Annotated in this window: 185 protein-coding genes, 3 pseudogenes, 1 riboswitch and 1 other annotated feature (1 of these 190 running past the window's edge); of the genes and pseudogenes, 86 read left to right on the top strand and 102 right to left on the bottom strand. The window is 29.4% G+C overall.

Annotation, left to right across the window (positions count from 1 at the left end; translation table 11 throughout):
• Positions 1 to 2,840, top strand: the 3' portion of a protein-coding gene (locus F3K33_RS13490) for a DEAD/DEAH box helicase (protein ID WP_039771054.1). The gene continues 334 nt to the left of window position 1, outside the view; 2,840 of the gene's 3,174 nt are visible here — the last part of the coding sequence; its start codon lies off the left edge, out of view; it ends in the stop codon at positions 2,838 to 2,840.
• A 546-nt stretch (positions 2,841 to 3,386) separates the two neighbouring features.
• On the opposite strand, the gene F3K33_RS13485 is transcribed toward F3K33_RS13490, so the two are convergent.
• Complete coding sequence (locus F3K33_RS13485) at positions 3,387 to 5,642, bottom strand: SPFH domain-containing protein (protein WP_023975604.1); 2,256 nt, start codon at positions 5,640 to 5,642, stop codon at positions 3,387 to 3,389.
• A gap of 720 nt (positions 5,643 to 6,362) precedes the next feature.
• On the opposite strand from F3K33_RS13485, the gene F3K33_RS13480 reads away from it, so the two are divergent.
• Together F3K33_RS13480 and F3K33_RS13475 are read left to right on the top strand one after the other, a co-directional pair.
• A complete protein-coding gene (locus F3K33_RS13480; RefSeq protein WP_039771052.1) occupies positions 6,363 to 7,283 on the top strand; it encodes an ATP-binding cassette domain-containing protein in 921 nt (306 codons plus the stop codon).
• A complete protein-coding gene (locus F3K33_RS13475) occupies positions 7,280 to 8,005 on the top strand; it encodes an ABC transporter permease (protein ID WP_039771050.1) in 726 nt (241 codons plus the stop codon). Before F3K33_RS13480 ends, F3K33_RS13475 begins: the two co-directional genes overlap by 4 nt.
• Positions 8,006 to 8,592: 587 nt before the next feature.
• Here the strand turns inward: F3K33_RS13475 and desB are convergent.
• Complete coding sequence (gene desB, locus F3K33_RS13470) at positions 8,593 to 9,639, bottom strand: Delta(10) desaturase DesB (protein WP_023975601.1); 1,047 nt, start codon at positions 9,637 to 9,639, stop codon at positions 8,593 to 8,595.
• 314 nt (positions 9,640 to 9,953) lie between these two features.
• Here desB and F3K33_RS13465 point away from each other — a divergent pair, with 314 nt between their 5' ends.
• The 9 genes from F3K33_RS13465 (at position 9,954) to F3K33_RS13425 (ending at position 19,042) form a co-directional block, all read left to right on the top strand.
• Entirely contained in the window at positions 9,954 to 10,262 is a 309-nt protein-coding gene (locus F3K33_RS13465; protein ID WP_023975600.1) for a PTS sugar transporter subunit IIB, read from the top strand.
• Between the two features lie 28 nt (positions 10,263 to 10,290).
• Complete coding sequence (locus F3K33_RS13460) at positions 10,291 to 11,541, top strand: PTS sugar transporter subunit IIC (RefSeq protein WP_023975599.1); 1,251 nt, start codon at positions 10,291 to 10,293, stop codon at positions 11,539 to 11,541.
• An 80-nt stretch (positions 11,542 to 11,621) separates the two neighbouring features.
• Complete coding sequence (locus tag F3K33_RS13455; RefSeq protein ID WP_023975598.1) at positions 11,622 to 12,932, top strand: 6-phospho-beta-glucosidase; 1,311 nt, start codon at positions 11,622 to 11,624, stop codon at positions 12,930 to 12,932.
• 19 nt (positions 12,933 to 12,951) lie between these two features.
• On the top strand, positions 12,952 to 13,257 hold the full coding sequence (locus F3K33_RS13450; RefSeq protein WP_012058871.1) for a PTS lactose/cellobiose transporter subunit IIA: 306 nt from the start codon (positions 12,952 to 12,954) through the stop codon (positions 13,255 to 13,257).
• Positions 13,258 to 13,367: 110 nt separating this feature from the next.
• A complete protein-coding gene (locus F3K33_RS13445; RefSeq protein WP_039771047.1) occupies positions 13,368 to 14,462 on the top strand; it encodes an N-acetylmuramoyl-L-alanine amidase in 1,095 nt (364 codons plus the stop codon).
• Positions 14,463 to 14,487: 25 nt separating this feature from the next.
• The gene (locus F3K33_RS13440) at positions 14,488 to 15,894 is read left to right on the top strand and encodes a DUF5050 domain-containing protein (RefSeq protein ID WP_039771045.1); all 1,407 of its coding nucleotides are present in this window, start codon (positions 14,488 to 14,490) and stop codon (positions 15,892 to 15,894) included.
• A 408-nt stretch (positions 15,895 to 16,302) separates the two neighbouring features.
• Positions 16,303 to 17,388 carry a DUF871 domain-containing protein gene (locus tag F3K33_RS13435; RefSeq protein ID WP_039771043.1) on the top strand — a complete coding sequence of 362 codons (1,086 nt, stop codon included), beginning with the start codon at positions 16,303 to 16,305 and terminating at the stop codon, positions 17,386 to 17,388.
• A gap of 223 nt (positions 17,389 to 17,611) precedes the next feature.
• The gene (locus F3K33_RS13430) at positions 17,612 to 18,397 is read left to right on the top strand and encodes a pseudouridine synthase (RefSeq protein ID WP_039771041.1); all 786 of its coding nucleotides are present in this window, start codon (positions 17,612 to 17,614) and stop codon (positions 18,395 to 18,397) included.
• Positions 18,398 to 18,703: 306 nt separating this feature from the next.
• Positions 18,704 to 19,042, top strand: a complete 339-nt coding sequence (locus F3K33_RS13425) for a DUF2500 domain-containing protein (protein WP_023975593.1) — start codon at positions 18,704 to 18,706, stop codon at positions 19,040 to 19,042.
• Positions 19,043 to 19,044: 2 nt separating this feature from the next.
• On the opposite strand, the gene F3K33_RS13420 is transcribed toward F3K33_RS13425, so the two are convergent.
• A complete protein-coding gene (locus F3K33_RS13420) occupies positions 19,045 to 19,836 on the bottom strand; it encodes an AraC family transcriptional regulator (protein WP_039771039.1) in 792 nt (263 codons plus the stop codon).
• 255 nt (positions 19,837 to 20,091) lie between these two features.
• Between F3K33_RS13420 and F3K33_RS13415 the strand changes: the two genes are divergently transcribed.
• From F3K33_RS13415 to F3K33_RS26390, 6 genes are all read left to right on the top strand, one after another.
• Positions 20,092 to 21,486, top strand: a complete 1,395-nt coding sequence (locus F3K33_RS13415) for an MATE family efflux transporter (RefSeq protein ID WP_039771037.1) — start codon at positions 20,092 to 20,094, stop codon at positions 21,484 to 21,486.
• Positions 21,487 to 22,193: 707 nt separating this feature from the next.
• Positions 22,194 to 23,828 (top strand): tetratricopeptide repeat protein, encoded by a 1,635-nt coding sequence (locus F3K33_RS13410; RefSeq protein ID WP_039771035.1) that lies wholly within the window; start codon positions 22,194 to 22,196, stop codon positions 23,826 to 23,828.
• A gap of 358 nt (positions 23,829 to 24,186) precedes the next feature.
• Positions 24,187 to 24,903, top strand: a complete 717-nt coding sequence (locus F3K33_RS13405) for a CoA transferase subunit A (RefSeq protein ID WP_039771033.1) — start codon at positions 24,187 to 24,189, stop codon at positions 24,901 to 24,903.
• 11 nt (positions 24,904 to 24,914) lie between these two features.
• The gene (locus F3K33_RS13400) at positions 24,915 to 25,568 is read left to right on the top strand and encodes a 3-oxoacid CoA-transferase subunit B (RefSeq protein ID WP_023975588.1); all 654 of its coding nucleotides are present in this window, start codon (positions 24,915 to 24,917) and stop codon (positions 25,566 to 25,568) included.
• 499 nt (positions 25,569 to 26,067) lie between these two features.
• Positions 26,068 to 26,784 (top strand): ferric reductase-like transmembrane domain-containing protein, encoded by a 717-nt coding sequence (locus F3K33_RS13395; protein WP_039771031.1) that lies wholly within the window; start codon positions 26,068 to 26,070, stop codon positions 26,782 to 26,784.
• A gap of 517 nt (positions 26,785 to 27,301) precedes the next feature.
• The gene (locus tag F3K33_RS26390; RefSeq protein ID WP_012058857.1) at positions 27,302 to 27,451 is read left to right on the top strand and encodes a hypothetical protein; all 150 of its coding nucleotides are present in this window, start codon (positions 27,302 to 27,304) and stop codon (positions 27,449 to 27,451) included.
• 228 nt (positions 27,452 to 27,679) lie between these two features.
• Here the strand turns inward: F3K33_RS26390 and ilvN are convergent, their stop codons facing one another.
• Positions 27,680 to 27,985, bottom strand: a complete 306-nt coding sequence (gene ilvN, locus F3K33_RS13390) for an acetolactate synthase small subunit (RefSeq protein WP_023975586.1) — start codon at positions 27,983 to 27,985, stop codon at positions 27,680 to 27,682.
• Positions 27,978 to 29,660, bottom strand: a complete 1,683-nt coding sequence (gene ilvB, locus F3K33_RS13385; protein ID WP_023975585.1) for a biosynthetic-type acetolactate synthase large subunit — start codon at positions 29,658 to 29,660, stop codon at positions 27,978 to 27,980. The genes ilvN and ilvB overlap by 8 nt, the downstream gene beginning before the upstream one ends.
• Positions 29,661 to 29,805: 145 nt before the next feature.
• Positions 29,806 to 30,065, bottom strand: a binding site (T-box leader).
• 491 nt (positions 30,066 to 30,556) lie between these two features.
• Between ilvB and F3K33_RS13380 the strand changes: the two genes are divergently transcribed.
• From F3K33_RS13380 to panD, 8 genes are all read left to right on the top strand, one after another.
• Positions 30,557 to 32,497: an ABC-F family ATP-binding cassette domain-containing protein gene (locus tag F3K33_RS13380; RefSeq protein ID WP_039771029.1), complete on the top strand. Its 1,941-nt coding sequence runs from the start codon at positions 30,557 to 30,559 to the stop codon at positions 32,495 to 32,497.
• A gap of 68 nt (positions 32,498 to 32,565) precedes the next feature.
• Positions 32,566 to 32,775, top strand: coding sequence for a hypothetical protein (locus F3K33_RS26775; RefSeq protein ID WP_012058853.1), 210 nt, complete (start codon positions 32,566 to 32,568; stop codon positions 32,773 to 32,775).
• On the top strand, positions 32,772 to 36,029 hold the full coding sequence (locus tag F3K33_RS13370; protein WP_039771027.1) for a DEAD/DEAH box helicase: 3,258 nt from the start codon (positions 32,772 to 32,774) through the stop codon (positions 36,027 to 36,029). The genes F3K33_RS26775 and F3K33_RS13370 overlap by 4 nt, the downstream gene beginning before the upstream one ends.
• A gap of 33 nt (positions 36,030 to 36,062) precedes the next feature.
• Positions 36,063 to 36,770: an MgtC/SapB family protein gene (locus tag F3K33_RS13365; RefSeq protein WP_017210515.1), complete on the top strand. Its 708-nt coding sequence runs from the start codon at positions 36,063 to 36,065 to the stop codon at positions 36,768 to 36,770.
• Between the two features lie 369 nt (positions 36,771 to 37,139).
• Positions 37,140 to 38,129, top strand: coding sequence for a Rossmann-like and DUF2520 domain-containing protein (locus F3K33_RS13360; RefSeq protein WP_039771024.1), 990 nt, complete (start codon positions 37,140 to 37,142; stop codon positions 38,127 to 38,129).
• Complete coding sequence (panB, locus tag F3K33_RS13355) at positions 38,129 to 38,956, top strand: 3-methyl-2-oxobutanoate hydroxymethyltransferase (protein ID WP_039771023.1); 828 nt, start codon at positions 38,129 to 38,131, stop codon at positions 38,954 to 38,956. Before F3K33_RS13360 ends, panB begins: the two co-directional genes overlap by 1 nt.
• 181 nt (positions 38,957 to 39,137) lie before the next feature.
• Complete coding sequence (gene panC / locus F3K33_RS13350; protein ID WP_012058820.1) at positions 39,138 to 39,980, top strand: pantoate--beta-alanine ligase; 843 nt, start codon at positions 39,138 to 39,140, stop codon at positions 39,978 to 39,980.
• Positions 39,981 to 40,348: 368 nt separating this feature from the next.
• A complete protein-coding gene (gene panD / locus F3K33_RS13340; RefSeq protein WP_012058819.1) occupies positions 40,349 to 40,723 on the top strand; it encodes an aspartate 1-decarboxylase in 375 nt (124 codons plus the stop codon).
• Between the two features lie 55 nt (positions 40,724 to 40,778).
• Here the strand turns inward: panD and F3K33_RS13335 are convergent, their stop codons facing one another.
• On the bottom strand, positions 40,779 to 41,108 hold the full coding sequence (locus F3K33_RS13335) for a hypothetical protein (protein WP_012058818.1): 330 nt from the start codon (positions 41,106 to 41,108) through the stop codon (positions 40,779 to 40,781).
• A gap of 489 nt (positions 41,109 to 41,597) precedes the next feature.
• On the opposite strand from F3K33_RS13335, the gene F3K33_RS13330 reads away from it, so the two are divergent.
• From F3K33_RS13330 to F3K33_RS13320, 3 genes are all read left to right on the top strand, one after another.
• Positions 41,598 to 42,119, top strand: a complete 522-nt coding sequence (locus tag F3K33_RS13330) for a hypothetical protein (RefSeq protein ID WP_039771020.1) — start codon at positions 41,598 to 41,600, stop codon at positions 42,117 to 42,119.
• 187 nt (positions 42,120 to 42,306) lie between these two features.
• Entirely contained in the window at positions 42,307 to 42,747 is a 441-nt protein-coding gene (locus F3K33_RS13325; RefSeq protein WP_012058816.1) for a hypothetical protein, read from the top strand.
• 468 nt (positions 42,748 to 43,215) lie between these two features.
• Positions 43,216 to 44,748: a glycosyltransferase gene (locus F3K33_RS13320; RefSeq protein WP_039771018.1), complete on the top strand. Its 1,533-nt coding sequence runs from the start codon at positions 43,216 to 43,218 to the stop codon at positions 44,746 to 44,748.
• 134 nt (positions 44,749 to 44,882) lie between these two features.
• Here the strand turns inward: F3K33_RS13320 and F3K33_RS26980 are convergent, their stop codons facing one another.
• Complete coding sequence (locus F3K33_RS26980) at positions 44,883 to 46,895, bottom strand: collagen-like domain-containing protein (protein WP_039771016.1); 2,013 nt, start codon at positions 46,893 to 46,895, stop codon at positions 44,883 to 44,885.
• Positions 46,896 to 47,119: 224 nt separating this feature from the next.
• Between F3K33_RS26980 and rfbA the strand changes: the two genes are divergently transcribed.
• From rfbA to F3K33_RS13290, 5 genes are all read left to right on the top strand, one after another.
• Positions 47,120 to 48,034 carry a glucose-1-phosphate thymidylyltransferase RfbA gene (gene rfbA, locus F3K33_RS13310; RefSeq protein ID WP_012058813.1) on the top strand — a complete coding sequence of 305 codons (915 nt, stop codon included), beginning with the start codon at positions 47,120 to 47,122 and terminating at the stop codon, positions 48,032 to 48,034.
• 2 nt (positions 48,035 to 48,036) lie between these two features.
• On the top strand, positions 48,037 to 48,612 hold the full coding sequence (rfbC, locus tag F3K33_RS13305) for a dTDP-4-dehydrorhamnose 3,5-epimerase (RefSeq protein WP_039771014.1): 576 nt from the start codon (positions 48,037 to 48,039) through the stop codon (positions 48,610 to 48,612).
• A gap of 424 nt (positions 48,613 to 49,036) precedes the next feature.
• Positions 49,037 to 49,810 carry a hypothetical protein gene (locus F3K33_RS13300; protein ID WP_012058811.1) on the top strand — a complete coding sequence of 258 codons (774 nt, stop codon included), beginning with the start codon at positions 49,037 to 49,039 and terminating at the stop codon, positions 49,808 to 49,810.
• 394 nt (positions 49,811 to 50,204) lie between these two features.
• Complete coding sequence (locus F3K33_RS13295; protein ID WP_039771011.1) at positions 50,205 to 51,344, top strand: aminotransferase class V-fold PLP-dependent enzyme; 1,140 nt, start codon at positions 50,205 to 50,207, stop codon at positions 51,342 to 51,344.
• Positions 51,345 to 51,410: 66 nt separating this feature from the next.
• Positions 51,411 to 53,147, top strand: coding sequence for a flavin monoamine oxidase family protein (locus F3K33_RS13290; protein ID WP_039771008.1), 1,737 nt, complete (start codon positions 51,411 to 51,413; stop codon positions 53,145 to 53,147).
• Positions 53,148 to 53,242: 95 nt separating this feature from the next.
• Here the strand turns inward: F3K33_RS13290 and F3K33_RS13285 are convergent, their stop codons facing one another.
• Together F3K33_RS13285 and F3K33_RS13280 are read right to left on the bottom strand one after the other, a co-directional pair.
• On the bottom strand, positions 53,243 to 54,337 hold the full coding sequence (locus F3K33_RS13285) for a DegT/DnrJ/EryC1/StrS family aminotransferase (RefSeq protein ID WP_039771006.1): 1,095 nt from the start codon (positions 54,335 to 54,337) through the stop codon (positions 53,243 to 53,245).
• 11 nt (positions 54,338 to 54,348) lie between these two features.
• Positions 54,349 to 54,756, bottom strand: a complete 408-nt coding sequence (locus F3K33_RS13280) for a sugar 3,4-ketoisomerase (protein WP_012058807.1) — start codon at positions 54,754 to 54,756, stop codon at positions 54,349 to 54,351.
• Between the two features lie 327 nt (positions 54,757 to 55,083).
• Between F3K33_RS13280 and F3K33_RS13275 the strand changes: the two genes are divergently transcribed.
• From F3K33_RS13275 to F3K33_RS13260, 4 genes are read left to right on the top strand one after another with little or no spacing between them, the layout of a single operon-like run.
• The gene (locus tag F3K33_RS13275; protein WP_039771004.1) at positions 55,084 to 55,839 is read left to right on the top strand and encodes a class I SAM-dependent methyltransferase; all 756 of its coding nucleotides are present in this window, start codon (positions 55,084 to 55,086) and stop codon (positions 55,837 to 55,839) included.
• A gap of 17 nt (positions 55,840 to 55,856) precedes the next feature.
• Positions 55,857 to 56,534, top strand: a complete 678-nt coding sequence (locus F3K33_RS13270) for an acetyltransferase (RefSeq protein WP_009169205.1) — start codon at positions 55,857 to 55,859, stop codon at positions 56,532 to 56,534.
• Between the two features lie 4 nt (positions 56,535 to 56,538).
• The gene (locus tag F3K33_RS13265) at positions 56,539 to 57,450 is read left to right on the top strand and encodes a glycoside hydrolase family protein (protein ID WP_039770999.1); all 912 of its coding nucleotides are present in this window, start codon (positions 56,539 to 56,541) and stop codon (positions 57,448 to 57,450) included.
• Positions 57,451 to 57,457: 7 nt separating this feature from the next.
• Entirely contained in the window at positions 57,458 to 58,393 is a 936-nt protein-coding gene (locus F3K33_RS13260) for a GNAT family N-acetyltransferase (RefSeq protein WP_039770997.1), read from the top strand.
• 191 nt (positions 58,394 to 58,584) lie between these two features.
• Here F3K33_RS13260 and F3K33_RS13255 read toward each other — a convergent pair whose 3' ends face one another.
• From F3K33_RS13255 to F3K33_RS13245, 3 genes are all read right to left on the bottom strand, one after another.
• Complete coding sequence (locus F3K33_RS13255) at positions 58,585 to 60,210, bottom strand: glycosyltransferase (protein ID WP_039770994.1); 1,626 nt, start codon at positions 60,208 to 60,210, stop codon at positions 58,585 to 58,587.
• A 75-nt stretch (positions 60,211 to 60,285) separates the two neighbouring features.
• Positions 60,286 to 61,425, bottom strand: coding sequence for a glycosyltransferase family 61 protein (locus F3K33_RS13250; protein WP_039770992.1), 1,140 nt, complete (start codon positions 61,423 to 61,425; stop codon positions 60,286 to 60,288).
• Between the two features lie 282 nt (positions 61,426 to 61,707).
• Positions 61,708 to 62,835, bottom strand: a complete 1,128-nt coding sequence (locus F3K33_RS13245; RefSeq protein WP_039770990.1) for a glycosyltransferase family 61 protein — start codon at positions 62,833 to 62,835, stop codon at positions 61,708 to 61,710.
• Between the two features lie 211 nt (positions 62,836 to 63,046).
• On the opposite strand from F3K33_RS13245, the gene rfbF reads away from it, so the two are divergent.
• The 5 genes from rfbF (at position 63,047) to F3K33_RS13220 (ending at position 68,954) form a co-directional block, all read left to right on the top strand.
• Positions 63,047 to 63,820, top strand: a complete 774-nt coding sequence (gene rfbF / locus F3K33_RS13240) for a glucose-1-phosphate cytidylyltransferase (RefSeq protein ID WP_039770988.1) — start codon at positions 63,047 to 63,049, stop codon at positions 63,818 to 63,820.
• Complete coding sequence (rfbG, locus tag F3K33_RS13235) at positions 63,805 to 64,887, top strand: CDP-glucose 4,6-dehydratase (RefSeq protein WP_039770986.1); 1,083 nt, start codon at positions 63,805 to 63,807, stop codon at positions 64,885 to 64,887. Before rfbF ends, rfbG begins: the two co-directional genes overlap by 16 nt.
• Positions 64,877 to 66,220 carry a lipopolysaccharide biosynthesis protein RfbH gene (rfbH, locus tag F3K33_RS13230; protein ID WP_039770985.1) on the top strand — a complete coding sequence of 448 codons (1,344 nt, stop codon included), beginning with the start codon at positions 64,877 to 64,879 and terminating at the stop codon, positions 66,218 to 66,220. Before rfbG ends, rfbH begins: the two co-directional genes overlap by 11 nt.
• Before the next feature lie 13 nt (positions 66,221 to 66,233).
• A complete protein-coding gene (locus F3K33_RS13225) occupies positions 66,234 to 67,964 on the top strand; it encodes a thiamine pyrophosphate-binding protein (protein ID WP_039770984.1) in 1,731 nt (576 codons plus the stop codon).
• Between the two features lie 90 nt (positions 67,965 to 68,054).
• Positions 68,055 to 68,954, top strand: coding sequence for an NAD-dependent epimerase/dehydratase family protein (locus tag F3K33_RS13220; protein ID WP_243141339.1), 900 nt, complete (start codon positions 68,055 to 68,057; stop codon positions 68,952 to 68,954).
• A gap of 108 nt (positions 68,955 to 69,062) precedes the next feature.
• On the opposite strand, the gene F3K33_RS13215 is transcribed toward F3K33_RS13220, so the two are convergent.
• The 7 genes from F3K33_RS13215 to F3K33_RS13185 form a co-directional block, all read right to left on the bottom strand.
• Positions 69,063 to 70,136, bottom strand: coding sequence for a glycosyltransferase (locus F3K33_RS13215; RefSeq protein ID WP_039770982.1), 1,074 nt, complete (start codon positions 70,134 to 70,136; stop codon positions 69,063 to 69,065).
• A 123-nt stretch (positions 70,137 to 70,259) separates the two neighbouring features.
• Complete coding sequence (locus F3K33_RS26975) at positions 70,260 to 73,115, bottom strand: DNRLRE domain-containing protein (RefSeq protein WP_154862461.1); 2,856 nt, start codon at positions 73,113 to 73,115, stop codon at positions 70,260 to 70,262.
• A 268-nt stretch (positions 73,116 to 73,383) separates the two neighbouring features.
• Positions 73,384 to 75,498 carry a DNRLRE domain-containing protein gene (locus F3K33_RS13205; RefSeq protein WP_154862460.1) on the bottom strand — a complete coding sequence of 705 codons (2,115 nt, stop codon included), beginning with the start codon at positions 75,496 to 75,498 and terminating at the stop codon, positions 73,384 to 73,386.
• A 705-nt stretch (positions 75,499 to 76,203) separates the two neighbouring features.
• Complete coding sequence (locus F3K33_RS13200; protein WP_154861714.1) at positions 76,204 to 77,616, bottom strand: glycosyltransferase; 1,413 nt, start codon at positions 77,614 to 77,616, stop codon at positions 76,204 to 76,206.
• A 150-nt stretch (positions 77,617 to 77,766) separates the two neighbouring features.
• Positions 77,767 to 78,825 carry a glycosyltransferase gene (locus tag F3K33_RS13195; protein ID WP_039768871.1) on the bottom strand — a complete coding sequence of 353 codons (1,059 nt, stop codon included), beginning with the start codon at positions 78,823 to 78,825 and terminating at the stop codon, positions 77,767 to 77,769.
• Between the two features lie 183 nt (positions 78,826 to 79,008).
• The gene (locus tag F3K33_RS13190; RefSeq protein WP_039768873.1) at positions 79,009 to 79,509 is read right to left on the bottom strand and encodes a DUF4489 domain-containing protein; all 501 of its coding nucleotides are present in this window, start codon (positions 79,507 to 79,509) and stop codon (positions 79,009 to 79,011) included.
• 267 nt (positions 79,510 to 79,776) lie between these two features.
• Positions 79,777 to 80,541, bottom strand: coding sequence for a hypothetical protein (locus F3K33_RS13185; RefSeq protein WP_012058794.1), 765 nt, complete (start codon positions 80,539 to 80,541; stop codon positions 79,777 to 79,779).
• Between the two features lie 172 nt (positions 80,542 to 80,713).
• On the opposite strand from F3K33_RS13185, the gene F3K33_RS13180 reads away from it, so the two are divergent.
• From F3K33_RS13180 to rfbB, 5 genes are all read left to right on the top strand, one after another.
• The gene (locus F3K33_RS13180) at positions 80,714 to 82,237 is read left to right on the top strand and encodes a coiled-coil domain-containing protein (protein ID WP_039768879.1); all 1,524 of its coding nucleotides are present in this window, start codon (positions 80,714 to 80,716) and stop codon (positions 82,235 to 82,237) included.
• An 86-nt stretch (positions 82,238 to 82,323) separates the two neighbouring features.
• Positions 82,324 to 82,593: a putative Se/S carrier protein gene (locus F3K33_RS13175; protein ID WP_012058792.1), complete on the top strand. Its 270-nt coding sequence runs from the start codon at positions 82,324 to 82,326 to the stop codon at positions 82,591 to 82,593.
• Positions 82,594 to 82,692: 99 nt separating this feature from the next.
• A complete protein-coding gene (locus tag F3K33_RS13170; RefSeq protein ID WP_039768881.1) occupies positions 82,693 to 84,192 on the top strand; it encodes a YncE family protein in 1,500 nt (499 codons plus the stop codon).
• Positions 84,193 to 84,521: 329 nt separating this feature from the next.
• Entirely contained in the window at positions 84,522 to 85,403 is an 882-nt protein-coding gene (rfbD, locus tag F3K33_RS13165) for a dTDP-4-dehydrorhamnose reductase (protein WP_039768883.1), read from the top strand.
• Positions 85,404 to 85,421: 18 nt separating this feature from the next.
• Positions 85,422 to 86,471, top strand: a complete 1,050-nt coding sequence (gene rfbB / locus F3K33_RS13160; RefSeq protein WP_039768885.1) for a dTDP-glucose 4,6-dehydratase — start codon at positions 85,422 to 85,424, stop codon at positions 86,469 to 86,471.
• A 203-nt stretch (positions 86,472 to 86,674) separates the two neighbouring features.
• Here the strand turns inward: rfbB and F3K33_RS13155 are convergent, their stop codons facing one another.
• A complete protein-coding gene (locus F3K33_RS13155; protein ID WP_039768887.1) occupies positions 86,675 to 87,817 on the bottom strand; it encodes a DNRLRE domain-containing protein in 1,143 nt (380 codons plus the stop codon).
• A gap of 201 nt (positions 87,818 to 88,018) precedes the next feature.
• Complete coding sequence (locus F3K33_RS13150; protein ID WP_012058787.1) at positions 88,019 to 88,807, bottom strand: Cof-type HAD-IIB family hydrolase; 789 nt, start codon at positions 88,805 to 88,807, stop codon at positions 88,019 to 88,021.
• 253 nt (positions 88,808 to 89,060) lie between these two features.
• On the opposite strand from F3K33_RS13150, the gene lexA (F3K33_RS13145) reads away from it, so the two are divergent.
• From lexA (F3K33_RS13145) to F3K33_RS13105, 9 genes and pseudogenes are all read left to right on the top strand, one after another.
• Positions 89,061 to 90,599: a transcriptional repressor LexA gene (gene lexA, locus F3K33_RS13145; RefSeq protein WP_039768888.1), complete on the top strand. Its 1,539-nt coding sequence runs from the start codon at positions 89,061 to 89,063 to the stop codon at positions 90,597 to 90,599.
• Positions 90,600 to 90,796: 197 nt separating this feature from the next.
• Positions 90,797 to 91,432, top strand: coding sequence for an ABC transporter ATP-binding protein (locus tag F3K33_RS13140; protein ID WP_017211592.1), 636 nt, complete (start codon positions 90,797 to 90,799; stop codon positions 91,430 to 91,432).
• Complete coding sequence (locus F3K33_RS13135) at positions 91,425 to 92,204, top strand: ABC transporter permease (RefSeq protein ID WP_012058784.1); 780 nt, start codon at positions 91,425 to 91,427, stop codon at positions 92,202 to 92,204. The genes F3K33_RS13140 and F3K33_RS13135 overlap by 8 nt, the downstream gene beginning before the upstream one ends.
• Positions 92,205 to 92,471: 267 nt before the next feature.
• Positions 92,472 to 93,932, top strand: a complete 1,461-nt coding sequence (locus F3K33_RS13130; protein ID WP_039768892.1) for an NADP-dependent glyceraldehyde-3-phosphate dehydrogenase — start codon at positions 92,472 to 92,474, stop codon at positions 93,930 to 93,932.
• Positions 93,933 to 94,365: 433 nt separating this feature from the next.
• Positions 94,366 to 95,367, top strand: a complete 1,002-nt coding sequence (locus F3K33_RS13125; protein WP_039768894.1) for an acyltransferase family protein — start codon at positions 94,366 to 94,368, stop codon at positions 95,365 to 95,367.
• Positions 95,368 to 95,551: 184 nt separating this feature from the next.
• A pseudogene (mutS, locus tag F3K33_RS13120) lies at positions 95,552 to 98,014 on the top strand (DNA mismatch repair protein MutS); the annotation flags it as partial.
• A 490-nt stretch (positions 98,015 to 98,504) separates the two neighbouring features.
• Positions 98,505 to 99,362 (top strand): pentapeptide repeat-containing protein, encoded by an 858-nt coding sequence (locus tag F3K33_RS13115; RefSeq protein WP_039768898.1) that lies wholly within the window; start codon positions 98,505 to 98,507, stop codon positions 99,360 to 99,362.
• Between the two features lie 165 nt (positions 99,363 to 99,527).
• On the top strand, positions 99,528 to 100,178 hold the full coding sequence (gene aat, locus F3K33_RS13110) for a leucyl/phenylalanyl-tRNA--protein transferase (protein ID WP_039768900.1): 651 nt from the start codon (positions 99,528 to 99,530) through the stop codon (positions 100,176 to 100,178).
• Positions 100,179 to 100,338: 160 nt separating this feature from the next.
• Positions 100,339 to 101,502 (top strand): class I SAM-dependent methyltransferase, encoded by a 1,164-nt coding sequence (locus tag F3K33_RS13105; protein ID WP_039768902.1) that lies wholly within the window; start codon positions 100,339 to 100,341, stop codon positions 101,500 to 101,502.
• Positions 101,503 to 101,551: 49 nt separating this feature from the next.
• On the opposite strand, the gene F3K33_RS26385 is transcribed toward F3K33_RS13105, so the two are convergent.
• On the bottom strand, positions 101,552 to 101,707 hold the full coding sequence (locus F3K33_RS26385; RefSeq protein ID WP_017211601.1) for a hypothetical protein: 156 nt from the start codon (positions 101,705 to 101,707) through the stop codon (positions 101,552 to 101,554).
• Positions 101,708 to 102,087: 380 nt separating this feature from the next.
• Here F3K33_RS26385 and mutL point away from each other — a divergent pair, with 380 nt between their 5' ends.
• From mutL to F3K33_RS13085, 4 genes are all read left to right on the top strand, one after another.
• On the top strand, positions 102,088 to 104,082 hold the full coding sequence (mutL, locus tag F3K33_RS13100; RefSeq protein ID WP_039768905.1) for a DNA mismatch repair endonuclease MutL: 1,995 nt from the start codon (positions 102,088 to 102,090) through the stop codon (positions 104,080 to 104,082).
• 60 nt (positions 104,083 to 104,142) lie between these two features.
• Positions 104,143 to 105,072, top strand: coding sequence for a tRNA (adenosine(37)-N6)-dimethylallyltransferase MiaA (miaA, locus tag F3K33_RS13095; RefSeq protein WP_039768907.1), 930 nt, complete (start codon positions 104,143 to 104,145; stop codon positions 105,070 to 105,072).
• 44 nt (positions 105,073 to 105,116) lie between these two features.
• The gene (gene hfq, locus F3K33_RS13090) at positions 105,117 to 105,362 is read left to right on the top strand and encodes an RNA chaperone Hfq (protein ID WP_012058774.1); all 246 of its coding nucleotides are present in this window, start codon (positions 105,117 to 105,119) and stop codon (positions 105,360 to 105,362) included.
• A 64-nt stretch (positions 105,363 to 105,426) separates the two neighbouring features.
• Complete coding sequence (locus F3K33_RS13085; RefSeq protein WP_039768909.1) at positions 105,427 to 106,719, top strand: methionine gamma-lyase family protein; 1,293 nt, start codon at positions 105,427 to 105,429, stop codon at positions 106,717 to 106,719.
• A 147-nt stretch (positions 106,720 to 106,866) separates the two neighbouring features.
• On the opposite strand, the gene lexA (F3K33_RS13080) is transcribed toward F3K33_RS13085, so the two are convergent.
• Entirely contained in the window at positions 106,867 to 107,472 is a 606-nt protein-coding gene (gene lexA, locus F3K33_RS13080) for a transcriptional repressor LexA (protein WP_039768911.1), read from the bottom strand.
• Between the two features lie 241 nt (positions 107,473 to 107,713).
• On the opposite strand from lexA (F3K33_RS13080), the gene F3K33_RS13075 reads away from it, so the two are divergent.
• The 3 genes from F3K33_RS13075 to F3K33_RS13065 all read left to right on the top strand — a co-directional run bounded on the left by F3K33_RS13075 (position 107,714) and on the right by F3K33_RS13065 (position 109,615).
• Positions 107,714 to 108,217, top strand: a complete 504-nt coding sequence (locus F3K33_RS13075; RefSeq protein WP_039768914.1) for a free L-methionine (R)-S-oxide reductase MsrC — start codon at positions 107,714 to 107,716, stop codon at positions 108,215 to 108,217.
• 147 nt (positions 108,218 to 108,364) lie between these two features.
• Positions 108,365 to 108,799 carry a hypothetical protein gene (locus F3K33_RS13070; protein WP_039768916.1) on the top strand — a complete coding sequence of 145 codons (435 nt, stop codon included), beginning with the start codon at positions 108,365 to 108,367 and terminating at the stop codon, positions 108,797 to 108,799.
• Between the two features lie 96 nt (positions 108,800 to 108,895).
• Positions 108,896 to 109,615: a hypothetical protein gene (locus F3K33_RS13065; RefSeq protein WP_039768918.1), complete on the top strand. Its 720-nt coding sequence runs from the start codon at positions 108,896 to 108,898 to the stop codon at positions 109,613 to 109,615.
• 130 nt (positions 109,616 to 109,745) lie between these two features.
• On the opposite strand, the gene F3K33_RS13060 is transcribed toward F3K33_RS13065, so the two are convergent.
• Complete coding sequence (locus F3K33_RS13060) at positions 109,746 to 110,735, bottom strand: tyrosine recombinase XerC (RefSeq protein WP_039768920.1); 990 nt, start codon at positions 110,733 to 110,735, stop codon at positions 109,746 to 109,748.
• 800 nt (positions 110,736 to 111,535) lie between these two features.
• Between F3K33_RS13060 and ybaK the strand changes: the two genes are divergently transcribed.
• A complete protein-coding gene (gene ybaK, locus F3K33_RS13055) occupies positions 111,536 to 112,021 on the top strand; it encodes a Cys-tRNA(Pro) deacylase (protein ID WP_023976155.1) in 486 nt (161 codons plus the stop codon).
• A gap of 724 nt (positions 112,022 to 112,745) precedes the next feature.
• Here the strand turns inward: ybaK and miaB are convergent.
• From miaB to F3K33_RS26375, 7 genes are all read right to left on the bottom strand, one after another.
• Complete coding sequence (gene miaB, locus F3K33_RS13050) at positions 112,746 to 114,113, bottom strand: tRNA (N6-isopentenyl adenosine(37)-C2)-methylthiotransferase MiaB (RefSeq protein WP_012058766.1); 1,368 nt, start codon at positions 114,111 to 114,113, stop codon at positions 112,746 to 112,748.
• Positions 114,114 to 114,233: 120 nt separating this feature from the next.
• Positions 114,234 to 115,103 (bottom strand): GNAT family N-acetyltransferase, encoded by an 870-nt coding sequence (locus tag F3K33_RS13045; RefSeq protein ID WP_039768923.1) that lies wholly within the window; start codon positions 115,101 to 115,103, stop codon positions 114,234 to 114,236.
• Positions 115,104 to 115,394: 291 nt separating this feature from the next.
• Positions 115,395 to 115,565 (bottom strand): hypothetical protein, encoded by a 171-nt coding sequence (locus F3K33_RS26380; protein WP_012058764.1) that lies wholly within the window; start codon positions 115,563 to 115,565, stop codon positions 115,395 to 115,397.
• A 48-nt stretch (positions 115,566 to 115,613) separates the two neighbouring features.
• Positions 115,614 to 115,835, bottom strand: coding sequence for a hypothetical protein (locus F3K33_RS13040; protein ID WP_039770947.1), 222 nt, complete (start codon positions 115,833 to 115,835; stop codon positions 115,614 to 115,616).
• 70 nt (positions 115,836 to 115,905) lie between these two features.
• Positions 115,906 to 116,397 carry a hypothetical protein gene (locus F3K33_RS13035; protein WP_039770945.1) on the bottom strand — a complete coding sequence of 164 codons (492 nt, stop codon included), beginning with the start codon at positions 116,395 to 116,397 and terminating at the stop codon, positions 115,906 to 115,908.
• A 191-nt stretch (positions 116,398 to 116,588) separates the two neighbouring features.
• Entirely contained in the window at positions 116,589 to 117,227 is a 639-nt protein-coding gene (locus tag F3K33_RS13030; RefSeq protein ID WP_039770943.1) for a pentapeptide repeat-containing protein, read from the bottom strand.
• A 264-nt stretch (positions 117,228 to 117,491) separates the two neighbouring features.
• Positions 117,492 to 117,635 carry a hypothetical protein gene (locus F3K33_RS26375; protein WP_017211617.1) on the bottom strand — a complete coding sequence of 48 codons (144 nt, stop codon included), beginning with the start codon at positions 117,633 to 117,635 and terminating at the stop codon, positions 117,492 to 117,494.
• Positions 117,636 to 117,858: 223 nt separating this feature from the next.
• Here F3K33_RS26375 and F3K33_RS13025 point away from each other — a divergent pair, with 223 nt between their 5' ends.
• Positions 117,859 to 118,374 carry a ferritin gene (locus F3K33_RS13025; RefSeq protein WP_023977072.1) on the top strand — a complete coding sequence of 172 codons (516 nt, stop codon included), beginning with the start codon at positions 117,859 to 117,861 and terminating at the stop codon, positions 118,372 to 118,374.
• Positions 118,375 to 118,486: 112 nt separating this feature from the next.
• Here F3K33_RS13025 and F3K33_RS13020 read toward each other — a convergent pair whose 3' ends face one another.
• Entirely contained in the window at positions 118,487 to 119,806 is a 1,320-nt protein-coding gene (locus F3K33_RS13020; RefSeq protein ID WP_039770941.1) for an ATP-binding protein, read from the bottom strand.
• Positions 119,807 to 120,106: 300 nt separating this feature from the next.
• Between F3K33_RS13020 and F3K33_RS13015 the strand changes: the two genes are divergently transcribed.
• Positions 120,107 to 121,399, top strand: coding sequence for an NCS2 family permease (locus F3K33_RS13015; protein ID WP_039770939.1), 1,293 nt, complete (start codon positions 120,107 to 120,109; stop codon positions 121,397 to 121,399).
• Positions 121,400 to 121,555: 156 nt separating this feature from the next.
• Here F3K33_RS13015 and F3K33_RS13010 read toward each other — a convergent pair whose 3' ends face one another.
• The 9 genes from F3K33_RS13010 to F3K33_RS12970 all read right to left on the bottom strand — a co-directional run bounded on the left by F3K33_RS13010 (position 121,556) and on the right by F3K33_RS12970 (position 129,425).
• Positions 121,556 to 122,164 carry an NUDIX hydrolase gene (locus F3K33_RS13010; RefSeq protein WP_039770937.1) on the bottom strand — a complete coding sequence of 203 codons (609 nt, stop codon included), beginning with the start codon at positions 122,162 to 122,164 and terminating at the stop codon, positions 121,556 to 121,558.
• Positions 122,165 to 122,389: 225 nt separating this feature from the next.
• Positions 122,390 to 124,297: a bifunctional 4-hydroxy-3-methylbut-2-enyl diphosphate reductase/30S ribosomal protein S1 gene (locus F3K33_RS13005; protein WP_039770935.1), complete on the bottom strand. Its 1,908-nt coding sequence runs from the start codon at positions 124,295 to 124,297 to the stop codon at positions 122,390 to 122,392.
• Positions 124,298 to 124,310: 13 nt separating this feature from the next.
• Positions 124,311 to 124,964, bottom strand: coding sequence for a (d)CMP kinase (gene cmk / locus F3K33_RS13000; protein WP_039770933.1), 654 nt, complete (start codon positions 124,962 to 124,964; stop codon positions 124,311 to 124,313).
• Between the two features lie 92 nt (positions 124,965 to 125,056).
• Positions 125,057 to 126,274 carry a BaiN/RdsA family NAD(P)/FAD-dependent oxidoreductase gene (locus F3K33_RS12995; protein ID WP_023976902.1) on the bottom strand — a complete coding sequence of 406 codons (1,218 nt, stop codon included), beginning with the start codon at positions 126,272 to 126,274 and terminating at the stop codon, positions 125,057 to 125,059.
• Between the two features lie 85 nt (positions 126,275 to 126,359).
• On the bottom strand, positions 126,360 to 126,863 hold the full coding sequence (gene queF / locus F3K33_RS12990) for a preQ(1) synthase (protein WP_012058753.1): 504 nt from the start codon (positions 126,861 to 126,863) through the stop codon (positions 126,360 to 126,362).
• 23 nt (positions 126,864 to 126,886) lie between these two features.
• Positions 126,887 to 127,561 (bottom strand): 7-cyano-7-deazaguanine synthase QueC, encoded by a 675-nt coding sequence (gene queC / locus F3K33_RS12985; protein ID WP_039770931.1) that lies wholly within the window; start codon positions 127,559 to 127,561, stop codon positions 126,887 to 126,889.
• A gap of 71 nt (positions 127,562 to 127,632) precedes the next feature.
• The gene (gene folE, locus F3K33_RS12980) at positions 127,633 to 128,226 is read right to left on the bottom strand and encodes a GTP cyclohydrolase I FolE (RefSeq protein WP_023976901.1); all 594 of its coding nucleotides are present in this window, start codon (positions 128,224 to 128,226) and stop codon (positions 127,633 to 127,635) included.
• Between the two features lie 89 nt (positions 128,227 to 128,315).
• Positions 128,316 to 128,984, bottom strand: coding sequence for a putative 7-carboxy-7-deazaguanine synthase QueE (gene queE, locus F3K33_RS12975; protein ID WP_023976900.1), 669 nt, complete (start codon positions 128,982 to 128,984; stop codon positions 128,316 to 128,318).
• 12 nt (positions 128,985 to 128,996) lie between these two features.
• A complete protein-coding gene (locus F3K33_RS12970; RefSeq protein WP_012058749.1) occupies positions 128,997 to 129,425 on the bottom strand; it encodes a 6-pyruvoyl trahydropterin synthase family protein in 429 nt (142 codons plus the stop codon).
• A 354-nt stretch (positions 129,426 to 129,779) separates the two neighbouring features.
• On the opposite strand from F3K33_RS12970, the gene F3K33_RS12965 reads away from it, so the two are divergent.
• A complete protein-coding gene (locus F3K33_RS12965; RefSeq protein WP_039770929.1) occupies positions 129,780 to 130,739 on the top strand; it encodes a DUF1189 domain-containing protein in 960 nt (319 codons plus the stop codon).
• 303 nt (positions 130,740 to 131,042) lie between these two features.
• On the opposite strand, the gene F3K33_RS12960 is transcribed toward F3K33_RS12965, so the two are convergent.
• The 6 genes from F3K33_RS12960 to F3K33_RS12930 form a co-directional block, all read right to left on the bottom strand.
• The gene (locus F3K33_RS12960; protein ID WP_039770927.1) at positions 131,043 to 131,564 is read right to left on the bottom strand and encodes a metal-dependent hydrolase; all 522 of its coding nucleotides are present in this window, start codon (positions 131,562 to 131,564) and stop codon (positions 131,043 to 131,045) included.
• 150 nt (positions 131,565 to 131,714) lie between these two features.
• Positions 131,715 to 131,903: a FeoB-associated Cys-rich membrane protein gene (locus tag F3K33_RS12955; RefSeq protein ID WP_017211632.1), complete on the bottom strand. Its 189-nt coding sequence runs from the start codon at positions 131,901 to 131,903 to the stop codon at positions 131,715 to 131,717.
• A 78-nt stretch (positions 131,904 to 131,981) separates the two neighbouring features.
• On the bottom strand, positions 131,982 to 133,790 hold the full coding sequence (gene feoB / locus F3K33_RS12950; protein WP_039770925.1) for a ferrous iron transport protein B: 1,809 nt from the start codon (positions 133,788 to 133,790) through the stop codon (positions 131,982 to 131,984).
• A 53-nt stretch (positions 133,791 to 133,843) separates the two neighbouring features.
• Positions 133,844 to 134,068, bottom strand: a complete 225-nt coding sequence (locus F3K33_RS12945; protein WP_017211634.1) for a FeoA family protein — start codon at positions 134,066 to 134,068, stop codon at positions 133,844 to 133,846.
• A 610-nt stretch (positions 134,069 to 134,678) separates the two neighbouring features.
• Entirely contained in the window at positions 134,679 to 135,497 is an 819-nt protein-coding gene (locus F3K33_RS12935) for a C40 family peptidase (RefSeq protein WP_039770923.1), read from the bottom strand.
• Positions 135,498 to 135,531: 34 nt separating this feature from the next.
• Positions 135,532 to 136,446 carry a S66 peptidase family protein gene (locus F3K33_RS12930; RefSeq protein WP_039770921.1) on the bottom strand — a complete coding sequence of 305 codons (915 nt, stop codon included), beginning with the start codon at positions 136,444 to 136,446 and terminating at the stop codon, positions 135,532 to 135,534.
• Between the two features lie 820 nt (positions 136,447 to 137,266).
• Here F3K33_RS12930 and F3K33_RS12925 point away from each other — a divergent pair.
• From F3K33_RS12925 to F3K33_RS12910, 4 genes are all read left to right on the top strand, one after another.
• On the top strand, positions 137,267 to 137,674 hold the full coding sequence (locus F3K33_RS12925; protein WP_039770919.1) for a GtrA family protein: 408 nt from the start codon (positions 137,267 to 137,269) through the stop codon (positions 137,672 to 137,674).
• A gap of 144 nt (positions 137,675 to 137,818) precedes the next feature.
• Positions 137,819 to 139,555, top strand: coding sequence for an ATP-dependent metallopeptidase FtsH/Yme1/Tma family protein (locus F3K33_RS12920; protein ID WP_039770917.1), 1,737 nt, complete (start codon positions 137,819 to 137,821; stop codon positions 139,553 to 139,555).
• Positions 139,556 to 139,605: 50 nt separating this feature from the next.
• A riboswitch (glycine riboswitch) is annotated at positions 139,606 to 139,692 on the top strand.
• A gap of 149 nt (positions 139,693 to 139,841) precedes the next feature.
• Positions 139,842 to 140,444, top strand: a complete 603-nt coding sequence (locus tag F3K33_RS12915) for a trimeric intracellular cation channel family protein (protein ID WP_023974678.1) — start codon at positions 139,842 to 139,844, stop codon at positions 140,442 to 140,444.
• A gap of 167 nt (positions 140,445 to 140,611) precedes the next feature.
• Positions 140,612 to 141,214 carry a DUF2238 domain-containing protein gene (locus F3K33_RS12910; protein ID WP_039770914.1) on the top strand — a complete coding sequence of 201 codons (603 nt, stop codon included), beginning with the start codon at positions 140,612 to 140,614 and terminating at the stop codon, positions 141,212 to 141,214.
• A 97-nt stretch (positions 141,215 to 141,311) separates the two neighbouring features.
• Here the strand turns inward: F3K33_RS12910 and F3K33_RS12905 are convergent, their stop codons facing one another.
• The 4 genes from F3K33_RS12905 to F3K33_RS12890 form a co-directional block, all read right to left on the bottom strand.
• Positions 141,312 to 143,777 carry a bifunctional diguanylate cyclase/phosphodiesterase gene (locus tag F3K33_RS12905; RefSeq protein WP_039770911.1) on the bottom strand — a complete coding sequence of 822 codons (2,466 nt, stop codon included), beginning with the start codon at positions 143,775 to 143,777 and terminating at the stop codon, positions 141,312 to 141,314.
• 514 nt (positions 143,778 to 144,291) lie between these two features.
• Complete coding sequence (locus F3K33_RS12900; protein WP_039770909.1) at positions 144,292 to 144,867, bottom strand: 3D domain-containing protein; 576 nt, start codon at positions 144,865 to 144,867, stop codon at positions 144,292 to 144,294.
• A gap of 339 nt (positions 144,868 to 145,206) precedes the next feature.
• Positions 145,207 to 145,992, bottom strand: a complete 786-nt coding sequence (locus tag F3K33_RS12895; RefSeq protein WP_023974674.1) for a Cof-type HAD-IIB family hydrolase — start codon at positions 145,990 to 145,992, stop codon at positions 145,207 to 145,209.
• Positions 145,993 to 146,151: 159 nt separating this feature from the next.
• Positions 146,152 to 147,000, bottom strand: coding sequence for a ferredoxin-like domain-containing protein (locus tag F3K33_RS12890; RefSeq protein ID WP_039770907.1), 849 nt, complete (start codon positions 146,998 to 147,000; stop codon positions 146,152 to 146,154).
• 513 nt (positions 147,001 to 147,513) lie between these two features.
• On the opposite strand from F3K33_RS12890, the gene nrdJ reads away from it, so the two are divergent.
• The 3 genes from nrdJ to F3K33_RS12875 all read left to right on the top strand — a co-directional run bounded on the left by nrdJ (position 147,514) and on the right by F3K33_RS12875 (position 152,938).
• On the top strand, positions 147,514 to 149,607 hold the full coding sequence (gene nrdJ / locus F3K33_RS12885; RefSeq protein ID WP_039770904.1) for a ribonucleoside-triphosphate reductase, adenosylcobalamin-dependent: 2,094 nt from the start codon (positions 147,514 to 147,516) through the stop codon (positions 149,605 to 149,607).
• A 333-nt stretch (positions 149,608 to 149,940) separates the two neighbouring features.
• The gene (locus F3K33_RS12880) at positions 149,941 to 151,473 is read left to right on the top strand and encodes a sigma-54-dependent transcriptional regulator (RefSeq protein ID WP_039770902.1); all 1,533 of its coding nucleotides are present in this window, start codon (positions 149,941 to 149,943) and stop codon (positions 151,471 to 151,473) included.
• Positions 151,474 to 151,570: 97 nt separating this feature from the next.
• A complete protein-coding gene (locus F3K33_RS12875; protein WP_012058731.1) occupies positions 151,571 to 152,938 on the top strand; it encodes an MATE family efflux transporter in 1,368 nt (455 codons plus the stop codon).
• Positions 152,939 to 153,059: 121 nt separating this feature from the next.
• Here the strand turns inward: F3K33_RS12875 and F3K33_RS12870 are convergent, their stop codons facing one another.
• Entirely contained in the window at positions 153,060 to 153,464 is a 405-nt protein-coding gene (locus tag F3K33_RS12870) for a hypothetical protein (protein WP_039770901.1), read from the bottom strand.
• A 444-nt stretch (positions 153,465 to 153,908) separates the two neighbouring features.
• Between F3K33_RS12870 and F3K33_RS12865 the strand changes: the two genes are divergently transcribed.
• Positions 153,909 to 154,541: an aldehyde dehydrogenase family protein gene (locus tag F3K33_RS12865; protein ID WP_023974668.1), complete on the top strand. Its 633-nt coding sequence runs from the start codon at positions 153,909 to 153,911 to the stop codon at positions 154,539 to 154,541.
• Positions 154,542 to 154,945: 404 nt separating this feature from the next.
• On the opposite strand, the gene F3K33_RS12860 is transcribed toward F3K33_RS12865, so the two are convergent.
• The 23 genes from F3K33_RS12860 to F3K33_RS12755 all read right to left on the bottom strand — a co-directional run bounded on the left by F3K33_RS12860 (position 154,946) and on the right by F3K33_RS12755 (position 182,989).
• Complete coding sequence (locus tag F3K33_RS12860; protein ID WP_012058728.1) at positions 154,946 to 155,308, bottom strand: TSUP family transporter; 363 nt, start codon at positions 155,306 to 155,308, stop codon at positions 154,946 to 154,948.
• Positions 155,309 to 155,739: 431 nt separating this feature from the next.
• Complete coding sequence (locus F3K33_RS12855) at positions 155,740 to 156,102, bottom strand: response regulator (RefSeq protein WP_012058727.1); 363 nt, start codon at positions 156,100 to 156,102, stop codon at positions 155,740 to 155,742.
• Positions 156,103 to 156,153: 51 nt separating this feature from the next.
• Entirely contained in the window at positions 156,154 to 159,009 is a 2,856-nt protein-coding gene (locus tag F3K33_RS12850) for a response regulator (protein WP_039770899.1), read from the bottom strand.
• Between the two features lie 15 nt (positions 159,010 to 159,024).
• Complete coding sequence (locus F3K33_RS12845) at positions 159,025 to 160,095, bottom strand: HD-GYP domain-containing protein (protein ID WP_023974665.1); 1,071 nt, start codon at positions 160,093 to 160,095, stop codon at positions 159,025 to 159,027.
• Between the two features lie 444 nt (positions 160,096 to 160,539).
• Complete coding sequence (locus tag F3K33_RS12840) at positions 160,540 to 161,412, bottom strand: cysteine ABC transporter substrate-binding protein (protein ID WP_017211655.1); 873 nt, start codon at positions 161,410 to 161,412, stop codon at positions 160,540 to 160,542.
• Between the two features lie 24 nt (positions 161,413 to 161,436).
• Positions 161,437 to 162,186 (bottom strand): amino acid ABC transporter ATP-binding protein, encoded by a 750-nt coding sequence (locus F3K33_RS12835; RefSeq protein ID WP_039770893.1) that lies wholly within the window; start codon positions 162,184 to 162,186, stop codon positions 161,437 to 161,439.
• Positions 162,187 to 162,197: 11 nt separating this feature from the next.
• A complete protein-coding gene (locus F3K33_RS12830; RefSeq protein WP_012058722.1) occupies positions 162,198 to 162,875 on the bottom strand; it encodes an amino acid ABC transporter permease in 678 nt (225 codons plus the stop codon).
• Complete coding sequence (locus F3K33_RS12825; protein WP_017211658.1) at positions 162,856 to 163,521, bottom strand: amino acid ABC transporter permease; 666 nt, start codon at positions 163,519 to 163,521, stop codon at positions 162,856 to 162,858. The genes F3K33_RS12830 and F3K33_RS12825 overlap by 20 nt, the downstream gene beginning before the upstream one ends.
• 447 nt (positions 163,522 to 163,968) lie before the next feature.
• Positions 163,969 to 164,382 (bottom strand): 3D domain-containing protein, encoded by a 414-nt coding sequence (locus F3K33_RS12820; protein WP_023974663.1) that lies wholly within the window; start codon positions 164,380 to 164,382, stop codon positions 163,969 to 163,971.
• A gap of 299 nt (positions 164,383 to 164,681) precedes the next feature.
• The gene (locus tag F3K33_RS12815) at positions 164,682 to 166,154 is read right to left on the bottom strand and encodes a protein adenylyltransferase SelO (protein WP_023974662.1); all 1,473 of its coding nucleotides are present in this window, start codon (positions 166,152 to 166,154) and stop codon (positions 164,682 to 164,684) included.
• 378 nt (positions 166,155 to 166,532) lie between these two features.
• Positions 166,533 to 166,832, bottom strand: coding sequence for a hypothetical protein (locus F3K33_RS12810; protein ID WP_012058718.1), 300 nt, complete (start codon positions 166,830 to 166,832; stop codon positions 166,533 to 166,535).
• Between the two features lie 285 nt (positions 166,833 to 167,117).
• On the bottom strand, positions 167,118 to 168,179 hold the full coding sequence (locus F3K33_RS12805; protein ID WP_039769034.1) for a galactose ABC transporter substrate-binding protein: 1,062 nt from the start codon (positions 168,177 to 168,179) through the stop codon (positions 167,118 to 167,120).
• A 269-nt stretch (positions 168,180 to 168,448) separates the two neighbouring features.
• Positions 168,449 to 170,059, bottom strand: a complete 1,611-nt coding sequence (locus F3K33_RS12800; RefSeq protein ID WP_031276413.1) for an IS1182 family transposase — start codon at positions 170,057 to 170,059, stop codon at positions 168,449 to 168,451.
• 137 nt (positions 170,060 to 170,196) lie between these two features.
• Complete coding sequence (locus F3K33_RS26970; protein ID WP_274596503.1) at positions 170,197 to 170,325, bottom strand: hypothetical protein; 129 nt, start codon at positions 170,323 to 170,325, stop codon at positions 170,197 to 170,199.
• 81 nt (positions 170,326 to 170,406) lie between these two features.
• Positions 170,407 to 171,849 carry an ATP-binding protein gene (locus F3K33_RS12795; RefSeq protein ID WP_039772465.1) on the bottom strand — a complete coding sequence of 481 codons (1,443 nt, stop codon included), beginning with the start codon at positions 171,847 to 171,849 and terminating at the stop codon, positions 170,407 to 170,409.
• A gap of 537 nt (positions 171,850 to 172,386) precedes the next feature.
• Positions 172,387 to 173,433 (bottom strand): glycerol-3-phosphate dehydrogenase, encoded by a 1,047-nt coding sequence (locus F3K33_RS12790; RefSeq protein WP_023974660.1) that lies wholly within the window; start codon positions 173,431 to 173,433, stop codon positions 172,387 to 172,389.
• 134 nt (positions 173,434 to 173,567) lie between these two features.
• Positions 173,568 to 174,383 carry an HAD-IIA family hydrolase gene (locus tag F3K33_RS12785; RefSeq protein ID WP_023974659.1) on the bottom strand — a complete coding sequence of 272 codons (816 nt, stop codon included), beginning with the start codon at positions 174,381 to 174,383 and terminating at the stop codon, positions 173,568 to 173,570.
• Between the two features lie 189 nt (positions 174,384 to 174,572).
• Complete coding sequence (locus F3K33_RS12780) at positions 174,573 to 175,952, bottom strand: sn-glycerol-1-phosphate dehydrogenase (RefSeq protein WP_244620239.1); 1,380 nt, start codon at positions 175,950 to 175,952, stop codon at positions 174,573 to 174,575.
• Positions 175,953 to 176,178: 226 nt separating this feature from the next.
• Positions 176,179 to 177,453 (bottom strand): PTS galactitol transporter subunit IIC, encoded by a 1,275-nt coding sequence (locus F3K33_RS12775; RefSeq protein WP_012058712.1) that lies wholly within the window; start codon positions 177,451 to 177,453, stop codon positions 176,179 to 176,181.
• A 407-nt stretch (positions 177,454 to 177,860) separates the two neighbouring features.
• The gene (locus F3K33_RS12770; RefSeq protein ID WP_039772463.1) at positions 177,861 to 178,145 is read right to left on the bottom strand and encodes a PTS sugar transporter subunit IIB; all 285 of its coding nucleotides are present in this window, start codon (positions 178,143 to 178,145) and stop codon (positions 177,861 to 177,863) included.
• Between the two features lie 51 nt (positions 178,146 to 178,196).
• A complete protein-coding gene (locus F3K33_RS12765; RefSeq protein ID WP_012058710.1) occupies positions 178,197 to 178,673 on the bottom strand; it encodes a PTS sugar transporter subunit IIA in 477 nt (158 codons plus the stop codon).
• 423 nt (positions 178,674 to 179,096) lie between these two features.
• A complete protein-coding gene (locus F3K33_RS12760; protein WP_031275762.1) occupies positions 179,097 to 182,084 on the bottom strand; it encodes a sigma 54-interacting transcriptional regulator in 2,988 nt (995 codons plus the stop codon).
• A gap of 296 nt (positions 182,085 to 182,380) precedes the next feature.
• The gene (locus F3K33_RS12755; protein WP_023974656.1) at positions 182,381 to 182,989 is read right to left on the bottom strand and encodes a copper homeostasis protein CutC; all 609 of its coding nucleotides are present in this window, start codon (positions 182,987 to 182,989) and stop codon (positions 182,381 to 182,383) included.
• A 296-nt stretch (positions 182,990 to 183,285) separates the two neighbouring features.
• Here F3K33_RS12755 and larA point away from each other — a divergent pair, with 296 nt between their 5' ends.
• Positions 183,286 to 184,560 carry a nickel-dependent lactate racemase gene (gene larA, locus F3K33_RS12750; protein ID WP_023974655.1) on the top strand — a complete coding sequence of 425 codons (1,275 nt, stop codon included), beginning with the start codon at positions 183,286 to 183,288 and terminating at the stop codon, positions 184,558 to 184,560.
• Between the two features lie 130 nt (positions 184,561 to 184,690).
• Here larA and F3K33_RS12745 read toward each other — a convergent pair whose 3' ends face one another.
• From F3K33_RS12745 to F3K33_RS12680, 14 genes and pseudogenes are all read right to left on the bottom strand, one after another.
• The gene (locus tag F3K33_RS12745; protein WP_039772461.1) at positions 184,691 to 185,758 is read right to left on the bottom strand and encodes a galactose ABC transporter substrate-binding protein; all 1,068 of its coding nucleotides are present in this window, start codon (positions 185,756 to 185,758) and stop codon (positions 184,691 to 184,693) included.
• A 257-nt stretch (positions 185,759 to 186,015) separates the two neighbouring features.
• Positions 186,016 to 186,353 (bottom strand): annotated as a pseudogene (locus tag F3K33_RS12740) (class I SAM-dependent methyltransferase); the annotation flags it as partial.
• Positions 186,354 to 186,355: 2 nt separating this feature from the next.
• Positions 186,356 to 187,117, bottom strand: coding sequence for an EFR1 family ferrodoxin (locus tag F3K33_RS12735; protein ID WP_039772459.1), 762 nt, complete (start codon positions 187,115 to 187,117; stop codon positions 186,356 to 186,358).
• Between the two features lie 141 nt (positions 187,118 to 187,258).
• Positions 187,259 to 189,613, bottom strand: coding sequence for an EAL domain-containing protein (locus F3K33_RS12730; RefSeq protein ID WP_051144865.1), 2,355 nt, complete (start codon positions 189,611 to 189,613; stop codon positions 187,259 to 187,261).
• Positions 189,614 to 190,130: 517 nt separating this feature from the next.
• Positions 190,131 to 190,673, bottom strand: coding sequence for an NADH peroxidase (locus F3K33_RS12725; protein WP_012058703.1), 543 nt, complete (start codon positions 190,671 to 190,673; stop codon positions 190,131 to 190,133).
• 151 nt (positions 190,674 to 190,824) lie between these two features.
• Complete coding sequence (locus F3K33_RS12720) at positions 190,825 to 191,391, bottom strand: hypothetical protein (RefSeq protein ID WP_174775793.1); 567 nt, start codon at positions 191,389 to 191,391, stop codon at positions 190,825 to 190,827.
• Positions 191,369 to 191,653, bottom strand: a complete 285-nt coding sequence (locus F3K33_RS12715; RefSeq protein WP_023974648.1) for a GNAT family N-acetyltransferase — start codon at positions 191,651 to 191,653, stop codon at positions 191,369 to 191,371. The genes F3K33_RS12720 and F3K33_RS12715 overlap by 23 nt, the downstream gene beginning before the upstream one ends.
• A 284-nt stretch (positions 191,654 to 191,937) precedes the next feature.
• A complete protein-coding gene (locus tag F3K33_RS12710) occupies positions 191,938 to 193,749 on the bottom strand; it encodes an SEC-C metal-binding domain-containing protein (protein ID WP_039772457.1) in 1,812 nt (603 codons plus the stop codon).
• Positions 193,750 to 193,933: 184 nt separating this feature from the next.
• Positions 193,934 to 194,731 carry a ribonuclease H family protein gene (locus F3K33_RS12705; RefSeq protein ID WP_023974646.1) on the bottom strand — a complete coding sequence of 266 codons (798 nt, stop codon included), beginning with the start codon at positions 194,729 to 194,731 and terminating at the stop codon, positions 193,934 to 193,936.
• Positions 194,732 to 195,048: 317 nt separating this feature from the next.
• Positions 195,049 to 196,422: a sensor histidine kinase gene (locus F3K33_RS12700; RefSeq protein ID WP_023974645.1), complete on the bottom strand. Its 1,374-nt coding sequence runs from the start codon at positions 196,420 to 196,422 to the stop codon at positions 195,049 to 195,051.
• Positions 196,423 to 196,426: 4 nt separating this feature from the next.
• Complete coding sequence (locus F3K33_RS12695; protein ID WP_017211682.1) at positions 196,427 to 197,113, bottom strand: response regulator transcription factor; 687 nt, start codon at positions 197,111 to 197,113, stop codon at positions 196,427 to 196,429.
• An 11-nt stretch (positions 197,114 to 197,124) separates the two neighbouring features.
• The gene (locus F3K33_RS12690) at positions 197,125 to 198,378 is read right to left on the bottom strand and encodes a hypothetical protein (RefSeq protein WP_023974643.1); all 1,254 of its coding nucleotides are present in this window, start codon (positions 198,376 to 198,378) and stop codon (positions 197,125 to 197,127) included.
• 199 nt (positions 198,379 to 198,577) lie between these two features.
• The gene (locus tag F3K33_RS12685) at positions 198,578 to 199,279 is read right to left on the bottom strand and encodes a hypothetical protein (protein ID WP_023974642.1); all 702 of its coding nucleotides are present in this window, start codon (positions 199,277 to 199,279) and stop codon (positions 198,578 to 198,580) included.
• 656 nt (positions 199,280 to 199,935) lie between these two features.
• The gene (locus tag F3K33_RS12680) at positions 199,936 to 201,396 is read right to left on the bottom strand and encodes a GH25 family lysozyme (protein ID WP_023974641.1); all 1,461 of its coding nucleotides are present in this window, start codon (positions 201,394 to 201,396) and stop codon (positions 199,936 to 199,938) included.
• Positions 201,397 to 201,828: 432 nt separating this feature from the next.
• Here F3K33_RS12680 and F3K33_RS26370 point away from each other — a divergent pair, with 432 nt between their 5' ends.
• Positions 201,829 to 201,978, top strand: a complete 150-nt coding sequence (locus tag F3K33_RS26370) for a hypothetical protein (protein ID WP_023974640.1) — start codon at positions 201,829 to 201,831, stop codon at positions 201,976 to 201,978.
• A gap of 411 nt (positions 201,979 to 202,389) precedes the next feature.
• A complete protein-coding gene (locus F3K33_RS12675) occupies positions 202,390 to 202,779 on the top strand; it encodes a thioesterase family protein (RefSeq protein WP_012058693.1) in 390 nt (129 codons plus the stop codon).
• A gap of 66 nt (positions 202,780 to 202,845) precedes the next feature.
• On the opposite strand, the gene F3K33_RS12670 is transcribed toward F3K33_RS12675, so the two are convergent.
• The 5 genes from F3K33_RS12670 to F3K33_RS12650 form a co-directional block, all read right to left on the bottom strand.
• Positions 202,846 to 203,451, bottom strand: a complete 606-nt coding sequence (locus tag F3K33_RS12670) for a TetR/AcrR family transcriptional regulator (protein ID WP_039772456.1) — start codon at positions 203,449 to 203,451, stop codon at positions 202,846 to 202,848.
• 289 nt (positions 203,452 to 203,740) lie between these two features.
• A complete protein-coding gene (locus F3K33_RS12665) occupies positions 203,741 to 205,021 on the bottom strand; it encodes a TolC family protein (protein WP_039772454.1) in 1,281 nt (426 codons plus the stop codon).
• A 233-nt stretch (positions 205,022 to 205,254) separates the two neighbouring features.
• Positions 205,255 to 208,344, bottom strand: coding sequence for an efflux RND transporter permease subunit (locus tag F3K33_RS12660; protein WP_023974637.1), 3,090 nt, complete (start codon positions 208,342 to 208,344; stop codon positions 205,255 to 205,257).
• 12 nt (positions 208,345 to 208,356) lie between these two features.
• The gene (locus F3K33_RS12655) at positions 208,357 to 209,652 is read right to left on the bottom strand and encodes an efflux RND transporter periplasmic adaptor subunit (RefSeq protein ID WP_039772452.1); all 1,296 of its coding nucleotides are present in this window, start codon (positions 209,650 to 209,652) and stop codon (positions 208,357 to 208,359) included.
• A 59-nt stretch (positions 209,653 to 209,711) separates the two neighbouring features.
• Positions 209,712 to 210,335 (bottom strand): TetR/AcrR family transcriptional regulator, encoded by a 624-nt coding sequence (locus tag F3K33_RS12650; RefSeq protein ID WP_236892240.1) that lies wholly within the window; start codon positions 210,333 to 210,335, stop codon positions 209,712 to 209,714.
• Positions 210,336 to 210,784: 449 nt separating this feature from the next.
• Between F3K33_RS12650 and F3K33_RS12645 the strand changes: the two genes are divergently transcribed.
• On the top strand, positions 210,785 to 211,462 hold the full coding sequence (locus F3K33_RS12645; protein ID WP_012058687.1) for a response regulator transcription factor: 678 nt from the start codon (positions 210,785 to 210,787) through the stop codon (positions 211,460 to 211,462).
• Complete coding sequence (locus F3K33_RS12640) at positions 211,455 to 212,489, top strand: HAMP domain-containing sensor histidine kinase (RefSeq protein ID WP_023974635.1); 1,035 nt, start codon at positions 211,455 to 211,457, stop codon at positions 212,487 to 212,489. Before F3K33_RS12645 ends, F3K33_RS12640 begins: the two co-directional genes overlap by 8 nt.
• Before the next feature lie 346 nt (positions 212,490 to 212,835).
• Here the strand turns inward: F3K33_RS12640 and F3K33_RS12635 are convergent, their stop codons facing one another.
• Both F3K33_RS12635 and F3K33_RS12625 read right to left on the bottom strand, forming a co-directional pair.
• Entirely contained in the window at positions 212,836 to 213,546 is a 711-nt protein-coding gene (locus F3K33_RS12635) for a YdcF family protein (protein WP_051144863.1), read from the bottom strand.
• Between the two features lie 836 nt (positions 213,547 to 214,382).
• Positions 214,383 to 214,577, bottom strand: a complete 195-nt coding sequence (locus tag F3K33_RS12625; protein ID WP_012058685.1) for an alpha/beta-type small acid-soluble spore protein — start codon at positions 214,575 to 214,577, stop codon at positions 214,383 to 214,385.
• A gap of 213 nt (positions 214,578 to 214,790) precedes the next feature.
• Here F3K33_RS12625 and F3K33_RS12620 point away from each other — a divergent pair.
• Positions 214,791 to 214,996, top strand: a pseudogene (locus tag F3K33_RS12620) (alpha/beta-type small acid-soluble spore protein).
• A gap of 210 nt (positions 214,997 to 215,206) precedes the next feature.
• Here the strand turns inward: F3K33_RS12620 and F3K33_RS12615 are convergent.
• The gene (locus F3K33_RS12615; protein WP_023974633.1) at positions 215,207 to 216,265 is read right to left on the bottom strand and encodes a PspC-like choline-binding domain-containing protein; all 1,059 of its coding nucleotides are present in this window, start codon (positions 216,263 to 216,265) and stop codon (positions 215,207 to 215,209) included.
• A gap of 349 nt (positions 216,266 to 216,614) precedes the next feature.
• On the opposite strand from F3K33_RS12615, the gene glgX reads away from it, so the two are divergent.
• Positions 216,615 to 218,795 carry a glycogen debranching protein GlgX gene (glgX, locus tag F3K33_RS12610; protein ID WP_039772448.1) on the top strand — a complete coding sequence of 727 codons (2,181 nt, stop codon included), beginning with the start codon at positions 216,615 to 216,617 and terminating at the stop codon, positions 218,793 to 218,795.
• A 135-nt stretch (positions 218,796 to 218,930) separates the two neighbouring features.
• Positions 218,931 to 220,922, top strand: a complete 1,992-nt coding sequence (locus F3K33_RS12605) for a fructose-bisphosphatase class III (protein WP_039772446.1) — start codon at positions 218,931 to 218,933, stop codon at positions 220,920 to 220,922.
• 54 nt (positions 220,923 to 220,976) lie between these two features.
• Here the strand turns inward: F3K33_RS12605 and F3K33_RS12600 are convergent, their stop codons facing one another.
• Positions 220,977 to 221,726: a DeoR/GlpR family DNA-binding transcription regulator gene (locus F3K33_RS12600; protein WP_023974630.1), complete on the bottom strand. Its 750-nt coding sequence runs from the start codon at positions 221,724 to 221,726 to the stop codon at positions 220,977 to 220,979.
• A 247-nt stretch (positions 221,727 to 221,973) separates the two neighbouring features.
• Between F3K33_RS12600 and F3K33_RS12595 the strand changes: the two genes are divergently transcribed.
• Positions 221,974 to 222,813 carry a Cof-type HAD-IIB family hydrolase gene (locus F3K33_RS12595; RefSeq protein WP_023974629.1) on the top strand — a complete coding sequence of 280 codons (840 nt, stop codon included), beginning with the start codon at positions 221,974 to 221,976 and terminating at the stop codon, positions 222,811 to 222,813.
• Positions 222,814 to 222,921: 108 nt separating this feature from the next.
• On the opposite strand, the gene F3K33_RS12590 is transcribed toward F3K33_RS12595, so the two are convergent.
• Positions 222,922 to 223,860: a TIGR03943 family putative permease subunit gene (locus tag F3K33_RS12590; protein WP_023974628.1), complete on the bottom strand. Its 939-nt coding sequence runs from the start codon at positions 223,858 to 223,860 to the stop codon at positions 222,922 to 222,924.
• A gap of 816 nt (positions 223,861 to 224,676) precedes the next feature.
• Entirely contained in the window at positions 224,677 to 225,783 is a 1,107-nt protein-coding gene (locus F3K33_RS12585; protein ID WP_023974626.1) for a CobW family GTP-binding protein, read from the bottom strand.
• A gap of 223 nt (positions 225,784 to 226,006) precedes the next feature.
• Here F3K33_RS12585 and F3K33_RS12580 point away from each other — a divergent pair, with 223 nt between their 5' ends.
• A complete protein-coding gene (locus F3K33_RS12580; RefSeq protein WP_023974625.1) occupies positions 226,007 to 226,972 on the top strand; it encodes a YbgA family protein in 966 nt (321 codons plus the stop codon).
• A 112-nt stretch (positions 226,973 to 227,084) separates the two neighbouring features.
• Here the strand turns inward: F3K33_RS12580 and msrB are convergent, their stop codons facing one another.
• Positions 227,085 to 227,534 (bottom strand): peptide-methionine (R)-S-oxide reductase MsrB, encoded by a 450-nt coding sequence (gene msrB, locus F3K33_RS12575; RefSeq protein ID WP_023974624.1) that lies wholly within the window; start codon positions 227,532 to 227,534, stop codon positions 227,085 to 227,087.
• A 156-nt stretch (positions 227,535 to 227,690) separates the two neighbouring features.
• Positions 227,691 to 230,636, bottom strand: coding sequence for a bifunctional diguanylate cyclase/phosphodiesterase (locus tag F3K33_RS12570; protein WP_039772443.1), 2,946 nt, complete (start codon positions 230,634 to 230,636; stop codon positions 227,691 to 227,693).
• Between the last annotated feature and the right edge of the window lie 50 nt (positions 230,637 to 230,686).

Below are 230,686 nucleotides of genomic sequence, written 5' to 3'. Positions count from 1 at the left end.
AAGCTAAAAACGAAGAGATTGCAAAGAAAGCCGAAAATATGGGGGAGGATATATTAAATAAGCTTAAAGTTTTAAAACATCCAAAAGAGAAAATTAAATTAGAGGTTAATTTAAACTCTAAGAAAACTAGTGGATATTTTCAAGCAGACTTTAAAATTGGAAACAAAAAAATGTATGTATTAAAAAGTGTAAAAGATTTTATAAAAGCGAGAACTGCAGGTCAAAATATTGAGTATGGAAAAGACTTTACCTATAATCCATTGGTGAATATATTTAACGAAATCGATGAAGATATAGTGGGGGTTATAGAAGAATATGTGGCTAACGATGAAATAACATATAGATATAGCAGTGGATTAATTGAGGGTAAATATCTCAATATTAATGATGTTTCTCTTAGACGTTTTTTACATATAGTAAAAGAAAAAAATATCACATATGATTTAGAAAAAGTTAAGATTATTGAAGATAATATTCCTTTAGAAATGGATATTGGTGAAAATAACGAAAAATATATTATAAAAATAAGTGAGGATTCATTTAAACCGCTAACTAGCAAATATGATGTTTTTTTATTTAATAAAAATATTTATTTGCCATCAAAGTCACAAATTGAGAGTCTTAAGATATTTTACGAGTATTTTAAAAATTTCAAAAGGCTGGAATTCAAAAAAGAAGCGGCTTTAGATATATTTAATGAAGTAATGCCAAAATTAGAAGTTATAGCTTCTAATATTAAAATAGATGAAAAAATTGATAACTTGGTAAAAAATGATTTAATAGCTGAATTCTTTTTGGATATAAGAAAGAAGCAAATAGTTTTAGATGTAAACTTAATGTATGGTGAAGAAAAATTAAAATATTTTTCTGGCCCAGAGAATAAAAATAAAATCATCATACGTGATTCAAATAAGGAAGAAAGTATTTTAGAAGTTTTAACTAACCTCAATTTTAATTATAAGGATAATATATTTGAATATGATGGAGATGAATATGATTTATATTTATTTCTTGGAGATAAATATAAAGAACTTGAAGCATTAGGGGATGTTTATTATTCAGATAGGTTTAGAGAGAGGAAAGTCTACTATACACCTAAAATCCAGGCCAATATTAAAGAGAGTGAAGATAACTTTTTAGATTTTAATTTTGAAATAGATGATATATCTCCTAAAGAATATAAGAATATTTTAGAGGCTTTTAATAATAAAAGAAAGTATTATAAGCTAAAAAATGACAGCTTTATTAATCTTGAAGGAAAAGAAATTCAAGATTTTCTTACCTTGGTTGATAACATTACAACCGGCAATAAGGAAGGAAAAATAAAATTACACAAAAATAAAGCTATTGTATTAAATGATTATTTGGAAAATAGCAACTTGTCATTTATAAAAGGAAAAAATGTTGTAAAAGACATTGCAAATAAGGTTTTAGAATTAGATAAACTTGAATATATTATGCCGGATAACTTGAAAACGCAGCTCCGAGATTATCAAATAACTGGCTTTAAGTGGTTTAAGAATTTAAGTTATTTAGGTTTTGGCGGAGTACTGGCTGATGAAATGGGACTTGGAAAGACAGTACAGACTATTGCATTTTTACTATCTGAAAAAGATAAGAAGTCTTTAATAATTGCCCCAACTTCTTTAATATATAATTGGAAAAATGAGTTTTTAAAGTTTGCCCCATCTATGAACATATGTGTTGTCCATGGTAATAAGAATGAAAGAGTAAAAAACATAGAAAGCATAGATGAATATGATGTGGTACTAACTACTTACGGTACTTTAAGAAATGATGAAGAAAATTATGAGAAATTACATTTTGATTATTGTATCCTTGATGAGGGTCAGAATATAAAAAATCCTTTGGCTCAAAGTACAAAATGCGTCAAAAATATAAAAGCAAAAAACAAATTTGTATTAACAGGAACTCCCATTGAAAATAACTTAATTGAGCTGTGGAGCATTTTTGATTTTATTATGCCTAATTATTTATATAACTCAACGTTTTTCAAGAAAAAATTTATAGATAATGACAGTTCTGCAATTGAACTTCAAAAATTTATAAGACCTTTCATGCTTAGAAGGCTAAAAAAAGATGTTATTAAAGAATTGCCTGATAAAATTGAGAAAAATTATTATGTGGAACTGACAAAAGAACAAAAGAAAGTTTATTCTTCCTATGTGAAAGATATTAGAGAAAAAATGGAAGCCGAAAATTTTGAAGGGGATAAGATAACTATATTTTCCTATTTAACAAAGCTAAGACAATTATGTCTCGATCCATCCATAGTAGTAGATAAATACACAGGAGGAAGTGCAAAATTGGAAGAAGCTTTAAATCTTATAGAAGATAACATAGCTAATGGACATAAAATCCTTTTATTTTCACAGTTTACGTCTGTTCTTAATAATATTTCTAAAGAATTATCAGAAAATAAAATTAAGCATATGTATCTAGATGGAAGTACAAAAGCAACTAAGAGGTCTGAACTTGTAGATGAATTTAATGGCAGTGATAAGTACAAGGTATTTCTAATTTCACTAAAAGCTGGCGGGACAGGACTTAATTTAACTTCTGCTGATATTATTATACATTTTGACCCGTGGTGGAACCCTGCCGTAGAAGATCAAGCTACTGATAGAGCCCATAGGATAGGACAAAAGAATGTAGTTCAAGTATTTAAATTAATTTCAGAAGGAACTATTGAAGAAAGAATTATAAATCTTCAAGAAAGCAAAAAAGAACTTATTAATGGTATTCTTGAGAGTGATTATAAGAGCGAAAACACGCTCGGAAGCCTTTCAAAAGAGGAACTTATAGAGTTATTTTCATAGGAAAAATATATACTATGCATTTTATATAAAGACTCATATGTTATCAAATATAAAGATTAAATAAGTATACGTTGTTAGAATATTCTGTTGACATAAATTGAGATGTATCAAAATAACTTTAAAAGTTACTTTGATACATCTCGTTTTTACAGATATGAAATTTAAAGATTTGGATTATTAGATAAACATATTTATAAAGTTGTTAAGAATTTAAATTCGTATCTCAACTAGAAATCGTAAATATATTTGTGGAGAAAACATTTGAAAATGAGCTGTTAAAGGTTCTTAAGCAGAGAATCCAAATCTTTGATTTGGTGAGAATCGCTCAGTGAACGAATGTGAGTCGAGTTTCCGCTATTGGTTGTTCCATTTTAGCTTGTCAAACTGAAAGTTGGAGCATGCTAAAATGGATACAACCTGCTGCTTATAATCTTCAGCGATATTTTCATAGCTTTTCGGAACAAAATATTTATGATTTTGGTAAGTTACCACATAAATTTAGTTTTAGAGTTGGATATCTATATAATAATAGAAGTAAAAATAGGTTTATACTTCAGGTTCCTTGGCTGAAATATTATCTTTCTTTTTAGCTATCTTTGATTCTTTAGAAGAACTATTCTCTGATTGATTAGTTATATCAGAATGTGCAGGTGTAACAGTATTTACTATTGATCCATTAGCACTAGCCATATTAGCTAAAATCATGCTTAAAATTCCTTCCATAGCATTAGGAGTTTTTCCATCAGCCCCTCCCATAATTACTGTTTGTGGTACAAGAGGGGATTTGCTTATCTTTAATGCTTCTGCAAAAGCAGTTAATACGCTTTGTTGTACTTGTAATTCAGGACCGCCATAAGCATCAACTAAGGCTTTAGCAGCAGTACCTTTTGCAAGACCAACCTTTGTTTCTTGTTCTGCAGTAGCTTCTGCAACAGCTTTGATATTTAAAGCTTGAGCTGCACCGACTTTTTCAAGTTTGAAAGCTTCAGCTCCAGCTTGTAATTCTACTTGTTTAGCATTAGCAGCTGCATTAAGTTCAGTAGCTTTAGCGTTAGCGGCAGCTTCAGCTTCTTTTGTATATCTTAAAGCATCAGCTTCTTGAGTTCTCTTGTACTTATCAGCTTCAGCAAGTTTTTGAGTCTTTAAAGCTAATTGTTCAGCAAGTTTTAATTCAGATTTACCTTTGTTATCAGCAACTTCTATATCGATACTTGATTGAGTAAGAGCCGCTTGAGCTGCACTTTTAGCAATTGCTTCATTAAGTTCTCTTTGTTTTTCTGCTGACTTTTGTTTTGCTTCATTTGTTTTAATTTCTTCCAATGCAACTTGTCTATCTCTAAGTTGTGCAAGGATTAGATCAATTCTCTTATCTGTTGAAGAAGCAGCAGGTGTACCAATTAATACTTCCTGTAATTCTAAATCATATAATTTGAATTTTTCCTTCATTTCTTTAGAAGCTTGTTCTTGAATAGCGCTTCTATCCTGTACCAATTCAATTAAAGTCTTAGTTTGTCCAATATTTTTAAAGTAACCTGCAACCATAGGATCTAGTGATTGTTCAATAAGAAGTTTAATATCACCAAATCTTTGGATTACTGAAGAAGCTTTTCTATAATCAATATTAAACACTACAGTAAGTGGAAGATTAGGTTCAAAAGCATCCTTAGTTATAAGATTAATTTCTTTTAAATTATCATCTAGTTTATGATCTCCAACCTGACCGCTAATCCATTTTAATATAACATTAGTAGTAGGAACTGGAATGATTTTACCTGCATAAGTATTAAATGGATACTTACCTGGCATCATACATTCTCTCCAAATACCTTTCTTGCCTTGCTCAACAAGTTCTCCATGAGAGTAATCTGATCCAGATACATCTTCACCTTTTTCACCAAAGTAACTAACAACAACACCTACATAACCAATATCTATAATACTTTTTGGAACTATGTCCACATTAGCAAATAACCTATTAATAAAGTAAACACCATCTGTCAATACCTGCATCTGCTTACCTTTTCTACCACCAGCAGCTAAGAATTTTTCAGGTTCTTGGAAGTTACTATGGTAATATTCATTTGTAATACCATCACCAACTATTGGAGCGATTATAGCTCCGTTATCTGGAGTAGGTCCTTCATTAACAGTTACTATACCAATTGTATCTTTAGTTTTAATATTGTTTCCAAATTCATCTTGCTCAAGATTTTTTGAGCTCGAGATAACTACAGGAATGAATCCATTAACTCTAAGCAAGTCACTTCTCATAGTTTCTATTTGCTCTGATTCATCCTTTGAAGTAAATATTGAATGTACTTTATCCTTTGTAATTATGATAAACTGAGCTAGATTAAATGCATAAGTACCTTCACGAAGAATTTGCCTTTGAGGACCTTTTTGTCCTCTATTATTTAAAAAAGCTACTACATCCTGAAAGGATTTACACTCAGGAATAACTTTTCCTAAAGTTTGTCCATCTGCAAGACTTTCTCCTGATCTTGCAAATACATAACCTATCTGCCCCTGTGGAATTGTTACAAGTCTTACTTTCTTAACCTTGTACTTAAAAGGAGTTTTAAAATGCACTCCAGCTCTTAGAACGTGTGGCTGATAACCAGCTTCACCTTTCAATGCAATTAAACCATCAGCAGGTACAGACCCTTTTAAACTCCACCATTTTTCTACTATACCTACCTCATCAGTTCCGATACTTGTAAATCCTATGCCATAGAGTAATATAAATAGCGCTAAGATTCCAATACCCACATAAATTAAAATTGATATCGTTTCTGAATTCATAAAATTCCCTCCATAAATTTATTGTCCTTTTTTTAGACATTTACTTGTTTAGGCACATGAAAGAAAATAATAGATCAAAGATGCGCTGAATATTTAGTGTCAGATAAGGAAGCAAATTAAGCTCATAGCAGGTTTATTAGCTAAATTTGCTGACGCAGTATGACGCGAAATAGGCAAGCATACTGGTTTATTATTTCTTTGATTGTGCCTTGATTGGTATAGATAGTAATATATTATATTAGGCATTAATTGTAAATGTCCAAATTAGTCAAATTTCTTCATTAGATTTGTTGCGGTTACCAATTAGAATAAACTAAACTTTATTATCTTTCTCAATATCGTTCAATCGCTTTAAATCTACCTCCTATACATTTACTTTTTAAGAATATTTCAATGCATGCTGATTTATGAGCACTTTTTAGTAATTAAAATATCAGAAATCCCTATTATTAAATTTTTTTAATGTTATGTTTGCATAAGCTAATACAATCTTATCACTAGCTTTAAAGGATTATCTCTTAGGCAAAAATGACTCTTATCTATTGAAATTATCTATGGTTCATCAATGATAATATAGATTGTATGAATCCAATAAATTAAGGCTTATAAAGTTTTGATACAATATTTTGTTATTTAGGGGTATAATGGGAGTGAAGCATGTTGAGAAACAGCTTCTATTTTACTTGAGAATATTTAATACAATTTGAAGGGAATATTAATATGAATTATATATTGAAAACTGATAATCTAACAAAACAGTATGGAACACAATTGAGTGTAAGTAACTTATGTATTAATATCGAGGAAAGGGACATATATGGATTTATAGGGAGAAACGGAGCAGGAAAAACAACTACTTTAAAGATGATCTTAGGATTGATTCCTGCAACTAGTGGTAAAATAACGGTTTTGGGAAAAGAAGTTAACAAAAAGGATATTTCTTATTTAAGAAATATCGGATCTATTATAGAATTTCCATCGTCTTATGAAAATCTAACTGCTTATGAGAATTTAAAACTTCATTCTAATTATATGGGATTGGAGGACAAGAGCATAATAGATGAATGCTTAGATAAGGTTGATCTTTTAAATGATAAGAAGAAAAAAGTTAAAGAGTACTCATTAGGTATGAAAAAAAGACTTGGTATAGCGCGCGCAATTCTTCATAAGCCAAAGCTTTTAATTTTAGATGAACCTACTAATGGATTAGATCCACTAGGAATAAGAGATCTTAGAAATTTCATACTAAGACTTGCTAGTGAGGACAATATGACTTTTATAATATCAAGTCATATATTAAGTGAACTAGAACTTACAGTGACTAAGCTTGGCATTATAGAAAAAGGAATTTTACTAAAGGAAGCTTCGATGAATGAGATCAATGATAGTTACGAGGAATATGTTGATGTTAAAGTTGATGATGTGAAAAAAGCGCAAAAAGTATTAAATGAAAATTTGAATTTAGATAGTTCATTAATTGATGACAACTATTTAAGGCTTAATATAAAGGGAAAAGAAATGAAAACAAACTATATAAGCAAAGCACTAGTAAATAATAGTGTGGAGTTATTTGAGTTAATTAAACATAAGGAAGGTTTGGAGGATTATTTTGTAAGGGTTTCAGGAGGTATAAGGTTATGATGAAATATATTTTAGCAGAGATTTTTAAGTATAGAAAAGCAAAGATCAAATTCTGTACAATAGTGCTATTTATTCCAACTGTTATTTCATTTATAATATATGGCTTTAATAAAAAATATAATTCTTTACTTTTATGGGAAGATTATTTAAATGTAATATTAAGTTTCCTAAATGATATTGTAGCTCCTATAGTTTATGGAATAATAGCTGCTTATATCTTTGGACATGAATATGAAACAAAGACTATGAATGTCATGTTTACGTATCCTATTAATAGAATGAAGCTTTTATTTTCTAAGCTTGCATGCATTCTTTATATTATAGCAATTACTTTAATCTTAATATTCTTTACTTCAATAATTTTAGGATTTTTACTAAAGCATGAAAGCTTAAATATGGATTTGCTTATATATTATTTCATATCATTTTTAAAGATGATAGTATTTCACTTTATGCTTGTTTGCATAACTTGTGCAGTGGCTATCTACACAAAAAATGTATTGCCAAGCATAATATTTGTTATTTCAGCTACTTTTGCAAATATAGTAATAGTAAATACACATTTATCAGCATTTTATCCATGGAGTGCACCAGTTTTACTGAGTCCACATGAAGGAGTTGGAAGAACCTTTATTCCATCTACTTTAAATATGATATCTCTAATAGTTATTTTTTTAATTGGGCTTGCTATATCAATTAGAAAATATAGATATGTAGAGTAAAGAAGTAGCATAAATCTAAGTTTAATGTTGTTTATATATAGGGTTCCATATTGAGAGCCGAACTTATGTGTATATCAGCCGAAATTGAACATATATTTGTTCAATATGACTATGAAAATTTCTCTGATCCAATATATTTCAGATTTTCAATTAGGAAACCTATAAATGATAAAAACAAAGACTTAAAGTAACTAACAGATACTTTAAGTCTTTGTTTTTATAAAAATCTAATATTTATGGCGAATTAAATCTTAATAATTTATATAGATATCCAATTTAAGAATTCGACTTATTAGATGAACAGATTTACAAAATTGCTAGAATTTTAAGCTCATATCTTTACTAGAAATCATAAATATATTTGTGAAGAAAACATTTGAAAATGAGCTGTTAAAGGTTCTTAGCTGTAGGTTGTTCCAATTTAGCTTGTCAAACTGAAAGTTGGAGCATGCTAAATTGGATACAACCTGCTGCTTAGAACCTTCAGCGATATTTTCATAGCTTTTCGGAACAAAATATTTATGATTTCGGCGAGTTGTATGCATAAGTTTAAGTCTCAATTAGTTTATATATATCTCTAATTCTATTTATAGATTATGATAAGAAATCTTATTAGGTTTTAATCCTTTTTCTAGTGAAGTATATATGCGTTTATTTCTTGGATCTATTAATTCCTCGTTATTATAATAGATTCTAGGAGTTTTCCAAAGAAGCTTCAAAGCACTTAAAAGTGGCATTTGATGATATCTATCTGGCCATAGTTTTAATATTTCTTCCTTTACTAGAGAATAGTATTTAGGATTCATTCCTGGAAATAGATGATGCTCTGTGTGGTAAGAAAAATTAAAATGTAGAACATCAAGCCACTTTGGAACTGTTACTGAAAGACTATTAACCAAAGGATCATTTATAGGTACAAGAGGATTTAATCTATGATTACTTGATATATAACACATTACAATGAAATTTCCTATAAGGAATGGAAGTAAATATGAGAAAATCCATTTATCAGTTTCAACTAAGAAGAATAAACCTATCCATATAATCCAAGGGAGTATAAACTGAATCCATAGTTTTATGCTTTTTTGTCTTTTAAATTCCTTAACATATATAAAAAACATGCGAGTTCCATGAAGTGTAAATGAAATACTTAATGCTGAGAAACTAAATAGTGAGCGAAACCACAAAGGAAGTTTATAAATGTACTTTATAAAAGCTCTATTACTAAATTGCTCAAAGCTCATCCAAGCATCTGGATCATTTATTTCATGTTGAGTATTAGCATGATGACTCATATTATGCCACTTAATCCAAAGGTTTGGACCTATGCTTAATGGCAAAAAAGCTATCCCTCCAAGCAAGTTCTTTAACCAATGTGTTTTTACAACAGTGCCATGTAAGATTTCATGCCCAAGAAATCCTATGGATGCAAAACTAAAGCCTAAAACTAAAGATATTAAAAAGTTTATAATGTTATTAAATCTACATAGAGTAATTGTGAGTATTCCACAAATTATAATAATTGTATATGCAAGTCCTCCAAACAGCCTTGAAGGTACTGGTTTAAATGCATTTTTAGGTAGTTTGGGGGATATCTTACTAGCATACCACCCTATATTATGAAGTTCTTTCATCGATTTTACCGCCTTTCGTGATCTATAAAGTATCAATAATATTTATCTAATCAACGTACATGGATTTAAAATATAATTTCCAAAGTACTTAATTTATGTTAACAATAATCATTATCAGTTGTCAATAATTATTTGTTAATATTCTTTTGCAAAACTAAATTTATTAATTTATGAAACAAAATTTCAAGCATAATCATTTTTTATGAAATTTTATTAAATTAAAACCAAAAGCGGGTAATAATACGGTTAGCACTAAAATACATATATTGTAAAGCAGCATTTAAATATATTGCTAATTGAAGGGGGATATTGTTATGAAAGTTTTAATGGTTTGCTCCGGGGGAATGTCTAGTGCAATTGTTGTACAAGCGATAAAAAAGGAAGCTGATAAAGAGGGATTTGATCTAGAAATCAAAGCAGTAGGAACTAGCGATTTTGAGGATGAAATTCAGCAAAATAAATATGATTTAGTTTTAGTTGCGCCTCAGGTAAGACATAGGTTAAATGGTTTTAAAGATCAAGCTAATGAATATAATCTTGAAGTAACTGCTATTGAACCAATGGGATATACACCACTTGGTGGAGCAAGAGTTCTTAAGCAAATAAAGAGCTATTGTAAGTAAAAACAGTAATAAAAGATAAGGAGGAAGTATGAATAAATTTTTTAATTGGCTAGAAAAGTACTTATTGCCACCAATGACTAAATTATCTGAGCAGAGGCACTTAAAAGCTATTAGGGATGGTATAGTATCTACTATTCCACTAATAATAATTGGAAGTTTTTTTCTCGTAATTGCAGTTCCGCCAAACGACTGGCTAAAGCAATTAGTGGCTCCATATGTTAATCAGATAATGTTTCCATATCGCTTAAGTATGGGCATAATGGCTTTATATGCATCTTTTGGAATAGCATATAATCTAGCAAAGTCATATAAGCTAGATCCTTTGTCTGGTGGAAGCTTAGGTCTTGCAGCATTCCTGCTTACAAATGTTCCATTAAATATTGATCCTAACGGCTGGATGTTATCGTTATCTAGTTTAGGTGGATCTGGTATGTTTACTGCTATTATAATGTCTATTTTTGCTGTAGAAATCTTTAGATTATGCAAAGAAAAAAATCTAACTATTAAGATGCCAAAAGAAGTCCCAACATCAGTTGCTAATTCTTTTGCAGCTCTTATTCCAGCAGCTTTTATTATAGTACCAATATGGATTATAAGAGATTTATTAAATTTTGATATTCAAAAATTTGTGCTAAGTATATTTACGCCTTTGGTAACTGCAGGTAATTCACTTCCTGGAATATTAGTTCCAATCTTACTTATTACACTTTTATGGGGATGCGGAATACATGGAGATTCTGTTGTTGGTACTGTTGCAAGGCCTATATGGCTTGCAATGCTTGATGCTAATGTAGCAGCTCAAGCAGCTGGACAGCCTATTCCTAATATAGCACCAGAGCCATTTTTTCAATGGTTTGTATGGATTGGAGGGTCAGGAGCAACTATAGGACTTGTAATATTAATGTTAGGCTCTAAATCAAGATACTTAAAAGATATCGCTAGAGCAAGCTTAATTCCAGGAATCTGTAATATTAATGAACCGGTCATATTTGGAGCTCCAATTATGTTAAATCCATTATTAATAATACCATTTATTCTTGGGCCATTAATTTGTGGGTGTGTATCATACTTTGCTATGACTTTAAATTTAGTATCTAAACCAGTTATTTTGGCACCATGGACATTGCCAGCGCCTATTGGTGCGTATCTTGCAACTGGTGGAGACTGGAGAGCAATAATTTTAGTATTAATAAATATAGCTATTGTAACTGCTTTATATTTTCCATTCTTAAAAGCATATGAAAAGAAATTAATTAAAGAGGGTATGGAGAATAATTAATAAAAATTGATTATAGTTTTGAATTTGTTATGCAGTTATTGTACAAATGCTGCATAACAAAATCAAGTTGGAGGCGCAAGATGAGTGAGTTGAAAATTGTAATAATTGGTGGAGGAAGCAGCTATACTCCAGAAATAATAGAAGGCTTTATAAAGAGAAAAGGCGAACTTCCAGTTAAGGAAATAGTTTTGGTTGATATAGAAGAAGGGAAAGAAAAGCTTAATATAGTAGGAGCTCTAGCAAAGCGAATGTGTGAAAAAGCTAATTTAGACATTAGAATTTCTTTAACCTTGGATAGAAGAGAGGCGCTACTTGATGCTGACTTTGTAGTTACACAATTTAGGGTTGGAGGATTAGATGCGAGGGCAAGAGATGAGAGATTCCCTTTAAAGTATAACGTATTAGGTCAGGAAACAGTTGGCCCTGGAGGTTTTGCAAAAGCTCTCAGGACAATTCCTGTAATTTTAGATATTTCAAGAGATATAAAAGAATTATGCCCTAATGCATGGCTTATTAATTTTACTAATCCATCAGGAATTATAACAGAAGCTGTATTGAAATATACAGATATTAAATGTATAGGCCTATGTAATGTTCCAATACACATGAAGATGGATGTAGTTTCAATGTTAGATGTGGACAGTAAGGATGTTTTTATAGAATATGTAGGACTTAATCATTTAGTATGGGGACGAAATGTATGGTATAAAGGCATAAATGTAACTGATAGAGTTATAGAAAAATTAAAAGATGGCGCAGAACTTACAATGAAAAATATATCAGATTTAAAATGGCCAAAGAAATTTTTAGATGCTTTAGGAATGATACCATGTCCGTATCATAGATATTACTATATGACAGATAGATTGTTAAAGGAAGAGAAAGAGGCAGCCAAAACTATTGGGACACGGGCAGAACAGGTAAAGAAAATTGAAGCAAGCTTATTTGAAAAATATAAGGATAAAAATTTAAATGTTAAACCACCTGAATTAGAAAAAAGAGGTGGAGCATATTATTCGGATGCAGCTGTATCACTTATAAGTTCAATATACAATGATAAAAAAGACATTCATACAATAAATGTTAAAAATAATGGAACTATTAAAGGAATTCCAGATGATTCCGTTGTTGAAGTTAACTGTTTAGTAGATAATAGAGGTGCGACTCCGCTATCTTTGACGCGACCTGTAGAAGAAAAAATTTTAGGCCTTATTCACAGTGTAAAATTTTATGAGATATCAACAATAGAAGCTGGAGTACATGGAAGTACAAATCAAGCTATAATGGCACTAGCTAATAATCCACTAGTCCCATCAGTAGATATTGCAATTGAGTTATTTGAGGACTTATGTTCATTAAACAAAGGATATTTACCGCAATTTAATAAATAATATTAGGAGATGAAGCTATATGGAGCAAGAAATATTCGAAATAATATCACATGCAGGAGATTCAAGAGCATATGCCTTTGAAGCTCTTGATGAAGCTGAAAATAAAAACTACGATAAAGCAGAAGAATTTTTAAAAAAGGCTAGAGAAGAACTTAAACTAGCTCATAGCACTCAGACAAAATTGATTCAGGCTGAGATAAATGGAAAAGGAATTAAAATAACATTGCTTATGGTTCATGCGCAAGATCAATTAATGACTGCCATGTCTGAAAATGTCCTAATTGAGAAAATGGTAAGAATGTATAAGATTATGAATGAAAAGTAAAATAAATTAAATATTATGTAATTAAATGAATAGTCTAAACAAATTTATGAAAAAATAGAATAAAAAAAATCTATATAGGATATAAAAAAATGTAGTGGAGGTAAGTATTTATGAAAAAATTTAAATGTATAGTCTTTGGGATTTTTTTAGTCTGTACTTTCATATTACCTGTTTCTTATTGTAATGCAGAAGAAACTACTACTACGACTGAAGCTAACAATAGCAAAGTTTATGACTTACAGCAAGATGCTTTTAAATATTATCAAGTTGAACATAAAGGAGCTTTAGGAATTCCAGTGTCCTACTCATGTACAGAATCTGAGGCCGGAGATATTAGAAAATATACCGTGGAGCCTAATTATTCTGAAAGCATTGATGGAAATAAAGTTGAAATACTTATTTCGCAGGTTAATGTTACTGGTGAATCTGATAACTTCGATTCAGTTTTAAAAGATAATAAATATATAAAGAATATAAAGCTAGATAAACTTGATAATAATACAGCAAAAGTTGATATTGAGACTTCTGGAAAACTTAATGTTAAAATAAATCCTGTAAAAAGGAGATATTCTTCCTTAGGGGACAATAAATATGAGTTTAAGACATTTATAGATGTTACATTTGAAGAAAAAGTTAAAGATAACTCGAACATAATAATTATCGACCCTGGTCATGGAGGCTCAGAGCTTGGAGCAACAGATAATTTCACTTATGAAAAACAGTTAAATTTGGATATATCTAAAAGAGTAAAAGAAAATCTTGAAAAAGCAGGATATCGTATATATATAACTAGAGATAATGATAGCAATGTTGGATTATTAGATAGAACAGATCCAGCAAATCTTTTGAATGCAGATTTATTTTTCTGTATACACAATAATTCACTTCCATTGGATGTTAATATGCAGTCTGTTTATATGTTTAGGGGAACTACGGTACTATATAATTCTACTGCTCCAAAACCAGGAAGAGAATTTGCAACAATACTCATGAGAGAAGTGTCAAGCACCATAAAAACTAACACATATCCACTTCAAGATAGGCCAAATCTCGCAGTGCTATCATCAGCGTGGTGCCCTGCAGTACTCATGGAAACGACTGTTGAGTGCGATGATGGTGATGCAAAGATGATGATGCATAGACTAAACAGCCAGAAAGTTGCAGATGCATCACTTAGAGCTGTAAATAAATATTTTATAAAATAAAAAAGAATCAGGGGTGGATGTATAGATGTCAAAAAAAGTTATTAATAGATTATTCTCAGTCATTACTATTACATTATTGATTTTTATGACATGTAGTACAAGTGCAAAAGCTGATACAACTGAAACTGATTTTTCACATACGGATTTTGGTACCGTTTCAGGTTTATCAGTTGAGAAGCAAAATCCATATGTCGAATATGCAGGAGTTGATCATTATCCAGTGTTAAGTGGTGACACTATCAAGATAAATATGAGTTCCAAGTATGATGGAGATTATTCTGACTACAGCAATTATGATCCAGTGCAGTATAGAGTATTTATAGCAAAGGGTGAAAATGAAGATTACACAGAATTAACCAATGGATATTCAAATGCAATATCTGCATATAATGAATTTACAATAGAAGATAATAATGCATTAGCTGAAGGTAAATATAAAGTTATGATTTTTGTAAAAAAGTCTTCATCTAATGGAACAAATCAAAATTCGTATGGAGCTTATGATAAAATATATAATTTTAATTTTACTTGCTACAATAGCTCAGATGCACCTAAAAATGACGATTCAAAAACTTCTAATTCATCAGGCAATATTGTAAATGATGGAATGGCTGTAGAAGATAATGATTATATATATTATATAAATAGGGTAGGAGATGTCTATGGAGCAGCTCCTGATTATTTGTATAAAGTAAGGAAAAATGATCCGCCTAGAAAGGATATATGTGATTTAAGTTACAATACACAATTAATTCCAAATAGAGTGTGGAATCTTAATCTTGTAGACAACTGGATTTACTATAGCAATTGGAAAGATGCTTTTCATCACAGTATAAATAAAGTTAAAACAGATGGAACAGAGGATACGTGCATAGCAAATGAAGCGGTAGTAAATATGTTTGTAGAAGGAAATTGGATATATTATGTTAAAAGAACTAATTCACATTCAATTGATCTAAATAATATATGCAAAATATCTTTAGATGGCAGTTGTAGAATTAGACTTAATTCCTCTGCTACAGAAGACATGACTGCAAGCAATGGCTGGATATATTACACTAATATATCTGATGGATATAAAATCTACAGAATGAGATTAGATGGAAGTGAGAATACAAAAGTATGTGATGATGAAACTTTATTTATGACTGTTTATGGAGATACCGTTTTTTATAGCAACAAATCAGATAGTGATAAGTTATATAAAGTAAATGGAGATGGAACAGGAAAAGCTAAGTTATCTAATGACAAAGCTACTTTTATAAATGCAAGCAAAGATTATGTCTATTATGTGAATTATTCAGATAATGAAAATCTTTATAAAATTCCAGTTGGAAGAGGAAGATCTGAAAAGATCACAAAAGAATATGGAACTAATATAACAATTTTAGACGATAAAATATTTTTTAACGGTATGTTTTATGATAAATAAATCATATCAATTAAATAGAGAAACACTATAGTTAAAATACTTGTTAGTGAAAAGCTATAATAAAATATAGATAAACAAATCAAGAATTAGACTTATTAGATGAACATATTTGCAAATTTTCTAAAACTTTGAGTTCATATCTTTACTAGAAATCATAAATATATTTGTGAAGAAAACATTTGAAAATGAGCTGTTAAAGGTTCTTAGCTGTAGGTTGTTCCAATTTAGCTTGTCAAACTGAAAGTTGGAGCATGCTAAATTGGATACAACCTGCCGCTTAGAAACTTCAGCGATATTTTCATAGCTTTTCGGAACAAAATATTTATGGTTTCGGTAAGTTATCACATAAGTTCAGTTCAAAGTTGCTTTATCTATATAATAAAAATTATAATTAAGGGAGATTTTTTAATGAGAAGGCTAGGAATATCAGTTTATCCTATGCACAGTAGTGCAAGAGAAATAGAAGATTATATAAAATTGGCATATAAATATAACTTTAAAAGAATTTTTACATGCCTTTTATCATTTGATGGAAGTAAAGAAGTAATAATCAATAATTTCAAGAAAATAATACAATGTGCAAATGAAAATGATATGGAAGTAATAGCAGATATAAGTCCTAAAGTATTCGATGAACTTGGAATTGATTATAAGAATCTAGATTTCTTCAATGAGCTAGGACTTTATGGTATAAGACTTGATCTTGGATTTACTGGCTTAGAAGAATCTATTATGTCCTTTACAAGTAAGAAATTAAAAATAGAATTAAACATGAGCAATGGGACAAAATATATAGATAATATATTCTCTTATATGCCAAATGAAGATAACATATTAGGCTGTCATAATTTCTATCCACACAGATATACAGGATTGAGCTATGAACATTTTATAAAAACCAGTAAGCAGTTCAAATCGTTAGGAATTAGAACAGCAGCATTTATTTCATCTCACAGTGCAGATCGTGGTCCATGGCCTGTAAACGAGGGATTATGCACTCTTGAAATTCATAGAGAGCTTCCAATAACAGTTCAAGCAAAACATTTATGGACATCTGACTTAATAGATGATGTAATTATTGCAAATGCCTTTGCTAGTGAAGAAGAATTAAAAGCATTAAGTGAAATAGATCCTTATGTTTTGACATTAAATTGTGAGATAAATAAAAATGCACCTGAATTAGAGAAGAAAATAGTTCTTGAAGAATTTCATTTTAACAGAGGAGATGTATCTGATTATTTAATAAGATCAACTCAAAGCAGAGTTAAATATAAAGACCACAATTTTGAAGTATTTAATACTCCAGATATAAGAAGAGGAGATGTTATTATAGAAAGTTCATTATATGGACATTATGCAGGAGAAATGCAGATAGCTAAAAAGCCTATGAAAAACTCTGGCAAATCAAATGTAATAGGAAGAATCGCAGAGGAAGAACTGTTTTTGATTGATACAATAGCTCCATGGCAGAAATTTAAATTAGTAAATAATTAATGAAAAAGATGTTATAATCTATATAGATCAAATTGAAATAAAAGATTTATATGTTTTAAAAAGTTTATTATATTGAGATTTACTTTAAACTATGGATATCCAAATTAATAATTATATTTGCAGAATACAATTTATGATCAGATTTATTAAATAACAAGTTGAAATTAGGGACAAGTCAATTTAATTTTTTAGATTTTTTACATAGGAAGAGATGTGACGATATATGAGATTAGATAAATTTCTAGCAGAATCAGCTGTTGGAAGCAAAAAAAGTGTCAGAAATTACATTAAAGAAGGTAGGGTAAAGGTAAATAAAGAGATAGTTACAGAGCCTGCAATGGAAATTGATGAAAACTGTGATGTCATTGAGTATCTTAATGAGATAGTCAACTATGCTGGAAAATTATATTACATGTTTAACAAACCAGCAGGTTGTATTACTGCAAAAACTGATGAGATTCATAAGACCGTATTTGATTTTTTAGGCGAAGCTGGCACGAAAGGAATATTTCATGTTGGAAGGTTAGACAAGGATACAGAAGGATTATTGTTATTTACAAATGATGGAGAATTTGAACATAAGGTCATGTATCCAGAAAAACATGTTGAAAAAACTTATTTCTTTTGGGCATTAGGTTCTTTAAGCGAAGAAGATAAGAAACAATTAGAGCAGGGAACTTATATTGGACAAGGCAAAATATTAACTAAGCCAGCAAGAATAGAAGTAGATAAGTTTGGCATATATGAAGATCTTAAACATGAAATGGCCACCAATAATGTGAACAATATAAACTCAAATCATCATACGCAGCCAGTCGTTTCTGGATATCTTACTATTTCAGAAGGACGCAAGCATCAAGTAAAGCGTATGTTAAAGTCCGTAGGCTGCTACGTTGTATATTTAAAGAGAATTTCAATTGGTGGACTAGCTTTAGACAAATCACTAGAGAAAGGCCAGTATAGGTCTTTGACAGAGTTAGAAATTCAAAAGGTGTTAGGAAATTTATAAAGTAGCTGATAATTAATAAGCTAAGATTTTTTGCATTTAAAAAAATCTTAGCTTTAATTTTTAAGAAAATATGTATTATAAATAGAAGTTTAATTCATTAAAATTTATTTCGAAAATTTCTTAAATATTGACTTTATTTTAGCATAAATAACGCTTAATAGGTTAATTAATGTAAATTTATGATATAATGGGTATAAATTTGATAAGTATTAAATAAATAAGTTATCAAAATCAAGTTAAAATAAATGAAATGTAGAATTTAAGCTAAAGTAATAGAGTTTTAGAAAGATAGGAAGTGGGTTAATCATGATTGGATTTCAGCTAATATTTTTTGTTTTCGTAGCTTTTATAATTTTTATAAACATCAGTAAATATATTAAAAATGAAAACTCACCAATTATATCCACTAAGGCAAAATTAATTAAGAAGAAAAGAGAAACGTGTACAAATACAGACAGCAATGGAGTTATGACAACTACTGAAAAGTTAATTTTAGAATTTGAGTTAGACACTGGGAGTGAAATTAAATTTACAGTTGGAAGACGTGTCTTCAAGAATGTTCCAGAACATGAATGGGGAACATTAACTTTTCAAGGAACACGCTTTTTAAAGTTTAACTCACCAAATGGAGTTGTTGAAAAATAGCATCATATACCTGTTCTAAATTTTGTAGGAGTAAGAGCAGTTAGTTCTTTGAAAATTCTATTAAAATTTCGCTGACTTTCAAAGCCACATTCTAAAGCTATAACGGTAACTGGAAGTTCTGTTTCGCTAAGGAGTTTTTGAGCTTTATTTATTCTCAATCTATTTATGTAATCATTAAATTGGTAGCCAATCTTATTTGAAAAAATTCTTGAGAGATAAAATTTGCTGAAACCTAAATCTTTCGCTATACTATCTAGTGAAATTTTCTCATGGTAATGAATCTCAATATATTTAAGTAGATTTTGCATTGTACTGTTATAAAAAGTGCTGCTTTTTTTAAATGTAAAATGCGAATCAAGTTTTCCAAGTATGGTGTATAAAAGCCCTTTAATAACGTATTTGTTATTAGAGCTTGTATATTCGTCATGGAGCATATATAGAAGAGAACTTATCCCATCATCGACAATATTTTTTGACATAAATGGATTCTCCAGTGTTTTGTCCATTCGTATACCAAAGAAGCTACGTGTAAGATCTGGTGAGAAAATAAATAGAATAATTTTTGAAAATCCGTCACTATTAAAAGTATGAATATCATTAGGGAAACATATAGAAACTTCACCAGCTTTAAGGCAGCATGGAGTATCGTTTATTGTAACTTCTATAGATCCTTCAATAACATAAGCTATTTCTACATATGGATGTAAATGTGGAGGAAAACTGAAATTTTCTAATATTTTTGAACTAAAAAAGTTTTGATCACCTGATTTATTTGCTTCAAAAAAAGGATACATATAAGACCTCCAAATATTTAATATATATAATTAGTATGTAGATAGTTCAATGGTATTACAAGATATTGATAGAAATATAATCCTTACAAAATTCTAAGAAGACCGATTGTAAAATAATATACACTTAAATTAAATTTAACATAAAAAATATAACATGCACTGCAATATATGTCTATATTGGGTTAATATATTGCCAGCTTAATTTGTTAAATCCATGTAATATTGAAGTAAACAAAAGAAGGAGAGTTTCAAATTATGTCTGTAAAATATGTACATGATATGACTGAAGGTAATGAAGTTTCCCATATTATAAAATTCACTTGGCCAATGCTTATAGGCAATGTATTTCAGCAGTTTTATAACTTGATTGATTCAATAGTTGTAGGAAAGTTTGTTGGTGCTAATGCTTTAGCAGCAGTAGGTGCTTGTGGATCTCTAAGTTTTCTTTTTTTCTCTGTATGCTTGGGATTGTCTGTTGGTATAGGTATAATTATTTCTCAATATTTTGGAGCTAAGAAGGAAGAACAGGTAAAGAGAGCCATTGCCAATTCAACTTATGTGATTGGCGCATCTGGTGTTGTTATGAGTATATTAGGAGTTGTTTTTGCACGCCAAGTTTTACAGCTTTTGAATACACCACCTGAAATCTTAAATGATTCTGTAGCTTTTTTGAGAATAGCATCAGGAGGAATGATAGCTGTAGCTGCCTATAATGCTATAGCTGCCATACTTAGAGCATTAGGTGACTCAAGTACACCTTTAGTTTTTTTGATTATTTCTTGTGCAATTAATGTGGTCTTAGATTTAATTTTCGTACTAAAATTTGGACTTGGTGTATCAGGTACTGCCTATGCTACTGTTATTTCTCAGGCATGTGCAGCAATTGGATGTCTGTTTTTTGCCTTGATCAAGAATCCATATTTTAAATTAAAGAAAGAACACTGGAAAATAAGTGAATCAATCATAACTAAATGTATAAGGATTGGAGTACCTGTAGCAGCTCAGAATTCACTGATTGCTGTTTCATTAGTAGCGCTTCAGAGTGTAGTAAATGGATTTGGAGAGACAGCTGTTGCAGCATTTACAGCTACTAGTAGAGTAGAACAGCTAATACAGCAGCCGTTCAATTCATTAGGGGCAGCTATGTCTACATTTGCAGGTCAAAATATGGGAGCTAATAAACTTGATAGGGTAAAAAAAGGATATCACAAAAGCATTTTAATAGTAGCTGGATTTAGCCTTTTAGCATTTATTGCAGCTCAATTTGGCGGTCAGGCTATAATGGAAGTGTTTGTTAAAGATGAATCAGTAATAAATCTTGGAGATAAAGCAATAAGAATTACAAGTTGTGCATACTTTCCTCTTGGAATGATTTACGTTACAAGAGGTGTACTCAATGGTACAGGGGATGCATTTTATGCTATGGTTAACGGTTTTGTTGAAGTGGCTGGAAGAGTTGGATTTTCAAGCGGACTAGCTATGATTCCTTTTCTAGGAGTTTGGAGTGTATGGGTAACTAGTGGACTAACTTGGACTATTACGGCTATAGCAAGCGTAATACGTTACAGACAAGGTAAGTGGCAAGATAAATCCATAGTTAAACCAGTTGAAAAAACTATAGAGTACAAAAAGTGTGCCGAGGGTAAGTAAATGAACATTAGATAAAGTTCTGTAAGAAAAAGAAGAACAAGTTAAAATAATTTTAGGGCAAATATTGACTACAAAAAGGCTGCGTTTTACGTAGCCTTTTTATTTGGATATTTACGCTTTGTCTGTGCTATACAGTTAAATATCCCAACTAGAAATAAGAATTATGATTTTTGGGGGCCAGTATCTTGAATAAAACTTTTATATAGATAAATAATTTAAGAATTTGATTTATTAGATGAACATATTTACAAAGTTACTAAAACATTAAGTTCATATTTTCATGCTTTTCAGAACAAAATGTTTATGATTTCAGTAAGTTATCGCATAAATCTAGCTTTATAGATAACACAATTATAAACTATGAAATATTCTCCGACTAGAAATGAGTAATATACTTTTGTGGAATGTTTTATTGGTAATTTTGATGGATGTGATTCTTTGGCTATAAGTTGTTCCAAATGTGCTAGTTCAAAGCTTGTTCTTTGAGGCTAGCACTTTGGGTGCAACTTTATAGCCTTAGAATCACCCATTGAAATTACCTAGAAACTGGAACAAAAGTATATTACTCATTTCGGTTAGGTATACTCATAAGTATAGCTTATAGTTAGTTTATCTATATACATAAACTAATTAGAATAGTATAATCATTCTGTTAATGATATTTTAGTAAAAGTAATTTTTAACTTTACTTTTAGGGAGGAATTGTTTTGTCAGAAAAAAATAAAAAATATAATATCACTAAGGCTTCAAATTCGAAAGTTAACGAGAGTTCTGGAGCTGTAGTTGAAGCTGGAAAGCCTTTATCACAGTCAATGTTATGGAAATTGCAGACAGAATTTTTTGCAAACCAAGGTCCAGAGGCTTGGATTAAAGGTATTGTACCACAATATATAACAACCAATCCGTATATCGCAAATCAATACGCTAAAACTGTCTTTGGATATTTGCGAGACTATGTTGGAAGAGAAGATGTAGATAAAAATACTGTTATATATATTATGGAGCTTGCAGCAGGAGTTGGACGATTTACTTATACGTTTCTAAAAAGATTTTTACATATGATTGAAAATTCTTCGTTAAAAGATATAAAGTTTAAATACATAGTAACGGATTTTGCTGAAAGAAATATTGAATATTGGCAGAATCATAGCTTTTTAAGTCCTTATTTCGAAGCTGGAATACTTGATTGTGCAACTTTTGATATATCTAAGGATGATGAAATTAAACTTAGACATAGTGGTGAAGTATTATCAAAAGGGAAAATGAAGAATCCTTTAATTTTATTTGCTAATTATACTTTTGACAGTCTTCCACAAGACACTTTTTATGTTAATAACGGAGAGATTTATGAAGGAGTAATAACAATAACTTCTCCAGACGAAAAAGGAGATCCTAATGATAAATCAATTCTTGCAGGATTAGATTATTATTATACAGATAAAAAAATTGATGGGAATAGTTATTACGAAGATAAGAATTTAAATGATGTTTTGATGCATTACAAAAATTCTTTAGAGGACACAGCATTCTATATGCCTATAATTGGATTAAGATGTATTTCAAGATTAAGAAAGTTGTTTAATGATGACGTGATTTTAATATCTGCTGATAAAGGTTATAAGAATGAAGAAAGCATGGATAAAAATTATCATCCATTTTTATCAAAGCATGGATGTATTTCTATGACGGTAAATTTTCATGCTATAGAGTTATATTTTAAAGAACTCGGCGGAAAAGCAATACATAGTATATATGAACACGAAAACATAAATGTGTCTCTATTTATGGTAAGTAATAGTGATAATGATTTTATTGAAACTTCAATGGCTTACAATGAAATTATAGAAAGTGTAGGTCCAGATGATTTCTATATAATGAAAAAAGCAATTATGCCTTTGAGTAACTCTTTGACCACTAAGGAACTTTTGACTTTTCTAAGATTTACAGTATGGGATTCAAGAACTTTGCTTGAGTTATACAATATTTTAATTGAAAGAATAGAAAATGAAGAAAACTTCCCTAAAGATGAACTTGCTGATGCTATCAATAAAGTTTGGAAATACTATTTCCCTATTGGTGAAGAAGGCGACTTAGGATATTATTTTGGTTCTATATTAGGTTATCTTGGCTATGATAATGATGCACTAAAGCTTCTAGAATCTTCACTAGAGTTTTATGGTGAATGCCCAGAAACAAATTACGAAATTGCACTTTGTTATTATAATTTACAGCAAATTGATAAAGCCTTAGAGTATACAGAGAAATCTATTGGATTAGATTCGGATTTTGAACAGGGTAAAAACTTAAAAAATATAATTGAAGATATATTAAGCGATAACTAAAATTTTAATTAAAATAAAAACAGATGTGAATTAGGGAAAATTATTCTAATTCACATCTATTTTTTTACTCAAGAGCTCAGTGAAATTCAAATCAATTATTTTATTTAATAAACTTATAACTCATTATGTCATATAAATTGAAAATGGTAATTCTTATATACTTCCATATGTTACAAAATAATTTATAAAAACTTATTAGACGTTATGCTTTCGATTTTTGGATTTAATTGGAATATAAATTCATAAATAATAATATTATTATAACAGTTAAATTTCTAAAAGGGATAATTGGTCTTAAATAATAATTTTTCTTTTATAATCGATAGCATATTATAAAAATCTGGAGGTGTATAGAGAAATGACAAAGATTAAGACAGTACAGGAAGCAGTAAAAAATATTAAAGATGGCATGAAGATAATGACAGCAGGTTTTTTAGGAGTGGGTGCTCCATTAAAGATGATAGAGGAGCTAGCGAATACAAATATTAAAGATCTTACACTTATTCAAGCTGTATCAGCTCAACCAGGAGAGACTCATGATGTTGGTAAGCTGATAGCAAATAAACAAATAAAAAAATTTGTAGGTGCACATATTGGGACTTGCCCTGAAGCACAAGAACAATATAATGCAGGCACATTAGAAGTAGAATTTATACCTATGGGAACCATAGTTGAATGTATACGAGCTGGTGGTGCTGGACTTGGCGCAGTTATAACACCAACTGGACTTGGCACAGAAATTGAGAAGGGAAGAGATAAACTTATTGTAGATGGAAAGGAATATTTAGTATTTCCAGCTATAAAAGCAGACGTTGCATTAATTAAAGGCTGTAAGGCTGATAAGTTCGGAAATATTTTATATAGAGGAACAACAAAAGGAACAAATACAAGTATGGCACTTGCTGCTGATTTAGTTATAGCCGAAGTGGATGAAATCGTTGATGTGGGTGAAATCCCTCCAGATAGTATTGGAACACCGGGTATATTAGTAGATATAATAGTTCAAGGTGATTCCTTTGAAGATAGAAAAAAATATTTTGAAGATTTATGGATAAGAACTAATAAAATGAGATAGGGGTAAAAATGATGAATGGTAAAGAGATAATTGCAAGAAGAATCGCAAAAGAATTTAAAGAAGGAATGGTTGCTAATTTAGGATTCGGTATACCTAATATGGCTGCTAATTATTTACCAAAAGGAATGGAAATAACACTACAGTGTGAAAATGGCGCATTGAAGTTTGGCGCAACTCCAAAGATAGGAGAATCTGACCCAGATCTAGCTAATTCAGGTGGATCTCCAATCACTTTACTACCAGGATCATCAACCTTTGATATGGATTTATCTTTTGCAATAATAAGAGGTGGACATGTTGACATAACTGCATTGGGCGCTTTAGAGGTAGATCAAGAAGGAAATATTGCAAATTGGAAAATACCTGGTATTTTTTCGCCTGGTATGGGAGGCGCAATGGATCTTTTAGTGGGAGCTAAATATGTAATAGCTGCATTAAGCCATAATGATAAAAAAGAGAACTCAAAAGTATTAAAAAAATGTACATTGCCTTTATCGGCTGCCAAATGTGTCAATCTAATAATTACAGATAAAGCGGTTATGAAAGTTACAGATAAAGGATTAGTTCTAATAGAAGTAGCACCAGGTTTAACTGTTGATGAAGTGTTGAAAACAACGGATGCCGATTTGATAATAGATGATAATGTTAAGGAAATGGAAATATAAATATGAAGTAAAAGTTGTCCCTATCTTTGTTTGCTATGAGATTCCTTTCGTGCATTTAGAGATGGTCTGTTAATCAGTTACTAGAATTTTATAATTATCTATAAAGACGGTTTTGCAGACTTACCAACAAAACCAGGTCTAGGACTTATTATTGAAGAGAATAAAGTAAGAGAAGTTAATATGAAAGGTCTTAACTAATCTAATCCAAATTAGAGAAATTATGATGGAACAAAAGCTGAATGGTAGAATAATATAAACTATATAGGAAATAAGATTAAGGGATAACTATAATAATTATGGTTATCTCTTTTTCAATGTAATATTGACCAACATATACCAATATTAAAGCAATATACAAGAAAAGTGATTATAATTCCATTCTACTTTATTTCCTGGCCATTAGATAAAATAAAGATTTCTAAATCTTGACGTAATAGGCATGATAAAATATAATTGTTAGTGATATTCATTATCGATAATAATTATAAGGAGTAGAAATATGATCTTTATTTGCACATTAATTCTAGTAACGATTTTATCATTACTTTTAACATCATCTATTAAGAAAAATTATTATCTTTATTATTCGCTAGCAACGGGTATTGCGATAATCACATCATTTTATGAAATACTACGAATAACATCTAACGCAAAGCTTGAAGGGGTTATTCTAACCCTTGAAAAAACTTCAATAAGAGGATTGATATCAGTATCCTTTTTTATATTAGTAATGTATGCAGGAGCTTTAAATCAAAAATGGACAATAACCAAGAAATTACGCAGCATTAGAGCAGAATTAGCTATTATAGGTGCAATCATGCTGTTACCCCATGGAATAGTATATTTTATTCGTTTTATAATACTCAAGCTTCCTAGAATCATTAATGAAGGTTCGCTTCCTGTATTATACTTAAGCTATATAGCAGTTGGACTCATTGGATTTATTATAATGATACCATTATTTATAACCTCATTTAAGAAAATAAGGCGTAAAATGCAAGGAAAGCAATGGAAGAGGCTTCAAAGATGGGCATATTTGTTTTACTTTTTAACATATTTTCATATTTTACTTATACTTTTAAATGAAAAGGAAATAGATTGGGTAAGGTTAATCAGCTACACCATAGTTTTTATTAACTATATGGCTTTAAAGTTATTAAAAAATAAAGAAATCAATATAGCAAAATCATTTAAATTAAGTAAAATGAACAACTAATATTTAATATAAAATTTATGAAGTTAAAATATCAATTTCTCGCTAATCGAGTTTGTGATATTTTCTTATCATATTTAGAAAACAGCAACAAACATGAGAGTATTCAATTTAATTATATAATCAATTATTTATCTTTATTGCAATAATTTTAATGTTTTATAGAATGATTAAATAAATGTTTCTTATATATTAGTTTATAACTTACTTATTTTCGAACAAACACTTTATATGAATAAATATGTAGAAAAATAAGTGATATAAAATTGAAGTTATTTTCACATAAAGACAATAATTTACAAGAAAATAAGTTATAATGTCAAATGAGAAAATACAATAGGCTATTTAGTTTATCTCTATTTCGAGCTAACTTAGCTTTTAACTTTTTGTAATATTATATTAAGGAATTATTAACATAATCTAAAGATAATAAACAGAGATTTATAGTAACATATAAACATGAAAAAGCTGTACTAAGAGATTTAGAAATAAAACAATATTAAGGCGGTGATTTTATTTTATGAAAGATGTAAATGTAGATACAATCAAAGAAACAATAAAATATCTTCCTGAAGATGAGCAAGAGATAATATTACATTTGACAGAAATATTTGAAGGCGAAGAAGAAAATATTAATGAATATGTTAAAAATGAATTAATAGGTGAATAAATTAAATATTAGTAGCTATTTTTATTTTTGGGTGTATGTATTTATTAGGTTCATTTAATTAAAATAGAAATAGAAGAACTAAACTAGATAATTACAAACTTTCTTATAGAGCGGTTCATTTAATGAGGATAATAAACAGTAGAAATATTGTTTATTATCCTTATTTTTGTTTCTGCATTAAAACTAAGTTTTATTTATTATTCTAAGCTTAAGTTATAGAATCAAATGTCAAATATCCTCTTGTTTAAGTTTTAGTACTTTGTTTAAGTTTTCAAATACAGACTGATCATAATCTTGGTGTACTGAAACTTCAAGAACATCATAGAGTTTTTCCAATTGCTTTATTATTTGATCAAGTACAGAATCATTTTTAACAAGTAAATACATTTTACTTGTAGAGCCATCACCTATTTGTGCACATAAAATTCCTTCTAAATTAAATGCACGTCTTGCAAAAAGTCCAGTTATGTGGCTCATAACACCAGAATGATTTCTAACATGTAGCTCTATAAGATAAAAATTAGTATTAATCATTTAAATTTTCACCACCAATCATATCTATATTTGATTTACCAGGAGGAACCATAGGAAGTACATTTTCAGTTTCCTCAATAGGTATATTTATTACACAGGGTCCATCTACAGTTAATAATTCTTTTAATTTTTCTAAAGGTTTTTCCTCATTACCTAAATCACAAGATTGTATTCCAAAGCCTTCTGCTATTATTTTGAAGTTAGGATTTGATATAAATTTTGATGCTATATAATGTTCATTATAAAATAATTGTTGCTGCTGACGTACTAGGCCTAAATGATGATTATTTAAAATAATTACTTTTATATTCAAATTAAAGTCAGCAAGGGTAGCTAGTTCCTGAATATTCATTAAAATAGATCCATCACCACAGAAAGAGATTATAGTCTTATCTTTATTGGCCAATGCAGCACCTATGGCTACTGGAAGTCCAAATCCCATAGTTCCAAGACCACTAGAAGTTAGTAGAGCCTTTGGTAATTTAAAAGGGTATCTTTGAGCTACCCACATTTGATGCTGCCCAACATCAGTAGTAATAACTGCATCACTAGGAACTATGTTTCCTACAAAAGGAATTATATTAGCTGGATGTAGTATGTTTTTATAAGAAGGGAGTGGATATTTAGATTTAAAGCATTTAACTCTTTCCCTCCAAGTGTTTCGACTTTTACTTTCAATATGTGGAAGTATATCTTCTAAGAAGTCATCAACATTTGCAATCATAGATAAACTACTAGTTTTAACTTTATTTATTTCAGAAGGATCAATATCGATATGAATTATGGAAGCGTTAGGACAAAACTTTTCTATATTACCTGTTGCTCTATCATCAAACCTTACTCCTAGGGCCAAAATTAAGTCAGCTTCGTTTAGAAGATAATTTGTATATGGTGCACCATGCATTCCAAGCATTCCAATACTCAATTCATCATCACAAGGAAAAGAACCAAGTCCCATAAGACTTAAAGAAACTGGTATATTATTTTTCTTTGCAATTTTATATAAGTTAGATGAAGCATTTGAATTCACTACACCTCCACCTGCATAAATTATAGGCTTCTTTGAATCATTGATTAATTCAGCTATGCAATAAAGCGTAGAGCTTTTTATTTGCTCTTTTTTAGGCAAATTTTCAGATGCAATTTCAGAAGGAAAGTCTTCTAAGTCTATAAATTCATTCTGAATATTCTTAGGAATATCAATAAGTACTGGCCCAGGTCTTCCTTCTAAAGCTATTTTGAAAGCTTCTTTTATAACTGTAAAAAGTTCATGTATGTTCCTAATTAAGAAATTGTGCTTAGTAATTGGAATTGTTAATCCATAAGCATCAACTTCTTGAAAAGCATCAGTACCTATTGCTGATAGAGGAACCTGGCCTGTTATAGCAACAAGAGGAATTGAATCAAGTTTAGCATCTGCAATGGCAGTTAGAAGATTAGTTACTCCTGGGCCAGAAGTTGCAAAGCATACTCCAACTTTATTTGTACTTCTTGAAATGCCTTGTGCAATAAATCCAGCGCCTTGTTCGTGACGTGCTAATATATGTTTGATTTTTTTGCTTTTGTATAAAGCATCATAAAGTGGGAGATTGAATCCTCCTGGAATGCCTGATATATATTCTACTCCTTCGTTCTCTAATAATTTAATAACTATTTCAGCACCATTATATTTCAAAGAAATCACTCCTTACATAAATATCTTAGAATATTTCATTAACGTTTATTGATTAGATAAAAAGTTCGATTTTACTATTTTTTAATATTTGATATAAGAATAAATATTATTTTTGTGTAAAAAAAAACTCCCAATCCTATAAATAATATAGGACGAAGAGATAATCACCGCGGTACCACCTAATTTTGTATAATCAAATACACACTTATTAATAATACGGGTTAAATAACCGATATTATTGTCCTTTTAACGGTGGACAATCCGTTTAATTCTACTCTCTAACAATTAAGATTTCGATTAAAAACTCCAAGGCTACATTCCATATATACATCATGAGAATTTCCAGCAAATATTCTCTCTCTTTATTTCAATAATATATGTACTCTTCCTTTTCACAGTTTTTAAATTATATAGGTTTATATAAATTATAGTCAAAATATATAAGCTTTGTCAATAATTTTTTGAAAATTCTGCAAAATCATAAATTAAGAAAATAGTAATCAAGAAATTGATGTAAATAGAAATAAAAAAAACAAAATAGTATATCGTTTACATACGAATTGTGCTATAATAAATATATAATCAGATCCATATTAAAGGGGGAATAATTATGCTAGGAATAGTAATTTTTGTTTGTGCTTTATTGATTGGTTGTAATGCTTTTTATAATACAGAAGATAATGAAGAAAGATATGAAATCTCAAGTCAAAATCTAAAAAAAAATAAGTGAATCATTAATATATACAGTAATTATTTGAAACAAGATATGTTACTTTTAGACTATCTATAATTATAATAGGTAGTCTTTTTTTGTTTAAATTCAATCTAAATTTCTGTTTATGAGCATCCTATGTTAAAATAGTATGTATATAATCACATAAAGGAGTTTAAAATTAATGAATATAATTACTTTGGAAAATATAAGCAAAAATTATAGTGATAAAATATTATTAAATAATGTTTCACTAGGAATTAATGATGGAGATAAAATTGGTTTAATTGGAATAAATGGTGCTGGTAAATCAACATTTTTAAAAGTGGTTTCTGGCCGAGAGGAATTTTTTGATGGAAATATAGTAAAGGGTAAAAATGTTAGAATTGAATATCTTGATCAGAATCCTTTATTTGATGAAGATGCAACTGTTTTAGAACAAATTTTTAAAGGTGACACTAAAGAAATGAAACTTTTAAAAAGATATGAGGAGTTATTAGATAAGATTAATAGTTGCAGTGGTGAAAACTTTGATTCTTTAAATAATGAATTACTTAAGGTTCAAAGTGAAATTGACTCCTTAAGCTTATGGGATATGGAGAGTGACGCAAAGACAATTTTAAATAAACTTGGAATAAAGAATTATTCAGAAAAGGTTGGAAACTTATCTGGAGGGCAAAAGAAGAGAATAGCACTTGCTTGTTCACTTATAACACCATGTGATCTTCTTATATTAGATGAGCCTACCAATCATCTAGATTCAGATTCCATTGAATGGCTTGAAGAATTCTTAAATTCTAGGAAAGGCGCTCTTTTAATGATTACTCATGATAGATATTTCTTAGACAGAGTAACAAATAGAATTATTGAGCTGGACAGAGGAAATTTATATACTTATCCTGGAAATTATACTGCATTCCTTGAAAAGAAGATTGAAAGAATTGAAGTAGAACAATCACAAGAAGAAAAGAAAAATGCTCTTATAAGAAACGAATTAAAATGGGTTAGACGTGGTGCTAAAGCCAGAACTACTAAGCAAAAGGCAAGACTTCAAAGATTTGACGAGTTAGTAAGCGAAGAAAGCATTAAAAGGCAGGAAGATGTAGATATATCATTTGTTGGTTCTAGGCTTGGAAAAAAAGTAGTTGAATTATACGATATCTCTAAGTCATTCGGAAGTAAAGTTATAATTAAAGACTTTAATTATATATTTTTGAGAAATGATAGAATTGGTATCATTGGAGAAAATGGGGCTGGAAAAACAACTTTAGTTAATATTCTTAGAAATAAACTTCCAATAGACAGCGGAAAAATTGAAATTGGTGATACAGTTAAAATAGGATGTTTTGCACAAGATAATAGCAACATGGATCCTAAACTAAGAGTAATTGATTATGTTAAAGAAGGTGGAGAATACATACCTGTAGAAGATGGGACTAAAATAATGGCTTCTACTATGTGTGAAAGATTTCTATTCGATAGCACTATGCAGTATACTCCGATTGAAAAATTATCTGGTGGGGAAAGAAGAAGACTTCATCTTTTAAGAGTACTAATGGAATCACCTAACTTTTTGATATTAGATGAGCCTACTAACGATTTAGATATTGAAACATTAAAAATATTAGAAGACTTTTTAGATAAATTTATGGGTGTAATCATTGTTGTATCCCATGATAGATATTTCTTAGATAGAATTTGTACGAAGATATTCTCTTATGAAGGAAATGGGTATATCAAGGAGTATAACGGTAACTATAGCGACTTTTTGATTTCAAAAGAAATTGAGAAGATTAAATCTGTTGAGTCAAATGATAAAAGTGGCAATGAATTTGCAGCAGATAAAGGAAAAGGCGTTAAGGAAAAAACTAAAGATAATAAACCTAAGTTTACTTTTAAAGAGCAAAAAGAATATGAAACTATAGATGAAGATATTGCTAAGCTTGAAGAAAAAATCAATTCTTTAGAAAAGGAAATGGCAAAGAATGCTTCAAACTATGGGAAACTAAATCAATTGATGCATGAAAAAGAAGAAGTACAAAGTGAACTAGATAATAAATACGAACGATGGGAATATCTAAATGAAATAGCTGAAGCAATTGAAGAATTCAAAAATAATAACTAAATATAATTTTAAAAGGAGGATATGGGATTATTTTTAAATTACTAATTTAAATAATCTCACCTAATGAAATGGAAATACATATATATTTAAAAGGAAAAAATGAACCTACTATATTTAATGCTGAAAGAATTGATATATTAGATATAAATATTGAAGGCCGTGACTATAAGCAAATAAGATATTTTAGAAAAGGGGTTTCTAAATCCCAATATATCAGTGTAGATTTAATTAAAAGAATTAAAGAAGTTAAAAATAAAAATGCAGGTGATAAACATTGATAAAACAAATTTTACTAGAGGGTTTTAATAAGAACATAACAAATTCATCTCTTACAAAAGGTCAACGTGTTCTAAAAAATGATTTGTTAAGAGAAATAAATGTTAAAGTAGATAAAGATTATATAAAAATAAACTCAACTGTAGTTTCAGAAAGCCTTCTAAGTGAATATTCGTGTAAGCTTGAAATTGATAATATGACTAAAGAGATTATAGGAACCCATTGTAGTTGTCTAGACTTTGAGAAAAACGAATTTTCTCGTGATAATTACTGTTGTAAACATATAATAGCTACTTTTTATACATTCTTAAGAAATATTGATGAAGATGAAGAGTTAAGAACCAAGTTAAATAATAATTTATCTCTTAAAGATAATAAAGCTAGAATTAAGGAGAATTCTAATGATGATTTATTATCTTTACTTGTTGGGGATAAGGATAAGGAAAAGCTAAAATTCGAAGTTATTATTAATAAAAACAATTGGTCCTCTAAACTTCAAATCGAGTTTAAAATAGGATTAAGAAAAAGCAATAAAATGTATATAGTTAAAGATATTAATCAATTTTTGACATGCGTTTATAATAAAGTACCAATTAAGTACGGGAAAGAATTTATTTTTGATATAAAAACTCAAAGTCTTTCTTATGAAGATAGAAGATTAATAAAATTCATGAATAATATAAAAAATTTAGCAGATCATGATAGAAATTTTAGACGTTATCAGGATAAGTTAATAGAAGGAAAGACCCTTACAATTCCTGATATGATGTTTAAAGAATTTTTATACATTATAAAAAAGAATAGAGTTTTTTTAGGCGATGGATTCTTTTATAGAATATTAGAATCTGAAATAATAGAAGGGGATATGCCTATTCCATTTGCTTTATTGAGTAAGAATAACAATATAATTTTAGAAGCTCCTAATGGAATACCAGAATCATTAACTCAAGATGAAGATGTATTCTTATTTGGTACTTCCATATACATTCCATCAATAGAACAATGTGAGAGATTATCGCCATATTTAAAAATATTTAATGCTACTAACAAAGTTAGTTTCAATAAGATTAATGAAAGTAGAATTTTAAAAGAATTAATACCTTCGATTCAAAAAGTAACAAATGATTTAGTTTTATCTAAGGATATTAGAGAAAAAGTTGTAATCGCGCCTGTAATCTTCAGGTTTTATTTTGATAAAGATAAGGATATTTCGTTGTTGTTTAAGGTATCATATGAAGGACATGAATTTAATTTTTTTGAAGAATACAAAGATAAAATTATTTACAGAGATACTAATAAAGAATATGAAGTTTTAGGAGTATTAAAAAGTCTTGGATTTGAAGAAGTCAATGGAAGATTATTCTTTTTAAGAGATGATGATGAGGCTTTTAAATTCTTTAAATATGAAATAGAAAAGCTTCAACGATATGGTGAAGTATTTTATTCTGAGAGATTTAAGGGAATAAAAGATATTAAGAAATCAGATTTTGTTGGAGAAGTTAGAAAAGGTAAATTCAACTATTTTGAGTTTGAATTTAAAATTTCTGATATATCTCCAGAAGAAACTGCAAAAATACTTAGAAGCTTTAGAGATAACTTGAAATATTATAAGCTTGAGAATGGAGAATTCTTAGACCTAGAAGATGAAGCATTGAAAGAATCATTGACCCTTATAGATAATTTACTTTTAGAAGAAAAATTAAATGAGAATCTCATTAATGTTCCAATTAACAAGGGAGCTTATCTTGAAGATTATTTAGAAGACAAAGAGTTAAGGTATATAAATAGCTGTGATGAAATTAAGGATCTTAAAGAAAGATTAAGTAACATTAAAGATAAAGCCTTTCAGCCTCCATATGGACTTCAAGCTAAACTTAGAAAGTATCAAAAAGAAGGCTATAATTGGCTTAGAACTTTAGATTACTTAGGGTTTGGTGGAATACTTGGTGATGAAATGGGACTTGGAAAGACACTGCAAACAATAACATTATTGCTTTCAAAGCCAGATTCAAAAACTCTTATTATTGCACCTACTTCTTTAATCTATAATTGGAAAAATGAATTTAATAAATTTGCTCCATCAATGAAAATTGCTATTTGCAATGGGGTAAAAGAAGAAAGAGAAGAATTGATTAATAACTATAAAGAATATGATGTAATCTTAACTACCTATAATTTATTGAGACGTGACATAGAATTATATAATATGAATTTTGATTACTGTATCTTAGATGAGGCTCAAAACATAAAGAATCAATCTTCTTTAAGTTCTAAGTCAGTCAAGGAAATAAAAGCAAGAATAAGATTTGCGTTGACTGGAACACCAATAGAAAATTCATTAATGGAATTATGGTCAATATTTGATTTTATAATGCCAGGGTATTTATATAACGAGAAGAAATTTGTAACTAGATATCATAGAAGGCTTGAAGAAGGACCAGAAATTCTTGAAGAGTTAAATAGGCTTGTAAAACCATTTATTCTTAGAAGGTATAAGAAAAATGTAATTAAAGAATTGCCAGATAAAATAGAAAAAAGATTTCTTGTTCCTTTAAGTGATGAGCAAAAAGTTGTATATGAAACCTATGCTAACTATACTAAAGATTTAATTCAAAAGAAAGTCGAAGATTTTGAGTTTAGTAAGAGCAAAATAGAAATTTTGGCTTATATAACTAAGCTTCGTCAGATATGTTTAGATCCGTCTGTAACTATGGATAATTACTTGGGAAGTAGTGGAAAAATTGATGCATTAATTGAATTATTGGAACAAAGTATAGATGAGGGACATAAAATATTAGTATTCTCGCAATTTACTTCTGTATTAAAGAATATAAGCAAAATACTTAAAGAAAAAAATTTCTTATTTTCATATTTAGATGGATCAGTTTCATCAATCAATAGAATGAAGATGGTTGAGGAATTTAATAATGGTGAAAACACTGTATTCTTAGTATCCTTGAAAGCTGGTGGTACGGGGCTGAATTTAACAAGCGCGGATATAGTGATACATTTTGATCCATGGTGGAATCCTGCAGTTGAAGATCAAGCAACTGATAGAGCACATAGAATTGGTCAAAAAAATGTAGTAGAAGTGATTAAGTTAATTGCCCAAGGAACTATAGAAGAAAAAATAGTGGAATTACAGGATTCCAAAAGAGAGCTAATAAATAAGATTTTAGGTGATGATTTATCCGTAGGAGAATTCATACATTCGTTAAATGAAAATGAAATTTTAGAATTATTTAATTATAATTAACAATAAGATACCAGCAATTATGAAGGTGGTTATATGGAGAATACAATAAATGAACTGACAAACTACTTGAGGGAAGTTAATACTGCATCTATAATTTTAAGGCTTACTCTTGCTACAATTTGTGCAGGGATTATTGGGCTTGAAAGAGGAAGAAAAAAAAGGCCGGCTGGTCTTAGAACTCATATATTAGTTTGTATTGGTGCAACTTTAATTATGATAACAGGACAATACATGAGAGATATATTACACATTCAAGATGATGTAAGCAGAATGGGTGCTCAAGTTATAAGTGGTATTGGATTCCTAGGAGCGGGTACTATTATCGTAGTTGGTCGTAATGAAGTTAAAGGCCTTACAACTGCAGCTGGTCTTTGGGCCTGCGCATGTATGGGACTTGCCATTGGAATTGGTTTTTATGAAGGCGCTATTATTTCATGCTTCTTCTTATTAGGTGTATTAACAGTACTTCATAAAGCAGATTTACATTATAGGGCTAAGTCTAACGAATTGGATGTATATGCTGAACTCAAGCATATAGCAGGCGTTACGAACTTTATGAATGCAATAAAACTAGATGGAACAAAAATTTCTAATCTAGAACTTAAGAAAGCGAAAGAGCTTGACAATCATATAATTGGGCTTAGAATGACTTTAACATTACCTGAAAAAATTAATCATTCAGAGTACATTTTAAAGCTTCATAGCCTTGAAAATGTAATTACAATAGAGGAAATTGTATAAGTTTTTATAAAAATACAAAAAAGCAAGAATTAAAAAGTATTCTTGCTTTTTTTTTGTATTTAAATAAAAAAATCGCAGGCGATTGTGGAGGCGGAGATTTTTTTCACGCATCTGCCTTTTCGAACGCATGTGAGAAAAACTTGGCAGGCGAATAAGATTTTCTTTTTATTCTTTTTTAAATACCCAAACTATCCAATCAACCTTTTTAAGTTATCCATAGATTTTACTGGAATATAAATTCCTAAAGAATAAAAAAATTTATCATTGTTAAAATCAAAACATAGTGGTAGAATATCAATGGGTAGTATCGAAAAAGAGTTACACCAAATTTTTTAGCATTAATTATATATAATACAACTCATATCTATAATGAATGAGATTGAAATTAGGATGTTGTATCACTCACACGTATATGGAGGTGATACCATTAAAATTGGATTTATTGGCCCAGGGAAGGTAGGCGTGAGTTTAGGACGCTACTTTACTCATAAAGGGATAGAATTAAGCGGCTTTTATGGAAAAGATGACTTAAATGCCATAGATGCAGCAAATATTACAAAATCTAAATTTTATAACAACATTCAAGATATTATTAAAGATAGTGATATATTATTTATTACAACTCCTGATGACATCATTTCAATTATAGATATTGAATTATCAAAATTTGATCTAAATAACAAATCTATTTGCCACACAAGTGGTTCACTCAAATCAAATGTATTATGTAATGCGAAACATTCTGGTGCAATGATTTATTCTCTACATCCAATATTTGCATTCTCTAGTAAAGAAACAAACTTAAAAGAATTGGAAGATATATATTTTTCAATTGAAGGTGATATTTTAGAAGATTCATCTATTATTAGTGTACTTAAGCTTATTGGAAATAAGTACTTTGTTAGAAAAGCAGAAGATTCCTCAACATATCATTTAGCTAGCGTTTTTGTATCTAACTTAGCATTATCTTTGCTTGATATAGGAACGAGTTATTTAAAAAAACTTGGACTAGATGATGAAGAAGCTTTAAATGCTTTAAAACCTTTAATAAAGGGTAACATTGATAGTATTTATGCAAAAGGGTTTGTTAATTCTTTAACAGGTCCTATAGCAAGGGGAGATATTACAACAATTGAGAAGCATATTTCTGTTTTAGAGGACAAAGATAAAGATTTATATAAGATATTATCTTTTAATCTATTAAAACTTGTGGCCTTGAGAGATAAAAATAATGCAGATATTACAGAAAACATAGAAGAATGTTTCTATGACATGAAAAATAAGAGTCAAATAGAAAATGTATTAAGTAATTCAAAAAAGCATTTGGAAATTTATAAGTTTTTAGGAGGCGTAAATTAGTGAAAAATACAGTATTAACTTTTAAACAAGCCAAAGAAGAGAAAAGAAGATTAAGTATGCTTACAGCATATGATTACTCAATGGCGAAAATCATTGATGAAAGTGGTGTTAACGGGATTTTAATTGGAGATTCTCTTGGCATGGTTATTAAAGGGGAAGAAGATACATTAGCTGTTACTATGGATGAAATCATTTATCATACAAAAGCTGTTAAGAAGGGTGCTAAAAATGCTCTTATTGTAAGTGATATGCCTTTTTTATCATATCATGTATCTATCGAACAAGCAGTTTTAAATGCAGGAAGATTAATAAAAGAAGGTGGAGCTAATGCTGTTAAGCTTGAGGGCGGTGCTAATGTTGCAGCCCAAATTAAAGCTATTGTAGATGCTCAAATACCAGTTATGGGACACATAGGATTAACTCCTCAATCAGTAAATGCTTTTGGAGGATTTAAAGTTCAAGGGAAGAGTGAAGCAGCGGCAAAACAGCTTATAGATGATGCTGTACTTATTGAGAAAGCAGGAGCATTTTCAATTGTTCTTGAGGGAATTCCAGAAAAAGTTGCAGAGCTTATAACAAATGCAGTTTCAATTCCAACGATAGGAATAGGAGCCGGAAAATATTGCGATGGTCAAATTTTAGTTTATCAAGATATGTTAGGCATGTTTAATGACTTTGTGCCAAAATTCGTAAAACAATATGCAAATGTAGGTAACGTTATGAGAGAGGCCATTAGCTCTTATGTTAAAGAAGTACAAGCTGGAGATTTCCCAGAAGAAAAACACACTTTTAAAATAGATGAAAATGAATTAAAGAAATTGTACTAAATCTTAGATTTATGCGATAACTCACGAAATTAATAATATACTTTTGTTCCAGTTTGGAAGATATTTCATGATCTAAGTATAGTTTAAGATTGTAGTATCTATATAGATATTCAACTGTAAGTTTATACTTATGTGATAATGAACCTAAATTTTAGTATTAGGATGAGAAGGGGGATCAGTAATGTTAGTTAAAGAGATTAAAGAGCTTAGAAGCTTGATTAAGGCATGGAAGAGAGAGGGGCTTTCTGTAGGGTATGTTCCAACAATGGGAGCTTTGCATGAAGGTCATGAGAGTCTTATAAAAAGAGCTGTTGAAGAAAATGATAAGGTCGTTGTAAGCGTATTTGTAAATCCAACACAATTTGGTCCAAATGAAGATTTTGATAGTTACCCAAGAAACATAAATAAAGATTTGGAACTTTGTATTAATGCAGGCGCAGCAATAGTGTTCAATCCAGAACCAAGTGAAATGTATTATGGAGATAAATCTACAAGTGTTAGTGTATCGGGTCTTACAAGTGTACTTTGCGGTGCTAAAAGACCAGGGCATTTCGATGGAGTATGTTTAGTTGTTTCAAAATTTTTGAATATAGTTACTCCGGATAAAGCTTATTTTGGAGAAAAAGATGCTCAACAAGTGGCTGTTATAAAAAGAATGGTTAGAGATTTAAATATTGATGTAGAAATAGTTGCTTGCCCTATAATCCGTGAAGAAGACGGACTAGCAAAAAGTTCAAGGAATACTTATCTTTCTAAAGATGAAAGAAAAGCAGCATTAGTATTAAGTAGAAGTTTAGAAATAGCTAAAGATGCCTTAAGAAAAGGTGAAAGAAATGCTAATAATATTAAGAACTCGATAAAAGAGGTACTAAATTCAGAACCATTAGCAAAAATAGATTATGTAGAAATCGTAGATAGTGATTCACTAAAAAGCGTTGAAATCATTGAGAGAAATGTATTGATTCCAATTGCAGTTTATATAGGAAAAACAAGATTAATAGATAATTTTACATTTGAAATATAATAATATAGATATTTGAGGTGAAAATGTACTTATGCGTAAAATCCACCGAAATAAAGATCATGCATTTGTTCAGGTTACTGAGGATTAAGCTGTGAATTTCTAATAGCAGGAGTTGCACCATTTCTGCATGATCCTGAAACGAGTTCAGGATAAGCAAAAATGGAACAACTTCCACTAAAGAAATATCTACAGCTAAATCCTCTAATGTAACGCTTCCACAAAAGCATGACCTTCATTTCTGATATGGAATATACTTCAAAAGATAAGTTCAATTTAATGAGAGTATCTATGAAGATACCGAAAAGGAATATATACTAATTTGATTATTATGAACAGATAAATAAACAGATTTTCAGGAGGAAATTTTAATGATACTTACAATGTTAAAAGGAAAAATACACAGAGCTACAGTTACTCAGGCAGAATTAAATTATGTAGGAAGCATTACAATAGACAAAACATTAATGGAAGCAGCAGGTATCTTAGAAAACGAAAAAGTTCAAATAGTTGATATAAATAATGGTGCAAGACTTGAAACATATGTGATTCCGGGTAAAAGGGAATCAGGAGTTATTTGTTTAAATGGTGCTGCAGCAAGGTTAGTACAACCTGGTGATAAAGTTATTATAATAGCTTACGCACAAATGAATGAGGATGAAGCTAGAAAATATAAGCCTTCCGTTGTTTTTATGAATGATGATAATACAATAAAAGAAATAACTAATTATGAATCAAATGAATAAAATTTTATTTATATCTTTGTAGTTAAAGAGTGAGATTAATTTAAAATCTCACTCTTTAATTTATTACACGAATTATGATATTTTCTATATGTCTTCCACCAAACTCATCTTCAATCAGTACTTGTATTAAATCATAACCACAAAATCCAGCTGTTGGCTTATATACAAGAATAGAGGGTTCAACTGAATATAGCTTACCATTGTGAGGACATGATTTTATCCTTAAACGGCTTTTAGCACTATAACAATCTAATACTTGTAAGTCTAAAAAAATATAATTTCGTGAGTGTACATAAAAAGGCTTTATTTCTTTAATATTAACTTTGAAGTTACAAGGATGTACATTAAATTCATAATTTTCTTTTTTAGTTTCGTTATCCTTCAAAATCCCACTTCCTTTCACTAAAGAAAATAAATCGCTACTAAATATTAATTCTATAAATTTAAAATTAATTTAGTCTACAATGTAATAAAAAGTTTTATTTTAATACATATTATGTTTTTATATTACCTTTTGTACCATTTCTAATAATATTTAATACATTATTATATAAGAGAATATAAAAAAATCGCAGGCGACTGCATGCAGTAAGTCTTTAATTGCCTTAATGCTCTTTTAATAGGCGAATTGATATTAATTGCACTTCGTGCTCTTTTAATAGGTGAATTGGTCTTAATTGCACTTCGTGCTCTTTTAATAGGCAATTGGTCTTGATTGCACTTCGTGCTCTTTTAATAGGTGTATATTTTTTATTCTCTTTCTGTACAGAACCTAATTAAGTATCCTTTTTTATAAGTGTCCACAGATTTTACTTTATTATAAATTTCTAAAGAATAAGCTAAATTATTAATACCAGTAATTGGAGGAAGTAGAATGGATAATGAAAAAGAGACATACAATAAAAATGAACCTAAAAAAATATGTAATGACGAGAATTTTGTAACTGATGATTTTTTTGATATAGAATGTGACTATTGTTTGAACGAAAAAGAAAATGTAGGAAATTGGGGGAAAGAGGAAAATAAAAAACACGACACTTGTTGCCAAGGAAGCGAACCTAAGATTTATGCTAGTTGTAATCTAAAAGTGGATTTCGATACAATAAATAAAATGCTTTATTTAATTCCAGGCGAATCTCAATTTTTTACAGTTGATGTATCAAAATGTTGTGGAGATGTAACTATTAGATATAATGGATGTTCTTCAAATAATGGAATTCGTGGAAATCTTGCAGTATATAAAATAGTGCACTCTGGGATTATAGCTGAAACTTATTCCAAATTAGATCCTAAAAAAAAAGATATCTTACATTTCACAGCCACAGATAAGTGTAGTCATGAGTCTTATGATTTTGTTGCAATATTCTCGTGTAATTTATGTAGACGTTATTGTTAAAAAACCTAAATTTAAATTAAATTATTAAAATCTAATGAGCAGTTTATAACAAAGTAGATTGATTAAGTGTAACAATTAAAAAAATTGTTTATATAATAAAATATAACAGTTATAAATAAAGTGATGAAATTAGGAAAAACAATTTATAGAAATAAACAGTTATACTCTAAATTCTAGGAGGAAAATTATGGGTATTGAAGAAAAAGAGATTATTGAAGAAAAAGAAACTGATAAATCATGTGATAATAAGTGTGAAGCTCCAGTAATGAAAATAAATTGTAATCTAGAAGCTAGCATTGGAAATGAAAATAAAATAATTTATGTTTATCCAAACAAATTACAATATTTCACAGCTAGTGCAATATGTTCTTCAAACTGCGATACACTTGAAATAATATACACTGGCTGCAATAAAAAATGTATTTGTGATGAAGTTTTTATTTGTGGACGCCTAGGATATTATAAAGTAGTTAGTTCAGGTATAATATTTATGCCAAAACACAATCTAAAAAAGTTGCTTAATTGTGGTTATCCATCTGATATCTTACATTTTAAGGCTATAAATAAATGTGGAGATAAAATTGAATTTGTTGTAGTGTTTACACTAGGCTCAATCTGCTACAAATAATAACTGTAAAAATACAATTAAGTATATACGATTTAGAAATATCTAATATAATTATATGACTTTTCTTATATAAGAATATCATGCGATTATTATTATAATAACGCAATTGAATAGTCTGTGTACTTTATGAAAGATAATTATAAAAGATTATCCTAATAAAATATACATAGACTATTTTTGTGTTTAATATTAATAAGAAATACAACGGTGCTGTAACTTATTCATAAAAATATAATATTATATAATTAATTGAATTCTTAAGCAAAATAATATAACAGAATCCATTTACATTGATAAAAGCAAGTGGTAATTATTATATAATCTGGAAACAAATTATTTAAAATAGATGTCTTAATAAAAATGTATTGAATTTTGTTTGATTAACATAAGTCCAAATATACGTTGGATATCTATAAATTCACAAAAGATCTTGGCAAGTTTAACTTAATAAATAAAAGGAGGATAAAAATGCACTTTAATGATGTTCCATTATTAACAGTCCATATGTTTGTTGATAGAAAAATTTCATTAGATGAACTTGAAAAAATGTTGAAAGAAATTATTGAAAGTGGAATAAAAGTTGAATTATACAAAGTAGAAAATACAACCTTAAAAATAAACCCTAAAGCCCCACGTATATATGTTTCAATAGGAGGCGATGCAGACCAGTTTACAACACTATATGCATTACCATATCATGAAAGAAAACGCTGGCTACATTATGATTCAATAAAGGATATTCAACCATCTCATTTATTCTATTGCTGGCTAAAATGTACAGATCTCCTTCCAGAAAATAAAAAAATACCAATTACTAAGTTTTCTTCTGATGTTCCATTAGTATCAATTTTTACAGCCGCATATAAATCTAAGGATAAGATTAAACGCGTATATAATTCACTCTTGAATCAAACCTACTCAAATTGGGAATGGATAATTGTAGACGATTCTGGTGATAATGACACCACTTACAATCAGGACTTACTAATTCTGGATGATCCGCGTGTAAGAAGATATAGGCAAGATCAACGCAATGGTTATATAGGTGCCACAAAACGCTATGCTGCTGGTATATGCACTGGTGAGATCTTATTAGAAGTAGATCATGATGATGAATTGACACATGATTGCTTAGAAAAAATTGTAGCTGCATTTAAACGTCATCCTGATTGTGGATTTGTATATGGAGATTGCACTGAACCATATGTCGGAAGCAATATTTCAAATTGGTATGGATGGGATTGTGGATATGGATATGGTGTATATTATCGAGTCTGGGTTCATGAAATGCACAGATGGCAAAATGTATTAAGAAATACAGTAATAAATGGAACAACCATACTTCATTTAGCTGGATTACCAAATCATCCTCGGGCATGGACCAAAGAGTGCTACCATATGATTGGCGGTCATAGAGAAGAACTATTAGTTGCAGATGATTACGATATATTAGTTCGAACATTTCTTTGCACAAAATATATATGTATTCCTGATTTGCTATATATACAATATAGAAATGAAAATGGAGATAATTCAACTTTTACCAGAAACAAACAGATTCAAATTTTAATAGGAGAACTTTATAAATATTATAGTGAGAGAATTCACAAAAGAGTTGAAGAGCTTGGATTACAGGAATTTATATCATATAATCGTGTATGGGAGAGGGAAGAAGGAGACTTAGCTTTAAAATCAGCGAATATAATTGATGAAAATTCTAATAAACTTTCAATAATATTTCCAATTCCATACTCATCTCCTGTAAATGTAAATAAAAGATTGATAGATACACTAAAAAAAGGATTAGAAACTAACTTTAAAGATATTGAGGTATTGGTTGTCGGGCGTATTCCTGAGGAAATTGAGCTTTTTGCTTCTAAGGCACCTATGGGATCAATTCGTTGGTGGCCTATGGAACCAACGGATTCACTGGAAACATGTATTAAGTACGCAAAATTTTGCTCCTCATGCAATGAGAAATTGGTTGTAATTCCAGAATAATAAAATTATCTGCAAAATTAGCAGAGCTACTTACTACTTAGTACATTGTTTTTTGTCCCTAAATTAAACAATTAAGAATAGAGTGTTGATTTTATTATCAACACTCTATTTTTAATTAATTAGGACTTTGATATTTATGGTAAAGTTAATATAATAGTAGCTGTAACTCCGTTAATTAAATCAGCAGTGTTACCAACTCTAGAAATTCTAACACTTAATAAATCGCATTGATTTACAGATAAATTAGCAGGGACAGATGCACAACAATTTGTAGGATTTGGTCCTGTTACTGTTGCTATGATTCCTGTTGCTGTAGAATTAACACCACAATTTGTGCTTCTATATATCTCTGCACTTACAGATTGATTTAAATCCAAAGGCTCATTCCTAATACTAAAAATTAGCCCAGTAATTGTAGCGTTTTGAGGTACAACTACACTGCTTGCTTGGAAATCAATCGAGTCTATACCTATTCCAAAGAAATAATTATTAGGAATTGATTGTTGTGAACTAAGATAAATATTAATTACTCTCGAGCCTTGAGGTCCTTGAGCACCTTGGAATCCTTGAGGTCCTTGAGCTCCTTGGAATCCTTGAGGTCCCTGAGTTCCTTGTAATCCTTGTCCACCTTGTGGTCCTTGAGCTCCTTGAGTTCCTTGTGGTCCTTGAGCTCCTTGTGATCCTTGAGCACCCTGAGCACCTTGAGGTCCTTGGAATCCTTGAGCACCTTGTGATCCCTGTGGTCCTTGAGCTCCTTGGAATCCTTGAGGTCCCTGAGTTCCTTGTAATCCTTGTCCACCTTGTGGTCCTTGAGCACCTTGTGATCCCTGTGGACCTTGTGCGCCTTGGAATCCTCGTGGCCCTTGGGTTCCTTGCAATCCCTGTCCACCTTGTGGTCCTTGAGCACCTTGAGTACCTTGAAGTCCTTGAGCACCTTGTGATCCTTGTGATCCTTGAGCACCCTGAGCTCCTTGTGGTCCTTGGAATCCTTGAGCACCTTGTGATCCCTGTGGACCTTGTGCGCCTTGGAATCCTCGTGGTCCTTGAGTTCCTTGTAATCCCTGAGTACCTTGTGGTCCTTGAGCACCTTGAGCACCTTGTGGCCCTTGTGGTCCTTGAGCACCTTGGAATCCTCGTGGTCCTTGAGTTCCTTGTAATCCTTGAGATCCTTGAGGTCCTTGTGCACCTTGAGTCCCTTGTGGTCCTTGAGATCCTTGAGCACCTTGAGTACCTTGTGGTCCTTGGAATCCTTGAGCACCTTGAGTACCTTGAGCTCCTTGAGTACCTTGAGCTCCCTGAGCACCTTGAGGTCCTTGAGCTCCTTGTGATCCCTGAGCACCTTGTGCGCCTTGAGCCCCTTGAGCTCCCTGAACTCCTTGTGCACCTTGAGCACCTTGAGGTCCTTGAGTACCTTGTGGTCCTTGGAATCCTTGAGCTCCTTGAGCACCTTGAACTCCTTGAGCACCTTGTGGTCCTTGGAATCCTTGAGCACCTTGAGTACCTTGAGCTCCTTGAGTGCCTTGAGCTCCCTGAGCACCTTGTGCACCTTGAGGTCCTTGTGATCCCTGAGCACCTTGTGCGCCTTGAGCCCCTTGAGCTCCCTGAACTCCTTGTGCACCTTGAGCACCTTGAGGTCCTTGAGTACCTTGTGGTCCTTGGAATCCTTGAGCTCCTTGAGCACCTTGAACTCCTTGAGCACCTTGTGGTCCTTGGAATCCTTGAGCACCTTGAGTACCTTGAGCTCCTTGAGTACCTTGAGCTCCCTGAGCACCTTGTGCACCTTGAGGTCCTTGAGCTCCTTGTGATCCCTGAGCACCTTGTGCGCCTTGAGGTCCTTGAGCTCCTTGTGATCCCTGAGCACCTTGTGCACCTTGTGCGCCTTGAGGTCCTTGTGATCCTTGAGATCCCTGAGCACCTTGTGCGCCTTGAGCTCCTTGAGCACCTTGAGATCCTTGGAATCCTCGTGGTCCTTGAGCTCCTTGAGCACCTTGTGGTCCTTGTGGCCCTTGAGGTCCTCTCTTACAGTTATCAAAATCTATTAATCCCATTAAGCATTCTAAGTCATATCTATCGTCATTTTTTTTATCAATAGAAGAATATTTTCTTTTGTTATCTATATTCTCATCAAAAAAATCATCGTATCCCACAATTTTTTTAACCCCCTTTATAAACAAACATAGCATTGTATGCCATGCTATTACATAGTATGATTTGTATTATATTTTGTTACAAATGGGGGATATTGCATTAATTACAACTTAAATTTTATGATTTTAGAAAGTAACTATATAATATACTTTTTCATAACATAATTAATAAACGAATTTATTCTGAAGTTAGACAATTAATCAGAATATTATGGGGGATTAAAATGAAAGGAATTATTTTAGCAGGCGGTTCTGGGACTCGTCTCTATCCAGTGACAAAATCGATATCTAAACAAATGGTGCCAATATATGACAAACCAATGATTTATTATCCAATGTCAGTATTAATGCTTTCGGGAATTAAAGACATTTTAATTATATCAACTCCAAGAGATATAAAAAATTTTAGAGAATTATTTAATGATGGAAAAGAATTAGGATTAAATATTGATTATGCTATTCAAGAAAAACCCAATGGCCTTGCAGAGGCATTCATTATCGGTGAAAAGTTTATTGGTAATGATAATGTAGCAATGATACTTGGAGATAATATTTTCTATGGACAAAGCTTTTCAGAACATTTAATGAAAGCGGCTAATCTAGATAGTGGAGCATATATATTTGGTTACTATGTTCAAAATCCAAAGGCCTTTGGAGTGGTTGAATTTGATGCTAACGGCAAAGTCATTTCATTAGAAGAAAAACCAGAAAATCCAAAATCAAAATATGCTGTACCAGGTCTCTATTTTTATGATAATACAGTAGTCAAAAAGGCTAAAGAGTTAGAACCTTCTGCCAGAGGAGAACTAGAAATAACAGATCTAAATAAAGCCTATATGAATGAAGGAAAATTGAAAGTTGATCTACTAGGAAGAGGAATGGCTTGGCTAGACACAGGAACACATTCATCTATGCTTCAAGCATCTAATTTCGTTGATGCAATTCAGAATACCCAAGGAATATATATAGCGTGTCTTGAAGAAATTGCTTATAGAAAAGGCTGGATAACATCAGAAAAAGTTATAGAACTTGCTAAATCATTAATGAAGACAGGATATGGAAAATATTTAATGGATATGGTAGAGGAAGGCGAAGTTCATGAATATAATAACAAGTGTATTACAAATTTAGAGGTGTGAATATGGGAAATTTCAGTTTTTACGAAAGCAAAATAAAAGGCCTTTATATAATAGAGCCTAAAGTTTTTGGGGACAATAGAGGTTACTTTATGGAAAATTACAATAAAAAACAATTTGAAGCAGCTGGCTTTAATATGAATTTTGTTCAAGATAATGAATCTAAGTCAGTTAAAGGGGTTCTAAGAGGGCTTCATTTTCAAAGAGAGCATAGTCAAGGTAAGCTTATAAGAGTAACAAAAGGTGAAGTTTTTGATGTGGCCGTTGATTTAAGAAATGGCTCCAAAACTTATGGTAACTGGGAAGGAATCGTTTTGAGTGAAGAAAACAAGAAACAGTTCTATGTTCCAGAAGGTTTTGCCCATGGTTTTTTAGTAATTTCCAACGAAGCTATATTAAATTATAAATGTACAGATTATTATGCAAAAGAGTATGAATGCGGAATTATGTGGAACGATCCGGATATAAATGTTAATTGGCCTTTAGAAAATATAGAAAATGTGATTTTATCTGAAAAGGATAAAGCTAATTCAATGTTAAATGAGTTAGACTTGAGTAAATATCCAGATTATAATATATGATTTAAAGAGGTATAATTTAAACTTATATATATATTGCAAAAATAATTCTTCAGGATAATTATAAAAATATTGCAAGAATTTTAGCCGTAATTGTGAGATGTGTATTATGCATTGCGGCATATATATATGTAATTTAAGAATAATACTCATTTTTGAACTTACCGAAATTATAAATATTTTTATTCTGAAAAAATATTTATAATTTCTAGTGAAGATATTAACTCAAAGCCACTGCATAGCCCTAAGTTATATATCTTTTATCTATATCAGATGATTAAATAGTTATTTTTATATGAGTAATGTTATTAATTAAATGAAAAAAATTTTTTTTTAAATGTCACCACTTTTATGTTCACACATATGATGTACTATAAATACTAAATAAATTTACATTTATCATAATCTTTCAAGAGGAGGAAAATTTATGTCCATTAACTTCAAAAAATTCTCACCACGTCCTGGTATTGTAAATAAACAAGGACGTTTACCAGATCCTTCTGAGTTAGTTTGCGTTGAAATACCTAAAATCTTTGATCAATGCTTAATAAAAAGATGTCTTGTATACTGCGAAGGTCCTGATACAAATACTACAGATTGCGAATTAAGAAGCGATCCACTAATAGATCCAAAGAGATATATTGGAAGTAGAGACTTCAATGTAAAATTAATATCGGTAGATAAGATTCCACTTAAAGGAAAACCTGGCTTTAAGAAAATAGTCATTTCTTACATTATTTCTTTTTATGCAGATTATATTGACTGCAATGGTGTGAACAAAAGTGAATTATATGAAATTAATAGAACGGATGTAATTGGTAAGTTCTATTGTCCTGATTCTGTAGCACAAATTTCTGCAAGTTATGTACCAGTTATAGATGCACAAGATTTAGATTCTAATATAATAAAACTTGAAATGGTTGCTCAAGCTTTAAATGGTGAAATAGTTGAAGATGAAAATTGTGACAGTGTTTTAGATATAACTTTAGGTTACTACATTGTTGTAAAATGTGAACTTATTGTACAACTTCTCATTCCTGCTTATGATTATTGTCCAGTACCAAAAGAACCATGTAAAGAAGAACCAGAGGAAGACCCATGTGAAAAATTTGTACGAGCTCCAATTCCTAAGTTCTATCCTGATCAAAACTTAGAGCCATTGTTCCCAGATTGTGATGATAATGCTGACGAGAACAATTAGCAAATATTTCTTTTAAATGATAATCTTCTAAAAGTTTCTTTTAGCTCTATTAAACCTTGTTCTATAACAAATATTAGAAAATAGACCTTTTAAGTTCTTTTAAAGAAAATTAAATTGTGATTTTCAGAATCATTTGTAAGAGCTTTGTCTACAAGGATGATTGTTATTATTTCGAAATTAGAAATTTTACTTTTAGATGTTTCTTCTATTTTGTATAGAACTATGCATTATTACATTATACAAATGATTACTTAATATAAAGTAAACTCTAAAATTTCAATCATCCTTTTTATTATTGAGTCTAATTTCATCACAATTTATTGTGTTAAATATTAATAGAGTCTATTAGAACAATTGAATTGGTATAACACTTATATTTAATAAGGAGCTTTATATGATTTATTTAGATAATGCGGCTACGTCATTTCCAAAACCATCAGAAGTTTATAATGAAGTACTAAAATGTATGAAAAGCTATGCTGCTAATCCTGGAAGAAGTTCATATGACATGGCTATAAAAGCGGCTTCGAAAATTATGGAAACAAGAGAAGAAATATGTAAGTTATTTAATATTCCTAGTCCATTTAATTTGATTTTCACAAGCAATGCAACAGAAGCTTTAAATATAGGAATTAAAGGAGTTTTAGAAAAAGGAGATCATGTTATAAGCACAGTGATCGAACATAATTCCGTTTTAAGGCCACTGCACTCTCTAAGTGAAAATGGGGTTGAAGTAACATTAGTAAGTGCTGATAAAGCTGGTTATGTTAATATTAGGGATATTAAAGAGGTGATAAATAAAAATACAAAAATGGTCATTATTAATCATGTATCCAATGTACTTGGGAGTGTTCAAGATATCAAAAACATAGGAAACCTTTTAAAGTCAAAAGGAATTATATTTATGCTAGACGCATCTCAAAGTGTTGGAGCCATTCCAATTGATGTAGAAGAAAATAATATTGATTTATTGGCTTTTTCAGGACATAAGGGATTGTTGGGACCTCAAGGAACAGGCGGCCTATTTATAAGAGAAGGAATAAAATTAAAAAATTTTAAAGAAGGTGGAACAGGAAGCAATTCTCATTTTATGATTCAACCAGACTTCATGCCAGATCAGTTTGAAAGTGGAACATTAAATACACCTGGTATTGCTGGTCTTGGAGAAGGTATTAAATTCATTAATCGAATTGGAATAGATAACATACAAAAATCTGAAAAGGAATTAATATCATACTTATTGGAAGAACTGAAAAAACTTTCTTATATAAAGATCTATGGAAGTGATTCTGTAAAGAGAAGAGGATCAGTAATTTCATTCAATATAGATGGAATTGATGCTTCTATTGTTGGTGACCAATTGAATGAAGAGGGAATTGCTGTACGAACAGGTTACCATTGCGCACCATTAATACATGAACTTATTGGTACAGAATATGCCGGCACAGTAAGAGTTAGTCCTGGATATTTTAATACATTTGATGATATAGAAAAACTATTAGTGGCAATAATGAGAATTTATAAAACAGGATAACATCAGACTAAAGAAGCGGTACATATATAATTATATATGTAATAAAGATATTAGGATGTGAAAGTTATGAATTCTTATAATAATTCAAACTCTCCTTACCAAATAGATAATCCTGGTGAGTGCGAAAGACATACCATGCTTGAATATATACTCAAGTTACAAAATAGATTAGATGATCTAGAGAATATAATTGATTTAATGAGCCCTCCAGAAGAGATAACAAATATTTGTCCAATAGGAATAGCTAAAGATACAAAGGTAGCAGTAATTGGTGCTGGAGAAGCTGGTTTAGCTGCTGCCTTTGAACTTAGAAAGACAGGATGTAACATTACTTTATTTGAAGCAAGTCAGAGGATAGGAGGAAGAGTATACACCCATTATTTTGATAGAAATAAAAAATATTATGGTGAATTAGGGCCAATGAGTATACCTATATCTCATGAAACTACTTGGCATTATATAAATCTCTTTAAACTTCATACAAGTCCCTTTGTAAATAATAATGATAATGCTTTGTTATATGTTAGAAATGAACGAGCAGTAAATGATGCTAAAGGAAAAAGTGTAGAAAATAATATATATTCTAAATTTAATCTGAGTGAAACAGAGAAAAAACAAATATGGTTTGAATTTTATGGAAAGATATATGAAAAATATTTGAAATCGCTCCCTACAGAAGTAAGAAGGGAATTAATTCAAGTAAAAGCAGAATACTCAGATAGTATAATAGACATAGATAAATTAAGTTATAGAAATGCGTGTAAGAATATGGATGTCAGTCAGGATTTTATAACAATGCTTGGCTGCTTGGGAGGTAAAGAACAATTTTTTAATTTAAGTCTTACTGAGATGCTTCAGCAATATTATACAGCTGATTTTGAATATAATTATCGTATTACTGAAGGAATGATAAATTTACCTCATTCTTTATATGAAGCGCTTTGTGATAGAAATGAAGAAGCTTATAATGGCATTAGTAAAGAACAATTAGGGAAAATTGAAATAAAAATGGGATTCCCTATTTGTGGAATATATAATGATTCTACAAAAGATAAAATTATACTTAAATATATAGATAATAGAGATAATAGAAAAACATCTGAAGAATTTGATTATGTAATATGTGCAATACCATTTTCTAGCTTAAGAAGAATTGAAATAGAACCTCTTTTTACAACAAAAAAAATACAAGCTATAAATGAAATGAACAATGAGACATCACATAAGATATATCTATTTCTTAAGGAAAGATTTTGGGAAATGGGAAATGCATCAAAAAAGATAATAGGAGGATGCTCGTTTACCGATCTTCCATTAACTTCAATTTACTATCCTTCTGATCACTCTAAAGCTGTAGTTAATAAATATGGTAAATGGGTATTAAAACCTGGAGTAACTCCAAATGAAGAAGGCGTATTATTAGCTAGTTATACTTGGTGTCAGGAAGCAATGAGACTTGGAAATGAAAGTCCAGAACTATTAATTGATGATGTAATAAGGTATATAGAAAAAGTTCATGGCCTTACTCCTCATTACCTTGATGACAAAGTAATTGATTACAAATCATTGATTTGGTCAGATGTACAGTATATATGGACGGCAGGAGCATTATCAAAGCCTGAAGACAAAACACTGTTTTCTTATGATGTAACGGTTCCTGAAATGGAAAATCGAGTATTTTTTGCAGGGGAGCATATATCACAAAAGCATGTAAGTCAACAAGGTGCCCTTCAAACTGGTATGATTGCTGCAAATGAAATCGCAAAACAAATAAAAGGTAAATTAAATAAAGAAAATAATTAAGTATTTATATAAAAGGATCTACAAAATAAAAATGTAGGTCCTTTTGAGCATTTGCTAGTATATTACTAAAGAAAAAAATTTTATTCTCGTGATATTTACCACTTGTTTAAAGTATCTATTATATAATTAATTTCATTTTTATTCATTCCATACCACAAAGGCAAGCTTAATTCGGTATTTGATATATCTTCTGCCACTTTAAAATCGCCTGGTTTATATCCTAAATCTTTATAGGCCTTTTGAAGATGAATAGGTACTGGATAATGAATTAAAGTGCCAATTCCATTGGCTTTCAAATAACTTTGTAGATCATCTCTAAATTCTGTTCTTATAGGAAATACATGCCATATAGATTCTTGAACAGAGTCTACATATGGAAGAATTATTTTATTATTATTAATTCCCTCTAAATAAAGTTTAGCAGTTTTTTGCCTATCAAAATTCCATTTATCAAGATACTTAAGCTTTATGCTCAAAAATCCAGCTTGTATTTCATCTAGCCTGGAATTAACTCCTTTGTATTTGTTATAATATTTAATTGTTGATCCATAATTTCTTATAGCTTGGACCTTCTTAGCCAAAATATCATCATTTGTTAAGATGGCTCCACCATCACCTAATGCACCTAAATTTTTTCCGGGATAGAAACTAAAACCAGCTGCATCACCAAGATTGCCTGCTTTCTTTCCACCATATATAGCACCATGAGCCTGAGCAGCATCTTCAATTAGCTTTAAGTTGTCTTTCTCGCATAATAATTTTATTTTATCTGTTTCTGCCGGTCTACCATATAAGTGAACTGCAATAACTGCTTTCGTTCTTGAAGTAATAGCAGCTTCAATTTTATTTACATCGATATTAAAGGTTTTAATATCAGGTTCCACCAGAACGACTTTAGCACCAACATAAGAAACAGCAAGTGAAGTTGCAATGTAAGTGTTAGAAGGTACAATGATTTCATCACCTTCTCCAATATCATATCCTCGTAAAATTATTGAAAGTGCATCTAATCCATTTCCACAACTTATACAATGGGCGACATTGCAGTATTTAGCAAATTCTCTTTCAAAAGCAGTTACACTATCTCCTAAAATAAAGATATTTTTATCATATATTTTTTCGAAAGCAGATAAAATTTCATTTCTTATTTCAGCATGCATTCGTTCAAGTTTTAAAAAAGGTATTTTCATAAAATCACTTCCTAATATCTAGTTGCAGCTTCATTCATATAAAAATCAATATTTCGTATATAATCATTTTCATTATAATAATCCGATGCAAGTACTAAGAGAATCGCATCCTCACTAAAATCATACATTTCTCTCCAAACGTAAGGACCAATATATAATCCATCAGATGAGTCGTTTAATATAACTTCTGATTCTTCCTTAGGATTTTTTAATTTTATTTTTACAGAGCCGTTTATACATATGAGCACCTGATGAAGTCTTCTATGAGCATGAAAACCTCTTGATACACCCTGTGGGACATTAGTAATATAATAAATTCGTTTTATGTCAAAAGGAACATCAAATACCTCCTCAATAGGCGTTAGATTTCCATAGTTGCTATTTATACTTAAAAATTTAAACATGGAACAATTATACATTTATTCATCTCCATATCATAAAAAAAATTAGCTCATCTATATATTCTATGCTGATAGTAAGAAAGTGTACTTAAAGCTTACATGGAATAAATTTAAAAGCAAATTTTAGAATATAAACTTGTTTTTTATTTGATTTGATTTTATATTAATAGCATTTTTAATAAAAGATTATTGGATGGTCTATAATGGTGATAAAAAACATAAATTAGAAAGTATGATATATATGTTGCAATTCACAATCACGACTAAAATTCTTGAGATACATTTAATATTATGATGAAGAATCATTTTTGCAATATATGATAAATATTTAAGGAGAGGTATAATGTGGACTTAAAATCAGATATATTTGAGAATTTGAGTTATGAAAAATTTAAGGAATTAGCCCAAAATGATAAATTAAATGATATTGAAAAAGTTGGTTTTCCAATTGAATATAGACAGAATAAGGAAAAAATTATATTTGATGACATAATAACTAAGCTTGGAATGGAAGATGAAAAAAATAAAACAATTTTAGATATTGGGTGTGGTTGTAGTAACTTAACTTTAATGCTAATTGAATACTGCAAGACAAATAAGCATAAGTTAATACTCATTGATTCAGAAGAAATGCTGAATCATCTGCCGGAATATGATTTTGTATTAAAAGTTAAAGGATATTATCCTAAATCATGTGAAAAATTTATAGAAAATTATATAGGAAAAATTGATTGTATTATAACTTACAGCGTAATTCAATATGCATTTACTGAACAAAGTATATTCAATTTTATTGATACCTCACTTACTCTTTTAAAAGAATTAGGAGTAATGCTTATTGGAGATATCCCTAATATATCAAAAAGAAAAAGATTTTTTTCTTCAAATCAAGGTATAAAGTATCATCAAAATTTCACAGGTACTAAAGAGCAACCTATAGTAAAATTCAACAATATTGAGGCAAAAAATATGGATGACTCGGTTGTAATGTCAATTATTCAAAGGTGTAGGCTAGCAGGATTTGACAGTTATATACTTCCTCAGGATAAAAAGCTTCCAATGGCAAACAGGAGAGAAGATATATTAATTATAAAACCTTAATTTAGGAGGACAAATAAATGGATAAAAATAAAAAATTAATAATTATTGGTGATAGCGCATTTGCGCAAATAGCATATGAATATTTTACTTATGATTCTGATTATGAGGTTGTAGCCTTTTCTGTTGAAAAAGATTATTTAAAAGATAAAGAAATGCTTGGATTACCAGTTATTCCTCTTGAAGATATAGAAAAGTTGTATGACCCAGAGAATCACTATGTTTTTGTTGCGACAGTTTATAAGAAATTAAATAGATTAAGGACGAGGTTAATGAAGGAATGCAAGAATAAAGGATATAAATTAGCTTCATATATTAGTTCACATGCTTTTGTATGGAAAAATGTAAAGATGGGAGAGCACTGCTTTATATTTGAAAATAATGTGGTGCAGCCATTTGTTGAATTGGGGAATAATACTGTCTTATGGAGTGGAAATCATATTGGCCATCATTCAAGGTTTGGAGATAATTGCTTTGTAGCATCTCATGCAGTTGTATCCGGATTTTGCAATATAGGAGATAATTGTTTTATAGGGGTTAATGCAACGATAATAAATAATATTAATATAGGAAGTGACTGTATTATTGGAGCAGGTGCTTTAGTTTTAAAGGATATTGAGAGTGGTAAAATTGTAAAAGGTAAAGCATCTGATGTGGAATTTTTATCTGAAAGAACAAAGAATTCTTTAAAGGAATGATTTTATGAAATGGAATAAGCAAGGATTAATATTTTCACCTAAAGGTGAATTTGAGTGGATGCAAAGCTATGCACTCATTCCAACAGCAGATATTATAAGTAATGACACTGTAAGGATTTATTTTGCCACACTGGATAGAGAAATGTATGGGAGAATCGGTTATATTGATGTGGATATGTTAAACCTAAAAAATATAAAAAACATAAGTGAAAAGCCAGTATTAGATATAGGAGATATTGGTACCTTTGACGATTCTGGGGTTAATCCATCCTGCATCTTAACAGTGGATAACAAAAAATATTTATATTATTATGGGTGGCAAAGATGTGAAAGAGTACCTCATATGCTTTTTGCAGGGTTAGCCACAAGCGAAGATGGGGAAAATTTTACTAAAGTTTCAAGGGTACCTGTTCTTGATAGAACGAAAGAAGAACCGTATTTGCGTTCTGCAACAAGCATAATAGTAGAAGATAATATTTTTAAATGCTGGTATGTTTCTGCTATAAACTGGATTCTAGTAAATGATAAAAGTTATCCTAAATATGTTATAAAATATGCCTATTCATATGATGGAATTGAATGGATTAATGAAAATCATACATGTATAAGCTTCAAGAATGAATATGAATATGGTTTTGGAAGGCCATGGGTTATAAAGGAAAATGATATGTATAAAATGTGGTATTCAATAAGAAGCATCAATGAACCATATAAAATTGGATTTGCAACATCAAAAAATGGACTTGATTGGACAAGACTAGATGAAGAAGCAGGAATTGAAAAATCGGAAAGTGGCTGGGATTCAGAAATGATTTGTTATCCTAATATAGTAAAATTCAATAGTAAAACTTACATGTTTTATAATGGAAATAGGCATGGTAAGACAGGCTTTGGCTATGCAATTTTGGAGGAGTAATTATTTAATGTATTTAGAAGTGTATAGTGAAGATAAAAAAAGTATTTGGAATGAATTTGCAAGGAAAAGTAAAAACGCTACATTTCTTATTATGAGAGAATATATGGATTATCATAAAGATAGATTTACTGATATGTCTCTTATGTTTTACGACAATAAGAAAAATTTGATAGGGATACTTCCAACAAATATAGAAGGTAATGAGCTTATGAGTCATGGCGGGTTAACCTATGGTGGCTTTATATTAGATAAGAAAATGAAAACAACTACTATGTTAGAAATGTTCAATTTACTAATTAATTTTTGTAAAGGGAAAAATATTAAAACAATCTTATATAAGCCTATTCCTTATATTTATCATGAAATTCCTTCACAGGAGGATTTATATGCATTATTTATAAATAATGCTAAACTCTATATTAGAAATATTTCATCTTCAATAAAATTAAATACAAAGAATGATTATGAAACCAGAAGGAAAAGACAGATAAATAAGGCCTTAAAAAATAATATAATTGTCTTAGAAACTAATGACTATGATAAATATTGGGTGATTTTAGAGCAGAATCTCATGGAAAAGCATGAATCAAGACCTGTTCATACAGTAAATGAAATTAAAAGTCTTGCTAGTATCTTTCCTAATAATATAAAGTTGTTTTGTTCTTACAAAGATAATACTTTATTAGGAGGAGTAGTAGTTTATGAAAATAAGGAAAATGTTCATGTTCAATATATATCTGCATCAGAAGAGGGTAAAGCAATAGGTGCTTTAGATATTATTTTTGATAAGTTGATTAATGAAATTTATAATGACAAAGAATATTTTGATTTTGGTATATCAAATGAAAACAAGGGAAGATATCTAAATGAAGGATTAATAAATCAAAAGGAAGGTTTCGGTGCATCAGCTGTTGCATATGATCAATATATACTTTATTTATAAAATAAAATTACCTATCAATATAAATAATTTCAACAATTATTGGACTTAAGCTTATATCAAAACATTGAAGTTAGGCACATGAAAATAAATAACGAGTCCCAAATAGCCTTGCAAGTGGACTTGTTATTTATTTGATAGTATCTTATATTAAACTTCGATTGATATAAGCTTAAGTTTAGTAAATGATGCAATTACTCTAATAATATATTTATAAATTTAGTGTAACAACGTATATATTCATCTTTAAGTTTCATTACTTCTTCATTATTTTCAGCTTCATTATTATATTGTTCAATAAATCTAATGAGGTCTCCATTATATTCTTTATACCATGCTAAAAGACTTTGTAGAAGCTCTCTTTTATCTTTAAGAAAAAATCCATCTTCATATGAAGAAATAATCAGCTTAAAAAAATCAAGTGAAGCCCAGAAAGCTAAAGTGGTATCTTGAATGCTCTGAGAATTATGAATTCTAAAATTACTTAAAGGTTCAGAAATATACATCATATTTCCTTTTTGCAATAATTTAAGCCACAAGGATATATCACCTAAACAGTATATTTGGTATTTATCATAGTCGATTAAATTATGGTTTTCACAGTCAAATTCCAAGGCTTTTCTTTTAAACATAGCAGTAGTCAGTTCACCAATATAGTTAATCATTGATAAAAGAAGTTTTTTTCCAGCTTCTTCTCCGGTTAAGAGAGTATCATAAGAATATTGACAGACAGTTCTAAAATTATCGTTATAATAATTACCATTCTCGTCAATCATTTTTCTATAACTTGTTACTAGAGAGAGGGTATCATCATAAAGAAAATAATCAATCATTTTAGCTATTTTATTAAAGTCCCAAAGATCATCATGTAATAAATAGTTTATATATTCACCTGATGACTCTCTAAAACACTTATTAACGTTAAGCTTACCTCTATGACCAAGTGGACCACCATTATTAAAATACTTAATTTTGTTGTTTTTTAACATATAGTGTTCAATCAAAGCTTGTACATCATTGGTAGTACTATCATCACATATAATAATTTCAGTATTTCGGTATGTTTGGTTTAGTGCGGAGTCAAGTGCAGACTTTAGATATTTAGTTTGATTGTAAGCAGGAATTAATATGCTGACTAAAGGAAATATGTCTTTAGAGTAAGTATCCAGGAACTTATTGCGATATTCTTCAAAGCCGTTTGTTGTATTTACAATTCCGCAATCATGAATGCACCACGGAAATTTTTGATTAGGAACTACTACCTTAAAGCCCTTTTTTATAAATTCAATGCTCTGTGAGGCATCATAAAAATGCCACCCATCAAAAATATCTTCCATCCATGGAAGATCATATTGTGTTATCATCATAAATCCATCTATTCCTTTTACTTCGGAATATAAATCATTAATTTCATTAAAAATTAATAAGTCCATGGTTCCACTATGACTGTCGTAGACTTTCCCTACTTTTTTGGAATCCTCCCACCATATTCCTGATACTGGAATGATTTTTGCTCCAACCATACCAATAAGCCCTATATTTGAATCATTTTTAAATATATTTAATATTTCATTTATAAAATTGCTATTTTGTATATAGACATCTTGATGAAGATAAACCTTATATTTAGAGTCACTTTTTTGAATTGCTTCATTATATGCAGAAGCTATACTTTTGGCATTTCTTATGGCTATTATTTCAATTTCAATACCACTAGGTACTGGAAGTTTATTAACATACGATAGACTTCTTTCATATGAAGCTTCATCATCTACGCAAGTAATAAATGCGATTTTATTTTCATTTATATTTATTACCATTTGATACTGCACCTTCCCTAACAGCTTAGTTACTTGAAACTACCTTTATCATATTAATATAATAAAAGAGTTTATCTAGTTAGTTTTTAAGAGAGTGTTTAGAAAATCTCTTAAATATTCTTCATTTAATATAAAAGTACCTTGATAATATGGCATATTGGAGTGCCCTGAAAGACCTCCATCTAGAAAATAGTATTTTAATTCAGATATACCAGCTATAGTTGAGTACCATGGTGATTGAATGCTCTTTGGCTGTATAAATATTATATTTGCATTTTTATTTGCAAATATTACATTTGTAAGTCCAGCACCAGATGCACCAGCTATGAATTCTGCTTCAGAAAAAGTCTGCAATTGATCATGAAAAGACATATCTTGAGGAAATATAATTTCGAAACCAAAGGATTTAAAAATATTTTCTACTTCAATTTGATTTTCTAACCTTGGTATGGGAGATTTTCTTCTTGAAATATATAATTTTCTATGAAGATTATTGTTTTGTATTGATAAATTTTTATTTAGAGGTTTGATAGCCAAATCGTCAATGATAATATCTTCATATTTTACTAAAAAGCCTGGTTTTAGATTTAAGGGATAGATCGCTAAATCTGAAATGTATATTAGTTTATTTACTTTATAATTATAACCGCTAATTAAAGGGATAATCTCTCTTCCTTGCTTATTTAACATCTCCAATTCTTCTTTTAACTGAGGTATAGTAAGACAAATCGCATCAACTAATATTGGAATGTGGTTATATTCGGAAATTTCATTTACAAGTAATAATTTAGAAGCTACTTCAATTTGAAAGTGAGAATAATTAGAAGAGGCACTTGAAGTAAGCATTATTCCTTCCTTAATAATTTTAGATGACTCAGTATAACCAATAAAAGCTTGATGATTTCTCATGTCAAAAATGTTATTGCCTCTAAAATCAAATTTATTTTCATAATTCTTAAATGCTAAATCATAGATACAAAAATTTTTATCATCAAAAATTATAGGGTTAGCACCAATTAAATTTACATTAGATAATTCAGCTGTATAAATTTCAGGAAATTTACTATCTATAGAAGCAATCGCTTCGGTATTATCACTATAATTTGGCAAGTATATTTTCTGAGGATGTGCTTCTTTTATAACAGAATATTTATAATTATGAGAAGTACAATATTCTTTACAAGTAATATTTGTTAAAACTTTTTGGACAGACATTAATTATAAGCCACCTTTCAATCTGTCAATAATATCTTAAGATTAAATTTTTATTATATATGTGAATATTAACTTTAAAATATTAAATGAATTTTTAGAATTATTTGTTTCATTTATAATAGAATTATTTCAATTAGAAATCATATAAAATTAATACATTTTATGAATTGAACAATATTAATGTTACATAAAATTTAATAATAGAATTTATAGTGTTACGAATTTAATAGAAGTGTGCAGGTTAATATAAAGTAGGAGGGACTGCACTTAAGAGATATATACTTATTTAAATTGTGTTAAAAAGTTTCTTACAAGTTCTGCATTAGGTTTAAATGCATTCTGCCAATATCTATAAGGGGTTATTTTAGATAATTCTGCATCTAAGAAATAAGATTCTTGTCCTAATATGCCCGATATATTAGAAATCCAAGGTGATGCTATAGCTTTAGGCTGTATACATATGATTTTTGCATTTTTATTTGCAAATATAATATTTGTAAAACCAGCCCCAAATGGACCTGCTATGAATTCTGCTTCTGAAAATATCTTTAATTTATCAGCAAAAGACATAAATTCAGGATAGATGATTTCATAACCATGCTCTATAAAACTCTGCTCAATGATATCTTGATTTTCTAATCTAGGATTGTATGAATTTCTTCTGGATATATATATTTTTCTAAATATATTATTTTCAATTGCTAATGCTTTATTTAATGGCTTAATACATAAATCGTTTAAAATAGAATCTTTATAATTAAGTGGGTACCCTCTCTTTATTTCAATTGGGTACATTGCTAAATCTGAAAGATATATGAGTTTCTTTACATTATAGCAACATCCCTTACGTAGATAAATTATTTTGCGGCCATTTTTATTTAACATTTGTAATTCTTCTAAGTAATGTGGAATACTAAAGCAAATTTCATCAATTAATATTGGTATATCAGCATATTCTTCAACCTCATTAATAAGGCATAATTTAGAAAGTACTTCTGTGTGAAAATGAGAGAAATTAAAAGCGCAGCCAGATATAAGCATTATTCCTTCTTCAATGTTACAAGCAGGCTCCTCATATTGAATACAAGTAGTATCTTTCTCAACAGATATTGTATTGTTAATTTTCAAATCAAATTTATTCTCATTATCTTTAAGTGCAATGTCATAAATACAAAAATTATCTTTATCAAAAATAATATAATTAGCGCCAATTATATTGACATTATTTAATTCAGAAATAAGAATTTCTGGGTATTGTACATCTACATGATTAATGAAATTTGGAGTATCTCTGTAATCTGGTATATATAACCTTTGAAAATGTTCATTTTTTATAATGGAATATTTCATATTATGCGTATCACAATAGTTTTTACATGAAATATTATTTAATTTTTTCTCGACAGTCATTTATTACACCTCTATTTAATAATACTTTTGGATTTTAATGCTATTTCTATTAAGTACTATATAATTTCATTCTAAAAAATTGTTTAGTATATACTATGATGACTTAATGTAGTTGAATACAAAATACATTATTTAATTTTGCTGGAATCGTTGTATCATTGATTATTTATACTGCATATAAGTATATAAATAAGTAATAGAGGCGTTATATATGAAAGTTGTTATATTAGCAGGCGGATTTGGAACAAGGATTTCAGAAGAAAGCCATTTGAGACCTAAGCCTATGATTGAAATCGGAGGTATGCCTATTTTATGGCATATTATGAAGATATATTCTAATTATGGTTACAATGATTTTGTAATTTGCTGTGGATATAAGTCACACATTATTAAAGAGTATTTTTCAAATTACTATTTACATGGAAGTGATGTTACTTTTAATTTTGAAAAAAGTAATAAGATGACCGTACATAGTAATTTTTCAGAGCCTTGGAAAGTTACTTTAGTTGATACAGGTCTTAATACCATGACAGGAGGACGTATTAAAAGAATACAAAAATACATCAATGATTCTACATTTATGCTTACATATGGAGATGGAGTCAGCGATGTTGATATTTCTGAGTTAGTTAAATTTCATAAAACTCATGGAAAAACAGTCACTATGACAGCAATAAGTATTGAACAGAAATTTGGGGTTCTTGATATAAATAAAGATAATATGATTAATTCCTTTAGCGAAAAGAATGATAATTGTGGAAGTATGATTAATGGAGGTTTTATGGTGCTAAATACTGAAATCTTTGATTATATTGAAGATGATGCTACGGTATTTGAAAAAGCTCCTTTAGAAACTGTTGCTAAACTTGGAGAGCTTATGGCATATAGACATAAAGGTTTTTGGAAATGCATGGATACACAGAGGGACAAACAGCAGCTTGAAGCATTATGGGAAAGTGGTGATGCACCATGGAAAAAATGGTGATAAATCTTAATTTTTATAAGGGGAAGAAAGTGCTAGTAACAGGTCATACTGGATTTAAAGGAGCCTGGCTTTGCAAAATACTTGTCCAATCTGGAGCGGAAGTTATAGGATATTCACTAGCTCCTCCTACTAAACCAAACTTGTTTGAACTTTCTGGAATTGACAAGGAATTTAATTCTACAATCGGAGACATTAGAGATTTAGAAAAACTCATGGAAGTCTTCTGTAAATATAAACCGGAAATAGTATTTCATCTTGCAGCTCAACCTATTGTGATTGATAGTTACAAAAATCCTGTCTTAACTTATGAAACTAATGTAATGGGGACAGTTAACATACTTGAATGTATCAGAAAAAATGAATGTGTAAAGTCATTTTTAAATATTACAACAGATAAAGTCTATAAAAATAATGAGTGGGAATGGGGATATCGTGAAAATGAACAACTAGATGGATTTGACCCTTATTCTAATAGTAAGTCATGTTCTGAACTCGTTACTCATAGTTATAAAGGTTCTTTTTTTGCAGAAGAAAAAACGGCTATTTCTACAGCTAGAGCTGGTAATGTGATAGGCGGAGGGGATTTCGCAAGTGATAGAATAATTCCTGATTGCATTAGATCTGCTCAAATAAAGCAGCCTATTAGAGTAAGGAACCCTTATTCAATTAGGCCATATCAGCATGTTCTAGAAGCAATAGGAGCATATCTTATGATAGTACAAAAGCAATATGATGATATAAAATATTCTGGATATTACAATGTTGGCCCTAATGATTATGACTGTATAACAACTTTAGATTTAGTAAGATTGTTCTGCAAAAAATGGGGAGAAGGGATGACTTGGCAAAATAAATTTCTTGATGGTCCTCATGAAGCAAGTTTTTTAAAATTGGATTGTTCAAAGATAAAAACTATATTTGGGTGGGAACCACGATGGAATATAGAAACTGCAATAGAGAAAACCGTTGAATGGGGAAAGTGTTATTTAAAAAAATATGACGTAAATGAATGTATGAGTAGGCAGATAATAGAATTTTTCTATAAGGAGAATAATTATGTCAGATGAATTGAATAAAGAAAAAGATAAAATGGAAATCCTAAAGCTTGTTCGTGAATACTGCAATAAATATCATAAAAAATCTAATTATGAAAAAGGACAAAGAATTCCTTATGCAGCCAGAGTTTATGATGAGGAAGAAATGGTAAATCTTGTGGATAGTTCACTTGAGTTTTGGCTTACAGCAGGAAGATATACTGCTCAATTTGAAAATGAATTTTCTAAGTTTCTAGATATAAAATATTGTAGTCTTGTTAATTCAGGTTCAAGTGCCAATTTAATTGCTTTTATGACACTTACTTCACCACTTTTAGGAAAGAGAACGGTCAAAAAGGGGGATGAAATAATTACCGTTGCCGCAGGATTTCCAACTACAGTAGCTCCTATAATTCAATTTGGCGCAATACCCGTTTTTATAGATATTACAATTCCACAATATAACATTGATGTTACAATGCTAGAAAGGGCTCTTTCAGATAAGACTAAGGCAGTTATGGTAGCTCATACATTAGGAAATCCATTTGACTTAAGTTCAGTTAAAGATTTTTGCAATAAAAATAATTTATGGCTCATTGAAGATAATTGTGATGCCTTAGGAGCAGAATATACAATAAATGGAGAGCAAAAGTTTACTGGTACTATTGGAGATATTGGTACTTCTAGCTTCTATCCTCCACATCACATGACCATGGGTGAAGGTGGAGCAGTATATACAAATGATCCACTGCTTAATAAAATAATTCGTTCACTTAGAGACTGGGGGAGAGATTGTGTCTGCCCTCCAGGAATGGACAACTATTGTAATCATCGTTTTGATAAGCAGTATGGAGAGTTGCCTTTAGGTTATGATCATAAATATGTATATTCACACTTTGGTTATAATTTAAAGGCTACTGATATGCAGGCCGCTGTTGGATGTGCTCAGCTAAAAAAATTACCAGCATTCATTAAAAAGAGGCGTGAAAATTTTAAGGAATTAAGAGAAAAATTATTAGAAGTAGAAGATAAACTTATTCTGCCTATTCCTTGTAAGAATGCTAATCCAAGCTGGTTCGGTTTTCTTATCACATGTAAAAAAGAAATAGATAGAAATAAACTTATCCAATATATTGAAAATAAAGGTGTTCAAGCGAGAATGCTATTTGCAGGAAATTTAATAAAACACCCATGTTTTGATGAAATGAGAAAAAGTAGCAATGGATATCGTATCGTTGGAAACCTCACTAATGCGAATAAAATTATGAAGAACAGCTTTTGGGTAGGAGTGTATCCAGAAATGACTAATGATATGATAAATTATATGGCTAATACAATTAAAGAAGCAGTTAATAAACAATTATGAAAGGAATTGTAATGTGAAAGTAAGTGATTATATTGTGACTTTTTTTATAGAGAGAGGAGTTAGTGATGTATTTGGTTATCCAGGTGGAATGGTAACACATCTTATGGATTCATTTAACAAATATAAAGAACATATTTCAATCCATCTAAATTATCATGAACAGGGAGCCGCATTTTCGGCCTGTGGATATGCACAAATTTCAAATAAACCTGGAATTGCATACGCTACTAGTGGACCAGGGGCCACAAATTTAATTACTGGGATTGCAAATGCTTATTTTGATTCTATACCTTGTGTTTTTATTACAGGGCAGGTTAATACCTATGAATCAAAAGGTAGTCTGCCTGTAAGGCAAAAAGGATTTCAGGAAACCGATATAGTAAGTATTGTAAAGCCTATTACAAAATATTCAGTAAAGATTGAAAATGAAAAAAATATTAAATATGAACTTGAAAAAGCATTTTATATAAGCTGTAATGGTAGAAAAGGACCGGTTTTGCTTGATATTCCAATGAATATTCAGAGATCTGATGTTATTCCAGAAAAATTAAAATGTTATGAATCAAATGATAGTGAAGAGGATAATTGGGACTATGATAATGTGAAAAATACTATGTTAGAAATGCTTAAGTCATCTAAAAAGCCTGTTATTTTAGCCGGAAATGGCATTAATATTGCAGGCGTTGTTAAAAAATTCAGAGAATTTATAGACTTAACAGGAATTCCTGTTGTTACAAGTATGATTGGAAGAGACGTATTACCTGGTAATGCTAAAAACAATTGTGGATTTATAGGTGCTTATGGGCATAGATATGCAAATTTTATAATATCAAATAGTGATTTAATTATAAGCTTAGGTTCTAGGCTTGATTGCAGACAAACGGGCAGCAATCTTAAGGTTTTTGCAGAGAATGCTAAGCTCTTAAGGGTGGATATAGATGATTTTGAACTCACAAATAGAATAAAAGCTGATGAAATATCAATTTTAGCAGACTTAGAGAAAATGATTCCAATGTTAAATGCAAATGAATTTAAATTAAAGGCCAATTATAAAAAATGGATAGATGCATGTACTAAAATAAAAAAGGAGCTTAAAGATATTGATTCACAATATGAAAACAGCGTTGTAAAAGAGTTTTCGAGTATTGTTCCAGATGACTCTATTATAACAACCGATGTCGGTCAAAATCAGGTGTGGATAGCGCAGTCTTTTGTAATTAAGAGCAATCAAAGAATGCTATTTTCTGGAGGGCATGGTGCAATGGGGTATTCGCTTCCATGCGCGATTGGTGCATATTATGGAAGCAGAAAAAGTGTTATTTCTTTCAATGGAGATGGCGGATTGCAGATGAATATTCAAGAGCTTCAATTTATAGCAAGAGAAAATATTCCTGTTAAAGTAATATTGCTTAATAATAAATCGTTAGGAATGATTCGCCACTTTCAAGAAATGTACCTTAATTCTAATTTTGTACAAACCAAAAAGGAAATGGGATATATAACACCTGATTTTGAAAAAATTGCAGAAGCCTATGGTTTACGATATATAAAAATAAATTCAGTTGAAGAAATTTCAAAATGTTCAAATGTATTAACAGATGAAAATCCTTGTTTTATAGAAATTGCCTTAACTGATACTACCTATTTATATCCAAAACTTGCTGTAAATAAACCAATATATGATCAAGATCCCCCTTTAGATAGAGAACACCTTAATAGGTTAATAAAAATTTGTAATATCTAAGTTCAGTAGGCCTAGCATAAACCTAGTTCTACTAATTTATAATTCAAAATTTTATAAGACAAAAGGGGATGATAAGTTATAAATAATATAGTGATAACTGGGGCTACTAGCTTTATAGGAGTACATTTAATCAAAGAATATCTAAAAAGCGATTTTAATGTTATAGCTATAACCAGACCTAATTCAAAAAACTTAAGTAGATTGCCTAAAAGTGATTCCCTAACAATTATTGAAATTGATATGAGTGAAATAGAAAAGATTACAGAGAAAATTAAACTAAAAAAAGCAGATATATTTTATCATCTAGCTTGGAACGGCACGAGATTGCCATATCGTAATGATGCTGTTATTCAAGAAAAAAACTATTACGCTGCAGTAAATGCAATGAAATCAGCTAAATTATTAGGATGTGATACATTCATAGGTTCTGGCTCACAGGCTGAGTACGGTAAATGCATAGGAAAAATTAGCGAAATTCATAGCTCAAAACCCATAAACGAATATGGAAAAGCTAAACTAAAAGCTTATGAGACTCTTAAACAGATTGCAGCAGAAAATAATATTAAATTTATCTGGACAAGAATATTTAGTGTATATGGTATTTATGACTATGAAAAAACACTCGTTATGTCTACATTCTATAAGATGATGAAAAATGAAAATATACAATTAACAAGATGTGAACAAATGTGGGATTTTATTTATGTAGAAGATTTAGCAAGAGCAATGTATCTGCTTGCAAATACTTCATGTGCTGATGGAATATACAATATCGCAAGTGGTGAAAGTAGAAGACTTAAAGAATTTTTAATAGATATGAAAAATGTCTGTAAATCAAAAAGTAAATTGCAATTTGGAGCAATACCTTATAACAATGAGATGGTAATAAGTTTTGAGCCGCTTGTAGATAAATTAAAACACAATACAGGATGGGAATGCAATGTTAAGTTTAAGGAAGGTATAAAAAGGATACTGGAATTTATGAATTAAGCATCGATAAAGTAAATAATAGATCGAATATATTTATATCGATCTATTATTTTTTTAGCTAAATAAATGTGCAAAGTAACTTAGAAATATTCTACATATTTAGTATTATTAACCAATTCCTATACTTTTAAAATAGTTTCTGTTATATAATATGCGTGAATCATCAGGTCTAAATTTAGCAGCAATTTCATTATGATCATATGCTAATTTATGATCTCCAAGTCTATCATAACAAACACATAACTGTAAATGAGGTAGCCATGTCCAACATGCATCATTGAAAAATCCCCAGCTATCTTTTGGCTTTTCTAGTTTTGCAGCTTCCTCATACCAAAAAGCTGCTTGCTTATATTTAGTTTCATGTAAAAAAGAAAAACCTATTTTACAGCAAGCTTCAGCTCTAGGAGTGTCATACTCGAAGCTCCTAAATGCATATCTTCTCCCATCTTCTACCTTATCTATTGATTGATAATAGTCACATATCTTTTCACAGACTCTGATATTATCTTCAAACCAGCCTTGCTTTGAATCCAAGAATTTATTATAGTATTGCAATGCCTCATCAAACATTCTATGGTCATATAATTCATTACCGTAGTAGAGAATATCTCTTGGTGTAAATACAACTCCTTCTTTTAATTTATTCTGATAAATTTCGAGATTTCGCTTTGGAGTTTGCTTTAACTTCCTGTGAGTTATTGCAATTTCACTATTGATTATATTTCCTCCAACTGCGAGATATTCATGAACAAAACCAAACCATTGAAAATTATTGATTTTTTTAACTAAGCGATTACGTCTATAAGTTGCAGTTACATTTCCATATTCATCAAATCCTATATTATATTTTGCTGTTACAGAATCAACAGAAGGATCTAATGTTTCCTTTAAAGTTTTAAATTTTTCTGCATCCTGAGGTAATATAACATCATCAGCATCTAACCAAAGAATATAATCCTTAGTAGCTTTACTAAAAGCAAAATTTCTTGCAGCAGAAAAATCATCAATCCATTTAAAATGATAAAGTTTTGAAGTATATTTTTCTACAATTTCTTTTGTTTTATCTTGAGAACCAGTATCTACAATTACTATTTCATCAACTATATCTTTTACAGATTCTAAGCAATTTGCTATTACATCTTCTTCATTTTTAACTATCATGCAAAGACTAATAGTTATCAAATAACCACCTTCTTTTAAGTTTTACACTATATAATATGGCAGTAAAAATTTTTTGACACATATTGATATGATGATAAAAAAGATTACCTGAATAAAAAACACAGGTAATCTTCTTTTGGTTAGTTAAAATACTGTTATATTTAGTGCTCTAGTAGTAGTATTAGCAGAAGCAATACTGGTACTAGTCATAGCAATTGTAACAGTATAGGTGAATGTTCCTGCACCAGGAGTATCAGTCCAAGTAAGATTAGGAATTTCAGTTAAATTTATAGCAGCAGTAATTGTATTAGTATTATTAATTGTTACGGTTGCGATATTAGTAGTATCACGAATTAGCTGAAATTCAATTGTATACGTATATGATGCTGCTAATGCTGTTGTAATATCAATTTCTGCCATTGAATCTAGTTTTAATATTTGATTAGTGCTAGCAGTGACATCTCTAGATAGTATGGTAACACTTCCATTAGGGTTAAGTGCTAAGGAAGCGCTTGCCATTGTAGGAGCTAAAGTGCTTCCTGCTCCAGTATCACCAGTAGGTCCAGTAACTCCTGTGTCACCTGTAGGTCCTGTTACACCAGTATCGCCTGTAGGGCCGGTTATTCCAGTATCTCCAGTAGGTCCAGTTACTCCGGTGTCTCCAGTAGGTCCAGTTACACCAGTGTCACCTGTAGATCCTGTTGCTCCGGTGTCTCCAGTAGATCCTGTTACTCCGGTGTCTCCAGTAGATCCAGTTACTCCGGTGTCTCCAGTAGCTCCAGTTACACCAGTGTCACCTGTAGTTCCTGTTGCTCCAGTATCTCCAGTAGGGCCGGTAATTCCAGTATCTCCTGTAGATCCTGTTGCTCCAGTATCACCTGTAGGTCCAGTTACACCAGTATCTCCAGTAGGTCCAGTTACACCAGTGTCACCTGTAGTTCCTGTTGCTCCGGTGTCTCCAGTAGATCCGGTTACACCAGTATCGCCAGTAGGTCCGGTTGCTCCAGTAGGTCCGGTAACTCCAGCGTCGCCAGTAGGGCCGGTTATTCCAGTATCTCCAGTAGGTCCTGTGACTCCGGTATCACCTGTAGAACCTGTGACTCCGGTGTCTCCAGTAGCTCCTGTTGCTCCAGTATCACCTGTAGGTCCAGTTACTCCTGTGTCTCCAGTATGTCCGGTAATTCCAGTAGCACCTGTAGGACCTGTAACTCCAGTATCACCTGTAGTTCCTGTCGCTCCAGTATCACCTGTAGATCCGGTTACTCCAGTATCACCTGTAGGTCCAGTTGCACCAGTATCGCCAGTAGATCCTGTTACTCCTGTGTCTCCTGTAGTTCCTGTTACTCCAGTCGCACCAGTAGGGCCGGTAATTCCAGTCGCACCAGTAGAACCTGTGACTCCAGTATCTCCTGTAGGTCCGGTTGCACCAGTATCTCCTGTAGATCCTGTTACACCAGTATCGCCTGTAGGTCCAGTAACACCAGTATCGCCAGTTGGTCCAGTAATTCCAGTATCACCTGTAGGTCCTGTTACTCCAGTGTCACCTGTAGATCCAGTTGCTCCTGTGTCTCCTGTAGTTCCTGTTACACCAGTATCTCCTGTAGGTCCGGTTATTCCAGTATCACCTGTAGTTCCGGTTACTCCTGTGTCTCCAGTAGGTCCGGTAATTCCAGTAGCACCTGTAGATCCTGTAACTCCAGTATCACCAGTAGATCCTGTTACTCCTGTGTCTCCTGTAGTTCCTGTTACTCCAGTCGCACCAGTAGAACCTGTGACTCCAGTATCTCCTGTAGGTCCGGTTGCACCAGTATCTCCTGTAGATCCTGTTACACCAGTATCGCCTGTAGGTCCAGTAACACCAGTATCGCCAGTTGGTCCAGTAATTCCAGTGTCACCTGTAGATCCAGTTGCTCCTGTGTCTCCTGTAGTTCCTGTTACACCAGTATCTCCAGTAGGTCCGGTTATTCCAGTATCACCTGTAGTTCCGGTTACTCCAGTCGCACCAGTAGAACCTGTGACTCCAGTATCTCCAGTAGGTCCGGTTGCACCAGTATCACCTGTAGATCCGGTTGCGCCAGTATCACCTGTAGATCCGGTTACACCAGTATCACCTGTAGGTCCGGTTACGCCAGTATCGCCAGTAGGACCGGTAACTCCTGTGTCACCTGTAGCTCCTGTTACTCCAGTATCACCTGTAGGTCCGGTTACACCAGTATCTCCAGTAGGTCCGGTTACACCAGTATCACCTGTAGGTCCGGTTACGCCAGTATCGCCAGTAGGACCGGTAACTCCTGTGTCACCTGTAGCTCCTGTTACTCCAGTATCACCTGTAGGTCCTGTTGCTCCGGTGTCACCTGTAGGTCCAGTTACTCCAGTCGCACCAGTAGATCCTGTTACTCCAGTATCTCCAGTAGGTCCGGTTGCTCCGGTGTCACCTGTAGGCCCAGTAGATCCTGTTGCACCTGATGAAAATTCTATGCTAAGGAATGGTCTTTGAGTTTCGACTGCCCACTCTTTTGAGAAATAGCCTATAATAGTGTCAATTATATTTTCGATACCAGTTAATGTTAAACCAAAATTTGTTGCTGGGTTATTTACCCAATCAATCACTAAATTAGTTATATTAATACTTATATACATCCCGACATCTGCATCAGTAACATTTGTAGAATAAATTGTTGGATTTATTGCTGGCGCATTATTCCACGTAACTGTATCTTCAGAAAAATAGCTTGCATTTGTAAATACGCTGACGGTTTGTGGGGATAAAACAGCATCAGGTAAATCTTTTCTAAAAACGAATAAATTTAAGGAAGCATTTGTTATAGTACTTCCCGATGGAAGAGACCCAGTTAAATTAAATTTTAATAAGCTTCTAAATAGGTCATTAGGCTGAACAAATTTCCCTGTAAATAAAAGACTCGAAAATCCAAAGTTCGTGTTTGGATTTAACAATGATATATAAGCATCTGCAATAGGGACAAGAATTGCAGTAGGCATTGTGTCATCTCCTTAATTTCTTTATTTTTTCCTAGATAAAAAAAGATACGTCACTAATAATATACGGAAAATTGTAAAGTCTTGGCACAATATAATGCAATTATGTATATAAAAATGGAACAAATTTTAAATTTTATGTACTATAGAATAGATAAAAAAATCAATATTTCTCTATACTGAAACTTTAAATAAATAATGAATGCTATGAAAAATGTACTTGATTTTATATCAAAGCCCTCTGATTTTAGCAGAGGGCCAATCTTATATTCTAATCTAATTTTTTAATGGTTAATTGAGAGCCAACTCCTGGAGCCAATGTCATTACTAAAGGAGTTGCTGAGTTATTTCTTAAAGTGATGACATCTCCGGCAGCAAGAGTTAATATAGCGCTTCCGAATAATTCACCAGTAGCAACTAAAGCTGTTATAGGAGTAGATGCATCAACAGTACCATTTACAGCAATTGCAATTTGTGAACCAACACCTGCTGTTATGCTGATGCCATAATTTATTTCATAAGTGCCGGCACTTACTACGGTAATAGTAGTAGTACCAGGTGTATGAGTTACACCACTTAACGGTCCATTGTTAGAGAATGGAACGTCTGCACCACCAACAACAGTTGAATCGGCTATTGTTGCAAGTTCATATACATAACCATCTGCAGCTAAACCAGCACCTGTAGGTCCAGTAACGCCAGTATCACCTGTAGGTCCGGTTACACCAGTATCACCTGTAGGTCCGGTTACACCAGTATCACCAGTTGGTCCAGTAACGCCAGTATCACCTGTAGGTCCAGTAACACCAGTATCACCTGTAGGTCCAGTAACGCCAGTATCACCTGTAGGTCCGGTTACACCAGTATCACCAGTTGGTCCAGTAACGCCAGTATCACCTGTAGGTCCAGTAACGCCAGTATCACCAGTTGGTCCAGTAACGCCAGTATCACCTGTAGGTCCGGTTACACCAGTATCACCTGTAGGTCCAGTAACACCAGTATCACCTGTAGGTCCAGTAACGCCAGTATCACCTGTAGGTCCGGTTACACCAGTATCACCAGTTGGTCCAGTAACGCCAGTATCACCTGTAGGTCCAGTAACGCCAGTATCACCAGTTGGTCCAGTAACGCCAGTATCACCTGTAGGTCCAGTAACACCAGTATCACCTGTAGGTCCAGTAACGCCAGTATCACCTGTAGGTCCGGTTACACCAGTATCACCAGTTGGTCCAGTAACGCCAGTATCACCTGTAGGTCCAGTAACGCCAGTATCACCAGTTGGTCCAGTAACGCCAGTATCACCTGTAGGTCCAGTAACGCCAGTATCGCCAGTTGGTCCGGTTACGCCAGTATCACCTGTAGGTCCAGTAACACCAGTATCGCCAGTTGGTCCAGTAACGCCAGTATCACCTGTAGGTCCGGTTACACCAGTATCACCTGTAGGTCCGGTTACGCCAGTATCACCTGTAGGTCCAGTTACACCTGTATCACCCGTAGGTCCGGTTACGCCAGTATCACCTGTTGCTCCGGTTACGCCAGTATCACCTGTTGCTCCAGTAACGCCAGTATCACCTGTAGGTCCAGTAACGCCAGTATCACCTGTAGGTCCAGTAACGCCAGTATCACCTGTAGGTCCAGTAACACCAGTATCGCCAGTTGGTCCGGTTACACCAGTATCACCAGTTGGTCCAGTAACGCCAGTATCGCCTGTTGGTCCGGTGGCACCAGTAACTGCGCTGCCAGTATTTCCAGCAGGTCCAGTTTCTCCAGTGGCACCAGTAGGTCCAGTGGCACCAGTAGGTCCGGTAGGTCCGGTAGGGCCAGTAGCACCAGTAGCGCCAGTTCCTCCAGATGAGAATTCTATGCTAAGGAATGGTCTTTGTGTTTCAACTGCCCACTCTTTTGAGAAGTAACCTATAATTGTATCAATTACATTTTCAATACCAGTTAATGTTACACCAAAATTTGTTGCTGGGTTGTTTGCCCAATCTATTACTAAATTAGTTATATCAATACTTATATACCTACCAACATCTGCATCAGTTACATTTATAGAATAAATTGTCGGATTTATTGCCGGTGCATTATTCCACGTAACTGTATTTTCAGAAAAGTCGCTTGCATTTGTAAATACGCTGACAGTCTGTGGAGACAAAACAGCATCAGGAAGATCTTTTCTAAAAACAAATAAATTTAAAGAAGCATTTGCTATAGAACTTCCGGACGGAACAGAACCAGTTAAATCAAATTTTAATAAACTTCTGAATAGATCATTAGGCTGAACAAATCTTCCTGTAAATAGAAGACTTGAAAATCCAAAGTTTGTGTTGGGATTTAACAATGATATATATGCATCCGCGGTGGGACTAAGAATTACGCTAGGCATTGTATCATCTCCTTAATTTTCTTTTGTTTTCAAATGGCCTAACCATTATATAATTGTCTAATATAATATATGTAAAATGATTAAAGCTGCTACAATTATGATAAATGACTATAATATGCAAATTCCTATTGTCATTTTTATTTTACAAGTGTTATATATGGACAGTTTAATCTATAATTTTCTTAGATTAAATATACTTAAAATAAGCGCTTTAAATCCTCATGTTCTTAAAACCCGCATGTTTACTATAAATATTTTTATATTTTTATATTTAAATAGTAAAATATGTTTATATAAAACTAGATACCTATAAATATATATTTCTATATAAATATTTTTCTATGTATCTATAAATATATGAATATTTTTTCATAATTACTGATGTTATGATGTTAGTATAATTTTATGGACACATTCTTGAAATAAATTATAATTAAAGTAAGAGAGCCGTGTCCGAATGAGAGGGAACATAAAAAAGATGTTGAAGAAATTTCTAAATTAAGAAAAGAAAATGAAAAAATCAAAATAGAATTTGTGTGGAAATTTCCAATTTAGCTTGTAACGCAAAAAGCGGTGGCATGCTAAATTGGATGCAACTTGCAGCTTAGGGACTTCAGTTATATTTCCATATTTTTTCGGAATACTACAACCATTGAGGTTGCAAAAACATTTATTATTTTGATAGGTTACCACATAAATCTGAATTCAGATTTGGGTATCTATAAAAGTATTGTTTTGAAACTTAGCTACATACTGGTAGGATATAAAAAAGCCTTTCATATCACTTCCAACGACATTACATATTTGATCTAAAAAATTATTATCTTCTTGTGATATTTCTCTAGAGTAATGAAATATATATGGATTTATATATCCACATTCCTCGAATATTTTTTGTATATCTGGTAATGTAAAAAATTTTGTGCACTTTGGATTTAATATGGAATCGTGATTATAGATAAAAGTTCCATTTAATAAACCTTTTATAACAGAATAATGCATTAAATTTGGTATTGTGGCGATTATATATCCATCAGGCTTTAAATATTTTTTTAACTCAGTTAGTAATTTCCATGGATCCTTACTAAATTGAAGTTTATTCCCAATAATTATATAATCAAAAAAGTTGGTTTTGCTTTCTTTGAAGTTCATGGTATAGTTTTCCTCAAAATCTTGAGTTATTGTTTCTATTATTTTTTCACATATTTTGGCTACATTTCTATTTGGCTCTATACCATAAAGCATTGCATTAGGATAAATATATTTTAATTTAAGCAGGGTAGACCCCAGACCACAATTAAATTCAAGAATATTTAATTTTTTTTCTCTTGGTTCATTTATACGGTTTATAATATCAAACTTTAATAAACTTTCTGAATTAGAATTGAAACCCCATTTTTCTTCAAACTTATGAGCATTTGTTTTTAGAATGTTATTAAATTTAGCATAATCACTCTTAAAAGATGTGCTTCCAAAATGGTGTATGAAACTATCATTACAAACCATGAGTTTATATCCAGCATCCACAATTCTCATGCATAAATCATCATCTTCAAAATTTCCAGGAGTAAACCGCTCATCAAAGGTTCCGACTTTATTAATAACTTCTCTTTTAATTAACATGCAGAAGGCTACCAATCTGGATTTTTCTTCCCACATATCTGAATTAGAAATATTGTTTTTGTCTGCAAAATCGATCATATCTTCTATATCTGTATATGGAACATTTATTGCCTGATAGTTGGAACAATTATTAGTAATTGAGGCCACAGCACCAATTTTTTCATTGCTGTATAGACAAGCTTTAAGGTTATCAAGCCATCTTGGTGTAGCTTTTGTATCATTGTTTAGAACTAAAATATCGTTATCTTTTTCAGCTGCATTTATTCCAAGATTACAGCCCTTTGGAAAGCCTAAGTTCTCATCATTTAAAATGAGTTTAATATCAGTTTGTTCTTTAAGCCATTCTCTAGTTCCATCACTAGAGTTATTATCTACAATGATTATTTCATAAGTGTCTGAAGCAGTGTATTTTCTTATGCTTTCAAGGCATATTTGATTATAATTAATATTATTATAGGTTAGTATTATTATTGAAGTTTTTTTATTTTGAAACATTATTTTAATATCTCCTGTAATAGATTAATATAGTAATTGTTTATTTATAAACAACCATACTTAAAATCATACTAGTGCTTTATTGTATTTTATGAAAATTAACAAAAAGCGTGAAAAATAGAGTTTAAAATATCTTGATTTTGCCATATTCTAAAAGAAAGAGTTTATTTTTTTGCAGATTTTTATCCACTCAAAATTATCTCGTGTATTAATTTGAATATCATTGCACACCTGTTCAAGTAGTTTTTCGTTTGAGCATGTTGAAATCAATTTCTTTGAAAGTTCCTCAAAGTTATTTATTTGAAATATATCCCCATATTTTTTATCATCTGTAATATCTATTGCTCCCTCTACATCAGAGGATATAATATAATTTCCATTAAAAGCAGCTTCACCAAACACTTGAGCAAAAGCCTCAACCCTTGAAGTCAAACAAAATACTTTTGACTTCTTGTATTCTTCCATGAGTAACTTTCTATCATAGATGGGGCCTGTAAAAATGACTTTGCCTTGTAAATTAGGATAGTACTTATACAAGTAATTATTAATATATTCGTTAAAACCTGGTTCAATGGGGCCTACTAATTTTAATTTCCAGTCAGGAAGTTTTTCTGACGCTATTTTAAAGGCTTCCATTATAATTTCAGTAGCTTTTTCATAAGAACCTAGCCTGCCAACTGTTAATATGATATTTTCCTTATCCTTGTAATTTATCAATGGACTATCAAAAAAATCATAAAATCCATTAGGTATATGCTCAACCTTTATAGGCCAGGTATCATCAATTATTTTTTTTAGATTTTTAGATTCTACGGAAACCAAACTGTTATTACTTAACAAATTAATGCTTCGATTATTAAAAGTTATTCTATTTAGCCAATATCTATTTAAATCTAGTTTTAAATAAATCTTGCCATTGGGATTTACTGATTTAAATCTTTCTATCATATTTAAATTAAAATCATATAAGCCAATAAACATAAGGACATCGGTTTTTTGCAATAAGGCTGTCACTGAAGCTTCATCGTCCATAAAATTAAGAGTAATGTTTTTTGTAAGTTTTTCATCATAATGTTCTTCATTTTTGCCGCATAAAATAGAAACCTCATAATTTAAATGCTTTTGAAAGACATAAGGGATTAAACCTACATCTTTTGTAAGATGAAAATTTTGAAGTCCAGGCCAATATAAAGTAAAATATTTTTTCATAGTTCCTCCTATTTTTTTATATAGAAAAACTCAAGGCATTAACCTCGAGTTTAAACTATTTTTAATTCTAGATTTTACAACTAATTAAAGAATAATTTACATTAGATTTTATAAAATTTTGAATATAATTCAATATTCAAATTATATCTAAATCTAAAGACTTAAGCAATTTAGATTTTACTATTAGCAGCATGAACTTGATCCACAAGTTGCTATTGCACCTAAAGTTGCATTATTAATACTTAAAGTACCAACAGTAACTGCACTAGTAATTGTTGCAGATACAGTATAAGTGCAACAATCATCACAGCAGAAATCGCCACAGTCACAAACAAAGAAAGAGAATGTTTGTGAACTTAATAATGCTACTAAGTTAAAAGTGTATGCAGGTCCAACTGGGATTGGAGTAGATTGATTTCTACAAACTTTAAATACTTGGAAATTTATTGTTCCTGTGAATGCAACAGCAGCAACAAGATTGCTTGTAAATTCTAATTTCACACAAGGGTTTTTTAAACATTCAGTGTTTACAGTAAGAGCAGTAAGAGGAAAAGATGTTCCCAATACTGTAGCTGCTGGAACTGTTACTGAACCGGCTTGACTACATTTTATAATTGTTGGACATAAATCTTTTTCTTTCTTGCAATTATCATGATTATCATGACATTTTGACATTGAATTCATAAATAGAATCCTCCTTTTAATTTAGATAAATTTTTATAAAAATTTCTATATGGATAATTTAGAGTTCTTTGGTTCTTCTACTATAATATATGAACTTTATCAAAGAAGGTGATGATAATACTTGAATTTTATAATTGAATATAATAATTCAATAAAAGGATATCATCACATCTTTATATCTATTTTTAGTAAAAGACCTCAATCTATTTATCTACAGAAATTCTAATAATCCTTGTAATTATAATGTTAATTATTTTGTTAATAATACTATTGATCATTATCATCACAGTCTGAGAATAATGGCTCTAAGTTTTGATCAGGATAGAATTTAGGAATTGGAGCCTTTTCAAATCTCTCACATGGGTCTTCCTCTGGTTCCTCTTCACATGGTTCTTTTGGAACAGGGCAATAATCATAAGCTGGTATAAGAAGTTGAACAATAAGCTCACATTTTACAACAATATAGTAACCTAAAGTTATATCTAAAACGTCGTTTCCTTCTTCATCTTCTAATAATTCACCTGCTAAAGCTTGGGCAACCATTTCAAGTTTTATTATATTAGAATCCAAATCAGCTGCATCTTGAACAGGAACAAAGCTAGCAGAAATTTGAGCTATAGATTCAGGGCAATAAAATTTTCCTATTACATCGGTTCTATTAACTTCGAACAGTTCGCTTTGATTTACACCATTTGCATCTATATAATCTGCATAGAAAGTAATTCTATAGGAAATAACTATTTTTTTGAAGCCAGGTCTGCCTGCAAGTGGAATCTTATCCACAGAAATTAATGTTAAATTAAAATCTCTACTACCAATATATCTTTTAGGATCTGTTAGTGGATTGCTTCTTAATTCAGAATCTGTTGTATTTGTGTCAGGACCATCGCCATATACAAGACATCTTTTTATTAGGCATTGATCGAAAATCTTTGGCACTTCAATGCAAACTAATTCAGAAGGATCTGGTAAATGTCCTTGTTTATTTACAAGGCCAGGACGTGGCGAAAATTTCTTGAAGTTAATGGGCATATATTTTCCTCCTCTTCAAAAAGTATATTGAACATAAGTTTATTCAACATTTACAATACATTATATGAAATTACATTATGCTGGTGATAATAAAAGTTAAATTAAAATAAGTTTTACAAAAAAGCATAATAAACTTCTATTAAAAATATAATTTTATTAAGGAGGGAGTGGCATGAATAGTATATATGTTGATTATACTGATAACATATGGAAATTTTTCCGAAATGATAATAGAGAATTGTGTTATAAAATTATGTATGAAGAAGGAAAATGGACTAAAGAAAATTTGATTAATAATGAAGTATTGGGGTTTGCTGTTTATGTTGAGGGGGATGAAAGAATACATATAGTATACAGCAATATTAAGGGTGAATTGAAATATTGCACAATGAAGGATAAACATTGGGTCGGAAAAACTCTATATCAAATGGATTTTGATGAGTTTCAAATAGAGCATTTAAAGATTGAAATTATTGGAGAAGAAATGCATATATTTTTTTTGCTCATAAGCAATGATGGCAGTGATCACGGTGTGTTAATGCATTGTGCCTGGAATGGAAAAGAAACGAAATTTTTCTCGCTGCAAGATATCGTCTTGGTACCTAACTTAAAGGAATATTATTTAGTAAACACAAATGAACAAAGTGGTCTTGAAGTATTTTTCATCACAGATGAAGGAGATGAAGTCTCACTAAACTATTGTAACTTTGAAAATCGTAAATGGTCTTCTGCTAAAAGACTTTATGGGATTCAAGGAGATGATATATCTTTTGAAGTGTTAAGGGACCAACAACAGGATGTTCATATATTAAACAAATCTAGAGAAGATTTATTGTATTTTATTGATCACGTTTGTATAGATATTAGTGGTAATATACAAGTTTACAGAGTTCGTGAAAGTAATATGAAATTAATCGATCCAATATTATTTATTGGAAATAACCAATTATGTGCCTGTTGGATAGAACAAAATAAGATATTTTATTCATTTTTTAATAATGAGCAATGGGAAAGCCCTATATATTTTGATAAAGGTAATGAATTTACAGTAATGAGATACCATTGTTTTATGCATTATAACAGAGATAATTCCGTTAAATTACTAGAGACTTACGGAACAGATGAACCTGATTTAAATCTATATATTCCAAATAGATTTACTATGAATAATTCATTGAAACATGAGACGAATCAAGTTAATAATGAAATTTCATTTAATGAAAATGAGGAAATTCAAAATTTAAAAATCGAATTATCTAAAGTGAAGTTAGAAAAGAAAAATTTGGATAGGAAAATTGATTCATTAAATATGCAATTAGAAAAAAAACAAAGATTCATGGATGATTATGAAGAGAGAATTGCAATAATATTAGAACAAAAACGTAAGACAGATGAGAATTATAATGTATTTATAGAGTTACAACAAAATCTTCAAAAGGAATTTGATGATACAAAAAAGCAGCTGGATGATGCAAAAAAACAGTTGAATGAAGCAAAAGATCAATTACTAAAAGAAAAAGATATTAGGATAAGTATAGAAAAAAAATTATTAGAACTTGAAAATGAAAATCTAATAATTAGACAGAAAGTCATGACAATAAATGAAGAAAAGAATAAATTATATGAAGACCTTGAATTTGAAAGGAATCAATCTATTATGGAACGTTTATTAAGAAAGAAGCCAAGTGGAATATAGAATCACTTCTAAAATTTTAGAACATACAATAAAGTAGAAATATCTTATAAATAATATTAGGATAACACCAGATAGAGGCGATTTATATGAAAGCAGAAAAGTATGATTATATAATGGTATTTACTTGTCATCAGAGAGCACTATATATATATGAACATTTAACTAAAAGAAATATTAAAACAAAATTAGTTAGTGCTCCTAATAAAATTAATATTAGCTGCACTCAGGCAGTCAAATTCAAAGATATAGATATGGAAATTGTTCAAACAGAATTATATAAGAATAATATTTATCCAACCGCAATGTATAAGATTTTAGGAGAAGGGAAAAATGAAACTTATGAATTAGTTGAATAAGATCTGGTTAAACCAGGTCTTTTCATGTTTTTGTTGCATAATAACGAAGAACAAAGCATAAATTTTAATATAAGAAAATGATGGGGTGACAGCAAACTTATGATTGATAAACTAGAGAAGATGATTTATTATGTATCAAATATAGGCACAGGTAGAGTATCTATTATTGATGGTGATACTTATCGCATTATAAAAGAAGTTGAAATTGGTCCAAGGCCTCAAAATATAGTTATAGACGAAAAAAACAATATATATATAGCTAGTGATCGAAATAATAAAGTTACTCTTATTCATGATTTGTTTAATTCTGATAAAACATGGAATATCCCCAATAATGGCAATATAAAAGTGGATTCCAATAATAAAAAGATATATGCATGCGATACGGAAGAGGTATGCATTTATAATTTAGAAACTAGTGAAAAGATTGGTTCTTTGAAAGGCTTTATAGCGGCAAATTGCTTGGAACTTGATAAATCCAAGAAAAGATTATTTGTATTAGATATTTTACAGAATGAAATTAAGGTATATGATACATCAGATTTTCATTTAATCAATCTATATAAAGAAGTTGGCATTTTACCAAACTATATTATTATAGAAAAAAATGAGAAATGTATCTATATCGCTAACAAAGGAGCAAATAAAGGAAATTATAAAGGAAATGTCTCTATACTTAATCTTGAAAATGGAGATATTTCATATATAAGCCTACAAATAGGTTCTATAATTACAGCTCTAGAGCAGAATGAAACTTTTTTGTATGCAGCTAATAGTGGCTTGCATAGAATTGAAGTTATAGACTTGCTAAAGAAAGAATGCATAACAAATATAAAAACTACGCTTCCCAAAATACAAAGGCTTCGATTGTCTCCAGACAAAAAAATACTCTTAGTAACAAGTCGAAGTGATGATGGGAGAGGAGTAATTGATAGAATTGATACTTCGAATAATAAAATTATAGATACATTTACTTTCGAACAAAATAATAGTCTTCCATATGATATAGGGATAGTAACTAAAAGTAAACTCCAAGTTCAGGAGGAATTTTCTAATTTAACAGATTCAGAAGAAAAATTAAAACAGGAAAATAGTATTACTATAATCGCAAAAAAAGTTCTATCTACTTATCAAGAAAAAATAATTTTCTCTGGAATTTCAATTAGACTACCATTAAATAAGGATGCAATTATAAACCTAGAATATATTAAATTTAAAAAATGTGAAGTTATAAATGAAACAAAAAATATAACTATTGTAAATACTCGAAAAGAATATTCAATATTACAATATAATTTTTACATACCATATATCGTGGAGTTTAAAGGTAAGGATGAAGAAAAATATATTGTAGAAGGAAAGATTGAAGGAATGCAGAAAGCAAGGTTATATATACCGGTTTATGCAGAACAACAAGGAGTAGAGTTTGTAGTAAATTCTTTTGCTACAATAACAAGCAATCCAGTTGTTGCAAATGAAAAAATGAAGTTCGAAGTTAGTGTTTTGATTTCTACAAAAGCAATTGTAGATGAAATGATATCCATACCTATATACAATAACTATAATCTATGGAATATTAGAGGAGAGCAAAAGAATTGAAAATAATGACGAATATATTTGCAGCATTCCTCTAATTTTTACATATCATTATATAATAAAGCTTATTTTATATTCCGTAAGATTTTTCATATTGATTTTTAGTACTTTATGATGAAGCTATATTTAATTATAAAGGTACAGATTTTTATGCACTTTAGTACAGGGAATGAATTAAGAGGAATGATACTAATTAAACGTTGCATAACTTTTATAGAAAGTTATTAAGGTAATTTTATCAGAAAATGATAAAGTTAATGTAGGAATAAATGAAATTTTTTAAGGTAATATCCAGATTATAATATATAGTTAAAAGAGGTGCTTATTTTATAATGAAGATATTAATAACTGGAGCAAAAGGACAGTTAGGTAGAGAGATTACTGAAATAATAAAAATCGGAAGAGCTGATATAGGAGAAATATCGGAGAGTATAAAAGTATCTGAAGTTATTGGCTTTGACGTAGATAGGCTAGATATAACAAATTTAGTCAAGGTTAAAGAGGTACTGAGTTATTTAAAGCCAGAGGTAGTAATAAACTGCGCTGCAGCCACCAATGTTGATAGATGCGAAATTGATGAAGATTTTGCGTTTAGAGTTAACTCAATAGGACCAAGAAATCTTGCTATAGCTTGTGACTCAATAGGCGCTAAACTAGTACAAGTTTCTACCGATTATGTGTTTAACCAAAATACTCATAAGCCATTAAAAGAATATGATTTAGCTTCACCATCTAGTGTATATGGTAAAACTAAATTTCTAGGAGAGCAGTATGTACAGCTATTATGTTCAAAGCATTTTATTGTAAGAACAGCGTGGCTTTATGGTTATGTAGGAAGTAATTTTGTTTATACCATAATGAAACTTTCTAAAGAAAAAAACTATATTAATGTTGTAAATGATCAAATGGGAAATCCTACTTATGCTAATGATTTAGCATATCATATCTTGAAGCTAATAGAAACAGAAGATTATGGAATATATCATTGTACCAATAATGGCGAGTGTACATGGTATGAATTTGCTAAAAGAATTGTTAAATTATCTGGAGAAGAATGTGAAGTAAGACCTTGTACTTCTGAAGAGTATAAGACTCAGGCAAAAAGGCCTAAATATTCGTCTCTCGATAATGCGATGTTAAGAAATACTGTTGGCGATGAAATGAGAGATTGGAAAGATGCAATAGAAGCGTTTATAAGTAAATTAGGCAAGTGAAATGAAGGAGTTGTAGTCATGAAAACTTATTTAGTTACAGGTGGAGCTGGATTTATAGGGTCAAATTTTATTTTATATATGCTAAATAAATACGAAGATATTAATATAATAAATTTAGATAAGTTAACTTATGCGGGGAATTTAGAAAATCTTAAATCAATAGAGAATGATAAAAGATATGAATTTGTTCAAGGAGATATTTGCGATAAAGAATTAGTTGCAATACTTTTTAAGAAATATCATATAAATTATGTTGTCCATTTTGCAGCAGAATCCCATGTTGATAGAAGTATAAAAGAACCTGAAGTATTTGCGAAAACAAATATACTTGGTACTGTTAATATCCTCAATTGCGCAAAAAATGCTTGGGAAAATGATCAAGGATTTGAAGAAGGCGTTAAATTTCTTCAAGTATCAACAGATGAAGTTTATGGTTCCTTAGGTTCTAAAGGCTTTTTTAAAGAGACTACCCCTTTAGATCCTCATAGCCCATATTCTTCAAGTAAAGCAGGGGCAGATTTGATAGTTAAAGCTTATTATGATACGTACAAAATGCCTATAAATATAACAAGGTGCTCAAATAATTATGGACCTTTTCAATTTCCAGAAAAGTTAATTCCTTTATTAATAAATAATTGTTTAAATCATAAGAGGCTTCCTGTCTATGGAGATGGAATGAATATAAGAGACTGGCTTTTTGTAGAAGATCATGTAAAAGCTATTGATATGGTAATTAATAATGGCAGGATAGGAGAAATATATAATATTGGTGGTCATAACGAAAGAACTAATATACAAATTGTTAAAACCGTTATTTCTTATATTAACGAAAATGTAGATAAGAATGTAAGTGAAAGCTTAATAAAATATGTTGAGGATAGAAAAGGACATGATAGAAGATATGGCATAGCACCAGACAAAATAAAAAAAGAATTGGGGTGGTATCCAGAAACTGCTTTCGAAGTTGGAATAAAACAAACAATAAAGTGGTATTTAGATAATAAAGAATGGATGAAAAATGTAACCTCTGGTGATTATCAAAAATATTATAAAAACATGTATAAATAATATAATTAATAAAAAGGCTCTAAACTATATTCCTAATGAAGACTGTATGTTTGAGCAAGAACCTTTAATAAGTCTCGTTAAAGATAGACAAGTGTTAATCAATAATAGAGCATATAATTAAAGTTCTTGCTCAAATAATTTTACTATTACCTGAACAAGAACTTTAATTATACAATACATATTAAATGATTTTTTATTGTAGTCTAGTTTACGGGCTCAGCTTTTATGGAACAAATTAATTTCGTTAATGAATTCAAATTTGACGATACTTCTAATAATTGAGAGCTTATAGAGTTCAAATTAGAAAAATCAGGTTTCCCTGTCTTAGTAAATTCATTAATTGTCTCTTTTAGATTCTCAATATTTACACTTAAATTAGGTAATAGAGCTTTTAATTCCAATAGCTGATTATTTAATGATGACATATTTATATTTAACGTTTCAATATCATTTTGTTTTAAATTAGTAGAATCTTCATCTAATGAAGATATTTTATTACCGATATCTGCAACTTTGTTTGATAGGCTGTTTATTTCTTGGCCTAAAGATTCACTGTAAGAGTTCAGAGAATTTAGTTTCAAATCTTGATTTACTAAGATCTCCATAACTTTATTAAGCAAATGATTAATTAATGTAACATCTTCTTGATCCTTTACACTATCTCTTTCAACATTTGAAGATTCCTTTGATGCAGAAATATCCTCAGAATTATTAGTCTCAGTCTCCTCATCATCGTAAGTATTCTCTTCAACAGGTTCTTCAATATAAGTTTCAATATTAAGTTCTTCCGATAAATCTATATTATTTGTCGAATCTGTATTATATGTTATTATATCTAAATATGGAGGATATTTTGACTCGAATGAAGATAATTTAATAATTGAATTAGAATCCTGATTTTGAGGAAGTAAAAATATATTATAGCTTTCGTTATGTGTTGCTAGAGATCTAATTAATGAAGTAACATTAATTTTTAAATAATGTCCTATATTATATCCATGTACTATATGATTTAATAACTTTGTATAATCCTTTTTGGGCAAGCTCGACCAATCAATAGCAGCTATATCTATATTGCTATAATTACCTAAAATACCAAAGCTAAAGGAATTCTTATAATCTGGTTTAATATCTTGAATAAACAAATATAAATATGCTTTCTTTACAGAGTTAGGATGTAATTCAGATAGTTGAAAGTTTAATAAAGAAATATAGCGATTATTGCCTAGTGACCTATTGTTTATGGACCCAACGAGTAATGAATCATTACTTGAAAAGTTTTTATTCGAATGATATTTATCCAAGTATGTTGAAGTATTGCAAATAGCTTTAATTGAATTTTCCACTTTTACTACTCCTTAAATTTTAAAGGTTTCCTATTATACTATGAAATTTTATATTATTAGGTGCTTTTTGCTTATATACCAATATAAATTTATTTTTTGAGTCCTAGTATTTTCCTCCTAAAAGATTTCTTCTACTATGTATATTTAGCGACAGGCTATTTTATACATTTCTTTTAGGAGGAACTAAAAATAAATAATTTTCTATATAATATTGTAGTGTTTTAAAGCATATTTAATTCCATCATCCTCAATATCCTTTGTTACAAATGATACTAAGTCAAATAATAATGGAGTACTATTTCCCATAGCAATACTGTTTTTCACATATTTAAGCATAGATAGATCATTTGTACTATCACCAATAGCATATGTGTTTTCGTGATGAATGTCTAAATAATTTATTAAGTATTCTATACCTGATGCTTTAGAGAATCCTAAAGGAACTAATTCATAAAAGCCTTCACCACGATGGATAAATTCAAATAAACTTTTGAACTCATTATGAAAGCTTTCAAAATCACTATTTTCATTAGTCCAAATTACAAATTTATCAAAGTTAATTTCAGTATCATCAAAAGTTTTACCTTTATAAAATCCTTCCCTTATGTGACGTTCTTTGATTCTAAGAACTTCTTTAGAATGTATATTAGTATCGTAATAAATGTCATTCTTACCCTCTAATATAGCATCGATATTATATTTGCGAAGCTTGGCTACAATTTCTTTTGATAAATCTATTCCAAGATTTCTATGTAGTATTTCTTTATTTTTAAATTCTATGTAAGTTCCACATCCACAAACATAACCATCAAAATTTAGTTCTTTGACACAATCATCTATGCCTATAATTGTTCTCCCTGTATTAATGAAGATTAGATGCCCATTTTCTTGTGCTTTTTTTAGAGCCGCCTTAGCACTGTTAGGGACTGTATAAGTCTTTTCATTAAATAATGTTCCATCAATATCAAAAAATATAATATTGGATTCCATTATGTCACCTTCCTTTTTCGTTTGTATATCCATATTTAAATTGCCTTATTTTACTTTGTTTATTATAACTATTTTATAAGATTAATACAATGTTTGACCAGCTGATTAAAGATTTTTTGATAATTGACAAACAAATTTACGTTATTTCTCTAAACTTTACATACAGCTATTAAGTATAGTATAATTACAAAATAATTAAGAATTCATGTTCGATTTATAAAGTGAAATTCAATGAAAAAAGGAGGGGAGAAATATGGAATTTGGCAAAAAACAAAAAAAGATAATTAATAATAAGCCAAATGGTCATCTATTAATAAAAGGTCCAAAAGGTTCTGGAAAGACTACTGCATTTATACATAAGATTCCATCACTACTTAATAATTATTGTATATCTAAGGATGATAAAATACTTGTCGCAGCTTGTAACGAAGAATATTCTGATTATTTTTATTCTGTCTATAGAAATATTGAAGGTGAAAAATATCATCAAAATAGCTTCTTTGATGAAGATAATAGTGATAAATTAGAAATAAGGACAATAGATTCTTTAGTCTCTTATTATTTAAATAAATATGTAAAAAATAATAATATAAATCTTACTTTGGCATCTTTTGAAGAGCGTGAAGCTGGGCTTAAAGATGCAATACTTATAGTGTCAAAAAGATACGAAAAGAAAAAACCAAATATATTAAATTTAGATCATATTGAATTCATAAAAGACGAGATTAAATGGATTAAATCATGTAATTATTTAAAACTTGAAGAGTATCAAAGTGCTAATAGAGTTGGTAGAATTAATAATTTGAACACTGAGATATCTAAAATTATTAGAAGAAACTCTAAACAAAGACAAGTTATCTTTGAAGTTTTAGAAGAATATACTAATAACTTAAGAAAACTTAATAAAGTAGATGCTCAAGACATGGAACTTTTAGCTTTAAATGAAGCAAAAAAAGCTCCAATAATTAATTATACCCATATATTCATAGATAATAGCCAGCAACTTACGAAAGTTCAATTAGAATTAGTTAAATCAATATATAATGAAAAATCTTATTCTAGTATAACATTTATTATGGATACTTTTGAAACCGCTATTCCTAATGCTTGGCTTGTTAAGGGACGCCGCTTTTCTAGTTTAGGATATGATATGAAGGGAAAATGTATTTCTTTGAATGAATCTTACAAGGAAATAGAAGTTGAAGATATCGAAAAATTTGGAGATAGCAGTGATAAGTTGATTCAAAAAAATGAGACTAATAAGAATTCATTACAAAGTTCATCTCTTACATTAGGGTCTATAGAATATATAGATTTAAAGAGAAATATATCTCATAGATTTATAAAAGATTCAGGATCAGTAGATGAAATATATGTAGATTATAACAATTTTGAAGAAAAAGTAGACGACGTAGTAAATATTCCTGTATTTAATGAGATTGCAGCGGGTAATCCAATTTTAATTAATGAATATATTGAGGATAGCTACTCATTACCAAAGGATTGGATAAGAACTTCAAAAGATGTTTTTATGCTTAAAGTTAAAGGTGATTCCATGATAAATAAAAATATTTATGATGGAGATTATGTAGTAATAAGTAAGCAGAATATGCCACGTATTAAGGATATTGTTGCTGTTGATATTGAAGGTGAAGCAACGCTTAAGACTTATAAAGTCATTGATGGGAAAATTGCTCTTATACCTGAGAACGACAAATATCAGCCAATTATTATAGAGGATCAACAATTTAACGTTTTAGGTGTAGCTATTGGGCTTATTAAAAATTCATAGATTTAATGAAAAACCTTGTAATTATTGATATAATTGTTACAAGGTTTTTTTATTCTTAAAGAGTGCGAAGCAAAATATGGAACTTAACCACAGTCGCCTGCGATTTTTTATCTATAATAAAGTTTATGTCATCAATCAATTTGAATGATATGTGCAGAAATGATTACAAACGCTATATAATGAGGAAGTGAATTAATATGTTTGAAATTAGAAATATAAAATTTAGAAATATATTAGATATCAAATTTCTGAATATAGATAAACCAATTACATGTGTTGTAGGGCCTTCTGGTAGTGGAAAGACAACTTTACTTCGTATGTTAAACCGTTTAAACGTACCCGATGAAGGAGTTATACTTTATAATAATAAAGATATTTCTAAAATTGATACAATATTATTACGTAGAAATGTAGTTATGCTAGGTCAAACTCCTGTTATTTACAGTGGTAATATAGAAGACAATCTCCAAATTGGATTGGAATTTTCAAAAAAACTTCCTGCATCAAAGAGTAGAATGAAAGAAATTCTTGAAAGAGTGGAACTTAATAAAAAACTCACTGATGGATGTGGTAACCTTTCTGGAGGAGAGAAACAGCGACTATGCCTAGCTAGAGTAATGTTAATGGATGCTGATACATATTTGTTAGACGAGCCTTCAGCTGCACTAGACAAAGATACTGAACAATTTATAATAGATAATTTTTCAAAGTTTGTGTTAGAAAACAATAAGGAACTTATAATGATCACTCATTCAGAGCAAATAGCGCAGAAATATAACAATTCAATAGTTAGGATTGAAAATGGAGAGGTTGTGAAATCTTATTATGAATAATGCAGTAATGAATCTATCAGTCTTCCAACTTTCAATTGCTTATGTTTTTGTACTAATAATGCTTATTATTTTTAAATCACGAGGTATCAAAAGAGAAAAACAAATATTGATTGCTTCAACTAGAATGACAATACAACTTACTATAATGGGCTATGTTCTCATGTTCGTATTTAATAATCCAAGTTGGTGGTTAACTTCTTTTATGATTATAATTATGATTTCTTTTGCAATTTATAATTCAATAAAAAGAGTTAAAGTTCAAATGTCAAAGGAATTAAAAAGTATAATTGCTATTTCAATGACCTTTGGAGCTCTTTTGACTGCAGCTTTCTTTATAATAGTTGTTCTTAGTGTTCGCCCATGGTTCAATCCTCAATATTTTATTCCTATTTCAGGTATGATTGTTGGTAACAGCATGACAGGTATTGCACTAGGTGCAAATAAACTATGTAGTGATTTTGAAGATAAAAGAATTGAAATAGAAAATTCGTTAATGCTTGGTGCAAGCCCACTTGATGCCACTAGACAAATTGTTAATAATGCTTTCGACAGCGCCATACTTCCAACTATGAATAATATGCTAACTATGGGAATTGTATCTCTACCAGGAATGATGACAGGACAGATTCTTTCTGGAACATTTCCTATCACTGCAATAAAATATCAAATTGGTATAATGCTTGCTATATTAGGTAGTACTGCTGTATCCACTGTTTTGTTTGTAACTCTTGGATATAGAACATTCTTTACTAAAGATAACAGGCTAAAATAACTAATTTTTATAAGCTTTATATGGAGAGGTATTGGATATTTTTAAAGTTTTAATTAATATGAATTTTAATCTTAAATTTTCATAAAATTCATAAGAAGTAATTTTTTATATTCCATACTTTATAACAATACGCCGTATTTCCAAGAATAAAAATATATAAATTATTAAATTTTATTAATTTATCTGGATATAATATAAGAATTAGTATATTATATTATTAAATGATAATTAATATTAATTAGTAAATTGTATTAAAGAGGTGAAGGAATGTTTAATTGTATAAAATGCGAAAATAATAACTTTAAAAATTTAATAAATGGTGAATGGGTTGGTAGTAAAGATAACAAAGTAATTGAAATCTATTCGCCACTTGATAATTCATTAATTGGCACAGTTCCTGCTATGACAAAGGAAGATGTTGATAATGTACTAAGTATTGCAAAAGAGGGCCAAAAAAAATGGAGTAAAGTTCCAATGAGTGAAAGAGCCGAGATTTTATATAAATCTGCTGATATTTTAGTTGAAAGAACTGATGAAATTGTTGATATTATGGTCAGAGAAATTGGTAAAGACAGAAAGAGCTCAAAGTCTGAAATTCATAGAACAGCAGATTTTATAAGATTCACTGCTGATACAGCTAAGAATATGTCTGGTGAAAGTATACCAGGAGATACTTTCCCTGGATTTAAAAGAAATAAAATCTCAGTTGTAAATAGAGAGCCATTAGGAGTAGTTCTTGCAATATCTCCATTTAATTACCCAATAAACCTATCAGCATCAAAGATAGCGCCTGCAATAATTGTAGGAAACTCATTAGTATTAAAACCTGCTACTCAAGGTAGCTTATGTGGTTTATACTTAGCAAAAGTTTTTCAAGAAGCAGGAGTACCAAATGGAGTATTAAATACAATCACAGGTAGAGGAAGCGAAATAGGAGATTACGCAGTTACTCATAAAGGCGTAAACTTTATTAATTTCACTGGAAGTACAGACGTTGGTGTTAGAATTTCAAAACTAACTAGCATGGTACCACTTTTAATGGAGTTAGGTGGAAAAGATGCCGCTATAGTTTTAGAAGATGCGGACTTAGAGCTTGCAGCCAATAATATTGTAGCAGGTGGTTACTCATACTCTGGCCAAAGATGTACTGCAGTAAAAAGAATTTTAGTATTAGAAAAAGTTGCTGATAAATTAATTTCTAAAGTTAAAGAGAAAATGAATAAACTTGTGGTCGGAAATCCATTAGACAAAGATGTAGATATTGTGCCATTAATTAGTACTAAAGCGGCTGATTATGTTATGGAATTAATAGATGATGCTAAAGATAAAGGTGCAGATCTAATTGTTGGTGGAAATAGAGAAGGTAATTTAATATACCCAACACTTTTTGATAATGTTACTACTGATATGAGGCTTGCATGGGAAGAGCCTTTTGGACCAGTTCTTCCAATAATAAGAGTAAAAGATAAAGATGAAGCTATTGAGATAGCGAATAAATCAGAATACGGACTTCAAAGTGCAGTATTTACAGAAAATATTGATGATGCATTTTATGTAGCTGACAGATTAGAGGTAGGTACAGTACAAGTAAATAATAAAACAGAGAGAGGTCCAGACCATTTCCCATTCCTAGGAGTTAAAGCTTCTGGAATAGGAACTCAAGGAATAAGATATTCAATTGAATCTATGTCTAGACCTAAAGCAACAGTAATAAATTTAGTTAGATAAACACCTAAAGTTTGAACAATTTATTAGCTACTTTTAATTATTGAAGATTTGTTGAGTTTATATAAAATCAAATAAAAAAATATTATACTAAGTCACTATATAAGGAAAATGCACCACGTTGGATTCAGATTGCTTGGATTTAACTTGGTGTATTTTTATATTAATATAATTTTTTGTTGTCACGGCATTAGGATATATACTTTTCTCTAATTTAGCTTAAGTGACGTTTGAGCTTTAAAAGTGTATAATTCAGAGGTTTTATGTAACTAAGGCTTATTACTTGTACTACTATATTTATATAAGTAAGTAGGAGGTAAAAAAATGAGCAATCAAGAAGATGCATATGTAATTTATGATGATTTTAATGAGTAGGCATTTAAAATTCTAAGTGCCTACTCTAAAATATTAATATATTCAGGGAGAGTGTTGTGATATGGAATCAAAAAATGATATTCATTATGGAATGGTTGATGTATTACGCTTAGTTTTTGCAATTGCAGTTGTATCAATTCATACAATGGCTTTTAAATCCGTAAATGATGACTTATGGATTGCTACTAGTATGGGTATTGCTAGACTCGCTGTGCCATTTTTCTTTATGGTTTCAGGTTACTTTTTATATAATAGAATTGGTTCTGAAAAAGAGCCTAGATCAACTATTAAGCATTTATTACGTATCTATTTTTTATGGGTGCTTATTGAGATTATAGCTTTATTTCCACTTGTCTTAAGCAGTTTAAGTGCTCCACCTATTTTAATTATTGAGAGATTATTATTTGCAGGGGTCACAGGAAGCCTTTGGTATATATCTTCGCTAATTATTACTATCTTTATAATTTCCCCATTATTAAAAAGAGACAAGCTGTTTTTCTTGTTTATAATTGGATTTGTATTATATCTATTTGGGACAACTGGAGATACCTATTATGGGTTGTTTGAAAAAACTATGATAAATCCATTAATCAACGGATATACTTCAATATTTATGCTTCCACAAGTAGGTATTACTGAATCAATTCTTTTTGTATCTTTAGGTGCAATCGTTAGCAAATATAAATTAAATGAAAAGATACAAAAGTCAGGATTACTAAGTATACTTTCAATTATATTACTTTTAATTGAAGCCTTTGTGTTAAATAAAACTGGAATTGCTAAGGACGCTAATATGTATCTATCATCAATAATTGCAGCCCCTTTAATCTTAATTTGGGCAATTAATTCCACAAAAAATATTTCTACTAAGGTTTCTAAAGCCTGTAGGGAATATAGCTTAGGAATATATTGTTCTCATCAAATAGTTATGATATGGCTTGCAATGTTTATACCAGTACTTTTTGCAAATACACTTATTAGGTTTATCTGTTCTTTATTATTGTCTGCATTAATAATTACAATTTTAAGAAAAACTAAAATTAAAAAAATCCTTTTAAGATAAATATTCATATCTATTTTCAGTTAAATAAAATATTAATGAAAATCTCTAAGATAATTGTTATAATTGTTCTAGGGATTTTTAGATGTATAATGAAATTTATATAAATATTACCTTAAATTAAATATATATAAATCTAGGTCGATAAATAGTGTAACCTAGCTACATAAAAAGGAGGAAATTAATTATGGCTTTAACGCCAATGATGGTTGAATATATGAAAACAAAGGAGGAATACAGTGATTGTATTCTATTTTATAGATTAGGTGATTTTTACGAAATGTTCTTTGACGATGCAATAACTGTATCTAGAGAACTTGAATTAGTTCTTACAGGAAAAAATTGTGGTCTTGAAGAAAGAGCTCCTATGTGTGGAATACCACATCATGCAGCAGCAGCATATATACCAAGACTTGTTAATAAGGGGTATAAGGTAGCAATATGTGAACAGCTTGAAGATCCAAAGGAAGCAAAAGGAATTGTAAAAAGAGGTGTTGTAAAAATAATTACACCAGGAACATTCATAGATGCTAATAGTTCTCTAGAAAATGATAATACATATTTAATGACTATATATGAAAGTGATGAAAGAATAGGTTTAGCAGTTTCGGATATAAGTACTGGCGAATTTAAAACAACTTCCTTTGATAATATTAAGATAACCTTACTAGATGAGATTTCAAAGGTTGCACCTAAAGAAATTTTAGTAGATAAAAACATTAGCCAATCTTTAATAGATGATATAAAGGGTATAACTACTGCACTTATTACAGAGAAAGACTTTAATGAATTTATCGTATCAAAAGAAGAAATTATAGATCAATTTTCGGATTTAGAGGTTTCTGGATTAGTAAATGAAAGAGAAATTTCAAGTAGAGTACTACTTAAATACATATATGAAACTCAAAAAATGAGTTTAACTAATATAAATTTGCTAGAACAATATGAAATAATTAATTACATGACAATCGACGGAAATTCAAGAAGGAATTTAGAACTTACTGAAAGTATAAGAGAAAAAAGCAAAAAAGGGTCTCTTTTATGGGTTCTTGATAAGAGTGCTACATCTATGGGTGGTAGAACAATTAGAAAATGGATTGAAGAACCGTTAATTATTAAATCTGAAATAGAAAAAAGACTAAGTGGTGTTAGCGAAGCATTTAGTTCAATTAGTTTTAATGAGGATTTAAGAAGTTCTTTAAAAGATATTTATGATATAGAAAGAATTGTCGGTAAAATTTCAAATAAAAATGTGAATGCAAAAGATATGTTATCTCTTAAAGCTTCATTAGACAAATTACCATCTATAAAAGAACTTTTAGGAACTGCTAATTCAGAACTGCTAAAAGAATATTATGAAAATTTAGATGAACTATCAGACATAAGAGAATTACTTGAATCATCCATTAAAGAAGAGCCCTCTTTAAGTATAAAAGAAGGAAATATAATTAAAGATGGTTATAATTCAGAAGTTGATGAATTAAGACAGTCAAAGCTTCATGGTAAGGAATGGATTGCAGCTCTGGAAAATCGTGAAAGAGAATTTACCGGAATCAAATCTTTAAAGGTAGGTTATAACAAAGTATTTGGATATTACATAGAAATTTCAAAATCAAATTATAATTCTATTCCAGAAGGTAGGTATGTAAGAAAGCAAACTCTTGCAAACGCTGAGAGATATATAACAGAAGAACTTAAAATTATGGAAGATAAAATTCTAGGTGCAGAAGAGAAGCTTATAAACTTAGAATATTCTTTATTCACTGATATAAGAGATTCCATTGAGAAGGAAATTGCAAGACTAAAAAAAAGTGCTAGAATAATTTCTAATCTAGATGGTATTTCTACCTTGGCATTAATCGCACTTGAAAATGACTATGTAAAACCTGAAATCAATGAGGATGGAATTATCGAAATAGTAGATGGCAGGCACCCAGTTGTTGAAAAGGTAATTGGAAGAGGTGAATTTGTTTCAAACAATACCACATTGAATCAAAGTGATAAGGAATTGCTATTAATAACTGGACCTAACATGGCAGGTAAGTCAACATACATGAGACAGGTTGCCCTTATTACGTTAATGGCCCAAATAGGATCTTTCGTACCAGCATCTAGTGCTAATATTTCAATTTGTGATAAGATATTCACTAGAATTGGAGCTTCTGATGATTTAGCTGGTGGTAAATCCACATTTATGGTTGAAATGTGGGAAGTATCAAATATACTTAAGAATGCAACTTCTAAAAGTCTAGTATTATTAGATGAAGTAGGGCGTGGAACATCAACTTATGATGGACTTTCGATAGCTTGGTCTGTCATTGAATACATAACTGGTAACGAAAATTTAAGATGTAAAACTTTATTTGCAACACACTATCATGAATTAGTAAAACTTGAAGGAGTTTTGCCTGGTGTTAAGAATTACTCTGTAGCTGTTAAGAAAATGAAAGATAGCGTAATCTTCTTAAGAAAGATAGTCGAAGGTGGTGCGGATGAGTCTTACGGTATAGAAGTTGCAAAACTTGCCGGACTTCCTGATGATGTCATTAATAGAGCAAAAGAAATTCTTCTAGGCCTTGAAGGCGAAAATAATTTTGATATACACAAAGTTACAAATACAGAAATTATAGAAAATGAGGTTGCTGTAGATATAAATGGAGGCAGCAGTGTAGTTACTATTACTGAAAAAGCCTGTGAAAGTAAGAGTCAATATATAGAAAAAGTTGAAGCAAAAGATTCCTTTGATAAAGCAGAAAGTGATAAAGCTGATTATAGAATTGATGAAAAGACTGAAAATTCATCTAAAAAGCATAAGAATAAGGAATCTTCTAACAATATGCAATTAGATTTTACTTTTATAGAAAAAGAGGCATTTCTAAAAGAAGTTAGCGAAGTGGATATATTAAGTTTAAATCCTATGGAAGCCATGAACACTCTATATAAGTTAGTTGCTGAAGCTAAAAAATTAAAATAAAAACTTTCTAATCCTATTAAAGTAGTTTAATAGTTCCAATTATGTTAAAATAATTCTAAATGTAGTTGGAACATAAGCTTTTAAATAAATAATACAATATTTTAATGCTAAATTACTTGCTATAAGTTACGACTGTGTTATATATACTATTACGGGGTGAGTTACTTTGACATATATAAACGAAAATACATTTGAAGAAGAATTATTTGAAGATCTAAAAATTAATTGCCAAGAATGCTTTGGTTTTTGTTGTGTTGCATTATATTTTTCGGCTTCAGACGGATTTCCAAACAATAAAAGCGCTGGAAAGCCTTGCTTAAATTTGCAATCAGATTTTGGTTGCTCTATTCATAAAGATTTGAGAAAAAAAGGACTTAAAGGTTGTACAACTTACGACTGTTTTGGTGCTGGACAAAAGGTTGCTCAAATTACATATGCTGGACATAATTGGAGAGAAAATCCTGAATTATCCGATAAAATGTATGAAGTCTTTTTGATTATGAGGCAGCTTCATGAAATGTTGTGGTATCTAAAACAAGCTTTATCATTTAAAACTAATGAAAAGATAAAAAATAAAATAAATGATCTAATAACTGAAACAGAAGATATTACTAAATCAGCACCCGACCTCCTTATGATTTTAGATATAGAGGTCCATAGAGATAATGTTAATGCGCTACTCAGGCAAACAAGCGAATTTGTTAGGGCCAAAGCGCTTGGTAACGGTAAAACTAACTTAAAACGTAAAAAAACAATTGCTGGCAGATTGGATTGCATTGGTGCAGATTTTAAAAAGATTAATCTTAAAGGCGCGGACCTAAGAGGGGCATTTCTCATAGCAGCAGATCTTAGAGGAAATGATTTGAGTTATTCGGATCTTATTGGAGCTGACTTACGTGATGCAGATATTAGAGGTGCTAATCTTAAAGATAGCTTATTTATTACGCAATCTCAGATTAATTCAGCAAAAGGAGATTCTAATACAATCTTACCAAAGTCAATAGTGCGTCCAACTTCTTGGTAAAGGAATCAATGTTAGATTTTTATAAAATGTTATAATCATAAAGTATTTTGCATTTTTAACAAAAATAAGCTTTTACAAGCTTATTTTTTTGCAAAGAATTATTTAAGTATTAGAATATGATAGAATAATTTAAAAGAAGAATTAAAATACAAGGAAGTGAATATAATGCCTATATTTAGACTAACAAATGAGATATTATTTCCTAATCCTGAGCTTTCAGAAAAAGATGGACTTTTGGCAATTGGAGGAGATTTATCATTAGAAAGACTGCTATTAGCTTATTGTAATGGTATATTTCCATGGTATAACGAAGGTGAACCGATTCTTTGGTGGTGTCCCAAGCCAAGATTTATATTAATACCAGATGAAGTTAAAATTTCTAAATCAATGAAGAAAATTATAAAAAAAGAGATGTTTCATGTAACTTTCAACAAAGATTTTTATGGTGTAATTAGTAATTGCAAGGATATACGAGAAGAAAATAATGAGGGAACTTGGATTAATAGTGATATGAAGAAAGCATATGTAAATTTATTTAATAAAGGCTATGCAATGAGTGTTGAGACATACATTAATGAAGAGCTAGTGGGAGGCTTATATGGCGTCAAAATAGGCAAATGCTTCTTCGGAGAGAGTATGTTTTCTAAGGTAAGTAATGCATCTAAAATAGCATTAATAAAGCTTGCGGAAAAACTAAAAAACGAAAATTTCATATTTATAGATTGCCAGATGCATACAAAGCATTTAGAAAGTATGGGTGGAAAATTTGTAGAATGGGCTACATTCAAGGACTTATTAAGAAAAGGTATAATATAATTGAAGAAGCATCCTGAGTAATAAATTCCTAATATTGAAATTATCTATAAATAATCATAGTATTGTAGATGAAATTAATATAAAATATAAAAATAGGTTTAAAACTAATATATTAATACTGTTAGTAAACAAGATTATTGAATATAAGGTGAGTTGAAGTATGGAAGAGTTAAAAAAAGCGATTAAAGAAATAATAGAAGACAATGTTATAAAGCTAGTTATTAGCAATAAAACAAATAAAAATTTTGAATATAATAAAATAGTTATATATCTCAAAGAAAATAATAAAAGAACGTACTATCAAATAGAAAAATATACTGATAAGCAGGTGTTCCATGAAAACATTGATACAGATATTTTGGAAGATAGAATTATAGAGTATGTGGAACCAAATTATAAGCAAATTTCTGCATGGTCAAATTCGGCTAGCTTTGAGGTGAAAATATCAAAAAAGGGTAAGGTTCTATTAAGTAAGAAAAAAAGTGATAATCAAAAAACACTTAGCAAAGCGCATAATAAAGAAAAAAATTATATATTAAAAGAGGGTATGATTATTGAGCCATTAATAGATTTAGGTGTATTTACAAAAGAGGGAAAAGTAGTTAACTCAAAGTATGATAAATACAAGCAAATTAATCGTTTTGTTGAAATTATTGATGATGAAATCAAGAAAAATGATTATAAAGAACTTACTGTTTTAGATTTTGGTTGTGGAAAATCTTACTTAACTTTTGTATTGTATTATTACCTTGTAGAAATAAAGAATATTAAGGTAAAGATGATTGGATTAGATCTTAAAGCCGATGTTATAAAAAAATGTAATGATATAGCCCAAAGTTATAACTATGAAAATTTACACTTTGAACTTGGAGATATAAATGGATTTAAATATAATAATAAAGTTGATATGGTAATAACATTACATGCATGTGATACTGCTACTGATTACGCATTATATAATGCTATAAAATGGAATGCCAAATTAATATTCTCTGTCCCTTGTTGTCAGCATGAATTTAACGCCCAAATGAAGACAGATTCACTGTCAATACTAACAAAGTATGGAATAGTTCAAGAAAGAATTGCAGCACTTATGACTGATTCTGTTAGAGCTAACCTTTTAGAAAGCATAGGATACAAAACACAACTTTTAGAATTTATTGATATTGCACATTCTCCCAAAAATATATTGATTAGAGCCTCTAAGTCTAATATATCTAAGGATAAAAAAGAAAAAGCGTTATTAGAAGTTGAAAATTTAATTGGTCAATTTAATTTTAATCCTACATTATATAATCTGTTGAAAGATGATAATTTAATTTAAAGTTCATAAATCCACGACATTATTTAATTTTTGTCGTGGATTTATGATTTTAGTGTCTTTTCTTTTTAAATTCAGTATGAGAAGAAGGCTCAGCTTCCCCAAATGGACTTTCTTGATGTGCTTTTTCTTTTACTACCTTATTATAATTTTGTGATGCTGGATCAGATACACTTTTAGTTGAATTATAAAAATCTTTATCATTCATATTAAAGCCTCCTTATAGAAAATATTTAATTTCTCATATTAGCTTAACCATATTAACAGCAAATATTATTTATTGTAAATATATTTTGTGTTTAGATTGTTACTTATATGTAAATTAAATATAATCTTGTTCTAATGGAAATATTAATAGAAATACTAAAATCATTTAGAGTATACAATAAAAAGCATAGTCAAAAAGATATATTCGAATTACAACTCATTCCTATACCAGTATTTCAATATTATTGAATATATTAAACAAGTATGTAATAATAACAATGTATTAGAAATAAGTTAATTTGTTCATTAGAAGGCTTATTTTAAAGTGATTTTCTCGCTTACATTTTACGCCCATAAGCATTGAAAGGAGGAGAGGACATCTTGAAGAGAATAAATATATTAAATGAAGACACAGCAAATAAAATTGCAGCAGGAGAAGTTGTAGAAAGACCAGCGTCAGTAGTCAAAGAGTTGATTGAAAATTCAATTGATGCAAATTCTAAAAACATAATCATTGAAATAGAAGAAGGTGGAATTTCTCTTATTAGAATAATAGATGATGGAGACGGAATCTATAAAGATGATATAGCGAAAGCATTTCTTCCGCATGCTACAAGCAAGATACAAGAGTCAGAAGATATTTATAATATACATACTCTTGGATTCAGAGGCGAAGCACTGCCATCTATAGCCTCTGTAGGTAAAGTTAATTTAAAGTCTAAGCAGGATGAAGAAGCTTTTGGATATGAAATATCTATTGAGGGCGGTAAAGCATCAGAAGTAACAGAGTGTGGAATAAATAAAGGCACTATACTAGAAGTGCAAGATCTATTCTTTAATGTTCCTGCTAGGAAGAAGTTCTTAAAATCTGTATCAAAAGAGAGTTCATTAATAAATGATATAGTAACAAGATTATCACTTGCAAATCCTAAAATAAGTTTTAAATTGTATAACAATCATAAAAAAGTATTACATACCTTTGGTAATGGAGATCTCAAGGATGTAATAAGAACTATATATGGTAAATCTATAACAGATAATATACTTTACTTTAGTGATAGTTCAGATTTAATAACTGTTTATGGCTATGTAGGAACTGAGGAAATAGCTAGAGGATCAAGAAATAATCAAAGTATTTTCGTAAATAGAAGATACATAAAAAATAGGGCGTTAGCAATAGCTGTAGAGCAAGCATTTAAGTCATTTTCAACAGTAAATAAATTTCCGTTCTTTATATTATTTATAGAAGTATATCCTGAATATGTAGATGTTAATATTCATCCAACAAAGGCTGAAATAAAATTTAATGATGAAAGAATGATATTCAAAAAGATTTTTGGAGCAGTTCATACTGCATTAAAAAATGAAGTTTTTGAGACTTTTGCGATAAAAGAAGAAGAAAATGCAAAAAAAGAACCACTACCAACATTTGAGGAGATTACTTTTAAAATAAAAGAAGAAGAAGAAAAGGTTAAATTTGCAAGTTCTGCAGCAAAGACTTTAATATCTCAAGGAAAAGACCTTAAGGCTAATAACGAGAGTAGCTTTAAAAGTGTATATGATCCAAGCTTGAATAATATTAATAAAACAATAGTTGAGGAAAGCACTGATTATAACAAGGAAAATGAAGAGCCTATAAGTATTCCTGTAGATCTTAAACCTAACTCAGATATAGAAAATTCGGTGGATGATTATAGTGACAATGCAGAAGATGAAATAAAATCTAATTCTGAACCTATAGAAAACGTAATTACAGAAAACAAATACGAAAATATTAAGCTAAATCCTATTGCTAAGTTTCCACCAATTACTATAATAGGTCAATATAATAAAACTTATATATTAGGAGAGTATGACGGTACCTTATACATGATTGATCAGCATGCTGCTCATGAAAAAATATTATTTGAAAAATATCTTAAAGAAATTGAAGAAGGTACTATTATAATTCAACCTCTTATTGTTCCAAGTATAATTGATTTGAGTATTGATGATTATTCTTATTTTGAAGAGAATAAAGACATATTTAGAGAAGCTGGTTTTTTATTAGAAGAGTTTGGTGGAAGTTCATTATCTTTAAAAGAAGTTCCGTACTTCTTAGGACGACTTAATCCTAAAAACTTGTTCCTAGATATACTTGATAATTTAAAAAATTTAGGAAACGGAAAAACAAGTGAAGTAAAACATAATGCTATTGCAACTAAAGCATGTAAAGCAGCTATTAAAGGAAATGATAAATTAGAAATGAATGAGATGATTAAATTAATTGAAGATTTAAGATATATAGATGATCCTTTTCACTGCCCACACGGGAGGCCTGTAATAATAAAATTTACAAGTATAGACATTGATAAGAAATTTAAAAGAATAATATAATGCTTTTATATTATTCTAAATGAATATAAACTTTAAAATTATTAACGAAGGGATAAAATAATGAAGCAAAAATTATTAGTTATTGGTGGACCTACTGCAGTAGGAAAAACTGATCTTTCAATAAAATTAGCCAAAAATTTAAATGGAGAAATTATTTCAGCTGATTCTATGCAAATCTATAAATATATGGATATAGGTTCTGCAAAGGTAACTAAAGATGAAATGAACGGGATAAAGCATCATTTAATTGATGCAATAGAACCTGATACTCCTTTTTCAGTAGCAGATTTTAAGCAACTAGGTGAAGAAGCATTAGAAAAAATTATATGTAACGGAAAATTCCCAATAATATCAGGAGGAACGGGTTTATATATTAATTCATTAACTTGCAATATGACCTTTACAGAAGCAGAAAAAGATGAAAGTTATAGAGAATATCTAGAAAATTTAGCATTAGAAAAGGGTAATGAATATATACATGAAATGCTTAAAGATATTGATCCTATAAGTTACAAAGAAATTCATGCTAACAATAGAAAAAGAGTTATCAGAGCGTTAGAGGTTTTTAAACTTACTAATAAGCCTTTTAGCTCATATAATGTTGGATTGGATTTTTACAATAGTGAATATGATGTATATTATTACGTACTAACTATGAATAGAGAAAAATTATATGATAGAATCAATAAAAGAGTTGATTTAATGATGGAAAAGGGCTTGCTAAATGAATGCATAAGATTAAAAGAAATGGGATATAATTCAGATATTCAATCTATGCAGGGGATAGGATACAAAGAGATATTATATTATCTAGAAGGTAAAATAACTCTAGATAAAGCAATAGATATGATAAAACAAGGATCTCGAAATTATGCTAAAAGGCAACTTACATGGTTTAGACGTGATAAAAGATGTATATTTTTAGACAAGGATATTATGAGTGATGATGAAATTTTAGATAAAGTTATTAATGACATAATAAAGAACTAGCGTTATAATATTAGTAATAAAATCACTTATGGAGGTGTTATATTTTGGTCAATAAGCAACAAAACAACCTACAAGATATATTTCTAAATAATGCGAGAAAAAATAAAATACAAATAATAATACACTTAGTAAATGGATTTCAGTTAAAAGGTACTGTAAAGGGTTTTGATAATTTCACTGTTATTTTGGATTGCGATAATAAGCAAATGCTTATATATAAGCATGCAATATCAACTATAACGCCAACTAAACCAATTTTATTTGCAGATAACGAATACGAAACTACTTAGTAAATAGGCATTTTTGCCTATTTATTTTTGAGTATTTCTAAACTTTGGAGGATGAGACTTAGATATGTTAAAAAAGACAGAAGAATTTTTAATTAAGAATTATAATATTAGCGAAAGGACATTTGAAATATATAGACAGGCTTTATCTGATACTGAAGCTCAATTTAAAGAATATGATGAAATTAGAGAATTTAATCAACTTAAAGTACTGAAAGCATTTCAATTAGAAAAAATTAGCGACTCTCACTTTACAAATACTACAGGTTATGGACTTGATGATTTAGGGCGTGACTCATTAGATAAAGTATATGCTAATATCTTTAATACTGAAGCCGGACTTGTCCGTCCACATTTTGTTAGTGGTACACACGCTATTGGATGTGCTATCGCTGGTAATGTTATGCCTGGAGATAAGATCTTATGTGTTTCTGGACTTCCTTATGATACTTTGCTTGGCGTTCTTGGACTATCAGAAAAGAAAAACGCTGGTTCATTAGATCAATATGGAATTAAAACCGATATAGTAGATTTAGATAATAAAGGTAAATTTCAATTTGATAAAATTCAAGAAGCATTGAGAAATGATCCAAGTATTAGACTTATACATATTCAAAGAAGCACTGGTTATGCTTCAAGAAAATCTTTTCTAGTTTCTGAAATAGCTGAAGTTATTAGACATATAAGAGAAATACGAGAAGATGTAATTATATTTGTGGATAATTGTTACGGAGAATTTATTGAACCTGTAGAACCTACAGAATATGGTGCAGATATAATGGCTGGATCACTTATGAAGAATATAGGTGGAGGTATTGCTCCAGGTGGAGGATATATCGTTGGAAAGAGACAGTATGTTGATGCAGCTGCCAATAGAATGACTGTGCCAGGTGTAGGAGGCGAATATGGCGCTACATATGGACTTATGAGAAGTTTATATCAAGGATTGTTCTCCGCTCCTCACGTAGCCATAGAAGCTGTAAAAACAGCAATATTCTGCGCTCGTGTAATGGAAATTGCAGGATTTAAGGTATTTCCTTCATCAACAGATAAAAGAACTGATATAATTCAAGCAATTGAATTTGGCGATGCTAAAAAATTAATTAATTTTTGTAGTGGTATACAAGCCGGATCTCCTATAGATGCATTTGCAGTATGCGAGCCATGGGCAATGCCTGGATATGATAGTGAAATTGTAATGGCTGCTGGCTCATTTATCTCAGGTTCAACAATCGAATTATCAGCTGATGGACCAGTTAGAGAGCCATATATAGCATATATTCAAGGCGGATTAAACTTTGATCATGGAAAAATAGGAATACTTATTGGGTTGAGCAAAGTATTAGAAGTCAATAAATAATATCACTAATTTATCACTAGCTTCCCAATATGTCAGTGGGCATAAAATTAAAAATAGACTATTAAATTTTATAGATCATAAAATTTAATAGTCTATTAATTTACTATCTTATAATATAATTTCGAAATCAATAACAAAGTAATTTGTTTAAAATGATCTGAATATACCTACAAGTTTTCCTAAAATCATGCAATCATCTACTATTATAGGATCCATAGCATCATTTTCTGGTTGAAGTCTAATATGATCTTTTTCTTTAAAAAATCTTTTTATTGTAGCACTATCTTCTATTAAAGCTACTACTATATCACCATTTATAGCTGCTTGTGCACTTTCTATAATAGCTAAATCATTATCTCTAATACCTGCATTAACCATGCTTTCGCCAGAAACACGCAGCATAAACAATTCTCTATCATGTTTTATAAAATCCAACGGAAGCGTAAATGTGTCTTCTATGTTTTCAGTTGCAAGTATTGGAGAACCTGCTGTAATTTTGCCTATAATAGGAATGTTAATCATTTCTTTTTTCGGCATTGAAAGTTCTGCTATTTCTAAAGCCCTTGGTTTAGAAGGATCTCTTTTAATCATTCCCTTTTTTTCTAATCTTTTTAAATGTCCATGAACAGTTGAAGTTGACCTTAAAGAGACTGCTTCGCAAATTTCTCTTACTGAAGGCGGATAACCTTTGCTCTCTGTATAACTTTTTAAAAATTCATATATCTCTGATTGCTTATCTTTTTCGTCTGACATTACAAACACCTCACTATTCTTCTAATAATTATAACATATACTATATAACATAGCAAACTTGTGTTCTAAAGTGTTTATAGGTAGTATGTATTTGGTTTAGATACAACACTAAATTGGAATACAATCTATTAACTAAGTATTCCAATTAATTAAAAATGGTAGTATTATTTTATAGTAGAATAACTAAGGTTATAAAATTATTTTTTTGGGACGATAGTTTCAAAGTGAGGCGGTAGTAAATATGTTTGATATTAAAATTTTTGAAGGCATGAGTACAGAAAGTAAATTAGACAACATGCTTATAATGCTTGAAGGTTTGATTCAAGGAGATGAAGATTCTCCAATAACAAAGCTTTGTAATGCATCAGCATTAATTAATGCGCTTATAGATAGAATAAATTGGTGTGGCTTTTATTTGGTTAAAAATAATACTCTTGTATTAGGACCGTTCCAAGGAATGCCTGCTTGTACAAAAATCGAAATAGGGAAGGGGGTTTGTGGAAAAGCTGCATTAGAAAAAGAAACTTTACTTGTTAAAGATGTACATAATTTCGAGGGGCATATAGCGTGTGATGCTGCCTCAAATTCAGAAATAGTCATTCCTATAATTAAAGAAGAAAATCTTATTGGAGTTTTAGACTTGGATAGTGAAGAATTCGAAAGATTTACTGAAGTAGAAAAGACTTACCTAGAAAAGGCTGTTGTTATACTTAGTAAATATATAGAATGGAATGATATAATTTAGATTAAATAATTAGATTGCATTTAATAATTTATCTACGTTAAATTATCTTATTCTTTATTTGATATTCTATCTTCGATAAAAAAATTGATTTAATTTATTGTTTTTGGTATAATTAAGTTTCCATAATAAAAAAATGAGGTGTTTTAAATGACATATAAATATACTGATGATGATTATTGCGATATCTATGAAAATAAAATATGTGATAATTGTGGTAAGTGTTTGCAAATCAACGGCATAGATACAAAAGCCATTAAAATAGAAGACATTGCAAAAACACAAGAAGAGAACGAATTACTAGAAGAAGAATTTTTAAATGACTTAAAAGCATCCTTAAGTGAAGATGAATTACATGAAATTAACGAAGATAAATTAGATTTAAAATCTATATATAATAAGTTTGTAAAAACATCAAATGACATTGACGTAAAGGACTTTAATCTTGAAGACAGCGCTTACGAAGATGCTTTTGATCATATTGAATATTTAGATGAGATCAGTTTAGATGATGATCTGATCCTCGATGAAATGACAGAAGAAGTATATCCTGGAGTTAGAAGATTAAAAAAATCAATCGAATAAAAGAAGCTTGTAAACTACACTAAAGAAATGCATAGATTTTCGCTTTATTTCACATAATAATTTCGTAGAAGATTTCACAAGAAAGGATGAATTATTATGAAGCGAAAATCTATTTTAGCGTTGAATTTGACAGCAATTCTTTTGGTTTCAATATCTTTGTTTGGGTGTGGTAACATATCAAGAACAAGAACAAATAATGATGTCACTAGACAAAACGACATAACAAACGATGGCATTAGAAGTGGAAGTGTAGATGGAACAGGTACTGGCGCTAATAATGCTCAAAATGGTACTGACGGAAACATGCAAGGTGGAACTAGCGGAAATATGCAAGGCGCAGCAGGAAATGGAACTGTAGGAGGGAATACCAATCAAAATAATGCAGTAGGGGATACTAATCAAAACAATGTAGCCGGATCGACTTCAGATACTACGAGGGATAGAACAGGTCTAACTACTAATGATACAACATACAGAGCCGCTGATTTTAAAAACGATTTCACAAATGCCGGATATGATATTAAAGAATCAACTAACACTAATAAAAATGATTATTTTAAAGGAAATGAAACAGATTATTTATTAGGTGGAGATGTAGTTAGAATATACGAGTATAATTCTCCAACAGAGCTAGAATGGGCCATCAATAGAATCGTACCAAATGGAATGAATGCTAGTAGCAATAATGCAAATAGCAATACGAGTCCTTATTATTATAGAAAGGGAAATACTCTTATCGTTTATGAAGGAAAAGAACCTGCATATGTTGACGAGTTTGGAAAAATGTACGGAAACACACTAAGACCACAACACTAAAAGCATTTATATTAAGCATGAAAAGGTTACGATAGAAAATAAAGTAACCTTTTATTTTTTTGTTTAAACCATACCAAAGTATAGTAGGAGAGTAGTAGTAAAGTTTTATCATAAATTTTAATAATAAGCTTTACAATTTTGAAAGAGGATTCGATTTTACAGCATCTCTCAACGAATCATCGTCAACATGCGTGTAAATTTGGGTAGTCGAAATATTTGTGTGACCTAATATACTTTGCAAGCTTCTTATATCTACGTTTCCGTACTTATACATAAGAGTTGCTGCAGTGTGCCTCAACTTGTGTGGAGTATATTTATCATCAGTTAACCCTGCATTCGTTATATGTTTTTTTATCATTATCTCAACCGTACGTTTATTTATAGGACCATTTCTAGATGACAAAAATAAAAACTTTTTATTATCCGGCAAAGCCTTAGAGTCATCTCGAACATTTAAATAATTTGCTAAAGCTTTAAGGCATGCATCATTTAAATAAACAGTTCTTTCTTTATTTCCTTTACCTATGATAGTAAGAGTATCATCTCTGATTTTATCAATTTGAATACTACAGAGCTCCGAAAGTCTCATTCCGCAATTCAGAAAGAACATCAAAATACAATAGTCTCTGGAGTAATTTTTATCATTTTTGTTTAATGATTCTAATAGATGGATGCTTTGATTTAGAGTAAGATATACAGGATGACGCTTATTTATTTTGGGCGATTCCAACTCTAAAGCCGGATTCTCTGTGATCACTTTAGCTTTCCCAAAAAGAAACTTAAAAAAAGACTTTAGAGTAGCAACTTTTCTAGCTCTAGCATATGAACTGTTATCTCTATATTTCTCTGTGAAAGAAAGGAACGCATACAAATCTCTAAGTTTTATAACTCTTAAAAACTCATCATCAATAACGCTTATATCTATATCTTCAAACTCAACAGAGTCAGAATTTACTTTCCCTTTATAAATCATCATAAATCTAAAAAATATAGTCAAATCTATTCTATACCCATCAATTGTGTTTATAGATGTACTTTTAATCGTTTCTAAATAATTTAAAAAATCAACTAAACTTTCTGGAAGATTATTATTCTTAAGAACCTGAATATCGTATTTCATTTTTTCACCTGCAACATTTATAAATTTCTTATTAATTAAGTTACAATACTAATAATTTAAATTATCATTGATAAAATTTATTCTAATAAAGTAATTTCATACTAAGTTAAAAATATTATATCAAATATCATAAATTTATGCAATTATTTCGCTAAATGTATATTTAGCGAAATAATTATTAGCTATTTTTATAATAATTTAGTTGATTTTATTATAATTTTAGTCTTTGCATTTAAATGAATATCAGAATTATCCCTGTGCTTTCTTATTAAAAGCCATTTATAATCAATACTTTATAATAGACTTTTATAATTCAGTTCTTCAAATATCATAGGTTATTAAAACTCAATCCAAATTTATAACTTCAATCATAAATTCTAAAAGAATATTTTTTAATCTTATTTGAAATAAAAAACAAATTATTTTTCATATAAAAAAACATTAATTTTAAACACTATCAATTTTTTCTTTTATTTACATATTGATAATAATTATCACTGTACTGTTTTCTCTCGCAATTTTACGATTATATCTCCATTAAATAGCATTCGATTCTGATAAAAAAATAAATTCGAACGTTATTCAATACTATATTTTATACATTTAACGAAAGTTCAAATTCACAATAACCAAACTCAGTTTTTGATCAAATTAAGATAATTTTTGTATCTAAAATTCACATATAGAAATAATCTCAAAATAAAAAACTATATCTGCTTTTATGATATAATTTAAATAAACAATGTTATTAATCATTAGTAATGAATATAAACTAAAACTTACGGAGGAATGTTGAAATTATGGCTCAAGGAAAAGGAAAAACTAATGCTATGAGAATTCTAGATAATAATAAAATAAATTACATAACTCACAGCTACGAAAATAATGATGGTAAGATAGATGGTGTTGCAGTTGCACACAAAATAGAAAAAGACGTTAATCAAGTTTTTAAAACTTTAGTAACTCAAGGTCATTCTAAAGAATTTTATGTTTTTGTTATTCCAGTTGCTGAAGAATTAGATATGAAAAAAGCCAGCAAAATCGCAGGCGAAAAAAATATAGAAATGATTCATGTTAAAGATATAAACAAAGTAACAGGATACATTAGAGGTGGCTGTTCCCCACTCGGTATGAAAAAAATATTTAAAACTTTTATTCAAGAAAACGCATTATTATTTGATACAATTGTATTTAGCGGAGGAAAAATAGGTTCTCAAATAGAAATGAATCCAAATGATCTAAAAAAAGCAATAGAATGTTCATTTGTAGATATAATCAAAAACTAATTAAACAATTGTCACAATCAAAAGATAAGTTCTTTATAGATATCCAACTCTAAAACTAAATTTATGTGATAACTTACCGAAATCATAAATATTTTGTTCCGAAAAGCTATGAAAATATCGCTTAAGGTTCTAAGCAGCAGGTTGTAGCCACTTTAGCACGTTCCAACTTTCAGTTTGACAAGCTAAGCTGGAACGACCTACAGCTAAGAACCTTTAAAAGCTCATTTTCAAAGGTTTTCTCCACAAATATATTTATGATTTCTTGTGAATATACAAACTTAAAGTCTTAGTAAATTTGAAAATATATTCATCTAATAAATCTAATCCTTAAACTGTTTATCTATATATTTTAAAAAATAACAAATTAATTCTTATATTTTACAGAACAAATGTTCTCAGGTGATAAAAATGGCATTTATTCCACAAGATATCATCACAGCATGAAATATTTTTTTATTTTTATCATCTGATAAACCCCACATTGAAGTTCTTTAACCTATAATTTATATTTTTTTCAAATTATAAAAGCAATAATATGTATGCTGAACAAAAATGCTATTTTTATAGTTTAAGAACAGATGTTCGTATATACTCATGTTTTTTTATTTTAACCAACTAAAGAAAATAGTCTGTATGATCATTAGGGAAAGTTATAACACCTCTCCTATTAAGAATCTATACAGACTATTTTAAATTCATTTTATTTAAATCATAAATTTATTTTTTACTTTTCAACTTCTCCAATTAAAGAGAACGAATTAGCTTTAATTATTTTTACATTAACTAATTTCCCTATTAGGTCTTCCCCACCCTCAAAGTTAACTAGTCTTCCATTCCTCGTTCTACCTGTTAGTTTTGCTTCATCATTTTTGCTATAACCTTCAACTAAGACTTCATATATCTTTCCTTCTGCATCCTTATTTCCTTTAGCTATGCCCGTATTAACTATCTCAACTAATCTGTTGAAACGTTCATGTTTAATTTCATCTGGTATCTGATTCTCCATTTTATCCGCCGGAGTATGATTTCTTCTCGAATAAATAAATGTGAAAGCAGCATCATATCGAACTTCTTTAGCTAGCTCTAATGTTTCACTAAAATCTTCTTCAGTTTCTCCAGGGAAACCAACGATTATATCAGTAGAAAATGTTACATCTGGAATTTCAGCTCTTATCTTTTTTGCCAATGTGATGTATTGTTCCTTTGTATAATGTCTATTCATTTCTTTTAAAATTCTATCAGAACCACTTTGCACTGGTAAATGAATTTGCTCGCATACTTTATCACAATCTCTTATAGCATATACAACATCTAAAGTTAAATCTTTTGGATGAGAAGTCATAAATCTAATTCTTTCAAGTCCCTCTATTTCATTAACTTTTCTTAGAAGGTCTGCAAAAGTAATATTTTCTTCCAATCCTTTTCCATATGAATTAACATTTTGTCCTAAAAGAGTTACTTCCTTATACCCTCTTGTTACCATATCTTTTATTTCATTTACTATATCTTCTGGCTTTCTACTTCTTTCTCTACCTCTAACATAAGGAACTATACAATATGTACAAAAGTTATTACACCCATACATAATAGTTACAAAGCCCTTAATATCGCTTTTTCGATCTATAGGTATCCCCTCTACTATTTCGGTTTCCTTATCAATAATCTCTTTAATTTGAACACCTTCTGTTTTAACTCTATTTAAATATTCAGGAAACTTATACGAGTTATGAGTTCCAAATATTATGTTTACATATGGAAATCTCTTTAATATATCGTCAGCCATCCCTTTTTGCTGCATCATACATCCACATATTCCAATAACTAAATCAGGATTCTTTTCCTTTTGCTTTTTTAAAGCGCCAAGATTTCCAAAAACTTTATTTTCTGCATTTTCTCTAACACAGCAGGTATTAAATATAATTATAGATGCTTCATCTCTATTCTCAGTATTTTCATACCCCATCCTTTTAAGCATACCTGAAAGCTTCTCTGAATCTTCTTCATTCATTTGACAACCATAAGTTTGTATAAAGAATAATTTTTTTTCATCACTAGCCATTTGGCTATCTAGTTTTTCTATATCAAAGTTCATTATTGTTCCTCCGTATAAATTACAATTTCTATAGTATTATAACAAATAATAATTCTAAATAAAAGACTATAATTATGCATAATTAAAGGAGTTATACTCATAGACAACTCCTAACGCTAATTAATTAATTTTTTTATACCAACTAATAAAAGATTGATATTCCCTAAATCCAATTTTAGTGTACAAAGATAAGGCTTTTAAATTATTCTTTTCTACTCTTATATAAACAGTTTTTATAGAATTTCTATAACATAAATCTATAAGATATCTAACCAATAACTCTCCATACCCATGTTTTCTGTATTCTTCTAATATTCCTAAATTAACAATAGTATAAAATCCTCTATTGAAAATAATTTGACCATATCCGACAACTTGTCCATTATTGTTACATATAAAAACACCAAAATCTTTTATATAATAGTCTTCCTCTTCTTCCCTATATATATCTTCAATCGTTAAAGGAACTCTATTTTTTTCATTAAAAACCGAATTTTGAATTCTGCATCTTAATTCTTCATCTTGTCCTTCTTTAAAGTGTTTAAAAAATATTCTATTTTCACAAAAATTATTTTTAATATTGCTTGTCCTTATCTTCATTAAAATGTTATTAGAATTAACATCAAAATTTAATTTTTTCATTATAAAAGAAGCCTTTGAGTTTGCTAACATATCGAATCTGAAGGCACTAGCATTAAAAAATGATAAGATTTTAGAATTAATTAAATGTATATATTCATCTTTCAAATATATAGAATATATATTACTAAAACCATTATACGAAGGATATTCGTACCATATATATCCCACATATTCACTATTAACTCTAAAAAGTCTAATTTGTTTACGAATTATATATTTTACTATAAAAGATTCATCATTATAAATTTCAAAAAAGCTTTTATCGCACGAATATGCATCTTCACTCCTATTATATAATCTCCTGAAATGATTCATATTGAATAAAGATAATTTTTCTAAAAAAACCATAAAAATTCCTCATTTCCCCTTTAATAAATAAATTATAAATCTTACAAAAATTATAGTCAACTTTTGATAGACTTAAACAATGTGTTAATATATAGAATAATATATAAATAAATATATATTAGGATATTTTCAATTTAAAAGTTTAAGTAATTAAAAATATAATATCGTAGTTTATTGATAATAGTATGATTCATAAAAATCGTTTCCTTCATATAGGTAACAGCAAATCTATATGAAGGAAACTTTAAGTATTTTATATTAATATATATACTTAATTTATATTTTTATTCATTAACACCATTTACTATTTGATAATTGCTTATCTTTTATTTTACCTTCAAATCCTTTTACAGTATAATGCTCTGTTAAAACTTCAGGGTCATAAGAAATATATCCACCTTGATAATCATAATAACCATCATTCATTTTATCAGACTCACGTTTTTTATTTTCTTCACTCATAATATCCACTCCCTCTTTATTTAAAGTAGTATTTATTACAGTAAATTCTTACTTAGATGTAGATGTCCATTGATTATTAGTAGCAGTTTTTTCATGTTTATGTGTAGACTCTTCTTTGTCATAAGTACGTGGTACAGAATCCCATTGATTACACCCTGCACTTTTTTGTTCTCTAAGTTCTTCTTTGCTAGATAAATTAGAATCACTAGTGCCACCTGTACTAGAAAAGCTTTGAAGATTGTTTGATTTTGATTTTGATTCATTACTCATTATAAACACTTCCTTTCTACAAGAATATATTGTGCACTATTGTAGACTTTTATCCTTATTTTAATTATCCTCATTTTTCATTTTTATCATATTCTAGATTATTTAATACTTCTAAAAACATATTATACATTTCTACCTTACTATCTTCATTTGAAAGAATTTTGAGCCCAAATACTAAAATCAATACAATATATATACCCAAGAAAGTCGGACTAAGTTTCTTTATATAATTATCTATATAAGAAAAAATGCCACTTGCTGTTAATCCTGCTAAAATTGATGCACCTATTCCACATCCTCCAAAGGTATATGAGTCTAACTTCGATTTAATATAAATTCTTTCAATGCTAATATCTAGATAACTTTCTTGAGAATAGTAATTATAAATCTTTCTATATAGCAGGAATTTTGCCTTGACTTTATCCTCATTAATTTTTAATAATCTTCTTTGGCAATCCTTATACTTTTCTATCATTTCAGGAGTATATATCTTGAAATTATTTGAATTTACTTTTTTTGAAGATTTATTATATTTTAGTTTAATTAAATTATTTTTTTCCATCTATATTCTTCCTTCAAAAATAATAACATCATCATTTTTTATTACTATATAGATATTCAATAAATATATATTAATTGCAAAATAATAGGTTCATAAAAAAAGTATTTTTGCATATCTATTATTATTAACTCCTTTTTTAAGAATTCAAAAAAGGAGCTTTCATTTAAAACGAAATACTCCTTTTCTACCATTTACATATTTTCTATAAGCCTAATAACATAACTTAATGTATAAAAATCTCTATCAATCTCATATCTAATATAATGTAGACCTTCTAAAAGTGTTGATTCATCAAATTTTTCTTTTAGAATTAATAAAGATAACGTATTTATTTTTCCATCTTTAGTATCAAAAACCCTTGATTTTTTTATAAATTCATTTTCCATCACATTTGAAATCAACTTTTCTAATTCACCGCTTATTTCAACTTCTGGCATTGTATCAAAAAGTCTGATGTTCTTGTTATCTTCACTTATATTCTTAGCCTTAGTCACATCACAGTTTACAAATATTGTGTTTTTGAATTTAGCATCTTCAAAATTTACTCCATCTAAATTTGCCCCTTCAAATACTGTGTCTTCAAATTTAGCTTCTCTAAACTTACATCCTTTTAAATTCGACCCTATAAACTCTGCTCCTTTAAAACTACATCTAAAAAAATTACACTTCTTAAAATGAGCCCCTCTTAAGCTAGCAAAATCAAAATTTGAGTTTGAAAAATTACAGTTATAACATTTACTTCTTTTAAGATTTTTATAAATAAAATTTTTATTAGTTTTCTCCGCATTGTCATAATAAAAATTTTCTGGTGCACTTCTGTTTATCGACATTTTATCTATCCTTCCGTATTACAAATAAATATTTTTAGTAGTTTACAATAACAATGTATTATATATTAATAAAATAATAATAACTTTTTTATAACTTGTCCTCCTTAATTCTTTCTATATTTATCTAATTCTATCATATAAAACTAGATAAATCTTTATAATAGGAAAATTTCTATCTCAAAATATATGTAAGTAAATTTAGTAGAATGGAATTCTACTAAATTTCTATTAATTTTTACTTAATATTTTGAGATAGATTAAATTTTAATGTTTTTGATTAATTGTAATATCTCTCCCCCTAGATACCACCTTGTTTGTTGTTTCTTCTCTCTCAACAAAAGATTTAACTTTAGATTGCGACATATCTCCAGTTTTTTGTATCGATTTTTCCTTCTTTTTATATGTCAATTATATCATCTCCTCTCTTATTTATATTATTAGTTTTGCAATAATACTTATGTAACATAATAATAAATATTATTTGATAAATTATGTTATATGATGTAATATATTAATATATAGTTAAAAATTTCAGAATATAAAGTTAAACTTTTATGCTATAGGGTATAGTTTTTCTGGATTTTTTAAAATTATGTTAATGATAATATTTTTATTTATGGGAGGTATTAGTATGTTAAGTGAAAAACTGATCGCAAAGCTAAATGAACAAGTTAATTTTGAAATTTATTCAGCCTATACTTATTTATCAATGGCTTCTTACTGCGAATCTATTGATCTAAGTGGGTTTGCTAATTTCTTTAAAGTTCAATCTCAGGAGGAATTATTTCATGCCATGAAATTCTATGATTACATATTTCAGAAAAATGGAACTGTAACTTTAGAACAAATTGAAAAACCACATTCTGATTTTGGCAATATCCTAAATGTCTTTGAGGCAGGTTATGAACATGAGCAAATGGTTACTAGCAGGCTATATAAAATTGCAGATATAGCTACTGAGGAAAAAGAACATTCAACAATCGGTTTACTTAATTGGTTTATTAACGAGCAAGTTGAAGAAGAAAATACATTTAACACTATAATCAAAAAGATTAGGAGATGCGAAAATAACTCTGCAGCATTGTATATGTTAGACGACGAACTTGCTACAAGAGTATATACGCCCCCTACAACAACTAATGCTTAAATTATTATAAAAAATACAGAGCTAGTAAAGAATTCTTTACTAGCTCTTATCACTTTATTAGCTAAAAAGTTATAGAATATTCCAAAACAAATCACAAACTTTTAATATAAAGTTACTGTTTTAACGTACCCTCTAGCCAATTTATAAATTGAATTGCTGTTCGTGGTGAACGAGCATTATACCATCTTACCCATTTCAATGCTTCTGCATGCAAATATTCCTTCTCAACTTTAATCCCTCTTGCTTCTGCTACTCCATCTATTATCTTTAAGAATTCTTTCTGATCAGGCGAATAGAACGATACAGTCATACCAAATCTATCTGCTAGAGAAAGTTTTTCTTCAATTGTGTCATTAGCATGCACATCATCACCAGATCTTTCGCTAAATGTTTCTTTTACTAGGTGTTTTCGATTGGTTGTTGCATAAATTAGAATATTGTTTGATCTATTCTCTACTCCACCTTCTAATATTGTCTTTAAAGCTGAATAACTAGCTTCTCCTTCTTCAAATACTAAATCATCAACAAAAATTATAAATTTTAAATTCTTACTTTTAAGTATCCTAATTATCTTCGTAAAATCGCATAATTTATTTTTATCAACTTCAATAAGCCTTAAGCCATCATCGTAATACTCATTTATAATAGCTTTTACAGTTGAAGATTTACCAGTTCCTCTTGATCCATATAGTAGCATATTATTCGCTTGATATCCATTTAAAAACTGTTTTGTATTATCTATTATAATCTCTTTTTGATATTCATACCCTACTAAGTTTTCTAGCCTAACTGGATCTGGTGATTCAATACCTCTAAGATAAGGTGCTCCATCTTCGTGTTCCCATACAAACGCTCTATACTCCCCAAATATGCCAGTCCCATATTGCTTGTAGAATTCTACAATGCTCTCCAATGCATCTCCCCAATTATCACAATTTAATATATTTACCTTTAACTTATCAATAGCTTTGCTTGAGATATTACATTCCAAGTCAGAATCAAAATCCATAAGCGACTTAACTATACCTATTTCAAACTCTTTAACGTTTCCTTTAATAATTATAGCATCTTTAATCGCAGAAGATTCTATACTAGATATGTACTGCAAAGCATTTAACTCATAATGCACTTGATTAAAAAGTTTATCACATGAATTTTGTTCGTCAATTATTTTAGTAAATGGATTATTATCGAGAAAAATCATATCAATTATATACTTTTTTAATGATTTTCCATCAGCTTTGTTTAATAGTTCATAAATAAAATCAGTATATAATTCAATGCCCTCTTCCACTGATATATCCTTACTATTAAGGTACTTTAGTAGCGTCTTATATTTTAATAAAACACTGTCATCTTTTAGATTCTTAAAAATACATAATGAATTTATCATTATGCTTGCTTTGTTTATTTGTTCAAATTCTGTATACATACTTGTATGCCCCCTTTATAAAATACGTATAGTAATATATTACTACTCTTAGTGTTGTTTTACTATTCTTTTCTTATTTAAATCACAATGTGTATACGTAAGAATCGATTATAAATATATTCTTCAAAATTTGTGATTAAACATTATTTTATTATTCTCATGCAATACTATGGAGTATAAATGAATTGTATAAGATTTCAAGCTATATATAAAAGTTGACATAAATGATAATGATGTTATAATTAATATGCGCATTTTGGCGTGGGAGGGTGAGGGAGTTATGAAAGATAGGTTGAAAGGATGGAAAGATTTTTTAAATTAAAAGAAAACAATGTTACAATTAAAAGCGAAACTATAGCAGCGCTGACTTCTTTTGTTGCTGCAGTTTACATCATTATCGTCAATGCCAGTATATTAAGTGATGGTGGCATTTCTATGGAGCCTCTAATCATCGCTACAGCAATATCATCAGCTGTAGGTTGCTTGTTAATTGCTTTAATAAGTAATACTCCACTTATAATTATGCCTGGTATGGGAATTAATGCATTATTCACATATACAATAGTTCATACTCTAGGCTTAAATTATTGCCAAGCATTAGCTTCAGTTTTTGTCTCAGGATTAATATTTGTACTTATAGCAACAACTCCATTATCAAAGTTTATTATTGAAGCTATTCCTCAAAATTTAAAAGAATCTATTACAGTAGGAATTGGTTTATTTATAACTTTTGTTGGATTTCAAAAATCTAAAATTATAGCATCTGATTCTTCTACTATGTTAAAACTTGGAGATATTACAAGTATTCAAGTACTAGCTTTTATATTCATAATGATTCTAACATTAATTTTATTCCTTAAAAATATACCTGGAAGCTTTTTAATTTCAATTATAGTCGGAACTATATTTTGCATAAAGCTTGGTATCGTTGAAACACAAGGTATAAGTTATACTATGCCAAATTTTAATGAATATAGTAATATACTTTTCAAATTAGATTTTAGTGGAATAAATACAATTAAATTTTGGGTTGGAACATTTTCATTAACTTTAGTACTTGTTTTTGAGAATATTGGGATACTTCATAGCCAGGTTTCAGGAATACTAAAAAAATCAGACAAAACCTCTAACGCTATGATAGCAGTATCATTATCTACAATTGGATGTGCACTTTTTGGTTCAAGCCCTTCTGTATCAACAGTTGAAGGAACTGCAGGAATAACAGCTGGAGGACGAACAGGTTTAGTTTCATTAATTTCTGGTATACTATTTCTTCTATCAATTTTTTTTATACCGTTTATTTCTATCATACCAGATGTAGCTTTAGCTCCTATTTTAATTATAATAGGCTGTTTAATGAGTCAGAACTTAAAGAATTTGAACTTTAATGATTTAAGCGAACTATTCCCTAGTTTTATGACAATAATATTAATTCCATTAACATATAGCATTGTTGATGGTATAGCATTAGGCTTTATATTGTATCCTATTTGCAAGCTGTGTTATAAAAAAGGAAAAGAAGTATCTATTCTGATGTATTTTACATCATTTATTTTCTTATTATATTTCGGTTTAAATTCAGTAATTAAATAATATGAAAATATATGAATCCATATATTTCAATTAATTTTATACACTCTAAACTTAATTAAAGACTCTGTTTATTAGATCTTTAAGCGTAAATTTATTATCTACAAAAACTTATAATAAAAAACTGGTCTACACTTTTTTGTGTAGACCAGTTTTTTATTATTGAAATACTTTTTTTCCTAGCAAAGCAAAACTTTGAAGGAGCAAAAAACATTTAATGTCAAATTTCTCCTTACTCTGTATAAGTTCTTTAGCTTCATCTTGAGATATTAGAAGTGCCTCAATACATTCATCGTCTTCAAGGTGTTCATCACTTATTTCGCCTTCACAAGTACAATAAACCATAGCTAACGATTCATCTGTCATTCCTGCAGAAACATACACCTTATCAAGACTCTTATTATTGATAACTTCAACTAACCTAAGACCTGTCTCTTCCTTTAGCTCTCTTTTTATTGTACTAATAGAATCTTCCCCTGGATCGATGAGACCTGCCGGTAATTCATAAACATAATCATTAAGTGGTATTCTAAATTGTCTTATTATAACAATCTTATTTTCATCTTTATGGTATGCTGCAATTATTGCACCATCTGCCGTATCTTCTTTATTTTCAAAAAATTGTTTTTGTATAGTTTCATTATTTTTTCTGGATGCTATTGTCCACGTTCTTATATTTCCAACTTTATTTTCATACTCTGCTTCATATAAACTCAAAAACTTAGTCTCTACTAAAGATTTTACTTTAGTAACTTTATTTTGTTTCATAAGTATATAGCCTCCTAACAATTAAAATTTAAATATTACGAACTTTAGATATCCAATAATCATTACGCATAGTAATATTATACTTCAATTTTTTACCTTATGCATATAATTAAAATCTACGTATACATTACCTATTTCTAGAGTTAAAATAATTTCATAAAAATTATTTTAACTCTACATAAAAAACAAAAAAGTAGAAGAAAATATTCCTTCTACTTTTTTGTTTTATACATCTTTTATACTTAAGCTTATTCTTTTATTTTCTTCATCAACACTTAATATCTTAGCTTTAATTTCTTCACCAATTTTTAAAACTTCAGAAGGGTGCTCTATTCTATTATGAGATATCTTTGATATATGAACTAACCCATCTACTCCTGGCTCCAATTCTACAAAAGCACCAAAATCATTTAATCTAACTACTTTACCAAGTACAATAGACCCTTCTGGATATTTTTCTTTAGCATTATCCCAAGGCTTAGCTACAAGTTCTTTAATGCTTAAAGATAGCTTTTTAGCTTCCTTATCAAGACCAATAATCTTAACATCAATAATTTGACCTTCTTTTAATACATCACTTACCTTTTTGATATGATTCCAAGAAATTTGTGATAAATGTAATAATCCATCTATACCATTGACTTCCACAAAAGCTCCAAAGTCTGTAAATCTTTTTACTTCACCTTTTATAACATCCCCAAGATTAAAACTCTCCCAAGCTTTTGCGTCTTCAGAATTCTTGCTTTCTTCTAATAAAACTCTTCTTGAAGCAACTAATTTTACAGGATTCTTTAGAGAAAAATCTATCAATTTAACTTCTAATTTCTTCCCAACATATTCACTTTTATCTTTAGTAAACTTTATGTCAATTTGTGATGCTGGAATAAATATTCTAGCTCCCTTATAATCTGCTACTATCCCTTTTTCTCTAGCTTCTTTAACATTAACTTCAAATGTTGTTCCTTCTGAATATATTTTTTCAAGTTCTTTAAAAGCTTCTTCTCTTTCATATTCTAATCTTGATAATACTACATACCCATCATTATTTTGTAGTTTTATAACTTTTGCATTAATAGTATCACCTATATTAAGTTTATCTGCAAATGTTAGTGGATCTTCTTTTGCAGATAACTCTGTAAATGGAATCACTCCATCTGACTTGTATCCAACAAGTGAAACTATAACTGAATCTCTAGTCTTTGAAAGTATTTCTCCTTGTACCTCATCGCCAATAACAAATCTTTTGTCTAATTCGTTCATTAATGATAATTGATCTTCAAAATTATTATTTTCTGTGTTCATAATATCTAGTACCTCCCTAATAATCCAATCTGGTGTTGATGCACCAGCTGTAACTCCTATTTTGTTTATATTATTATTTTTTATAAAACTTATTGGTAGATCTTTTGCGTTTTCAATATGAATTGTATTTTCACAATTTTCTTTAGCAATTTGATATAACTTAGTAGTATTCGAACTATTTTTTCCGCCAATAACTATCATAGCATCTGTTTTTTGGGATATTTTATTCGTACTTCTTTGTCTAACATCAGTAGCTGCACAAATTGTGTTAAAAGCTAATATTTCTCTTGCATAACTTAAGTTTTTCAGTGTTTCTTCCCAATTCTTCATCTTTTCAGTTGTTTGAGATACAACACATACCTTATGCGGCATATTTTCTTCATCAAAAGTACCATCTTTAGTGATAATTGCTTTATCATCACACCATCCATTAATTCCAATGACTTCTGGATGATTTTTATCTCCTAATATTACTATATGATATCCTTCTTTTGAATATTTCTTAACTTTTTTTTGAATATTAGCAACAAAAGGACAAGTCGCATTTATGACTTTTAGTTCCTTTTGTTCAAGTGTATCTAAAACTGTTTCAGATACACCATGAGATCTTATAACAATAGTATCCCCTTTATTTAATTTATCTATTTCTTCAAATTCTATAGAAAATATATTATTTTCTTCTAAATATTTTACTACATCATTATTATGTATTAAAGGACCTAAAGTATAGATTTTCGAATTATGTTCTTTTTGAATCCGTATAGCTTCATTTACAGCTCTTTGAACTCCAAAGCAAAAACCTGAATTTTTTGCTAGAATAACTTTACTCATTACTATCTCCTTGTTACTTTCCTTTTCCTATGTACTCTGCAATTACATTAACAACACCATTAATGTCTAAATTAGTAGAATCAATCTCAATTGCATCCTCTGCTTTTTTCAGCGGATCTGTAGCCCTATGAGTATCCTTATGATCTCTATCTATTATATCTTTTAGTATTTGATCATAAGAACACTCTATATTTCTTTCTTGCAATTCTTTAAATCGCCTAGTTGCTCTTTGTTCTGGACTAGCTGTTAAGAAAAACTTAAAATTTGCATCTTTTAGAACAACGGTTCCAATATCTCTTCCATCCATTATTACACTAAATTTGCTTGACATTTCTCTTTGAAGTTTTACAAGAATAGCTCTAACTTCCGAAATACTAGCATATCCAGATACAATACTACTTATGTTTGGAGTAGTTATTTTATCCTGTATATTTTCGCCATTTAAAATCAAATCATCATTTTCAAAATGCATTTCCATAGTTTTTATTATATTACAAATTTCTTGAACATTTTCTGGTTCCAAGTTTTGTTCTTGTGCTTTTAGCGCCACAGCTCTATACATTGCTCCTGTATTTATATACATAAGATCAAACCTCTTAGAAACCAATTTTGCTATAGTGCTTTTTCCTGCTCCAGCCGGTCCATCTATTGCTACTGAAATTTTCAAAACTTTCTCCTCATTTCCAAATCCTATAAATTTATGCCTTCATTAAGATTATATAATTTTTTACCTTTCCAAACAAGGAAATATTTTTTATATCAAATATTACTTCCTGCTATAAATCCTGTAGAAAAAGCTATTTGTACATTATAACCACCTGTAAAAGCATCTACATCCATAACTTCTCCTGCAAACGAAAGATTTTCTATTATTTTAGACTTCATGGTAGACGGATCAATTTCTTTTATATCTACACCTCCTGAAGTTACAATTGCTTCATCTATAGGTCTTAATCCTTTTATATCAAAGCTTAAATCCTTAATAGCATTTACTAAAGTCTTTCTTTCCTCTCTCGTTATTTCATTTACTTTTTTATTTTCTAATATTCCTGAGTTATTTATAATCACGGGAATTAATTTTTGTGGTAATAACTCGTCTAAAGAATTTTTGAAATCTTTATTTAAATATTTATTAAAATCCTTTTGGATACGTTTATCTAATTCTCCTAAATTTAATGCAGGTTTTAAATCTATATGCAAAGTATATCTTTTTCCTTTTTCTATAAATCTACTTCCACTTAATATAAGGGGCCCTGAAACTCCAAAATGGGTAAATAACATTTCACCAAAATTCTTATAAACTACTTTCTTGTCATTTTCTTTAATTATAACTTCCACATTTTTTAATGACAGCCCCATCAATTCTTTTGTTTTGGAATCAACAACTTCTATCGGAACAAGAGCTGGCATTAATTGAGTAACATTATGGCCAAGCACACTTGCAAATTTTTGCCCTTCTCCTCTTGAACCAGTAAGTGGATATGATGCACCACCTGTCGCAAAAATAAAATGATCTCCATATAATCGTTCTTCATTATTAATTTCTACTGCTATAATTCTATTACTTTTAAATTCTATATTAGTAACCTTTGACTTTAATCTTATTTTTACATTAGTTCTACTTAAAGCGTTTGATAATCCTCTTATTATATCTGAAGACTTATCAGATTCTGGGAAAACTCTGTCTCCTCTTTCGATTTTTAATTTAATTCCTTCGTTTTCAAAAAAATTCATTGTATCATTATTGGTGAAACTATATAATGAACTATAAAGAAAATGAGGATTACCTGGAATATACTCAAAAAACTCAGATATATCTTTTGCATTTGTAACATTACATCTGCCTTTTCCAGTAATAAAAAGCTTTTTTCCAATTCTTTCATTACCATCTAATAATATTACATCATGTTTCTTTGCTGCTTGTATAGCAGCCATCATTCCTGCAGGCCCTGCACCTATAACAATTACTTTACTCAATTTAAATATCAGCTCCTTAATAAAAATGTATTGCAGTCATTGCTTTGCTAATTAATATAAATCATTTATGCAATACATTAGGTTATTATCTATTATCTACTTTCTCAGGATACATATCATGATTCATCATTCTATAATTAGCCATATCCTCAAACTTAGTTCCTTTCATTCCATAATTACAATAAGGATCTATACTTATACCACCTCTTGGTGTAAATTTTCCCCATACTTCAATATATTTTGGATCCATAAGTTTTATTAAGTCTTTCATTATAATATTCATACAATCTTCATGAAAATCTCCATGATTTCTAAAACTAAAAAGATATAGTTTTAGCGATTTACTTTCTACCATCTTTATGTTTGGTATATAACTTATATAGATTGTTGCAAAATCTGGCTGCCCTGTAATTGGGCATAAACTTGTAAATTCAGGGCAATTAAATTTTACAAAATAATCATTATCTGGGTGTTTATTTTCAAAAACCTCTAATACTTCAGGGGTATATCCATAATCATATTTTGTTCCTTGATTTCCGAGCAATGTTATCCCCTCAAGTTCTTTTGATTTTCTTCCACTTTCACTCATTGTTCTTTCTCCTTAAATTCATTTTATATTTTATATTTTATATTTTTATTTTTCTTACTTTCTAAATACTTATCTAAACCATTTTTTCTAAGCTTACAAGCAGGACATTCCCCACAACCGTCGCCAACAATTCCTTTATAGCAAGTAAGAGTCTTTTCTCTTATATAGTCTAACTTGCCAAAATCATCTGCCATCTTCCATGTCTCAGCTTTATCTATCCACATTAATGGGGTATGAACTACAAAATTATAATCCATTGCTAAATTTAAAGTTACATTAAGAGATTTTATGAATATATCCCTACAATCAGGGTATCCACTAAAATCAGTCTCACACACTCCTGTTACTATATGTTTTGCGCCTTTTACTTTGGCCAATACTCCTGCAAAAGTTAAGAATAGCATATTACGACCTTCAACAAATGTTGATGGAAGGGAACCATTTTCTCCAGCTTTTATTTCTATATCATTTCTTGTAAGCGCATTAGGGGCTAATTGATTAAGAAGCCCCATATCTAATATATGATGCTCTATTCCTAACTCCTTTGCTATACTAGTTGCACACTCTATTTCTTTTCTATGTTTTTGATTATAATCAAAAGTTACCGCTATAACCTCATCGAATTCCTTTAATGCCCAAAATAGACATGTAGTAGAATCTTGTCCTCCACTAAATACAACTACTGCTTTATTACTCATATTCAAAACCTCCTAAAATAAATTAATTAAATAGAAATATACCAAAGCACTACTGCTTCTTCGTTCGTTACTTATCTCATAATTAGTAAAGCTTCTTGTCTTAGTAGATCATTAGTTTGAAATTTTCCTGTAAAAGTAGTTGTTGTAGTCAATGTTCCAGGTTTTTTTATTCCTCTTGAAGTCATACATCCATGCTCTCCAGTTATAAGTACACCAACATCACTACTTTTTGTAACCATAGAAACTATTTCTGCTATATCTGTTCCAATACGTTCTTGAAGTTGAAGTCTTCTCCCAACCATATCTGCAATTCTTGAAATTTTACTAAGACCAATTATCTTATCTTTTGGTATATATACTACTGTAACCTTCATATTATACATAAGCGCTAAGTGATGTTCACAATAACTATGAATTGGTATCTCCTTAACCACAACCATATTATTATGAGTTTCTGAGTCATAATCTTCATTCTCAAATGTGGTTCCAAACGCTTCTGCTATTTCTCTGTTTGAAAGTGTCATTCCTTGAAAAACTTCTTCATACATTTTTGATACCCTTTTAGGTGTATCTAGTAATCCTTCCCTATCAGGATCATCTCCTAAAGCAACAATAATTTCTCTTATACATTCCTCTATCTTTTTTGTATCTATCTTCTTTGGCATAACTTAAGCCTCCTTGTATTTCTAAACCTTTTATAAAAATAAAATTTACTATAAGCTAGTCTATATTATATATAATAACCACTTAATTATTAAACTCCGCGTGCATTTTTATCCCAGATAATTTTATGTAATTGTACTTGCAATCTTACTTTATTCAAATTTTTATCTTTCATAAATTCTACAATTTCTTGCATTTCTATATTTCCCGAAACTGGACTCAAATAAACAAAGCATTTTGATGTTAAATTGTGCTTACATATTATTTCGTATGCTATTTGTAAATCTTCCTTACTTCCTATCACAAATTTATAAACATCATTGGATTCTACAATACTTAAATTATTGAAATCCATTCTATCCATCATATTACTGCTAGGAAGTTTAAAGTCTACAATATAGCTGATATTATTATTTATAAATTTATTTTTAAAAGTTCCTATGTTAACAGCACCATTTGTTTCTATATGAACTTTTAAGTTATCATCTGAGTTCAAAAGTCCTAGTAATTCATGTATATTTTTTTGAATAAGTGGCTCTCCACCTGTTAAAGTAACATTAGTAACTTTATTTTCTTTTATATACTTGTAAATTTCTTCCGCAGTTAGAACTTCTGAAGTATTTTCTTTATCCCATGAATAAGTCGTATCGCACCAAGAACATCTTAAGTTGCAACCTTGAAATCTTATAAATGTTGCAAGTTCACCAGAAGTAGGACCTTCCCCATCTATTGATAAAAATTTTTCAATTATATTAAACATAATTTCCCTCCATTAGTCCTCTGTATAAATGCAGCTATTATTAGGAGTTTCAAATAATTCTACTTCACACACTGACAATCCTTTAGCTTTTAATCTATTAAAAATATCTCTAGACATTTCTTCTGCTGTAGGTCTATAGTCAACTAAATAAATGTTGAAATTATTTTGTAGTTCTTCCAAATTCTTAACCAAAGCTTTCCCATCTTCATTATTTTCAATAATTAATTTATGGTCAAAAGTTTCTGCAATCTCTTTTAATATGTTTTTAAAATTTCCGAAATCATCTACCATTCCCCTAAGCTGACCATCTTGATGTAACTTTTCAGATTTTAGTTTTGCAATTAATTTATATCTATGGCCATGAATGTTAGAACATTTTCCTTCATACCCACTTAAATAATGCGCCATATCAAATTGTACTTCACTTTTTATTTTAAACATATTTTTCTCCTCACATAATTTCTATAAAATTTTCGAAATCAGTTTTATAAGGCTTATCCATAAATTAACTTTCCATTTAAATATAAAAAAGATTAATTTTGTAACATCTAATACTAGCGCAACAAAATTAATCTTAAATTAAAATAATTCAAAATTAAAATGCCTAGTTTTTTTTAATGACAGGATGGTCTTAATGAACTGTCCGTATTTAATTTTTCATAAATTTTTTTGATATTGGTAATGATAACATATTTCATTTAATTATGCAAACTTTCTATTGTATTTTTATCCAATGTGTTATAATTATCAAGAATCAGTTAAATTTATCTAACTTTTCTTTTAGGAGGTCTTTTTTTGAAAAAAATAATGGGATTTAAAGATAAATTCGCTTATAGTTTCTTTAATTTTGAAGCATACAGCGAATTCTTAGCACAAGGGCTTAGAAAGTCAATATTATATGTTTTTCTTGTTACATTACTATTTTCAGTAATAACTAATGTTAAGGAAATAAATATGATTGCTAGCGAAATATCGGTAGTACAAAATGATCTTTCAAATAATGCACCAAATTTTGAATTTAAGAATGGCGTATTATCTGTTGATTCAGATGAAACTATTTACAATAAACATGAAGGTGATTTTCTATTTTATTTAATATCAAGTTTTATTGGAAACATAAATACAGTAAATTCACTTGACTCTGATGCCATAAGTATTCAGGACAACCTTGAAAATGATTCCTCAACTTTTAGTATCGATGACTCAATGCTCAGCGTAAGTACTGATCAATCAAATTATTATACTTTTATTATTGATACTAAAGGTAAAACTGACAAAAATATTCTAAATTCTTACAAAGATGCTGTATTTCTTGATTCTAATAACATATATCTTAGAAAAGATTATAGAACAGTTGGAACTATCAACTTTTCTGATTTTTCAAGTATAAATATTAATAACGAAAATTCAGGATACTATCTTTCCATAATTAAAATACTTACACCGATAGTTTTTTTTGTTGTTAATCCTATTAATTCCTTTATTACTAATTTGATTTTAGGATTCTTAATATTTGGTCCATTTGCTGTTTCTATAGGTTCATTTATGGGAGTAAAACTAAAATACTCTAGAGCTTGTACTTTAAGTTTCTATGCGATGAGTTTACCACTTTTACTTGAAGCCTTAATACATGTTGCTGGAATAATAATGCCAGAATTTTTCCTTATATTCTCCATTATTACATTAATCTATTGTAGCTTGGCCATAAGAGAAATTAAAAATAGTGATAAATCTGAATTGAATTTTATGAAGTAAAATTATATTATATGCTATTAAATTCTTAAAATATGCTATTTGTTGTTTCCAACATAATGCACCTTATAAAAATATCCTAAAGATTTACTAATCAATCTTTAGGATATTTTTATTCTTTAGGGAATTATAATGCAATTAAATCTGTTGATAACTTTATAGTAGTATATTTTACTAGGGTTAATAACTATAAAAGAATAAAAAACAAATCATATTCGCCTGCCAAATTTTTCTCACATGCGTTCGAAAAGGCAGATGCGTGAAAAAAATCTTCAACTCCACAGTCGCCTGCGATTTTTTTATATTTTATCTATGAGTGAATGTAAATATTGAAGTTATGTGAAGCATGTCAAGTAGCATTACTATATTAATACATATAAGCATTCCACATAATATATCCTCAATTTTACTATTTGTCTTTATCATACAAATAGAAAACCTCTTTTTACTAAACGGGTAAAACCATGGCAATCCTCCAATCGTTAGGCTATCTAGAACTAAATGAGAAAATATTCCTAAGAATATCCCCTTTATTCCAATTAACATAAGCTTATCTGTAAACATACCAATGGCAGTCGAATATAAAAACAAATATACAAGTGGCGCATGAAATAACTTTCTATGGCCAGCCAATTTATTTATTGCTTTTGATACCCCTTTAGTTTTTTTCCCAATATAACTATTTCCATGATCTATATCTGGGAATATACTACCAACAAAAGCTCCTCCAAGTAATACTGCCGTAGACATAAGTGGTATATTTGCCAATTGGCAATTCGTATATAATCCTACTAGTATTCCACCATTTATATGTGTTTTGTAATTCATTTTTTAATTCCTACTTTCGGTTTCTTATTTTATCTTAGGTTTAAATTTCTTCATTTTGTTATTATACTATAAATCATTTTATAGTTTAAAGAAAAATCCACTAAAACGCTATGCTTTTAGTGGATAAGTTTATATATTTAATATTTTTTATTATTGATTATTAGGCTTATTTGTTTGAACAATTTTTATACCTGTATTACTTTTGTCTGAACAGATTTTCTCAGATTTACAGCCCTTACATCCACAGTTGCATTTTCCTTTTGAAGAATTCTTAAAAGATTTAAAGATTATAAATCCAGCAAAAGAAATTATTATAATCGTGATTAATATTTCTATCATTTAAGCTTCACCTACCTGCTATTATAAAAGTATGATTTAAGTCTTGATAATGATACTTAATCATATTCTTAACAATTATTAAAAAAACAAACTATTCATTTTTAAAAATAAATGCACAAGGTTATAAAGAAAACCACCCAAATTAAATACTAAGAAAGAAGCAATCCATGCGACAATTAACTGAAAGAAAATTGAAAACAAAGTTAATTTATTTCCATATTCTTTTTGCATCGTACCAATTGTTGATATACATGGAGTATATAGTAGTATAAAAACTAAAAAAGCATATGCAGAAATATTAGTGAAATGAATTGGTAAAATCACCGATAAATCCCCTGCAAAAATTACTTGCATAGAAGCTAAAACTGATTCTTTAGCTAATAGTCCTGAAAGTAATGATACTGCGGATTGCCAATTACCAAAACCTAAAGGTTTAAAAACTGGTGCGAGAACATTGCCTATTGATGCTAATATACTATCATCAACTTGATTCACCATACCATGAAGATTAAAGTTAGATAAAAACCATACTACTACGCTCATTGCAAAAATAATAGTTGCAGCTTTTTGTAAAAAACCGCTAGCTTTATCTAATGTTTGTTTATATATAGATGATATTTTAGGCATCTTATACTCAGGAATTTCAATTATAAAAGGTTCTTCATCTTTTTTGAAATATGTATTTTTGAATAAAATACCAAGCAAAAATGCTACTAAGACTCCAAGTAAATATAGTGAAGATACCACTAATCCTCTATGAGATTCAAAGAATACAGCCGCGAATACAGTATAAACTGGAAGTCTAGCGTTACATGACATAAATGGAACTAGCAATGCTGTAAGTTTTCTATCTTTTTCACTTTCTAAAGTTCTAGCAGTCATAATTGCTGGAACTGTACATCCAAAACCTATTATCATAGGAATAAAAGCTTTTCCAGAAAGCCCCATCTTTCTCATCAATTTATCCATCATAAATGCGACTCTAGCCATATAGCCGCTATCTTCCAAAATAGTTATACATATAAATAATACTAATATTATTGGAAGCAACACTATAATTCCTCCAACACCTGAAATAATACCATCTACAATTAGAGAACTAAACCAATCAGAAGAATTGGATAATAGTTGGTGAGCAGTCGGTATAATATTATTATTTAAAAGGTCATCTAAGAAATCCGAAATCGGTTGTCCAACCCAAGAAAACGTCAACTGAAACATTAAAGCCATAAGTAAAAGAAAAATAGGGTATGCTAGAACTGGATGTAGAACAAACTTATCAAGTTTCTCAGTAACACTTTCTTGCAAGTTTTCCTTTATTGCCACACACGATTTTAATACATTTTCTATAAATTTATACGCTTCTTTTTCAGATGAAAAATCAAACTTTCTATGATTCAATGGTTTAGTAAAGTTTCCTTCTTTAAGTCTTTCCTTAACTTTATCTACTCCTATATTTTTTCCTGCAATAATTGGAATTACTTCAACATCTAGTTCTTTAGACAACTTATCATAATCAATAACAATTCCTTTATTTTCACAAACATCAATCATATTTAAGGCTAATATTATGGGTTTATTAAATTGTTTAAGTTGAGTTGTAAGATATAAATTTCTATTTAGATTAGATGCATCAACAATATTTAATATTAAATCAACATCACCTTCTTCTAAAAATTGCTTGGACACTTTTTCTTCATTTGAGAAAGTGTCCATTGCATATATTCCCGGCAAGTCAACAATTTTTATACTTTCAAAAAGAAAACCCTCTTTTTTATCTACAGTTACACCTGGCCAATTACCAACATACTGATTAGAGCCAGTGAGTAAATTATATAATGTAGTTTTTCCTACATTAGGATTACCAAGTAAAGCTACGTTTATCATTTATTTAAGTCTCCCCTATTTTGCTAATAATTAAAATATTTAAGCCCCAATTATTATAATTTTTTTAATAGTATATTCTTAGCATCCTTTTTTCTAATAGCTAAATCAAAACCTCTAAAGTTTATAATAATTGGATCACCAAGTGGTGCTGTTCTCCTAAGTTCAACCTCAGTTCCTTCGATGCATCCTAACGCAAATAATCTCTTAACTAATTTTGAATCTCCTTTAATAGATGAAATTATTCCTTTCTCCCCCGGATTTAAACTGCAAATACTCATAATAATGACACCTCCTAAATGAAATTATTTATCATATAATTAAGAATATCATTATTGTCTATAATAATCAATATGAAATTGGTATATTTACTCATATTTTTAATATATTTAAGTTGCTTTTTTCTCATACAGCAATGCGAAATTAATTTGCATACAATTTAGCACAAATAATATTTTAGATCAAACAATCAATTGTATATATTTAGCAATTTATATTGCTATTCTATTACTTATGATTATATAAATCAAATATATAAGTATATTTAGAAAAATTGCTTAAAATTTATAATTATTTGATTTTCTATAAATAGATATATTTCAAAATTATTGATTAAATTACTAACTATTTCAAATATTTCAATGATCATTTTATTTAAAAATTAATATTTATTTAAGTACTTAAAAAAGGCGCCTTAATATTACAAATAGGCACCTTTCTTGAAATCTTTTTACTATTCTTTGATCTCGCTAATTATATGCTTTGATTCACTATAAGAATTTGCTAATTGTTTAAGTGGCGAATCATAAGGATTTATCCATCCTCTGTTAACAGCTCTTTGCATTGCTAATGCATTATACCATCCAAATTACATAATTTATGAAATCAGTTTTAAAATATACTTCCAAATCGTTTTAAACTTCTATCTAGATCTTCATTATAGTCATTTGAATTTTTATTAAAACTATTTATTTTTACTACATCATTACTTGTTGATGAATGTATATATTTGCCATCGCCTAAGTACATAGCAACATGTCCTGGAAAAAATATTAGATCTCCTTTTTTTATTTGCTTAAATGTTATTTCTTTAATAGGAAAACCTTCTTTAATCTTTGCATCTCTATAAATTAGAATCCCATTCAACATATATGCCATAGAGCAGAGGCCCGAGCAATCGATTCCAAGAGGAGTTTTCCCTCCCCACCTATACTGTGTTCCAATATAGGATACAGCCGATGATACTAAATTATTCCTAAGACCTTCTTCATCATTTATATCATAACCGCTCTTCAAATTGGATATGAAACTACTTCTTATCCAGCCCATACTAAGATTAGGTAATATAACTTTTGTAAACTTATTATCTTTGCTGCATTCGTAGGTAGAAATTAAATTAGCTCCTCTTGTCAGTGTTGCAATTGGAAATCCAGATGCTTGCGGTTTATTAAGAATATCTGCAAAAGAATTAATAACTATTGAATTTTTTTCTGCTTCCCATTTTTCTGATAATTTATCATTTATTATTAAATAAATACCATTAATATATCCTTCGTAATTGTAGCGAGTTCTTACATAAAACCAATTATTAAATTCCTCCTTGAGTATTTCAACATTCATTCCAAATAGCACTTCATCTACGCTTTCTGAATTATTTTTTGGCTCACGTTTTAACATTCCTATAGTATTATTAACTATTGCATTTTTCATCAAATCACTCCAATGTATAATGTTTGATAATAAATTAAAGAATAACTATTTCGCTTCTTTCTCCATTTATCTTTACTCTTGCTCCTAATGGAATACTTATAGTAGGAGCACAATGTCCGCAAGCCAAATTATAAATTGTTGGAGTATTTTCTGGCTTTATCAATTCTTCAAATATCTCCATTAATGTTAAACTGTTATTCCCTTCTATTGGATCACAACCAGTCCATGAACCTAAAATAATGCCTGCAGCATCTTTAAATTTTCCACACTGTTTTAATTGAAGTAACATCCGATCTATTTTATATGGATATTCATCTACCTCTTCTAAGAATAATATCTTTCCTTTTGTATCTAGTTCATATGGAGTTCCCATAGATGATGCAACTAAAGAAAGATTTCCCCCAACCAATTTCCCTATTGCTTTTCCATTTACTAAAGTTTTTATTTCTTGTCCATCTGGATTTTTTAGTATTCCTAATGGCTTATCACTAAATATATTTTTTATAAAATAATCCATTGTATAATCATCTACACCTTTATAAAATTCGGTTGATATCATTGGAGTATGAAAAGTTATAAATTTACATTTTTCATTAAATACAGTATGAAGAGCTGTAACATCACTATATCCTGCAAAAACCTTCGGATTTCTTTTTATCATATTGTAATCCAGCATGCTCAAAAGTCTTCCTGCTCCATATCCGCCCCTTATTGCAAAAATACCTTTTATAGTCTTATCATCAAACATTTTATTAATATCATTTGCTCTTATTTCATCACTTCCAGATAAATATCCATGATAACACTTGCAACTTTTCCCTAAAACAACTTCAAACCCCAGCTCTTCCATAGCTTTAATTGAGGGTTTTATTCTATCTGGTTTTGTTGGACTTGAGGCTGCAATTAATCCTATTCTATCACCTTTCTTTAAAGGCCTTGGTCTTATCATATATATACCTCACTTGTATATTTTTATATTCAAATTTAAATAAAACGACCATTGTATTTAATATAGTTTACTAAAAATTACATGAATAATATTTTGCAATACAATGATATTTCATAATCATTTGCCAAATCTATTTAATTATATGAATAACCAATATACTTTATAATATATACTTAAAATTTTTGTAGACTCTAAGACTCTACGATGTAATATAACGTAGAAATATTACTATTGGAATGAACTTTTAAATAAAGCTAGTTCTTGAAATCTGTTCAGCGTTTATTCAGAAATAATGTATATAGTTAAAATATACATAAGTATTTTAGTAATCTATGTTTAGGTTAACGCTACTGCATATTAATATAGATTTACAATAAATATATCAATTTTATTGATATATTTGTTTAACAATATTATAGTTGAAGTAATATTGATTGCTGAATAAGACACTTCAGCCAGAGTAATTCGTTTCTTAAAAGGGTAATAAACAACTTTAATTTCTATAAGACTGATAGAGTATCTTTGCGTTGATATAATGGATAATCATTATAATTATAAACCTATTGACAAACGCTCTTTATAATCATTAATACAAGTTTATAGATACTAGCTTATTTTTAAGGGGATTGTTCCATTGGACTTATGTTAATTATAAGTTCATGGTTTCATCAATATGGTTTATAGTAAGCTTCAACTCTTATTCATTTGAATAATACTAAAATATATTCAGAAAATACATAATGAAATTAAATAAAAAATAAGATTTCTCATCTTTACTAAATTAATTAGCATAGATGAGAAAATTTGCAGGAGGAAACTTATGGATAATATAGTTCAAAAATTCAAAAACACTTTCTATACAAAAGAATTTGTTACTTTTTTAATAATAGGGGTTATAAATACATTTAACGGAACTGTTTTTTCTTATATATATTCAAGTTTTTTAAATGAGAATATAGCATTTATAGTTGGCTATATTTCGGGTTTGATTATATCGTATTTATTGAATAGTCTTATAACTTTTAAAGAAAAACTACAATTAAATAAATTTATAAAATTTGCAATATCCTATATCCCAAATTTTATTATCCAAAATATAGTTGTAATAATAGTTTTTAATTTCATGGGATTAAATAAACTTATTGCTTATTTATTAGCCGCAATCATAGGCGTTCCAATCACATTTATATTAATGAAATTTTTTGCATTCAGAAAAAAAATTGATTGAGTATTTCTCCAAAAATTACATTGGTAAAATCAATGAAAGAAATTAGACTTCTAATTTTAAACCTGTATAATCAATATTAGGCTTACAAAATAAGTTATAAATATGTATGCCTTAAGTCATCTTTTAAGAAATTGGAGGTACTTAATGAATAAGATAAAAAAATACTATATTATTATTCCTATAATAACAGCTATCCTGTCTCTTATAGTAATGGTAGTAACATCAATAAATTCAAAGGTAGTTAATAAAGGTTATTCTTATTTTACTGAAGATCTTAATTCTAATAAAATATCAACTGTAATAGTTGATACTTCTCCTAAAATGACTGTAATACTAAATAGCGGTGATAAATACTCTACAGATAATCCGCATACTGATACTTTAAAAGAAAAGCTATTACTAAATGGAATAGAAGTTAAGGACGAGACCACTCCCCCTATTTCAAAAACTATTCCTTCTGGAATTTTAGGATTATCACTTTTTGCAATAGTTGCGATGCTTGTATATAAATCAAAAGGTGGCGTTTCTTCTGTAACATCGATGGAAATGCAAGATTTTAGCAAAGATAAGAAAGCAGCCCTAAATTTTGATGCTGTAGCTGGAAATGAAGAAGCTAAAGAAAGTTTAATGGATGTTGTAGATTTTCTTAAGAACCCAGAAAAGTATCAAAAGTATGGTGCTAGAATGCCAAAGGGCGTTATTCTTTACGGTGATCCAGGTACAGGTAAGACATTACTTGCAAAAGCAGTTGCAGGTGAAGCGGGAGTTCCATTTTATGCGCTCAGTGGTTCTGATTTTGTCCAAGTATATGTTGGAGTTGGTGCTGCAAGAGTAAGAAATTTATTTAAGAAAGCAAAATCTCAAGGAAAAGCTGTAATATTTATTGACGAGATCGATGCTATAGGTAAAGCAAGAGGTAATGGAAAAAACGGATCTAGTAACGATGAAAAAGATCAAACATTAAATGCGCTTTTAACTGAAATGTCTGGATTTGGACAAGAAGAAGGAATTGTAGTAATTGCAGCTACAAATAGACTTGATATGTTGGACAAAGCTCTTCTTAGACCAGGAAGGTTTGATAGACATATAGAAGTTGCATTGCCAGATGTTAATGCAAGAGAAAAGATCTTATCTCTTCATTTAAAGAACAAACCACATGAAAATATTGATATTAAAGATATAGCTAAAAAAACAGTATATTTTTCTGGTGCAAAGCTAGAAAGTTTAGTTAATGAAAGTGCTATATTAGCAGCCAAAGACAACAGTGATTATATAACTTATGACCATATAGAAAACGCATATTCTATAACTTTAGCTGGCCACGAAAAAAAAGAAAGAAGTTATCTTAAAGAAGAAGATAAACTTCTTACTGCATATCATGAGGCAGGGCATGGATTAGTTAATATGCTATTACTTCCACAGGATAAAGTTTCTAAAATAACAATTATACCGACAACAAAAGGTGCTGGAGGTTATACATTATCTATTCCTGAAGATACCAATTACCACAGAATAGATTATTTGAAAAATAAAATTAAAGTTTCACTAGGTGGTAGAGCTGCAGAAGAAATAATTTTTGGTAAAGATAAAATTTCTACTGGAGCGCATGGAGATATATCTCAAACTACTGATATTGCTTTAAAAATGGTTACTGAGTATGGTATGGGAGAAACCTTAGGGCTTATAAATCTATCAAGTGTAGGTCCTTTATATAGTAGTTATGGAAATTCTGTTATTGAAGAATGTAAAAATATTGTTAACGATCTATACAATGAAACACTGAAACTTTTAAATAAAAATAGAGCTTCTCTTGATAAGATTGCTATAGAATTATTAGAAAAAGAAACTTTACACGAAGATGAATTGAATAAATTAGTTTGACATGCTATTAAAACTAATTTATAATATTTCTGATTAATTATAGTAATCGTGTGACGAATTTGGGAGATGCTACAAGCAATGTAGAGCCGAAGGTGAAATCGCAACAAACTCTCAGGCAAAAGGACCGAATTCTGACGAAACTCTGGAAAGTCTTATGACACCCAAGAAGCAATCTTTTTAGTTAACTATTAAAAGAGAATCTTTCAGGTAAAATAACAGAGGCGAATTGTTTATGCAATTCGTCTATTTTTATGCATAAAATTTAATTGAAAGAGGTGTTTGATTTATGAATGATATTAATATATTGGAGTATCTAGGCATATTTGCATTTGCAGCATCTGGGGCTCATGTTGCAATTGAGGAAAAATTCGACTTATTCGGTATATATATTCTCGCTACTGTCACAGCTATGGGAGGAGGAGTTCTCCGTGATATTGTAACGGATGTTGGAATTCCATTATTTTTTGAAAACTATACAACTATTCCTTTTATCATTTTAGGTGCAACAATTCCTGTTATACTTCGTGGAAAACTAAAATATAATAATATGTTTGTGATAATAGATGCAATAGGGCTTTCAGCTTTTTCTGTCTCTTCTGGAATTAAAGCTCTTGAAAGTGGCTATAATTTAATGCTATTTCTATTTGCTACAAGCATTACTGGGGTTGGTGGAGGCGTACTTAGAGATATAATTACCAATAGAAAGCCTGAAATTTTTAAAACTGATGTTTACTGCATTGCATGTATCCTTGGTTCAATTTTACTGTGGTTTCTATATCCTCTTTTAGGAACTCATGTATCCCAGCATATATCATTAATCGTTATTTTTTCAATCAGAATGATTTGTTATATAAAAAAAATAAATCTTCCTGTAATTCATAAGAATTAATTATAGAAAGGCCTCCTACTAGAGTAAATTAATATAAAAGCAATTTACTCTAGGACAAGCCTATTCCTAAATGCACATATTTTTATATAAAAAAGGAAAAGATATCATTAGATTTAGACTCCCTATAAATATTTATAAGTATATACATTAAAAAGGGGTTGATTTTAATGATTAACAAAAGCAGTAAAATTGGCGTAATATTAGCAATATTACTTGAAATATTAATTATTATTACGGCTATTAGGACCGCCTCATCAAATCCGTGGAGTTATCTACTTTTTTTACTCTGGGATGCTATAAGCATATTTATTCCTTTTATCGTTCTTAAAGTTGCTAATTCTAACAAAATAACCCTTCCATCTAGTTTTTTATCAGCATCAATAATATTTATATTTGCTACTTTATATCTAGGAGAAACTTTAAAGTTCTATAGTATGTTCTGGTGGTGGGATTTATTTCTTCATGGTATATTTGGTGTATATGGGGTTATAATTGGAGTACATCTTTTACAGGGAATTATAGAAAAAACTAAAAATACAACCAAGGAAAAATTTTCTAAATTCACCTTAATATTTGCCTTTTGTTTCACAATTGCAATAGGTACCATCTGGGAGATATATGAATTCTTAGCAGATTATTTTTTTAAAACTGATATGACAAATGGAAGTCTTGAAGATACTGCAACCGATCTTATGATAAAGATTACATGTGCCTTTATTACATGCTTAATATATTATTTTTCTAAATTAAAAAAGGCAAATAATGTTTAACAACTTAATAAGTTCATTAAACATTATTTCCCCAAATACAAAAAGTATTATTAATTATTATTAAGTCAATCATTCTTAAATATAGGGTGCCTGAAAATCACCCTATATTTTCTTTTGGTTCTGAAAAATAATATCCCTGAGAATAATCTACATTCAAATCTTTTATTTTATTATATATTTCTTCTTCAGATACAAATTCTGCAATAGTTTCTATCCCTAACTCTTTTGCAAATAATACTATAGTCTTTGTAACAATTTCTGCTGACTTATCTTTATGAACATTTTTAATAATTGATCCATCAATCTTTATATAATCTACATTTAGCTTCATAAGATAGTTAAAATTTGAATAACCAGTTCCAAAATCATCAATTGCAATTTTTGATCCATATTTTTTTACTTCTTTTATAAATTCAGTAACTTCATTAAAATTTTCAATACCTTCCGATTCAACTATTTCAAATACAATCTTCTCAGGGTTTCGTACCTTCTTTAATTTTTTTATGATTAGGGCTCTAATTTCGCTGTTCATTATATCCTGAAGAAGAAGATTTATAGATATTTCATAATTAGTTTTATTTAAAACTTCAAAAGTTTTTTCTAGCATTATTATCGTTAGTTCTTTATATAATCCAGCTTTTTTTGCTATATCCAAGAAAAAATATGGAGATATAACTTTTCCGTTTTCATCAATCATACGAATTAAAGCCTCGCATTTCTCAATTGTCTTTAAACTATTATTAACTATTGGTTGAAAAAATGGAACTATTCTATTTTCAGCTATAGCATCTTTAATTTTTTTAGTCCATATTATATTTTCCTTGATTCCCTCATATATGTTAAGATCTTCCCTATATATTTGAAATAATTCTTTATTTTTTTTTGCATAATTTAAAGCCATTTCTGCTTTCTCAAATAATAATTCTTCTTCTAACGCAACTCCCATTACAATTGTTAAGAAAATCTTACCTTCTTCGTAAACGAAACATTGATTGTTTATTTCATTTTGTAAAAATTGTATTCTTGCAATGAACTCTTCTTTTGCTATATCACTACTTGCTATAGCAAATATATCTGAATTCACTCTGTAAGAATTTAATTTATTCTCATTACAGTAACAACTAATTAACTTAGAAATATCCTTCAATACCTTATCGCCTATTGTATTTCCATAAAAATCATTTATATCATTAAAGGACCTTATATCAACAATTGTAAGTTTAGTGTATTTTTCTACACACAAGTCATTAATTAGTTTATTTCTATTTTCTAAACCCGTCAACTTGTCCGTATAATATTGTTTTTCTAACTCATCTGTTTTTTCTTTTATTTTTTCCTCTAATTTTATATTTAATTGATTTAATTCTTCCCCAGTATTCTTTATCAGGTTGTATAATGCTGAATCCTCCTCATTAAAATAAGAGTATTCATCATCAATTTCTGATATAATTTTAATTCTTGCATTGACATCTTCTGAAAGTACTAATACGGTCATTGTTTCAGTGTAAAACATATTTTTATTATTAACATTATTAAATTCACCAAAGGTATAAAAACCACCTACAGATAAATCTTTAAACGGTATTATTTCCTTTGCATTTACTTTCTTAAATATATTTTTTCTTGAATCACATGAATATATTAATAAACTCTCACATGGGCACCTTGTAATCTCGCTATACATTTCCTTTGCACTTTGCAAAATCTCTCTTAAGTCACCAAAACCAATCCTTATTTTTTCACCAATATCCAGCTTTGTAGATATAAGCGCTTCTTCTGCATTTATGAATTTTAATATGTGAGCACTAAAATATCTGTTATTTCTTTTTACCATTAATGGGAACTTATTTCCCATACGTAGAATTTGATCATTATTGTTAGTACCTAAATACTTGTTATAAAATTCTTTTACTGATATAGTTCCTATCTTTTTTACTATGTTATCTTCTACCAATGTTATCTCGTGTTCTTTCCCTATAGGTATGCAATTAAAACTACTTCCGTTATTTACATTTAAAAATTCACCTTTTAATGCAACTGCAGCTACTGCGTTTTTTTCTACTCCCTCTTCTGTAAAAACATATGTTTCATACGCTGGATCGCTCTTCCCAGCAATTCCACCAGCTACCAGAACATGATCATTTACAGAATTTATCCCATTTAAAAGTTCCTCGCCCATAATGCTTGAATCGCCAAAAGATATTATTGCCTTCGTATCTGTACTAATTAGACAATTAGCTATTTTCACACCTTTACTAAAATCAGATATATTATCCTTAACTAAGATGGATTTAATTATGGTTTTCTCAAAAACACTTATGGAGATTATGCACTCCCGTTCAAATATATCTCCATTTAGTATTTCACCTGACGACGTAGCCCCAACTATTTTGCATTGAGGAATTAATAATTTTAAATTTCTTATTACTTCATTTATAAACTCTTTATTGCATATCCCAGAAAACACCTGTACTAATATATTATTATATTTCATTATGTCATTGCTATTTACATATAATTGTAAAGTTTTAAAGTCCCTATATTTAACATTATAGGTTTTCATAATTCACCTCAATAATCTGATATTAGATTTTTATACACATATATTCAATTATACCATTTAACGAGGTCTTATTCATTATTTTTCTACATAATTTAGCAGAATTTTCGTTTTGAATCATAAAAGTTAATACAACAATATTACATTTATTTATAATATTAAATAATTTGAGAAAGTTAGTCTTATTAAGATTATATTATTAGTATACTATGTACTATTAAATATTACATTATGCTTCCATTAACATATCCTTATAATATACAAAATTTATTATAAAACAAAAAGATATAAGCGAACATTCCACCTATATCTAAATTAATACATAGCAAATTCACTCTAAGCTTGTAATAATAAAATCATTATTATATTTTTTCTAAAAGTTCCTAAGGGTTTCATCCAATTGAATATTAACAATATTACATATAATTTTATAAATATTTAAATTGAAAGATGTAACTTCCCTTAGGATATTTGTGTAAATAAAATCACAGATATTAAAGTAATTTTAAATTTATACTTATTCTAATAGATATATAGTAGTAGTTTTTCTACCAAATTGTTTAGCCTCTTCATATGACGGGACCCAAACATCTATTACATAAGTGCCATCTTTTTTTACCTTAATTGCTCCACCTCTATCTTCAACATCAAACATGCCATCAGGCTTATAATTTTCCAACTCCGGAATATACATCTTGCTTCCAAGCGGTATATTAGATGGGGCCGCAATAACACCTATTCTTGTTGTTGTCTGCATTGCTGTTTGTGACTTCCATTTTCCCGAACATCTAGGATCATCACTATATGCAGTTAATTCTGCTTTAATAGGTTTACCTATTTGCTTTTGATTTTTTACCGATGATGTATTTACTGAATCTGATGAACCTTCATCTGATTTCTCTACTGATTCTGCATATTTATCAGTATCGGTACTTTCTTTTTTGAGATTAAAGTCTTCTTTATAGCTACCTGTAACAATTCTATTTATTTGAATATTTTTAGTTTGCTGATCTAAAAAGTTTGTTTCAAATCCTAGCAAACATACTCCTAGAAATATACAAGTTTTTATAACATTTATTTTTAATTTAATCAAATTACCACTCCTTGTGTTTTATTTGTGACCTAATAATATTCTAGGTTACTTTCCCCACCGATATGGTATTGCCCTATTATAGGATAAGAATGTATCAAACACAAAAGTAATTTTTGTTACATATAGATATAATTTTCATAATTGCATATGAAAAGGTTATATATGTTGTATTCTCGCATATTTCTTGGTAATATAGGCAGCAAATAATATTTGAAAAATTTTAATTTTAGTATTCTTTAGGTTCATTAAATAAATCATATGATTTTTTAGATTAGTATAAATAATCATAAAATTTACTAAAATAGACCTGCATTTTAATAAATAAAATGCAGGTCTATTTTAGTAGATAAATCGCTCTATTCCTAAAGCTACTCCATCATTTTGTACAGTATCAGTTACTTCCTTAGCGTGTTCTTTAACGTAATCCTCGGCATTCCCCATAGCAATTCCGCATCCTACTGTAGACAACATTTCTATATCATTCTTACCATCTCCAAAGGCATAGCTATTTTCTATTGGAATATCTAAAAAGTCCAATACTCTTAATATTCCAGTTGCCTTTGTATTTGATTTTGAATATAGTTCAAAAGATTTTTCCTCTATATTATGAATATAATCGTAATCATCATTCGCTAAATTCAAGCAATAATCCATTCCACTTTTATCATTATATAACATCTCAATTTTGTACGTCTCTACTTTTTCTAGATCATATTCAGATTGGAAATATTTTTTAGATATACTAAAAGAATCATAGAAAGAATGTAGTTTTTTATATTCATCTTTAATGTATGAATATGTTTCTCCTTGCAAAATATATTGAATATTACGCTGCTCAAAATTATACACTAATTCTTTTATGGAATCCCTTTTAAGACATTCTTTATATATACATTTTTCCTTAACTTTTACATATGCCCCATTGGTAAGGACAAAGCCATCAAATCCAAAATTATACAAAGACTCATTTAAAAAGGCATATGGTCTGCCCGTTGCAATAAATACATAATCTCCATTTGCTTGAAGTGAGCGAATTGTTTCTTTTACTCTAGGCCTAATATCTGTTATTCCATTTAAACAGTCCATTAAAGTTCCATCTATGTCAAAAAAAACTGCTTTATTCATGATTACATCTCCCCCATAGTAATTCATTCTCATTTAATATACTTTATTATCGTTTAATATCATTCTATTTTATTTATTCATCATTGTCAAACCATTTGATTATGTTTTAATAACATAATCATTAAAATAATATTAAACGAGAATTAACTATAGCAACATCTATATATCTAGTGCGTTCTTTATATGATTAAAACCTAGTCTACTTATTGTCATTCCTAATCTTTCACCTTTGATAGCATTATTTTTATAATACTCAATAACCATTTCTGTAATAACTTCCAATTCATCAGGCTGGTAAAGTTTTTTAAGACGATTTCCTATTCTTAAATTTCTTCCAAACTTGCCACCTAAATATACTGCAACTCCTTCATTATCTAACTTCATAGCTTTAAAAGGACATGCTTTGATACATTGCCCACAAGAAATGCATTTATCATAATCTATTACTGCTTTTTTATGTACCATTGATATCGCGTCAACTTTACAAGTACGTTCGCAAATCTTACATCCTTTGCACATATCTGTCTCAACCTTTGGTTCATTTTGAGCTAAAAAACCCAAATCACTGATTGGAGCTTTTACACAATTATTAGGACATGCTGCTACTCCAATTTTAAATTTACCTGGAAGATCTATTCCTAAAAACTTTCTATCGAGATTTTTAGCTATTTCTTGTGAATCTAATAATCCGAACCTACAAAGTGCTCCTTTGCAAGCAGCTACAGCTACAACCCTTGTACCAGTGCCTCCTGTCTTGATTCCTGCGTTTAATATCCTTTTCTTAACCTCTGGAATCAAATCTTCTCTAATCCAAGGTATTTCAACACATTGCCGTGTTGTAAATCCCATGTATCCATTTCCATATAATTCAGATATTTCTGCTAGACAAACCATTTCATTAGAACTTAAATTTCCTGCATCTGTCAATATTCTAAGTGAAAAATATTCTTTATCTTGTTGCTGCATGAAACCTTCTAATTTTAATGCTTCAAGCTCATTTTTAGTCATTGTTTTTTATCTATCCTTTCTGCGCAAGCGGTCTATGTGCTAATTTTAGCTAAAAGTAATAATTTATATTATGAAACTTTTGAGCGCAATAAAAAACCTACAGTTATACCTGTAAGTAACTGCATATAGCTTATATTTAGATCTATAGCTAAAGCCGCTTAAAATTTATATTACTAAATTACAGTATCACGATTTATTATATAAAACTGTGATTGATATCACGTTTATGCAATTACTCATATAATCTCTTTATAAAATTACATTTTATTTTATAAGTCCTTCCTTAAATATACTTAATTAAATTTTCATATTACTTGTCAAAATCAATCATTATAGCGAATGGGACAACTCTATATATTGTATGAATACTTTTTTATAAATACAACATATTGTATTTTATCATAAAATGATTTAAAATAATGTTATTATAAAACTTGAAGATATTATAATTCAAAAGAATATAAGGATTAGAAAGAAATTATTAGCTTATTAAGTAAAACTGGAGGAATATATATGAGCGAACTATTATCAGAATCATTTTTAAACAAATACAGAGAAATTAGGAATACGCCTTTAAGCAATATCGGTGAATTTGTTTATTTACGAACTTATTCTAGATATTTAAACAATAAAAAACGAAGGGAAACTTGGTTTGAAACAGTTCTTAGAACAACAGAATATAATATTGAACTTGGCATAGAATTTAAAAAGAAACAGGGATTAAGCATAAATTTACAAGATGAAGTAAAAGAAGCTGAACTGTTATTTGATAATTTATTCAATTTAAGGACCTTTACATCAGGTAGAACTCTTTATATGGGTGGAACTGATATAGTAAAAGAATATCCACTTTCAAATTATAACTGTGCATTTACAATGGTTGAAAAATTCCATGATTTTGTAGACATATTTTATCTTCTCATGATTGGTTCAGGTGTCGGTGTTAGAATAGATAAATCTCTAATATCAAGAATGCCTAATATAAGGAGAATATATCTAGACAGCGAATATAATGAAGATATTCATAAGTTCATTCCAAAAGAATATATGGAAAACACCAAACTTATTTTAGACGATGGAGATCCATCAGTCGCTAAGATTAAAATTGGTGACAGCAAAGAAGGCTGGTGTAACGCCCTAGAAACTTACTTTAATTTGATTACAAGTCCTGAATATATTGATATTAAGAAAATTACATTTGATTACAGTTATGTAAGACCTGAGGGTGAAAGATTAAAAAGGTTTGGTGGCAGAGCATCTGGTCATAAATCGTTAAAAAGAATGTTTGAAAAAATAAATAAGGTTTGCAGTAATCTTGTTAATGGAAGCTTAAGGTCCTTAGATGTGCTTGATATAGCTACTATAATAAGTGAAAATGTAGTTTCTGGTGGAGTTAGGCGTAGTGCAATGATGATAATTTGCGATGAAAATGATGAAGATGTTATAAATGCAAAAAGTAAACTATATACAATAGTCAATGGAAATTGGATTGAAAATTCAGAAGTATCTCATAGGAAAATGAGCAATAATTCCGTTTTATATAAAGAAAAACCATCGCTTAATAAAATAAAGAAAATCCTAGAATCCATAAAGATAAATGGTGAACCTGGTTTTATTAATGGAAGTGAAGCTATGAGAAGAAAAAGTACATTTAAAGGTTGTAACCCCTGTGGAGAAATTTTACTTAATTCACATCAATGCTGCAACCTATCAACTAACAATTTAGCCTCATTCGTAAATGAAGATAATAATCTAGATATTGATAAATTAGAAAAAATAATAAAACTATCTACTAGAGTAGCTATTAGAATGACCCTAGTAGACGTAGAACTTCCAGATTGGAATAAAATCATGCAAAATGATAGAATCGTTGGAATATCATTAACTGGAATGATGGATATGGTAAATAGAACAAACATGACTTATAAAAATTTAGGTTTATTGCTAAAGCGTTTACGAGATGTAGTTAGATGCGAAGGTATTAAATACTGCTCAGAACTTGGAATTTCCATTCCTGAGCTTATGACCACAATTAAGCCTGAAGGATCTCTATCCACACTTCCATGTGTAAGTTCAGGAATACATTATTCACATTCTAATTATTATATTAGAAGAGTTAGAATCTCTACATCTGATCCTCTATATAAAATGATAGAGAAGCTAAAATGCTATCCAATTTATAATGAAAATGGTCAAAGTGATGAAAATTGCACAACAAAAGTTATAGAATTTCCAATCAAAGCTCCTTACGGAAAAACAAAATATGATGTTGGAGCTATAGAACAACTTGAACTTTATAAATTATCAATGATAAATTGGACTGATCACAATACTTCAATTACCGTACATGTAAGAGAAAATGAGTGGGATGATGTTGCCAATTGGCTCTATGAGAATTTTGACTATGTGGTTGGTATAACTTTCCTTCCTCTAACAGACGAAACTTACCCTCTTTTACCTTATGAATCTACAACAAAAGAAGATTATGAGGAACGTATAAAAAATGTTAAACCTATAGATTATGAATTATTAGCTGAACTTGATGATGATGACGAACATGAAATAATTGATAAAGAGTGCGCAAATGGAGTTTGTCCAGTAAGATAATATAATATTTTATATTCTTATATTAAAAGAAACTACTAAGTATTGAAAGAAGCCAGTGCTGTAAAAACACTGGCTTCTTTCAATTATAAACACAAACTTTTATTTTATAGATAACTGCCTTTTTAGGTGTCAATATATTATAGGGTTCTATAATGAGAGCCAGACTTATATGTATATCAGCGAAAATTGGATACATATTTACTCCATATATATGTTGCAATTAAGTGTCTGGATCTCCATACTTTTAAATATAGATAATATATGTAATTAATTAATTGATTTATATATTTGATATAATAGTATAATAAATTAATTAATGGAGTAAATAAAATTATGAAAGCAAAAATACTTTTTTTAGCGCCCTACTTTGGCTTAAAAGAAATCGCAATGTCAGTTTCATCTGAATATAAGAATTTCCAAATTGATGTATATCAAGGGAATTATGAACAAGGACCAAAAATTCTGAAACAAGTAAATATAAACCAAAAATATGATGTAATTATAACAAGGGGTGGTACTGCTGAAGTTTGCAGGCAAATTACTCAAACTCCTATTGTTGAAATTCATATTAATGCCTTTGATATACTTAGAATTTTAAAATTATCTGAAGGATATAAAGGGAAAAAAATATTCTTATCTTATCCAAATATATTTAAATCATTTAAACAGCTAAGTGAACTTTTAGGTTATTCAATCGAATCAAAGTGTTATTTTGAACATAAAGATATTCGAGACTTAATTAAAGAACTAAAACAAGAAAACTATGAACTCGTTATTGGTGATAATATGGTATATGAAACAGCGCAAGAGTTTGGAATTAATAGTATACTTATTACAAGTGGAATTGAAGCTGTAAAAAGCGCTATTGATGAAGCTATACGCTTATGCAACGCTCTTTCTAATAATAAAGATTTAAAATCTGAAGCAGTTGAATGTACATATTATGAAAAAAGAGAAAAAAGTAATATTGATGATTTTATAAAAATATTAAATCCAGATGAAATATCAACAAGCTTTGTACATACAGTATTTCCTCAAACAATTCTTTCTCAAATATCATATCTAAGTAACACACCACTTCCAACAATTATTACTGGCCAAGATGGAATGTGTAAAAATGATATCGGATATTTATGCACTTACTATGGTCCTCAAAAAAGAAAAAGCTTAATATGTATAAGCTGTCACTCTATTCCTGAATATTACAACTACGACTTTCTATATAAAATCATAATTAATAAATTCAAAAACGAAGGAGGCACATTATTTCTGGAGGATATTGATACGTTATATACAGAAGGACAAAAAAAGATTGCTAATATTTTAAAAAAATTATCTAGAACTAATGATATTAAAATAATTGCATCTTGCGAATTCCCTGTTGAACTCTGTGTTAGCAATGGAAATTTACTTAGACAACTCCGTTCAATAATTGATGAAGTTAGAATTGAATTAAATCCTTTAAAAAATTACAGTAATGAAATCAGCAATATGGTAAGTATGTATCTTTCAAAACTAGATTTAAGATGTGCAAGTCAGGTTGTAGGTATAAAAGAAGGTGGTATAAAATTACTATCTGAATACGATTGGCCTGAAAATATACGACAATTTATGAGAGTTGTAAACCAATTAGCACTTAAATGTAATGGCTCTTATATTAATGTTGATGAAGTAAAAACAGCCTTAAAAGTAGAATTTGAAAATCACAAAAATGCTTCTCTAATCCCTATTAATTTAAATGGAAGCTTAAAAGAAATAGAAACTCGTATTATAAAGCATGTAATGGAGGAAGAAGGAATGAATCAGGTCAAAGTTGAGAAAAGATTGAAAATTAGTCATAGTACATTATGGAGAAAGTTAAAATGATTTCAAAATGAAACATTTTCTCTAATTAGTTTGTTGAATACGTAATCTAACCTTTAGTATAATAACCTAATGAAGAAATATTAAGGAAGTGAAAATTATGACTAAAGATATGACTAAAGGGAATATACATAAGCATCTTATAAGCTTTTCTATTCCATTAATACTCGGAAATCTGCTCCAACTTACTTATAATGCCGTAGATTCGATCATAGTAGGAAGATTTTCTGGTACAGATGCTTTGGCAGCTGTTGGAACGGCTAATCCTGTAATGAATATTGTAATTTTAGGAATAACAGGTATATGTATTGGAGCATCAGTTCTTATGAGTGAATTTTTTGGAGCTGGGAAATATGAAGAATTAAAAAAAGAGATTTCGACAACTTTAATATTCGGATGTTTTTTTTCTCTAATAATTGTAATATTAGGCTTAATCCTCTCTAAGAATATATTAATCCTCCTTGGAGTTCCAAATGAAATTCTCGAATCTGCAACACTCTATCTAAGAATAATATTTGCCGCAATGCCTTTTACATATCTATATAATGCAGTATCTGCAGCAATGAGAAGTGTTGGGGATTCAAAAACACCAATAAGATTTTTAGCTATAGCATCTATTTTAAATGGATGTCTTGACTTTATTTTTATAGGAGGCTTTAATATGGGAGTACTTGGAGCTGGACTAGCCACAACTATCGCTGAAGCTTGCTCCGCTCTATTTTGTATAATTTACATATATAAAAAAGTACCATTGTTAAGACTATCTAAAAAGGATATAAAATTAGATAAAACGCTTTTAAAACAAACTCTCCAGCATGGATCAATAACAGCTTTGCAGCAATCTTGTCAGCCAATCGGCAAATTGTTAATTCAAGGTGCTATCAATCCATTAGGGGTAGCTACAATAGCAGCCTTTAATGCTGTAAACAGAGTTGATGATTTTGCTTTCACTCCACAACAAAGTATATCTCATGGAATGATGACTTTTGTTGCTCAAAATCGTGGTGCAAATAATAAAAATCGTATTAAAGCTGGATTTAGAGTTGGCTTATTCATAGAGTTTTGCTATTGGATAATAATCTGCTTGGTTGTATTAATTTTTAAGACACCCATAATGAAATTATTTGTCTCTTCTAATGATAATAACATGGTTGACTTAGGTGTGAGTTACTTAGGACTTATGGCATTTTTTTATTTATTTCCTGCATTTACAAATGGTATTCAAGGTTTCTTCAGAGGCATGGGAAACATGAAAATTACATTAATCTCTACACTTATCCAAATATCCTTTAGAGTAATATTCGTTTTTATATTAGTTTCTCATGTAGGGATGATAAGTATGGCCTATGCAAGCCTCATAGGATGGATATTCATGTTAGCTTATGAAGTTCCATATTACTTCATATTTAAAAGGAAGAATCATTTATTAAAAGATTACGACAAAGCTGAGAAGAAATTTCAAGTTTAAAGCTAAAATTTCACCTTAAAAAATCAATTAAAAGAAGGCATTAAAATAGTCTTAGAGATCATTTTAGTGCCTTCTTTTAATTAACTTATATATGAAGTCAAAAGTTATAATTTATACAATCCTATTTGACTTCAAAATTTTTATTTGCTTTTACTATATATCCATTGTCATCTATTTCTGAATATGTTAATACATTTACACATGCAATTGAAACAATACCCTGAGTTTTATCTTTTTCATTTGTTAAAGTATAATAGTTATACCCAGTGTTCTTAATCTTATCATTATAAAAATTTATTAAAGCTTCATCTGTTATTTTATCAGGATTATATGTAACTTCTCCTCTTTTTCCTATTTCTTCTCCTGAATTATTTAGAACTGATCTCTCTTTTATTTCTTTTATATGTATTCCTGCATACTTATTACTATTAATATATTCATTTTTCACCTTCTCTGGAATGCCGCTATATCCAATTATTGAAAATAATACGAAACCAAATATTAATCTACTAACTATTTTTTTCATTTATAATTCCCCCTATATCCTAATAAGATAATTGTATATTGTTTGATGTTTTTGTCAATTATTACTTAGTAGAAATATTGATTACTTATGTTATATAAATAAATATCTATAAAAAAACAAACTATATTATGTATCTATATATACTTTTAAGATTGTTAAATAATTATTTTTTATTATGATAATTTATACATATTCTTCAAATTGAACTTATAATTAGCTAGTTTTTTAACAATATAAAATAAAATTCAGAAAATTCACAACAACCACTTGAATAATTAGTAACATATTGTTATAATACTTAATAAGATAGTGATATAAATATCTATATTTTTTTAAATCTTATTGTTAAATAATTAACGTTAATTATTTAACTTCTTCTACTTCTATGTTAGTAGAAATCATAGTAAAAAATTAAAATCTATAAATATGAGGGGGATAAATACTATGATAGTAAAAAAACCAATTCAATATGCAGTTATAATCGATAGACAAGGAGATTGTGGAGTTTTTGACACCATGGAAGATGCCATTAAATTAGCTCATGTTGCTTGTGAAAAATATAAGCAATACAGTGAACAAAGAAAGAATGAAATAGTAGATTCAGTAATTAAAGAATTAGAATTGCACTTAGAAGAAGTTAGCTTAATGACTTGTAAAGAGAATGGTGCTAGCTCCTACAATAATATTCTTTACAATAATACTAATGCATTAGATAAATGTTTAAATGATAACTATCTTGAATCTAGGTTCTCTATAATTAACGGTGATAATTCTTATACTGTAAATGGCGTTATTGTTGAAGCATCTAATCCTATCGAAACAATAATTAGAAACAGCATTCTAATGCTTAAAGCTGGACATGCAGTTGTATTTTCATCAAATGAAGATGTAAAAGAAGTATTTTCTTATACTATTAAACTTATAAATAGAGCTATAGAGGCAGTAGGTGGCCCAAGAAATCTTGTAGTAACAGTAAAAAAACCTAGCGTTGAAAGCACTGATATCTTGATTTCACACGAAAGAATAACTCTTATTTCTGCAATAGATAATCAAGATACTAGAAAAATAGCTCTTTAGTCAGATGGTATTTAAATTGTTGAAAGGCATACACTTAAATAAATTTAATTCGATCTATAGCTTTGAGTGAATATATGATGGTATATATTCCAAACCACATTCATTTAAATATTTATCACCTCCATTGTATTTTCACTCATTTTGTTTAATTAAAGCACCCCAATTGGGGCTTTTTTATTTTTCTTAATTTATCATCTAATATATCAAAACTGCACCAATATGCAGAGATACCTGATCAATCGTTAATATTTTGCTTAAGTTAAGCACTATGTTTTTAGACTATTTATAATTGAAAATACAGCAATTAAATTATTAACATATAAAAAATAACCACTAACTTATAATAAATTAATGGTTATTTTAATGATATAGACTATTATTTTTTACTAATTAACTATTTTTCATTATTTACCTATAAAAGTTTTTATTCCAACCAAAATAATAAATATTCCAAAAGCTTTTTTCATTATACTTGCTGGAAGAATATTAGCAAGCTGGCCTCCAAATTTTGCACTAATTAGCATAGTAACACAAATAATTATACCAGCAGTTATATTTGTATTACCTTTCTTATAATATTCCATGAATGCAAGTAAGCCAACAGGTGGAAGCATTGCAACAAGAGATGTCCCCTGAGCTGTGAGCTGCGAAAATCCTTTTAAATACATCAATGCAGGAATTATAATTATTCCACCACCAATTCCAAACAAACCACTTAAAATACCTGCTGCGGCCCCTATTGCTATGTAAATTATAATATCTAACATCACATCATCCTCCAATAATATCAAATAAATTCTTACTTTAATTTTAAAATAACATTTATTCATTGTCATTTCATAGAATATATTTACTTTTAATAAATTAATTTATAGCTATTTATAATAGTATATTGCAATCGATTTTCTATATGCTAATATTAGTTAAATACTTAGCTTACCATATCTTTAAATGCACATTTATTATTACAACACATATTCTATTGATTATAATAAAATAAGATTCCCAATTCACTTTTTAGAATTATTTAATTATATAATGTTAGGTTGTTTATAAACACCTAAATTTATTCCTTATTAATAAAAAATTAAAGAATACATTTTCTATTAATAACTGCATTCTTTAATCTCAACTAATCTACTAAGCATATATATCTTTTCAGTATAAATAACGATTTTTCTATTTTTGTATTAAAATTTTATTTGTATTCTTCTAGTGTTTTTATTAAAGTTTGAGTATCAAATGGTTTCTTTATATAACTCTTAGCTCCTAAGGCTAAGCATTCATCTTTGACATCATCATATCCTACTGCAGATATAATAATTACTACTGCTTCAGGATCAATACTCATTATTTGGCTTAAAACATCAATGCCATCTTTTCTAACTTCAGACATATTTAAATCTAAAATTATAATATCAGGACTTTCAATCTTATATGTTTCTATTGCATCATCTTTACCTGATGCTTCTAAGATCATATAAGTTCCCCTTTTTTGAATAATTTTTCGTATAAACATTCGCATATACGATGAATCATCAACTATCAAAATCTTCTTCATATTAAAAACTCCTTCATCCTCATTTTTCAGAATTTGACTGCTATTATTAAATTATATTTTATAAAACAAATCTTTTATTTGTCCAAAAATCTCATTACATTCATCTAACTTTTCTTCTAAAGCTTTTTTATCAAGCATTTTAGCTAATTCGTGAACAGAATTTATTCTTAGTGTTCCAGATGAACCTTTTAACTCATGAGCAAACTTTGCTAGTTTCTTTAAGTCCTTAGTATTAATGGCATCATTAATTCCATTTAACAAATCAGGTAAGCACCTTATGTAGTCTTCAAATATTTCTAATGCATCTTCTATATCAAGACCGGTATCTCTAGAAAATTCATTAATATAGTTATCTATTATTCTTGAATAGTCTATAGTATTATGTTTTTTATCTATGATACTTTCTTCAATCATCTTAAATACAATACCAAAATTAATAGGTTTAGTAATGTAATTATCCATTCCAGATTTAATACACTTTTCCGAATCACCTTCCATTGCATTAGCAGTTACTGCAACAATTTTTGTGTGCTTTCTATTTTCTTCAATTCTTCTTATTTCAGCAGTAGCTTCATATCCATCCATTACTGGCATCTGACAATCCATGAATACAATATCATAATCTTCTTCCGATACTTTTCTTAATGCCTCTTTACCATCTAATGCCACATCGCAAGTAATACCACGAGATTTAAGCATGCTTATAAAAATTTTTCTGTTAACTTCATTATCTTCTGCCAGTAAAATTCTAATTTCTGATAAATCATAAATGTTTTTAACTACATTTTTATTTGAGTCTTCAAAATGTTCTTCATCTTCTTTCTTCAAGCCTAAATTTACAGCAATACAATCAAGTAAATCATCTCTTTTTAGTGGCTTGGTCAAATAAGACGAAAAGCCATACTCCATTGCTGCCTTAAAGTCTCCTTTATACCTCGACATTAACAGTATTAACTTGATATGTTTGGCTATTGGTATATTTTTTAACGTTCGTGCAAGTTCATAACAATTCATTCCTGGTATCTCGCACTCAATGATTACAATACTTATTTTATTTTTTGTATCATTATTAGAAATAATTGTTGAAATTGCTTCACCAGCACCATCAACCTCAATTATATGTAATCCAGTTCCTTTCAGGTAAGAACTTGTAATCTTTCTACTATTTTCATCATTGTCAACAATCAAAATATTCACGTCATTAACCTTTTCGAAAATAGAGATATGTTCAGAAGCCCTTTTAGATATTTTTAATCTTACACAAAATCTAAAAATAGATCCTTTATCTAATACACTATCAACGGTTATTTCACCATCCATCATATTAACCAGTTCTCGGCATATAGAAAGTCCAAGTCCAGTTCCTCCATATTTTCTCGTTGTAGATGCATCTGCTTGGTTAAAAGATTTAAAAAGTTTTTGTATATCCTTTCCGCTAATTCCAATTCCAGTATCCCTCACTTCAAATGTAAGAAGTGCGATATCATTTTCTTCCTCAAAATAATCAACCTTAATTGCAATTTCACCCGCATCAGTAAATTTAACACCATTGCTCAAAAGATTAGTTAATATTTGCTTAAGTCTAGACGGATCACCTATAACCTCATCTGGAATAGTTGGATCAATTATTGTATAAAGCTGAATTCCTTTTTCCAAGGTTTTAGGAACAAAAAGTGAAACAGCATCTTCTATAACAGTTCTCAAATTAAAGCTTATTTTTTCTAGTACTAATTTTTTAGCCTCAATTTTTGAAAAGTCCAATATATCATTAATAATATTTAGTAAAATATCTGAAGCAGATTTTGCTTCGCGTACAAATTCTTTTTGTTCCAGAGAGAGATTTGACGATTCCAATAATTCTAAAAATCCAAATATTCCATTCATTGGAGTTCTTATTTCATGTGACATATTTGCAAGAAACTGACTCTTTGCTATATTTGCAGATTCAGCCTCTACTTTTGCTTTATATAATTCAGCTTCTGCAATTCTTTGCTCCGTAATATCCTGTGCTGTACAAACAAGATATTTAATGTTACCTGATTCATCTTTAATAGGTTTACTTTTAACCTGAAGGAGCCTGTCCTCGCCTTTCCAATTCTTAATTTTAAGCTCTTTCTCTGCTGGCTCATCATTCCTAAATAATTCCCAATTATTTTCAGACAACTTATTTGCAGTATTAACATCAAATATGTCATATAGGTCTTTATATTCTAAATCGCTCTTTTTCTTACCAAAAAATTCTGCATGAGCCTCATTAACAGTGGCATATGAAGTAACATTGCTTAGTGCCCAAATCTGTGATGCAGCATTATCAAGCAAAATGGTCTGACCATTAAGAAGCGATTCGTATTCTTTTAATTTTGTAATCCTAGCTTTTATGAATTCTAAAAACTTTGAAATATTATTTAATACTTTTATCTGTTCCGATTGCCATATTATTGATTCCGATAAGGTTTCAAATCCTATAAAACCTATTAATTTGTTTTTATCTTTTAATGGAAGTATAAGAGACGATTTTATCCCCTCCATATTAAAAGCTTCTAATTCAAATGTTGCATCAACCGGAAATTCAGTTATATTATTTAAAACAATAAAATCCTTACTTTTAATTTGACGGATTAACCATGGAAAAGCGTAAACTACTTCATCCTCTATAATTTCCCTTTTTGGTTTTATAAACTTTTTATTCCATTGACATTCTATTTTCATAAAAGTAGGGTCTTTAGAAAAATGATATATATATATTCTATCTAAATCAAAAAATTCTCCAATTTCCTCTAATGATTTTCTTAATAACTCATTATAGTTTATAGAATTCACCTCTAAAAATCTCACATGAATACTATTCATTAATTTTAGGAAATCATTAGAATAAATATTTATTTCATCCTTGTTTTGATTCTTCATATTATCCTCCTAAAATTAAATTTCACTAGTCTTCGTAATAAAAAGGGTTAATTCTTTCAGTAGATCGACTTCATAAGGTTCAGATAGTAAACTTCCTGTTTCATCATACAACACCTTTACTACAGGGCGCATTGGCATTGAGTTGTTTTGTTTTACTACTAATCCCTTTTCATTTGAATTTAGAATAACACCACTTCCTGTAGGAAAAGCTGCTATATTCATAGTAAATTTTTTCACTATTTCTTCATCAAAATAAATATTACTCATACCTATTAGATATTCAATTGCTTCATACACAGTTTTTCGTTCATTTTCTTCTCTGCCGGATATCATATTGTCAAACGTATCACAAATCGATACAATTTTCGCCAATTCATTTATTTCGTCTCCTTTTAGCTGCAAAGGATATCCACTTCCATCATTTCTTTCATGATGCATTAAAACAGCCACTTTAACATATGCACTCCAAACATGCTGGTCCCCTAGCAAATCATACCCAATCTTAGGATGCATTAATTCCATATATCTATTGAATTCATTTTCATCTTTAAATTCAGACGAAATTTTTTTATCGTTCATAATTGTTATTTTGCCAATATCATGCAAAAGTGCACCTGCAGCTATATCTTTTAATTTTGACATGCTGTATCCCATATGAGTTCCTATTATTGTAGCTAATACGCATACATTTACAGAATGAGAATATATATTATTATCACTAGCACTTATTTCTGCAACATTTATTAAAACATCTTTATTTGATAGTATATCTTCAATAACTGAGTTGACAGAATTCATAACGCTGTTATTATCAGTTTTTCCTTCACGGCAATATCCGTCTATCATTTTTTTTACTGCATGTTTGCTCATTTGCCGTGTCTTATCAGAAATACTTTCTTCAATATCAAGATTTTTTGATATATCATCATCAATATATACCGAATAAATACCAAGTTCTTTAATTTTTTCGATATAATAAGGTTTCAGCCTAACTCCAACACTAAGTAAAATTCTACCAGATTCATCAAAAATCTGTTTTCCTAGTATTTCATCTCCCTTTAGGCTGGAAACACTAACAACTCTCATATACACCTCCGAATGAAATAATTAAATATAAGTTTGCTTACAACACAACTTCTAAAGAAAGCAAATTCATACTAAAATCTATTTGGATTTTTATTAACTATACTTAAAAGAAAAAACTTTCCCAAATAGGTATTCATATTTAAATATTAGCATAATCTTACACATTTGACTACCTAAAAAATATCGATATTAATCGATTTAATGCCCATGAATACAAACTTCGTACTCGTATATTCAGATCCTCAAAACAAGAACAAAATCCCAGGCGAATGTATCTTCTTTTTTATTCTCTTTACAAACCATAACTTTCTTATAAAACTTTAATTAAGCGCTTTAAAATACTAGCTGAGCATAATACTTCTTAAACATTGATTACAGTGTATAATTCGGGTGTATAAAAATAAAGGATGAAGATTGCATTGCATCCTCATCCTTTAAAAAATCTTATTGTATTTTTCCACCTTCAACTACAAGGCTATCTTCAAATTCAGCACCATATACTGATTTTAATGTTTCATCATAAGCTTTGTGAACAAAGTTCTCTTTACCTAAGTTTTCAAGTTCAGTATTAATCCAATCTCTAAGTTCTGTATTACCTTTAGTAACAGCTGGAGCAATGGTATCTGTGCTTCCAAGTGATGGTATACCAACAGAGAATCCAGGATTATCTTTAGCCCATGCAATAACTTCTGTGTTATCACTTAATATAGCGTCACCACGTTTATCTTTTAATGCTTGGAATATTTCTGAATATTGTTCATATTTCACAAGTTCAACGTCTGGATGATTTTTAGTCATATAAGTTTCAGCAGTTGTTCCCTTAGCTACAATAACCTTCTTGCCTTTAAGTTGATCTTCTGAAGTAATTTTAGCGCCATCTGGTGAAACTACACCAAGTGATACTTTCATATAAGGATTTGCAAAATCAACTTTTTCTTTTCTCTCATCAGTAACAGTAAAGTTAGCCATTATTATATCCACTTTTTTAGATTCTAAATAAGAAACTCTACTTGCTGCATCAACTAAAACAAATTCAACTTTTGACTCATCTCCAAGTAAATCTTTAGCAAATCTCTTTGCAACATATACATCAAATCCTTGGTTTTTTCCTTCTGAGTCAACATATCCAAATGGAGCTTTATCACTAAACACACCAATCTTTATAGTTCCACGTTTTTTTATGTCTTCTAAAGAGCTAGACGCTGCTTTATTAGAATCACCTTTATTAGTTTGTGCTGAATTACCACAGCCAACAAAACTTCCAACTACTACAGTACTTAAAAGTAAAGCTGCTACTATTTTTTTTATGCTTTTCATATTTTGTCATCCCCCTATTAATAATTAAAATTGAAATATATTTAGAAAGTGCTTAGCACGTTCTGTCTTTGGATTTGTAAAGAATTCTTTTGGTCCCGACTCTTCACATATTTTACCCTCATCCATAAAGATTATTCTATCTGCCACTGATTGAGCAAATCCCATTTCATGTGTGACAATTACCATAGTCATGCCTTGCTTAGCTAAGCCTAATATAACATCTAGTACTTCCCTTACCATTTCTGGGTCAAGAGATGCTGTTACTTCATCAAAAAGTATTATTTCTGGATTCATACATAATGCCCTAACTATAGCTATTCTTTGCTTTTGGCCCCCTGAAAGTTGACGTGGATATGAATCTTTCCTGTCAAGTAATCCAACCTTATTTAAAAGTTGTTCTGCTTGAGCAAGTGCCTCAGATTTCTCTCTTTTCTGAACCTTTAAAGGACCTAAAAGTATGTTTTCAATAACTGTCATATGAGGAAATAATTCATAGTTTTGAAAAACCATTCCTATTCTCTCGTGAATCTTTTGCCAATCAGCATTTTTATCTGTAAAACTTTGTTCCTTAAATTTAATATCTCCACCTTGAATTTTTTCTAGTCCATTAAGACATCTCAAAAAAGTACTTTTTCCACAGCCTGAAGGTCCTAAAATAACTAATACTTCTCCTTTGTGAAGGCTTAAGTCAATACCTTTCAATATTTCTTTTTCATCGTATTTTTTGTGAACATCCTGTATTTCAAGCAAGACAGGATTATTATTCTTATCCATGTATGTTCCTCCTAATTATTCCACTTTGATTCTAGTCTTTTCGATATTTTTGATAGTGGATAACATATTATAAAGTACAAGAAGAATATAAAACCATAAATCCAGAAAGAAGCAGTAGGAAACTGAAATCTTGAACTTTCAATAATCTGCTGACCCATCTTAACTACATCTATAACACCTATTAAAACTACAAGCGAAGTAGTTTTAATCATTCTAGTTGCTAAATTGATGGTTCCAGGTATCATTCTTCTTATAGCTTGAGGCATAAGTACATATCTATATATTTGATAATAATTTAAACCTAAAGCCTTCCCCGATTCAATCTGATGTTTTGGTAATGATTGAAGCGATCCTCTTACTATATCTCCCATTTCTGCCGCTCCCCAAAGACTGAATACAATAACAGAAACAACTTCTCCACTAAGATTTATATTTAATGCTGTAGTAACTCCAAAATAGAATACAAATAACCAAACCAATGTTGGTATTATTCTAAAAGCTTCTAGGTAAACTCTGTTAATAAAAAGTATCGCCTTCGATTTTGTAGTCCTACTCAAACCTATAAGTATTCCTAGTATAGATCCTATAATAATAGATATAAAAGCAATTTCTGCTGTTACAAACAGACCTTCAAATAAACGCTTAATATTGTTTTCTTGAAAAATAACACTAATTGCCGAATTCTGCATATCGAACCTTCCTTTCTATCCAAGACATTAGAAATGATAAAGGTAGAATCATGATAAGATAAATCAAAACTAGCAATGATAATGATTCAAAAGTTCTATAGTACATTCCTATTAAATCCTTTGTTAAATTTGTGAGATCCATTATTGATATAGCTCCAAGCACAGAAGTTTCTTTCAATAAAAATATGCAATTTGCACTTATTGAAGGCATACTTACTGAAAAAGCTTGTGGAATTATGACATATCTAATAAGTTGGCCATTTGAAAGACCAATACTTATGCCAGATTCAATTTGTGTTTTACTTACAGCTTCAACTCCGCTTCTAAAAGCTTCAGCCATATAACTACCACCAAGAAACGCTAAACCAATTATAGCACAAGTAGCTTCGCCCATTTTAAATCCTAATTTAGGCAAACCAAAATACAGAAAAAATATCTGCACAAGTAGTGGAGTATTTCTCGAAAGCTCAATATAAGCTTGTACGATTTTATCCAAAACTCTTACTTTAAAGTATAATATTATTCCGCATAGTAATCCTATTACCAATGATAAAAGTATTCCTACAATAGCTAACTTTAATGTGAGCCATGCAGCTTTCTCATACAAAGGCAAATTAGTCACTACGAAATTCCAGTCAATATTCATTTAATTATCACCTTTTAATTCTTTTTTTAATTCATACAATTCTTGTAGGAATACTTTTATACTAACAACTATTTACTAGTTTGTCAATCTTATTACTTTATATTATTAATTAGTTAATATATAGTGCATTATTTTTATTTTTTATCTTTATAAAGAACATTTTATTGATAGATCTTCAAAATAATTAAGATATTGTTGATATTTTATCAATAATACTATATTAATTTTCCTCTTTTCAAATAAAAAAAGTGTCCCTATATTTAGAAACACTTCCTTTTAGATATTATAATAATTGAATATTCTCTTTATAAATTTAAGTATCACTGATCTCTAAACAAGCTTGTCTAACTCAATCTAAATTAATTGCTTCCTGGATTTAATTATTAGAATTGCGATTATCAATTATTTTAACACTTATTTAGATTAGTTAAACATTTTCATTTTTCTTTAATTGTCGGATTTTCCAAATACCGTAACCTTAACAGTTTTCCTACCCCAATTATCACATTCACTATCGCTATCAAAATAAACATCAATAGAATTGCCTTTTATAGCACTTCCACTATCTGCAGCTATTGCATATCCATAACCTTCTATATATAAATATGTTCCAAAAGGAATTACGCTTGGATCCACTGCTACTGTACTTATCCCACTTGCATTTCTCTTTGCTATTTTTCCGCTTGCTGTCACACTTCCTGACTCCGCTGTGTACGCTGTTGTTGAGCAGATTATATCTTTATTTTGTGTCGTAGCTGCTTTAGCTGAAAAAGCAGTTCCAATACCTAAATAAATACTCAAAGCTACAGAAAAAACGATTGATTTTTTTGCAACTTTTATCCATTGATAACTTTTTGACATCAAATCTCTCCTTTTCAATTTCCAGAATACGTTTTTTATTATACCATAAATTTCATTAGTTGTTAAGTGTAAACGTATAAATTTTATGTCTTTTTTATTACTTTTTAAATTTTTTATATGATTTTTTATTAAAATTAGTTTTAGTTTTACATAATAATTCTAATATTTTTATTATCTTAAATACATAATCCCAATGATTTATGTATATTTCACAAAATGAAAAAAGGGCTATATTATATCTCGCCCTTTTTTAGGTATTTTTTATTTTATTAAAAATTTATTAATATTATTATTTAAAATTAGGTTCCACAATAAGTTCGATACGAGCCGCAAGATTTTGGAGGCAATTTTTCATATTCAGATTGATTATCTGAATATGCGTAAGGATTAGATAGTACATTTAATAGTTTATTCATAACGGTATAGTCGCCTTCTTCCGCAGCCGACAATGCTTCCTCAACTCTATAATTACGCGGTATCACATAAGGATTTGAATTTTTCATCAATATATTTGAAGACTCTTTAGATTCCTTCTGTCTATTTAATCTTGCATTCCATAATTCATGCCATTTCTCAAATTCTTTAGACTTAAATAACTCTATATCAGAATACTTATCTAAAGTTAAAGCACTAAATGTATTAGTATAATCTGCCTTATATTTATACATAATACTTAGCAAATTTTCAATAAGAGCTTCATCTTGTGATTCTTTATTGAATATTCCGAGTTTTGATATCATTCCTCTAATCCAATTATCGTGATATAAATCCGCAAACTTTGAAAGTTCATTTTGTGCAATTTCTACTGATTTTTCATGATTGTTATGAAGTAATGGCAACAAAGTTTCAGCAAATCTAGCTAAATTCCATTCAGCTATAGGTGGTTGATTTCCATATGAATATCTTCCTTCTCTATCAATAGAACTAAATACTGTTTCCGGATCATATGTATCCATAAAGGCACAAGGTCCATAATCTATAGTTTCTCCACTAATAGCCATGTTGTCAGTATTCATAACTCCATGAATAAAACCGATTAATTGCCATTTTGATATCAATGAAGCTTGCCGTTTAATAACTTCTTGGAGTAAAAAAATATAAGGATTCTCTAAGTTATCAATATCAGAAAAATGACGTTTAATAGTATAATCAGCTAGTGATTTGAGTTCCTCTATAGTTCCCCACTTTGCAGCATACTGAAAGGTAGCGACTCTAATATGGCTTGAAGCTACCCGAGTTAGAATAGCACCTGAGAGCACTTTTTCTCTAATTACAGGTTCTCCAGTTGTCACTACTGCTAGACTCCGAGTTGTTGGAATTCCAAGACCTTGCATTGCTTCACTAATAATATATTCACGCAACATTGGTCCAAGCGCTGCTCTTCCATCACCACCTCTAGAGTACGGTGTTCTGCCTGATCCCTTTAGCTGAATATCAATTTTTTCACCACTTGGCGTAATTTGTTCACCAAGTAATATAGCTCTACCATCACCTAACATATTAAAATAGCCAAATTGATGTCCTGCATAAGCTTGTGCAATAGGTAAACTGCCTTCTTCTATTTTATTTCCAGCAAAGATTGCTACATTGTCACTATCGTGAAGAAATTCTGCCTTCAGCCCTAATGATTCTGCAAGCGGCTGATTAAGAATAACTAATTTAGGCGCCTTTACAGGTGTTGGATTTTGCTTGCTAAAAAGTGTTTTTGGCAAATCAGCATAAGTATTATCTAATTTCCATCCTGTTTCTGATTTTATTTTTATATCTTGCATTATATCTCTCCTTTCTTCTTTTGTATTTTATTTCTTTTATTTTATAATTAAAAACGATATATAACCAAAAGTATTTTTCTTAATTTCTATCATATTTACATAATTACAGCCCTTTTTATTATCTGCTTATGTCCAATTATTATACTCTTGTAAATAATCACAGCAATAATACTTTTCACTTTTTAAATAATTGCCGAATACTATTTATTCAATATAAGTTCAACTTCTACTAATTATCCTAATAATTAATATAGACAGTAAATCTAATTTAATAAATTTACTGTCTAACAAAGATTTATATTATCTAAACGTATTTTTCATCATTTTTCATTTCAAATATTTTTGTTATCTCTTATATTTATCTTGTTTAAATTGACATTAAGATTGAGATATAAGACTTCCTGTTACAGAGAATGTTCCATATTTTGTATCAACAGATGCTGACAATAGATTACCATTTAAAATACCTTTAGCAGAATATTTTAACTTGGCCAATAGAATTTTTATTTCTCCAGAAAATTCAAAATTGTTTCCATGAATTCTTCCGTTATTGAATTTGCTTTTAAATCCCATTCCATCAATTGCTCCTGTTAAAGATTCACCATTTATTACAAAAGTAATTCTGCCCTGCTGACTACCAAATGGAGCATTTAATACAACATCATATATTTTTGTCAATTTAGCTGCACCCCTTTTTCTTATCTAGATTGTTTATTATATATTAGAATATGATAATTATTCATTAAATTCTTCTATTAAAATAAAAATTTAATTTTAATTTCCTAAATTTAAATCACAATATGCCAAGGCAGCTAATTCTATAAGCAATTCTTTTATAAAAATATTTTACCAATTCTAAATTTAAATAATATTAATTCCATTTAAAATGCAAAAATCTTGAATTGTTTAGATTTCACACAGCACTTCGCATTATTAATTATTTTAATGCTAATTAAACTCTCATTACTTCAACCACTTTATGAATTCATTATACTTTAAATGAACTCTAAATCCAGTTTCATCAAATTTATATTTAGTGTTTTCAAGGGGTGATTTACCATAAGCCAAATTCATACCGATAGAATAAAGAGCTTCAGCAAGATCGCTAGGTTCTACAACAACAGTTCCCGACATAAAACCTTTTTTTATCAAATCTTTAGCAGTTGGCATGCCGTCAATACCTACAACTGGAATTGTTTTAGATTTACCGCCTTTGTTGTATCCATATTTCTGCAAAGCTTCAACCGCTCCTATTGCCATCGCATCATTATTTGAAACTATTGCTTCAATTTTGTCACCATATTTAAGAAATAATGACTCCACAGCACTTTGGGCACAATCTTCCATCCATTCACATGATGGAGAAGCAAGTTCCTCTGTTTTTATTCCAGCATCATTAAGCGCTAAAATTGAGTATTTTGTCCTTAACGATGTTAGAGGGCTTCCGATTCTACCTTTTAGCATAATATACTGCAATGCATCATCGTGATTTTTATCTATTATCTGCTTATTGGATCTCCATTCATTAACAAGAATACTCCCTTCCATAGTACCTGATTGTTCAAAATCAGCACCGACAACAACAAAACGTTTATATGGTTTAACAAAGTTTATTATTTCTTGTACTGGATCAGGATTCAAAATTATAGGAATATCTTTTTCCATTATTTTGCGCAAAGTACTTTCTACATCTTTTAAATTGGGAGAGATTATACTTATAATAAAAAGATCAAAGTCTTGTGAAAGAGCTTTCTCTATGCTTTCATTTTGTTTAGCCTGATTGTCTTTAGCATCAAAAAACGTAAACTTGATTTTGTCTTCATTTTCTTTTTCAATACGTTCTAAATTTTCTTTAAGAAGAGAAATATACATAGCGCTAGAGTTATCCGAAAATACTGCTATTTTAATAGGGGTGTTTTTACTTAAATTGGGGATAGCACATACATTTTTTGTTGAAGTATCTAATGATGTAATTATTAATAAAGCTAAAATTATAAATGTTATTATTTTTTTTAAGATGCTCATTATAGATCCTCCATTTTTTTCGCTGAGTTATAGTATTTAAATTTATCATGTGTTTTAATATAAAAAATATTCTTAATTTAAAGTAATTAGGTTATAATTATACAAACTTAAAAAGAGAGTGTCGCAAAATGATTAAATTTTAATCAGGAGCGATGCTCCTTTTCGGTTTAAGCCAGCAAATCTCCAAATATTTGAAATACAATATTAATTATTTAAAGAATTCTGATTTTTAAGCACACTAAAATAAGCCTAGTTAATTTATTCCATAATTAGGCAGTAGGTTTCAATTCATGAAGATGATTCTGAGTTTTTTCATTTTGTATTTTTGAATGTAATTTGTTAATATTATAACCAAAACAAAGCAAAATAAATTCAGTTTGAACGCTATTTTTTCCACGTGTTAAAAATCTATTGAATTCATAATCACTTTTTAGAACTCCAAATGCTCCTTCGACCTGAATAGATCTATTCATTCTTAATTTAGTTCCAAATTCAGTTGTAATATTTTTATAGGATATTTCACGCTTTTCCACAAAAGTTTTTGAAACCTGCATTTTTCTATTTCCTTTTGCTTTTGTGCATTTTACTTTGTAATCGCAATTATCACAGTTTTCGCATTCATACACAGTTACTTCTGATTTGTATCCACTTGCGGATTTTCTATAAATAATAGAGGTAGGTATTAATTTTCTATTGTTATGACAAATATAAAAATCCGATTCAGCATCATATTTCATATTTTCGCGCTTACTTATATCATTTTTAAAACTTCTTTTTTTCCACTTCTCATAAGTTTGTGGTTTTATATAAGGAGTTTGCTTATTTGATTCTAAGAATAAATAGTTTTCTTCGCTTTCATAACCTGAGTCTGCAATTATATTAAGATATTTACGACCAATTTTTTCTTTCATATTATTAAGCATAGGTATTAATGTTGCTATATCATTTCTATCATCAAATATTCCGACGCCGGTTACGTATTCACTTTCAACTGCGATTTGCACATTATATGCAGGTTTTAATTGACTATTTCTCATATGATCATCTTTCATATGCATGAAAGTTGCGTCTGGATCAGTTTTAGAATAACTATTTCTTTTTGAAAATATTTTTTTACTCAAATTATATTTTTCTTCTCTCTCTTTATATTCAGATAGTTGCTCTGTCCACTTTTGAATTTTGGTTTTTCTTTTACCAATTCCATGAACAAACTCTATGTTTCTTTTCTTTTTTTCATATTCAAGCCATTGAAGAATTTTATCAATATCATCTATTAATGTTTCTTTCTGAACAGTAAATTTTTTTAATTCTCCAAGGTTAATATTTTCTAAAAGAACAAGAATTTTATCAAACATTTTTTCTTCATTTTTTAAAATAGTTTTTTTCCAAACAAATGTATAACGATTAGCATTCGCTTCGATTTTAGTACCATCAATAAATGCATTTTCAAATAGTATTTCATTTTGATTTGCTAAATAATTAACTTGTTGATAAAATAAATCTTCAATTACCTCATTTGAAATATAGTCTTTACGAAATCTACTGATTGTAGCATGATCCGGTGCCTTATAACATTGAAGTAACCACTTAAAATTTATATCTCTTTTGCATGCTTTTTCGATTTTCCTGCTTGAATAAATATTTTGAGAATAAGCATATGATATTATTTTGAACATAATTTTAGGTTCCACTGCCGGTTTTCTTCCAACGGAAGAGTACGCCTTATACAACTTCGTGTAATCTAATCCCTCCAATACATGGCTTAGCAAGCGGACTGAATCATCTGATGGTATTAAATTTTCTAGATTTAATGGTAATATAAGTTGAAAATTATCATTAATCTCAGTATAATCTTTATTGTGTAATTTGGTTTTTAGCATAAGTAAATTATACAATGAATGTGAGTTCTTCGGAATTCACATTTTTTATATCTAAAAAAATGAGCCGCTACAAAACTAACTATGTTAGTTTTGCAACAGCCCCTTTTTTCATTCTACAAACTTATAGTTGCCATTTATTACATTTCAGTTCTAGGAATTCCTCTTACAGGTTTATGTCTTTTCCTATTTTTTGCTGGCATAGATGTATTTGTGGTATTTGACGGATCATTTTCATTATTATTTGTAATAAATTTATAGTTTGTCATTTTTTCTCACCTCATTTTTTAGTTTATACCTTTTCTAATTTTTATATTCATGATCAAAAATGAAATACTATCTAGATATTATTAGAAATATATATCAGAAAATTCAACATTAATAGCATTTATTAACCTGTTATCATATCTTTGTGATATTTTACTTTCTTCATTAACTATCTCCTCTTTAATAGGTAAAGTTATAGTAAACTTACTTCCACATCCGACTTTACTCTCAACTTCTATTTCTCCTTCTAATATAATTACTAACATCTTTACAAGAGCTAATCCAATACCACTACCTTCTGCTAACCTCGAAAGATTATTTTCAACTTGTCCAAATCTATGGAATATTACCTTATGTTTCTCTTTTGGTATGCCAACCCCCGTATCAGTTACAGATATATCTACTGTTTTATCATTGCTATTTTCTTTAAGCTCAACAGTTATTGAGCCTCCTTCAGGTGTAAATTTTATAGCGTTTGATAATAAATTTAAGATTATACGTTCGTATTTTTCATCATCTATTGAAATATTTTTATTATTAACATTAGTTTTAAAATAAAGGTTAATTCTCTTTTGATCCGCATAAACTTTTATTGATTCTGTAATTAATCTTGTTAAAAACACAATATCCAAATATTTCAAATTTAATTTAAACTGATCCGATTTTAATTTTGTAATATCTAACAAATTATTCACAAGTCTCAATTGTCTAAATGTATTGCGTTTTATGCTTCCAATAAGTTTATTCACTGATTCAGGAATTTCACTAATATACACATGTTCAATCAATTGTATAGCTGAATAAATAACATTTATTGGCGTTTTAAATTCATGGGTGATTAAAGTTATAAATTCATCCTTCATTGCTAAATCTTTTTCAAGAAACTCTCTTTGTCTCTTTTCTGATTCATATAATAATTCTTTTTGTTCGGTTATCTTTAGATTTTGCTTTCTTAGCAATAGTTCACGCTCTATTGCATCAACTACAGTAGTTAATGTCATTAAAAAAAATGGATTATGAAGTATAATCGCAGTCATAATACATATACTTCCTAATAAATTACCATCATCTGAATAATGAAATGGAACTCCATAACATGCACTGTCTTGAAAGCATTTATGATAGTGATTGCTTCCTATTAGTTGTATTGGATGGTTTTGCTTAAGTGTTAAACTAACTACATTTGTACCCATTTCCTCTTCTCGAAATTGTATACCCGGCTTAACTCCAAATTTAGACATTGTTTCCCTAATAGATTTATCTCCAAGAACATCTAGCAAATATCCATCTTCATCTGTAATTGTTATCAATACAGGCGTGCCTTCTAATAATTTTATCATCTTATTACTAAAAAATTTGACAACTTCTAGAATTTCGTCATAGGCATCTCTTTTTTGTCCTAATTCCAATTCAGACATAATATTCTTAGGCATTTTAGGATTATTTGAGTCCAACCCTAACTCAAGACATTTCTTTTTTGATTCTATAATATAACTTGCTTCTTGATCGCATTCGCGTTGAAACATATATTGCTACCCCCTGAAAAAGAAAATCAGTAACTCAATATATACTCATTAAAATAAGATTCCTAACTACTTTACTAATTAAAAAAACTTTATGTATTAATAATATTAAATATGTATTAGTGTTATTAACATAGAAACTTATCTTAAATTAAATGGAATTTTGATTTTAACGAAATAAAATTTTATGAGTTACTATGAAATATAGTAAACAAAAAGAAATTAATATACATACATGTATATTAATTCACTTTTTTACACAATTTTCTTATGTAATTATAACACTAACTCTCTTTAACTGGAATAACAATTTTATAAAAATAGGAAAATGGTCAACTTATCCTTTAAAGATTATATCATATATTGTTGAAGAAGCTTATAAAAAGTACAGCACTAAATTTAAATCTAATACTGTACTCAAAATATGATATCAATAATATTTACTACATACTCATTTTCTAATCATGGTAATTTAACTTTAAAATTTTAATTAAAGTTATTAAACTTTACATTCCAAATTTTCAGCTAGTTAATGATAAATTATAATATTTTTTCAGACTCGAATGCTTTCCATGGAATATTAACCTTGCCATCTGAATTTATAATTTCATCAATATGAGTTATCATTGGAAAATCACTAAGTTTAACTACTCCTCTTTCTGCTAGACAACGCACGTATTTTGCAGCACGGGTAGCAATAACTACTGATTCTAATGTAACTCCTTTTAATTGTTCCATAGCTTCCTCAAATGAAAATCCTTGGCCTAATAAGGTTCCTATTCTACGAGTACGTCCACCAAATACAGTTACATATAAGTCGCCGCCAAAATATATAATGTTTTCTTCTCCTCCACCGACTATTTCAAGAATACGTTTGGCTTCCTTTATGCTTTGTCCAAAAAGTGCAGCCTGAGAATTATAATGCTCTTTTCCGGAACCATCAGCTCCAATGGCTAACCCAATAGCTAGCGATACGCCTAAAGCATAAGCATTCTTTAGAGCTACTGCACATTCAACACCTACAATATCTGTAGATAAGCTAATATGGTAGTATGATGTTTCAAATAAACTCTTAAACTTTCTAAGTAAATTTATGTCATCTCCGCAAAATACAACTTCAGAATTATCTTTATCTGCAAGTTCATAACTAGTACATGGGCCGCCAACGGCGCTAATAGATAGTTTTTTATTAGAAGGAAGTTTACTTAAAAAGTATTGAGGATAATTTATCATTTTGCCATCCTCTTCGGTAATCATTCCTTTTGTTATTGAAAGAATAGGAATCTCTTCAGGTATAATAGGTAATATATTGTCTGCAAACCAGTCGACACCAAAGCTGCTGACTCCGCAAATAATAAGCTCTGCTCCATCTATTGCTTCATTTACATCTTCAATTTGATAGTATTCAATTCCTGTTTCAGGTAATTGACGTTTTAATGTCGAATGAAAACCTGTAGCCTTTGCTGTATTTATGATTTCTCTATCTAACGGTGTACCCACAAGTCTTATCTTATTATTATTTTCTGTTGCTGGAAAAGTTAGTGCAGATGCCATTTGACCTGCTCCAATAATTGTTATAATGCTCATAATATTGCCTCCTAATTTTGAATATTAACTTCTTTTTAATTTTTCAAAACTCATAGAATACAATTACTTTCCATGAATTTTCAATGCTTTTTTACATACAATGACTAGATAAAATTCTTCTAATCATCAAGGTCTTAAATAAAGCTTTCATAAAACTGCATCAGCTCTTCACCAATATATTTAATTGATGAAAATACATAATCTGCAGTTATGTCAGATTCTCTATACATAGCTTCTGATGTCTCACCACTTAATACAAGAATGCTAGTTATTCCTGCATTCACTCCAGTTTTAATGTCAGTGTAAAGTCTATCTCCTACAATTGCCACTTCTTCTTTTTTAAGCCCATACTTTTCAATAATAGCTTCTACTATATATCCATATGGCTTCCCTATAACCACAGGAGAAATACCTGTGGATGATTCAAACATTCTTATCATAGAGCCAGTATCGGGCATATATTTGCTATTTTCAATTGGGCAATTGAAATCTGGATGAGTAGCTATAAATGGTACTCCATCTCTTATATAATCACAAGCTGTCCATATTTTTTCATAAGTTAGTGTAGTGTCAAACCCAAGAACTACATAATCCGGTTTGTCATTTTTGTCCTTAACTAGTATAAAGCCAGCCTTTCCAAATTCTGCCATAAGCGGTTCTGTACCCATGAGATATATCTTGTTACCTATGCAGTTTTTCTTCATATACCATATGGTTGCTTCACCAGATGTGTAAATCTGTTCTTCATCAACATAACAGCCAAGTGCTGAAAGTTTTTGCTTATAAGTTGATTTATTTTTCGAAGAGTTATTTGTTAAGAATATAAATTTCTTTTGTTGACTTTTTAAAATGTCTAGAAAGTCTAGAGCTCCATCAATAATTGTATTTCCAAGATAGAAAGTCCCGTCCATATCTAATAAAAAACATTTAATATCTTTTAACTCATTCATTTTTACCTCCATATTAAAACACATAATTATCTTATATGTTGTTGGATTTAGGAACATGAAAGAAAATAACAAGTCCAAAATGCCATGATTATTTTTCATCAGGCAAGGAAGTAGATTTGTCTCATAGCAAGTCTATTAGGTAATCTGCTGAAGAAGCATGATGGAAAATAGGCTTGGCAGATGAATTTGTTATTTTTTTGATTGTGCCTTATATAATTTATCGGCAATTAAATTAGCAATTTTTTCTGTCAATCCAAGATCATCAATTAAATGCACAACGCCATATCTTGTTCTTATGTCCTTTGCAGCAATAAAAGTCTTAATAAATAAATTCTTATCTATTCCAAGCTCTTCAGGATGCCATACACATCCACCGTCATGTAGTATCTTCTTTACTTTCTCAGAACTTGGAACTATAGTATGTCCAATATCAAGAATTTCTTTCCAGTTTGCTGCTATCTTTTCTGCATTTTCTTGTCTCTTATCAGGATCCAATTCAATTGCATCCTTTTTATAGTTAATTACATTAACTGCCACTTTACCAAATACGCTTTCAATATTTTGTCTCCATTTATTCATATCGTAGTATCTGAAGCTTTTCTTAGCCATAACACTTTCTATATCTATATCCTTTAATGCTTCAAATAACATAGCCATTACAACTGTACCTACTCCAACAAAGTTTCCATGTACCCATTTTTCTTCACTATTTCTTGTATGAAACATTATTTCCCAGCCATGAGCAATATGATGCTCCGAACCTGATGCAGGTCTTGAAGAACCTGACATTCCTATAGTTATTCCCGACAATACTAGCGCATCTGTTATATTTTTTACTACTTCATTATTCCTTTCTGGAATCCTTGGTGCAGCAGCAACACACTTATTTACTGTAGATTGAACCATATCTGCAATAGTCTTACAATAATACTCCCCTGTTAAGAGGTTTGTAATTGACCAGTCTGCAAGAGCAGTATATTTACCTAATACGTCCCCAAGTCCTGAACAAAGTAAATACATTGGAGCATTCTTCATAATGTCAATATCCGCGTATATTCCATAAGCATAGGCTGCTTTATGAGATTCTTTGAATCCATCTGTAATTAAAGGCGATACTACAGATGCATATCCATCCATGGATGGTGCAGTACATACTATGGCATAAGGTACATGTGCTCTGTAAGCAACATACCTGCAGATATCATTTATAACGCCTGAGCCTACACCAAGTATAAGTTCTGTATCATCTTCTATTTCTATTAAAACTCTTCCAAGAGCATATACATCAGGCAATAAGTGTTCCTGTGGAAACACATATTTCTTTAATAAAAAATCATTATTTAATGTTTCTTCAACTCTTTTTCCTGCTATATCATATGTGTGGACATCCTGTATAATTAATATTTTTTTATTCCTAAACTCTTTTAGGAATTCTGGAAGCCGTTCTATTATATTGCTTCCTATTTTTACAGAATTAATTTCTACACTGTGCCTTTTTCCACATTCACACTTAAAATCCATTCCAATAAGTTCTTCTACTTTTAAATTTGTTACTTCCACTATAACCATCATCCTTTCCTTGTAAATATCCAATGGCATTAAAGAGTACTAATAAGCACTCTTTAACAAATTAGGTTATTTAATCTTATCTGATGTCTAGCCACTGTAACACTCCCATCTTCTATTAAAGTGAGAGATAACAGTGGCACGACCCTAGATAACTTCAACTAACCTTCAGTGGGAGGTTTACCCTCAAGGGGTACCTAGAAAACTCCCTCTGAAGCTAAGTTTCACTTTATAGACTTCCTGTGAATAATTGGAATATCTTAATTACTATCCAGTTTAAGAAATTTCCTCCCATATCTAAACTTGAAATAGTTGATGTTCCTGCCGGCATTGTAAATTGAGCCATTTGAGCCATTTGAGTATGGAATCCCGAAATATTTGTTGCCATTAGTAATCCTAATGCCATAACAATTGTACCTGATATAACTGAGTGAACTATATTACCTTTTGCTGCACCAACTATAAAGGCAACATAAAAACATATTGTAGCTAAATCTCCAAAAGGTAGAACTTGATTTCCAGGTAATATTACTGCTAAGAATAATGTAATAGGAACTAATACAAGTGCTGTTGCAATAACTGCTGGATGTCCAACAGCTACTGCTGCATCCAAACCAATTGTAAGATTTCTATCTTTCCCAAAATTTTTCTTTTGCAAGAATTCTCTAACTGATTCTGAAACAGGAATTAAACCTTCCATAAGTATTCTAACCATTCTAGGCATTAAGAACATGACACCAGCCATTGAAATACCTATCTGCAAGATTTTATCTACACCATAGCCAGCAAGAATTCCAAGTACAATACCAAGAATAAGTCCCATCATCATAGGTTCTCCAAAAACGCCGAATCTTTTTTGAATAGTTTCTGGGTCTGCTTTTAAATTTTTTATGCCTGGAATTCTTTTTACTACACTAACAATAGGAATTCCTATAAGACCACAAGCTGCAGTTGAACCGGTTGGCAATGATACTCCCTCAAGTCCAAAGAATTCTTGAACCATTGGAGCTGTTTTATCTGCAATTTTAATAACAGCAACTTCGTATAAAATACCAGCCAAAATAGCAAGTAACCAGTTACCATTAGTTAATACGTATACACTTGCACCAGCTGCAGTAAAGTGCCAATAATTCCATATATCAATATCAACTACATTTGTTGTCTTTGTAGCTAACATTACTAAATTTACTAGCATAGCTATTGGAATCATTATTGCTGCTATAGGAGATGCCCAGCTTATTGCTGCTGCTGCTGGCCAGCCTACATCTATTATGCTTAGCTGTAATCCATATCTAGTAACCATTTGTTGTGCTGCGCCACCAAGATTTGTTGTAAGCAATCCAACAACCAAATTTATACCAACAAAGCCGATACCAATTGTAATACCTGATCTAAATGCTTTTTTAAATCCTTGTCCAAATATAATACCAATGATAGTAATTGTTAATGGCAGCATAACAGTTGGTCCTAAGTTCAAAATGTATTGCACTACATTTAATAACATTTTCTTTCCCCCTATATTATCAAATTTTATTTACTTTTATAAATTTTCAATTAAGTGTTCATATTATAAATTTATATATACGATTTAGTTTTTGAAGAACAAAATCGCAGGCGACTGTGGAGCCGGAGATTTTTTTACGCATCTGCCTTTTCGAACGCATGTGAGAAAAATCTGGCAGGCGAATATATTTTCTTTTTTATTCTCTTTTAAAAGTCAACCTTCTGAATTAACCTTTCTTATAGGTTATCCACAGATTGTCCATTGATATAATTTACTAGAGAATAAAAAATACTATTAATTAAGATGTGTTGTCCTGAGCTTCAAATACATAATTTTATGTGCTATAATAATTAGTAGTCCAATTAAATTTTTTATATAGGTCCACCTTTAAAGTGGCCTATCTTTTTTTATTTCAAAGCATCTATAATTCCTTGGTCGACTTTTCCTGGATTAATGTTAGTTAGATAGTTCATAGCATTAATTACAGGGAATTTATAATTTCGTGATGAAATTGTAGTTGTTACTAAAATATCTGCTTGATCTTCATAACCTGCCACCTCTGAAATCTTGCATTGTATAATTCTCGCATTAATCCCATTAGTTTTAATCAAGTCTTCCACCTTTTTACATACAACTGTTGAAGTTGCAATTCCTGTACCACAAGCTACTAATATTAATTTTTGTTTGTCCATTTTTTTGCCTCCTTAAAATAAAATCATATAATTTAAATAATTGCTCATTACTTATTCGCAATTACAATTAAAGCTTGAAACGATATCATACACCTCGTCGCTATTTTTTGCTTGAAGCATATTTTCGAGAATGCTTTCATTCTGGATCAAAAACATTAATTGCTGTAACATTACTATCTGACTATGAGGTTCATTTAAAGCCATAGTAAATACTATATTAACATCTACACTTCCATTTCCATCCATGCTATTAAATTTCACTGGATTTTTTAGTGTTGCAATGGCTATTGCTGGTTTCTTAACATGTATGGCATCTGTATGGGGTATTGCAACATTGTATTTTCCAAGTAATAAACCTGTAGGAAATTTACTTTCTCTATTTACTAACCCATTAAAAAAGGAATCTTCTACAAATCCTGCTTCTAATAATATTGGAGACATCTTCTTAAAGACATCCTCTGCTGATCTAGCTTCAAGATTATTTACTACTAAATCTCTTCTTAAAAATTCTTTAATACTTCTAGTCATTTAACTTCCTCCTTTTTTGTAAGTATTTTATACGTTTTCATCCATGATTACATCTTCATAATATTTACAAAGCAATTATCATGCCAAAACTATGTTGAAAAGGTAATAATATATATTTTAAAACCCAACTTTAAATTTAGCTTCAAGGTTATTTAACGCTAAATTTCTTCTCAAGAGTTTCTAAATGCTTCAAGTCATTAAACTACCTCCTTTTTTGTATAAAATTTCTTTAATATTTCTAGTAGTCATACTTCTTCTTCACTTGATGTTGTTTTTTTATACTTTTTTATATTTGATTACATCTTCACAATATTTCTAAAGCAATCGCCGTGCCAAAACTATGCTGAAAAGGTAATATATATTTAAAAATATAAAGTTACAAGATAAAATTTTCACTTTTTACCTTGTAACTTAAAATAGTTATTAGATTTTTAATAATATGTCTGAAATCTCTTTCGGAGAATTTGATTTTCTTAATTTATTAGCTACTTCTGTCTTTGATAAGGTATCAAATAATTGTCTAACCACTTTTCCATCATTTTCTTTAAGTGCTAACATAATCACAACGTCTACCATACAATTATAATCCCATAAAATAGGATTATTAAGTTTGAAAATAGCTATAGATGATTTTTCAACGAATTCTGATAGGCCATGAGGTATTCCAAATGTTCCTTCAAACAAGGTTCCTCCAAGCATTTCTCGCTTATACACACTCATTGTAAAATTCTCACTAACTCTTCCTTTTGATATAAGAAGACTACACATCTCATCTATTAAATCACTTTTGGTAAAACTATCATTATTAACTTTTATTAATTCCTCATCAATTACATTTATTAAAGGATTAAACTGCTTCTTATTTATTCCAAGGAATTCTTTTAATCTTAATTTACCTGATTCTTTTAAAATATCCTGAAAAGATATAAATGGAATACTTTCTAATTCAGGATCTATAGTTCCGACTATTGCAGCTATATCATGATCTCTACTAATTTTAATTATTTCATTTTGAGCATTATCTTTATTTATAATTCCAACTGATATAATTCTTAAGTTCTTATTTGTATTTCCTAGTACTACATCTTCAAGATACTTTTTTATTTTTAACGCGGTCCCTTCACCTGTTATACATATTGTAATTATAGTTTTAGTATATTTATTCGCCCCTTTAACTTTCCCAACGTAAGCCTTGTCTCCATCAAGAGCTTTAGAAATTTCGTATAAGTTACTATTCTCCATTAATGATCTTCTAACTGCTTCTAATACCATTACAGTATCTACCCTACCAATAACTCGAGTTGGAATTCCTGTTTCTTTTGTTATTATTTCCCCAAATGTAACCAGTGATCCCATATCAACCAATATCAAGCATCCTTTACCTTCATTAACTCTTTTAACCACCTCTATAGCTCTTTCAAGTAAAGTTTGAGGATTTTCATCTAGTGACATTTCAATTCCAACTGCAAGATTTGTACCTAATAGTTTATTTGCTACATCGACCATACCACAAGCAACATGTCCATGGCTTAATACAATAACAGCCACTCTACTTACATTTTTATCCACCTCGGAAAACGTTTTTAGGTACACGGCAATAAAGCCTATTTCGTCTTCTGGAAGTTCAATATCTAAGCTATTATTTATTTCTTTAGTTAATATTTTTGCAATTCTGTATTCATTGTAATATTCCTTCTTTATATAATCTGATTCAGGATTCCTTACTATTCTTCCCTGTTTTAGTCGTTCATAAGTTGAATTCAAATGCATTGCTACACAATAATAAAAATTTTCCTGGATATTTTCCATATATTGTTTTGCAATATCAGTTACTTTTTCAACCACATTTAATATTTTTTCATCTATTATATTTTTTAGTTCTTCCTTTGGAAAAAACATATTTGATTCTATATTTTTTGCAAACTTACTTAAATTGAATTCCACCTTGCTCCACAATATTTTATTAATTTCATCTTTACTTAACCCCTGCTTTTCAAGTTTATAATACTTTTCCTCTATATTACTATATATTCCATCGGGTAACATATATCTATCATCTTTGGATTTCTGTGTCACAACATCATTAGGATTAACAACCAAATCTTCATTAAAAATATCTTCCGACACTAGTTCTCTATCCTTAACACTTAATATTTCTAGAGGAACATGCTTAGGCAAATCTTTTATATCAATAGCAACTTCATTTGAATTATTACTTAAGGAATTACAAAAACCTCTTGCACATGCAACTTGTATATCACTTCGCAGCTGTCCTATGTTCCCTGGACAATTATATAATAGTAACGATCTGATGACTTCATATCGTATGGTAATTTCCTTTCCGACTCTAGCTGATTCTTGTGAAAAAAAACTTTTAATCAAAACATATTTTTCATTAACGGGCCTGTTGTTAATAGACGGAAGTTCAATTATCATTGGAATTCTTCTTCTGAATGTTAGCAGCAAGGATGATTTTGGATCTTCTGTTGTTGCTGCAATTATCATTACATTTGCTGTCCTACTATTTTCAGTTTCACCAAGCCTTCTATACTTTCCTTTATCCAACAGATAAAACAATATTTCCTGACCTTCGCTTGGTAATCTATGGACTTCATCTAAGAATAGTATCCCATTGTTTGCTTTCTCCACTAGTCCAACTTTATCCGTGATGGCGCCAGTAAAAGCACCTTTACTGTAACCAAACAATTGAGAAAGAAGTAATTGTGGATTATCTACATAATCAGCACAGTTAAAAAGTACAAATGGTGCATTCTTATCAAAATGCGAAGAACTAATAGCAAAATTATACATAGCCTCTGCAAAAAAACTTTTTCCAACACCAGAAGCTCCAAGCAAAAGAGTATGGAGCCCATGAGGTGGATATAACACTGCTGCTTCTGCTTGACTAATTGCATTTTTTAACGAGCCGTGATATCCTATAATATTTCTTAAATAATTAGTGTTACTTTTATCGCCCTTATTTGAATTATCTATATTGGAGCTATTATTAATTTCAGTCCCATCTTTATCAACTACTGATTTAACTGTTATAAAATTTTTCGGTTGATTTTTATTTAAATTTGATTTTTCAGCAGCATTCTGCGGAAAAACTTCTGAAATTATACTTTTTTTAATCTGCGATACTGAATATCTAGAAATATCATATCCAAGAATAGATAGTCTTTTGCATAACTGCCTATCTGAAATATCTTTATCTTCAATAATTATTTCCTTTATATCACTATATAGAATTGCTTCTTTTCTTTGGCGAGAATTATTTATATTTTTTTCTGTTCTAAATTGAGTTATATATTCTCTAGTCGTATTTACTAATTTAGCAATATCACTGTCGGTTAATGGCTTTCTTTTATCCTCATTTTCAATTAAATCTAGTATTTTATTTTCCAGCAAAATTCTCCCCCCAGTATTAGTGTAATTATATATGTTACAAAAATAATTCTTCATCATAATTCTAAAAATATTTCAAGAATTTTAGCCATAATTGTGAATTGTGCATTGCAACATATATATTATTTAAAACTCTATGAATAATCGTTAGTAACAATTATATTATAAATCATTTTACTACTTTTTCCATATATTTAGGTTCACTTATTTTGCCATAATACATTAAATTTACAAAAATATTCCGACTTAAATGCAGTATTGTTAAAAAAGCTCTGCTTTTTGTATAGTTATTTATAATACTAAACTACTCTAGTACCATGTATTTCAACTGCACCTGTATATTCCAAGAGAAAATCTCTATTTTCCTTATTAACGCCTTTTCCTGGCATTATTGAAATTCTACCGTCTGCATATTTAACTAAATCTTTTAAACACTCTTTTCCAGCCATAGCGTTTTCACATCCGCCCTTAGTAAGTATTCTATCTATTCCTAATTTAATTATTTCATCTACGGCTATCTTTTTATCCTCAACTTCGTCAAATGCCATATGAAAAGTTATTGTCATAGGCTTTGCCAAATTAACTAACTCCTCTATTATTTCTTTATCTACCTTAGAATCTTTTACAGAACCAATTACCACCCCTTGAACTCCAAGTTCTTTGCACATCTTCACATCGTATTTCATTATTTCTAGTTCTTCTTTTGTGTAAGTGAAATTTCCACCGCGTGGCCTTATAATAACCATAACTGGTATATCTATATCCTCAACAATTTTTCTTATTGTTCCGTAACTTGGAGTTGTTCCTCCCTCCATCAAATTATCACAAAGTTCTAGTCTATTAGCTCCTCTTTCGGCAGCTAAAATCGCCTCATTATAATTCCCCACACATGCTTCAAATATTTTCATAACTTGCCTCCTATTTTCTTACTCGAGTTTTTTATAAACTTATAAATTAATCCCTATGTATAACCATAATTAACTAATAAATTAATTTTTTATTCTACTAATCTATACGTAGAACTTGTCTATATTTTAACATTTCTCGGTCACTCAAATAAATACATATATAAATTCCTAAAAAAATATTTATAATAAATTTTTATCTAACTTATGAAAACATTTAAATTGGCCTTACCAATTATAGAAATGTATGTTATAATTTGAGTGTAAATACAATTATTTTTATTTAGGGAGGTTATTTTATGGCTTCGATCGAGATTCCATACTCAACAAAATCTTTAAAAATAAACATTGATGATAAAAATCTAAAGGGCATTTTAGTTTCCAAGGCAAATACCTATAAAGCTGATATTTCACAAAATGATATAGTGAATAAGGCTCTTGATAATTGCATAGGTAGTAAATCTTTAGAGGAATTAGTAATTGGTAAAAATAATATGGTTATTATAACTAGTGATCATACACGACCTGTTCCTAGTAAAATTACCATGCCAATTTTATTACAAAGAATAAGAAACGTTAATCCCAATATAAACATAAAAATTCTTATAGCCACAGGCTTTCATAGACCAACAACTAGAGAAGAAATGATAAATAAATTCGGACAAACCATCGTTGATAACGAGGAGATTATAAACCATATTTCAACAGATGAAAATAGTTTAATAAATGTGGGAACATTACCTTCTGGTGGTGAGTTATTCCTAAACAAATTAGCGATGGAAACCGAGCTCCTAATAGCAGAAGGTTTTATAGAACCACATTTTTTTGCTGGATTTTCTGGTGGAAGAAAAAGCATATTACCTGGAATAGCTTCAGCAAAAACCATAATGGCAAATCACTGTTCTGAATTTATTAACAGCAATCATGCAAGGACTGGAATTATAAAAGATAATCCTATACACAAAGATATGCTCTATGCTGCTGAAAAAGCAAATCTTGCATTTATACTAAATGTAGTTATAGATGAAGATAAGAATATTATAAATGCTTTTGCTGGTGATAGTAAACTTGCTCACGAAGAAGGTTGCAAATTTGTTATGGAACTTTCCAGTGTAAAAAGTATACAAGCTGACATTGCAATTTCAAGCAATGGTGGATATCCACTAGATCAAAATATATACCAAGCTGTAAAGGGTATGACAGCTGCAGAAGCTACATGCAGGAAAGATGGAGTAATTATTATGATAGCCGCTTGTAACGATGGACATGGTGGTCAATCTTTTTATGAAACTATAGCAAATTCAAAATCTCCTGAAGAACTTCTTGAACAAATATTAAAAGTTCCTAGAAATGAAACAATTCCTGATCAATGGGAGATTCAAATTTTAACACGAATTCTATGTAATTACACTGTAATCGTTGTTACAGATATGTGTGATCCGAATATGATTAAGAGCATGCATATGAAACATGCTTATACTTTTGACGAAGCATTAAACATTGCATATGACATAAAAGGTAAAGATGCTGATGTTGTAGTTATTCCAAATGGTGTAGGTGTGGTTGTCAAATAATAATCAATAACTTATAACAATATTAAAAAGCTGGTATTTTTTAAACAAAAGTACCAGCTTTTAAAATATTACTTCGAAGCATTTTTGCTAACAATCTCAGATATAAATATCATAAAAAAAGTTTTACTATTTATGATTCACTAATGTTACGTATATATGTATCATATGGAAATGGTATTATGATTTCTCCGTCAACAACTTTGTAATCGGTATTTTCTGTTGGGCTTAAATTTTTAATTAAATTCATTCCAACTTTATATAAAACTTCAGCTTCAATCATTGGATCTTGAATAACAGTTCCAGTCATGATTCCTTTATCAATTAAATCTTTTGCTTCTTGTAAGCCATCAATTCCAGCAACGGCTATATTTTTTGACTTATTATCCTTGTTATAACCATATTTTTGCAATGCCTCAATAGCTCCTATTGCCATAGCATCATTGTTTGAAATTATTGCTTCAATTCTCCCATTATATTTAAGGAACAAATTATCAATGGAACTTTTAGCTAGATCCTTAGACCAATTAGCATTTACTCTGGCAAGTTCTTGTGTCTTTATTCCAGAATCATTAAGTGTTGATATTGCATATTTACTTCTATCAATGGGCTGTGGGTCATCAGATGGACCTTGCAACAAAACATACTGTAATATATTATCACCATTTACATCTAAACTACTTTTATTTTTATTCCAAAAATCAGCAATGATTTTACCTTGAGCAATGCCAGCTTTTTTCGAATCAGGAGTTACAAAAACAACTTTCTCATATAATTTAGAAGCTCTTGATGCTACTTCAGGTATAATATTCATTAGTATTAAAGGCTTATTCTTTTGCTTAATCTTGTTAATGGCACCTTCTACAACATTTTCTCTTCTGTCTGGTAAATATAATATAAATAAATCATATTTTGTTTGTAAAGCAGCATCTAATATTTCATCTTGTATTGCTATATTGTTCTTCGGATTTAAAAAAGTAAATTTCACTCTATTTTGATTCTCATTTTCTATATTTTTTAAGCTTTCAATAACTTTCATAGTAAATGGATCATCAGTTACGAAAAATATTACTGCTATATTAGACACTCTACTAGTGTTAAGATCCAAACTTGCTATTGTTTTAACTTGAGTTATAGATATCAATAAAAAAATAGTTAAAGTTAGCAATATTATCGCAATTCTTTTATTTAATATTTTCATTATAATGCCTCCCATTAGATATAAATACTCAAAATTATATATCTACTCTTGATTAGGTTGCATATAAATATAAAATTTATTCAAAATTAGTCATTTAGAAATAAAAGGATTCTAAAAATATTGCAAAAATTTTAGCCGTAATTGTGACTTGTGAAATGTGCATTGTGAATTTCAATATATATATAGCCATATCCTATAATGAATGATGCTAACAAAAGAATTCATTAATAAAATATGGCCAAAACTTTTAGATAATATTATTTATACATATACTCTCTAGTCCAATGTAAATTATTATTTACTCCTTTGCCAAATAGAAATTGGTGTATATGAACATTTCCACTATTAAAAGATGCTGCACAGGCATTTAAATATAATCTCCACATTCTTATAAATGTTTCATCCTTAGTCTTTCTTATTTCAGGCAAAGCATTTTCAAAATTACTTGCCCAATGTTCTAGTTTTTTTCATAATGAAATCTAAGATTTTCTACATCACTTACATTGAAATGTTTATCTGAAATTGAGCAGATCAATTCTGAAACAGATAGAACATATCCATCTGAAAAAATATACTTATCTATCCATAAACTAGATTTTAAAAGAGATCCTTGGTTTTAACAAATATATTTTTATATCTTTCTTTATTTATTGAATCTTTCTTAAACTCAATTGCTGTCTGCGGACATAAGTGGATGCACGCCAGACATTGCTCACATCGATGTTCCCATGAAGGTTTTGCTTCTATAATTTCTATATTTTCAGCTGGACATACATTAGAACAAATTCCGCAGCCTATACATTTCTCGCTAACCCAGAAATTTTCATCAATGTTATTTGGGTTAAAATCTTCATACATCTTTTCTTCTTTATATCTGTTTTTTATGACAGGGATATTATTTTCATAATTATTATTAATCATTCTTGCAATATTAATTGTTATCCTTGATTGATTATTCATTCGATTAATGAAATCTTCTTTAGGATGAGGATAATACATAAACCACATATTTCCAGGCATCTCAACACTAAAATTTGCAGAAAGTGATTTTCCTTTACTTCTTAACAGGATATCAATTTGCTCAAAGGTTAATGCAGCATAACTCCCAAAATTAGCTACTGCAAAAAAGTATTTGCCTAAATTAACATCTAAATTTTTTATAAAATTTGCAACCATTTTAGGAAGCCCTCTATAGTAAACAGGAAAAACAAATCCTATTCTTTCAGAAGTCACTTCATTTATATTCATATTACGTTTGCATATGCGTATCAATCGACAATTGGTGATATTTTCACATAAATCTTTAGCTATCTTCTGTGAATTTCCTGTACCAGTAAAATAATAAATAGTTGTCTCCATTTAAAATCTCCTTAATAAATATTCTATAACTTGAATTTTACAACTCAAATATACATCTTATACAAATTAAGAAGCTATCCATTTTTAGCATGCGGATAGCTCTTATATCTATATTATCTTTTAGTAAAATACTTCTAATTTTTATGATTTCATAGTTTCAGTTTCCTTTTTAATAAATCTATGCTCAAACTCCAATGCTTCCATTGGTTTTCCTATTAAGTAACCTTGAATATAATCACAGTTAAGTTCATTTAGAATCCTAAATTGTTCTTGAGTTTCAATTCCTTCTGCAATAATCTTAAGATTCAGACTATGCCCTAAAGTTATTATTGATCTAACAATCATTACACTTTTATAATCCTTTTCCAAGTTCCATACAAGTGACTTGTCAATTTTTATCATATCAATAGGTAATCTATTGACATAGCTAAGGGATGAGTAGCCTGTACCAAAGTCATCTAAAGATACTCTAACTCCTATTTTTCTTAACTTTTCTAGTATTCCTATGATTGTACCAGAATCCTCCATAGCCTCATCTTCAGTAATCTCCATATTTAAACATCTTGCCGGAAACGAATAATGATTTAATATATTTTCAACCATTGGTATGAACTCAGATTGCTTTAATTGCGAATAAGAAACATTAACTGAAATACTAAATTCACTTCCTCCGAGCTCATGCCATATTTCACATTGCTTACAGGCATTTTCTAATACCCAATTATCAATTGATATTATTTCACCCATACTTTTTGCAATTGGAATAAACTCTATAGGAGAAATAATTTTATCAGCTTGTTTCCATCTAATTAGAGCTTCTGAATATAGCACTTTCATTGATCTTAAACTTATAATTGGTTGATAGTAAATTACAAATTCATTATTTTCCATGGCTTTATTTAATTTCTCTTTGATATTCATTTTATTAAGAAATTCATCATTTATTTTCGATGAATACAAGGCATAATCATACCCACCTTTTTTCTTAACTTCATACATGGCTACATCTGCTTTTCTAATCAATGTATCTGCATCTTTACCATGTTCAGGAAATATACTTATGCCAATACTGGCTCCAACACATAAATCTTCCTCATTATAAATAAAAGGAATTTTCAATGCTTTTTGAATTCTTTCAGCAATTTCCTTAACATAAGTAGTAGATTTTATATCAGTTGTTATAATTACAAATTCATCTCCACCAATTCTGCTTATTATATCAACATTACTTATTATACCTTTTAATGTGTCCGCAACATTTTTGAGAACTTTGTCACCAACTTGATGTCCATAATTATCATTTATACTTTTAAATCCATCTAAATCTATGAAAAGTATTGCGAAACTATTATTTTTAATTTCTAAAAGCATATTAAGGTTTTCTAGCATCATTTTTCTATTAGGAAGTTCTGTAAGAGGATCATAATAGACAAAATGACGAAGTTTCTCCTCAGCTCTTATTTTATCTTGAATTTGATTTTTAAGCATCATATTAGCTTCTTCTAATTTTAAAGTACAGTTCTTTTCCATTTCTAATATTTTTTTTCTTTCCGAAATATCATGTAGTAATATTAATATTCCTAATATATCGCTATATTCATCATATATAATTGTACCTGACAATTCACATGTAATGTTATTTCCATATTTCGTTTCCAAGTTAACTTCTATATTTTTTGCACAAGAATTTTTCGTTATACTACTTAAGTCAAAATCAACATTATCCAGTAATTCACTAAATATTTTTCCTTCTACTTCTTCAATTTTATAATTAGTTACACTTAATGATGCATCATTACAATTTTTAATAATGAAGTTCTCATTTAAAATAAAAATCGGCTCATTTACAGTGTTAAAAATATATTCTGATATATACTTCGGAGTCGTCAACATCAATCTATGCTTGTTTATTGCATAATAAATACCACCTAAAGCTATAGTTCCCGTTAATACTGCTGATGGAAAAATAGTTACTCCTAGTAAAGGCAAAATAAAATCTGTAATTATTCCTATAATGATACTTACTGTACAAGTTATTAAAATAATTTTGTTTTGCTTTTTTACTCTATTCTTCTTAGAATATTTTCCTCTTAAATACAATACTATAACACCTGCAAAATCTATTACTATCGCCCATATTATATATAGAATTTGTGGAAACAACTCTGGAGCCACATCAATCCAGCCATAATATTCCTTAGTCATTGCTGAATAAGGTTCTACTATAATGTTTCCAATAAATAACAGTGTAGTTGGAACATATGCTAAAAATTTTATTATTGAAATATACTCAAAATCGTCCTCATTATTCAGTAAATATGCAAAGTATAGCCAAAGTCCATTAAAAAAGCAATACCCTAGAACCGAAGAATTTCTCCAAAAAAATGCTGTATTGATATTATCAGATGTTAACATCATTGCATATCCGCCTGACCAAAGTCCAAAGCAAATACATATATATATAAATATCTGATTTGTTTTTGATTTTTTATCCATTCTATAACCGTATATTCCTAAAAATAAATAAAAAATACAACATGAAAATAATAATATAAATAACGCAGTCTTAATAATATCACCTCCAGTATGAGACACAAAAAAGCTCAGATTTACATAACTAATAATCTATACTAGATTTTAACTCTTTAAAACATTTATTTTTATCTTAATGACTTCATACTATATATCTTTAGGCATGTTTTATCGTGATATATACTATATTTAACTGTAAAATAATAACAACTAAAGATATAAAATAATTATATCATATTTTTTTAATATAAGCTTTTGATTGATTAATTTTAAATAATTTAGACAACTTAATAATCTACAGTTTTTTAAATAATATGAACTACATTTTATACTATTCTGAGCTTAAAATTAGTTTAACATATATTAATTATTGTTTCTGTACATACACGATTTTGACGAAAGAATAAATAAAGGCGGATTAAGTATTTCTACCTAATCCACCTTTATAAATATTTTTTGTTAACAACTTTAGATATTTTCTTTATGCAAAATACCTATCTAAAAGTCCTTTGAAAGCTTTTCCATGTCTAGCTTCATCCTTACACATTTCATGAACTGTATCATGTATTGCATCTAAGTTTAATTTCTTAGCAAGTGTTGCTAAATCCTTCTTACCTTGACATGCACCATGTTCTGCATCGACTCTAGCTTGTAAATTAGCTTTTGTATCTGCCACTACTACTTCTCCAAGTAATTCAGCAAATTTAGCAGCATGTTCTGCTTCTTCAAATGCGATTCTCTTATATGCTTCTGCAACTTCTGGATACCCTTCTCTATCAGCTTGTCTTGACATAGCTAAGTACATTCCAACTTCTGTGCATTCTCCAATAAAGTTCGCCTGTAATCCATCGATCACTTCTTTCTCAACGCCTTTAGCAACTCCAATTACATGTTCATCAGCAAAAGCTAAGTCACCACTTTGTTCTATGAACTTTTCTGATCCTACACCACATACTGGACATTTTTCTGGTGCTGCTTCTCCTTCATGAATATAACCACACACTGTACAAACAAATTTTTTCATAAATTCTCTCTCCTCGCTATCATTTCAATAAATATTTATTAGGCTAATTACCTTATTATATATATTTCAACATCTATATCCTTTTTTCCTTCTATTCTTTCGCACTTTCATAACCTTTATTTCTACATTTTTATACACAATATGCATATTTCTATCTTTTTCCTCTATAAAGAATTGGACTCGATCCCAAAGAATATCCTTCATTATATAGTTTGTTTTCTAACTTAATTAGTTCTTCAGCCAAAATTGTATTTGATCTTAGATCTGTTGGTTCTTTCACTATATCAAGTTCTACACCTTTATATTTTCTATAGTAACTATAATTTTTCCATAACCATGCCTTTATTCTACTTAAAGTTGATGGCTTTCTAATAATATTAAGGATCATTTGTCTGCATTCTTCAATATCTTCTTTTTGAGTATCGTTTAAATTTGATAACTTGTTTCCTAAACTTCTAGCCGCCTTCTCATCTAGTTCTTGACATAAAAATTTGAGAGCATGCCATACATTATAAAGTTGATTTTTATTCTCTATTTCTACTTCTCTTGCCCAAACAAAAGCGTTTAATCTTCTTATATCCCACCTTTTTATTGGGCTTTCTAAATCATCTGCACATACTAAAAAGAATCCTTCTTTAAGTAACATCGCTCCTAATACTCCAGGTGGGTTTCCAAGTCTTTTGTCCTTAAACCCATTAAGCATTTTTATATAAAACACTCTCATACTCTTTATTTTTATCAAATTCCTTTTTTGCAAAAACACATACTGGCATTATCTTCTTATTTTCTTCTATCGCAAAATCTACAACTTTCCTTATTAAAAGTTTTCCTGCTCCTTTGCCCTTCAACTTTTCGCCTACAAAAGTATGCTCAATTTTTATTACATCCTTACTAGTATCACTTAATATTACTTCTGCTAAAGTATTTTCTTCCGTTTCTCCAATATAGAATTTATTCAATCCTTTTTTAATATCAAACATAATACATAACACCATCCTCTCCATAATTTTATTCATTTTACAAAAACCCTTTATTAATTCCTTATATATCCACAGAACTATTATATCATAGTCACATAATATTTTAATGTCAAATTTTTATGCTTTTTTTAATTTAATTCACTATCTATTTTCTCAAAAAATAAGGGTTCATCTTTGATAAACCCTTATTTCTCGTACTATATTTAAAATAATATTAATATATTTATCTAAAAGAAAAAGTATGCAAAATTGCATTCATAAGTTATTTGTATAACTAAAATTCTTTAAAACAGTTGAATCACATTTCCATTGCGTCCACAGCACTTCTTGTACTTCTTTCCACTTTGACATGGGCATGGATCATTTCTTCCAATCTCTTTTTTGCTTTCAATTGTTTTGTTATTTCCTTCTTTTTCATTTATAGTTGCACCTTTATATTTCCATAATGGTATATTCTTAATAAATTTATTAACAATATTAAATACTCTGATTTCATCTTCCTTGTCAAGTTTTGCATCTATTCCATTTATTATGTCTTCAAGTATTTCTTCAGAATTTCTATATTGTATATCCAAAGCCAACATGTTCATAGTTCCAGCAGCATCATTTTTATCAACTAAAAACATAGATGAAAATTCTTTTGAAAACTTCCTCCCAATACTACTTCTTTCCAAATAATCTTCGTTAGACATAGAAATTAGATCATCTTTACTAATCATAGAATAATCCAAATTATTGTCTATATCATTTAATATTTCTTCATAATCCTCTATTTCCACATTAACAAATATAATTTTTCCGTCATCGTCAATTGTACCATAATATTCATTATTATAATAAAAAGATCCTTCTTCTAATATAGATAACAATATTTGCTCTTCTACATTGTCATATCTTTTCATTAATCCTTTAACATCTTCAAAACAAAGAACACCATATAACTTAATCATACCTCTAAAGATATTCATGATTTCACTATTTTTCTTCATTAACTTTCTAAACTCTAGGGTATCACATTGCTTAACAACGGCCTGCATTAGTTCAGGCATTAATAAGATTGGTTTTCTATCTTTTAAGCACGGAAATACCATCCCTTGATTCATAAAAAAAGCATGTTTATCCGCATAATTTTCTGCTTCATTATCAGAAACTGAAATTATTCCATTATTCTTAATGTATTTTAATAATATTTTATACATATCATCATTAATCACATTCATTTTATTTCTGATATTTTTTTCATATTCATCAATATATTTTTCAATTACCTGATTTTTATTCAAATTATATGATAATTTAAGACCAATGTTCTCTGCTAGGCTACAAATTTCTTTTTTAGGATATGGCTTTATCAATTCTTCTAGGTCAAAAGAATATGTATCCTTGAAAAACGTATGTATAAAACTATTTGTAAATTTATTATAATGTTTTAAAAAATCATTCTCTATCATTTGTTCAGAATCGTCAAAATCTGAAAAAGCATCATTGTTATGTATCCGCTTTTTATTACTAACTTTGTATTTATTGTTATTTCCAGGCAAGTATTCTTTTTCCGAATTTTTATTTCCTATATACCCGCAAACCCCATCTCTTGGAGAATTATTAAGTTTACCTTCTTCTGGATTATTTCTAGCAATAACTTCCATTTGGCTAAATTCGCTTGGAACTTGTATTATATCTACAACTTCTAAAGTCAAATAAGTAGTTGAACCAAAATCATATTCATATTCGAACTTTTTATTAACATTTAATACATCTTTTAAATAAAAATTCATCTCATATTGTTCATCACTATTATCATGATATATTTCTTCATCAATATAAAACGCACTTAAATGTCCACAACATTCTACCCATATATCTCTTATAAATTTGTCCAAATGCTGAAGTTGCAACTTTGCATCTATCGAAACATAAATACAATATAAACTAGGATTATACTTATCTTTCATGGATATTATGAATTGCTCTCTTACCCCTTTAGTATAATTCATCTTTTCTTCAATTGATTTTTTCATTACTGAACAACTCTTTGCATGTCTTTTAATTGTTCTTTCAGTTAATTCTTTATTACAATAATAACATCTACCTTGCACGACTAAATCTCCTCTTAAATAATATAATTACTATATAAAATTCCAACATGCACAATTATATACTAACATTATGTTTGTCTGCAAATTTTTTATAAAATTTCTATATTTACAATTCTATTAAGGGTATTAGATAAGTAGATCTTATAGCTTATAATATTTATAGCGTATTAACTTCTTGCAACTATTAGTAACTGGTTGAATTTTTATTAGCTATATCTTTGGCATACATGTCGCAGAGAGAATTCTCAAAATGGTTAGAATGTGCTTTTACCCACTGAAATTCAATATATTTTCCATTACAAGCTTTATCAAAATCAAGCCACTTTTCTATATTCTTAGCTGGTTCTCCATTAATAGTTTTAAAGTCATTCAATTTCCATATAGGTAACCATTCTGTGAGTCCTTTTCTAACATACTGGCTATCAGTTATTATTCTTATTTTTTCAACATCTTTTAATAATTCAAGTGCTTTTATGGCTGCTTCAAGTTCAGCTTGGCTGCTTCCTATGTCTTTCACTTTTTCTGTATATAAATTATAATTTCCTTTCAAATCTTCTATTATAAAAGCAAATCCACCATGATTTTTCTTCTCAAAATAACTGGCATCTGTGTAGATTTTATAGATTTTCTCTTCAGCCTTACTTTCCTCTATTGCATAACTATCATAATTACTATTTCGTTTATCTAAAACTAAGATTTTACTTCTATCATTAAAAGCAGCTACATCTTTATCTTCTCTTATGACTACTTTTACATTAAACCCTACATAATATGTATCTGGTCGCTTATTATGAAGCATTTTTCTAAATTGGTATTCCTGTCCTTTAAAGAAATCACTTAGGTTGTTATTATCTATAAAATGTAATTCTTTTTTTAAAGGATTAAATTCTACTAAGGAGTTCTCAGTACCATTACTGACTTTAATTTTATAGTTATTATTTTCTTCATCTATTATTTCTAGTGTAAAAAGTATCATTTTCATAAAAATTACTCCTTAAAACAAATATCTCATTATAAATATATTTATATCACAATTAAGTTTCTACATCTATCCTTAATTGAGTCTCTGACTTACTAAAGCTTTAAATATAGATTTATTGTTGAAACATATATTTTATCATAAGTATAGTAAATTCAAATTTATTAGTTATTTTAGTAATAACTACTTTATATTTTTCTTTTATATCATAAAACTTACCACTGTATAAATCATTATAACAAAATTAAAGCTGAAATTTTATATATTACCTAAAATTTCAGCTAATAATTATTAATTTAATCTAATAATTTACGTAGAATTTAAACTTTTGCTAACGGAAGTGAAATTGTCACTGTTGTTCCCTTCCCATATTCACTATCAATTTTAAGAATGCCATTATGCATATCTACAATATTGCTAGAAATAACCAATCCAAGTCCTGCACCAATGGATTTAGGATCAATTTTATAGAATGACTCCATAACATGATTTATATCTTCTTTTTTAATTCCAATACCTGTATCGCTAATTTTAATTAAAATATACTCTTCGCTAACTGATTGAACGACATATATTTTATGATTTTTATATGAGAACTTAATTGCGTTATCTATTACATTTAGTATAACTTGCCTCAATCTATCACCATCTGCTGTAATAATTGCTGGGTGCGTTTCAACCACTAATTTAATTTCATTTTTTTCTGCTTTCTTTTGAAGCTGAAAGGTTACTTCACGAATAATTTTGTCTATTTTGACATCAGATAAGATTAGTTTAATTCTATCTGACTGATATCTTGAAAAATCTAATAGATTCTCTACTAAATTAATAAGTCGATCTGATTCATCATTAATAATTCCTAAACCAAATTTAAATTCCTCATCTGATAATTCGTCTGGATTCCGCATAGTTTCAATCCATCCCTTAATTCCTGTCAAAGGTGTCCTAAGCTCATGAGAAATTGATGATATAAAATCATTCTTTAAACGATCAGTTTTTAATATTTCATCGCCCATATAGTTAAGCGTTTTTGCTATTTCTCCAAGTTCATTTGGATAAGCATCCTTAATTTTTTCCTTGTATTTTCCCTCTGCTATTTTCTTTGTAAAATTGATAATATCATTTAATGGTTCTACAATTATATTCCCTAAACGCAAACTTACAAAAAACACGATAACAGCAATAAAAATGCAGATAATAATTCCATAAATTAACAGATTAATAATTAAAGCATTTACCTGTGTTAATGATGTTGTATATCGCAAAATCCCTAATACTTGCCCGTCAAAAACAAGAGGTGTATATACTGCCATAATCTTTTGACCTGAATATGAATTTTTCTCAATTTTATATGTGGTTTTCAAATCCAATACATCAGAATCTATCAAATAAGTTTTATCTTCATAAAAACCTGTAGATGATTGAATTAATTTCCCATTTCTTTTTAATAGTTGTAGTTCGGAGCCATTAATCTGATAATTTTTAATAATTTCATCACTGAATTCCGCCAAACTTTTATTAGTAAAATCAGTTTCTCTTGACAATACAGAAGGAATCGCCTCTGCTTGACTTTGAAATGTATTAGCAATTCCCTGATAATAATATTGCCTTATTCCAATTCCAAACCCTATCATAACAAGACTTAATGTAAGTAAACTAATTATCATAAAGTAAACAATGATCCTTCGCTTCATAGTTTTACTCCTTCCATAAGTACCCATATCCCCAATCCGTGCGTAAATACTCTGGAGCTGATGGATCATTCTCTATTTTCCTTCGTATACGTCTTATATTTACATCGACAACTTTTTCATCACCAATATAATTTATTCCCCAAACTTCATCCAAAATATCATTTCGTGTAAATACCTTATTCTTATTATTTATTAAAAATTGAAGTAAGCAATATTCTGTTGGAGTTACTTTAATATCCTTTCCAAGGTGAGATACTTTTTTATTTATTACGTCAAGCTCAAATGGCCCCGATTTAATAACTGAGCTTTCTTTCTTTGAATATATATGATTCAATCTTCGCGCTAAAGAAATAATTCTTGCCTCTAGCTCAACCATGCTAAATGGCTTTAGTAAATAATCGTCAGCTCCTTCTACAAGACCTTTTACTCTATCTTCTTCCTGAGATCGTGCCGTTAACATGATAATCCCAACAGATTGACTTATATCTCTAATTTTCTGACACACCTCAAATCCATCAATTCCTGGGAGCATTAAATCTAATAAGACAATATCAATCTTTCTATTATTAAAAATAGATAAGGCCTCTTCTCCATTCTCAGCTTCTAGAACTTCGTACTTTTTCTTTCTTAAATTTAGGCAGATAAAACTTCTAATTGACAGTTCATCCTCAACAACAAGAATTGTTTCCATATTTTCCTCCATTAAAATTCATCTTTAAGTAAATGAAAATTTTCCTTTGAAATAGGTTGTTCTTCTTTAATATCATCATAAAATATAATATCCTTCGTTTCTCCAAGCTTGGTTTTGTTCTCACCATATGAACTTTTGCTTATCCATTTTACTTCAAATAAATTATCCTGACTTTCATTATCTATAAGTCTAACACCTTGATCAAGCTTCTGAATTGTAACTTTACCATGCCATTTAGAAGGAATTGTAATATAGAAATGCTGCACTCTATCTGTATATCTTTCTTCTACAATTTCATGTGTTCCATCTTCTTTATAATCAGAGTAAGTATAAATAAAAGGGATTTCTGCCATCGCTGCATCTTCAAAACCTTTAGGAATATACATTCCTCCAACATCTATAATACCGTCATTGTTGATATCTCTACTATATAATGGGTAAGCCTTAAATAAAATACCATCATTTTCATCTCCAATTTTAATAAATCTTCCCTTATCGCAAGTAACAATTTCAGTTAACATTGAATGGGCCCCTAATGCACTATCAATGAATAACGCATTATTTCCATCTGCTAATTTTCTACTAACGACATTTTCAATTACACCCTCAGGATTTAGACCCACAAACGTGCGAGATTTTAATTGATTATTTTCATAATTAAACATTTCTGCTATTTTTGATTTACCTATTTCTCCATCAATTATTATAACATCAGGTCTATTATCTTCATTGTAATCAGATATATCTATCCATTCGTAAGTACGATTAACTTTATTAACTAATTCTTTTCCATTCAATTCATATATAAATAACTGTTTACTTAGTTCAGAATCTGATACTGAAGTACCTAAAATCACTTCTTTTTTCCCATCCCCATCAAGATCTTTAAGAGTAAAATAATCAAGAATATTAAAATTAGTGGCTACATCAAGTACTTTATTCCATTTTTCATTTTCTTCTTTAATCATTAATAGATGAACTTGTCTATTTTCTTTCATATTCCTATATAATACAAATGCTTCATTTTTACCGTCTTTATCAACATCATCTATAAAAATACTTTGTTTTTCTTGTGAATTCTTAGGTACTAAGAATTCACTGCCAGGCGTTAAAATTTCTTTTAGCTCTTTATTAATTTTATTTTCTTCTACATTTTCGAGCATAGGGGCTTGAATTAAGCTAGTTGTGTTTACAACATTCCCACAGCCTGTTATAATACTTCCTAAAGAAATAATCAGTATTATAACTCTTGCATATTTTCTCATAACATATACACCCCATTTTTCATTCTGTTATTATTTAGTATTACCTTATCCATGATATATAATTACTTCATATCCATAATTTTTAGCTCTTATGTTAACTATACGTTTTTATTATATTTTCACTAAATGCCTGTGCTTCAATGCTTAGCTTTTAGCTATCATCCTATAATTTTAAAATAAGAAAGTAGTTTTTAATTTACTAAAAATCATTCTTTAAAATATATATTGCATAGGTTTGTCCTGTGTTTGCATCATAATTTACAGACAAAAATATATTTTTATACTTAAAATGTGCATCTCCACTTTTATCACTAACTGGATTTCCAAAAACTTCTTTAAATCTACTTATCTTATCACCAATCTTTACACCATTTAAATTCAAATCATTTCTCATAGTAAAGATTTGCTCTGCCTTATCATTATTTTTCTGATCAAACCAAACTCTAATACCAGCTTTTTTAAATTCCACTCCACTTTCTCCTATAGAATTTGGCTTTTCATTTAATGTACTTATAAGTTCATCTTTACTAAAACCTAATAGATTCATGTATTCTGTAAAATTATTCTTTCCATTATCCGACTTTGAGGCATCAATAGACTTGCTATCTTCAATTATTTTTACTGAATCATTTTTCTTTTTTACTTGTGAAGATACTATTTCTTTATTATCCTCATTATTAGCAGATTTTTCAATGCTGACTACTTCTTCTGATATTTTTTCACCTTCTGCTTGATTGCTATTTTCTGAAACTTTCTCAACTGACACTTCTTTATTTTCAGCATTTATTTCAGATGACTTTTTAGGACTACACCCCACTATACTTGCAGAACTTATAGTGATAGCACATATTATAGCTGCTGAAAACAATAATTTAAATCTCTTTTGAATTTTATTTATCATAATTATTCTCCTAACTAATTTTTATTATTTTTTTGTATATAATTAATCTACTTAGAAGTTCAAAATATATATACTTTAGTATTTTTTTATCCTATAGATAACGCAATCATAAACTATACTTAAACTATGAAATATATTCCAACTAGAAATGAGTAATATACTTTTGTGGAATGTTTCATTGGTAATTTTGATGGATGTGATTCTTGGCTATAAGTTGTTCCAAATGTGCTAGTTCAAAAAGTGAGAATCGAAATTTTATATTTCGTTCTTCGAACTTTCTCTATGAGCGCTTGTTCTTTGAGGCTAGCACTTTGGTTGCAACTTTATAGCCTTAGAATCCCCCATGAAAATTACCCAGAAACTGGAACAAAAGTATGTTATTCATTTCGGCGAGTTATATGCATAAGTTCAGGTCTTAGTGTGGTTATCTCTATCTAAAGTATAAAAGATTTTTAAACTAAAAGCGTTACAAAAAAGTTACAATATTATGGTGAAAACTTTCAGTAAATTCCCTTGTTAATTAATAAAAAAATTCTATTGCAATAATATTAATTGATTATAATAAATAATTTTTTCGTTTTGAGGCATATAAAAAAGCCATCCTTTAAGGATAGCTTTTCTTTTAAGCTGCTTTGCTTGCTTTTTGGGTGAAACATTTAATTGCTAAGAATATCTTGTGTAAATTCATCTAAGTCTACATCTCCATAGATTCCATCGATAACACCTTTATCTGTATATTGATGTCCTGCTCTAGAATTCCATACACTATTAGCTGGTAAGTTAAATGGACTCTTATAATAATTTGCTTCCCATAATGTATATTTAGATAATCTACTATCTAAATTATTTTTTATAAAATCTGAATATGTATATATACAAATGTCCATATTACTTAATTTTTTGAATTCATCTATGAACCTTAATGCATAACCCATGACATCAAATCCATCTTGTTCTATATCCAAAGCAGGTTTTAGGTTATTCTGCTTATCTTTTATGCTATTGTAAAAATTACGTGCTTGTGTTTCAGGAGAGCTTGTCCCAACTAAAAAATGATAAAAACCTGTATTTAATCCAGCATTTTGAGCACCACTATAACTAATTCCCAAATAATTATCCACATAGGTTGTCCCTTCTGTAGCTTTTATGTATACACATTGGATCCCTGAAGCTTTGACTCTTTTAAAATCTATGTCCCCATTGTAGTGACTAATATCTATACCTTTTAATAAAGTATCAGAATTATTATTGACTGGATTTCCTGGCCCTATCTTCTTGCCATCAGAACCGATTTTATAGCCATCTATTGTAGAATTTGTAACTAAAGCTCCAGATGATTTATCTAAATAATAAGTATCACTTCCAGAATTTATCCATCCTGTTGACATTGCTCCACTAGATTTTAAATAATACCACTTTTCATCAATATTAACCCATCCTTTAGCCATTGCACCAGTATCATATAAATAATACCAAGTTCCATTATCTTTAATCCATCCAGTTGCCATGCTTCCACTACTGCTAGAGTAATACCAATTATCACCTGATTTATACCATCCTGTAGCCATTTCACCACTACTATAAAACATGTAAATTTTATTATCAATTTTATTTAGTCCTGTTACCATGGCCCCTGAACCGTTTAAGAAATACCAAACGTTATCTAATTTCCTCCAACCAGTAACCATACTGCCTGATTGATCTAAATAATACCATATGCCATTGACATTAAACCATCCAGTTACCATTCTTCCATCGTATTTTAAATGATACCACTTGTTATCTGGTTTTATCCACCCAGTTGCTCTTGTATTATCTGATTTATAGTAATACCAGTATCCATTCTCTTTTTTCCACCCAATAGTTGATGTTATGTTAACTTTTCCATCACTACTATTTACAATATCTTGGGTACTATATTTATAAATAACATTTAATTCACTTGGCTTATTTTCAGGTATACCTGGATTAGGAATTTCATCTGATATATTGCTAACAGTATTGCTAGATACTACAGTTGAATCAGTAGTTGTAGCTTGTACATTTATCACTTGTCCAAAACTTATACTAGTTAATAAAACAAGTATAAATGAAGTAAGTTTCTTTCTAATATTCACATGGATCATTCTCCTTTTAATTTTCATTAAGTGCTTACTTATTTTTTAATCCGCTTCAAATCAACTCATCTAAAATTATACAATTAATGTCATTTTCAATCAATTGATTTACTATGGATATGAAGGGAAATAATAGAAGTTAAATTCTTATGTAACTTTCTAATTTCTTCTTTTAATAAATCATCATTGGAATTATACTCGCTATTTATCATCTAGTGGCATAAATAAAATTTACTATAGGAAAAAATTAATAAATCTAACCTATACAACATAGATTTATAATAAGAGTGGAACAAAAAACTATTATGCTTTTTTATTCTACAAAAAAAATGTATTATACTGGATAATAATTATTATTCATTAATAAAATGTTGCAATTTTCCGAATATTCCAATATAATTAATATAACATATAGGTAAGGAGTGATGTTAAATGAAAAAAATACTCTCTAAGGCTTTTGCTAAGAAAATTATCGAATTTTTGATATATGGTCCAGGGTATAAAGCTCCTGAATATGCATATGTTCGTGTAACTCCTCCATCTTCTAACAGAGATATTTGCGAAGATAAATTGAGGCGATAAAATTATATTTTTAATATAAACAACTTATTAATAGTAAATATTTACGTGTGCATATAGAAAAAATAACTAGTAGAATTTAATCTGCTAGTTATTTTTTATTAACAATTTCTAATATACCTTTGAAATATAATTGTTTCAGTTTCTTACTCACTTTTTTATTATGTTTCATATTTAATTTTCATAAATTTTCCTTTTTAACTTTAAAACAATTTATACTTAAAACCATAAATATTAAAAAAACGTTTTATTTTAATATTAAAAACCTCTCTTTAAAAAACTACAATCTTTTTCTTAATCCTTACCAATTTTTATTATTCTTGAAAAGTATGAAAATATTTAGTACTATAAAATTATTATAATGAAACATATTTAATAATCAATCTATATTTATTGAGAGGAGAAATTTGTTCGATGGAATTTAATTTAAATGAAGGTACTTCATATATCAAAGAGTTTAAAGTTACAGAAAATGAAACAGCTATAAAAATGGGATCAGGTGATCTAGAGGTCTATGCGACCCCTGCTATGATTGCTCTAATGGAAAATGTATCAAAAAGTTTAGTAATAGAGGAACTTCCAAGTGGTTATACTACAGTGGGAATTGACATGAGTGTCAAACATATTAAATCATCTCCAATTGGCGCAAATATAAAATGCAAATCTACCCTTACAAAAGTAGATGGAAAAAAATTATTTTTTGATGTGGAAGCAAGTGATGACCAAGGTACTATCGGAAAAGGTTCTCATATAAGGTTTATTGTAAACTCAGAAGATTTTATGAGAAAAACTAAAAATTGCTAAATAAATGATAATAACTATATTTAAAGAGATTCTCTCTTTAAATATAGTTATTGCTTTAAGATTGATTTAAATTGGACTTACTCCGATACTTTTCCACAAATATTTAAAATTAGTTTTGAATAATAAATTTATATCGATATTTTGATTCATTGCCCAAAGGACCATAGAACTTTGCAACATCGACACAATACTCTTTGATGTAGATAGAGAATCAATTTCTGGCAAAACCTCACCTAATTCTTTTCCTTCTTCTACAACATTGTCTATCCCTTCCAATAATCTATGGTTAAAATCATTTACTAAATTTTTATTTTCGTAACTTTTTAATCCTTCAATTGTTATAAATGTGACAGCAATATAGTTAAATTTATTTATATTTAGAATCTTTTTTAAATATGGTATTATTCCACAATATTTTATAAAAATTGTTTTCAGCTTTTTTTTTGTGGATTCATTACATAAATTGGTAGCGCCTATAATTTCATCAAAGTATGGAGAACAAAACTCTTCTATCACTTTATATATAAGCTCATCTTTACTTTTAAAATACTTATAAAAAGCACTTTTATTTATGTTAATTTGTTTAAAAATATCTCTAATAGATACTTCAAAAAAACCATTTTCCATAAATAATTTGATAGATGACTTTAAAATTTTTTCTTTAATTTCCACCCTAAAATTCTCCCTTTTTTATTTAACATTTTCCACCATTAATAAAAAAAACAAACTAAATATTATAATCTAAACTTAGTTTGTACCGTCTTAATTCCACTGAACTTTTATATATTATAATAATTCATACTAATTACTTTTATTAATATGGTAATTAGTATGAATATATTCTTGAAGTCTTTAGCTCTCTAAAGATCTGAAATTTAAATTAATATGTTTTATTTTAACCATCAGATTTGTAACTAATCTAATATTTATTTAAGTATTATAAATGTTCTTTATATTAATTCTATTGTGCTCCTGAAAATGCTATCCAAGGTTTTTGGATTTCTTGCTTTAATGTATTATAGTTATCAATTTGGCTTCTTAATTGAATATTTAGATCTTCACTGCTTAAAACTTGAGAATTATAAGCAGATTCAGTTATCATTCCTAAGTCATATTTAAGTTTTGCATCACTAAGGTTCTTGTTGCTTAATTCTATTTGTTGTTTAATATAATTAATACTATCTTCTGCTGTAATAAGATTTGTATACAGTGTTCTTAGTTGATTCTTAAAGTTCTTTTTGTCCTCATCTATACTTGTTTGTTCTTGATCCACACTAAGTCTATTACCTAAATAAGTTAAACGTGCCGATATGGCATTTGCATATGCACTTTTAGCAGCTTGATATTTATTGTAATCTGTGAGATAAGCTTCAATATTTCCGTTATAATCACTTAATTTAGGTTCTTGAGCTTCATCTGTTATTTTTTTTGCATCACTTACATCCCCGTCACTTATTTTATTATCAGAATCATAATAATGATCTTTCTTAAGCTTAAGTATTTGTTCCCTGTATTTTAAATAGTTATCTATAACTTTATCTAGGTAAGTATCTATAGATCCATCTATTTTTAATGTTTCATAAGGAATATCCTGTTCCAAAGTATATTGTGTTACATCCTTACCTGTCAATACTTTAAAGCTATATTCAGCGTCCTTTAATGTATTTTCACTTGTTTTCTGTGTTATTTGTAAATTTTGAATTTCAAGTTCAGTTGATTTCAAATCGCTTGATGTTACCATTCCTAGACTGCTTTTAAGTTTTGCATCGTTTAATGTCTTGTTTTTAATTTGCAAGTCCTTTCCGGCTTTATCTATCTTCATTTGACTTGTAACGATATTATTATATGCTTTAGTAACTTTTTGAATTAAAGCATCTTGATCAAAATCCCTTTGCTGCCTAGCTTTATTTGCATTAGCTTCTCTAGTATCATCATTAAAATCTTCTTCGTCTCCACTAACATTTTTAGAATCATCCAAATCTTCATTTATATCATTAGTTTTATCTTGATAAGTTATTTTACTAGTATCAAATTGTAATACCTCGCTTATGCTGATTGCCTCTTTCACAGCTTCATCTAAAGTAAGCAATGGCTTTCCGTTTACTATTTGTGAATTTGTTGCAGTGCTTGTACTAGTAGTTGTTTGTTGAGTTGAATCTGCTGCAAGCGCTGGTACAACGCTACCACTCATGACACTAATCCCTATTGCAAATGCTATTATCTTATTTATATTTTTTCTCATGTATAAATCTCCTCTTCATTAATATTTATTTTAATATAAATTCGAATTCTCTTTTTATTTACTAGATTATTTTTCTGTTGTAGCTTTATTTTACTACAATTTTATTGTTTAGTAAATGTAGTCATAATTTAGGATTTACTCCTGAACTTTGTATTTAAACTAATACACTTTATATATGGATCATACTAAAACTTAATTTTAGTATGATCTTATTAAAATTACCAATTTCTTTGTTATATGCCTACATTTGATTCGCTATCAATTGGCGTTGATTTTTTTCTATGAATTTTTTTTGCAAATCTTTTTTTCAATCCATCAAGTATTGTATAAACTATTGGAACTACGAATAATGTTAATATTGTTGAAGTGATTAATCCCCCAATTACCGCTTGTGCCATCGGTTTACGCATTTCAGTACCTGCTCCTGTAGCTAATGCTGTAGGAATCATACCAAATATCATTGCTAAAGTAGTCATGATTATAGGACGTAATCTTACAAGACCAGCTTCTACTAAAGCCTCATTTCTTGGCATTCCCTTTTTAATTCTTTCCTTTGCAGCATCAATAAGCAATATACCATTTTTAGCAACCAGTCCCATAAGCATTACAATACCTATTGCTGCCATCATGCTTAATTGACTTCCACCAACATATAATCCTATTATTGCTCCAATCAATGCTAGTGGTAGAGCGAACATTATAGCTATAGGGTCAACAAAACTTTCAAATTGGGCTGCCATAACTAAATATAATAAAAGAACTGATAAAACTGAATTTTGCACCAAACTAATCATACTCTTCTGCATAGTTCCATTCATTCCTCCAACAGACAAAGAAACTCCCGCCGGCAATTCACTTTTTATCTTAGCTAAATACTTATTTTGTAAAGTTCCAGTAGATAAACCTCTTACATTACAAGAAAGCTCGACTTGTGCCTGCTTATTGTATCTATGTAATGTTGAAGAAGTTGTTCCAACAACTTTTTTAGTTACTTCAGTTAGCGGAACAAGCTTATTGTTTGAACCCGAAACGTAAATTCCATCAAGATTACTAAGATTTTTACGCTGCTCATCTTGAAGCAAAACTTTAACATCATATCTATCTTTTCCACCATCATACTTAGTTACAGTTGAACCATTAAATAATGTAGCCAAGGTACTAGCTACGTCTGAACTGTTAACACCTAAATCAGCAGCCTTATCACGATCAACAGTCATTTTTACCTCTGGTGTACCTGAATTGGTATTAACACCAACATTAGTAGCATCTGGATCTTTAGCCATCTCTGCTTTCATCTTTTCTGCAAAAGCTTGAACTTTTGCTCTATCATCACCAACAAGATTAATGGCTACATCTTTTGAGGATCCGCCACCACCTCCCATAGAGGCAGCTGATGCTGTAATATCCATTCCAGGCAGTATCTTTAGATCTGTTCCAAGTTTTTGCGCCATATCTCTGGAGCTAATCTTACGTTGTTTCTTATCTACCAATGTAATATTAACTGTTGCTTTACTATTAGTAACTGTTGAATATACATATTCAACTTCTGGATTTTTCTTAACAATCTCTTCAATCTGTTTAGTCTCCTTACTTGCAGTATCTAATGTTATTCCTGAATCAAAATTAGCATTAACTGTTATTTGTCCTTTATCAGTTATAGGTATCATTACGAAACCTAATGATGGAATAAGCGAAAGACTCGCTATAAACATAACTGCACAAACAGCCAAGACTGTTATCCTCTTATGAAGAAGAAAAGCTAATAAATGTGAATATTTCTCGGCAAAAAAATCGAATTTATAATTAAACCACCCAAAAAACTTACCAATAAATGTTTTACTTTCTTTTCTTTCTGATCTAAGCATTCTAGATGACATCATTGGTACAAGGGTAAAGGATACAAACAATGAAACTGCCATACTAAAAACAATTGTAAGTGCAAACTCAATAAAGAACTTTCCAATTATTCCAGCTATCATTGCCATAGGCAAGAATACTGCAATAACAGCTAAAGTTGTTGCTATTACTGCAAATCCAATTTCTGAGGTAGCATCCTTAGCCGCATCAATTGGATGTTTTCCCATATGGAGATGCCTTACAATGTTTTCTATAACAACTATAGCATCATCAATTAAAAGTCCTACTGCCAGCGACAATGCCATTAAAGACATAGTATTTAATGTAAAGTCCATCTCTTTCATACAAATAAAAGTAGTTATTATAGATATCGGAAGAGATGATGCACTTATAAGGGTACTTTCCCATTCATTTAAGAATAAAAATACAATAACAACTGCTAATATACATCCTTCTATAATAGTATTCATAACATCATCTACTGTATCTTTTATTGATGTTGAATTATCAGTAACAATATCAGCATGCATACCTTCTGGTAATGAAGTTTTAACTTGTTCTAATGCTGCTTTAACTTCTTTTGCAACTTCTACTGTATTAGCACCAGATTGCTTAACAATATCAATACCAATTGACGGATTACCTTGATAGTAAGCTTGGCTTGTTTTTTCAACAATCCCATCTTCAACTGTTGCAATATCTTTTACTCTAATCTCTGTTCCGTTTTTGTTGGACACCAAGATATTCTTAAAATCTTCTACTTTTTGTATTTTACTGTTTGTTGTAATAGATATCTGGTTATCTCCATCAATAACTTTACCAGTTGACTGATCAATATTATCACTCTTGATACTGTTTATTACAGCACCTGATGTAAGGCCATATTGTAATAATTTATTATTATCTAACTTTATATGAATTTCTCTTGTATCCTCACCAGATACATTTACGGCTCCAACACCCGATACCGCATATAACTTTGGTTTTAGAGTATTATCTACAAAGTCTGTCATTTTTTGATTATCAGTTGAACCATAAACAGCTATTGATATAATTGATGTCGCCGACATATCAAACTTAGAAATTATCGGATCATCAGCATCAGTTGGTAATTTACCTCTAACACTTGAAATCTTATCTCTAACTTCTTGTGCTGCAACTTCACCATTTTTACTTAAATCGAACTCTATAACAGTTTGTGACATCCCTGAACTTACACTTGAAGTTATATTTTGAACTCCAGAAATTTGCTGTACTGCATCTTCTATCTGTTTTGTTACTTTACTTTCTATATTTTCTGGTGTAGCTCCATTTTCTGTTACTACAACGGAAACATAAGGCATATCAGCATTTGGCATATCATTAAGTGTCAATCCCTTATAGCATACAAATCCTAAAATAGTAAGGACAATCATTATAACTGATATAAATACAGGTCTTTTAATACTAATATTTGCTATATTCATTTATTATCCCTCCTACTTATTTGTTGTATCATCTGCACCGCCATCTTGTTCAGAAGCTGTGTTATCTGAAGAACTATCGTCCTTTATAATTGCATCTACTTCACTACCCTCTTGAAGCGTACTTATATTAGTACATATTACCTGATCCCCTTCTTTAATACCATCTGTTATTTCAACGTTATTTTCATTAGTTTCACCAATTGTAATTTTTTGCTTTTTAGCTATTCCATTATCATTTAAGAAAACAGAATAATCTCCTTCGTTACCAGCTAAAGCACTAATTGGAACAGTTATAACTTGTGCTTTTTCCTCGCTAATAAGCTGTACCTTTCCAAAAATACCAGGTAACAGTGACTTATCGCCATTATCTATTTTTACTTTACAATTGAATACTCTAGTTGTAGCATCCGCTGCAGAGTCCATAGCTTCAATAGTGCCATCATATGTTTTATCATTTCCATCTACGGTAATTGTTGCAGCTTGACCTATTTTTACTCCAGTTATTTTCTCTTGTGGCACTTGTATTGTTGCATATACAGACGATATATCATTAACTTTTGCAAGAGCCGCCCCCTGAGATGCCATCTGTCCTACATTTAAGGTTTTATCGCTTATGACTCCGCTTATAGGCGCTTTAATCACTGTGTTAGCCAAATCATTTTGAGCCTTCTGTAAATTTACTTTTTGTGCTTCTAAACTCGCTTTTGAACTTTCAATACTTGCTTTTGCTGATTCAATACTTGCTAATCCTGAACTATAATCAGCTTTAGAAGTGTTTAGGGCTTTTTCAGCTGATTCAAGATCTGTTTTTGATATAGCTCCTCCATCAAAAAGGGTCTTTTGTCTATCATAATTACGCTGTGCATCATCCATAAGAATTTGCAATTTCTGTAGCGTTACTTGCGATGAATTTAGTTGTTGCTGCGTTGAATTTACTTGCTGCTCACTAACTTCTACCTGAGCTTGTGCAGTTTTTATACTATTTTGTATATCTTGGTCATCAAGCGTAGCTATAGTATCACCAGCATTTACATATTGTCCATTTTCAATCGACACAGCAACAACCTTTGCTGCTATCTTACTAGTTACTATTCCTTGCTGATAAGCTTCTAGTGTTGCTTTATATGAATCCCCTAAACTTTTTTCTTGTGCTTTGGCTATCTGTACTTCAACAGTAGTTTTACTAGCAGCAACGGCAGTGGTTGCTTCTTTTTTAGCTGTGAATAACTTAGTTTTAGCTACTGCAGCACAGCCTATTACAGCTATAACAATTACAGCATATATAACTATTTTTTTTACATTTTTCATGTTTCACACTCCTAATCTGTAAACATATAGTTTATTTTGTTAATTTATATATTATAAAATTAATTTTTCTTTGCACCAATTCCATCCATAATGAAATTTATAAGCTTTTCATTTTCCTCTCTTCTTTGTTCTACTGAATAATAATTTTCATGACAAGTCCGATGACAATGTAATGCCACCATTCCTCCTATAACATTTGTAGCAAAATCAATATCTATACCTGTATGCCTTACCTCCCCCTCTTCGATTCCTTGCTTTAAAATATTGTATGTAATATTTCTCCCATTTCTTTTTATATCTTTTATAAAATCTTCAAGATCACGTTTTGCTTCAGGATTTAATTCTGAAATCTCATTTGCTATATAATAACTTATCCTTCCAGCCCTTTCTATAACAGCATGCTCAGTTAATTCTATAAGCTTTCCTAGCTTTTTAAGAAATGATTCTTCTTGTGATATCTTCTGGTTTGCATTCATAGTGAAATTTCTATGGTCGTACTTTAAAGCTTGTACAAATAAATCATCTTTACTTCTAAAGTATTCATATATTGTACCCTTACCTATCTGTGCCTTGTCCGCAATATCCTGCATATTAGTTCCCGAAAAACCTTTTTTGAAAAATATGTCTATTGCAGCGGCAAGAATTTCATTTTCCTTATTTTTCAATCTTGCCAAAAAAACCACCTCACTTATAAAAATACTGTATTACAATAAATTACTGACTCATTATATTCACATTTTATTTAAATGACCGACCAGACAGTCAATGATTCACATGCAAATAAATCATTGAAATATTTTATATGTACATGAAAATAATACCATACTTTTAATTTTTATACTTTGTTTGTAACCTAAAAAATATCTTAATTTTTATGAGTTACAAAACATATCTGCCTAAAATTGTTTGGATTATTATTTATCTATAGCTATCATTTGCTACTTATGTTATTTTAATATGGAGTGTATCATAGAATTGTTAACTGAATTTAAACTTTTCTATTTATTTGAAATTTAATTATTATAGTAAATATTTTATCTATAATTAAATACTTGAATTTATATATAGATATGATACTTTTAAACATAGATAAAAAAGTAGTATAATTAATGCATAAAATGGAGGTATATAAATGTTTCATATTTTGATTGTAGAAGATGATAAAGAATTAAGAGAATTATTTTCAACTGTTTTACTTAAAAATGGCTATAAGACTACTGGTGCTAAAGATGGAATAGAAGCGCTTAATGTTTTGGATAAAGAATATATTGATTTAATTATTTCTGATATCATGATGCCAAATATGGATGGTTTTGAACTAATAAAATCTATTCGTGATGCTCAATTTAATCTGCCTATATTAATGATTACAGCTAAGGAAAGATTTCAGGATAAGCAACGCGGTTTTCTTCTTGGAATTGATGACTACATGGTTAAACCAATTGATGTTAATGAGATGGTGTTAAGAGTAGGTGCATTACTTAGAAGGGCTCAGATTATTAGTGAAAGAAAGCAAAGTGTTGGTGATACCATGCTTGAATATGATTCCTTGTCAGTATATCAAAATGGTGAGGCAACAGTCCTTCCACAAAAGGAATTTTATATTTTATATAAGCTCATTTCGTATCCTAATCGCATATTCACAAGACAAGAACTTATGGATGAATTTTGGGGACTTGATTCTGAAACTGATATAAGAACAGTAGATGTACATATTAACCGTTTGCGTGATCGCTTTAAAAATAACATAGATTTTGATATTTTGACTGTAAGAGGACTCGGATATAAGGTGGTAAAAAATTATGAATGATAAACCAAATTTAAAATTAGGATTAGTCTTTTCATTTATTATTTTTTCAATAATGTTTGTGTCATCAGTACTTACTGCAATTTTAGCTATATTCCTTCATCCAAATTTTTCTTCGGAAGCTAATAAGTTTCTTTGGCCAATTATCGATCTATCTATAATTAGTATAATAGTTGGGACAACCATATCAGCTATAATAGGTAAAAAAATATTAGCTCCACTAGTAAAATTTAGTGAAGCAATTATGGAAGTTGGGAAAGGTAATTTTAATATAAAATTAGATGAAGATAAGTATTACTATGTTGAAGAGCTAAAAAAAATGTCTCAGAACTTTAACATTATGGTAGATGAACTAAATAACATAGAAACTTTTCGAAGTGACTTTATTGCTAATGTGTCCCATGAATTTAAGACTCCCCTTGCATCTATTGAAGGTTACACAACTTTGCTACAGGATAACAATCTAAGTAAAGAAGAAAAGTCTAAATATACAGATAAAATACTAAATAATACAAAAAGGCTATCAAGCTTAGTTGGCAGCATATTACAGATCTCAAGATTAGAGAATCAAGATATAATAGCAGAAAGAAGCAGATTCAAATTAGATGAACAACTAAGGCAAACTCTATTACTTTTAGAATCCAAATGGTCTAATAAAAATATTGACTTAGATATAGATTTAGACTCAATTACTTTTCATGGAAATGAAGAACTGTTGATGCAAGTATGGATAAACATACTTAGTAATGCAATAAAATTTACACCTGAAGGTGGTGCTATTAGATGCTCTTTAAAGAAAAATAACAACTGGATTACAACAAGCATTTCAGATAATGGCATAGGTATGAACGAAGATACACAAAAGCATATCTTTGATAAGTTTTATCAAGGCGATAAATCCCATTCTTCTGAAGGCAACGGTTTGGGATTAGCCCTAGTAAAAAGAATTGTTGACTTATGTGGTGGAGAAATAGAGGTATATAGTGAATGTAAAAAGGGATCTACTTTTATAATCAAGTTACCATGTTAATTCTTAATTTATGTAGACACAGAAAGGCTATCTTAATGAATAGATAGCCTTAAATTATATCTGCTTAATTCTTAAGAAAATCCCATTTAGTTTTATAAACTTAGTCCAATTTTGCTTGACGATTTCTATTTTTCAACTTTTATCGGTATCATAAAAAGCATTACATGCAATTAATACTATGCAAACCAAAATAACTACCGCCAACATACTTATCCCCTTCTAACTAAATATATAATCCTTTATATTATTATATATTAATTATGTATATCTTGTGCTTGTAATCGTTTGTTGTTATGAGTTAAATTTATAAACCTTGTTGTAGTGTAATTATTTCACAATCACGAATTTATTTGTCAAACAATATACTCTTAATAACTGCAATGGATTCCCTAGCATATGTTGAAGGTACAAAATACCAAGGCATGGTGCTGGAATAATTATCAAAATTTTTATACCCATTCTTCTTTGCTAAAATACTACTTCTAAAAGCATGAAAGTCTGTTGTTACTATTTTTACTTTTATATCACTTATTGATTTGTTACTAAATTCTTCAATCTTTTCTTTAGAATATTTTAGATTTTCATTAGTATCTCTTGACTTATCCTCTAATATTATTTTGTTTTTTTCTATTCCTTTAGCCTGTAAATATTCACTCATGGCCTGTGCCTCTGATGTACTTTCATCTGTACCTTGTCCTCCGGATAAAACGATATATTGAGCTAAATTTTCTTTCGTACATTTTATAGCAATATCAAGTCTTTCCCGAAGTATTAAATTAGGAACTCCTCCATTATCAAGTCCTGCGCCAAGTACAATAATATAATCGTCACTATTTCGATTATACTTTGGATAGTTTATTATTAAAGCTTCTATTATTATAAAACAAATAAATATGATGCAAGATGATATTTTTATGTATCTAAAGATCTTATAAAAAAACACATTCTTTTTCATTCTCTTTTTAGAAAAGTAGTATACTAAAATTATAATTCCTAAAACTATAATTGGAAAACCAAACGCAATCCATAATTCCGATAACATATATCTAATTTTCATCAAACTCATCTCCTCCAGATTAATCATCTATACATAATTTAGTTAATCTTAAACTTCTTATAAATATTATATCTGTAACTGAGAAAGATGAAATACACTTATATAAATCTTATAAAATATATAATAATATCGTAATATTATTGTCATATATATCAATAATTTCATATTTAGAAATTATTTTCCTAAACATATTTATAATTACTTTATAATAAAAAATCTTCATATACTTTTTATCTGTAGTTTATAGAGGTAATAAATTCATAAAAAAATAGCCTTAGATTCCACTAAAGCTATTCATTTATAAATTTTATAAATTTTTCCTTTTTCATAAAAATTGACGCATATATACTTGAAACTGCAAAAAAAATATTGATTATTGGCACAATACTAATAACAAGTATGGTTATCAGTAGACCTCTTTTTTCCTTGTTACCAAAAATATTAATATTATTCTTGTTTAAAACAAGCCTAAATAATAGTAATATTAAGGATAAACAACTTAACTTTATTGATATAGTATATAAATATAACATATTATTCAACTCCTTTGAGTATGTGTTTAATTGCCTTCTTTTACATTTTATACCATATTGTAAAGTAATTCCATATAAATTTTTAGCCATCTATCTCATTTTATTTTCATTATTTTTCAGAATCTCATCTATGCTTCTAATTTCTTTTATTCTCTTTTATTTTTCATATATTTCGCTTGAATATAAATTCATATATAATAAAAAAAGCTAGTAGAATAAATAGTAATTAACTATATTCTACTAGCTTTCACTTTAGGATGGATGGTAATTTAAGAACTGAGTTAAAACATTAAGTATCTATTTTTAGAGACTTTGTTCGTAACTTTCTATCATTCTCTTAACCATTTCTCCGCCAACACTACCATTTTGTCTTGAAGAAAGGTTCCCTTTATCAATGTTTTCATAGTTATTTAACCCAATTTCTGAAGCTACCTCAGTTTTTAATCTGTTTAAACCTGTTTTTGCCTCTGGAACTAAAGTTTTATTTCTCGAAGCCATCTTAATCTACCTCCCTTAATCTATGATTTTGTTTGGCATTAATATATTAACCACTCTCACAAATTTTAATCTATGCAAATACTTGTAAAAAAAGTGTTAAAATCCTCCTTTCCATTAATTCTTCACAAGTTCCATTCATTTAAATTCAATAATTTATCAAATATATTTTACTATAAATTTATAAAACTAATACTGATATGGAGGTGTTAAATTATGAGCAGAAGGCCTTTAGTTCCCAAACTAGAGCAAAACTAGATAAGCTAAAAATAGAATTTGAAAATGAACTTGGCATAGAACTTAATGATAATTATAAAGGAAATAAATCATCAATGTTAAATGGTCGTGTAGGTGGACCAATTGGAGGATTGATGACAAAAAAAATGATAGAGGAATACGAAAAAAATTTGATTGACAAGTAATCTCCTTTTCAAAACCATAAATGACTAGTTACTACAATTATGTAACTAGTCAAAATAGCATATCTATATTCTTTTTCATTTAAGTTTGTATTGCTGCTTATATAAATTCCTCAATTCTTTCATTTGAGTTTATATTTTAATTCAATATCATATATACACTAAACTTAACAATTATAAAAATATTAACATTACTCATATTAGTGCAAAAAATTATTCCGTTACTACTACATCAAACGAAGTCTTAATTCCATTAACATTTATTGTAATAGTAGTTTTTCCTGCTTTGTATGCAATAACTGTTGGATGAATGTCTTTAAAAAATCCATCCTCCAAACTTAAATTTATTCCTGAAACCGCAACACTATCATCTTCACTCTTAGACATTGCTATTAAATTAGGAAATGATGAACTTTTATCATCTACGCTACTTACTTTTATCATTCCTAAATCTATAGCTTGATTAGTTCTACAATATAAAGTATTTCCATTAATAGTTGCCCTTGGTTTAGTATTGTCTAATTTGTAACCTGCTCCATCCTCAATTCTTACTCCATCCTTTTCTGGTTCATCTGAATTGACATCAGTTATAGTAAGCATATTACTATCATCTAATTTAACTTCGTAGTTCTCTGTAGTTGATTTAGTAGTCAGTGCATATTCTGGACATAAATTATAATTTTTGTCACTAAGACATTCTATAACCTTCCCATCATCCCCCAAGCTATATTTTCTACCACTTTCCGACGTATATTCGTCTTTTTGCAACACACCATTTTCATCAAAAATATATATATTCCCATCTATATTCCATACACCTTTTAAATAATAGCTATCTTGAATTTTAAAATACGTATTTCCATTTTCCTCAAACAAGCTAAAATCTGAGGTTGTACTCATTTTTTCCTCTGAAGGAGGCCTGCTAATATTCATATTAACATTTCTATTAGGAAGAGCATTATTTATCCATTTCCCATTATTATCAAGCTCATACTCCTTACCTTTAATTGATGTTTTACCAGATGCCATAGCACCATTATCCTGTAAATAATACCACCAAACCTTATCTAAAATCCATCCTGTCTTCATATAACCATCATTACCAAAATAGTACCATAAGCCATTTATTTGTTTCCAGCCAGTACTATAAGATTTTCCTTCCTCATACCACCAACCAGTATTATTATGCTTCCATTCTGCTGAAACTTCTTTTGGTATTACAGAAACTACCGCCGCTACAATAAGTAAACTGTAAATTATTTTTTTAGTCATCTATTTCCCCCTCATTCCCAAATCTTATAGTGTATATAGCTTCTCCATTTGTTTTATATAAAACATTCCATATTTTCTTTATTATCTATAGTATATTACCTTCATCGGAGATTATTTTTTATATAGCCAATTTTGTGTAATTAATAGCTTATATGAAAATTATACCACAACTTAAATATCTTAATCCTATATTTCTAACTTACATTAGTTAAAAACATATAAATTAGAATTTTGATACAATAATTTAAGTGATAATTAAATAATTATTTCATTTATCGATTAAAAGCATATGCGTCCTAATATAATAAAACTAAGAGGGTCCTAATAATATTAAGGAGGAAAATATATTGTGGATACTTCTAAATTTTCAAATAATGAGAATATAGAACTAGATATAAATACTTTAAAAAATACTGTAAATTTCGATGAATTTGTAAAAACGCTTCAGAAAAATTTAATTCCCACCGACGAATTTGAGGGATTTAAAATTCGTCCTGGATTTTATCTAGAAAATGGTGCAGTAGTTATACCTGGAGGTGTTAACTTCACTATCCACTCTCAGAACGCAACATCATGTAAACTACTCTTATTTAAGCCAGCTATGTGCGAACCTTATGCTGTCATTCCTTTTCCTGAATATTATCGAATAGGTAATGTATACTCTATGATAGTACTTGGATTAGATATTGAAGAATTTGAATATGCATATAGTGTGGACGGTCCATATATACCCGAAAGAGGATTAGTTTTTAATAGTAGTAAATATTTACTTGATCCCTACTCAAAAGCAATTGCTGGACAAAGCGTATGGGGAACAAAAACAATATGTGGAAATCAATATAAATCAAGAGTTGTCTCCAATGATTTTGATTGGGGAAACAGTAAAAGACCTTTAATTCCTATGAAAGATTTGATTATTTACGAGTTGCATGTAAGAGGCTTTACTAAGCATCCGTCGTCAAAAGTTAATTATCCTGGAACATTTGCTGGATTAGCCGAAAAGATACCTTATCTAAAAGAGCTTGGAATCAATGCTGTAGAACTTATGCCAATTTTTGAATTTGATGAAATGCTTGATGCACGATATGTTAGAGGTAATTTGCTTTGTGATTATTGGGGATATAATCCTGTATGTTTCTTTGCTCCAAACACCAGTTATACTGCTGGAATTGAACGAAATAAAGAAGGCGATGAACTAAAATCATTGATAAAGAAATTTCATGAAGATGGAATAGAGGTTATTTTAGACGTTGTTTTTAACCATACTGCTGAAGGCAATGAGTATGGTCCATATATATCTTTTAAGGGGTTTGATAATAATGTTTATTACATGCTTACACCAGATGGGAAATATTATAATTTCAGCGGATGTGGAAATACTTTAAATTGCAATCACCCAATTGTTCATAGAATGATTTTAGATTGCCTTCGCTACTGGGTTACAGAATATCGTGTTGACGGATTCAGATTTGATTTAGCTTCAATCCTTGGTCGAAACGAAGATGGATCACCAATGAATAATCCTCCACTATTGCAAAGCCTAGCCTTTGATCCTATTCTTGCAAATACAAAATTGATAGCTGAAGCATGGGATGCAGGTGGATTATATCAAGTCGGCAGTTTCCCATCTTGGAAAAGATGGTGTGAATGGAATGGAAAATATAGAGATGATATTCGCAGATTTCTAAAGGGCGATTCAGGATTAGCTGCCACTGTTGCTGAAAGAATAACCGGATCTTACGATCTCTATAATCCAGATATAAGAGGCAAAAATGCTTCAGTAAACTTTATTACTTGCCATGATGGATTTACTTTATATGACTTATATTCTTATAATGATAAACACAATGAAGAAAATGGTTGGAATAATACAGATGGTGAGAACAACAATAATAGCTGGAATTGTGGTGCTGAAGGTGAAACTGACGATGAAAATATAATAAAGTTGAGAAGAAAGCTAATAAAAAATGCTTGTGCTGTTCTTCTTTCAAGTCAAGGAGCTCCAATGCTTTTATCTGGAGATGAATTTGGAAATACACAGTTTGGAAATAACAATCCATATTGCCAGGATAATGAAATTTCATGGCTGAACTGGAGTCTCCTATATAAGAATCATGATTTATTTACTTTCTTTAAAAATATGATAAATTTTCGAAAACGTCATCCTGCTATTAAGGACAGAATTGAAGAATCCCGATGTGGCTTACCTCCTGTTAGTAAGCACGGTATAGAACCTTGGTATTTAGATTCGTCAGATAGTACTAGAACTGTTGGGATAATGTTTGCAGGATGGAATAAAAAAGAAAAAGAAGATGACATTGTGTACCTTTGTATCAATGCTCATTGGGAAACTCAATATGTAAGATTACCCGAACTCCCTATATACTTAGAATGGCGAATTGCTATAAATACATCCATGCCTTCTGGAGAAGACATTAGCGATTCAATTAATGAGATGCTCCAAGTTGGAGAGACACTTGAAATAGAACCTAGATCTGTTATGATTCTTGTTGGTATAAGTAAAATATAAATTTATAGGATGATAAGAGCTTGATTCACTTTAAGCTCTTATTTTATTAATATTATTGTTTATTATCAAACCTTCTTCTATAATTTAATTAGTTATAGAAGATATTATCTTAATAGCAACAAAGGAGATGTAATAATGAAAAAATACGATCTATCAACTAATGAAATATCTGACAACTTACGATATTTAGAGTTGCTTTCTAAACAATATCCGACAATCAACGAAGCTTCTACTGAAATAATAAATCTGCAGGCAATTTTAAATTTACCAAAAGGAACTGAACATTTTCTAACTGATATCCACGGAGAGTATGAGCCTTTTATTCATGTATTAAAAAACGCATCAGGAGTAATAAAAAGAAAAATTGAAGATCTTTTTGGAAATAGTTTGATGCAAAGTGAGAAAAAAAGTTTAGCAACCCTTATATATTATCCTGAACAAAAATTAGAGATAGTATTGAAGCAAGAAGAAAACATAGATGATTGGTACAAAATAAATTTATATAGATTAATCGAAATATGCAGATATGTTTCTTCTAAATATACACGTTCAAAAGTAAGAAAGGCTCTTCCAAAAGATTTTACTTACATAATAGAAGAACTCTTACATGAACAGCCTAAAGGAATAGATAAATATGAATATTATGAACAAATTATTAGAACTATTATAGACACAGATAGATCAAAGGAATTTATAGTTGCTCTTTCTAAATTGATACAAAGACTTGTTATAGACAGACTTCATATTTTAGGGGATATATTTGATAGAGGCCCTGGTGCGGATATTATCATGGATACTTTAGTTGAATATCATTCTGTTGACATCCAATGGGGAAATCATGATATCTTATGGATGGGTGCTGCCTGTGGTTCAGACGTATGTATTGCTAATGTTATAAAAAATTCTCTAAAGTATGCTAACTTGGATACTTTAGAAAATGGATACGGAATTAACCTTCTCCCTCTAGCAACTTTTTCTATGGATTTTTATAAGGATCATCCCTGTAATATCTTCTTACCTAAGATGGATTGTGATAAAAAATACAGCATTAATGAAATTAATTTAATAGCTCAGATGCACAAAGCTATAGCTATAATATTATTTAAACTCGAAGGTCAGGTGATTTTAAGGCATCCTGAATTTAATATGAATCATAGGCTTTTATTAAATAAAATTAATTATGCTGAAGGAACTATTAGCTTAAACGGTAAAACGTATAAATTAAAAGATTCATTTTTTCCTACTATAGATCCTAAAAATCCATATGAACTTACTCATGATGAGAAAGAATTAATTGATAAGTTAAAAACCTCTTTTGTTAATAGCGATAAATATAATAAGCATGTTCGATTCCTATATTCAAATGGCAGTTTATATTTAAAATTTAATTCAAATTTATTATATCATGGATTCATACCATTAAATGAAGATGGAAGCTTTAAAAAAGTCAAAATAGCTGATAAAGAATATAAAGGTAAAGAACTTTTAGACAAATTGGATATGCTAGCAAGAGAGGCCTATTTTTCAAAAGACAAGGATGATTCTGATAATAAAGAAGATATAATGTGGTATTTGTGGTGTGGTGCTTCTTCGCCATTATTTGGTAAGGATAGAATGACAATATTTGAACAGTATTTTATTGAAGAAAAAGAAACTCATTATGAAAAGAAAGATCCCTATTTTAGCTTAAGAGATAATGAGGATATCTGCAGAAAAATACTAAAGGAATTTGGGCTTAGTTCACCAGAATCTCATATAATAAATGGCCACATGCCCGTTGAAGAAAAAAATGGAGAAAGTCCTATAAAAGCAAACGGAACTCTACTAGTTATAGATGGAGGTTTTTCAAAAGCATATCAGCCCAAAACTGGACTAGCTGGATATACGTTAATATATAACTCTTTTGGGCTTCAGTTAGTATCTCATCAGCCATTTGAATCCACTGAAGCAGCCATAAAAGAAGAAACTGACATATTATCTACAACTCTCTTACTAGAGCAAGTTGTAAATAGGAAAAGAGTTGAAGATACTGATGTAGGTGTGACTCTCAAGCAGCAAATAGATGACTTAAAGATGCTTCTTAATGCTTACAGAAAAGGACTAATAAAGCAGCAAAATAAAATTTAGTTAAGTTAAATGAGAATAAATTGCGTAAATAATTTATTCTCATTTTTTATAAAATCACACTATTTCAATAACAGTTCCTGAGTCTTTCATTCTTTTTTCTATATTCTCAGGCGGCTCTTTTGTAGTTATTAATAAATCTATTCTATCAAAGGAAATGGCTTTAAACGTGCTGCAATTGAAGAACTTTTCACTATCAGCTATAACACATACAAAAGTACTTCTTTCTGCTACCTTTCTCTTTATATATGAATCCTCAAAATCAACTACATAAATTCCATCTTCACTAATTGCTGCAGCCCCCAAAAATGCTATATCAAAATGTATATCTTCGATTTGATTTATTGTGCCACTGCCATATAAAAAACGATTTTTGCGTTGCAATTTTCCACCCAATAAATGAACGTCACAATTTTTTTCAGCAAGTATTTCCATGTTGTCTAAAGAATGCGTATATATAGAGATATCATCCTCAACACACTGACATAACGCTTCAATGGTAGTAGACACATCAAAGAAACATACTTGATTTGTTGAAACATATTTAGCTGCATATTTACCCAATTTTATTTTTTCTTCTGAATTTATAGATAAGCGGCTCTTATAATCCTTAATTTCAGTTCTTATAGATGGCACTGCAATTCCTCCATGAGTTCGAATAGCAACTCCTTCTTCTACTAATCTAACAATGTCTCTTCTAGCAGTATCCCTTGATATATTAAATGTTTCCATTATTTCTTTATTAGATAACACAGTTTTTTCTCTAAGTATATTTAATATTTCATATAATCTTTCTTCTTGATACATAAAATGTCCTTTCACTTCTAACTATCTTTTAATTACATACTATAATAAATTATATTTTAAAATAGTCATTTGTCAATTTTTTCATGAATGTCAGCACTCATGAACTTTAATGGATTTATATATCCTTATTTTCCTTGAATTGACAGCTTTCTTATGCTAAACTCACAATATATAAATTACTGTAATATAAATTCTCTTAATACTTATTTTACAGAAATCTTCTATCTTATATAAAGGGGTGCAATAAATGAATAAAAGAATATTATATGTAACAGATTTAGATGGTACCTTATTAAATTCTAATGGAGAAGTTTCACAAACATCACTAAAAATCTTAAAGAAACAAATAGAAAAAGGCACATTGTTTAGTATTGCAACTGCACGAAACCTTCAGGCTGCAAAAAGATTGATAAGTGAAATTCCAATTAACATTCCTATCATATTAAATAACGGTATAGGATTTTATGATTTAAATAAAGAGCAATATCTAAAAATTAATGAATTTCCAATATCTCAGTTAAATCACCTAATAAAAATATTTGATGAGTATAAAAGCTATGGATTTATGTATGCATTGAAAGATGGAGATATCCACTTCATATACAACAATCTTGATGACCCATCTGATCTTGAGTATTTTGCAGAAAGGCATTTATTATACAAAGGTCGTTGTCATCAATACGATGATTTTGAACAAGTTCCAAAGGATGGGTATACAATTTTATATTTTGTTTTGTATGGTTCTTTTGATCGTATAAAAAATGTTGAAAATTGCATTTTAGATAACTCTATATTAAAATGTGTTCCTAACAAAAATGTATATAAAGATAATTACTTTTTAGATATATTTAGTTCTAAAGCATCTAAGGCCATTGCTATAAAAGAATTAAAGGAACTGATTGGCGCAAATGAAGTAATCGCTTTTGGGGATAATTTTAATGACATTGAAATGTTACAATCTGCAGATCGTTCGTATGTTCCTGAAAACGGAGTTTCTGAAGCAAAGGCGGTTGCAACAAGTGTCATCTCAAGCTTCGATGATGATGGAGTTGCAAAGTTTATCGAAAAAGACACCAGTATTAATTAAAAACTTTCAACAAATTTATAAATTTAACAAACAGAAAAAGCAGGTATATTAAGAAAATCTCCAATGTACCTGCTTTTATATATTAAGTTTATATACATGGCTAATCTATTAAAAATAAACTAATTCTTCCTCAAGCTTATCTATTTTTTTATAATCTTGAACCACTATATATGGAATCTCCCTTTGTTCTTGCTGTATATATTTTTTATGAATTATACCTTCTAACTCGATCCATTCCTTATCTTTAAAATTAAATGCCTTACTCGTTTGACACAGGATACCTAAAAATGATATATCATCTTCACAGCAAGTCATTGCATTTCTGCCAAATGCAAAAACACCTTTAGGATACTTAGGGTTGCTATAAGCAAGACCTTTTACCTTTATATTTTTACCATCATACTTTTCTGGATATTCTGTTGCATCTAAGTACCAAACCCCATAATCGTAGTCTTTAAATTCTATTACTTTCTTATGTATATCAAATGGTAATTCTAAGGGACTATCATCAATCTCGCCATTTTCTAATTCAAACATCATATTAGCTCTTGAATTAATAGCTTTTACACTATTTCTAAATTTCAATTTATTTGTTTTATCGTTGCAACGGTTAAATATAATCAAATCTGAATTTTTAAATTGCTCTATTAATAAAGACTTCATATTACTCATATAACTTTCAAATGTTGATGCATCAATAGTTGTTATAATTTGAGCAATCTCCCATCTATCAGGAAACTTCATATTATCAAAAATGTCAAATTGCCACATCCCATTGTATTCTAAAACAACCTTGGTTGGTTTGTATTTCTGATTGAATTCCTTTAAAGCTAACTCTGTAAATTCTTCTATATTGCTGATGCTAACAATATTTGCATTGTGTTTTTTCAAAAATTCAACTTCATATTCTTCTACACCATTCTCGCAAACAATTAAAAGAATTTTTTCCCCATCATAAAACTCTGGATCATTAAATATTTCTTTTATAAAAGTAGTCTTACCACTCTCTAAAAAACCAGTAATAAGAAAAACTGGTACATCAGTCATAAATCAATTCCTTCTTTCACTTATTTTTCTAATTAAATGTAACATAATTCTATCTATAAATTTACATTCATAATTTAAGTTTTTTAATATTTCAGAACTTAAATTGTTTTTTCTTATGAATTTCTATTGCTAATTCTAAATTTCCTTCCTCATAATTATAAATACTTTATCTTAAAATTTCATTTAATGTATATTTTATTTATATTAGTGTAACCTACTACATATTAAATTCTATGAAAAGAGGTAATGTCCATGAATAGGAAATTACTACAGGACTATCAAAAAAGAATCTTATGGATAATCAAGGCCTTAGGTGAGAAAAATTCTCTAAATATCCCTGAAATCGAAATAGATGAAAGTCCTTCTTCAGATATAGGTCAAAAAAATGTGATAATATCACTAAATAAACTCAAATGAATTTTAATTATTTGAATTCATTAAAGAGAGAAGTTTTATTATAGATAACACACTCATAAACTATACTTAGATTATGAAATATATCCCAACTAGAAATGGGTAATATACTTTTGTGGAATGTTTCATTGGTAATTTTGATGGATGTGATTCTTTGGCTATAAGTTGTTCCAAATGTGCTAGTTCAAAGCTTGTTCTTTGAGGCTAGCACTTTGGGTGCAACTTTATAGCCTTAGAATCACCCATCAGAATTACCTGGAAACTGGAACAAAAGTATGTTATTCATTTCGGGGAGTTATATGCATAAGTTCAGGTCTAAGTTTGGTTATCTATATTATCAGTAATGTTCACTCCTCTTCCTTAATAACAATTTTTATATAAATCGAAATATTTAGCTTGTATCTATACATCAAATAATTCTTCTATTTCATTCTTATTTAAATTTGTACCTATAACGCATAACCTTCCTGTATAATCTGCTATTCCTTCACGTACTTCATACTCGCCTGGAACTAAATCAAAGTTTATCCATCCTCCATCTGAGCAAGGGATTATACCTTTAGCACGCAATATAATTCCATAATCAGAAGATTCCGATAAAGTTTTTAATATATTATTTATTTCTACTTTTGAAAACTTTTTTGGTGTTTCCATTCCCCAGCTCGTAAATACTTCATCTGCATGATGATGATCATGTGAATGATGATCGTGTCCACATCCACACTCATGATCATGAGTATGATGAGCATGGTTATGATCATTACAATTACAATCTATATGATGTTCATGATTATCACATTCACATTCTTCCTTAGTATGGTTCTTATGATTATTGCAACAGCACTCTTCGCTGTGTTGATGATTTTCAGACTTATTATTCTTTACTTCTACTAAAAGCTCTTTTTCAAGGGACTCTTCCCTTTCCATTGCAGATAGAATTTGCTTTCCATTAATCTCATCCCAGTTTGTTGTTATTATTGTTGCAAAACTGTTGTGTTCTCTTATTTGGGATACACATACTTCTAATTTTTCTTCTGAAATCTTTTGAGTTCGGCTTAAGACAATAGTATTTGCATTTTCAATTTGATTATTAAAGAATTCTCCAAAGTTATCCATATACATTTTGCATTTTACAGCATCAACAACTGCCGTAAAACTATTAAGTTTAATATCTACTTCGCTTTTTATATTTTCTATTGCCTTAATTACATCTGATAATTTACCAACTCCCGATGGTTCTATTATTATACGTTCTGGCGAATATTTATCTAATGCTTCTTTAAGTGCAACTCCAAAATCTCCAACTAAAGAACAACAAATACATCCCGAATTCATTTCTGTTATTTCAATTCCTGAATTATTTAAAAATCCTCCATCAATTCCTATCTCGCCAAATTCATTTTCAATTATCATGAGCTTTTCACCCTGAAATGCTTCTTCTATTAATTTTTTAATCAAAGTAGTCTTTCCAGCCCCAAGAAACCCTGAAATAATATCTATTTTAGTCATATAAAAAATCCTTTCTATGTAAATATTAATTATATATTTAAAAGTTATTCCTTCTGGAAATATTTAAAGTCGTTTCCAGAAATATTTCATTTTTATCCTACCCTTAAAATCTAATACTGTCAATAATGATAAATCGATGATTTCTCTATTATTGACATTTTTAATGAATTACTTACTTATAAAATGATAATATTATAAGTAAAATGAAAAAAGGAGTGTTTTCATGGGTGATTTATTTAAACCAAATGTCTTTTTTAGTAAATGTTTAGGTTTCGAAGCCTGTCGTTACAATGGACAAATGATAACTGATGCATTTGTTGAAAAATTGAAACCTTTTGTTAATATTATAAATGTTTGTCCAGAAACTTCCATAGGACTTAAAGTTCCACGACCAACAATTAGAGTTGTCTCTGAAAATAATGAATTAAAATTATATGAGCCAAAAGAAGGAAAAGAATTCACAAAAGAAATGGTTGAGTTTTCAGAATCATATTTGAAAGATTTAAATAATATAGACGGTTTTCTCTTAAAAAGCGCTTCACCCTCCTGTGGACATAAAAATGTAAAAATTTATAATGGCACAGCTAAGGTTACAGGAAGTACAAGAGGTGCCGGAATATTTGGAAATAAGATTAAAGAGAAATTTCCTTATGCAGCAATAGAAGATGAAGGCAGATTACATAATTATAGAATTCGAGATAATTTTCTTACAAGAATTTTTATTAATGCAGATTTTAGAAAAGTCAAGAAATCTAATTCACTTAATGAATTAATACTTTTTCAACGCAGAAATAAATTACTACTCATGGCAAATAGTCAAAAGTATACTAAAATCTTAGGTAGAATTACAGCAAATGGTGAAAATAATGATATAAAAAGTATTATGGCTGAATATGAGAAGAATTTGAATTTGGCATTTGAAAAACTTCCTAAGTATACAAATAATATAAATGTTCTAATGCATGCCATGGGATATTTTTCAAAATACATAACTAATGAAGAAACTCAATTATTACTGGATTCCTTAGAAAAATACAAGATGAAAAAACTTACAATAATGTCTCCTATGCTTTTAGTTAAATCGTATGTAGTTAGATTTAATATTGATTACCTTTTGGAACAAACTTATTTTAATCCTTACCCAGAAGATTTGATTATATTAGAAGATTCAGAAAAGATAGAAATATAATTCAATTTTTGATTAAATTTTAACGGCGATATATTACCGCCGTTAAAAAATATTAGCTTTATTTATTCTCTTAAAGGTACTTATAATTAATATCATGATGATAATACTACTATTATAGTATCTTATCTAAATATTCTTCATAACCTTCTTCCTTCATCTTGTCTTTGGGGATAAACTTAAGTGCTGCTGAGTTTATACAGTATCTTAAACCTCCCATATCTTCGGGTCCATCAGTAAATACATGTCCTAGATGTGCATCACCAGTACTGCTTCGAACCTCCGTTCTTACCATGCCATGACTTTTATCTATTTTTTCTTTTATTGCCTTTCTATCTATTGGCTTGGAAAATGCAGGCCAGCCACACCCAGAGTTGAATTTATCGGTTGATACAAACAATGGCTCACCCGTAGTTATATCTACATAAATCCCCTTTTCAAACTGATTATCATATTCATTAGAAAATGGAGCTTCTGTACCATTTTCTTGTGTAATTCTATATTGTTCATCTGTCAGACTCATCTTTAATTCTTCATTGGATTTTTTTACATACTTTTGACTCATTTGTTTCCTCCCTGTTCTCTTTTGAAATATTTATTTCTGTATACATATCAATATTATGTGACAAAGGAATAATACTAATTCATTTATAGTAATCTTATTCTTATATGCGAACCTTATATCTTCACACCTTAAATCTAAGCATACTTATTCAACTTTCTATTTTTCCAGTAACTCTTCAAGTTGATTAGCAAGAAGAGGTTTGCTAAAATAATACCCTTGAATATAATCACATTTCATTCTTTTAAGTATTAAAAGCTGATCTTCAACCTCAACTCCTTCAGCAATAACTTTTAATTCCATACTATGTGCCATTTGAATAATATTTTTTATAATCGCTTCTTCTTTCTTATTTAAAGAAATATTGTCTATAAATGATTTATCAATCTTTAATGTATTTATAGGAATTCTTCTAAGATAGCTTAATGATGAATATCCCGTGCCAAAGTCATCAAGCGCAATTCTAATTCCCATGTCCATTAATTTCTTTAATATTCCAATACTAGAATCAAATGATTTCATAAGAACAGTTTCAGTAATCTCAAGTTCAATCATATTCGGATTAACAGATGAACTTTCAATAATTTCTTTAACATTATCTAAGAAATTTGTCTCTTGTAAATCAACTGATGAGATGTTAACGCTTATGCTATTAAATTTATAGCCTGCTTCAAACCACTTAGCACTTTGTCTGCAAGATTCCTTAAGCACCCATAAAGTTAATTGTGTGATATATCCAGATTCCTCTGCTATTGGAATAAACTCTGCAGGAGATATAAAACCAAGTTCCCTACTATTTAATCTAAGTAATGCTTCAAAACCAAAGATTTTATTTGCCTGTAAATCATACTGAGGTTGATAGTTAATGATTAGTTCATTATTATCAACTGCTGTCCTTAATATTCTTTCTATACTAGTCTTTCGTTCAAGGCTTATATACATTTGTGGATCAAAAAGAGAAAATCTATTTTTACCTAATTCCTTTGCCCTGTACATAGCAGCATCTGCATTTCTTAAAATTGTACTACTATCCTTTCCATCTTTAGGATATAAAGCTATTCCAACACTGGCAGTTATATACATATGCTTGTTGTCAATTTTAAATACTTTATCGAACAAACCTAATAGCCTTTTTGCATAAGCTTGTATCTCATCTTCTTTTGAATCAGGATGAAGTAATATAAATTCATCTCCACCAAGTCTAGATATTGTATCTTTTTCTTCAATTAAATTTTCAAACTGTTTTGCTAAACTTATTATCAATTTATCTCCATACTCGTGTCCCATAGTATCATTTATATTCTTAAAATTATCTAAATCTATAAAAAATACAATTCCTTGTTTATTGGCGTAATTAGATAATTGTAGTTGTTCATTTAGCCTATTCATAAACAATGTCCTATTAGGAAGTTTTGTTAAAGAATCATAAAATGCCATGAATTTTATTCTATCCTCTGAAATCTTTCTTTCAGAAATATCTCTAATAGAACCAGTTATTTTTATAACTTTTCCTTCAGAATCTCTTAACGCTTTACCACAAGAGAGAATCCAAACGTACGAACTGCTCTTAGTTCTTATTCTAAATTCAGAGCTATAAACATCTGTAAGCTGATTAATATGATTTTTGAAATCTTTTTTCACTTTATCAAGATCATCTGAATGAACATTCTCATACACAAAGTTTCTCAAATTATTTATCTCATCCAACTTGTATCCAGTAATATCAATTAATTTATCAGAAGCAAAGAATGTATCTGTAACTAAATTCCATTCCCAAATCGAGTCATTTGCACATTCTAGTGCGAGTTTGTATTTTTCTTCACTCACTCTAAGTGCTTCCTCATTTTGTTGTAATTCGTTATATTGTACTCTTAATTCTTCTTCTGTCGCCAGCAATTCCTCATAAACTGATGATAATTCCTCATAGCTTGAACGTAACTTACCAATCATCAGGTTGAAAGATCTTCCTAACTCTCCAAACTCGTCATTTGAATTAATACTAGCTTTTACTGATAAATCCCCATTTCCAGCCGCTTGCATTAAAGGAACTAATTCTGTAATCGGTTTTGTTACCTTCTTAGTAACAATGAGTGTAACGAAAATAGCAAGAAATAAAACGCCCACTGTTATCATAATTATTAAATATCCCATCTTGCTAGCTTTGCTTTCCAATTCACTTTTTGGTATAACTGAAGCCATCTTCCAACCAGTATCCTTACATGTATAAACATTAACTAAAACAGGATCTCCATTTATATAAGTTTCAAAACTTCCATTATCCAAATCTATAAATTTATCATAGTTATCAAATGAAAATTTTGAAGCTTCATCTGTTTGAGAATATGTATAACCTAACTGATTTAAATGTAAGATATTTTTAAAGTTTAAATCTATATTTGGGTGAGCTAACATAGTTCCATCTTTTAAATAAAGAAAAACATAACCTGTATCTCCAATCCTAATATTTCTTATTATTTCAGATAACTTTTCCAAACTTAAATCTATACCCATAACTCCAACAATACTTCCATCTTCATTTTTTACTGTTGTTGACGCACTTATAATTACATTTTTGGAATTATCAACTGCCGAAACGTATGGATCTGAAATTACCACTTCATCTGGATTTGATAATGCCAAAGAATACCATGGTCTTGTCCTTGGATCAAATGTATTAGTACTTAATCCATCAGGCCATTGAATATACCCTCCCCATTTAGTACCAATGTACACATAAGTTGTTTCTGGATGAGATGTTCCATAAGCCTCAAGCACATTATATATAGTACTCTCTATTCCAGGTATTTGTTTTGAATATTTTTTATTTATCGCAATATCAGGAATATTAAATAGAGCTGAAATAGATTGGTCTGCTTTTTTTGCATCTGAATAAGTTGCAAGAAACTTAGCATTGTACTTTATTTGCCCTAACATGTTAGAAAAGTTGTTATCAACCTGCACCATTTGGGCTTTAGCGCTTGAAAATAGATGCTCTTTAAGGGATTTATACATATAATTATAAGTTATTAGTGCAATTGGAATAGATATAGACAATATAATTCCTACAAAATAAAAGAATAGTTTTAATCTAAAAGTAAGCTTCATAGCAATGCTCCTTGATTATTTAATTTGTATATTTTCTAATTTAGGACCTT

The sequence above is a fragment of the Clostridium beijerinckii genome (assembly GCF_008705175.1).
Taxonomy (GTDB): Bacteria; Bacillota; Clostridia; order Clostridiales; family Clostridiaceae; genus Clostridium; species Clostridium beijerinckii.
Note: the sequence above shows the minus strand (reverse complement) of the source record. Positions and strands in the feature narration are given on the sequence as shown.

Bases quoted from the DNA above. Each gene is read 5' to 3' on its own strand.
- F3K33_RS12800 (WP_031276413.1), bottom strand. From the start codon at position 170,059: ATGCTAAAAACCAAATTACACAATAAAGATTATACTGAGATTAATGAT.
- F3K33_RS13010 (WP_039770937.1), bottom strand. From the start codon at position 122,164: ATGAAACAAAATAAAGTTACTAAAGTAAAATCTTTAGTAGAGACTAAG.
- nrdJ (WP_039770904.1), top strand. From the start codon at position 147,514: ATGAGCGAACTATTATCAGAATCATTTTTAAACAAATACAGAGAAATT.
- rfbA (WP_012058813.1), top strand. From the start codon at position 47,120: ATGAAAGGAATTATTTTAGCAGGCGGTTCTGGGACTCGTCTCTATCCA.
- F3K33_RS13065 (WP_039768918.1), top strand. From the start codon at position 108,896: ATGAAGCGAAAATCTATTTTAGCGTTGAATTTGACAGCAATTCTTTTG.
- ybaK (WP_023976155.1), top strand. From the start codon at position 111,536: ATGGCTCAAGGAAAAGGAAAAACTAATGCTATGAGAATTCTAGATAAT.
- F3K33_RS12605 (WP_039772446.1), top strand. From the start codon at position 218,931: ATGAAAAAATACGATCTATCAACTAATGAAATATCTGACAACTTACGA.
- F3K33_RS12665 (WP_039772454.1), bottom strand. From the start codon at position 205,021: ATGAGAAAAAATATAAATAAGATAATAGCATTTGCAATAGGGATTAGT.
- F3K33_RS12645 (WP_012058687.1), top strand. From the start codon at position 210,785: ATGTTTCATATTTTGATTGTAGAAGATGATAAAGAATTAAGAGAATTA.
- F3K33_RS26390 (WP_012058857.1), top strand. From the start codon at position 27,302: ATGAAAGATGTAAATGTAGATACAATCAAAGAAACAATAAAATATCTT.
- F3K33_RS13460 (WP_023975599.1), top strand. From the start codon at position 10,291: ATGAATAAATTTTTTAATTGGCTAGAAAAGTACTTATTGCCACCAATG.
- F3K33_RS13430 (WP_039771041.1), top strand. From the start codon at position 17,612: ATGAGATTAGATAAATTTCTAGCAGAATCAGCTGTTGGAAGCAAAAAA.
- F3K33_RS12785 (WP_023974659.1), bottom strand. From the start codon at position 174,383: ATGAATGAGTTAAAAGATATTAAATGTTTTTTATTAGATATGGACGGG.
- F3K33_RS12930 (WP_039770921.1), bottom strand. From the start codon at position 136,446: ATGATAAGACCAAGGCCTTTAAAGAAAGGTGATAGAATAGGATTAATT.
- F3K33_RS12880 (WP_039770902.1), top strand. From the start codon at position 149,941: ATGAAAGCAAAAATACTTTTTTTAGCGCCCTACTTTGGCTTAAAAGAA.
- F3K33_RS12690 (WP_023974643.1), bottom strand. From the start codon at position 198,378: ATGAGAAAATATGCAAGAGTTATAATACTGATTATTTCTTTAGGAAGT.
- F3K33_RS13450 (WP_012058871.1), top strand. From the start codon at position 12,952: ATGGAGCAAGAAATATTCGAAATAATATCACATGCAGGAGATTCAAGA.
- F3K33_RS12730 (WP_051144865.1), bottom strand. From the start codon at position 189,613: ATGGATAAAAAATCAAAAACAAATCAGATATTTATATATATATGTATT.
- F3K33_RS12685 (WP_023974642.1), bottom strand. From the start codon at position 199,279: ATGATAAATAAAATTCAAAAGAGATTTAAATTATTGTTTTCAGCAGCT.
- F3K33_RS12640 (WP_023974635.1), top strand. From the start codon at position 211,455: ATGAATGATAAACCAAATTTAAAATTAGGATTAGTCTTTTCATTTATT.
- F3K33_RS13045 (WP_039768923.1), bottom strand. From the start codon at position 115,103: ATGGTTTTTTTAGAAAAATTATCTTTATTCAATATGAATCATTTCAGG.
- F3K33_RS12635 (WP_051144863.1), bottom strand. From the start codon at position 213,546: ATGAAAATTAGATATATGTTATCGGAATTATGGATTGCGTTTGGTTTT.
- F3K33_RS12855 (WP_012058727.1), bottom strand. From the start codon at position 156,102: ATGAAGAAGATTTTGATAGTTGATGATTCATCGTATATGCGAATGTTT.
- F3K33_RS13365 (WP_017210515.1), top strand. From the start codon at position 36,063: ATGGAGAATACAATAAATGAACTGACAAACTACTTGAGGGAAGTTAAT.
- F3K33_RS12715 (WP_023974648.1), bottom strand. From the start codon at position 191,653: ATGTTTGATATTAAAAAAGGATTGAATAAATTCTATATTGGAGAAACG.
- F3K33_RS12890 (WP_039770907.1), bottom strand. From the start codon at position 147,000: ATGACTAAAAATGAGCTTGAAGCATTAAAATTAGAAGGTTTCATGCAG.
- F3K33_RS13465 (WP_023975600.1), top strand. From the start codon at position 9,954: ATGAAAGTTTTAATGGTTTGCTCCGGGGGAATGTCTAGTGCAATTGTT.
- F3K33_RS12920 (WP_039770917.1), top strand. From the start codon at position 137,819: ATGAATAAGATAAAAAAATACTATATTATTATTCCTATAATAACAGCT.
- lexA (WP_039768911.1), bottom strand. From the start codon at position 107,472: ATGTCAGACGAAAAAGATAAGCAATCAGAGATATATGAATTTTTAAAA.
- F3K33_RS12830 (WP_012058722.1), bottom strand. From the start codon at position 162,875: ATGCAGAATTCGGCAATTAGTGTTATTTTTCAAGAAAACAATATTAAG.
- F3K33_RS13290 (WP_039771008.1), top strand. From the start codon at position 51,411: ATGAATTCTTATAATAATTCAAACTCTCCTTACCAAATAGATAATCCT.
- panC (WP_012058820.1), top strand. From the start codon at position 39,138: ATGTTAGTTAAAGAGATTAAAGAGCTTAGAAGCTTGATTAAGGCATGG.
- F3K33_RS13200 (WP_154861714.1), bottom strand. From the start codon at position 77,616: ATGTTTCAAAATAAAAAAACTTCAATAATAATACTAACCTATAATAAT.
- F3K33_RS13260 (WP_039770997.1), top strand. From the start codon at position 57,458: ATGTATTTAGAAGTGTATAGTGAAGATAAAAAAAGTATTTGGAATGAA.
- F3K33_RS13395 (WP_039771031.1), top strand. From the start codon at position 26,068: ATGATCTTTATTTGCACATTAATTCTAGTAACGATTTTATCATTACTT.
- rfbF (WP_039770988.1), top strand. From the start codon at position 63,047: ATGAAAGTTGTTATATTAGCAGGCGGATTTGGAACAAGGATTTCAGAA.
- F3K33_RS12790 (WP_023974660.1), bottom strand. From the start codon at position 173,433: ATGAGCATTATAACAATTATTGGAGCAGGTCAAATGGCATCTGCACTA.
- F3K33_RS12945 (WP_017211634.1), bottom strand. From the start codon at position 134,068: ATGAGTATTTGCAGTTTAAATCCGGGGGAGAAAGGAATAATTTCATCT.
- F3K33_RS13030 (WP_039770943.1), bottom strand. From the start codon at position 117,227: ATGTCGATAAACAGAAGTGCACCAGAAAATTTTTATTATGACAATGCG.
- F3K33_RS26775 (WP_012058853.1), top strand. From the start codon at position 32,566: ATGGAAATACATATATATTTAAAAGGAAAAAATGAACCTACTATATTT.
- F3K33_RS13035 (WP_039770945.1), bottom strand. From the start codon at position 116,397: ATGGAAAAAAATAATTTAATTAAACTAAAATATAATAAATCTTCAAAA.
- larA (WP_023974655.1), top strand. From the start codon at position 183,286: ATGGCTTCGATCGAGATTCCATACTCAACAAAATCTTTAAAAATAAAC.
- queF (WP_012058753.1), bottom strand. From the start codon at position 126,863: ATGAGTGAAAGTGGAAGAAAATCAAAAGAACTTGAGGGGATAACATTG.
- F3K33_RS26970 (WP_274596503.1), bottom strand. From the start codon at position 170,325: ATGACAAACTATAAATTTATTACAAATAATAATGAAAATGATCCGTCA.
- F3K33_RS13300 (WP_012058811.1), top strand. From the start codon at position 49,037: ATGTCCATTAACTTCAAAAAATTCTCACCACGTCCTGGTATTGTAAAT.
- F3K33_RS26370 (WP_023974640.1), top strand. From the start codon at position 201,829: ATGAAAAAAATACTCTCTAAGGCTTTTGCTAAGAAAATTATCGAATTT.
- F3K33_RS12870 (WP_039770901.1), bottom strand. From the start codon at position 153,464: ATGAAAAAAATAGTTAGTAGATTAATATTTGGTTTCGTATTATTTTCA.
- F3K33_RS12705 (WP_023974646.1), bottom strand. From the start codon at position 194,731: ATGAAAATGATACTTTTTACACTAGAAATAATAGATGAAGAAAATAAT.
- F3K33_RS12865 (WP_023974668.1), top strand. From the start codon at position 153,909: ATGATAGTAAAAAAACCAATTCAATATGCAGTTATAATCGATAGACAA.
- F3K33_RS13420 (WP_039771039.1), bottom strand. From the start codon at position 19,836: ATGTATCCTTTTTTTGAAGCAAATAAATCAGGTGATCAAAACTTTTTT.
- F3K33_RS12795 (WP_039772465.1), bottom strand. From the start codon at position 171,849: ATGTTTCAACGCGAATGCGATCAAGAAGCAAGTTATATTATAGAATCA.
- F3K33_RS13480 (WP_039771052.1), top strand. From the start codon at position 6,363: ATGAATTATATATTGAAAACTGATAATCTAACAAAACAGTATGGAACA.
- F3K33_RS12780 (WP_244620239.1), bottom strand. From the start codon at position 175,952: ATGGTTATAGTGGAAGTAACAAATTTAAAAGTAGAAGAACTTATTGGA.
- F3K33_RS13070 (WP_039768916.1), top strand. From the start codon at position 108,365: ATGACATATAAATATACTGATGATGATTATTGCGATATCTATGAAAAT.
- F3K33_RS12600 (WP_023974630.1), bottom strand. From the start codon at position 221,726: ATGTATCAAGAAGAAAGATTATATGAAATATTAAATATACTTAGAGAA.
- F3K33_RS12775 (WP_012058712.1), bottom strand. From the start codon at position 177,453: ATGTTATTAAATGTAGTGCAATACATTTTGAACTTAGGACCAACTGTT.
- F3K33_RS13185 (WP_012058794.1), bottom strand. From the start codon at position 80,541: ATGCCCATTAACTTCAAGAAATTTTCGCCACGTCCTGGCCTTGTAAAT.
- F3K33_RS13125 (WP_039768894.1), top strand. From the start codon at position 94,366: ATGGAATCAAAAAATGATATTCATTATGGAATGGTTGATGTATTACGC.
- F3K33_RS12935 (WP_039770923.1), bottom strand. From the start codon at position 135,497: ATGAAAAATGCAATAGTTAATAATACTATAGGAATGTTAAAACGTGAG.
- F3K33_RS13130 (WP_039768892.1), top strand. From the start codon at position 92,472: ATGTTTAATTGTATAAAATGCGAAAATAATAACTTTAAAAATTTAATA.
- F3K33_RS12860 (WP_012058728.1), bottom strand. From the start codon at position 155,308: ATGTTAGATATTATAATTTACATAGCAATAGGGGCCGCAGCAGGTATT.
- F3K33_RS12955 (WP_017211632.1), bottom strand. From the start codon at position 131,903: ATGATAGAAATATTAATCACGATTATAATAATTTCTTTTGCTGGATTT.
- F3K33_RS13140 (WP_017211592.1), top strand. From the start codon at position 90,797: ATGTTTGAAATTAGAAATATAAAATTTAGAAATATATTAGATATCAAA.
- F3K33_RS12815 (WP_023974662.1), bottom strand. From the start codon at position 166,154: ATGCAAGATATAAAAATAAAATCAGAAACAGGATGGAAATTAGATAAT.
- F3K33_RS13150 (WP_012058787.1), bottom strand. From the start codon at position 88,807: ATGGAATCCAATATTATATTTTTTGATATTGATGGAACATTATTTAAT.
- F3K33_RS12580 (WP_023974625.1), top strand. From the start codon at position 226,007: ATGGGTGATTTATTTAAACCAAATGTCTTTTTTAGTAAATGTTTAGGT.
- F3K33_RS13445 (WP_039771047.1), top strand. From the start codon at position 13,368: ATGAAAAAATTTAAATGTATAGTCTTTGGGATTTTTTTAGTCTGTACT.
- F3K33_RS13360 (WP_039771024.1), top strand. From the start codon at position 37,140: ATGAATGAGATTGAAATTAGGATGTTGTATCACTCACACGTATATGGA.
- F3K33_RS13195 (WP_039768871.1), bottom strand. From the start codon at position 78,825: ATGAAAAAATATTTTACTTTATATTGGCCTGGACTTCAAAATTTTCAT.
- F3K33_RS12905 (WP_039770911.1), bottom strand. From the start codon at position 143,777: ATGAAAACCTATAATGTTAAATATAGGGACTTTAAAACTTTACAATTA.
- F3K33_RS12820 (WP_023974663.1), bottom strand. From the start codon at position 164,382: ATGTCAAAAAGTTATCAATGGATAAAAGTTGCAAAAAAATCAATCGTT.
- F3K33_RS12695 (WP_017211682.1), bottom strand. From the start codon at position 197,113: ATGGAAACAATTCTTGTTGTTGAGGATGAACTGTCAATTAGAAGTTTT.
- panD (WP_012058819.1), top strand. From the start codon at position 40,349: ATGATACTTACAATGTTAAAAGGAAAAATACACAGAGCTACAGTTACT.
- F3K33_RS13040 (WP_039770947.1), bottom strand. From the start codon at position 115,835: ATGAGTAATGAATCAAAATCAAAATCAAACAATCTTCAAAGCTTTTCT.
- F3K33_RS13190 (WP_039768873.1), bottom strand. From the start codon at position 79,509: ATGAATTCAATGTCAAAATGTCATGATAATCATGATAATTGCAAGAAA.
- F3K33_RS13105 (WP_039768902.1), top strand. From the start codon at position 100,339: ATGGAAGAGTTAAAAAAAGCGATTAAAGAAATAATAGAAGACAATGTT.
- F3K33_RS12915 (WP_023974678.1), top strand. From the start codon at position 139,842: ATGAATGATATTAATATATTGGAGTATCTAGGCATATTTGCATTTGCA.
- F3K33_RS13475 (WP_039771050.1), top strand. From the start codon at position 7,280: ATGATGAAATATATTTTAGCAGAGATTTTTAAGTATAGAAAAGCAAAG.
- F3K33_RS13170 (WP_039768881.1), top strand. From the start codon at position 82,693: ATGATTGATAAACTAGAGAAGATGATTTATTATGTATCAAATATAGGC.
- F3K33_RS13400 (WP_023975588.1), top strand. From the start codon at position 24,915: ATGAATGGTAAAGAGATAATTGCAAGAAGAATCGCAAAAGAATTTAAA.
- F3K33_RS12660 (WP_023974637.1), bottom strand. From the start codon at position 208,344: ATGAATATAGCAAATATTAGTATTAAAAGACCTGTATTTATATCAGTT.
- F3K33_RS13015 (WP_039770939.1), top strand. From the start codon at position 120,107: ATGGAAAGATTTTTTAAATTAAAAGAAAACAATGTTACAATTAAAAGC.
- F3K33_RS13175 (WP_012058792.1), top strand. From the start codon at position 82,324: ATGAAAGCAGAAAAGTATGATTATATAATGGTATTTACTTGTCATCAG.
- F3K33_RS26975 (WP_154862461.1), bottom strand. From the start codon at position 73,115: ATGCCTACTGCAATTCTTGTCCCTATTGCAGATGCTTATATATCATTG.
- F3K33_RS26380 (WP_012058764.1), bottom strand. From the start codon at position 115,565: ATGAGTGAAGAAAATAAAAAACGTGAGTCTGATAAAATGAATGATGGT.
- F3K33_RS12835 (WP_039770893.1), bottom strand. From the start codon at position 162,186: ATGGATAAGAATAATAATCCTGTCTTGCTTGAAATACAGGATGTTCAC.
- F3K33_RS13180 (WP_039768879.1), top strand. From the start codon at position 80,714: ATGAATAGTATATATGTTGATTATACTGATAACATATGGAAATTTTTC.
- F3K33_RS13255 (WP_039770994.1), bottom strand. From the start codon at position 60,210: ATGGTAATAAATATAAATGAAAATAAAATCGCATTTATTACTTGCGTA.
- rfbC (WP_039771014.1), top strand. From the start codon at position 48,037: ATGGGAAATTTCAGTTTTTACGAAAGCAAAATAAAAGGCCTTTATATA.
- F3K33_RS13005 (WP_039770935.1), bottom strand. From the start codon at position 124,297: ATGAGTAAAGTTATTCTAGCAAAAAATTCAGGTTTTTGCTTTGGAGTT.
- F3K33_RS12745 (WP_039772461.1), bottom strand. From the start codon at position 185,758: ATGAAAATATTAAATAAAAGAATTGCGATAATATTGCTAACTTTAACT.
- F3K33_RS12970 (WP_012058749.1), bottom strand. From the start codon at position 129,425: ATGTTTAAAATAAAAAGTGAAGTACAATTTGATATGGCGCATTATTTA.
- F3K33_RS13425 (WP_023975593.1), top strand. From the start codon at position 18,704: ATGATTGGATTTCAGCTAATATTTTTTGTTTTCGTAGCTTTTATAATT.
- F3K33_RS13405 (WP_039771033.1), top strand. From the start codon at position 24,187: ATGACAAAGATTAAGACAGTACAGGAAGCAGTAAAAAATATTAAAGAT.
- F3K33_RS12595 (WP_023974629.1), top strand. From the start codon at position 221,974: ATGAATAAAAGAATATTATATGTAACAGATTTAGATGGTACCTTATTA.
- F3K33_RS13280 (WP_012058807.1), bottom strand. From the start codon at position 54,756: ATGTATAATTGTTCCATGTTTAAATTTTTAAGTATAAATAGCAACTAT.
- rfbD (WP_039768883.1), top strand. From the start codon at position 84,522: ATGAAGATATTAATAACTGGAGCAAAAGGACAGTTAGGTAGAGAGATT.
- rfbH (WP_039770985.1), top strand. From the start codon at position 64,877: ATGTCAGATGAATTGAATAAAGAAAAAGATAAAATGGAAATCCTAAAG.
- F3K33_RS13320 (WP_039771018.1), top strand. From the start codon at position 43,216: ATGCACTTTAATGATGTTCCATTATTAACAGTCCATATGTTTGTTGAT.
- F3K33_RS13250 (WP_039770992.1), bottom strand. From the start codon at position 61,425: ATGTCTGTCCAAAAAGTTTTAACAAATATTACTTGTAAAGAATATTGT.
- F3K33_RS12850 (WP_039770899.1), bottom strand. From the start codon at position 159,009: ATGAAGAATCAAAACAAGGATGAAATAAATATTTATTCTAATGATTTC.
- msrB (WP_023974624.1), bottom strand. From the start codon at position 227,534: ATGAGTCAAAAGTATGTAAAAAAATCCAATGAAGAATTAAAGATGAGT.
- F3K33_RS12570 (WP_039772443.1), bottom strand. From the start codon at position 230,636: ATGAAGCTTACTTTTAGATTAAAACTATTCTTTTATTTTGTAGGAATT.
- F3K33_RS13330 (WP_039771020.1), top strand. From the start codon at position 41,598: ATGGATAATGAAAAAGAGACATACAATAAAAATGAACCTAAAAAAATA.
- F3K33_RS12625 (WP_012058685.1), bottom strand. From the start codon at position 214,577: ATGGCTTCGAGAAATAAAACTTTAGTTCCAGAGGCAAAAACAGGTTTA.
- F3K33_RS13060 (WP_039768920.1), bottom strand. From the start codon at position 110,735: ATGAAATACGATATTCAGGTTCTTAAGAATAATAATCTTCCAGAAAGT.
- F3K33_RS12845 (WP_023974665.1), bottom strand. From the start codon at position 160,095: ATGAGAGTTGTTAGTGTTTCCAGCCTAAAGGGAGATGAAATACTAGGA.
- F3K33_RS13285 (WP_039771006.1), bottom strand. From the start codon at position 54,337: ATGAAAATACCTTTTTTAAAACTTGAACGAATGCATGCTGAAATAAGA.
- F3K33_RS12805 (WP_039769034.1), bottom strand. From the start codon at position 168,179: ATGAGCATCTTAAAAAAAATAATAACATTTATAATTTTAGCTTTATTA.
- F3K33_RS12925 (WP_039770919.1), top strand. From the start codon at position 137,267: ATGGATAATATAGTTCAAAAATTCAAAAACACTTTCTATACAAAAGAA.
- miaB (WP_012058766.1), bottom strand. From the start codon at position 114,113: ATGAACTTTGATATAGAAAAACTAGATAGCCAAATGGCTAGTGATGAA.
- F3K33_RS13085 (WP_039768909.1), top strand. From the start codon at position 105,427: ATGTTAAAAAAGACAGAAGAATTTTTAATTAAGAATTATAATATTAGC.
- F3K33_RS13415 (WP_039771037.1), top strand. From the start codon at position 20,092: ATGTCTGTAAAATATGTACATGATATGACTGAAGGTAATGAAGTTTCC.
- F3K33_RS13245 (WP_039770990.1), bottom strand. From the start codon at position 62,835: ATGACTGTCGAGAAAAAATTAAATAATATTTCATGTAAAAACTATTGT.
- F3K33_RS13075 (WP_039768914.1), top strand. From the start codon at position 107,714: ATGTTTGATATTAAAATTTTTGAAGGCATGAGTACAGAAAGTAAATTA.
- F3K33_RS13435 (WP_039771043.1), top strand. From the start codon at position 16,303: ATGAGAAGGCTAGGAATATCAGTTTATCCTATGCACAGTAGTGCAAGA.
- queE (WP_023976900.1), bottom strand. From the start codon at position 128,984: ATGTTTAATATAATTGAAAAATTTTTATCAATAGATGGGGAAGGTCCT.
- F3K33_RS12700 (WP_023974645.1), bottom strand. From the start codon at position 196,422: ATGAAGCGAAGGATCATTGTTTACTTTATGATAATTAGTTTACTTACA.
- F3K33_RS13440 (WP_039771045.1), top strand. From the start codon at position 14,488: ATGTCAAAAAAAGTTATTAATAGATTATTCTCAGTCATTACTATTACA.
- F3K33_RS13380 (WP_039771029.1), top strand. From the start codon at position 30,557: ATGAATATAATTACTTTGGAAAATATAAGCAAAAATTATAGTGATAAA.
- F3K33_RS13270 (WP_009169205.1), top strand. From the start codon at position 55,857: ATGGATAAAAATAAAAAATTAATAATTATTGGTGATAGCGCATTTGCG.
- queC (WP_039770931.1), bottom strand. From the start codon at position 127,561: ATGAGTAATAAAGCAGTAGTTGTATTTAGTGGAGGACAAGATTCTACT.
- F3K33_RS13325 (WP_012058816.1), top strand. From the start codon at position 42,307: ATGGGTATTGAAGAAAAAGAGATTATTGAAGAAAAAGAAACTGATAAA.
- F3K33_RS12735 (WP_039772459.1), bottom strand. From the start codon at position 187,117: ATGGAGACAACTATTTATTATTTTACTGGTACAGGAAATTCACAGAAG.
- F3K33_RS12825 (WP_017211658.1), bottom strand. From the start codon at position 163,521: ATGAATATTGACTGGAATTTCGTAGTGACTAATTTGCCTTTGTATGAG.
- F3K33_RS13205 (WP_154862460.1), bottom strand. From the start codon at position 75,498: ATGCCTAGCGTAATTCTTAGTCCCACCGCGGATGCATATATATCATTG.
- F3K33_RS13265 (WP_039770999.1), top strand. From the start codon at position 56,539: ATGAAATGGAATAAGCAAGGATTAATATTTTCACCTAAAGGTGAATTT.
- F3K33_RS12725 (WP_012058703.1), bottom strand. From the start codon at position 190,673: ATGAAAAAATTTGTTTGTACAGTGTGTGGTTATATTCATGAAGGAGAA.
- F3K33_RS13025 (WP_023977072.1), top strand. From the start codon at position 117,859: ATGTTAAGTGAAAAACTGATCGCAAAGCTAAATGAACAAGTTAATTTT.
- feoB (WP_039770925.1), bottom strand. From the start codon at position 133,790: ATGATAAACGTAGCTTTACTTGGTAATCCTAATGTAGGAAAAACTACA.
- F3K33_RS12910 (WP_039770914.1), top strand. From the start codon at position 140,612: ATGATTAACAAAAGCAGTAAAATTGGCGTAATATTAGCAATATTACTT.
- F3K33_RS13485 (WP_023975604.1), bottom strand. From the start codon at position 5,642: ATGAATTCAGAAACGATATCAATTTTAATTTATGTGGGTATTGGAATC.
- lexA (WP_039768888.1), top strand. From the start codon at position 89,061: ATGGAATTTGGCAAAAAACAAAAAAAGATAATTAATAATAAGCCAAAT.
- F3K33_RS12755 (WP_023974656.1), bottom strand. From the start codon at position 182,989: ATGAAAATATTTGAAGCATGTGTGGGGAATTATAATGAGGCGATTTTA.
- miaA (WP_039768907.1), top strand. From the start codon at position 104,143: ATGAAGCAAAAATTATTAGTTATTGGTGGACCTACTGCAGTAGGAAAA.
- F3K33_RS12615 (WP_023974633.1), bottom strand. From the start codon at position 216,265: ATGACTAAAAAAATAATTTACAGTTTACTTATTGTAGCGGCGGTAGTT.
- folE (WP_023976901.1), bottom strand. From the start codon at position 128,226: ATGCCAAAGAAGATAGATACAAAAAAGATAGAGGAATGTATAAGAGAA.
- F3K33_RS12895 (WP_023974674.1), bottom strand. From the start codon at position 145,992: ATGAATAAAGCAGTTTTTTTTGACATAGATGGAACTTTAATGGACTGT.
- F3K33_RS13295 (WP_039771011.1), top strand. From the start codon at position 50,205: ATGATTTATTTAGATAATGCGGCTACGTCATTTCCAAAACCATCAGAA.
- F3K33_RS12840 (WP_017211655.1), bottom strand. From the start codon at position 161,412: ATGAAAAGCATAAAAAAAATAGTAGCAGCTTTACTTTTAAGTACTGTA.
- F3K33_RS12960 (WP_039770927.1), bottom strand. From the start codon at position 131,564: ATGAATTACAAAACACATATAAATGGTGGAATACTAGTAGGATTATAT.
- F3K33_RS12655 (WP_039772452.1), bottom strand. From the start codon at position 209,652: ATGAAAAATGTAAAAAAAATAGTTATATATGCTGTAATTGTTATAGCT.
- rfbB (WP_039768885.1), top strand. From the start codon at position 85,422: ATGAAAACTTATTTAGTTACAGGTGGAGCTGGATTTATAGGGTCAAAT.
- F3K33_RS26385 (WP_017211601.1), bottom strand. From the start codon at position 101,707: ATGAATGATAAAGATTTTTATAATTCAACTAAAAGTGTATCTGATCCA.
- F3K33_RS12585 (WP_023974626.1), bottom strand. From the start codon at position 225,783: ATGACTAAAATAGATATTATTTCAGGGTTTCTTGGGGCTGGAAAGACT.
- F3K33_RS12875 (WP_012058731.1), top strand. From the start codon at position 151,571: ATGACTAAAGATATGACTAAAGGGAATATACATAAGCATCTTATAAGC.
- rfbG (WP_039770986.1), top strand. From the start codon at position 63,805: ATGGAAAAAATGGTGATAAATCTTAATTTTTATAAGGGGAAGAAAGTG.
- F3K33_RS12765 (WP_012058710.1), bottom strand. From the start codon at position 178,673: ATGACTAGAAGTATTAAAGAATTTTTAAGAAGAGATTTAGTAGTAAAT.
- F3K33_RS12675 (WP_012058693.1), top strand. From the start codon at position 202,390: ATGGAATTTAATTTAAATGAAGGTACTTCATATATCAAAGAGTTTAAA.
- F3K33_RS12590 (WP_023974628.1), bottom strand. From the start codon at position 223,860: ATGACTGATGTACCAGTTTTTCTTATTACTGGTTTTTTAGAGAGTGGT.
- F3K33_RS13135 (WP_012058784.1), top strand. From the start codon at position 91,425: ATGAATAATGCAGTAATGAATCTATCAGTCTTCCAACTTTCAATTGCT.
- F3K33_RS13020 (WP_039770941.1), bottom strand. From the start codon at position 119,806: ATGTATACAGAATTTGAACAAATAAACAAAGCAAGCATAATGATAAAT.
- ilvN (WP_023975586.1), bottom strand. From the start codon at position 27,985: ATGATTAATACTAATTTTTATCTTATAGAGCTACATGTTAGAAATCAT.
- F3K33_RS12770 (WP_039772463.1), bottom strand. From the start codon at position 178,145: ATGGACAAACAAAAATTAATATTAGTAGCTTGTGGTACAGGAATTGCA.
- desB (WP_023975601.1), bottom strand. From the start codon at position 9,639: ATGAAAGAACTTCATAATATAGGGTGGTATGCTAGTAAGATATCCCCC.
- aat (WP_039768900.1), top strand. From the start codon at position 99,528: ATGCCTATATTTAGACTAACAAATGAGATATTATTTCCTAATCCTGAG.
- F3K33_RS13455 (WP_023975598.1), top strand. From the start codon at position 11,622: ATGAGTGAGTTGAAAATTGTAATAATTGGTGGAGGAAGCAGCTATACT.